The organism is Teichococcus globiformis, assembly GCF_042646265.1.
Classification (GTDB): Bacteria; Pseudomonadota; Alphaproteobacteria; order Acetobacterales; family Acetobacteraceae; genus Pseudoroseomonas; species Pseudoroseomonas globiformis.
The window spans coordinates 1-192,038 of sequence record NZ_JBHRTN010000018.1; the positions used below are offsets into that span (position 1 = coordinate 1).

Consider the following 192,038-nt stretch of genomic DNA (forward strand, 5'->3'; position numbering starts at 1 on the left):
CGGCGGCGGAGCCGGCGGGGTGGGCGCGGGCTGCGGTGCCTGCACAGGCGGGGCCGGGGCCGGTGGCGTGGGCGCCGGCGGCGCCGGGGTCGGTGCCGGCGCAGGCGGCGGTGGGGGAGGAGGCGGCGGCGGCGAAGGCGGCGTCGGACGCACCTCCGGCTCCGCAGGGGCGTTGGTGGTGGGATCGGGCTCGGGTTGCGGTGCGGGTGGCGCGGGCAGTGGCAGCTCGCGCTCCGCACGTGCCATCTGCGCCGGGGTATCGGGCGTGACGAACTCCACCGGCACGGCTTCCTGCGGCGGCGGGATGTCGCGCCCAGGAAGCTTCAGCAGCAACAGAAGGCCGATCAGCGCGTGCGTCGCCGCGGAAACCCAGCCCCAGAAGCGAAGGCCATGACGGGCCATGATGATATCCGACCGGGCCTTCAGCGCCGCGCTGGCTGCGTGGGAGTGGCGGGCGCACCCGAAGGCTGCTCGGCCAGCAGCGCTACGCGGGTGAAGCCGGCGCTGTTGACGGTGCCCATGACCTCCATCACCCGTCCGTAATTCACCCCCCGGTCGCCACGCACGAAGATGCGGCGCTCCGGCTGGCCGGCGGGCTGCGCCTCAACGATGGCCCGCAGCTGCGGCACCAGGCCCTCCAGCTGGACCGCACTCTCCTGCAGGTAAATCTGCCCCTGAGCGTTGACCGAGATGGTCAGAGGCTCCGTTTCCTGGTTCAGCGCCTGGGCGTTGGTCTTCGGCAGGTCGATCGGCACGCCCACCGTCATCAGCGGTGCAGCCACCATGAAGATGATCAACAGCACCAGCATGACGTCCACCAGCGGCGTCACGTTGATCTCGGCCATGGGGCGGTAGCGGCCGCGGCCCTTCCCGCCCCCTCCCGTGCTCATGCCCATGGGATCAGACCCGCTCCTCGGCCTGGCGCGACAGGATGGCGCCGAACTCGGCGGCGAAGCCCTCCAGCCGCGCGGCGAAGCGCGCCAAGTCGGTGTTGATCTTGTTGTAGGCCAGCACTGCCGGGATCGCCGCGATCAGGCCGATGGCGGTGGCGAACAGCGCTTCCGCGATGCCGGGCGCCACCACGGCGAGGTTGGTGTTGTTCATGCCGGCAATGGCCGAGAAGCTGTTCATGATGCCCCATACCGTGCCGAACAGGCCGATAAAGGGTGCCACCGAGCCGACCGAGGCCAGAAACACCATCCAGCGCTCCATCCGGTCCATCTCGCGCTGGATGGCAACGTTCATCGCCCGCTCCGCACGCTGCTGCATGCCTGTCAGCGGCATGTCGGTGCCATCGGTCCGGGTTCCGCTGCGCTCCCATTCGCGCATGGCGGCGCCGAACACGGCGGCGATCGGATGGGTCGGGCGCTCACCTTCCTGCTGCTGCAGGGCATCGAGGCTGCCGCCGGACCAGAACCGATCCTCGAAAGCGTCGGCTGCGCGGTTCACCCGGCGGATCGTCGACACCTTCTCGAACACCACGGCCCAGACCCAGATACTGGCGCCCAGCAAGCCCAGCATCACCAGCTTCACCACCCAGTCCGCCTGCAGGAACAGGCCCCAGAGGGAAAGATCGTGCGCCACCTGGCCGAGGTTGGACGCACTCACGCTCTCACCCACGGCAATCTCCTCTCAGCGCCCCGCCATGTCCGGGGCGTGTCCGCGACCTTGTTCAGCCCGGCTCCAGCGCTTCCGCGAAAGCGGTCCGCCAGGGTTCGGGGATGGCCACCGGCCGCATTCCCTCTGCCTGCACACAGACCAACCCGACCTTCAGCCGCGCCTTCACCGCCCCGCCCTCCTCCACGACATCCTGGTCCAGATCCAGCGAGGCTCCGCGCAGGCGGCGGATTCGCGTCTCAACCAGAAGGTAATCATCGAGGCGAGCAGGCGCCACATACTCTACTTCGAGTCGTCTTACCACGAGCAACGAAGCGTGACGTTGAATCATAAGTTGGTGCGGCAAATCTATGGCACGCAAGGATTCTGTGCGGCCACGCTCGGCCCAGCGGACGTAGCTGGCATGGTAGGCGATGCCCCCGGCGTCGGTGTCCTCGAAATAAACCCGGATTGGCCAGCGATGCGGCCAGGGAAACTGCCTGGTCACCGGAAATCGCCCAGCAAGTCCGATTGTCCGCCGGCAGGCGGGGCCAGTCCCAGATGACGCCAGCCCAGATCCCCCAGCACCCGGCCCCGCGGAGTCCTGAGCACAAAGCCTTCCTGGATCAGGTAGGGTTCCACGACCTCCTCCAGAGTGTCGCGTCCTTCCGCAAGCGCAGCAGCCAGCGTTTCCACCCCTACCGGGCCGCCATTGTGATGCTCGGCGATACGGCGAAGGTAGCGGCGGTCCATCAGGTCGAGGCCACGCGTGTCCACTTCCAGCCGGTTCAGCGCACCATCGGCCATGGCCCGGTCCGGAGCATGCCCAGAAACCAATGCGAAATCCCGCACCCGCCGCAGGAGCCGCCCGGCAATGCGCGGCGTGCCGCGCGAACGGTTGGCGATCTCCTCAGCCCCTTCCGGCGAAAGGTCGAAGCCCAGCTTCTGCGCGCCTCGCCGAACAATCAGCAGCAATTCTTCCGGCGTGTAGAATTGCAGTCTGAGCGGAATGCCAAAACGGTCGCGCAGCGGCGTGGCGAGAAGCCCGGCCCGGGTCGTGGCGCCCACCAGGGTGAAGGGCGGCAGGTCGATCCGCACCGTGCGCGCCGCCGGCCCTTCGCCGATGATCAGGTCGAGCTGGAAATCCTCCATGGCCGGGTAGAGGGTTTCCTCCAGCGCCGGCTGCAAACGGTGGATCTCGTCCACGAACAGCACGTCGCGCGGCTGCAAATTGGTCAGGATGGCAGCCAAATCGCCAGCCCGCTGCAGCACCGGGCCGGAAGTGGCGCGGAAGCCGACGCCGAGTTCCCGTGCCACGATCTGCGCCAGTGTGGTCTTCCCCAGCCCTGGAGGACCGTGCAGCAGCACGTGGTCCAGCGCGTCGCCTCGTGCCCTGGCAGCCTGGATGAAGATGGCCAGGTTCTCCCGCAGCGGCTTCTGGCCGGTGAAATCATCCAGCACCTGCGGGCGCAGCGTCGCCTCGGCGGCATCTTCCTCGGAGCGGTGCGGGTCGGAAAGACGTTCACTCATGCTGGGAGCCTGTGAGGGAGAAACGGTTCACGCGTTGGTGCCAGGGACCGAAAGGGGTGTCGCGTTGTCCGGACCCATCTCACCGAGGGCGCGCAGCCTTGGCACCCGATCACGGGGCGGGTTCGATGGCGATGATCCAGGGCGGTGCCTTGTATTAAGATGATCTTCCGGCCTTCGTCGAGGCGTCGCCTGCCGCTTGTGCCTTGGCCGCAGGAGACCGTGTTTCCTGCCGGCGGAGCCCGAAGACGTCGAGCACCCTCATCGCGGCGCCAGTTCCTTCAGCGCCTCGCGGATCAGCGGCTCCAGCGCCGCCCCCTCGCCCAGCCGCTCCGCAACCCGGACCACCGCCGACGATGCTTCCGGCCTCTTCCAGCCCAGATTGGTCAGCGCCGAGATGGCCTCCGCCACCGCCTTTTCGGCAGGAGGCAACTGGGAAGCCACGGTTTCGGTGCCTGCCGTCAGGCCGGGTCCGGTCGGCATGGCGCCCACCTTGTCCCGCAGTTCGGAAACAAGGCGGATGGCCAGCTTGGCGCCCACGCCCGGAGCCCGGCTCAGCGCACCCTTGTCGCCGGCCATCAGCGCGCGGGCCAGATCGGCCGGCGACAGGGTGGAGAGCAGCGCCAGCGCCACTTTTGGCCCCACACCCTGGATGGCCGTCAGCATGCGGAACCAGTCGCGCTCGGCTGCCTCGGCGAAACCGTAGAGGATAATGGCATCTTCCCGCACCACCGTTTCGACCCAGAGCGATCCCAGCCCAGGTGCCTGCGGCAGCGCCGCCAGGGTGCGGGAGGAACAGGCGACCAGATAGCCGACACCGTTGACGTCGAAGATGCAGCCACCCTCAAATGGGGTATCGAGCGTGCCGCGCAGCTTGCCGATCATGCGGGGACGTAGCCCTTGGCCAGCGCGATCCGACTGGAACGGTGATGCGCGTGGCAAATGGCGACCGCCAGCGCGTCCGAAGCGTCGGCGCGGCGCATGGTGGCGCCGGGAAGCAGGCGCTGCACCATGGCGGCGACCTGCACCTTGTCGGCGTGACCGGTGCCGACCACGGCACGCTTCACCTCCATCGCCTGGTATTCGGCGACCGGTAGCCCGGCCATCGCGGGTGCCAGCAGCACCACGCCGCGCGCCTGGCCGAGCTTCAATGCCGCGCCGGGGTTCTTGTTGACATAGGTGTGCTCCACCGCCGCCTCCTCCGGCTGCCACAGCTCCATCAGCGTGTTCAGCGCGCGGTGGATCTGGCAGAGGCGCTCGGCCAGGGAAGCCTCTGTGGTGGTGGAGATGACGCCGTCGGCAATGTGGCGCAGGCGGTTGCCCGTGCTTTCCACGACCCCCCAGCCGGTGTGCTGGAGGCCGGGATCGAGCCCGAGCAGCCGGACGGTCCGCATCTACTCGGCGAGCGCGGCGGCGACGTCGTCCGGGACCTCGAAATTCGCGGTCACGGTTTGCACGTCGTCATTCTCGTCCAGAACGTCGATCAGCTTGAGGACGGTCCGGGCCTTCTCCTCATCCAGCTCAATGGAAACGTTGGGACGCCATTCCAGCTTGGCGCTCTCCGCCGGGCCGAACTTTTCTTCCAGCGCGTCGCGGACGGTGAACAGGTCCTCGACCGCTGTGGTCACGTCGTGGCCTTCCTCGGAGGATGCGACATCGGCCGCCCCTGCCTCGATGGCGGCTTCCAGCATGGCGTCGGCATCGGCCACATCCGCCGGGTAGCGGATGGCGCCGACCCGGTCGAACTGGAAGGACACCGAGCCGGTCTCGCCCAGTGCCCCGCCATACTTGCTGAAGGCCGAGCGGATGTCGGAAGCGGTGCGGTTGCGGTTGTCGGTCAGCGTCTCGACGATCACGGCGACGCCGGCGGGGCCATAACCCTCGTACCGCACCTCAACGTAATCCTCGCCGCCGGCCGCGCCCGTCGCCTTCTTGATGGCGCGGTCGATCGTATCCTTGGTCATGTTGGCGACACGTGCCGCCTGCACCGCCGAACGCAGCCGGGGATTGGCCGCCGGGTCGGGCAGGCCCTGCCGGGCGCTCACCGTGATCTCGCGGATCAGCTTGGCAAAGATGCGAGCGCGCTTGGCGTCCTGCGCACCCTTGCGGTGCATGATGTTCTTGAACTGCGAATGGCCGGCCACGCGGTACTCTCCGGGATTCTCGTGATGTTCCGGGATGATCCCGCCCCTATACCGCCGTGGACACCGGGATGCGAGGGGGCAGCAACCGGTGTCTCCCACGCAACCTTGTGCAACAGTCACGCCAAGGCCTCTTCGCAAGCGGCGCCCGGCCTGTCACATGACGCCCCTGCAACGTGAGGAGGGCTTAGCCTTGGCTGCTATGAGCTGGCGGGACACGCCACAGGCCTATGGATTGGTCAGCCGCCTGCTGCACTGGGGCATGGTGGTGCTGTTCACCTGGCAATTCGCCGGAATGGGGCTGAGAAGGCTCGGGATCCTGCAGCCGCTGGCCGATGCCATCCGCAGCACTCATGGCCTGGTGGGCACGATTTTGCTGCTGCTGGTGCTGCTGCGGGGCGCCTGGGGACTAACACAGTTTGCCCGGCGGCCCTCGCCACCCACCTCCTCCGGACATCTGGCGACCTTCGGGCACCTGGTCATCTACCTGCTGATGCTGACCGTGCCGACGCTGGCCTTGCTGCGGCTCTGGGGTGCCGGCCGGGCTTATGCGCCGCTCGGCATCCCGCTGTTCGACGGCGCCCAGGGACAGACGCCGTGGCTGGTATCGCTCGGCAACGCCCTGCATGGCGAACTGGCCTGGGTGCTGCTGGCGGTGATCGCCGGGCATGTGCTGATGGTCGTGGTGCATCGTGTGATGGGGCCGCAGGATGTGCTGCCACGCATGGCCGGACCGCTCCGCCAGGGCGGCGATCACCACTGAAGCCGCACGGCGGGCGCCTTCCGCGAGGCGCCTGCCGGAGAAGGCTCAGACCTCGGGCATGGCCGGCGCCAAAGCGCCGCCCAGCCGAACCGGCTCTACCCGGCGAGCGAGGCCGGTGGCATCCTCGGTTTCCACGAACACGCCGGAGAGGCTGGCAGGCCCTTCGGCAGGCGCCAGCTTCTCGCCCGGCACCTTGCGCCAGAAGCGCAATGCGGCGCTGCCCTTCTGCATGCCGATCACGCTGTCATAATCGCCGCACATGCCGGCATCGGTCATGTACGCGGTACCGTTCTCGAGAATGCGATGATCGGCGCTCGGCACATGGGTGTGGGTGCCGACGACCAGGCTGACCCGGCCGTCGAAGCTGTGGGCCATCGCCATCTTCTCGCTGGTGGCCTCGGCGTGGATGTCGATCACCGCCGCCTGCACCGTGCCGCTGGCGCCCAGGCTGTGCTGTGCCAGCACGGCCTGCACGGCGCGGAACGGATCGTCCAGCGGCTCCATGAACAGGCGCCCCATGGCGTTGATCACCAGCGCGCGGCGGCCGCCGGAAACCTCCACAACCGTTGCACCCCGTCCCGGCGTGCCGGGTGGATAGTTCAGCGGGCGGATCAGCCGCGGCTCGCCATCGATGAAGCCGATGATCTCCTTGCGGTCCCAGGAATGGTTGCCGAGGGTCAGCACATCCGCCCCGGCGGCCAGAAAGCTGCGCACCATGTCGGGCGACACGCCAAAGCCGTGGCTGGCATTCTCGGCGTTCACCACCACCAGATCGGCCTTCAGGCGAGTGCGGAGGCCAGGCAGTCCGGCAGTCAGCGCGTCACGCCCGCTGCGGCCCACGACATCACCCAAAAACAGAATACGCAAACTCAGGATACCTTCTCGGGAAGAATGAAGTCGGCCTCGGTGGCAATGGCCGCGAGCGGGCGGTCATAAGGTCCGGTGGGCACCGAGGCTACCTCCTGCCGCGCATAGGCGACGCCAATGGCCAGCACATCGGGCCAGCCGGCGAGCGTGCGGTCATAGAACCCGCCGCCATAGCCGAGCCGATAGCCACGCCGATCAAAGGCCAGCAGAGGTACCAGCAGCAGCCCTGGAACCACCATGTCGTCCTGTTCTGGAACGGATGTGCCGAAGCGGCCCGGCACCAGCTTCTCACCAGGCCGCCAGGAGCGGAAAGGAAGCGGCTGTCCCCGGCGCGGCGTGACCGGCAGGGCGAGCGGATGCCCGGCCGCGTGCAGGCGGTGCAGCAGGGGGCGGATGTCGATCTCGTCCCCCATCGGCCAGAAACCGCCGACAACCACCCTAGGCGGCAGAACCGCGCGGGCCAGAAACAATGCCGTAAGCGCTTCTCCTGCGCCTGTGGGATCCGCGCCTGCGCGCCGGGCCAGCGCCTGCTGGCGCAGTGCCACCTTCTCGGCAACCAGCGCCGGCGGATCGTTATTGGGAGACTGGGAAAGGCTGTGCGGAGCCGCCATGGCCGTTGGCGCTTTTATCCTCCCAAGGCCTGCGTGAGCAGGTGGGCACCGGATAGCCGGACCACGGTCCGGCCAGAGCCAGCTCCCGGAGGATGCTTATTGGCCCCGGGGATAAGTGGCCTGACGCACCGGGCAGCTCCGCAATGCAGCATTTAGGGACGCTCGATCGACGTCGCAATGCCCTCGATCTTTTCCGCCACCTTGTCGAGTCGCTCGGCCAGGCGCGGATCGGCGGACGGCCCGACGCCGGAGCGGGCACGGGACAGTTCCACGCGCAAATCATGGATCTCGTCGGCCAGCAGCAACGCGGCCAGCAGCAGCAAGCGGCTCTCGCCGAACTGCCCCCCCATGGCGCGGATGGAGGAAACCCGGCGATCGACATCGGCCGCCAGGGCGATGAGATGCCCCTCCTGCCCATCCTCGCAGGAAACCGGATGCGTGTAGCCGCCGACGCGGACCGTGACCTGACCCATGCTCAGCTTCCCCTTGATTCGTCAGCAACGTCGCCCGGCGGATGGCCCTGCGGGTCGTCCGGCGGCACGAGGGGAAGCGGCGGCTCTTCCGCGGCCTCCTGCCCTTCCAGCTCGGCCACGGCGCTGCGCAGCCGCGACAGTGTTTCATCAAGCCTTGCCGAGAGGGCTGCGACGCCTTCCACCGGCACGCCAGGAACGGCGGAGGGCCGGCTGGCCAGAACGGTTGACAGCCGCTCCACTGCCCGCTCCAGCCGGATCGCGGCCTCGCTCACCGCATCGCTCATTCTGCCGCCTTCTGTCTGGGTCATTCAGTGACCAAAATCCACAGATCAGGCTTTAGGGCCCCGGCGCGTCCAGGGTCAACGGCGCGCCGACCGGCGGCGGCTCCGGAAGGGCAAGGAAGTGGAAGGATTCTCTGCGATGAAGCTTCAGCCTGGCCACGCGGTGCCGCTGTCACCCCTCCCTCTTGTCGCCCTGCGTGTCCACGATGCGGCCGGGGGCGCCTGCGCGCTGGTGGAGGGCGCCAGGGCGGGGCTGCGGGGAGACCTGCCTTTGCTGTCGGCATCCGGAGCGGCGCTCTGGCTCGGTGCCGATCTTTTTCTGGCGCAGATGCGGCATGCGGAGACACTGGCACCGGACGCGGCAGGCCTACTGGCGCCGTGGCCTGTGCTGGATTGCCGCAACGCCCCCGGCCTGGCGCTGGATGCCCTGCGCAAAGGGGTCGCAGCGGTGGTGCTGGAGGCCACCGATCCGGCCTTCGCGACTGTTGCCGCCATTGCCGAATCGGGTGGTCGCAGGGTCCTTGAGCCTGCCCAACTCCGCGCCGCGGGACCTTTCGCCGCGGGTGATCCGGCGCTGACGGCCTGGCTGGTGCGACTGCGTGACACTGCCGGTCGGCTCGGGTAAAGCCGCGTAACGGGATGCCGCGGCCGCCAGAAGCCAGCGCCTCCCCCCGGCAAGCGGCGCGCCCCGACCATGGCGCCCCGGCCGTCCAGTCAATGGAAGGACGCAAGATGAAGCTGACCCGCCGTGTGAAGGAGATCCTCTCCTGGTATGAGAGCGACAACCCCGGCACCAAGGCCAACCTCGCCCGCATCCTGATGGAGGGCCGGCTCGGCGGCACGGGTCGGCTGGTGATCCTGCCGGTGGACCAGGGCTTCGAGCATGGCCCGGCCCGCTCCTTCGCGCCCAACCCGGCCGCCTACGACCCGCGCTACCATTTCGAGCTGGCGATCGAGGCCGGGCTCAACGCCTATGCCGCGCCGCTCGGCATGATCGAGGCCGGCGCCAGCACCTATGCCGGCGCGATCCCCACCATCCTCAAGGTCAATTCCTCCAACAGCCTGTCCACCACCAAGGACCAGGCGGTGACCGGCACGGTGTCCGACGCGCTGCGGCTCGGCTGCTCCGCCATCGGCTTCACCATCTATCCCGGCTCCGAATACCAGTTCGAGATGATGGAGGAGCTGCGCGAGCTGGCCGAGGAAGCCAAGGCGGCCGGCCTTGCCGTGGTGGTTTGGAGCTATCCGCGCGGCCCGAACCTCGACAAGACCGCCGAAACCGCGCTCGACATCTGCGCCTACGCCGCGCACATGGCGGCGCTGCTCGGCGCCCATATCATCAAGGTCAAGCCGCCAACTGGGGCGATCTCGCTCGACGCCGCCAAGAAGACCTACGAGAAGAACCCGGTGGATACCTCCACCCTCGCCTCCCGCATCAAGCACGTGACGGATGCCTGCTTCGGCGGCCGGCGCCTCGTGGTGTTCTCGGGCGGTGAGGCCGGTACGGCGGAATCGATGGTCGAAATGGCCCGTGGCATCCATGCCGGCGGCGGCAACGGCTCGATCATCGGGCGCAACACCTTCCAGCGGCCGAAAGCCGAGGCGCTGAAGCTGCTTTCCGATATTATCGGCGTGTACAAGGGCGCGGCCTGAACCATGAGCGGCGGGGATGGTTGCCAGCTTTACCTGATCACCCCGCCGGCGCTCGACCCGCGCGCTTTCGCCGATCCGCTGGCGCGGGCGCTGGATGCGGGCGACGTCGCGGCACTGCAATTGCGCCTCAAGGATGTGGATGACGACGCGCTGAAGCGCGCCATCGAGATCCTGATGCCGGTGGCGCAGTCACGCGGGGTCGCCTTCCTGATGAACGACCGTGCCGACCTGGCGGCGAAGATGGGGTGCGACGGCGCCCATATCGGCCAGGAGGACGGCGACCCGGTCGCCGCCCGCAAGTTGCTGGGACCTGACCGCACCCTCGGCATCACATGCCATGGCAGCCGCCACCTCGCGATGGAGGCGGGCGAGAACGGAGCCGATTATGTGGCCTTCGGCGCCTTCTTCCCCACTGCCACCAAGCAGGCCGAACACAGCGCCACGCCCGACATCCTGGAATGGTGGAGCGAAATGTTCGAGCTGCCTTCGGTTGCCATCGGCGGCATCACCGCGGGAAATTGCGCGCCGCTGGTCCGGTCCGGGGCCGATTTCCTGGCCGTGGTGGGCGCGGTGTGGAACCATCCGGACGGGCCTGACGCCGGGGTGCGCGCCATGCTGGAAGCGATCACCGCGGCGGAACGGTGAAGCAATGGAGGAGCCCGCTCCTCCAACTCCCATGGTTGGGAAGTGTCCTCCGTTACCCTTCAACATCGCCGGGCGATGGCCGGCGGGACGCCCGTCAGTCCTCGCCGCGTGCGGGCGTCGCCCGCGCCAGGCCGTTGAACAGGTCCAGCATCCGATCGCGCCAGTCCGCCACCCTGTCGCCTTCCAACAGAAGCTCCAGCGACGACACCACCCGCGCCCACTGAAAGCTGCCAAACACGGCGTAGTCGCCGTAATCGGGCGATGCGCCTCCCAGGAAGGCCTGGTCCTTGAGCACGGCCCGCAGGGGTGCCAAGGCCGCCTGAAAGGCTGGCAGCGCGGCCTCCCGGGCCTCCGCCAGCTGCGGCAGCGCCATGCCGAAGCGCTTTTCACGGCTTTCCACAAAATATGCGCGGGCCGGCTCGTCGAGCAGCGACGGAATGTCGCTGACGATCAGCCGGACCAGCGCCGGGTTCAGTGCCGTGTCGGCCCAGGCCACCGTGAAGCGCGTCGCCTCGCGCCCGCCCTGGAACAGTGATCGCCGATCCGGGTACCGGTCCTCCAGATAGCAAGCGATGTTCCAGCTGTCGGATACCACCTGAGAGCCATCGACCAGCACGGGCACCTTGTTCTGGCCGGAGAAAGCGATCGCCGCGCTGTCGGTGAAGCGCCACGGCACGGCCTCGGCCTCCAGCCCCTTATGCGCCAGCGCCATCCGGGCACGCCAGCAATAGGGGCTGAAGCGGCGGGCAGGATCGGCGCCGGCAAGCTCGTAGAGCCTTCGTCCGCTCACGGTTTCGCGGCGGTGGAAGCGGCGGTCTGGCCGAACAGCACGGCGCGGCGGCTGGCCTCATCCACCTCCTCGCCCTTCACCGTTTCGACCAGCGCATAGGCGCGCTGCGTTGCCGGCCTTGCCCGCACGGCCGCGAACCAGCGGGCAAGATGGGGAAAATCCTCCAGCTTCTGTCCCTGCCGCTCATGCGGAACGATCCAGGGATAGATGGCCATGTCGGCGATGCTGTACTCGGCGCCGGCGACGAACTCTCGCTCCTTCAGCCGGCGGTCCAGCACGCCGTAGAGGCGGTTGGTCTCCCTGACGTAACGCTCAACCGCATAGGGGATCTTTTCCGGAGCATAGCCGGAGAAATGGTGATTCTGCCCGGCCATCGGGCCCAGCCCGCCCATCTGCCAGAACAACCATTGCAGCACCTCCGCCCGGCCCCGCACATCCTGCTGGCCAGGGATGAAGCGGCCGATCTTGTCCGCCAGGTAGAGCAGGATGGCGCCGCTTTCGAACAGCGGAACCGGCTCTCCCCCACCAGCGGGATCGGTGTCCAGGATCGCCGGAATGCGGTTGTTCGGAGCGATGGCCAGGAAGTCCGGCCGGAACTGCTCGCCCTTGCCGATGTTCACCGGATGGAGGCGAAAAGCCATGCCGGCCTCTTCCAGGAACATGGTCACCTTGTGCCCGTTCGGGGTGGTCCAGTAGTGCAGCTCGATCATGGCAGCGGCTCCGTCTGGGGGATGCCCTCAGGCAAGCGGCGGAAGCTACAGAGCACCCTGCCCGGCGGCAAGCCGATGCACCACCGAACAGGGAGATCTGGCGCGGTTCTGGTTGCTCCGCTACACGTCTTCCGTGCATCTTGTGGTTTGTTTGTCGTGTTCCTGACGAGAAGCGACGGATGCGAAACTGACCGTTCCGCGGTCACCGGAGCGCCATGCCAACGATCCTGATCCTCGACGACAGGACGACGAATCGTAACATCTTCGCCCGGCTCGCTCGTTCATTGGGCGAGGAAATCCGGGTGGAGGCCTTCGGCGAACCGACGCTGGCCCTGGAATGGCTGCGCGAGAACGACGCGGATCTTGTTGTCACCGATTTCCGCATGCCCGGCATGGATGGCGCCGAATTCACGCGGCAACTGCGCGCGGTGCACCGTGGCCCGGACCATGCGGAGGTCCCGGTCATCGTCATCACGGCCTATAACGATCGTGCCTATCGCATGCGGGCGCTGGAAGCCGGTGCCACGGATTTCCTGCTCAGCCCGGTCGACCATTACGAGTTTCAGACGCGTGCGCGAAATTTGCTGCGGATGCGCTGGCAGCAGCAGTTGATTCATGATCGGGCCCTCAGCCTGGAACGAAAGCTGGAAGACAGCACCAGATCGAACGAGGAATTGCTGCGGGACAGCCGCAAGGCGCTTGCGCAGGTGATCGATACGGTGCCGGCCCTTATCAGCGCGGCCGACCGTGAAGGGCGCTGCGTGTTCGTCAATGAAAGTGCCGCGCGTTTCATCGCCGCCGACCCCACGACACTGGTCGGCCATGATGTCGACATGCTGTTCGGCCAAGCCCGGGCGGCCCGGTCGCGCTCGCTGGACAAGCTTGTCTTTGAAACCGGCGAAGCGTTGCCGGCGCGCGAGGAGGATGCGATCGGCCCCGACGGCACGCTGCGCAGCTTCCTGACCACCAAGGCTCCGCTGCATGATCGCGATGGCAGCGTCAGCGCGGTTCTGACAACCTCCATCGAGATCACGGAGCGCAAGCAGGCCGAGCGCCGTCTCAGCCACATGGTGCATCACGATGCGCTGACCGGCCTGCCCAACCGGGCCAATCTGCGCGACCGGGTGCGGCGGGAGTTGGCGCGCGGCCGCCGCGGCGACCACGTCTTCGCGCTGATGTTCCTCGACCTGGATCGCTTCAAGGGCATCAACGATGCCTATGGACACCACCAGGGCGACGCGCTGCTGCACGACGTGGCGCAGCGGCTTCTGGAAGGCGTGCGGCCGGGGGATCTCGTGGCGCGGCTGGGCGGCGATGAATTCGCGATCCTGCTGACCGATATCGAGGGGCGCGAGCACGCGGCCGAACTGGCGGGGTCCGTGATGACCACCCTCGCCACGCCGTTTGAGTGCGATGGCATGCCGGTTTCCGTGACCGCCAGCATCGGCATCACGCTGCATCCGCGTGACGGATCGGACCCCGACGAATTGCTCCGCAACGCGGATCTGGCGATGTACCGGGCCAAGGCCGAGGGGCGGAACAGCTGGCGCTTCTTTGTTGCCACCATGGAGGCACAGGCGCGCGAGACCATGCGCATCGAGGCCGATCTGCGCCTGGCTCTGACCCGGCGTGAGCTGGTGCTGCACTACCAGCCGCAGGTGGACATGCGCAGCGGCCGGATCGTCGGCGTCGAGGCCCTGCTGCGTTGGCGGCGCAACGGGCAGCTGGTAGGGCCAGGCCCTTTTCTGCCGGTTGCCGAGGAAACAGGGCTCATCGGTCCGATCAATGACTGGGTTCTGGCCGAGGCCTGCCGCCAGGGCGCGCTCTGGACCCAGGAATGGCCCGATGAATGGCGGGCGCGGGGATGGAACCCGCCGCGCATCGGCGTCAACATGTCCCCCGTGCAGTTCCGCCGCCAGGACGTGCCGGCGCAGGTGCTGAGGGTGCTGGAGGAAACCGGTCTCGATCCGCATTTGCTGGATCTGGAGTTGACCGAAGGCATCCTGATGGATCAGGGGCTGGAGATGGCCGAGCGGCTGCAACAGCTTCGCCATCGCGGCATCCGCATCTCGGTGGATGATTTCGGCACTGGCTATTCCTCGCTCAGCTACGTGAAGAACTTCCCCGTGGACCGCCTGAAGATCGACCAGTCCTTTGTGCGCGGCATGGTGACCGAGCCGAATGACGCCGCCATTGTGCGCACCATCATCGAGCTGGCCCACGTGTTGCGCCTCCAGGTGGTGGCGGAAGGCGTGGAAACCGAGGCCCAGCTGGAAGCGCTGCGGGCTGAGGGGTGCGACGAGGTGCAGGGCTTCTATTTCAGCGAAGCCGTGCCGCCCGAAGGCATCATGGCTCTGTTGTCGCAAGGCCCGGCACGCCCCCGCCACCCGGTGAGCGCGCTGCCCACGGGCGGAATCGCGGAGCATGCCTCGGCCACGGGCCGCATGGACGGAAGCTGACGCGGCCATGGCTGGGCTGGGGGCGGAGGATGGGCGGCAAGGGGGCGTCCCTCCCCCCGCGGTAAGCGCCACCTCCGACGGCCCACGCCGGCCCCCAGCGCCCCGACCCGTGCGCGGCGGCGTCCTGGGCACCTTGCTGCGCCGGCTGCGAAACCGGCCGGACAGCGAACACGAGATGAGCTTCAACCGGCTGGGTTTTGCCGGGGTGATCGCGCTCGCCATGCTGATCAGCACGACGCCGGGAACCAACACGGCGCTGTTCGTGCTGCTCGTGCTCTACATCCCCCTGGCCTTTGCTGTCCTGGCCCACATCCTGTGGCGTCCCGCCGCCAATCCCCGGCGGCGGCTGGCGGCGCTGCTGCTGGATTGCGGCTTCCTTTCGCTGGAACTGCATCTGGGCGGCGAACCGGCCTCGATGTTCTTCGCCATCTACCTTTGGGTCATCTTTGGCAACGGCTTCCGCTTCGGACTGGGCGCCCTGCGCGCGGCGGTGGTTGCTTCCGTGGCCGGCTTCGGCACGGTCATGCTGACCACGCCGTTCTGGTGGGAACAGATCAACCTGTCTGCCGGGCTGCTCGTGGCGCTGATCATCCTGCCGCTCTATGCCGGCCGGCTGATCAAGCGCCTGTCGCAGGCCCGGGCGGAAGCCGAGGCGGCTAGCGAAGCCAAGTCGCTGTTTCTCGCCGCCGTCAGCCACGAGCTGCGGACGCCGCTCAACGCCATCATCGGACTGGGTGGATTGCTGCGCGAAACACGGCTGGACAGTGAGCAGGCGGACATGGCGCGCACCATGGACAGCGCCGCGCATACCCTGCTGTCGCTGATCGAGGATGTGCTGGACCTGTCGCGCATCGAGGCGGGCCGGATGCCGGTGCACCCGGTGGCTTTTCCCCTGGCTGGGCTGCTGGCCGAGCTACGCAGCCTGCTGATCGCGCAGTGTCACACCAAAGGGCTGCGGCTGACCCTGCATGTCACGCCCCGGACCCCGCCAGCCCTTTTGGCCGACCGCCGCCACCTTTTCGAGGTGCTGATGAACCTCGCCGGCAATGCGGTGAAGTTCACCGAGGAGGGCGGTGTGACCATCGCCATCGACGTTGCACCGGCGACGGAGGACCATCCCGGCGCGGCCGGAGGCGGGCTGTGGCTGGCTGCCGAAATAACCGACACAGGCATTGGCATCGCGCCCGAGGCTCAGTCGCGCATCTTCGAGGATTTCACCCAGGCCGATTCCAGCATCGTGAACCGGTTTGGCGGCACGGGGCTGGGCCTCGCCATCTGCCGCCGCATCGTGCGGCTCCTGGGTGGGGAGATCGGGGTCACGTCCCTTCCCGGCGTGGGCAGCACCTTTCGTTTCCGCGTGCCCGTTGGCAGTGCCGATGCGGAACCACCCGCCCCCCTGGATCAGGCGACAGTGGTGGTGCTCGATCCCGATCTGCAACGTCGTGGCGAGTGGCTGGACCGCCTATCCCGCCTCGGAGTCGGCACCGTGCGGGTGGCAGGTGAAAGCGTCACCGCCGGGCGGCTTCTGGCCGGACCGCAGGACGCCGCATTGCCGCCGCCCCTCTTGCTCGCCGCGGCTGGCGTGAAGCGGCCACCGGGGACCGATCCGTCGCGGTGCCTGCGATTTGCCGCCCATGTGCTGCCGGGGCTGCCGGAGGAGGCGGCGCGGCAGGACTGCCTGACGCTTCTGAGCCGTGAAACACCGGGCGCGACACTGGCGCAGGCACTGCGGCTGGCGCTCGACCTTACGTCCACAGGCGGGCGGATCGGCGTCTCCGCGCCGGCCGACGCGGAGCCGGACGGGGCGGGGAACCATTCGGCACGGCCGCTCCGCGTTTTGGTGGCCGATGACAGTGCGGTGAACCGCCGGGTGATGGAGCGCATTCTGCAGCATGGCGGACACAGCGCCGTGCTGGTGGAGGATGGGGAGGAGGCGCTGGACGTGCTGGAGAACGAGGCGGACAGCTTCGACCTGGTGCTGATGGATGTGAACATGCCCCGGATGGACGGGCTGGAAACCACCAAGATGTTCCGGGTGATGGCACTGGGTCAGACACATCTGCCCATCCTGGCGCTGACCGCCGATGCCACGGACGAGACAGCCGCACGCTGCATGGCGGCGGGCATGGACGGGCACCTGACCAAGCCGGTGCAGCCCAAGGCCCTGCTGGCAGCGGTGGCGGCCGGCGCCCGGCCGGCGCGCCAAGCACCTGTGCCGGTCTCCAAGTTGGCTCCCGCTGCGACGAGGCCGCTGCCCGGGGCGGGCGGTTCTGGCCCAGGTTCGGTCAGCCATGTGGCGGAGCATCCCCGTTTCCGACCCGGCGGGATGGTGGTGGATGCGAGCACGGTGGATACGCTGCGCCGCCTGGGCGGCGAGGATTTCCTGCGGGAGCTGGCGGAAGATTTCCTTCAGGATGCGGTGGCGCTGGTGGAAGCCATCGGTGATGCCGCCCGTGATGGCGATACGTCCCGCTTTCAGGCCGAGGTGCATGCGCTGCGCAGCAGCGCGGCCAATCTGGGCGCATTGGCCGTGACGCGCCTGTGCGGCGAATGGCGACTCCTGGAGCGGGACGCCATGATGCAGCAGGCATCCCTCCTGGTCGCCAGCGGGCACGCGGCACTGGAAAGCACCCGCCGCGCCCTGTTGGAAGGGCCTGCCCCCGGCTGAGCGGCCCATCCCGGATTTTCCTGTCTGGTCATGGCGATCACGGCCACCTTGCGGACGCCGTGGCCCCGCTCATTCGGCCGCGTGGGCAAAGCCGGCGGACGGGGTGGCGGCCAGCCGCTTCTCCTGCGCGGCCACCAGCCGGCCCATCTTCTTGAGGTCGGCCTCGCCCAGGTTCATCGCGGCCTCGGCCCACATCTCGACAACCTCGCGCAACTCCTCCAGCGTTACGGGATCCACCCGGCGGCGGGCCCTGTGCATGGTGAAGTGCGCGTTGTGCTTGCGACTGTGCCGGGCGATGTAGTCGCGCGCGCAGTTCTCGCCCTCGCCATCCTCGGCCAGCACGTCCACCACGCCCATGGCATGCAGTTCCTCGGCGGTGTGGATGCGGCCGGAGGAGATCAGCGCCTCGGCGGCACGACGCCCGATGCGGCGGGACAGGAAGCTGTAGGCGCCCATTCCGGGGAACATGTTGAACAGGATCTCCGGCAGGCCGATCTTGGCCGAGCGCTCGGCGACGATCATGTCGAAGGACAGGGCGTGTTCGAACCCGCCGCCCAGAGCATCGCCCTGCACCAGTGCCATGGTGATCAGCGGCAGATCGAAGGCAACACTGTTGCGGTGGATGGCTTCGACCGCGATGTGGCCGTAGCGCACCAGCGATGCATGATCACGCGAGCGGATGCGCTCGGCGAAATGTGCCAGATCACCGCCCAGATTGTAGATGCCGGGGACGGCGGAGTTCATCACGAACCAATCGGCGGGGCGCTCGGCGCCGGCGGCATGGCGCGCGGCGAAGAACTCGACCATCGCGTGCTGCATGCGATGCACGTCCTGCATCAGTTCCAGCGTGTAGCTGGGGCGGCCCTGCGGCCGCATCGTGCAGACGACAGTGCGGGACGCATCTTCCAGGCGCAGCTCAAGATTATCGAAGGTCATCGGCAGCGTGACCGCGGCCGGCGCCTGCCGTGGCGTCTCGCGCTTGCCGGCGGACAGGGTGGCGGGAACGATGGAGCGGGAAAAGAACATGAAGATCTCCTGCGGACGGGCTATGCCGCCAGTGCGATCCGCCCTCTCCCACCGACCACCGGCAGGCGCCTCGGCGGATTTCGCAGGGCCATTCTAATGCCCACCGATTGAAGACGTGTGGGACTGCTTTCGTGAAATCGACCAGCTGCACTGCGAAAGCATGCTTTGGCTTGACCGGGAGGTGCGGGAGGGTTGGAAACCTGCCAGCCGAAGTCACGTTGCTGCATCACCCAGCCATGCCGGGCAGAACCCAGATGTCGTTGATCGACCGAGAGATTCTCGCCTGCCTCCCCGACCTCAGGGCTTACGCACGCTCGCTCACGCGCAATCGAGACGATGCGGATGACCTCGTGCAGGACGCGGTGTTGCGGATGCTGAATTCAGCCGACCGCTACCAGAACGGCACGCGGTTCAAGGCCTGGGCCTTCACCATCATGCGGAACCGCTTCCTGAACGACTTCGCGGCCCGCAAGCGGCAGCCCTCCAGCTCCGACGAGGGCGAGCTAGGGCGCCTGCAGGTGGCAGCGAGGCAGGAGCATGGGCTGGAGATGGTGGACTTCCGCAGGATCTTCCACGCCCTGCCGGAGGAGCACCGGTCCATCCTGGCGCTCGTTGCAGGCTCCAATCTCCCATACGAAGATGTGGCCCGGGTTCTGTGCTGCGCGGTGGGCACTGTGAAGAGCCGTGTGCACCGCGCCAGGGCCGCGTTGTTTCGCCTATTGCAAGCCGCGGCACAACCGGTCGGGCGGAAGGCGGTTCGTGATCCGCCCCGGCCCGCGCGCAGGAACTCGCGGGGCCGGCATATCGTTTCGGTTTAGAATCTTTCGCAGTGTGTTCGGGTGCGTGTCACCCCCCGTCCCGCGATCCGTAGGGCGATGGGCCGTAATGATCCCGCAGCCGCTCGCCCCAGCCAGCATCGGACCAGTCCACCGGACGGTCGTCCTGGAAGGAGGGAGCGCCGGCCAGTTGTTCCTCGGTCACATCAACCACATAGCCGCTGAGGCCGATATCGTAGCGCAGCTTGCTCCAAGGCAGCGGATAGTGGGAAGCGCCCAGCCCGAGAAAGCCTCCGAAGGAAATCACCGCGTACTCGACACGGCCGGAGACCTTGTCGATCATCAAGTTCTGCACGGCGCCGAGCCTTCGTCCTGAGGGATCGTAAATGGCGGTGCCCTCAACGCGGTCGGAGGCGATGAGGTGATGGGCGCCGCGTGCGGGGGGGTCGCCCGCCGGATCATAGGCGCCGCCGTCCTGAAGGTCGGCCGCCGGGCGCGGCGTGTCGTGCGGGGTATTCTGGATCATGGTCGCAAATCCTCCCGATCGGCTTCTTGCTCCATAACGCCGGGGTGCGGGTGTGGCTTCATGCTGACTGGCGCAAGCGGTTCGGAAGCGGCCCGGGATCGATGGATCACGCCGCAGGGTCGCCAGCGCAACTGCGGGAGCCGGATCGCCCCGGGGGAAACCCAGGCGCCGGCAGGGCTTTAGTTCCGAAGGCAAACCGCCCCCGCCCAAGAAGCACCGGCACCCAAGAAGAAGCCTCGAGGAGCAAAGAACATCATGTCCGACCGTCAGGATCCCAATGTCCGCGAGCAGGTGATCGAGCCGAAGCCCGGGCACCATGATGCCCCTATGCCGGACAAGCCCATCGGCACCCAGCAGGTGCGACAGGGCGAGACCTCCGGTCGCGTACGCTGGGTACTGGGCGTTTCCCTGCTGCTTGTTATCATTTTGTTTATCCTTGCCTACGTCGTGGCTTGAGCCACGTGCAACGAAGCCCTGCTCATGACGTTCTTGAAGCAAGCTTGGGCGGATCCTGAGGAAGCCGTCATGCAGGCGGGAACTTGGCAGCGGCGTAACTGTTAATTCCATGGTCACGGCAGAGATGCCGGGCCGAGCAGGCCGGCGCCCAGGCTCCGGCTCGCGGGGTTCTCCGTCCAGAGACCCGCTCCCATCGAGCGCAGCAAAAGGCATAGGGAAGGATCAGGGAGATGGCTTCAACCCGTAGTGGAACCGGAAAGCAAGGCTTTGCCTCCATGGACGAGGCTAAGCAGCGCAACATTGCTTCCAAGGGTGGTCAGAGCGTGCCGGCGGCAAAGCGGAGCTTCGCGCAGGATCCCGCGCTGGCAGCGGAAGCCGGCCGCAAGGGCGGACAGGCCGTGCAGGCCAGCGATCGCTCTTTCTCGCGCGATCGAAGCCTGGCGGCCAGCGCCGGGCGGAAGGGTGGGCAGGCCACGCACAGCAAGTCCCGTGGCACGGGCACGGCTGGCGAAGCCGAGTCCGAGGAAGGCCGCCAGACTGAAACCTGAACGTGGCCGATCGCATTGAGGATTCGGCGCGGATGATCGTCCGCGCCGTTTGATACGCCGGAGAGAATGATGGGCCCTGAGGCCAGCACCATGTTGCGCAGCCGCTCCGAGACGGACTCTCCGTCTTACGCGCTGAGAGCCGCACTTGCGGAACGACTTGCAAGCAAGCGCTGCATGGAGCGCAAGGGTGGGCCGGCGCGGGAAGTCGAGCAACTTCCGCTGCCTGGTCCCCAGGAATCAGGACAGGGGCGTGACGCCGGCTGAGGCCCATTGTTGTCGTGCCGCATCTTCATTCGCCCGGCCAGGAGGAGTTCGTTGATGGCAGACAAGAACAACAGGCCGCTCGGGCAGAACCCGGGAGAGGTGCCCTCACAGCCGGCACCGCCGGAAGCGCCGCCGGTGAATCCGCCTGACCAAGCGCCGCCGCCGCCCGAGTCGCCGCCGCGCGAGGACCCGCAGCCTGGTGGCGTTCCGCCCCGCGCCGAGAAGCAGTTCCCGCAGAACCGCTACGGCGACTCCGCTCCACAGGATCCGCCGCCTCCCACCCGCGACAAGTAGCCCGGCGGGCACTTCTTGCCGGACAGCCTCAGGTGTTTGGGCGGGCCGCGGAGCATTGTAAGGGCAAGGACCGGGCCCACGCCCCGTCCAATAGCAGGAGACAAGCATGAACCATGTCGGGCAGTCCGGGTCTGAGCCGGGCTCTGGAGAAGCGGTGCTGCGGTCCATCTGCGAAACGCTGCGTGCGAGCCACCGCGGCTACGATCAGGCGCGGCATCTGACATCCGACCGGTTTCTGCGCATAGAGTTCACGGAGTTGGCCGAGCGGCGGCAGAAGATGGCCGATGACGCCGAGGCGCTGCTGCCGGAAGGTCCGCGAGAGGCCCACGTGCCCATGGGTGCGGTCCACCGCGTGTTCCTCGACCTGCGTGGCAGCCTTTTCGGGCAAAGCCGACAGCGTGTTCTTCAGCAGGTGGTGCGTAACGAAGCTGCGTTGGAAGATGCGTTTGACGATGCCCTGGAAGCATCCCTCAGCCAGGAAGCCCGCCACCTTCTGCAGCGGCAGCATCGTCAGGTTCGCGCCACGCGAGATCGCTACGCCGCCATGCTGGACGAGGACATGGAAGCCTTGCCCGTTCCGGCAGGCGGGCATGGTTGGCTGGCGCGCTTTGACCGCCTGACGCAGCCGCTGACCCGCAACCCGATCCTGGCTGCCATCGTGGTTTCGGCGGCATCCGCCCTGACGGCGCGCCTGTTGCGGGGCCGTCGCTTCCACTGATCGGCCCAAGGGGCTCCTGCGACTCCGCCAGAGCCCCCGCGTCATCTGTTCCCTCAGGGATCTGTCGCGGCATCGCTCTGGCTACGACGCCATCCTGTCATGAACAGGCCGGCAACTTTGCCGCCATTCGTGACGTTGGCGGGACCAATAGCCTCTGGGCTCACGCCCATCCTCCCGATCCGTCACCCAGAATGGCCGGCCAGTTTCATCCCGATCAGGCCGGTCTGGCGCAGAAGGACCGTCCCGCATTGCCCGCCGCCGATTCCGCCACAGCCTTCTACCATTTCAATCCCCTCGCCGCCGGACCGGTCCAGCAGTGGGACCAGCTCTTCGAGCACATCGCAGCCATGGGGTTCGGCAGTGTGGTGCTGGCACCGCCTTTCGAACTCGCCGATGCCGCCGATCCATACCTGATCCGCGACCCTTCGCGCCTCCATCCGGCACTGGGCGGTGGCGACGCGGTGGAAGGCCTGCGGCAGGCAGCCGTGGCGGCGAAGGCGCGGGGGCTGTCATTGTTGCTGGATCTGGCGGCGGACCGAATGGCCCGGGATGCTCCCTTGCTGCGGAACGCGCAGGCCTGGTCGCCGCCTGCCATGGGGGCGCCGGATGCGCCACCGGACCCACGCCAGAAACCGGGCAGCACCGTCACGGCGTGGGCCAAGCTCCCCGCTGGGCAGGAACTCGCCAGCTTCTGGCAGGGCCTTCTCGGTGCCTGGGCGGAGGCCGGTATCGCTGGCTTCCGCTGCCTGTCTCCGCAGCGGCTCGACGCCACGTTCTGGTCTGCCCTGATCAATGGACTGAGCGCCTCGCACCCTGGGCTGCGCTTCCTCGCCTGGACCCCAGGTGCACCAGCAGTTGAGGCCGCGCCGCTTGCCGGGTGCGGCTTCAACTTCGTGGCGCCATCCCTGCCCTGGTGGGATTTTCAATCCGGGTGGTTCGCCCGCGAGCTGGCGACATTGACTCCCATCGCGCCCTTGTTGATGGCGCCAGAGGCGCCCTTCGCACCGCGCCTGTCCGCAGGTTCCGGCTCGCGGGATCTGCAAGACGCCACTGCCCTGCGTGCATTGCGTTTCGCCGCCGAGGCGGGTTCCGCGTGGCTGATGCCGATGGGCTTCGAGTATGGTGCGGTGCACCGGATGACAGGGGGTACCGGCGAGGCAGAGGCTTTCGCCGCCCTGCAACAGTCGCCGCGGCGTGACCGGACTGCCGCCGTGCGGGAGGCCAACGCCGCGCGACAGGCCCTGACCGGCCCGACGCGTCTCATATCGTCACCCGGCGCTCCCGTGGCGCTGCTGCGCGGCGCACAGCGTGGCCCCCGGCAGCTGGTACTGGCCAATCCTTCCCTGCGGCGCACCGCCATCGTGTCTGCCGCCGCCATCACCGGCGCGCTACCCCGTCCGGGAAGCCTGCCCCCCGACACGCTGAGTGGAAAAGGAAGCCTGATGCTGGGCACGGGTGAGGTACGTAGCCTGCAGATCCAGGATGTCGCGCCGGTAAAGCTGCCGCTGCGCGGCGGCGCCCGCGCGGCTCAAGCGGCCACAGAGGCTCCCCGCATCGCCATCGAGGCGGTGAGCCCGGCCGTGGATAACGGACGCTTCGTGGTGAAACGCACCGTTGGCCAGCCGGTCGACGTCACGGCCGATGTTTTCACCGAAGGGCATGGCAAGATCGCCGTCCGCCTGCTGTGGCGTCCGGCGGACGAGACGCTGTGGCGCGAAGTGCCCATGACGCACAGCGTCAACGACATCTACTCGGCAAGCTTCGTGCCGGAACGGGTCGGGCGCTACATCTACTGCATCGAGGCCTGGGTGGATCACTTCGCCGCTTTTCGCGACGAGATCACCAAGAAGCACGCCGCCGGCGTCAATGTCTCGTTGGAGCGCATCGAAGGTCTGGCACTCGTGGAGCATGGCGCCGCAGCCTTGAGCGGCGAGTTGGGCGAGCGTCTCAACGCCATCGTGGCGGCATTGAAGCAGGCCGACGATTCAGGCGCCGTTGCGCTGTTCGCCGCCGATGAAACGCGGACGCTGATGACGGAAGCCGATCCGCGCCCCTTCAAGCTGCGCACGGATCCTTACAAACTGGATGCCGAGAGACGTGCCGCCGGCTTTGCCTCGTGGTACGAGATCTTTCCACGCTCGCAGAGTGGCGATGCCGAGCGCCACGGCACCTTCCGCGACACCATCAAGGCCCTCCCACGCGTGCGCGAGATGGGCTTCGACGTGCTGTACTTCACGCCGATCCACCCGATTGGGCAGAAGAACCGGAAAGGCCGAAACAACACGCTGACACCGGGCCCGGATGATGTGGGCAGCCCGTATGCCATCGGCTCGGAAGCGGGCGGGCACGATGCGCTGCATCCGGAACTCGGTACGCTGGAGGATTTCCGCGCCCTGGTGCGCGCCGCGGCGGAGCACGATCTCGAACTTGCGCTGGATTTCGCCATCCAGTGCTCACCGGACCATCCCTGGCTCAAGCAGCATCCGGACTGGTTCGACTGGCGCCCGGACGGCACCATCAAATACGCAGAGAACCCGCCAAAGAAGTACGAGGACATCGTCAACGTCGATTTCTACGCCAAGGGCGCCACGCCCTCGCTGTGGATCGCGCTGCGCGACGTCGTGCTGTTCTGGGTGAAGGAAGGCGTCAAGCTGTTCCGCGTGGACAACCCGCACACCAAGCCCCTGCCCTTCTGGGAATGGATGATCAACGAGGTCCGCGCACGCGATCCCGAGGTGGTGTTCCTGTCCGAGGCCTTCACCCGGCCCAAGGTGATGTACCGCCTGGCCAAGATCGGCTACTCGCAGAGCTACACCTACTTCACGTGGCGTAACACCGCCTGGGAAATGCGGGAGTATCTGGAGGAGCTGAACCGCGCGCCGCAGCGCGACTTCTTCCGCCCGCATTTCTTTGTCAACACACCGGACATCAACCCGGTCTTCCTGCAGAATTCCGGTCGTCCCGGCCACCTGATCCGCGCCGCGCTGGCGGCAACCCTGTCAGGGCTGTGGGGCGTGTATAACGGCTTCGAGCTGTGCGAAGCGCGGCCGCTGGTGCCTGGCAAGGAAGAATACATCGACAGCGAGAAGTACGAGATCAAGGTCTGGGACTATGACCGCCCCGGCAACATCACCGCGGAGATCACCGCGCTGAACCGCATCCGCCGCGAGAACCCGGCGCTGCAGACCCATCTCGGCACAACCTTTGTCCAATCGAACCACGATGGTATCCTCACCTATGTGAAGCAGACGCCGGATGGCTCCAATGCCGTGCTGGTCGCCGTTTCCATGGACCCGCACCAGACGCTGGAGACGCATTTCGAGCTGCCGCAAACGGCGCTCGGCCTGCCCTACGGCGCGTCCCTCGTCGCCGAGGATCTGATGCGGGGCGGGGAGGAGAACTGGGGCGGCAGCCACCGCCACATCCGGCTCGACCCGCACCACAATCCCTTCGCCATCTGGCGCATCCGCGCCGCCGCCTGAGGCCTGATCCATGCCCAACGACAAGCCGGAGACGCCGGTCGATCCGCTCTGGTACAAAGACGCGGTCATCTATCAGCTGCACATCAAGTCGTTCTTCGACGCCAACAATGACGGCGTGGGCGACCTGCCGGGGCTGATCAGCAAGCTCGACTATGTCCAGGCGCTGGGCGTGGACGCCATCTGGCTGCTGCCCTTCTATCCGTCGCCCCGCCGGGACGATGGATACGACATCGCCGAGTACAAGGAAGTGCACCCGGAATACGGCAGCATGGCCGATATCCGGCGCTTCATCGACGAGGCGCATGCGCGCGGCATCCGCGTCATCACCGAGCTGGTCATCAATCACACGTCGGACCAGCATCCCTGGTTCCAGCGCGCGCGGCATGCCCCGGCGGGCTCGCCCGAGCGCGACTACTATGTCTGGTCCGACACCGACCAGAAGTATGAAGGCACGCGCATCATCTTTCTCGACACCGAGAAGTCGAACTGGACCTGGGACCCGGTGGCCGGCCAGTATTTCTGGCACCGCTTCTATTCTCACCAACCGGATCTGAACTTCGACAATCCGGCGGTGATGGAGGAAGTGCTCTCCGTCATGCGCTTCTGGCTCGACGCCGGGGTGGACGGGCTGCGGCTCGACGCGATCCCCTACCTGATCGAGCGGGACGGCACCAACAATGAGAACCTGCCCGAGACGCATGTTGTTCTGAAGAAGATCCGCGCGGCGCTCGACAGCCACGCCCCAGGGCGGATGCTGCTGGCCGAGGCCAACCAGTGGCCCGAGGACACGCAGCAGTATTTCGGTGACGGCGACGAGTGCCACATGTCGTTCCACTTCCCCCTGATGCCGCGCATGTACATGGCGATGGCGCAGGAGGACCGCTTCCCGATCACCGATATCCTGCGCCAGACACCCGATATCCCCGAGAACTGCCAGTGGGCCATCTTCCTGCGCAACCATGACGAGTTGACGCTGGAGATGGTGACCGACCGCGAGCGGGACTACCTCTGGGAAACTTACGCTTCCGAGAAGCGCGCGCGCATCAATCTCGGCATCCGCCGCCGCTTGGCGCCGCTGCTGGAGCATGACCGGCGGCGTATCGAACTGATGAACTCGCTGCTGCTTTCGATGCCCGGCACGCCCGTGCTGTACTACGGCGACGAGATCGGCATGGGCGACAACATCCATCTTGGCGACCGCGACGGCGTTCGCACGCCGATGCAGTGGTCACCGGACCGCAATGGCGGTTTCTCGCGCGCCAACCCGGCGCAGCTCGTGCTGCCGGCGATCATGGACCCGGTCTACGGCTTCGACGCCGTGAACGTCGAGGCGCAGTCGGCCGACTCATCCTCGCTGTTGAACTGGACCCGCAGGATGCTGGCGGTGCGCAAGCGCCACCATGCCTTCGGCCGCGGCAGCTTCGGCTATCTCTATCCCGGCAACCGAAAGATCCTGGCCTATACGCGCGAGCATGAGGGCGAGACGATCCTGTGCGTCTGCAACCTGTCGCGCACGGCACAGGCGGTGGAGCTCGACCTTTCGTCGCTGGCGGGACAGGTTCCGGTCGAGCTGCTGGGTGGCGCGTCCTTTCCGCCCATCGGCCAGCTTCCGTACCTGCTGACCCTGCCGCCCTATGGTTTCTACTGGTTTGTTCTCGCCACGGAGGCCGCCATGCCAAGCTGGCACACACCCGCGCCCGAGCCGCTGACCGAGCTTTCCACCCTGGTGCTGCGAGTGAGCCTGAACGAGGTTCTCGCTCCCGCCCTGCGCAAGGTGATCGAGCAGGACGCGCTGCCAAAGTATCTCCCCAAGCGGCGCTGGTTCGCCGGCAAGGGCGATGGCGCTTCGCAGCCGCACCTTGCCTTCGCCGAAGCCCTTGCCGGACGGGTGGCCGAGGTGCTTCTGGCCGAGGTCGAGGTGGCGGAGGGCGATGGCAAGGCGCGCTACCTCCTGCCGCTCGGCATCGCCTGGGAGGATGAGACCAGCGCCGCGCTGCCGCAGCAGCTCGCCCTTGCCCGCGTTCGGCGCGGCCGCCGCGTTGGCGTGCTGACCGATGCCTTTGCGCTCGACGCGCTGCCGGCCTCGGTGCTGCGCGGCCTGGCCGAGGGCAAGCCGATCCCGCTGTCCGAAGGCGAGATCCGCTTCCTGCCCACATCGCTCTTCGCCGGGCTGGAGATCCCGGCAGATGCCGAAATCCGGCGTCTTTCGGCCGAACAATCCAACTCCTCTCTGATCATCGGCGAGCACGCGGTGCTGAAGCTGGTGCGCCGCGTCACCGAGGGCATCAGCCCCGAAACGGAGATGACCCGCCACCTGACCGAGCGCGGCTTTGGCCAGACGGCGCCGCTGTTGGGCGAAGTGGTCCGTGTAACTCCTGATGGGGTGCCGCGCACCCTGGTCGTGGTGCAAGGCTTCGTGCGCAATCAGGGGGATGGCTGGGGCTGGACCACCGACTTCCTGTCGCGCGCCGTGGGCGAGATGGCCGTGACGGAGGCACCGGAGGAGGAGCAGCAGGACGCCTTCAGCGGCTTCAGCTTCTTTATCGCGGCCCTGGGCAAGCGGCTGGCCGAGATGCATGCGCTGCTGGCCGAGGACAGTGACAACCCGGCCTTCCAGCCTGAGCAGGCTGGCCGCGACGATGTAGGATCCTGGGCGCAGGGAGCGAAGCAGCAGCTTGAAGCCGCGTTCAAGGCGTTGGGCGCGGTAAGGCAGTGGGAGAGCGCCACTGATGCCGCACGCGCCGAGCGGCTGAAGGCTGTCCGCACGGAGTTGCTGAAGGCGATCGACACTCTGGCGAAGTCGGCGGATGGCGTGCTGAAGACGCGCATACACGGTGACTTCCACCTGGGTCAGGTTCTGGTGGTGCAGGGCGATGCCTGCATCATCGACTTCGAGGGCGAGCCGGCGAAAACACTGGATCAGCGCCGCGCCAAATCCTCGCCGCTGCGCGACGTGGCGGGGCTGCTGCGCTCCATCGACTACGCCATTGCCACGGCGGCGGCGCAGAACGGTCACTCGACGGAGACCTCGGAGCGTCGCGTGGCGCTGCTGGCAAGCTTCCGCGAACGCGCCACGGCCGAGTTCCTCGAGGCGTACCGCGCCGTGCATGCCGCGGCATCGCGCCCCTGGGCCCCCGACGCGGCGGAAGGCGCCCTGCTCGACCTTTTCCTGCTGGAAAAGGCCGCCTACGAGGTCTGTTACGAGGTCGCCAACCGCCCGGCCTGGCTGCATATTCCGCTGCAAGGGCTGGATGAACTGGCCGCGCGGCTGCTCGGAAAGGATAACGTTCATGAGTGAGACCAGCCCGCACCCGGATGCGGTCGCCGCGCTGGTCAATGCGCGCCACGGGGATCCCTTTGCCCTGCTGGGGCCTCATGAGGGTTCCGAAGGTACCGTGGTGCGCGCCTTCCTGCCCGGTGCCCGTTCGGTATCGCTGGTGACGCAAGGCGGGTCCAAGCCGATGCGGCTTGTGCAGGATGCCGGCCTTTTCGAGGCGGCACTTGACCGAGCACCCTACCTGCTGCGCATCGACTGGGGCGATGCCGTGCAGGAGACGGAGGATCCCTACGCCTTTCCGCCCTTGCTGGGTGAGCTGGACCTGCATCTCCTGCGCGAAGGAACGCATCAGGACATTGGACGCTGCCTTGGTGCCCATCCCATGGTGGTGGAGGGCACGGCCGGCGTGCGCTTCGCCCTCTGGGCGCCGAATGCCCGCCGCGTTTCCGTGGTCGGCGACTTCAACGGCTGGGATGGCAGGCGCCACCCCATGCGCCTGCGCCACGAGGCGGGCGTGTGGGAGATCTTCGTGCCGCGCGTCGGCCCCGGCGCGATCTACAAGTTCGAGCTGCTGGACCCAAATGGCAGCCTGCTGCCACTGAAGGCCGATCCTTGCGCCTGGCAGGCGGAAGTACCGCCCGCCACCGGCTCCATCGTGGTGGACACCGCGGCCATTGTGAAGCCCGCCCCGCGGCCGCACCCCGCCCCGCCGGAAACGCTGCCCATCTCCGTCTATGAAGTGCATCCGGGATCCTGGATGCGCGGCGAGGACGACAAGGCGCTGAGCTGGGAAGAGCTGGGCGACAAGCTGATCCCCTACTGCACGGGCATGGGCTTTACCCATGTGGAATTCCTGCCGGTGATGGCGCATCCTTTCGGCGGCTCCTGGGGATACCAGCCGCTCGGCCAGTTCGCGCCGCATGCGCCCTTTGGTCCACCCGAGCATTTCCAGCGCCTGATCGCGCGCTGCCACGAGGCCGGGCTTGGCGTCATCCTGGATTGGGTGCCGGCGCATTTCCCGACCGACGCCCATGGCCTTGCGCGCTTCGATGGCACCGCGCTCTACGAGCACGCCGACCCGCGCGAAGGGTTCCACCAGGACTGGAACACGCTGATCTACAACCTGGGGCGGCGGGAAGTCCGGAACTTCCTGCTCGGCAGCGCCATCCACTGGTTGGAAACCTACGGCGCCGACGCGTTGCGCGTCGATGCCGTGGCTTCCATGCTCTACCGCGATTACAGCCGCCCGCATGACCAGTGGATTCCCAACATCCATGGCGGGCGCGAGAATCTGGAAAGCATCTCCTTCCTGCAGGACCTGTCGCGCGTCATCGCCGAACGCTGCCCCGGCAAGCTGTTGATCGCCGAGGAATCCACAGCCTTCCCCGGCGTCACGCGGAAGGCCGATGAGGGTGGGCTGGGCTTCGACTTCAAGTGGAACATGGGGTGGATGCACGACACGCTCCACTACATGGAACGCGACCCGATCTACCGGCAGTACCAGCACGGCGGCATGACCTTCGGAATGGTCTATGCCTTCACCGAGAAGTTCATGCTGCCGCTCAGCCATGACGAGGTGGTGCATGGCAAGGGTTCGCTGATCGGCAAGATGCCCGGTGACGATTGGCAGAAGTTCGCCAATCTTCGGGCGTACCTCGCCTTCATGTGGACCCATCCGGGCAAGAAGCTGCTCTTTATGGGCGGCGAGATTGCGCAATGGCGCGAATGGAACCACGACCGGTCGCTCGACTGGCACCTGCTGGATGAACCACGCCATGCGGGTGTGCAGCGACTGCTGCGCGACCTCAACCGCCTCTACGCCAGCATGCCGGCGCTGAATGCGCTGGACACTGACCCCGCCGGCTTCCGCTGGGTCGTGCTTGACGACAATGCAAACTCCGTCCTGGCCTTTTTGCGCTTCGGGCCGGATGGCAGCCCCCCGGCGCTGGTGATTTGCAACCTGACGCCAGTTCTCCGGCAGGGCTACCGCGTGGGCCTCCCCTTCGGCGGAGTTTGGCGAGAAGCGTTCAACTCCGACGCGGCCATTTATGGCGGCGCCAACAACGGCAATGGCGGCATGGTGCATGCGGCGGAGGAAGCCAGCCACGGCCTCGATGCCTCCGCGGCGCTGACGTTGCCAGGGTTGTCCACGTTGATCCTGGTGCCGGCGGAGGGCTGAGTTGCCACGCCTTCCTGATCGCCTGCTCCCTGGTCGCCCCGATCCCTTGGGCGCCCAGTGGGACGGGCTCGGCGTCAACTTCGCCGTGTTCTCCGCCCATGCCTCGCGTATAGACCTCTGCATCTTCGACCCGGCCGGCCGACGCGAGCTGGCGCGGATGGAGCTTCCGGAATGCACGGACGAGGTGTTCCACGGCTACCTGCCGGAGGCGCGCCCCGGCCTGGTCTATGGCTACCGCGCCCATGGCCCCTACCTGCCGGAGCACGGGCATCGCTTCAACCCGCATAAGCTGCTGCTCGATCCTTATGGGCGGCAGATGCTGGGCGAGCCGCGATGGTCCGACGCGCTGTTCGGCTATCGCGTCGGAGGTCCCCGCGGCGATCTGGGCTTTGATCGCCGCGACAGCGCAGCGGCCATGCCGAAATCGGTGGTCACCGATGACGCCTTCAACTGGGGCGACGATCGCCCGCCTGACATTCCTTGGGATCAAACCGTTATTTACGAAGCGCATCTGCGCGGCCTGACCATCCGTCACGAGGATGTCTGGCCGCGCGAGCGCGGCAGCTTCGCTGCGCTGGCGAGTCCCGCGGTGATCGAGCACATGCAGCGCCTCGGCATCACGGCGGTGGAGTTGCTTCCGATCCACGGCTTTCTGCAGGACCGCTTCCTGGTGGAGAAGGGGCTGCGCAACTACTGGGGCTATTCGACACTGTCGTTCTTCGCCCCCGAGCCCGCGTACCTGTCCACGGGACAGCTGGACGAGATCCGCATCGCCATCCGCCGGCTGCATGCCGCAGGCATCGAGGTGATCCTCGACGTCGTCTACAATCACACCTGCGAGGGCGGCGCGGACGGACCCACCCTGTCCTGGCGTGGCCTGGACAACGCCAGCTACTACCGGCTGGTACCAGGCGATGAGCGGCATCTGATCAACGAGACCGGTTGCGGCAACACCGTCAATCTCGCCCATCCCCGCGTGTTGCAGATGGTGATGGACAGCCTGCGCTACTGGGCCACCTCCTTCCGTGTTGACGGCTTCCGCTTCGACCTGTGCTCGGCGCTGGGGCGCGAGGGCAATCAGGGGTTCGATCCCGGCTCCGGCTTCTTCGATGCGATCCGCCAGGACCCCGTGCTGTCGCGCAAGAAGCTGATTGCCGAGCCTTGGGATATCGGCCCCGGTGGCTATCAACTCGGCCGCCACCCGCCTGGCTTCTCGGAATGGAACGACCGCTTCCGTGACGATGTGCGTCGGTTCTGGCGCGGCGATGCCGCCCAGCGGGCGGACCTCGCAGGCCGTCTCACCGGTTCGGGCATTCTGTTCGAACACCGGCGACGCCGTCCCTGGGCGTCGGTGAACTATCTGGCCGCCCATGACGGTTTCACGCTGAACGATCTGGTCAGCTACGCCGAGCGCCACAACGAGGCCAATGGTGAACGGAACCGCGACGGCCATGGAGACAACTGCAGCGCCAATTGGGGCGCCGAGGGTCCAACCGCCGATCCGGTGATCAGCGCCACGCGCGCCGGGCTGAAGCGCGCCATGCTGCTCACCCTGTTCGCCTCGCACGGCACGCCGATGCTGCTCGCCGGTGACGAGTTCGGCCGCAGCCAGGCCGGCAACAACAATGCCTATTGCCAGGATAATGAAACATCCTGGATCGACTGGGCCTTGTTCGACACGCAGGAAGGCGAGGCGCTTGCGGCTTTCACCGCCCGCGCCGTGGCGCTGCGCCGGCGTTTCGCGACGCTGCGCTCCGCCGATTTCCTGCATGGCCGCACGGAGCCAGCGGCCGGCATTCCCGACATCGCCTGGTTCGGCGAGGACGGCGAGCCGCTTTCCACGGAGGCATGGCACGATCCCGAAGGTCGCTGCCTCGCCCTGCGCCGCGCCTGTCCGGGTCCTGAGGCAGATAGTGCGGAGGTGACGTTGCTGCTGCTCAATGCTTCAGCCCTGCCGGCCGAGTTCACTTTGCCTCAACCCCGCCTGGCCTGGCTGCGTTTGCTCGATAGCAGCGCACCCGATGCGGCCGAGGCGCCGCATCGCGCTGCAACACTGCGCCTTGCCGCACGTTCAGCCTGCCTGCTTGCCGCCTTCCCAGCCGCAAAGAACCGCACGCCATGAGCCACAGCTACAGCTTCGGTGCCCTCCCGGCGCCTTCCGGCCGCACCCGCTTCCGCCTTTGGGCGCCGGGGCAGCCCGGCGTCACGCTGGAGATCCAGGGTGCCGCATCCCAGCCCATGACATCCGAGCCGGACGGCTGGTGGTCGCTGGAGGCGGAGGCGATGCCGGGGACGCGCTATCGCTACGCCCTGGGCGACGGCCCCACTGTGCCGGATCCGGCCAGCCACGCGCAGGATGGCGACGTGGATGGCTGGAGCATCGTCACCGATCATGCACATGACTGGAAGCATCCGGATTTCAAACCACGCCCCTGGCCGCAGGCCGTGGTGTACGAATTGCATGCCGGCGCCATGGGTGGCTTCCGCGGGGTGATGGACGAATTGCAGCGCTTGGCCACGCTGGGCGTCAACACCATCGAGATCATGCCCGTCGCCGACTTCGCCGGCGCCGCCAACTGGGGATATGACGGGGTGCTGCCCTACGCACCCGACGAGACCTACGGCACGCCCGAGGATCTCAAGGCCCTGGTGGATACGGCCCATGGCCTGGGCATCGCCGTCATTCTCGACGTGGTGTATAATCATTTCGGCCCTGCCGGCAATTACTGGCACAGCATCGCGCCGGACTTCTTCCGCAAGGACATCCACACGCCCTGGGGCGACGCCATCGATTTCCGCGAGAAGCCGGTGCGCGACTTCTTCATCGAGAACGCCATCTTCTGGCTGAACGAGTACCGCCTGGACGGGCTGCGGCTGGACGCGGTGCATGCCATCGCCGACGACACCTTCCTCGGCGAGTTGTCGGCGCGTGTGCGGAAAGCCACAGCCGGCCGCGAAGTGTATCTGGTGCTGGAGAACGAAACCAACGACGCCGACCGGCTCGAAGGCGATTTCGACGCGCAATGGAATGATGACGTGCATCATTGCCTGCACGTCCTGCTGACCGGTGAGCACGACGCCTATTACGCGGATTACGCCGACGATCCTGCCGGGCATCTGGTGCGGGCGCTGCGTGAAGGCTTCGTCTACCAGGGCGAGGTGTCGAAGAACCTCGGGCACGAGCGCGGAAAGCCGAGCGGCCACCTGCCGCCCTCGGCCTTTGTGAACTGCCTGCAGAACCACGACCAGGTCGGCAACCGCGCGCTCGGCGAACGCATCTTCGCCCTGGCGCCGGTGGACGGCATCCGTTCGGCCTTTCTGCTGTTGCTGATGGCGCCTCAGGTGCCGATGTTGTTCATGGGCGACGAGTACGCCTCCGGGAAGCCCTTCCTGTTCTTCACCGGCTTCCCTTCGCCGGAGCTGGCAGAGGCGGTGCGGGAAGGCCGGCGAAAGGAATTCGCGCGCTTTCCCGCCTTCAACGATCCGGAGAAGCGGGAGAAGATCCCCGATCCCAACGCCCCTGCAACCTTCGCCGCCTCCCGCCCCGAGAAGGAGGAGCGAGTTTCGGAGGCGGGCCTGCACATGGAAAGCTTCATCTCCACCTTGCTGCGCGCGCGGGCCATGCGCCTCGGGCCGCACCTGGCGGAAGCCACTTCCCTCAGCGCCGAGAAGCTGGGTGCAAAAGGCGTGCGGGCCCAATGGCGCCTGGGGGACGGAGCCGTGCTCACCATTGCCGCGCAGTTCGGGGACCAGCCGGTCCCATGCACGCCGGGCGAGGGCACCATCCTGGCCGAGAGCGCGCCCGGGGTTGCCGATGCGGTGCCGGCCGATGGGCTGGCCGCCCGTTCCGCCGTCGCCTGGCTGAAAGTAGCATGAGCGCCGGGCCGGAGCTGCGCCGCCTCGCCCGCTCCGTCGGGCTGATGGCGGAATGGGAAGACGCGCACGGGCACCGTCACGCAGTCTCGCAGGAAACCCTGCAGACCGTGCTGGATGCGCTCGGCTATCCTGCAGCGAACGAGGCCAATTGTCGTGAGAGTCTGGCCCGGCTGCGACAGGCACAGCGCTCCGTGCCGCCGCCCCTCTTCACCGCGGAGCCGGGACAGGTTCTGCGCATTCCCGGCCTTGCCCCCGGCCGTTACCGCCTGGCCGCAGAAGATGGAACGGAGGTGGAAGGCGAAACCAGCTCCGCCGCCGGCGGTGCCCGCATCACCGTGCCGAGCCTGCCCGGCTATTACGAGTTCGAGGCGGGCGATCGGCGCCTGACCCTCGCCGTGGCCCCGGCGCACGGCTACCGCGTGGAAGATGCCTGCGGCGACGACAAGGCATGGGGTTTGGCCGTGCAGCTCTATGCGCTGAAGCGCAGCGGGGATGGCGGTGTCGGCGATTACACGGCGCTGCGCGACTTCGCCGCAGGAGCGGCGGGGCTGGGTGCCGATGCCATTGCCATCAGCCCGGTGCACGCTCAGTTCAGCGCGGACCCGTCGCGCTTCAGCCCCTATGCCCCGTCCAGCCGCTTATGGCTCGATGTGCGCCATTCCGACGGCGATGCGCTGATGCCGCAGGCGCCTCCCTTCCCGCCCGAGCTGGCGGCGGAATGGGCACGCCTGGAAGCGATGGAGTTGGTGGACTGGCCCGCCGTAGCACGGGCGCGCCTTGCCCGCGCCCGCCAACTTCACCAGCATTTCACGCAAACCGCGAACGAGGCGCTGCGCGATGCCTTCGAAGCGTTCCGCACCCTCGGGGGCAACTCGCTCCGCAACCATGCGCGGTTCGAGGCGCTGCATGCCGCGCAGATCGCGGAAGACGCGTCGCGCTGGCACTGGCGCGATTGGCCTGCCCCGCTGCGCGATCCCGATGGCGCCGAGGTGGCAGCCTTCGCTGAGGCGCACCCCGGGGAGATCGGCTTCCACGAGTTCCTGCAGTTCATGGCCGATCGCGGCCTCGGCATGGCGCAGGCGGCGGCGAAGGAAGGTGGATCGCGGATCGGGCTGATCGCAGACCTGGCCATCGGCGTCGATGGCGGGGGCAGTGACGCCTGGGCTCGGCAGACGGAGTTCCTGTCCGGCGTCGAGATCGGTGCGCCGCCCGACATCTACAACACACGCGGGCAGGGTTGGGGAATCACCACCTACTCGCCGCACGGGCTGGTGGCCAATGGCTTCGCCGCGTTCCGAGAGATGCTCGGTGCGGCCTTCCGCAACGCCGGCGGAGTGCGCCTTGACCACGTGCTGGGCCTTCGGCGGCTCTGGCTGGTGCCTGCAGGCGCTTCGCCGAAGGATGGCTGCTACCTGCGCTACCCGATGGAGGACATGCTGCGGCTGGTGGCGCTGGAATCGCACCGGCACAAGGCCATCGCGATCGGCGAGGACCTGGGCACCGTGCCGGAAGGGTTCCGCCCCCTGTTGCAGCAGCATGGCATCGCCGGCATGCGGGTGATGTGGTTCGAGCAATCAGGCCGCGGCTTCAAGGACCCGTTGCGTTGGACACGGGAGGCGGTTTCGATGACCTCGACCCACGACCTGCCGACGGTGGCCGGCTGGTGGGCCGGCCGGGACATCGAGTGGCGCGAGAAGCTGGGCGGCGGACCGGCCAATCAGCGTGATGCGCGTGCCGGAGAGCGGGCGCGGCTCTGGGCTTCCCTGCGGCAATCCGGCGTGGCGCGCGGCCCGGCGCCGCCGCCCGAGCAGGGCGCCCGGGTGGCCGACGCCGCCGCCGCGCAGATCGGCCGGGCGCGATGCAACCTCGCCCTGCTGCCGCTGGAAGATGCCGTTGCGGCGGTGGAGCAACCCAACCTGCCCGGCACCGTTGATGAGCATCCGAACTGGCGCCGGCGGATCGATCCGCCCGTCGGCCTGATGTTCTCGGACCCCGCCATCGAACAGCGTCTGCGCGGACTGGCGCGGGCGCGGAGAGCCCCATGACGCCGCCCGCCACAACGACGCCGCGCTCCACCTACCGCATCCAGTTCCGTGCCGAGTTCACCCTGGACGACGCCGTGGCTATTGTGCCGTATCTGGCGCGGCTCGGCATCAGCCACCTTTACGCCTCGCCCCTGTTGCCGGCGGCACCTGGCTCCAGCCATGGCTACGACATCACCGCGCATGACGCGATCAACCCCAGCCTCGGGGGCGAGCCGGCGCTGCGGCGGCTGGTGGCGGCGCTGCGGCAGCATGGCATGGGACTGCTGCTCGACATCGTGCCCAACCACATGGGCGTGGACGGACCGCACAATCCGTGGTGGCAGGACGTGCTGGCGCATGGACGCGACAGCCGCTTCGCGCGCTTCTTCGATATTGACTGGGAGAGCGACGACCCCTCGCTGAAGGGCCGCATGCTGGCGCCGTTCCTCGGCAAGCCCTACGGCGAGGCGCTGGCGGATGGCGAGCTGTCGCTGGTGGCCGAGGGCCCCACCGGTGTCTCCGTTGCCTATTTCGACAACCGCTTCCCCGTGGCGCAAGGCGACGCCGACGCCATCCTGCGCGACCGCGATACGCTGAAGACCTACGATCCAGGCTCCCTCGACGGCCTCGCCCGGCTGCACGGGCTGCTGGAGCGGCAGAATTATCGCCTGGCGTGGTGGCGCACCGCCACGGACGAGATCAATTGGCGCCGCTTCTTCGACGTCACCGGACTGGCCGGGCTGCGTGCCGAGGATCCGGCGGTGTTCGACGCCACGCATGAGTTGCTCCTGCGCCTCTATGCCGAAGGTCTGATCGACGGCGTCCGCATCGACCATGTGGACGGCCTCGCCGATCCCGGAGGCTATTGCCGCAAGCTGCGCCGCCGCATGGAAGCCGCAGGACGGCGGCGCCCGGCCGATGCGCCGAAGGGAGAGCCCTACATCCTGGTGGAGAAGATCCTCGCCTCGGATGAGCCGCTGCCGGTTCGCTGGCGCACCGATGGCACCACCGGCTACGACTTCATGGACCAGGTTGGCGCTGTGCTGCACGATCCGGCAGGCGAGGCGCCACTTTCCGCCCTTTGGGCCGAGGTCACCGGCACCCACCGCGACTTTCACGCCGAGGAACTGGCGGCCCGCAAGCAGATCCTGCGCGACAGTCTGGCCGCGGAACTCGACAATTGCGCCCGCGCGCTGCAGGCGCTGGCCCGCTCGCACATCCGGTCGCGGGACTTCTCCTTCAACGCGATCCGCCGCGTGCTGGCGCAGTTGCTGCTGCACTTCCCGGTTTATCGCGTCTATGTCCGCGTTGGCGGGCCGAGCCTGCAGGATGTGACGGTGCTGCGCCAGGCCGCCGACGCCGCCCGTGCCGCCCTGCCGCCGACCGACCACATGCTGCTGTCGCAGATGCTGCTCTGGCTGGCAGAGATCCGCCCACGCGACCTGCCCCTCGGCGAGGCGCGCGCCGCACTGCTGACGGCGCGCCAGCGCTTTCAGCAGCTTTCCTCCCCCACTGCCGCGAAGTCGGTGGAGGATACCGCATTCTACCGCTATGGCCGCCTGCTGTCCCGCAATGAGGTCGGTTCCAACCCCGGCCAGTTCAGCCTGACCCCAGCGGCATTCCACACCGCCGCCAAAGCGCGGGCCGAAGCCTTTCCGCGCGCCATGCTGGCTACAGCGACGCATGACCACAAGCGGGGCGAAGACCTGCGCATGCGCCTCGCCCTTCTCTCCGAGATGCCGGATGAGTGGGCGGACGCGCTCCGCGGCTTCCTCAACCTCGCAAAGCCCCTGATCCGCGATCTACCGGCCGGACCTGCGCCGGAGCCGGCCGATGCCGCCATGCTCTTCCAGATGATTGTGGCGTCCTGGCCCCTTGGCCTCGACCTTGCGGACCGCCCTGCGGTGGAGGAATGGGTAGGGCGCCTGGAGGGATGGCAGCGCAAGGCGATGCGGGAAGCCAAGCGCCGCTCAGGCTGGGCCATGCCGGAGGAAGATTACGAGGCGGCGGGGCTGGAACTGCTGCGCGCCGCGACGGATCCAGCCCGCAGCCCCGAACTATCTGCCGCGCTGGTCGATTTCGCGCGGCGCCTGGCGCAGCCGGGCGCGATGAAGGGGCTCTCGCAGACGGTGCTGCGCTATACCCTGGCCGGTGTGCCGGACCTGTACCAGGGCGCCGAGTTCTGGGATCTGTCCCTGGTGGACCCGGATAACCGGCGCCCGGTGGACTACGCCGCGCGCCGCGCCATGCTGGAGCAGGGGAACAATCCCGCCGCCCTGCTGTCGCGCTGGAAGGATGGCGCGGTGAAGCAGGCCGTGATCCACCGCCTGCTGGCGGAGCGCAACGCGGCGCCGGCCTTGTTCGCGGAGGGACAGCACCGCCCCCTGGATGCGGGGGCGGATCATCTGGCCTTTCTGCGGCAACTGGACCAGGAGGCGCTGCTGGTTTGCGTCTCCCTGCGGGGCCAGCGCCCGGGCCTGCCGGAGATCACGCTTCCTGGGGAACTTGCAGCACGCTCCTGGCATTGCGTCCTGAGCGGCGAAACCTTGCCGCCTTCCGCGCGGCTGTCGCTGCCGCAAGACCTGCCCTTTGCTGTGCTGCGGGCGACTTAAGGCGTCGGCCCGGCATTCCGGGGCGCCCTGCGCAACCATCGCGCGTTGCGCCGCTTCTCAGCATGGCCTTGCCGCGGCGTCTGGATCGAGGCATGCCATCCATGCCGGCTCGCCTTCAACGGGAAAGCGACGTCGGCTCCGACAACCGCGAGGATGAATTCATGCGGAATCTCACCCTGGCCACGGCCCTGGCTGCCATGGCCAGCTTCCCCTTGGCCGGTGCCGCTCTGGCGCAGTCCCAGGCACAGCCGGCCCAGCAGCAATCCGTGACTCACGCCGCCACCGCCGGAGACCTGGCGGCGTTGTGCGACCCGGCGCCCGGTCCCCTGCGCCTCGAATCCATCGCCTATTGCCAGGGATACCTCACTGGTGCCGGGCAGTTGCATACCGCCCTGAACCCGCCAAATACCGGCCGCCGCCCGTTGTTCTGCCTGCCGAACCCGCCGCCCAGCGTGGCCGAATCCGGGATCGCCTTCTCGGCCTGGATCCGCGCCAACCCACAGCACGCCCAGTCCCCGGCTCCGGAAGGCCTGTTCCGCTGGGCCCAGGCCACCTATCCCTGCCCGGCCACGCCGGGCCGTGGCCGCGGTTGAGCGAAGGAGCACCGATCATGATCCGTCATGCCACTCTTGCCCTGCCGCTGCTGGCGGCGCTCTCGCTTGGTGCCTGCGCGCCGGGCGGCATGGATCCCCAGGCCCGCAGTGTCGTTGGCGGAACCGCCAGTGGCGCGGCGCTGGGCGGCATCGTTGGCTCGTTCAGCGGCAATGCCGGGCTGGGCGCGCTGATCGGCGCCGGTGCCGGCGCCGGCGCCGGCTACCTGTACGACCAGTCGCAGCAGCAGAACTACTATGGCCGCCGCGGCCGCGGACGCTACTGAACAATCGGGACCGGGGGCTACAAACCCCCCTCCCTTTCTACCCGAGCGCGGCGCGCAGCGACGTGACCACCGCCGCCTCAACCCGGAGCGCGGCGTCGAGTGCCGCCCGGCCAGCCGGCCCATCCGCCGCCACCCGCAGCTTGCCACCCTCGAGACAGGCCGCAACGAAGGCATTCTGCTCGGCCTCCAGGTTGTCGTGGTCGGTCCATGACAAGGTCTCGATGCCGTGGCCGGGGATCTGTTCCAGCACCTGGCCCTGGCCCGGCCGCACCAGCTTCATCTCGCGCGCCAGGAAGTCCAGGCTGGCATACCCCTCGGTGCCGAAGACGCGCAGCCGGCGCTCCATCTTCAGGCTGGCACGGCTCGCGGTGATCGTGGCCTGGGCACCGTTGGCGAAGCGTAGCCGGGCATTCGCGATGTCGATCTTTTCCGACACCACGGCGCTGCCGGCGGCCTCAACCGCGACGAGCTCCGAACCGCCCGCCAAGGCGATGGCCAGGTCCAGGTCATGGATCATCAGATCCAGGATCACCGTCACGTCGAGGCTGCGCGGACGGAACGGGGCGATCCGCACCGCCTCCATGTAGAGCGGCCGCCCCACACCGGCACTGCCCGACAGGGTCGCCATGCCGGCGGAGAAGCGCTCGATATGGCCGATCTGCAGCACACGTCCGGCAGCGGCGGCCTCGGCCAGCAGCGCGTCGGCCTCCGCCAGCGTGGCGGCGATGGGCTTCTCCACGAAGACGTGGCAGCCGGCGGCGATGGCCCGGCTGGCCAGATCATGGTGAAAGGCGGTGGGCGCGGCGATGATAAGGGCATCGGCGGCTGCCATCAGCGTGTCCCGTTCCCAGGTCCGGCAGCCCGCTTCGGCGGCCACGGCATCGGCCCGGGCCGGATCGGCATCGGCGAGGCCAAGGAACTCCACCCGCGGCGCCTTGGACGCCTTCAGCGCATGAAAACGTCCGAAATGTCCCGCACCGATAATGCCGAGTTTGAGTTGCATCGCCTGCTCCATGATCATCGCGGGGGGCGGCTACACGAGGGCCGGCCATTCCCGGTCCATCTAGCAGCATGGGCGGTGAGCGAAAGGGCATGTCCTGGCGGTCCGGAGCCGGAACGCCGACCCTTGGCCTTCGTCTTCCGGCGCCCATTGATTGCAAAATGTCTGCGCGGCTTGCATCCGTGGCGCTGACCCAGCATCTTCCGCCGCCACTTCCGGTCGTCACCGGCCGCCCATTGAGAAAGCTATATCCGGGATGCTGTATTTCGCGCGCTGGAAGGTTGTCGCCATTCTGGGCGTCATTCTGGCAGGGGTGCTCTTCTCCCTGCCGAACCTCTTTCCCAAGGCCGCGATCCCCTCCTGGCTACCGGCCCGGCAGATCTCGCTGGGCCTGGACCTGCGGGGCGGTTCATACCTGCTGCTGGAGGTCGATCTTCGCGCCGTTGTGCGCGAGCGGCTGGAAAGCCTGGCCGACAGCACCCGCACCCGGCTGCGGCAGGGCAACATCGGGTATCTCAACCTCGCCGCCGATCCTGCCAATGAGCGCCTGACCGTTCGGGTGCGCGACCCGAATCAGGTGCAGCCCGCGCTGGCTGCGTTGCGGGAAATGGCCAACCCGCCGGGCAGCGCGCCGATCGGCCCGACCGGTGCGGCCACGGCAGAGGTCGACGTCAACGCCGCTCCGGATGGCACCATCACGCTGCAGCTCAACGAGGCAGCGCTGCGCAACCGGGCCTCGGGCGCGGTGGAGCAATCGCTCGAGATCGTCCGTCGCCGCATCGATGAAACCGGCACGTCCGAAGCGCTGATCGCCCGGCAGGGCGCCGATCGGATCCTGGTGCAATTGCCGGGGCTGGAAGATCCGAACCGGATCAAGGAGCTGCTGGGCCGCACGGCCCGCATGACCTTCCACCTGCTGGATCCCAATGCCAACCCGCAGGCCGCCCTGCCGCCACCCGGCGTGCAGTTCCTGGATGGCGAGACCGCAGGCACGCGCTATCCCGTTCGTCGCCGCGTCGAGGTGGACGGTGCCAACCTCACCGATGCCCGCGCCGGGCAGAACGCCCAAACGGGCCAGTGGGTGGTGAACTTTTCCTTCGATTCCGTGGGCACGCGACGCTTCGCCGACATTACCCGTCAGAATGTGGGCCGCCCCTTCGCCGTGGTGCTGGATAACAAAGTCATCACCGCGCCCGTGATCAACGAGCCGATCACCGGGGGCCAGGGCCAGATCAGCGGCAATTTCACCGCCGCCACCGCCAACGACCTCGCCGTGCTGCTGCGCGCCGGCGCCCTGCCCGCCCCGCTCACGGTGGTGGAGGAGCGGACGGTCGGACCGGAACTGGGGGCCGACGCCATCCGCGCCGGTGTGGTCAGCCTGACGGTCGGAGCCAGTTTCGTCTTCCTGTACATGGGCTTCGCGTATGGGCTGTTCGGCTGGCTTGCCAACCTGGCCTTGTTCGTGAACCTGCTGCTCATGGCTGCCGCGCTGTCGCTGATGGAGGCGACGCTGACTTTGCCAGGGATCGCGGGAGTGGTGCTGACGCTGGGCACGGCTCTGGACGCGAACATCCTGATCAATGAACGCATCCGCGAGGAGGTGCGGGCCGGACGGCCCCCCGCCAGTGCGCTGGAAGCCGGTTTCACCAAGGCCTCCGGCACCATCATGGACAGCAACCTGACCAACCTGATCGCCATGGCCTGCCTATATGCGCTGGGCTCCGGACCGGTGCGAGGCTTCGCTGTCACGGTGGCCATCGGCACCATCGTGTCGATGTGGACCGCCACCACCCTGGTCCGGCTTTTCGTCGCCACCTGGTACCGCCGCCGGCGGCCCAAGGCCCTCCCGGTCTGAAGGGGAAGACGCATCATGTTTCTCGCCCATCCCCTGTTCCGCCTCGCGCCGGACGATACCAAGATCCCCTTCATGAAGGGGCGGCATCTGGGTATCGCCTTCTCGGTCATCCTGTCGGTGCTGTCAGTGGTGCTGGCCTTCTATCCGGGGCTGGAGAAAGGCATCGACTTCCGCGGCGGCATCCTGATGGAGATCCGCACCGAGGGGCCCGCCGATCTCGGCGCCATCCGGTCCAGCGTCGCCGATCTCGGCCTTGGCGAGGTGGGCGTACAGGAATTCGGCGACGCCTCCACCGTGCTGGTCCGCCTGCCGGTGCAGGGCGACGAGGCCGCGACGCAGCAGACGGTCAATCAGGTGCGGGGGGCGCTGAACGAGGCGGCTCCGGGCAGCCGTCTCGTGCGAACCGAGGCCGTTGGCAACCGCATCTCGTCGGAGCTCTTCACCGGCAGCCTGATCGCCCTTGGCCTCTCCATGCTGGCCATGATGGCCTATATCTGGTTCCGCTTCGAATGGCAGTTCGCCATCGGCGCCGTGGTGACGCTGCTGCTGGAAACCACCAAGGTAGTAGGCTTTCTGGCCGTGACGCGCATTGAATTCAGTTTGGCGACGGTTGCGGCGGCACTGACCATCATCGGCTTCTCGGTCAACGACAAGGTGGTGGTCTACGACCGGATGCGCGAGAACCTGCGCAAGTTCAAGACCATGCCATTGCGGCAGGTGATCGATCGGTCCATCAACGAGACGCTGAACCGGACGCTTGGCACCTCGGTAACGCTGTTGCTTTCCGCGCTTCCCTTGGCGCTGTTTGGCGGCGATACCCTGGCCGGCTTTGCCTGGACCATGGTTTTCGGCATTGTTGCCTCCACCTCTTCTTCCATCTTCATTTCTGCACCGATCCTGCTTTACCTCGGGGAAAACCGGCTGCGCCGTGGAACCGAGGCGGCAGGCGGCGTGAAGCCGCAGCCCAAGGCTGGGTAAGATCCGTAGACCTTCCGGATCATCACGGCGGAACAGCTTCGCCTAAACCGGCGGGGCTGTTTTGCGTTGAAGGACTGCCCAGCTACGCCGCGGCCAATTCTGCGAAAGAATAGTTCAGTCGCAAGTCGGCTAATCTGGAAAGCAGATGTGAAACAGGCACACGTAAACTAAAAGATTGCAGTATCTCTTTATCGGACATCTCAATTTTGATCTGATCTTTACATTCCGTGAGCGGTGCACCAACATTGGCCGAGGCCCTTCGTGGAAGGGGGAGGATCATGGCGTTGCGCTTCAGCACCGGACCTAGCGACGTGGATCACCCGCTGCTTCTGCTGGCGGATGATCCCGAGATCGTCCGTGCCACCCAGGCTGCGGCCCGGGGTATGGCGCATGCGCCCCAGCGCGTGGCGGATGGACGTACGGCCCTGCGCCACTTGTTCGGAACCGGCACCGGCTCGGGTTCTCCTCCGCGTCATCTGGTCTGCCAGCCATCCGCGGCAGGTTCTAGCTGGCCGGCGCTGCTGGCCACGGCACTCGATCCGTTTTCCCACACCGGCATTGTGGTGGTCCGGGAGGATGGCGTAGCCATGGCCGGGGTGGATGCCGTGCTGCCGCGGGCCGAGGATCTGGCGCAAGCGCTGCGTGCGGCCCGCTGGCGCCGTACGCAAAGCCCCGCCACCGACCCTGCGGCCCTGGCCATCGGCCTTGCCCGCGGTGAGATCACCGTGCGCTACCAACCGATCCTGCGGCTGTCCGATCGTCGTCCCGTCCTGCTGGAAGGCCTTGCGCGGTGGCATCGGCCAGACGACAGTCCGCTCGGGCCCGACTTGTTTGTGCCCCTCGCCGAGAGCAGTGGCCAGTCACGGGCCTTGACCGCCGCGGTCGCCGAGGCAGCGTTCGCGGAAATGGCTCCGGCCGCGGCACGGGTCGGTGCTTCGCTGAGCGTGAACCTGCCGCTGACCGTGCTGCTGGAACAGGATGTGCTGTCCTGGCTGAATGGCCTGATGGCACGGCACAACTTCCCCGCCTCTGCTTTGACCCTGGAACTCACGGAAACCATTCCGGTGCGCGACCGGTCTGCCTTGCGCCGGGCACTGCGACGGCTGGAACGGGCAGGCCTTCCGGTGCTGATCGACGACATGGGGCTGGAAGAAGACCGTGCCGCGTTGATGGAACTGCCTTTCGCGGGCATCAAGCTCGACCGGCATTTGGTCGGTGCCATGCCCACGCGTCGCCGCGCGCGTGCCGAAGTAGAGCGGCTGGTCGCCCTGGCGCATTCGCGGCGCATGTCGGTAACGGCAGAGGGTGTTTCGGACGCCAGGCTGTGGCGGGCCGTCACCGCTGCCGGTGCCGATCATGCGCAGGGCTTTGCTGTCAGCCGCCCGTTGCCCGCGGCGGCATTGCCGGGCTGGGCCTCGGCGTGGCGCAATGGCCCCCCGCGCCAGGCCCATAGGCACGCCTCGGGATCCGCTTCCGCCGGAGCCGAGCATCTCCACGCCTCGCAATAGGATCGTCTGCCCGGCACGGCTTCGCCCGGCCTCGGCAAGGCTGGCCAGACCGGTTCGCGAGCGTCACCATGGACAGCCATGGCTCTGCTCCAATCCGCTCCACTGCTGTTGCTGCTTGGTCTTCTGTTGTCCGGCCGGGCCGGGCCGGTTGCGGCCTGCCTTGCGGCGCTGGCCGCCAGCCTTCCCGGAATAGCCCTTACCCTTCCCGGCGACTTCGCCGGCATCGCCGTCTTTCTGGTCGCCGAAGCGGCGCGGGCCTTGTTTCTCGGACTACAGCCGGTGGCGGTGTTGACCGGGGGCCTGTTGTTCCACCTGGCTGTCACCCGGCTGCAGCCTGGACGGGATACCGGTATCCAGGCATCGCCGCGCCGCATTCTGGCGGCCACCTTGCTGGGTGGCGCATTCGTGGAAAGCGTGACCGGCTTCGCCGTTGGCGCGGTGTTTGCCTTGGCGGCGCTGCGCCGCATGGGCATCGGCGGCGCGCCGGCTGGCGCCATGGCGTTGCTGGCCTTGGTGCTGGTGCCCTGGGGCGGGTTGGGGCCGGGAACCTCCCTGGGCGCGGCCCTTGTGCATCTGCCGCCTCAGGAGGTAGCCCTGGCCACGGCGTGGCCCGCCGCCGCCTGGCTGCTCTGCATGCCGCCCGTGCTGTGGCGCCTTTGCGGTGCGGCCGGACTGGCGGTGCCGAAGCGCGAAATGGCCATGCAGTTCGCCGTTGTGGTTGTCATGGCCACGCTGCTGGTCGTCGCCAATCTCGCACTACCTTTCGAGGTTGCGGGCATGGTGGCAGCCGGACTGCCGCTCCTGCTGGTCTTGTGGCGGCTCGATCCGCCACGGGGTGCAGCGGCCTGGTACCGCGCCCTGGCGATGCTGAGCCCTTGGGCGCTGCTCTGCGCCGCGCTGCTGCTGGCGCGCTCCTGGACCCGCGCACCCAGCTTGCAGGTTTGGGCGGATCTGCCGCCACTGCCGCTGACGCATGTCGCCGTAGTTCTATGGCTTGTATCGCTGGCCCTTCTGGCCGTCAGGCCCGAAGGGCTCGGCACGGCCTTGAAGACGACCCTGAGAAGGGCTGGCCGCCCGGCCCAGGCCATGTTGCTCTATGTGCTGCTGGGGCGCTGGATGGCCGGCAGTGGCGTGGCCGCGGCGCTGGCCGGAAGCACAGCGACGGCGCTGGGATCGCTGGCGGCCTATGCCATGGCGCCGCTGGGCTTGGCATCGGGGCTGATCACCGGCAGCAATGTTGCCTCCAACGCCTCGCTGATGGCGGTGCAGGCCTCGCTTGGCCAGGCGGCAGGGCTGCCCGCCGCCGCCGCCGCGGGCTTGCACAACTTCATGGGCGCGGGAGGAGCCGGGATGAGCGTCGGCGTCACCGCCATGGTGGTCGGCCTGCTGGCAGACGGCACGCGGCCGGCCCAGCTCTGGCGCCTCTTGTGGCCATCCCTGGCAGCGCTGCTGCTGATCGGCTGGACCACGCTGGCGCTCAACGGCGCTTAGCCGGCTCCACGTTCGGTGTTGTGTTGAGGCAGTCCATCGCCGGGCCGCACCCAGTCCAGATGGCTGCGGAACCAGATATGGTCACGTGGCGGAACCTTTTCCGGCATGTCCAGCGTGGCCGTGGCCACGTCCAGCTCCGGCAGATCCTTCCCCTCGTAGGTCAGGCTGGTGCCGCAATCGCCGCAGAAGCCTCGTTCGGCTCGCTCACTGGACTTGAATTGGCGGAGCTTGCCCTCAGTGAGGCGGAAATCCGCTCGGTGCACGGAGAACCATGCCATGGCCGGTGCCCCGCTGCTGCGCCGGCAATCGGCGCAATGGCACCACGTGGCATGAAAGGGCTCGCCATCGGCCTCATAGCGCACCGCGCCACAGAAGCACCCGCCCGTCAGCATGTCCGCGCTCCTCCCGCCTCATCTCTCCGTCAACCGGATCCGCCGCGCATCGTTGCATTCCAGGAGAGGAGGGTCACCATGGCCGAAGACAAAGCACCAGGCAGCGACTGCACAGGCACCGAAAAGATCCTGAGCGAGGAAGGCACACCGCCCCGCAATCCCTGGATCCACAGGCGGCCCCAGCCGGCCTCGGCAGATCAGGATCCGGAGCGGGAGCGCGAGCCGGCTCCTTCCCCGGCGGAGAAGCGAGGCTGAAGGGATGGCACGGGAACTTCCCGCACGTGGCTCAGCCGTGGCCCACCGGCGGCAGGCGCGACAGGCGCAGCAACGCAATCAGCAACGCCAGGCTCAGCGTTCCGCCCAGCATCCAGCCGATACCGGCCCAGCCGAAGGACGACCAGACAATGCCGCCCAGCGCGCCCACTACACTGGCACCCATGTAGTAGGCAAAAAGGTATAGGGATGAGGCCTGCGCACGTGCCGATTGCGCCCGGCGCCCGACCCAGGAGCTTGCCAGCGAATGGCTTCCAAAGAAGCCGAAGGTCATCAGGGCGATGCCGCCGATGGTGAGCGGCAAGGAGGGTGGTAGGGTCAGCACCAGTCCCGCCAGCATGGTGAGCAGCATCAGCCAGAACATGGTGCGGCGGCCGAAGCGATCCGCCAGGCCGCCCACCAGGGTGGAGGCACCGATGCCCACCAGATACAGGGTGAAGACCAGGGCTACGGCGCTCTGGCTGAGGTTGAAGGGGGGATCGATCAGGCGGAAGCCGATGTAGTTGTACAAAGTGACGAAGCTTCCCATGAACAGGAAGGCTTCCACGAACAGCCACCGCAGCCCGGCATCCCGAAGATGCATCACGAAGTTGGAAGCCAGCCCGCCCCAGGACAGCGGGCGTGGCCGGAAATGCCGCGAGGCCGGCAGGGCGTGCCAGAAAACCAGGGCTGTCACCACGCCGATCAATCCCATGCCGCCCATAGCCCAGTGCCAGCCGCCCCAGTCCAGCAGCAACCCGGCAATAACCCGCCCGCCCATTCCGCCCAGTGCCGATCCACTGATGTACAAGCCCATGGCAAAGCCGCTGGCCGTGGGGTCGACCTCCTCGCTGATATAGGCCATGGCAACCGCGGGCAGGCCGCACAACGCGACGCCCAGCAGAACGCGCAGCCACAGAAAGCTTTCCCAATTCGGTGCGAAGGCCGAGGCCAGCGTCAGCACTCCTGAAACGATCACCGAAACCACCATGACCGGCTTGCGTCCCACCGCCTCGGACACCGCGCTGGCGACCAGCATGCAGCACGCCATCACCGCCGTCGGCAGCGAGAGCGACAGGGCGCTGGTGGCAGGGCTAATGGCAAAGGCGCCGGTGAAGCCCGGCAGCAGCGGCTGCACGCAGTACAATAGGGCGAAAGTGGCGAAGCCTGCACACAGGAAGGCCAGGTTGGCGCGCCGAAAGGCCGGTGTTCCGCGCAAGATGAACGGCGCCTCTTCAGGCGCAGGCGTGAGGGCGGCGCGGCTTGGCAGGGATGACATGGATGAGGGGTCCGGCAGCATACGTTGCGGTGCAGCATGATGCGGCGCACCACTCTTGTCATTGCGGCCGAGCCCCAATTTGATTCAACAGAACCGAACACTGTCTTCACCTGCGCCAGAAGGCCCCTGCATGGAAATCCGTCACCTCCGCGCCTTCGTGGCAGTGGCCGAGACGCTGCACTTCGCCCGGGCGGCCGAGCGCCTGGACCTGTCGCCGCCGGCCCTGACAGAACGGATCCAGTCGTTGGAAGCAGGGGTGGGGGTGCAGCTGTTGCGACGCAGCCGGCGCAGCGTTGCCCTTACTGACGCCGGCCAGCTTTTTCTGGAGGAAGCACGACGGGCTCTGGAACAGGTACAGCGGGCCGAGCAGGTGGCCCGTCTCGCCGGGCGCGGCGAACGGGGCATCCTGACCATTGGCTTCGCTCCTTCCGTTGCCTTTGCCGGCGTGCTTGCCCGGGCGGTGCGGAACTGGAGGGCCAGCCGTCCGGAAGTTTCGCTGCAGCTGCGGGAAGCGGAAACGCTGCCGCAAATCCGGGCGCTGGCGGAAGGGCGGCTGGATATTGCCCTGGTGCGCCCACCCTTTCCCGAAACACCAGGCATCGTCAGCTTGGCGCTGCTGCGAGAGCCGCTGATCCTGGCCTTGCCGGAAGCGCATCCATTGGTCACCGACGGTCCGGTGGAACCCAAGGCCATCGCTTCGGCGGACTTCATTGTGCCGGACCCGGAAACAGCGGGCTTCGTCTTCTATACACAGATGCTTGGGATGCGCGGTGGCTTCACGCCGCGCATGGTGCCAGGGGGGCGCGACCTTATCGCGGTGGTCAGTCTGGTGGGGCTAGGCCTCGGCCTCGCAGTGGTGCCGGGATCGGTCAAGGAATGCCTGCACTTGCCGGGCGTGGTGTACCGCCCGCTGGCCGGGCCACCGCTGGTAGGCGACATCGCCGCCGCCTTTCGCCGCAACGAAGCGGCACCGGCGGCTCGTGACTTCATTCGCCACCTAAGAAAACTGGAGGCCGCCGCCTAGAGACGCAGCCTCGCCTGCTCCGGGGTCAGTCGTGATGCGCGGACAACGGAGCGGCGATGGCTTCCAACGACTTCCGCTCAGCATCGAAGCCCAGCACCCATTCGGTGCCGGCGGCCAGCAGCATCAGCCCGCCGGCCAGCGCAAAGCCGAATGCGATATAGAGCCGGTCTCCACCCTCGATCAGCCAGCCAAACAGCGCCGGCCCGGCAATGCCGCCGACCGCCGTGCCGAAGGCATAGAACACCGCGATGGCCAAGGCCCGCATCTCCAGCGGAAAGCTCTCGCCCACGGTGAGATAGGCGGCCGAAGCGGCCGGAGAGGCGAAGAAGAAGATCACCGTCCAGGCCACAGTCTGTTCCCACGCCGTCATCCAGCCCTGCTGGAAGGCGTAGCCCGAAATCACCATCAGGATGCCGGAAATGGCGTAGGTGCTCGTGATCATGACCCGGCGCCCGATGCTGTCGAAAAACGGCCCGAGCAGCAGCGGCCCCAGCAGATTTCCGAAGGCGAAGGGCAGGATGTACCAGCCTATATCGGCAGAAGGGATGCCATAAAACCGTGTCAGCACCAGGGCGTAGGTAAAGAAGATGGCGTTGTAGCAGAAGGCCTGGCAGGCCATCAGCGTGACGCCCAGCACGGTGCGCTGCCGCTGCCGGCGCAGCATGATGTCGATCACCTCGCGCAGGGTCGCCTGACCGCGTCGCGACATCCTCACGGGGCCGTATTCCAACGGCGGCAGGGGCTTGCCGTAGCGCGCGCGTACGCCCTCCTCGATGCCGTCCACCACCCGGTCCGCTTCGCCGGGCCGGCCATGCGTCATCAGCCAGCGCGGACTCTCCGGCACCCAGCGCCGCAGGAACATGATCACGATGGCCAGGGCCCCTCCGACCACGAAGGCGGCGCGCCAGCCGATCTCGGGATCCACGATCTCGGGGTCCAGCACCACCAGCGCCGAACCCGCCCCCAGCGCCGCTCCCGCCCAGAAGGTGCCGTTCACCGCGAGATCCACCGTGCCGCGCCTGCGCGCCGGGATCATCTCCTGGATCGCCGAGTTCACCGCCGCATATTCCCCTCCGATCCCGGCGCCGGTCAGGGCGCGGAAAAAGGCGAATGACCAGAAATCCCAGGAGAAGCCGGTGGCGATGGAAGACAGCATGTAGAGGATGACGGTGACGAAGAAGATCTTTCGTCGTCCGAGCCTGTCGGTCAGCCAGCCGAAAAACAGCGCGCCGATAACCGCGCCGACTAGGTAGGCCGAGGCGGTGAGCCCCACCTGGGTGGGCGTCAGGGCCAGGCTCGGGCTCTCATGGATGGCGCTGGCCAGCGAGCCCACCAGCGTCACCTCCAGCCCGTCCAGCGTCCAGGTGATGCCCAGGGCTGCGATGACCAGCCAGTGGAAACGGTCCCAGGGCAGGCGGTCGAGACGCGCGGGCACATCCGTCTCGAACACCTCCCCGCCTGTGACACCGCCCGCGGCTTTTCCCGGTTCGGCCATGCCATGTCCTTCCTTTGGGCTTTCCGGCCTGCAACGCGGCCGGAGCGGAGGCGTTGCGGTCGGTTCCGGCCTTGGCCGGCGTCCCAGGGCGGCTATCCTGGGAACCCGTAAGCCACGGACTGGATCCCCTGCCGCATGCTCGCCCCTTCCCGCCCCGCCCGCACCCTGGCACCCCGGCTGGCGCGCGCGCAATTGGCGGCCGATCCCGTGCTGGGGCCGGTGGTCAGGCAGGTGGGTCCGCTGCAGCTGCGGCCGGTGAAGCGCGAACCCTTCGAGGCGCTGGTGCGCGCCATTGCGCATCAGCAGGTGCATGGCCGGGCCGCCGAGGCGATGCTGAACCGCCTGATCGCTCTGTTTCCCGGCCAGGATTTTCCCCATCCCGAGGGTTTGCTGGCCCTGCCCCAAGGTGCCATCCGCGGCTGCGGCTTTTCCGGTGCCAAGCAGGCTGCGATCCTGGACATCGCGTCGAAGAGTGTGGGTGGGCTGGTACCGAGCCGAACTGCCGCCACTCGCCTGCCGGATGAGGAGTTGATCCGGCGGCTGGTGGCGCTGCGCGGCGTCGGGCGCTGGACGGTGGAGATGCTGCTGATCTTCACCCTCGGCCGGCCCGATATCCTGCCTGTCGATGACTTCGGCGTTCGGGAAGGATACCGCGTCGCGGCCGGGCTGGATGCACAGCCCAAGCCCAGGGACCTGGCGGCGATCGGCGAAGCCTGGGCCCCCTACCGCTCCGCCGCGGCCTGGTACCTGTGGCGCGCGGCCGACCTCAGCAAGGACGGCCGCTTCAAGGCCCCAGCCGCCATCTAGGATCTAGGCCGGGAGGAACGCCGCTACCGCCGCCACGAAGCCTTCAGGCCTTTCGGCATGCACCCAATGCCCCGCGCCCTTGACCGAACCGAAGCGGGCAGCGGGAAACAACGTGCGGAACAAAGGCCGGTGCTCCGGGCCAACGTAGTTGGACTTCTCTCCCGACAGTACCAGCACCGGCCCTTCATACTGCGCCCCTTCCGGCAGGGGGGGCGCGGCTTCAATGGATGGCAACGCATCGGCGATCTCCCTCAGCCCGATCTTCCAGCCTGGCGCTTCGCCATCGAGCCGCAGATTCTGAAGCAGGAAGCCCCGTACGCCGCCATCGGGCACAGCATCCGCCAGTGCCGCATCGGCCTCACGGCGCGACAAGCCGGGACGGAGCGGCAAAGCCAGCATGGCCTGGGCATAAGGGCGAAAGGCCGGCGGATAATCCACCGGCGCAATATCGGCCACGATCAGCCGCTCCACCCGCCGCGGCGCCGTCAGCGCCAACCGCATCGCCACCTTGCCGCCCATTGAATGGCCGAGCACCGCCGCCCCGGCCACGTCCATTGCCTCCAACGTTTCCTCCACATCCTCGGCCATTGCCGGGTAGTCCATGGCGGCGTCGTGCGGAGAGCCACCATGGTTGCGTAGGTCGAGAGCAATGACGCGCCGCGTCGCCGCCAGCGCCTTCTGCACCTGCGCAAAGTTCTGCGCCTGGCCGAACAACCCGTGCAGCAGCACCAGCGGAGTGCCGCCGCCCTCGCCCATCTGCACTGCCCTCAGTTGCATGCCTTGTCCTTTGATCCTGCTCTCGCCACGGGCCGGTCGGCCCTGCCGCGCGTCGCAACCCGCGTCATCCGCGCGTCGCCACGACAACACTCATCCCGATCAGCACGCCGGCGACCACCACATCCCAGCCCAATGGCTCACCGAGCCAGAGGGTTGAGACCACAACGCCGATTGCCGGCGCCAGCAAGAACCCCACCGACGCCACGGCCCCCGGCAGCCGCCGCCCGGCCTCGATGGCCGCCCATGTGCCGAGCGGCGCGACAACGCAGCCGATCAGGGCGGCATGGCCGTAGGCCCCGGGCCCGACGCCACCGGCCGGTTCCAGCACCAGGGCGAGAGGCAGCAGAACCACTCCACCCGTCAGGAAGCAAAAGGGAAGCGCTTCCAGCATGGGGAGCCGTGGCGGGAAGCGCCGTGTGATGATGATGGTGCAAGACCACAGAAAGGCTGCCAGCACCAGCATGCCATGGCCCGCCACCACGCCAGGCTGCGACCAATCCACAGCCCAGGGTCCCGCCAGCACGGCCACTCCCACAAGGCCCAGCAACGCCGCCAGCCAGCGGAGCTGCGAAACCCGTTCTCCCAGCAGCAGCACCGACATCGGCACCAGCCAATAAAGCGTGACATTGGCCAGCACCGCCGTCCGTCCGGCCGGCACCAGCGCCACGGCCAGATGAGTCAGCGCAAAGAAGCAGCCGAGCTGCAGCAGCCCGATCGCCAGCATGGCCGGCAGGTCCTGTCGACCGGGCCATGACAGGCGGCGGGAGGCCACCAGCACCAGGCCGGACACCGCCGCGCCCTGCAGGGTGCGCGAGACCGCGAACCACAGCGGCGTCGCATCGGCCAGCGCTGCCTTGGTCACCGGCCAAGCGGCGCCGAACAGGGTGACCGCGATCAGCAGCAGCCGCAGATCGGCGAAACGCGACATCAGGCGCTTGGCGCGTCCGCTGTCAGCATGATCTTGCCGATGTGGGTGCTGCTTTCCATCAACTCATGCGCCTCTGCCGCCCGGGTCAGCGGAAAGGTGGCATGGATCGTCGGCGGGCATTCGCCGCGCTCCAGCAGCGGCCAGACCTTCTCGCGCAGCGCGTCGGCGATGGCGCCCTTCTCTGCGGTGGTGCGCGGCCGCATCGTACTGCCGGTGACAACAAGGCGCTTCATCATGATGGGGCGCAAATCGGCCTTTGCTGCCTCATGCCCGCTCAGGAAGGCGATGATAACCAACCGCCCATCCCTGGCCAGCACCTTCACATTGCGGGCGAAGTATTCGGCGCCGACCATGTCCAGCACGACATCGACGCCGTGCTTGCCGGTGTGCTCGCGCACCGCATCGGCGAAATCCTGTTCGCGGTAGTTGATCGCCAGCTCTGCTCCCAGCCTCTCGCAGGCCTGGCACTTGTCGGCGCTGCCGGCGGTGGCGATCACCCTCGCGCCGAAGGCCCGCGCCAGCATGATCGCGGTGACGCCGATGCCGGAGGTGCCGCCATGCACCAGCACCACCTCGCCCGACGCCAGCCGGCCATGGCCGAACAGGTTGGCCCAGACGGTGAAATGGTTTTCCGGCAGGGCGGCGGCGCGCACCGCGTCGAAGCCCTCGGGCCAGGGCAGGCACTGCGCCTCCGGCGCGGTGCAGAACTCGGCATAGCCGCCGCCATTGGTCAGCGCGCAGACCTTGTCGCCGATGCGGAAGCGGCTGGAACCCGCGCCCAGCGCCACCACCTCGCCGGCCACTTCCAAACCCAGCACCGGGCTGGCTCCAGGAGGCGGCGGATACAGGCCCTTGCGTTGCTGCACATCTGGCCGGTTGACCCCGGCAGCCTCGACACGGATCAGCACCTCATCCGCCGCGGGCTGTGGCAACGGCCCTGTGGCCGGCACCAGCACCGAGGCTTCGCCGCCCTCGCCATGATCGATGAAGCGCATCTGTGACGGCAAGCTGGTCATGCGGCTGTTTCACATCCCTCGCGGCGCCTGCCTCAAGGCCAGGCGCGGTTGCGGCAAGGGAGGAGCCTCAGCCGGGCAGGCCGCCGCGTCAAGCGTCCGCCGGCAAGGCGGGGCGCGCTGCCCCGCCCGCCCGTCAATCCGCCTTGATGCCCGCTTCCCTGATCACCGGCTCCCACTTGGCGATCTCGTCCGTCAGCCACTTCTTCGTGCTGTCCGGCGTGCTGTCGCTGCGCGTGGTCATGGTCAGGTCCGCGAGGCGCGTCTTCACGCTCTCCATCGCCATCACCTTGTTGATGGCCTGGTTCAGCATGGTGACAACCGGCTGCGGCGTACCTGCCGGGGCGAGGACCATGTGCCAGGTATAGGCCTCGTAGCCCGGCACACCCGCTTCCTGGAAGGTCGGGATATCGGGCAGCTGCGGCAGGCGCTGTGTGGAGGAGACGGCCAGCCCCTTGACTTCGCCACGCTGCACGAAAGGCAGTGCGCTGTTGGCGACATCGAGCATCATGGCGACGGTGCCGTTCAGCACGTCCGGCATGGCCGCGGCCGATCCACGATAGGGCACATGGCTCACCTGGAGCCCGCCCGCCTGCTTCAGGAACAGCTCACTCGCCAGGTGCAGCGCCGCGCCGCTGCCGGTGGACGCGTAATCGTACTTGCCCGGGTTCTTCTTGAACAGCTCGATCAGTTCAGGGAGGGTGTTCGCCGGGACCTGCTTGTTCACCATCATCAGCATGGGGATGGTGCCGGTCAGCGCCACGGGCTGGAAATCATTCACCGGGTCGAAGGGCAGGGTCGGGTAGATGAACTTGATCGCCGCCTGGGCGATGGTGGTGTAGAGCAGCGTGTGGCCATCCTTCGGTGCCTTGGCCACCGCCTCGGCGCCCACAACGGTGCCGGCGCCGGTCCGGTTCTCGACGATGACGCGCTGGGGCAGCATCTTGCCCAATTCTTCGGCGATCAGCCGTGCCGGAATGTCCGTCGGCCCGCCGGCAGAGAACGGCACCACGAGGCGGATCGGCTCCCGCGGGTAATCGGACTGGGCCCGCGCCGCGGCGGGGATCAGGGCCGGCGCCGAAAGTGCGGCGCCCAACGCCAGAAGATTGCGGCGATCCAACATCAGAAATCTTCCCGGACTGTGTTCTGGCGCGGGTTATCGCGTTCACCCGGCGGCGATGTCCAGCCTTTCCCGTAGCCCTCCCGAGGAATTTGTAATCGTTTCCAGGCGCCGGCCGCCGGCAGCCTCGAAGAGATGCAGCCGCGCTGGCGGCAGGCCGAGGCCGATGGCCTCCCCACGCGCCGGAGCCGCATCGGCCGGGCTGTGAAATGCGATCGACGCACCGCCTTCCAGCCGCGCATGCACCAGGATGGAAGAGCCAAGGTCCTCCGTCATCTCCACCGTCGCCGGCAGATCGCCATTCACCACATGTTCCGGCCGGATACCCAGCCGGACCGGCCCTCGCGCAGAGACGGCATCGGGCAGGCGCAGCAGGTGTCCGCCGGCAATGCGCAGAGTATCCCCGGCGCCGACAACCTCTGCCGGCATCAGGTTCATGGACGGGGAACCGAGGAAGCCGGCGACGAACAGGCTCGCCGGGCGGGCGTAGACCTCGCGCGGGGAGCCCGCCTGCTCGACCCGGCCGCCGTTCATGACCACCAGATGGTCCGCCAGCGTCATCCCTTCCTGCTGGTCGTGCGTCACCAGCACCGAGGTGGCACCAAGCTTCTCGTGCAACCGCCGCAGTTCCAGCCGCATCTGCACGCGCAGCCTCGCGTCCAGGTTGGACAAAGGCTCGTCAAACAGGAAGACCCTGGGGTGCCGCACCATGGCGCGGCCCATCGCCACCCGCTGCCGCTGCCCGCCCGACAACTCGCCCGGGCGCCGCGCCAACAGCTGATCCAGCTCCAGCGCCTGCGCGGCCTCGGCAACGCGGCGCTGCCGCTCGGCACGGCCAAGGCCAGCCACCTTCAGCGGGTAGCCGATGTTCTCGCCCACCGTCATATGCGGGTAGAGGGCATAATTCTGGAACACCATGGCGCAACCGCGATCCTTGGGCTCGTGATCATTCATGCGCACGCCGCCGATGCGCAGCTCGCCGGCGGTGATGCCCTCCAGCCCGGCGATCATGCGCAGCAAGGTGGACTTGCCGCAGCCAGACGGGCCGAGAATGACGATGAACTTGCCCTCCGGCAGGTGCAGGTCAATGCCGTGGATGGCGGTGCTGGTGCCGTAATCCTTGCGAACGGCCAGGATGTCGATGGCGGACATGGTTACTTCTCCGTCTGCACGAGGCCGCGCACGAACCAGCGTTGCATCAGAATAACGACGAGGAGTGGCGGCAGCATGACCAGCATCACGCCCGCCATGGCAACGTTCCATTCGGGCAGGCTGTCGCCGCGCGGCACCATGCGGGACAGCTGCACCATCACCGTGGTGCGATCGGGCTCGGTGGTGACCAGCAGCGGCCAAAGATACTGATTCCAGGAATACACGAACTGGATGGTGGCCAGCGCCGCGATGGTTGTGGTGGACAATGGCGCCAGCACGTCGCGCAGGAAGCGAAGCGGGCCCGCGCCGTCCATCTTGGCCGCCTCAACCAGCTCCTCCGGAATGGTCAGGAAGAACTGGCGGTACAGGAAGGTGCCGGTCGCCGTCGCGATCAGCGGCAGGATCAATCCGGCATAAGAATTCAGCAAGCGCCATTCCAGAGCGATGCGCACGCCGCTCAGCGTTTCCACCAGACCGGTCAAGCCCAGCACGTCGAGAATGGCCTGGAACGGCGCCAGCGCATTGGCGGCAACCGCGTAGGTCGGCACAATGCGTACTTCCAGCGGCAGCATGAGCGTCAGGAAGATCAGCCAGAAGACGATCTGTTTGGCGCGCCACTGGAAGAACACGATGGCAAAGGCCGCCAGCATGGCGAGCAGGATCTTGCCGGCGGTGACACCCGCCGCGACAATGAAGCTGGTGGTGAAGCGCGTGCCGAAATCTCCGCGGCGCCAGGCCTCCCCCAGGTTATCGAGCAGGTGGGGGCCGGGCAGCCAGTTGATCGGGATGCTGTTGACGCCGGCAAGATTCTGGGTCGCGGCGACGAAGCCGAGCCAGACCGGCAGCAGCAGCGCCAGCGCAGAGAACAGCAGCAGGGCGTGGGTGAAGAGGTCGAGCCAGGGGCGGCGTTCCACCATGATCGCGTGCCTTCCCTTACCGGTAGCGCATCTTCCGCTCGACAAAGCGGAACTGGAAAAAGGTGAGGCCGATGACCAGAAGCATCAGGATGATGCTCTGCGCCGCCGCACCGGAATAATCGAGGCCCTGGAAGCCATCGGAATAGATCTTGTAGACCATGATGTCCGTGGCGCGGGCCGGGCCGCCCTTGGTCATCACGTCCACCAGGCCGAAGCTGTTGGTGAAGCTGTCGGTCAGGTTGATGATGACGAGAAAGAAGAAGGTCGGGGCCAGCAGCGGGATCTGGATGTCCCACATGCGGCGGACCGGTCCGGCTCCATCCATGGCCGCCGCTTCCGTCAGCGGCTTCGGGATCGATTGAAGCCCGGCCAGGAAAAAGACGAAGTTGTAGGCGACGAGCTGCCAGGCACCGGCGAAGATCAGCATCAGCATCGCATGGGTCCCGTTCAGCAGAGGGTCCCATGCCGCGGGGATGATGGCGTTCAGCACGCTCAGCACGCCGGCGCGTGGGTCGAAAACGAAGCGGAAGATGATGCCGATCGCTGGCGCGGCGATGGCATACGGCCAGATCAGCGCGATGCGCCAGCCCCGGCTTCCCTTCACTTCGCGGTCGATGAACAGCGCCATGGTCAGCGCGATGAGGATGGCGAGACCCGAGGTACCGAAGGCGTAGATCAGGCTGACCCGCACCGAATTCCAGTAGTGCCCGCTGCCGAAGATGTCGATGAAGTTCTGCCAGCCAACCCATTGGCGGCCGCCGCCCCAGGGCTGTTCCAGCGTGAACGCCCAGTGCAGCGCCTCGCCTGTCGGCCAGTAGAAGAACACGAACACGATCAGCATCTGCGGCAGCACCAGCAGCCAGGGCAGCAGCGGTGCGCGGAAGGTGGCTCGACGTTCCAAGGCGGGTCCTCGTTCGGAGCGGAAACGAAAGGCCCCGCCCCTTCCGTTGCGATGCGGTCGCCGCGTCAGCCCGAAGACTTTCGGCGGCGCCTCACCCGGCTAGGGCGGGACCAGGGCTTACGCGATCAGGGCAGCGTCTTGCCGCGATAGGTCTGCTGGAAGCGGCGCAGGAACTGGTTGCCCTGCGTCTGCATGGCATCGATCGCCTGGTCCATGGTCTTCTGGCCGGAGAAGGCCGCCTGCATCTCGTTCGCGTAGAGCGCACGGAACTGCGTGCCATTGCCGAGGCGTAGCCCGCTGGTCAGCGGCGACTGGTTCTCCAGCAGCAGCGATTCCATGGCGACCTCGCGGCCGACATTCTCGGGCTTCTTGAAGAAGCCTTCCTGGACCATCCGGTCATAGCCCGCGCGGGTCACGGGCACGTAGCCGGTGATGGTGGACCAGAAGACCTCGGATTCCGGCTGCGCAATAAACGCGAAGAACGCGGCGGCGCCCTTGTACTCGGCTTCCGGGCGGCCCTTCAGCGCCCAGAGCGAGGCACCGCCGACGCGGGTGTTGAAGCGCTGGTGGCCTTCGTACATGGGGATCAGCGCGGGCGTCCAGTCGAGGCCCTCTGTCTGGCTGCGCATGATCGTCTGGTGGTTGGCGATCGAGGCGAAGGCCACGGCGCAATCGCCGCTGGCGAAGGCAGCGACGACGTTCTGCCCGCCCTCGCGCGTGCGGATGCCGGCCAGACCTTCCTTGTACCAGTTGTGGAGGTTGTTCAGGTGCTGCCGCATCAGCGGCTGCTGCGCGAACACATACTCCGCGTCCAGGCCGCCATAGCCGTTATCCTTGCTGGCGACGGGGATGTTGTGCGCAGAGGCGAACTGCTCGAATACCACCCAGCTGTCGAAGTCCAGCGCCAGCGGGCAGGACTTGCCTGCCGCCTTCATCTTGCCGAGCGCCGCGTGCAGCTCTTCCCAGGTCGCCGGTGGAGTCTCCTGCCCCACCTTCTTCCCCTCGGCACGGTTCCAGTACATCACCGCGGTGGAAGAGTTGAAGGGAAAGGACAGCATCTCGCCCTTGGATGTCGCGTAGTAGTTCGCGATGGGCTTGATGTAGTTGTTCCAGTCGATCTGGTGGCCCTGGCCCTGCATCAGCTCGCGCGCCGGCACGTACTGGCCCGACAGCATCAGGTCCAGCGTGCCAATGTCATAGACCTGGGTGATGGTCGGCTGCTGCCCGGCGCGGAAGGCGGCAATGGTGTTCTGCAGGTTCTTGTCGTACTCGCCCTGGCTGGTGCAGGTGATGCGGTACTGATCCTGGCTGTCGTTGAAGCGCTTGCAGACCTGCTGCACCGCCTCGCTGAGCTGGCCGGTCAGCCCGTACCACATGGTGAAATCCTGCCGCTGGCTGCCCTGCGCCTGCGCACCTGGCGCCGCGCCAAGCGCCAGAGCGACGCCGGCCGCCATCGCCGTCATCCGAAACTTCATGCGATCCCCCGCATTTCCTGAAATCGGCCGGTCATCGACGGCCGCCCGGGGCGGGGGATTAGCCGCGCCGGATGACAACAGCTTTACAGCCTCGTGACGCTACGGAGACGCATGACAACCGCTGCTCCGAACCCGCGGCGCATATCCCGCCTGTAATCAATCGGCGGCAAGCAGCACCCGGCTCCCGGCGCGGAGCCCGAGCCGGGTGCGTGCATCGCTGTCGGCTGCCACCACCGACAAGGCGCTCAGGGTTAGATCCGCTCCGCCCGGCAAGCCCCGGCCCCGAGCGGCAGCCTCATCCAAGGCAGCAAAGGCGAAGCTCGCACGTCCCAGTTCCTGCCAGGCCAGCAAGTCCGGTGTGGCCGCGGCGAAGTCATCCGGCTGGCCTATCGGCTCACCTCCGTGCTTGGCGCAGACCAGCAAGCCGGAAGCGTGTGCCGGCTCCACGACAACCAGCCGCGAATCGATGCCGTGCCGCGCACGCAGCGCCACCGAAAAGGCGGCCGCCTTGGTGCCCCCTGCCCCAGCCCGCACAAAAACATGGCTCGGCGGGTGGGGCAGGGCGTCGAGTGTTTCTGCCGCCGCCAATCTTTGGGCCTGCATCATGTCGCGTGGCAGCTCGGTTTGGCCGGTCCAGGAGCGTGCGCTGACGATGAACCATCCTTCCGCCGCGGCTACCTCCGCGGCGTGGCGCAACCCATCCCCCTCATCGGACGCGTGAGTGCGGATCATCGCACCCGACACGGCGATGGCATCGCGCAACGCTCCTTCATATCCTGGCCGCAGGACCACCACGCAGCGCGCTCCGAAGCGCGCGGCAGCCAGCGCAACAGGCAGAGCCTCATCGCCGGCTCCAACCACGGTGATGCCGCGCGTGGCTTCCGCGAAGCGGCCGGATTCCAGCTCGGCCGCCTTCGCGGCCGCGGCAACACCGCGCCGCGCCAACTCGGTCACCAGCAGGCGCAGCACTCCATACGATGCGGCATCGCCATCCCTTCCGCCTTCCTCCACGTGCAGGGCGGCGATCCCCAAGCGCTTCGCCCAGTCGTCCAGGGAGCGGGCCGCGACGGGTGCGCGGCCAGGCCACCCGGCAATCTCGGCACGGGCACGACGGAACGCCCCTTCGGGCAGCACCACAATGCCGGGCACGCCGTGGCGAGGATTGATCAGCAGATGGAAGGGCGGCTCGGCGGGCATGGTGCGGGGAACCCCGGCTTCAGCCGACCGCATTGCGGCAGTGCCGCGCCAGTTCCGCATGGGTGGCGAACCAGATGCCGCCATGTCCCTTGATGTACTCGACCAGCCGCTCCAACAGCGCGATGCGGCTGCGGTGGCCGATCACATGCGGATGCATGGTCAGCAGAAAGGTGCCGCCTTCGGCATAGGCGCCGTCGAACTCGGCCCTGAAGATCTCTTCTACACCGGAGGGCGGGGTGTAGGGCCGGATGGCCGAGAAGCGCACCATGTTGAGGTAAGGCGCGTCGTCTCGAATCCACTCGGGCGGCAATTCCACCACGCCTGTCGGCTCGCCATCTGCCAGCAACTCATAGGGCTCGTCATCCGCCATGAGCGAGCTGTCGTAGAGCAGCCCCATCTCCCGGATGATGTTGAGCGTGTCACGGGAAAAGTCCCAGCTCGCCGTGCGGATTCCCACTGGCCGCCGGCCCGAGATGCGCTCCAGCGCATCGGCCGAGCGCAGCGTCAATTCCCGCTCCACGCCGGGCGGCAAGCCGGTGTTGGCCTCGTGGATCCAGGAATGGATGCCGATCTCATGCCCCTCATCCGCAAGCTGACGCACCTCCTCCGGATGCAATAAGGCGCTGACGGCGGGATAAAAGAAGCTTGCCCTGATCCCGTGCCGGTCCAGCAAGGCCCGGATGCGAGGAATGCCCCTGCGGGAGCCGTACTGCCCCTGGCTGATCCGCATAGGGCTGTCGTCACCCTCGCGCAGCGGCGTTGTTTCATGATCGGCGTCGAAGGACAGGGCGACGCAGCAATGCGCTCCATCCGGCCAGGCTGCCGGGGCCAGGCTGCGCCCGCCATAGGCCTTCGCCACCAGGCCGCGCCAATGCGCTTCAGGCCATTCCCACGGTTTCGCGGCGGTGTTCTCGGCCATGCGGCTCTCCTGCTCGACGGGAAGCAATCATCCTGCTCCTCCGTCTTTCCCTGGCATAGCCCCAGGCATGGCATCGCGGTTGCAGTGTGTTTCGACGGAAGCCGGACGAAAAACAGGCTGCACCGTTGGCAGCGTCCTCGTTCCGATCAACATGAATGGCTGGCTGATCCCGGAGATACCACCACCATTCATGCCGCGCTTCGGAACCACCTGTTCAGCGATGCCGCATGCTGACCTTGGCGGCGCTGTGAGGGATCGGGGAAAGTCGGCGCCGCGTCCAGCCACGGATGATGTGCCACAGGCGGATCGAGGTCTTTGCCCCGGACGTGGTTCAGAGCGCGACGCAGCCGGCCATCCGTTCCTAGTGCGACTGGCGGCTGCCCAGGGCATGGCTGAACTGCTCGGCAGCCTCGCGCGCGAAGTCGATCTCGCTGAAGGACCAGTCGCGCGGTTCGGCGGAATGCACAAACAGAATGCCCGACAATGCGCCCGCGACGCTCACCGGAACCTTGATGAAGGCGCGCACGCCGATGCTGGCATAGGCGCCCCGATCACCGCGCAGCCAGGGCGAACCTTCGGTGTCGTTCACTGCGATGGCCTGGCCGCTGCCGAGGCGGTTGATGGTTTCGACGAACAGGTCAGTCGAGTAGTTGCCGGCGATGCAGGCGACGGTCGGCGCTGTCCAGTCCTCGGCAATGTTGAGGCGGTCGCGATCAAGCCAGGCAAAGCCGACCCGCGAAGCGCCGAGCGCCCGCCCCACGAGCGACGCGACCTCGGCCTGCAGATCCTGGTCATGCCCCGCCTGGCGCAGAATGGTGCCGAGTTCCCGCAGAGCCTCGGCACGAGAGGCGGCCTCGTTCTGCTGTCCCGATGCTGATGGCGATTGGGAAACGGACATCTTGTCCTCCGATGCAGCGTTGCCGAAACCATTCCCGGCAGCTGGCTAACGTTCCGAGAGCCGTACAATTTACCAGGGCACCGGCGGATCGGTGGACAACCATTGGTGATCTGAGGCTTACATCACGCACGGCGGATGGAGGCAGGTAGCGCCACCGTCTTTCTTCCCGCCCACCAGCGGCGCAGATTGTTGCCCGTTCTGGAGTAGCCCGCATGTCCGATACCGACCCGGCCCTGATGTCGGCCGAAAGCCTTCTCGATCTTTACGCCAGCCGTCGCCTTTCGCCCGTGGAAGCCCTGCAAGCGATGCTGGAGCGGATCGCCCGCTACAACCCTTGGGTCAATGCCTTCGCCGTGCTGAACCCGAAGGCCCTGCAGCAGGCGGGCGAATCCTCCGCGCGCTGGGCTGCCGGCCGCCCGCTCGGCGCTCTCGACGGCGTGCCGGTGACGGTGAAGGATCTGCTGCACCTGCAGGGCTTTCCCACCAGACGCGGCAGCAAGACCACCGATGCCAGTCCCGCCGCCGAGGATGCGCCCGCGGTCCTGGGGCTGAAGGCCGCCGGCGCCGTGATCCTGGGCAAGACCACCACCACCGAGTTCGGCTGGAAAACGCCGGGCGACTGCCCGCTGCATGGCATCACCCGCAACGTTTGGAACCCCGAGCGCACCGTGGGCGGATCGTCCTCCGGTGCCGCAGCGGCCGGCGCGGCGGGCTTCGGACCGCTGCATATCGGCACGGATGCCGGCGGGTCGATCCGGATCCCGGCTGCGTTCTGCGGCTTGGTGGGCATGAAGCCTTCCTATGGCCGCGTCCCGCAATGGCCGCACAGCGCCTTCGGTCAGGTGTCCTGCGCCGGTCCGATGACGCGATCGGTACGCGACGCGGCACTGATGATGTCCGCCATGGCGCAGCCGGATCTTCGCGACCCCTTCTGCGTGCATGACACCCCGCGCGACTGGCGCGAGGGAGTCGAGGACGGGGTCGGGGGGCTGCGCGTGGCGGTGGTGCGGCGGCTGGGATACACCCCGCCCATCGATGCTGAAGGCGAGGCTGCCGTGCTGGCCGCGGCCCGCATCCTGTCCGAAGCGGGCGCGATCGTTGAGGATGCCGATCCTGAGCTTCCCGACACCCGCGCCATCTTCGGCCGCGTCTGGGGCGTGGCGCTGGCCCGGCTGGTGCGCACCATGCCTCCGGAAAAGCGCGCGCTGCTGGACCGCGGGCTTGACGAGGTGGCGGAGCGCGAGGGCGGCATGTCGGCCGTGGATTTCCTGGGCGCCGAGGCCCTGCGGGGCGAGGCGGCGCATGCCATGGCGCGCTTCCACCAGCGCTACGACCTGCTGCTCTGCCCGACCACACCGACCGCCGCCTTTGCTGCCGACACGCCGACCCTGAAGCCGACCGAAGCGCTGTGGCGCGACTGGGCGCCCTGGACCTTCACCTTCAATCTGACGCGCCAGCCAGCCATCTCCGTGCCCTTGGGGCTGGATGAGCACGGCATGCCGCGCGGCGTGCAGCTTGCCGCTGCGCAGCTCCGCGACGATCTGTGCTTCCGCGCCGCCCGGGTGATCGAACGGGCGGTAACACCGGCCATCGCGCAGCCCGAGGCTCAGGGCTGCGAGCATCACCACCACTGAACAAGGCATCGAGGGAAGCCGGGCTCCCTCGCATCCCCTTGCCAGGGCTCCAACTCCCCGATCCCGTTCAACCCGGATGCACCTGACAGGCTGGCGTACCGAGGACCGCCAGCCCTTTCGGCTTCACCATCCTCGCCTGCCAACCACAACGACCTGCGGCGCTTCAGCGTCGAGGGAGAAACCTCAGGCGGCCTGCGGGGATGCGGATCGGGGAAGCGGTGAAGTCTGTGCCGGAACAGCCGCGAAGCCTTTCCGTTGCATGGTCATGCGAATGACACTAAGAATCATTCTCATTAACCTGTGAAAGGAGCCCTGGTTCATGCCGCTCTTGCAAGTGCGGGATCTTGTGGTCCGCTTCGACACCGGAGAAGGCTCGGTGCACGCGGTCAACGGCGTCTCCTACGATCTGGAAGCGGGTGAGACGCTCGGCGTGGTGGGCGAGAGCGGCAGCGGCAAGAGCGTCCATGTGCTCTCCATGCTGGGGCTGATCCCCATGCCGCCCGGCCGCATCGCCGGCGGCAGCGTGCTGTTCGAGGGGCGCGACCTGCTGAAGCTGTCGGACCGAGAGCTGCGCCGCCTGCGCGGACGCGAGATCGGCATGATCTTCCAGGACCCGATGACTTCGCTGAACCCGGTTCTCTCAGTCAAAACCCAGATCACCGAGGCGCTGGTGACCCACCGGCTGATGTCCCGCAATGCTGCGAACAAGCGCGCGGTGGAGCTGCTGGACCTCGTCGGCATCCCCGACCCGCACAAGCGCGTCATGCAGTACCCGCACCAGTTCTCCGGCGGCATGCGGCAGCGGGTGATGATCGCCATCGGCATCGCCTGCGAGCCGAAGCTGCTGATCGCCGACGAGCCGACCACCGCGCTCGATGTGACCGTGCAGGGCCAGGTGCTCGACCTGATGCGCGACCTGAAGAAGAAGCTCGGCATGGCGATGATCTGGATCACCCACGACATGGGCGTGGTCGCCGGCATCGCCGACACGGTTCAGGTCATGTATGGCGGCCGCATCATGGAGCGCGGCCCGGTTCGCGCCGTCTTCAAGGACACGCGCAACGCCTATACCTGGGGGCTGCTGCGCTCCCTGCCCGACCATGAGATGCCGCTTCCCAAGGATGGCGAGCGTGCGGCCATCCCCGACGAGCCGGCCGAGCGGCAGCGGCTGGTGCAGATCCCGGGCTCACCGCCCGACATGTTCAACCCGCCGAAAGGCGATCCCTTCGCGCCGCGCAATATCTACGCCACCGAGCGTTGCCGCCAGGAAGTGCCGCCGCTGCTGCCGGCGCCGGACGGCGCGGCCGGCCACCTTGTCGCCGCCTGGTACGACCTTCGCACGCAGCGGGAGCATACCGCATGAACGAGCTTTCTCCTTCCGCCGCTCCTGCCGCAGCCCGCCTTCGTCGGGCACCGCCACTGCTCAGGGTGGAGAACCTGGTGAAGCATTTCGGCGTCGGCACCGATCTCCGGGGCCGCCCGACCCACACTGTGAAGGCGGTGGACGGCGTCTCCTTCGATGTTGCCCCGGGCGAGATCCTGGGCCTGGTTGGCGAATCAGGCTCCGGCAAGAGCACCACGGGGCGGCTGGTGCTGCGGCTGGAGAACCCGACCGAGGGCAGCATCCAGTTCGAAGGGCAGGAGATCACCCGTCTCAAGGGCAGCAACCTCACCGCCGTCCGCAAGAAGCTGCAGGTGGTGTTCCAGGACCCCTACTCTTCCCTCAACCCGCGCATGCGCGTCGGCGAAAGCGTCGGAGAACCCTTGCGCGTGCATGGCATGGTTCGCGGCAAGAACGAGCAACGCGACCGGGTCGCGGCACTGTTCCAGCGGGTGGGGCTGGATCCGCGCTTCATGGATCGCTTTCCGCACCAGTTCTCAGGCGGGCAGCGGCAGCGCATCGGCATCGCGCGAGCCATCGCGCTGGGGCCGAAGATGATCGTGGCGGATGAGCCGATCACCGCGCTCGACGTGTCGATCCAGGCGCAAATCATCAACCTGTTCCTGGATCTGCAGGAGGAGATGGGGATGAGCTACCTGTTCATCGCCCATGACCTCGGCATGGTGCGCTACCTCTGCCACAGGGTCGCTGTGATGCTGCGTGGGCGCATCGTGGAAATGGGACCAACGGCCTCCGTCTTTGCCAATCCGCAGCACGGCTACACCCGCGCGCTGATTTCGGCCGCGCCCATTCCTGATCCGGACCGCGAGGCAGCACGGCAGCGGCAGCCCTTCGATCCCAACACGGCGCCGCCTCCCGAAGCCCGCCTCACCGAGGTCGAGCAGGGGCACTACGCGCTGGTCTGACCGGTCCCCGCATCCTCGCGCGTTTGCTGCCGCAGCGCGCTGAGGGCGGCTTCCAACTGCCGCATCGCGTAGGGCTTGCCCAGAAAGCCGGTCCGCTTTGTAAGCTCCGCGGGCAGGTTCAGCTCGTCCTGCGCCTGCCCGGTGGTCAGCAGCACCGGCAAGCCGGGATGGCTCCGCCGCGCTTCCATGGCCAGGGCGACGCCGTTCATCCCAGGCAGGCGCAGATCCGTCAGCAGCAGAACCGGCGCGGGACCTTCGGCCAGCATGGCGAGGGCCTTCTCCGCCCGCGGCGCCAGCCGCGCCTCGAAACCCAGCATTTCAAGCATTTGAACCAAGTTGAGGCCGATCAGCGGATCGTCCTCCACCACCAGCACAGCGGCGTTCTGCGGCCAGCCGGTGCGGCCCTCGCTCTCCGGCTCGGCTGTGCCCCGGGCCGGGCTGTCGATGCTCTCGGAGGTCAAGTCCAGCGGCTCCTTTGTTGACCCATTCGGAAGAGGCGGTAACGGGGATCGCGCGTCCTGTCCATCACCTGCGTTGTGCTGCACCGCTTTCCCATCCGGGCCTGATCCGTCACCCTGCCCTGTCCCGAACCGACTCCGAGGAGAGCGCAGCATGGCCACTGGAAACCCCATCACTGAATGGCTCGCGACGCAGCAGGACGCCATGCTGGCCGAGCTGGAAGCCATGGTGAACATCGATGGCGGCAGCTATGACAAGGCGGGCGTCGACGCGGTCGGTGAGAGGGTCAGGAACTTCTGCGTCCGCCATGACATCCCGGTCGAGGTGGTTCCGGGCGAGAAGCATGGCGACTGCCTGCGGGCACTGGTGGGCGGCGGCGAGTCCACTACCAGCGGCAACAAGCGCCAGAACATCGTGCTGATGGGCCACCGCGACACGGTTTTCCCCAAGGGCGAGCCGCAACGCCGCCCCTTCGCTGTCAAGGACGGCATTGCCACCGGGCCAGGTGTCGCGGACATGAAGGCCGGGCTCGTGATGAACCTCTTCGTGCTCGCCGCCTTTCGCCAATTCGGCGGTGCGCCGGGGCCGCTGGTCGGGCTGTTCACGGGCGACGAGGAAATCGGCTCACCCGAGGGTCGTCCGGTGATCGAGCGCGAGGCGCGCGGCGCCCGGGTCGTGTTTAACTCGGAACCGGGCCGACCCTCCGGGAATGTGGTGACAGGCCGCAAGGGCGGCGTCTTCATGGTGTTCGACATCACCGGCAAGGCGGCGCATTCAGGCGGCAATTTCGAGGTCGGGGTCAGTGCCATTGGCGAGCTGGCGGCCAAGATCACTGCGATCCATGCCCTGACCGATATCCCGCGCGGCATCACCCTGAATGTGGGCCTGGTCTCCGGCGGACAGAGCGTCAACACCGTGGCGCCCTGGGCACAAGGCCAGATCGACCTGCGCTACATCCACCCTGAGGACCGTGACGAAGTAATGGGCAAGATCCACGCCATCGTCGAAAAGAGCTTCGTTCCCGGCACCAGTGCCACCCTTTCCATTAAGGGCGAGTTCCTGCCGCTGGCACAGAACCCCGGCACGGAGGCGGTGTTCGCAGCCTACAAGCAGGCCGCTGCCGAGTTTGGTCTGCAAACCGAGGGCGAGTTCGCGGGCGGCTGCGCCGATAGCGGCTTCACCGCTGCCCAAGGCGCGCCGACACTCTGCGCCGTGGGCCCCGTTGGCGGCCGCGCGCACAGCCCCGAGGAGTATCTGGAGGTGACTTCTCTGGTTCCTCGCGCGCAGGCCCTGGCGCGGGCCATCCTGAGACTGGATGACGCCGGACTCTGAAGCGAAGGCACAAGAAGGAGCATTGCGGCGGCAGAGCTTCAGAACGCCGGGACCGGGCCGAAAGCTGCCGTCTTCGGGGGTGGAGGGGGTCCGCAGCCTGCCCCCTCCCGCCGGCCGAGCGGCCACCCCATATCCGGCGTGAACCCGCTTTGGAGGCCCGCATGAACGTCGCCGAGAAGACGTATCCCTTCACCCTCAGTGATGCCGAATGGCGGCAGAAGCTGACGCCCGAGCAGTACGAGGTGATGCGTCGCCACGCGACGGAGCGCCCCGGAAGCTGCGCCCTCCTGAATGAGAAGCGGCAGGGTAGTTTTTCTTGCGCAGGCTGCGGACAGCCGCTCTTCGCATCAGGCGGCAAGTTCGAGAGCGGCACGGGCTGGCCGAGCTTCGGCGCGCCGATCGAGGGCGCGGTCGGCACCACCACCGACCGCAGCTACGGCATGATCCGGACCGAGGTGCATTGCAGCCAGTGCGGCAGCCATCTCGGCCACGTCTTCCCGGACGGGCCGCCGCCGACTGGGCTGCGCTACTGCATCAACGGGGTGGCGATGGATTTCCACCCGGATTGATCGGCCGGCAGGCCGGTGCGGCTCAGCCGAGCCCTGCCGGTGCGCCGCAGCCCTCGCCCTGGCGGCGATAAACCTGCAACCCGTCCACCACGGCGATCTGCCGGTAGCGGGCCCAGACTGCGGCAAAGCCGGGGTTGGCCTGGGACAGGATCGCCGGGTAGTTCATGGCCTCGCCGCGCCGGTCCACCACCACCAGGTCCGGGCAGCCTTCCATGAAGTCCTGAACCACCCAGTGACGGATCGGCCATTCTTCCGGCGCAACTCCGTCGCGCTGCGCCTTCCACATCTCGCCACGCAGCGCCCACATGCTGTCGAAGCGAGAGGCCCAGGTGACGCCGGTGTTGTTCACCACTGGAAAGCCGAGCCCGATCCACTCGGAAAAGGCGACGTAGGACCGTACCTTCTCCCGCCGGATCAGGCGCTCAAGCCGCACCTCGGTGGTGGTGTCGGGCTCGGCGGCGAGAACAAGCCGGCCATAGAAACGTTGCGAGGTATCCTGCGCGTAAACCAACAGGGGCAGCAGGGCCAGCGCCATCATCGGCCGGCGCAGGCGAACTTCCCCCTTGTGATGCAGCACAGCGTCGGCGCACCAGAAGAACAGGCAGAACACCACCATCATCAGCGCCGGGATGCGGTGGTAGAACCAGTTCTTGCCGTCCAGAAACATCGCCACCGTGGCCGCGAACGCGAAGCCCGTCAGCACCAGCATGACGCCGAAGGCCGGCGTGCGGCGCGGCGTCCACCAGGTCAGCAGGGCACAGACCAGGAGGCCGAGCATCAGAGCCCAGCTCTCGGCCGCAATCTGCCAGAACCCGGTATCGGTGCCGCCGTAAAGGGTCAGCGCCAGCGGAATGGCGCGCTCGATAAAGGCCGGGTACCAGATGAAGATGCTGAGGATGTAGAGCCCTGCAGCCAGCCCCGCCGCCAGCGGCGCCAGGCGGATGCGGAAGCCGCGATGCAGCCACAGGCACAGCTCCGCCACCGCGATGCCCAACAGGTAGCGCGGCTTCAGCGCGCAGCCGAGGCCGGCCAGCACTCCGCCCCCCGCCGAAAGCAGCGGGCTCACCGGCAAGCCGCCCATCACGCGGATCAGCATGGCGAGGTACGGAAGCACCGAGATGACCAGCAGGTGCTCCCGCTGACCGAATTCCACACCCGGCATCAGCAGCAGCACGCAGGAAATGGCGGTGAACACCGGCACCTTCCGCTCGAAAACCGGGCCGGTGCCCTGCAGCAGCCTGGCGCTCGCCCAGGCCGAGCCCAGCGCTGCCGCAGCGAAAAGTGGAATGGCCACCTGCTTGGCGGTGGTGCCCAGCACGTCCCCGATCAGCACGGGAATGGCGCTGATCCAGACGATCAGCGGCGGATTGACCTCGACGATGTCGACATAGAGTTCTTCGCCGCGCAGCCATTGCCGCGCGACCCAGATGAGCCAAGCCAGGTCGTCCTTCATCGGGGCGCGCAGCAGCGCGAACATCACGACCAGAACGGTTGCCGCCACGACGCCGAGGCAGGCAGCGTTGACCAGGCGGCCGGCACCGAGGCGGCCGCGACCGGGGAGGATGCCTTGCGGCTCCCCGGGGAAGCTATAGCTCACTCGAAGTAACCCCCTGACCCGGCCTCGTCCGCTCTGCGGCCAGAAGCCTCGTTTGTTTCCCGACTGTAACACCCTGCCACCGCATCGTGGTGGGATTACGGCGATGATTGCCTTAAATTCCGCAGAACGTCTCGAAAATCATGCAGCCCGCGCAGTTGTGTGTTCCATACCCAGCAGACTGCGCGCGACGGCCTCGGCCGTCTTGATGCCGTCCACCCCAGCCGAGAGGATGCCGCCGGCATAGCCCGCACCTTCGCCAGCCGGGAACAGGCCGCGGGTGTTCAGGCTGTGCCCGTCTGCGCCGCGCTTAACCCGGACCGGCGAGGAGGTGCGGGTTTCGAGCCCAGTCATCACGGCGTCAGGGCGGGCATAGCCGCGCAACTGGCGGTCGAAAGCGGGGATGGCCTCGCGGATCGCCTCCACGGCGTATCCTGGCAGCAGGGCGCCAAGATCAGTGAGGGTAACCCCCGGCTTGTAGGAAGGGATGACCTCGCCGAGTGCATATGACGGCCGGCCCTCCAGAAAGTCCCCGACCAACTGCGCGGGTGCCCGATAATCGCCTCCGCCGGCCCGGAAGGCCGCCTCCTCCAGCCGGCGCTGCAGTTCAATGCCCGCCAAGGATCCAGCATCCGCGCCGCCCGGGTAGTCACGCGGCTCGATGCCCACCACCAGCGCGGCGTTGGCGTTGCGTTCAGCGCGCGAATACTGGCTCATCCCGTTGGTGACGACGCGGCCGGGTTCCGAGGCCGCGGCCACCACCGTGCCGCCAGGACACATGCAGAAGCTATAGACGGTGCGTCCGTTCTTCGCATGGTGCACCAGCTTGTAGTCGGCGGCGCCCAGCGTCTTGTTGCCGGCGAAGTCGCCGAAGCGGCAACGATCGATCATGCCCTGCGGGTGCTCGATCCTCATGCCTACCGAGAAGGGCTTGGCTTCCAGATAGACCCCGCGCTTCGCCAGCATCGTAACGGTGTCGCGCGCGCTGTGGCCAATGGCCAGCACCACATGGTCGGCCTCGATGACCTTGCCGTCTTCCAGGGCCACGCCACAGACCTGCCGAGCGCCTTCGCGCGTCTCGATCAGCAGGTCCGTCACCTTGGACGAGAAGCGGTACTCGCCGCCCAGCGCCTCGATGCTGGCGCGCATGTGCTCCACCATGGTGACCAGGCGGAAGGTGCCGATATGGGGCTTGGAAACAGAAAGGATCTCTTCCGGCGCACCGGCACGGACGAACTCCTCAAGCACCTTGCGGCCGTGATGCTGCGGGTCCTTGATCTGGCTGTAGAGCTTGCCGTCCGAGAAGGTGCCGGCCCCACCCTCGCCGAACTGCACGTTGGATTCGGGATTGAGCTCGGAGCGGCGCCACAATCCCCAGGTGTCCTTGGTGCGCTCGCGCACCACCTTGCCGCGCTCCAGGATGATGGGACGGAAACCCATCTGCGCCAGCACCAGCCCCGCCAGCAGACCGCAGGGTCCGGCGCCGATCACCAGTGGCCGTCGTGTCTCGTCCGGCGTGGCGTGGCCGACAAAGCGGTAGGTCGTGTCCGGCGAACGGCCGACATGCGGATCCTGCGTGAAGCGGGCCAAAACGGCAGCCTCGTTCCGCACCGTCAGGTCCAGCGTGTAGATCAGCAGGATGGCCGACTTTTTCCGCGCATCGTAGCCACGCCGGAAAACGCGCAGGTCCAGAAGGTCGGCCTCAGGGATGCCGAGCCGGGCGAGCACGGCTGCCGGCAGCGCCTCCGACGAATGGTCGAGCGGCAGTTTCAATTCGGTCAGGCGCAGCATGCAGGGATCACCTCAGGGGGCGGGGTCGATCCGCCAAAAAGGGAAACCGGGATGGGCGATGCTATAAACCGGAAGTCGGACATGCCGCCATGCAAAGGCGAAGGACCTGCCTCTCGGCGGCCCGCCCCCGTTTACCCGGCCACCAGAGGGACACCGCTCAGCGACACTGGTGACGCGGTTCCGAAGCCCGCCCCGGCACGGCTCCCCCCGGATCGAGGAGCAAGCGAGGTGCGCGGGGACCGCGCCAAGGACGCTGGAGGAGGCCGTGCCCTCTCGGGAGACCCGTTGCCTACCGCACCTCCTGCCGCAGGGCTGCGCAAACCTGCTCCACCTGCGCATCCGTCAGCTCCGGAAAGATCGGCAGGCTCAGTACCTCGCGCACCGCCAACTCCGTTTCGGCGCAGGCGGCCGGGCCCAGCGGCGTGCGGTCACGGTAGGCATCCTGCTGGTGCACGGCCGCCGGGTAATGGATGGCGGTGGCGACGCCATGCGTCCGCAGCCGCTCGGACAGCGCATCGCGCTCCGTGCTGCGGATCACGTACTGGTGGTACACGTGCTCCACATCGCCCTGCCGTACAGGCGGCGCGATCGGACCACCAGCAAGCGCCGCGTCATAGGCGGCTGCGATTTGCCGACGGCGGGCATTGGCGGCATTCAGCAGCGGCAGCCGCACCCGCAGAATGGCGGCCTGCATCTCGTCCAGCCGGGAATTCACCCCCACCGCATCGGACATGTAGCGGCGCTTCCATCCATATTGCCGGATGGCGGCGATGCGCTCGGCCAGTTCCTCGTCATCCGTGCTGAGCACACCGGCATCGCCGAGAGCGCCGAGATTCTTCGTCGGGTAGAGGCTGAAGGCAGCGGCATCGCCGAAGCGTCCGACCTTGGTGCCGCCCAGCAGAGCGCCATGTGCCTGGGCGCAGTCCTCGATCACGGCAACCCCCGCCGCGCGGCAGGCGGCCATCATGGGCGTGAGATCGCAAGGATGGCCGTAGAGATGCACGGGGATCACCGCGCGGATCGGCGGCAGGCCCGGCGGCGGATCCTCCAGCACGGCCACCAGCTCGTCCGGGTCCATGGTGAAGGTGTCGGGATCAATGTCGAGCAGCAGCGGCGTGGCGCCCACCATCTCGATGGCGGCCACGGTCGCGACGGCGGTGTGCGACACTGTGGCCACCGTCATGCCCGGCCCGATGCCGAGGCCGCGCAGGATCAGCATCAGCGCATCGGTACCGTTGGCGCAGCCGATGGCGCGCTTCTGGCCCATCCACTGCGCGTATTCGCGCTCGAAGGCGGCACATTCGCCGCCCAGGATATACCAGCCGGAGGTGAGCACGCGCTCAACCGCGGCGTCGATGGCCGGGCGCTGTGCCCGGTAGGCGGCCCCCAGATCGGCCTGCGGCACGGTGGCTGGCGGGGCGGTCACGGGAACGGTCATCGCGGGCGCGTCCATCGGCCCTTCTCCTGAAGCGTGTCAGAGATACTGGTTGAGGCGGGGGCGCAGCCAGTCGAGGCTGGCGCGCAACCCCTCCTCCAGGCTGACGCGCGGTGACCATCCCGTGGCGGCGCGAAAGGCGTCGTCCCGGGCGTGGAAGCTGCCAATGTCGATAGGGGCGCGGTCGGCGGGGAACTGCTTCACCGCGAAGCCGCCACCGCCATTCGCCGCCACCGCCGCCTCGGCCAGCTGCAGCAGCGAGACAGGCGGGGCACCACCGATGTTGAAGGCCTGGCCTGCGCAGGCCGGCGTCTCGGCGGCGGCAAGGAAGGCGGCCACCACATCGTCGAGGTAGGCGAGATCGCGCAGCTGCTCGCCGCCCCAAACCTCGAAGGGCTGGCCCTCCAGCAGGCGGCGGAACCAGATGCCAAGGAAGGTCTGCCGCGCATCCTTCACCCGCAGGCGCGGACCATAGCAATTGGTCAGGCGCAGCGAGACCACGGGGCGGCCATGCACCCGCCCCTCCATCAGCCAGTACTGCTCGCCGGCCAGCTTCGAGACACCGTTCGGGTCCGGCGGCGCCAAGGGATGCGCCTCGTCCACCGGCAGGTAGCGGGGACGGCCATAGAATTGCCGGGTGGAGGCATGCACCACCGTCGCCCCCGGCGAGCCTGCGCGGAGTGCGGCCATCAGCCGCAGCTGGGCGGTGGCGTTGATGGCCAGATCGGTGAACGGGTCGGCCAAGCTGCCGGCATGGCTGGTCTGCCCGGCCATGTTGAACACCGCGTCCAGACCTTCGGTCATCGGCTCCAGCGCAGCTTCCCGGAGATCGGCCGTAATCAGCCGCGCACCGCTGCCTTCCAGATTGGCGGGGCTGGCGCCGCCTTCGGGCAGCATGGCGTCGATCGCCGTGACCTCGGCGCCCTGCGCACTAAGGGCGTGGCACAGGCCGCTGCCCAGAAAGCCCGCGCCTCCCGTCACCAGGACGCGCTTGCCGCGCCAGAACTCCGGGCGGCTCACGCTGAGGCACTCACGCGGATGAAGGCACTGATCATGACACGCTTTTTCTCAGGACGTCCTACCAAGCTGGCCCGGCTTTGCGGCGGAACCGGGGCCGATGCGCGGCAGGCGCGTGGCGGATCCGGCCCTAGGGCCCGTTCACGCCAGAATGCACGGTCACAAGATCGAAATGAAGCGCAATCACGCGAATGAGAGCAGAATAGCGCAGGTCGTGCCTTGAAAGGCTATTCCGCAGCGCTCCGGGCCGGCGCTGGCGCCGCATCCTCGCTGACATGGGTGCTCGGACCGCGTGCCAGCTCGCTGCGAAGCTGCTCGGGATGCAGCTCCCCTTCCCAGCGGCTGATGGCGACGCAGGCCACGCCATTGCCCACCAGGTTGGTCAGCGCCCGGCACTCGCTCATGAACTTGTCGATCCCGATCAACACCGCCAAAGCCTGGATCGGGATGTCCGGGATCACCGACAAGGTCGCCGCCAGGGTGATGAACCCCGCACCCGTCACGCCCGAGGCGCCCTTGGAGGTCAGCATGGCCACCAGCAGGATGGTCAGCTCCTGCCCCAGCGTCAGCGGCGTGTTGGTGGCGTAGGCCAGGAACATCGTCGCCAGCGTCATGTAGATGTTGGTGCCGTCCAGGTTGAAGCTGTAGCCCAGCGGCACGGTCAGCCCGACCACGTTGGGCGAGCAGCCGAGCCGCTCCATTTTGCGCATGATCTGCGGCAGCACGCTCTCGCTCGACGAGGTGCCGAGCACGATCAGCAGTTCCTCCCGGATGTAGTTCACGAAGCGGATGATGGAGAAGCCGCAGAAGCGGGCAATGGACCCCAGCACCAGCAGAACAAAGAGGATGGAGGTCAGATAGAAGGTCGCCACCAGCTCGCCCAGCCGCAGCAGGCTTTCCACGCCGTACTGGCCGATGGTGAAGGCCATGGCACCGAAGGCACCAACCGGCGCCGCCTTCACCACGATGCCCACGATGCCAAAGAAGATGGCGGCGAGCTGGTCCACCACATGCGAGGCCCCGATCCGGGCGCGCTCCGGCAGGCCGTTGATGGCGAAGCCCGCAAGCACGGCGATGAACAGCACCTGCAGCAGGTCGCCGCCCACGAAGGCGCCGAAGAAGGTGTCGGGGATGATGTTCATCAGGTGCGCGGTGACGCTGTCGCCATGCGCCTTCTGGGTGAAGCCCTGGATCGCTCCGGCATCCAGCGCCGCGACGTCGATGTTGAAGCCCGCGCCGGTGTGGAACACCTTGGCCACGATCAGCCCAAGCGCCAGGGCAAAGGTGGAAACCACCTCGAAGTAGAAGATCGCCTTGATGCCGACGCGGCCGATCTTGCTGGCCTCGCGCACGCTGGCAATGCCGTGCACCACGGTGCAGAACACCACCGGCGCGATCACCACCTTGATCAGCTTCACGAAGCCGTCGCCGAGCGGCTTCAGCGAGGCACCCGTCTGCGGCCACACGGCGCCGACCACAACGCCCAGAACAATGGCGATCAACACCTGCACGTAGAGCAGGCGATACCAACGCGTCTTCACGGTTACCGTCCTTCCGTCGGGTCGGTGCCGCCGACACGGCGCGGGGTCCGCAGCAGGCGCTTTGCGCCGGTCGGGCCGGGCGCCGGGGCCGCAACGGCACCAGCCTGTCACGCAGGCGACCCACCATGCCCCTCTCCGGCAGGAGAGGCGCAGGGGGGCCAGCCCTCGCCGCGCTGCCTAGCGCCTGCGTCGCCCCCGCAACATGGGCACTCCACGGACAAGGCAGGCGCGGCAGGTGAGAAGGCTCGGAATTCTGTGTATTATAAAGGACTTGGCCCGAGATGGCCGGCGCATGAAAACGTGGCCACCTGCCCTTTGCGGGCCAGACGCCCCCGCGGCGGGTTGCTCAGCGCGGCGCCAACGCGGTGCCGGTGATCTCCACCTTCCAGCGCGGGTCCACCAGCGGTGCCTGGATCGTCATGCGCGCCGGCTTGTGGGCCGGGTCGAGCCACCGGTCCCAGGCCCGGTTCATGGCGGGCGCATCGGCGATGTCCGCCAGCACGATGTTGACCTGCAGCAGGGCACGCTTGTCGGTGCCGGCCTCGGCCAGCAGCGCGTCGATCTGCGCCAGGATGTCCGCGGTCTGACCCTCGGCATCCAGGCTGGCATCATCGGCCACTTGTCCGGCCAGGAAGACGAAGCCGCCGGCAACGGTGGCGCCGCAGAGGCGCTGCTCCTCGGCCAGTCGGCGGATGGTGCTGAACATGGGGACCTCCTCGGTTGAACGGGGAGCAAACTGGCACAGGCCAGGCATAGCGGCGAGGTCTCCCGGTTTCACCCGGCCTTGCCGCAAGCGTGGCCATGGCCGATCATGAAGATGCGATGACAGCGCGATTGGTGTCACAACAACGGTGGCGGGAAAAGCCTCGCGAGCCTTAACCCTTTAGGTGTGAGCCCGCATCCCTGACCGTGGGTCGGCCTTTCACCCTGCCGATAAGTCGCGCGGGGATCTGTCGCGTGTCGAAGGAATGGGGTCCCATGTCTGCAGAACTGCCGGTGGAGCTGACAAGGCCCGGCGCCCACCGCGCACAGCTGGCCTTCCTTGCCGATGCGGACGGTGCCGTGTCCTGCGCCCTTCAGCCCATCGTGGAAACCAACACCGGCCGACTGCATGGCTTCGAGGCGCTGCTGCGCGGCCATGACCGGATGGGCGCGGCAAACCCGGTGGAGTTGTTCGACCGCGCCGCCGGGCTCGGCATCCTGGCGGAGTTCGAGGCCCTGGTGCAGCGACGCGCCCTGGCAGCCTTCGTGCCCCTGCGCGGTAGCGGCATGACCGGGCCGCTGCTGTTTCTCAACATTGATCCCCGCATGCCTCCCGCATCGGCGTTGCAGAGCCTGTCGGAGCGGGTCGTCGCGGCTGGCTTGCCGGCCGCCTCGGTCTGCGTGGAAATTTCCGAGCGGCTGGAAGACTTGGCCGAATCAGAACTGGCCGCCGCGCTGCGCCGCCTGCAGGACCAGGGTCACCGCGTGGCCATTGACGATTTCGGCAGCGGCGCCTCGAGGTTGGGCATGCTGGCGGAAGGGCAGGCCGATTACGTCAAGATCGACCAGCGCTTCATCAGCGGCCTGGGCGAAGATCCACGGCGGCAGCTCATCGTGTCCGGCATCGCCGCCATGGCGCGGCGCCTGGGGCTCCGGGTGGTTGCGGAGGGCGTGGAGAACCGGGCCGAATACCTCGCCTGCTGCGCCGCGGGGTGCGATCTGGTTCAGGGCTATTTCATCGCCCGGCCCGCCCTGCCCTCCGGTGCTTTGCCGGGCGGAGTGGAAATCAGCTTTCCGCACCTGCCCCAGCCGGGAGGGCAAAGCAGCGGCCCCGCCGCCGGCCGGCCGCAGGACGCGGCGCAGCTTCTCGCCGCCGCCGAGCGGCTGGAGCCGGTGCGCGAGGATGTGGACGCCGAGACGCTGTTCGCGCTGTTCCGCAACAATCCGGAGCTGGACGTCTATCCGGTGGTCACGGCCGGGATGATCCCCTGTGGGCTGGTGCATGAACGGACGTTGCGGGAATACGTGTACTCCCCCTTCGGCCGCTCACTGCTGCAGAACCCCGCGCTCCGCTTTTCCGCTGGGCGCTTTGCACGCCCCTGCCCGGTGGTGGAGGCCGATGCCGGCGCGGACCGGGCTTTGGAGGCCTTCGCCGCCGCGCCGCAGGCGGCGGGCGTGATCCTGACGCGCGGCAATCGGTATCTCGGCGTGCTGTCGGCCCAGGCGCTGCTCTCCGTGCTGCACGAGCGGCGGCTGCGCCAAGCGCGGGACCAGAGCCCGCTGACCGGCCTGCCGGGGAACCACTCGATTGCGGCGCGGGTGGAAACGCTGGCCCTGGCCGCGCCGCACCGGCGTCACCTCTGCTACTTCGACCTCGACAACTTCAAGGCGTTCAACGACCGCTACGGCTTCCGCCGCGGCGACCGCGCCATTGAATTGCTGGCCGAACATTTGCGCCGCGGCTTTCCTGAAAGCGACACGTTTCTCGGCCATGTCGGCGGCGACGACTTCTTCGCCGGGCTAGAGCGGCTGGAAGGCACCGCGTTGCGGAACCGCCTGACGGCGCTCCTGCAGGGTTTCGCGACGGAAGCCGCCGGGTTGCACGACACCGCCGACCGGATCGCAGGCGGAATCCACGGGCATGACCGGTCGGGCGCCGCGCGCTTCTTTCCGCTGCTGCGCTGCTCGGTCGCCACCCTGGAGCTGCCTGCCGGCGGAACCGATGCGGATCCGGAGGCGCTGACCAGCGCTGTGGCGGCGCTGAAAGCGGCGGCCAAGGCCTCGCCGGACGGGCTGGCCTGGCGGTGCCAGAGCGATGGCGACGCGGGAGCCTAGCGCGCCAGATGCGGCCGGCGCATCAGCCGCACCGCCAGCCCGTCCACCGGCCCGGCCAGAAGCGAGACAACCCAGAGCAAGCCGGCCACCAGAACAATCGCGGGGCCGCTTGGCAGGTCGAGGTGAAAGGATAGCAGCAATCCGGCCAGGCTGGAGGCCAGCGCCATGGCAACGGCCGCATAGGTCATGCCGCCCAGGCTCCGTGCCCAGTGCCGCGCCGCCACGGCCGGCAGCATCATCAGGCCAACTGCCATCAATGTTCCCAGGGCCTGGAAAGCCGCCAGCACATTGAGCACGACCAGGCCCAGAAAAACCATGTGCCACGCCGCACCGCGCGCCCCGGCTGCGGCGGCAAAGCCGGGATCGAAGCATTCCAGCGCCAGCGGCCGCCAGGCGAAGGCCAGGGCGACCAGCGTCAGGCTGGCCACGCCCGCCATCAGAAACAATGCCGGATCGTCCACCCCCAGAACGCTGCCGAACAGAAAGTGCGAAAGCTCCACCGATCCGGCTCGCGTGGAGATCATGGTGACCCCCAGCGCCAGGGCTACGAGGTAAAGCGCGGCCAGCGCTGCGTCCTCCCGCCCGCCGGTGGCCCGGCTGATGGCGCCGGCGCCCAATCCGACCACCAGCCCCGCCGCCAGCCCGCCTAGAGACATCGCCGTGACCGACAGGCCCGCCACCAGGAAGCCCGCGGCAATGCCGGGCAGAATTCCGTGCGCCAGCACGTCGGCGGTCAGGCTCATGCGCCGCAGCATCAGGAAGAGGCCCAGCGGCGGCGCCGCCAGAGACAGCGCCAGGCAGCCGACGAGGGCCCGGCGCATAAAGCCGAACTCGGCAAAGGGCCCCCAGAGCAGGTCAAGCATGGCCATGCGACGCCCGGATTCACGCTGCCCGATCGCAGGCGGGGGCGGCTTCGTCCCACGCCTCTGACATCATGCGCGCCCGCAGTCGATTGGCCGCGGACAACACTTCCGCGGTCGGACCCCAGCCCACAGGCTCGCGCGCCAGCAGAAGGGTCTCGGGGAATTCGGCGCGGATCAGGTCCAGGTCGTGAAGCACCGCCAGCACCGTCCGCCCTTCCCCGTGCCAGCGTCGCACCAGCGCCAGCAGGTCGGTGGCGGTGCGCGCATCCACCGCGTTGAACGGCTCGTCCAGCAGGATCACCGGCGCGTCCTGCACCAACAGCCGAGCGAACAGCACGCGCTGGAATTGCCCGGCGGAAAGGCTGCCGACCGGCCGGCGGCCAAAGCCGTCCAGCCCCACGGTGGCGAGCGCGGCCTCGGATTGATGCCGCTCGGCCGGGCGCAGCGCCCGGAAGGCTCCGGCCCGCGGCCAATGGCCGAGCTGCACCACATCAAGGCAGGAAACGGGGAACTGCCGGTCCATTGCCGCCGCCTGGGGCAGCAGGGCCATGGCGCCGCGAGGTGCGTGGAGGCAGCCCTCCTGCACCTTGTGCAGTCCGGCGATGGCCCGCAGCAGGGTGGATTTGCCGGCGCCGTTGGGGCCGGCGATCGCCGTCAGGCTGCCGGGGGCGAACACGCCCGACACATGGTGCACCGCCGGATGCCGCCCATGCGTCAGCGTCACGTTGCTAAGGGTGATGGGGGCATTGACGCTCATGCCGCGAGCGCCCATGCGACGCCGCCCCACAGCGCAGCCAACAGCAACGCGGCCAGCGCCAGCCGCGACCCGGCGCCGGCCGCCAGGACCAGGGGATCGCGAAGTGAAAAGCCGGGACGGATGCTCATGGCGATATGAAATAACATACGCCGGGCGCGGCTCAAGCATCCCGCCCGCATGGCTGACGCGGCTTTTTCACGCTCGCACGCTCCCACGGCGGCCGGCCAGACCCTAACTTGGCGCTGATGCATGGCATGACCCCCTCCTCCCCGCCGCCTCCCCCGCCAGTCTGGCCGGACCCCGAGGCCGATCAGCGCCGCACCCTTTCCCGCTACCGTGCCGTGGCTTCCGGCCTGCTGGTGCTGATGGCCGGCCTGATGCTGGGGGCCTATGCGCTGCCGGGCGGGTACTGGACCGATGTGCTGCAGGCCTCGGCCAAGGCCGGGCTGGTCGGCGGCATTGCCGACTGGTTCGCGGTGACGGCGCTGTTCCGCCGCCCGCTCGGACTGCCAATCCCGCACACCGCCATCATTCCTCGCCAGAAGGAAAGGCTGGGGCGCGGCCTCGGGCGCTTCGTCGCCAACCATGTGCTGACCGAGGCCGAGTTGGCGCGGCTGCTGGAGAAGATCGACCTCGCCGGCATCCTCCGCCGAGTGCTGTCCGACCCGGAGACCACCCGTCCGGCCGCCGAGGCGCTGGCCCGGCAGCTGCCGCGGCTTCTCACCTCGCTGGAGGATGGCCGCACCCGCAGGTTGCTGCTGCGCTTGCTGCCGCGCATGGTGTCCGGCCCCGCTGCGGCCCGTATGCTGGCCCGTACCCTGCGCACCATGATGGCGGGCGGGCAGCACCAGGCGGTGTTCGGGCTGGCCCTGGCGCAGATGAAGATCCTGCTGGCCGCCAAGGAGGAGGATCTGCGCGGCGCCATCCAGGCGCGGGTGCGCGCCGAGGGCGGCTCGCTGGTCGGCTGGCTGGCCGGCGGCGCGGTGGCCCGCCGCATCCTGGCCAGCATCAATGCCGAGCTGGACAAGGTTGAACCCGGCGACAGCAATCTGCGCGCGGCCTTCGACGCCTGGCTGCGCACAGAGATCGACCGGCTGGAGAACGACCCTGACCGCGCCGCGGCGGTGGGCGCGGCGCTGCGGCAGGCTCTGGCGCACCCCACGGTGAATGTGTGGCTGCTCGATGTCTGGGACCGGCTGAAGGCGTCCCTGGCGGAAGATGCGGCGCGGCCGGAGGGGCGCGGAGCCGCGCTGCTCGGCGGGCTGTTCGGCAATCTGGGCACGCTGCTGGAGGAGGACGCCTCGGCCCGGGCCCGGCTGAACCAGGGTGTGGAGCGGATGCTGCGGGGCGCCCTGCCGGCCACCCAGACCCGCATTGCCGGCTTTATCGCCGATGTGGTCGCACGCTGGGACACGGCGACGGTGGTGGACAAGATCGAGCTGCGGGTCGGGCGGGACCTGCAATTCGTCCGGCTCAACGGAACGCTGGTGGGCTTCCTGGTGGGCGGCGTGCTGTTCATGGCAATGACCGCGCTGTTCGGCGGCCTTGCACAGTAGGCTGTCACTCGGCGGCGGGGGAGCCATGCCGCGCCGCCATTGCTCCTGCGGGGTCCGCACGCTAAACCGCGCCGCCGGCCGGCCCTGGGTTCCTGGGGCGCGGCCATACCGCGTTCCTTCAAGCGTCCCGAACAGACAGGTGCCCCGCCCATGAAGCAGCAGGCCAATCTCATGCGCCCCGGTCAGGTCATCGAGTATGAGGGCCGTCGCTGGACCGTGCTGAAGATCCAGATCATCACCCCGGGCAAGGGCGGCGCCTTCATCCAGGTCGAGATGCGCGACATCAAGACCGGCTCCAAGAAAGACGAGCGCTGGCGTACCGCCGACACTGTCGAGCGCCTGACCACCGAGGACAAGGAGTTCACCTACTCCTACGCTGATGGCGAGAACCTGGTGCTGATGGACCCCGAAACCTTCGAGCAGACCATGGTGCCAACCTCCATCCTGGGCGACCGCCTGCCCTTCCTGGAGGAGAACATGAAGGTCAACGTCAAGCTCATCGAGGGCGACCCGGTGGGCATGGACCTGCCGCAGCAGGTGACGCTGGAGGTCGCCGAGGCGGACCCGGTGGTGAAGGGGCAGACCGCCTCCTCCTCCTACAAGCCGGCCGTGCTGTCGAATGGCGCCAAGACCATGGTGCCGCCCTTCATCACTGCAGGCGAGCGCATCGTGGTGAAGACCGAGGATGGCTCCTACGTCGAGCGCGCCAAGGGTTGAGCTGACCCCTGATCGATGGCGGGGCCCGAAGGCGCCGCCCGAACCCGTGGCGGCCGCCCATCCGGCCCGCCGCGCCGCTGTTTGAAGCCTGACGTGGCTGGCGGTGCATTCCGCCATGCCGCCGGCCCGCACCTGATCCCGCCGGGGCCTGCGCGCCCCGGACCGACCGCACCGGAGTTCCCGCCGTGGCCCCTTCCGCCCGCCTTTCCCCAGCCCTGAACGTCGTGGTCGCTGCCGCACAGAAGGCCGGCCGCCGCCTGCTGCGCGATTTTGGCGAGGTGGAGCAGTTGCAGGTCAGCATGAAGGGACCGGGTGACTTCGTGTCCCAGGCCGATCTGCGTGCCGAGGAAACCCTGCGCAACGACCTTGGCCGCGCCCGCCCGAACTTCGCCTTTCTGGGCGAGGAAGGTGGTGAGAGCGGCAGTCCCGACTGGGAATGGCGCTGGGTGGTCGATCCGCTGGACGGTACCACCAACTTCCTGCACGGCATCCCGCATTGGTGCGTCTCGGTCGGCATCGAGAAGCGCACCGGGGAGAACAGCGGCGAGATCGTGGCCGGCGTGGTTTACAACCCCGCTGCGGACGAGCTGTTCTGGGCCGAGAAGGGCATGGGCGCCTTCCTGAATGACCGCCGCCTGCGCGTCTCGGGCCGGCGCGACATGCTGTCCGCCGTGTTCGCCACCGGCATCCCGTTCGCCAAGGTGCAGCGCAAGGCCGAGTTCTCGGCGACGCTGGCGCGGCTGATGCCGCAGGTGGCGGGTGTGCGCCGCATGGGCTCCGCCGCCCTCGATCTCTGCTGGACTGCCGCCGGGCGCTACGATGGATACTGGGAGCTGGGGCTCGCCCAGCACGACATGGCCGCTGGGCTGATCATTCTGCGCGAGGCCGGCGGCTATGCCACCGACCCCGAGGGTGGCGATTGCTACGCGAATGGCAACGTGGTCTCCGGCAATCCGAACCTGCAGCCCAAGCTGCGCGAGGTGGTGCAGGACGGCATCGCTGCGGTGAGCCGGGTCCGCGGCGAAGGCTGAGCCGAGGGACGCCGCGGCGCCCTTTGCCCCCCTCGCAGGGGAACCGGCGCCGGTCGTTCCGCCGACGCCCTATCTGCTCTAGGGTGCTGCTCATCATGCCGCTTCCATCGCATTTCGCCGCGCTCTGCCTGGCGGCCCTGCTGCTGCATCCGGCCGCGCTCCATGCCGCAGAGGCCGGCCGGCGCGGGTCGTCCCTGCCTCCCGACCCCGCTTCCTCCGCGCCGGCGCCGCCCGATCTGCAACGGCCGCCGCAACCGGCGGGCAGCCTGCCGCAGCCTGGCGTCACCCTGCCGCGCAGCATGGAAGCGCTTCCGGGCGGAGGCTGGCGCCTGAGCGGCGCGCTCGCCCGCGGCGAGATCGATGCCGCCGCCGAGACCGCGCTGTCCGAGATTGCCCGGTGGCTGGCACGCTCCACCACCGGCAGGGTCACGCTGAGCGCCCAGGTGGCCGGTCCGGAGGACGATCTTTCCACCGCACGGCGCGATTCGCTGGCGCACGGGCTGGCAATCCGGCGACAGCTCGAGGCGGCCGGGCTCGACGGCACCCGCATCGACACCCGCCCCCTCGGGCGCACGGCCGAGGCGCGGGATGGCATCGACCTGCTGCCGCCCGTCGGAAAGCCGGCCTCCACCACGGGGGAATCGGCCCAGCCCTTGCCGGGCGGCACGGCACGGGGCGAAGATCAGCCTCGGCGCCCGCCGGGCGCGACCCGCCAACCGTGAGCCAGCCATGACCCGCCCGACCCATTTCCTGTTGCGGATGCTCGTCTTCCTGGCGGCGGTGCTGGTGCTTGTCGCCGTGCTGTCGGGACAGCTGATCACCGCCTTTGCCGCCAACCCGATCCTGAACGGCGTGATCCTGGCTGTGCTGCTGCTGGGCATCGTCTGGAACATCCGGCAGGTGCTGGGATTGAAGCCGGAGGTGGAGTGGCTGGAGGGCTTCCGCTCCGCGCGCCCCGGCGCCGCAGTGGGCGCGCCGAACCGCCCGGCGCCCCGCCTGCTGGCGCCCATGGCCTCGATGTTCGCGACCCGCCGTGGCGACCGGCTGGCTTTGTCGGCTCCGGCCATGCGCTCCGTGCTGGATGGCATCGCCGCGCGCATGGATGAGGGGCGGGAGCTGTCGCGCTACATGACCGGGCTGTCGATCTTTCTCGGCCTGCTCGGCACCTTCTGGGGGCTGATCCTGACCATCGGCTCGGTGGCCGAGGTGATCAACACCATGTCGGTCGGCTCGGGCGACCTGAACCAGCTCTTCAACCAGCTCAAATCGGGGTTGGCCCAGCCGCTGGGCGGCATGGGCATCGCGTTTTCTTCCTCCATGCTGGGACTGGCGGGCGCGCTGGTGCTGGGCTTCCTCGACCTCACCGCCGGGCAGGCGCAGAGCCGCTTCTACGGCGAGCTGGAGGAATGGCTGGCCGGCGTCACCCGCCTATCCTCCGGCGCCATCGGCGGCGACGGGGAAATGAGCGGCTCGGTGCCGGCTTATGTGCAGGCGCTCCTGGAGCAGACCGCCGAGAACCTGGAAAACCTCCAGTCGATCCTCGCACGCGGCGAGGAAGGCCGCGCCACCACCACCCAGGCCCTGAACAACCTGAACGACCGGCTGTCCACCATGGCCGACCAGATGCGGGCGCAGCAGGCACAGATGGCGCGCTTCGCCGAGAACCAGGGCGGCCTGGTGCCGGCTTTGCAGCGACTGGCTGAGGCGCAAGGCCATATCCAGGCGCATGGCGCGCTGGACGAGGCCTCGCGCACGCATTTGCGCAACCTCGAGGTCTATATGGCGCGGCTGACGGAGGATCTGGCCCAGGGCCGTGCCCAGTCCACCGCCGAGATCCGTTCCGAGATCAAGGTCCTGGCCCGCACCATCGCCGCCCTGGCCGAGGACACCCCGCATTGAGCGGCGCCCTGGTCCACCGGCTCCAGCCAACCGGCACAAGGAGGCGTTGAGGCATGGCGCTGCGCCGGCGGAAGGATGAGGGGCTGAATGCCTGGCCAGGCTACGTGGACGCGCTTTCCACGCTGCTGATGGTCATCATATTCGTGCTGCTGGTCTTTGTGCTGGCACAGGGCTTCCTGTCCGTCACACTGTCGTCCCGCGATCAGGCGCTGGATCGGCTGGACCGCCAGGTGGCCGAACTGTCGGACCTGCTGGCCCTGGAGCGTGGCCAGGGCAACGAGCTGCGCGCCAGCCTGGGCCGTTTGAGCGAGGAGCTGCGCCTCGCCACCGCCGCCCGCGATGCGGCGCAGGCGGAAGCTGGCGAATTGCGGGGCGCCCGTGACCGGCAGGTCGCTGAAGGCGCTGCCTTGCGTGACGAGCGCGACCGATTGCAGGCGCGGCTGGCGGACCTCGAACTATCGGCGGGCGGCGCCTCTTCCCGCATCGCCAGCCTGGAGCAACGTCTGGCCGAGGCGCAGGCGCGAGCCGAGGCGCTGGGCGGCGGCAATGCCCAGACGGTGCGGGAATTGACCGAGGCCCGGCAGACCCTGCAAGCGGAGCGCGAAAGCAACGTGCAGGAGGCTTCTCGCCTGTCCGAGCAGATCCGTGCCCTGGCGGCCCTGCGCGACGAGCTGGAGCGCCAGGCTGCCGAGGCGCTGGCACGAGCCGAGGCCGAAGGCCGCGCGCGGCAACAGGCCGAGGCTGGGCGCACCGAGCAGGCCCGACTTGCCGACAGTTCGCAGGCGCAGATTGCATTGCTGAACCGGCAGTTGACCGAGCTGCGCGTCGAATTGTCGCGTATTGCCGGCCTGCTCGACGCCGAGGAAGCGGCCGGGCGCGACAAGGAAGCGCAGATCACCGCCCTGGGACAGCGGCTGAACACCGCCCTGGCCGCGCGTGTGGAGGAATTGCAGAGATACCGGTCCGACTTTTTCGGACGTTTGCGCGACGTGCTGGGCGAACGGCCCGAGATCCGTGTTGTTGGTGATCGGTTCGTGTTCCAGGGCGAGGTGCTTTTCCCCGTCGGCGGCGCCGATCTGTCGGAAGCCGGCCGGACGCAACTCCGCTCCCTGGCCGTCGTGCTCAAGGAGGTCAGCCAGCGCTTTCCGGCCGACCTGCCCTGGATCCTGCGCGTCGATGGCCATGCGGACCGATCGCCGGTTCGGCCGGGCGGGCGCTATGCCTCGAACTGGGAGTTGTCGGCGGCGCGGGCCATCGCTGTCGGCCAGTTCCTCATCGGTGAGGGACTGCCCGCCAACCACATCGCCGCCGCCGCTTTTGGCGACAACCAGCCGCTGGATGCCGGCGACAGCACCGATGCCTTTGCACGCAACAGGCGCATCGAGTTGCGGCTGACCGACCGTTAAGTCCTTCGCACGGTGTTCCGGCCGAATACAGTGAGGCCATGCCGGCGATCAGGCGGCAACCTCGCGGCTCGCCATGGTGGCGAGGCCATCGCTGGATGCGGGGAAAAGGGGACGGCGCGAATTCGTCCCGGCGCGGGCGCTTGGCGGCGTACCTCGAGGTGGAGGACGGTGCAGCGGGCTGGGAGCATGCCCAGTGCCGGACCAATGAAGGCGGCACATGGGAAACGGTGGTGCGGGTGGTCGGACTCGAACCGACACTCTGTTGCCAGAAGCGGATTTTGAGTCCGCCGCGTCTACCATTCCACCACACCCGCGGGTGGGTTCCCCTGCGGGAACCGGCGGACGCCCTATACGACAAGCGCCGCGCAATTGCCAGACGGCGCGCGCCACCTCAGCTCATTGGCACGGCGACGATGCGGCTATAATGCGGGCGCGCCAGAAGCCGGTCATACCATGCGCGCAGATGCGCCAGTTCAGGCCGCTCCACGGGCAGCGCAAACCAGCGGTGGACGAAGATGCCGATGGCGATGTCGGCGAGCGAGAAATCACCCTCCACATGCTGCCGCCCTGCCAATTGCCGATCCAGCAGCCGCCACAGGCCTGTCGCCTTCTCCAGCGCCGCCGTCGTGGCCGGCCAGTCGCGCTCCGCTTCCGGAATGCGCACATGGGTAAAGAAAATGGTGGTCATAGGCGGGGTCAGGTGTGCCAGCTGCCAGTCCATCCACCGCTCGATCCCTGCCCTTCGGCGTGGCTCGGCAGGATACAGAGCGGCGGCGGTTCCGGCCTGCACGGCAGCCAGGTAGCGCAGGATGGTGTTGCTTTCCCACAGCGCCCAGCCATCCGCCTCCTGCAGCACCGGCACCAGCGACATGGGATTCATCGCCTTGTAGGCGTCATCGCCCACCAGCCCGAAGGTACCGCCAGCATCCCGCCGTTCGTATGGGATCCCCGCCTCGGCGCAGAACCACAGCAACTTCATCACGTTGCTGCTGTTGGTGCGCCCCCAGATCAGCGTCATTGGCATCTCTCCCCTCGGCATTCCGGCCGAGGCTGGACGGTATGCGCCTGTTGCCGGTCGGTCCATAGGTGGCGGCGCTTGACCCGGCTCGACGGCAGGCCCAGCTTCGGGGTTGAAGTTCCACCTTTCTGCCCCTCTGGCGGGCGGGCACCCGGCCTCTAGGAGCCTGCATGAACAAGCCCCTGCCCCACAGCCAGCCCGGCGCGGCCAGCCCGGCCACGACGCGGATGACGGAGCCGGTGCTCGACCCCGTCTGGAGCCGCATCCGCCGGGAAGCCGAAGCCGCTGCCGAGCGGGAGCCGGAACTTGCAGGCTTCCTTCATGCCGCCGTTCTCCAGCACGACACGCTGGAATCCGCCCTGTCCGGCCGGGTCACGGCGCGGCTGGACCATGCCGACCTGCCCGACGCCTTGCTCCGGCGCAGCATGGAGCGCGCCCTCTGGGACGACCCGGCGCTGCGCGAGGCGGTCCGGCGCGACATCGTCGCTGTGGTGGACCGTGATCCCGCCACCAGCCGGGCGCTGGAGCCGCTGCTGTACTACAAAGGCTTCCACGCCCTGACCGCGCACCGTCTGGCACACAGGCTGTGGCTGGAAGGCCGGCGCGACATGGCGTTGTGGCTGCAATCACGGGCCTCGGTGGTGTTCCAGACCGACATTCACCCGGCGGTGCGCATCGGCAGCGGCATCTTTCTGGATCACGCCACGGGCCTGGTGGTCGGTGAAACGGCGGAGGTGGAGGACGACGTTTCCATTCTGCAGGGCGTGACACTGGGCGGCACCGGCAAGGAGGGCGGAGACCGCCACCCGAAGATCCGCCACGGCGTGCTGATCGGGGCGGGCGCCAAGGTACTGGGCAATATCGAGGTCGGTGCCTGCGCGCGCGTAGCCTCCGGCTCCGTGGTGCTGAAGCCGGTTCCGCCCGGCAGCACGGTGGCCGGCGTGCCGGCCAAGGTGGTGGGGCAAGCCGGCTGCGCCGAACCTTCCCGCTCCATGGACCACATGCTGCGCGAGTAACCCAGAATGCCGCTGCTGATCGCGGTGCTGGCCGCCGCCGCGCCCCTTTTCGCCCTGGGCACCGAGCGCTGGGGCGGGCTGAATCCGTGCCTGCTCTGCCTTTGGCAACGCTGGCCCTATTGGGTGGCGGCAGGTTTCGCCCTGCTGTCGCTAGCCTTGCCCCGGCGCTGGATGCTGAGGCTGAGCGCCGCCGCCCTGTTGTTCGGCGCCGCCGTGGCGGTGGTGCATGTGGGCGTGGAGTCGGCGTGGTGGCCCTCGCCCCTTCCCGGCTGCGCCGCGCCCGGCGCCGGCCAGGCAAGAACCGTTGAGCAGATGCTGGCTGAAATGCAGGCACGTCCCGCAAAGCCCTGCGACGAGGCCACTTTTCTGATCCCGGGCATTCCCGTGTCCATGGCGGCCATGAACCTGATCTATGCGCTGGGGTTGGCAGGCCTGGCGCTGGGTGCGGCACGCAGGCGGGGATGACAGCGTCACGGGCCACCCGCTACCGTGGACTGCCCTTTTCAGGTTCTCCGGTCATGCACCTGTTCGCGCGCGCCGCCCTTTTTTCCGTGGCGCTGCTGATGACGGCATGCGCGGCTCCGGTTCCGCCTGCATCCGTGGCGGAAGCCCTGCCGGAGCCCGAGGATCGCCCCGCCGCTCTGGCGGCCCATCTGCCGGACACCATTGCCGGCATGGTGCGGCGCCAGTTGGAGCAGCCGCTGCAACTGCCGGACGGACTGGCCGTGGCCTATGCCTCGCCCGGCCGGCGCCTGATCCTGATCCTGCGCCAGCCAGAGGGCGAAGATCTGCCGGAAGGCATCGAATCCCTTGCGGTTCGGCAGGCGGCGCAGATCGGCGCCCTGGCGCTTTCGGCCAGCATCGGCGCGCAGAGCGGAGCAATGTTGCGGCGCGGGCCGGATTTCGAAACATCACTGAACAGCGGGCGGAATGGCTCTCTGCTCTGCGCCGACTTCTTGTCGCAGCGACCGGGAACACCGCTGCTGCGCGAGCGAAGCTGCGCCACGGCCACGGCCGGATTGCTGGTGATGATGCACTTCTCACAACAGGCCGGAAGTGCACGTGACCCGCGTGCCGTGCTGGGCGAATTCGTCGATGTTGCCATTCCTGTGATGCTGGCCATCCGTGGCGCCGGAGAGGCGGCGGGCATGGGCTTTGCTCCGCCGCTGACAACGGGTCCATTGCTGCGGTTGTAGCCTTCCTGCCGGCGGAAGGGAGCTAGTTCTCCAATTCGCTGTCCCAGTAGAGATAGTCGCGCCAGCTTTCATGAAGATAGTTTGGCGGAAAGCTGCGGCCGTTTTCCTGCAACTCCCAGCTTGTCGGCTGGCGCGGCGTGTTGCGGGGGAACATGCGGATCTCGCGTGGCAGCCTGGAGCCCTTGCGCAGATTGCACGGGCCGCAGGCGGTCACGACGTTGTCCCAGCTCGTCCGTCCGCCGCGGGAACGCGGCACCACGTGGTCAAAGGTCAGGTCGTGTGTCGGATGGTGTTGCCCGCAATAGACGCAGGCGAAGCCATCGCGCAGAAACACGTTGAACCGGGTGAAGGCCGGGCGGCGCGCCGCCGGAATGAACTCCTTCAGCGCGATCACGCTGGGCAGTCGGATGGCGCGTCGCGGCGAGCGTGCCTCGGTGTCGTATTCGGACAGCACGGAGACACGGTCCAGGTAAACGGCCTTCACCGCATCCTGCCAGGACCAGAGTGACAGCGGAAAATACGAGAGCGGACGGAAATCCGCGTTCAACACCAAGGCCGGGTAGCCCCCCGGGGACCCGCCATGGGACCCTGTCTGGCCACCCATCAACATCCCGTCAGGCAAGCGCCGCTCCTTTCAAGCTGCGCGCCTCAACAACTGGGGCCGGCCCGGACGGTCAGGCCCCAGATATCGTGGCGCCGCCGGTGTGCGGCAGGATTCATGCCAGCCTTACATCAGGGGCGCAATAACCGCGGCTGCGGGTTTCATCGCGCCGTCACGCTTGCGGCGCGAGACCCACCGCGGCCCGTTGCAAAAACAGGGCTCCTGCAGCGAGCCCCGCCTCATCGATGCCATGCGCGAGGCCGGGCGTGTAGAGCGCCTCCACCGGCACCCGCGCCGTACGCAGGGCCGACTCGGCATCACGGCCCGACTGTGCCGGCACGACCTCGTCGGCCTCGCCATGCACCACAAGCACAGGCGGACGCGACCGGATCTCAGCCGCCAAGGCTTCGGGTCCGATCATCCGTCCGGAAAAGGCCAGAATGGCGGCTGGGGCCACCGGGCGGCGCAAGCCGGCGAACAGCGCCATCATCGCCCCCTGGCTGAAGCCCATCAGCGCGACCGCCGTTTCCGGCAGAGCGGCGGCGGCACATTCCGCGGCGATCGCGTCGTCCAGCAGCGGCTGAGCTGTTCGCGCTCCGGCAAGCAGCATGGCCGGGCTGCGGTCCACCAGGCTGAACCACTGGCGGCCGTAGGGGCCGCCATCGCATGGCATGGGGGCATGCGGCGCGATGAACAGGGCCTCCGGCACCGCCTGTCCCCAGTGCGGCGCCAGTTCGATCAGGTCATTGCCGTCGGCCCCGTAGCCATGCAGCAGAAACACGATCATCCGTGGCGCGCCGCCATTGCCGGGTCCCCAGCGCGGTCCGTCGAGTGCGGGCATTCAGCTTTCCTTATCGCCTTCAAGGATCACGGACCGGGCGGCTTGCCCGGCCCCGGCGCCATCCGCTACGCGCGAAGCGACATGCCCGCAAGCCCCGGTTCCCGCACCGTCGTCACCCGCTTCGCCCCCAGCCCGACCGGCAGGTTGCATCTGGGCCATGCCTACAGCGCCCTGCTGGGCTGGCGCAGCGCGCGTGCGGCGAGCGGGCGTTTCCTGCTTCGCATCGAGGATATCGATCCCGTCCGCTGCCGCCCCGAATACACGGACGCAATCCTTCAGGACCTCGACTGGCTCGGCCTGGACTGGGAAGGCACGGCACGGGTGCAGTCGGCGCATTTGCAGGAATACCGCGCCGCGCTCGACCGCCTGCAAGCGATGGGGCTGCTTTATCCCTGCTTCTGCACCCGTGCGGACATCGCAAGGGAGATCGCCGCCATCGGCCATGCGCCGCATGGCCCGGATGGCCTGCTTTATCCTGGAACCTGCCGGAGCCTCCCCCTCGCGGAACGGGCGGCACGCATCGCTGGCGGCGAGCCTTACGCCTTGCGGTTGGACATGGCGGCGGCACTGCGTCGGGCCGTGGGGCCGCTATGCTTTGTGGAACTCGGGGATGGAGGACCGCGCCGCATCCGCTGCGATCCGGCACGCTTCGGCGATGCCGTCCTGGCGCGCAAGGACATCCCGGCCTCCTACCATCTGTGCGTCACCCATGATGACGCATTGCAAGGGGTGACGCTGGTGACCCGGGCGGAGGATCTTCGCCCCGCCACCGACCTGCACCGCCTGATACAGGCGCTAATGGGCTGGCCGACCCCGTGCTACAGCCACCACTCCCTGCTGCTGGACGCGGATGGCCGTCGGCTATCGAAGCGCGACAAGGCGCCGACGCTGCTGGCCTTGCGGGAAGCCGGCCATAGCCCGGAGGAGGTCAGAGCCATGGCGCTTTCCCGGCCCACGAAGCGTCCTACCGGCCGCTGAGGTTCGACAGCCTGGCCAGGTCGAACCTCTTGATCAGCGCGGTCAGCGTGTCGTTGTCCTTGACCCCGGTGGCTTCCAGCTTCACGGCGACGTTGCCGCGGACCAGCGTCATCTCCGCATCCTCGCTGCCGGATTCACGCTGCAGGATGGCGTTGTCGTTGCCGATGCGGATGCGGCGCGCCCCTGCCCCCATCATGGCAGGATTGCTGGCCATGGCGCCCAGCGCCTGGATCAGCGGGCTATCGACGATCACCGTAGCCTTGATGACCTGCTCGTCGCCCTTTGTGTATTCCCGTTCCACCATCACGCCGCCACCCAGCATCTGGGCGGCCAGGGCATTGCCGGCGGCATCATCGGCCTCGCCCAGGGTCCAGCCCTGTGGCGCTGCCGGAAACAGCGCGGCATAGGCGGCGGCCCGCTTCTGGTGCAGGCCATTGAGGGCGAAGTTCACTTCCGTCACCGCGCCGGCGATGTCGCCCTTTTCATAGAGCTCGCGGGCGCGCTCCAGCCCTTCGGAGATGTCGTCGGCCCGGAGCGGACCGGCGCAGAGCAGCAGCGGCACGGCCAGTGCCGCACCCAGGATCGTTCTCTTCATGACAAAGCCGCCCCCTCCAGGATGGAGGGGGCGGCATAGCATTCCGGAAAGGGAAGGAAACCGGCCGGAAGCGCGCCGGAGCGTCACAACCTCGACAGCCCCGCCCACGCTGTCCTCACGTGCGACCGTAGGTGTCCTCGAAACGGACGATGTCATCCTCGCCAAGATAGGAGCCGACCTGCACCTCGATCAGCGTCAGCGGGATCTTGCCCGGATTTTCCATCCGGTGAACACAGCCGAGCGGCAGGTAGATGGACTCGTTCTCGCGCAGCATGATGCGCTCGTCGTCGCGCTCCACGATCGCCGTGCCATTCACCACCACCCAGTGCTCCGCGCGGTGGAAATGCTTCTGCAGGGACAACTTGGCGCCCGGCTTCACCGAGATCTTCTTCACCTGGAAGCGGCTACCTTGGATCAGCCCTTCATAATGGCCCCAGGGACGGTACATGCGGCGGTGCTCGGTCGCTTCCTTGTGACCATTCGCCTTGAGCTGCTCCAGCAGCTTCTTCACATCCTGCGAGCGGTCGCGGTGCATGGCGAGCACGGCATCGTCGGTGACAACCACAACCGCGTCACGCAGCCCGACCACGCCCGTCAGCATGCCCTCGGAGCGGACATAGCAGTTGCGGGCGTCGTACAGCTCGACCTTGCCCTGGGTGACGTTGCCACCCGCATCCTTGGGCGAGACTTCCCACAACGAGGCCCAGGACCCCACATCCGACCAGCCGAGCGAGGCGGGCACGACGGCGGCCTGGCCCGTCTTCTCCATCACGGCGTAGTCGATGGAGATATCCGGTGCGCCGGCGAAGATCACCGGGTCGAGGCGAACGAAATCGAGGTCGCGCGTGGCGCCGGCAACGGCCGCGCGAACGGTGGAAAGGACCTCCGGTGCCAGCCGCTCCAGCTCGGCGAGCAGCGTCGCGGCGGTGGCGACGAACATGCCTGAATTCCAAAGGTGCCGACCGCCCTCCAGGTAGGTCCGCGCGGTGGCGAGGTCCGGCTTCTCCACAAAGCTCTGAATGGCGGCAACGCCCTCAAGCCCGGCCAGCGGCGCGCCGGCCTCGATATAGCCATAGCCGGTTTCAGGCGAGGTCGGCTTCATGCCGAAGGCCACGATGCGGCCTGCACGCGCTGCGGCGGCGGCACGCGCCAGCGCCGCGTTCAACGCCGCGGTGTCGGTGATGGCGGCATCGGCAGCCATCAGCCACAGCACGGCGTCGGGATCGGCTTCGTGCGCCAAGACAGCTGCGGCAGCGATCGCCGGTGCACTGTTGCGGGCCACCGGCTCCAGCACGATCTTGGCGTCCTGCATTCCGTTGGCATGCAGTTGCTCAGCCACCAGAAAGCGGTGCGCCTCGTTGCAGATCACCATCGGGCTGCTGAAGCCGGGGCCCTGCGCACGCGCAACAGTATCCTGAAGCATGCTGTTCTGGGACAGCAGGGGCCAGAACTGCTTGGGAAAACCTTCGCGCGACAATGGCCAGAGACGGCTTCCCGTCCCCCCGCACAACACGACCGGAAGGATAGGATGCTGGTCGGTTCCGCTCATCGGCCCACTCCTTGAAACCTATTTCAGCATACGCTGCACTGCAAAAAACAGGAAGCCAAACCGGGTAGAACCCGGCTTGGCTTCGAGTGTGGCCCAGGCCGGGCGGCACACCGCCCGGTTGTATCACATTATTGCGAGGTCAAGATCAACAGCCAATGCGGGGGTTCAGCCCGCCATGGCGGCTTCCTTCTTCTTGCGCAGGCCAGGCAGCAGCATCATGCCAAGCGCCAGGGCGGAGATCGTCAACAGAACTGCCGAGATCGGACGCTCCAGGAAGACGATCGGATCGCCACGGGACAGCAGCATGGCGCGCCGCAGATGCTCTTCCATCATCGGACCCAGCACGAAGCCCACCAGCAACGGCGCCGGCTCCATCTTCAGCTTGGCAAAAGCATAACCGAGGATGGCGAAGAACACCGTCTGGTAAACGTCAAAGACGTTGTTGTTGATGGAGTAGACACCGATCGCGCAGAAGGCGAGGATCGCCGGGTACATGAACTTGTAGGGCACCTGCAGCAGCTTCACCCACATCCCGATCATGGGGAGGTTGATGACGAGCAGCATCAGATTACCGACCCACATCGAACAGATCAGGCCCCAGAACAGTTCCGGCTGAGCCTCCACCATGCGGGGGCCGGGCTGGATGCCCTGAATGATCAGCGCGCCCACCATCAGCGCCATGACGGCATTGGACGGGATGCCCAGCGTCAGCAGCGGGATGAAGGAGGTTTGGGCGGCGGCATTGTTGGCCGCTTCCGGCCCGGCAACGCCTTCGATCGCGCCCTGGCCGAACTCGTGCCGCCCCTTCGACATCTTCCGCTCCATCATATAGGAGCCGAAGGAAGCGAGCGAGGCGCCACCGCCGGGCAGGATGCCCAGCGCCGAGCCCACGATGGTGCCGCGAAGCACAGATGGCACCGCGCGCTTGAACTCTTCCCGGGTGAGGAACAGGCGCCCCACCTTGGTGGTCAGCACATCACGGACTTCAGGGCGCTCCAGGTTCAGGATGATCTCGGCGATGCCGAAGACGCCCATGGCGATGGCGGCGAAGTTCAAGCCATCCGACAACTCCGGCACGCCGAAGGTGAAGCGCTGCTGCCCGGTCTGCACGTCGGTGCCGACCAGGCCGAGGGCCACGCCGAAGACCACCATGCCGACCGACTTGACCACCGAGCCCTGCGCCAACACTGCCGAGATGATCAGTCCCAGCAACATCAGCGAGAAGTAGTCGGCAGGGCCAAATGACAGCGCCACCTCAGTCAGCAGCGGGCCGGAGGCTGCAACCAGGATGGTGGCCACCGAGCCGGCGAAGAAGGAGCCGACCGCCGCGATGGTCAGCGCCGCGCCCGCACGGCCGTTGCGCGCCATCTTGTAGCCTTCCAGCGTCGTGACGACGGAGGAAACCTCACCGGGCAGGTTTAGCAGGATGGCCGTGGTGGAGCCGCCATACTGCGCGCCGTAATAGATGCCGGCGAGCATGATGATGGCGGTGGTTGCTGGCTGACCGAAGGTGATCGGCAGCAGCAGCGAGATGGTTGCCACCGGTCCGATACCCGGCAGCACGCCGATCGCCGTGCCGATGAAGGCGCCGAGAAGGGCAAAGAGAAGGTTGTCGAGGCTCAGCGCAACGCCGAAGCCGAACGCCAGATTGGAGAAAAGATCCATCGTCTTCCGCCCTCAGAACACTGGCCAGACGTTGACGCGGATGTCCAGCTCATAGATGAACACCCACCAGCACAGCACCAACAGAAACACGATGCAGCCGAGCACGCCCAGCGGGCGGTGCGCCGGTTCGGCCAGCGCCGAGACCACGATCATCGCCGCCAGCGCCAGCATCAGGCCGCCCCGGTCCAGCAGGATGCCGAACACCACCATGCCCATCAGCACCAGCGCGAGCTTGCGCCAGCCCGGGCTGATCGCCATGACGCCAAACCCGACCATCAGCGCGATGCCGAGGGGGTACCAGTTGCCGGACAGCGCAGGGATGGAGGCGATCAGCGGGTAAAGGCCGAGCGTCACGCCGATGCCCACGAAAAGCGTGACGAGATCCACGCCTGTCCACTTCTCCAGCGGGTCTGCGCCGCTGAAGAAGGCAATGCCGAGCACGATCAGGCCCAGGCCGAATTGCAGCATGAAGACCATCATGGGCATGTAGCCCGGGCCCATGCGCCGGGCGGAGCCCAGTGTGTGGTCGAGATTCAGCCACAGGCCGACGCCCGCCAGGGTCAGCAGCAAGATTGCCGACCAGAAGTCTTTCGCGTTGATCCTCAATGCCGATCCTTTCTTGGAACCCCGCGCGCGGCAGACACGCGCCCTTTGCTTATTGTGTCGGATGCCACCCCGCCGACTGGCAGGGCGCTTGTCCGGTCAGCCCTCCCCATCTGTGCCGAGGGGGAGGTTCGCTGTTTGGATGGGAGTTGGCCCGGTCGCGGCGCGGGGCCGCGGCGTGGATCATACGATTCCAGATCTTTCCACGCCTTTTGCCGGTGCAACCGCACCGGCCCGCAACTTCGCCCCTCCCCCTCCGACGCAATCTCCGGGACCCTATGGCAGGCTTCCCGGTTGCGGCAAGTAACGAGGCTAACATTAAGAAGAGTTCATTTACACTCTACGAAATGTTGTAACATGAGAGACGCATCTCACGCTCGAATTGGGATCACGGAAACGATGCCGAACGAATCTTCGATCAACGATCCCGTCGCGCGGCTGCGCGCCGAGGCGGCGCGGCTCGCGCCCTGGCTGCAGGAAGTCCGGCGCGACATCCACGCCCATCCGGAACTGGCCTTCGAGGAGGTGCGTACCGCCGGCATCGTAGCGAACGAACTCGGGCGGCTGGGTATTCCGCACCGTACCGGCATCGGCGGCACCGGCGTGCTGGGCGTCATCCAGGGCGGATTGCCCGGCCCGACACTGGCCATCCGCGCCGACATGGACGCGCTGCCGATCCAGGAGGAAACCGGGCTGCCCTTCGCCAGCACCATTGCGGGCCAGATGCATGCCTGCGGTCATGACATTCACACCGCCACTTTGCTCGGCGTCGGCTCCGTGCTGAAGGGCATGGCGCCGCAGCTCGCAGGACGCGTCGTTCTCGTGTTCCAGCCAGCTGAGGAAACCTTGCAGGGTGCCGCCGCCATGATTGCCGATGGCGCCGCCGAAGGCATCGACATGGCGCTGGGCTTCCACAATCATCCCGACATGCCAGTGGGCAGCTTCGGCTTCGCCCGCGGCGCAGTGCTGGCTGCGTCCGATCTGTTCGACCTGGAGCTGCGCGGCAAGTCGGGGCATGCCGCCCATCCCTACGACGCCGTGGACCCCATCGTGGCCGCGGCGCATTTCGTGACCCAGGCACAGACGGTGGTGAGCCGCGAAGTGCCGCCCCTCATGCCGGCCGTGGTGACGATCGGGCAGAGCACCGGCGGCACGGTGCATAACATCATCCCTGAGCGGGTGGTGCTGAAGGGCACGGTGCGCACGCTGCACGCACCGGCGCGCGACATTGCCGAGGCCGCGCTACGGCGCCTGATCGCCGGCATCGAGACCGGAATGCGGGTTTCAGCCACCCTCACCTACCGACGCATGATCTCTGCTCTGCGCAATGACGACCGGGTGCTGGAGCCGGCGGTGGCCGCCATGCGCGACCAGTTCGGCGCCGCGAGGGTCGCGGAGGGCGAGCCGTCCATGGGGTCGGAGGATTTCGCCGCATTTGCCGAACGGGTGCCGGCCTTCCAGCTGCGCATCGGCTCCTCCCAGCCCGGTCGGCAGGACCGGGTGCACAACGCCTTCTACCAGCCGGATGAGGGGTGCATGGTTCTGGGCGTGGAGGCATTGTCACGCATCGCGCTGGACCTGCTCTCGGGGCGGCGCTGACCGCACTGCCCCGTTCCTGCTCAGCGCCGGGGATTCGAAGGAGATTGCCCATGAAGATCTGTGTGTTCGGTGCCGGCGCGATCGGGGGCCATGTGGCGACACGGCTGGCGCTGGGCGGGGCGGACACCAGCGTCGTCGCCCGCGGCGCGCAGCTGGACGCCATTCGCGAGCGCGGCCTGACTATCCGCGCGCCCGACGGAACCCACACGGTTCGGCCCCGCGCCGGCACGGCAGCCGAGATCGGCCGCCAGGACGCGGTCATCGTCACGGTGAAGGCGCCCGCCCTGCCGCAGGCGGCCGAGGCGATCCAGCCTTTGCTTGGCCCCGACACCACCGTGGCCTTTGTGATGAACGGCATCCCCTGGTGGTATTTCGACCGGCATGGCGGGTCGTTGGATGGTCGCCGCCTGCCGTCCATCGATCCGGGTAATGCCGTTCGGAAGGCGGTCGGCGTGGAACGGACCCTTGGAGGCGTGGTGTATTCCGCCTGCACCGTCACCGAGCCAGGCCATGTGCTGGTGGAGCACGCGAACAACCGCGTGATCCTGGGCGAGATCGAGGGCAGCGACAGTCCCCGCGCCCAGGCCATCGCTGCCTTCCTGGGCAAGGGCGGCATCTCCGGCGAGGTCACCGCGCAGATCCGGCGCGAGATCTGGATGAAGCTGATGGGTAACCTGTCGCAGGGACCCTTCACCATCCTTTCGCGCCAGGGCATGTCGGGCACGCTCGCCGACCCGGCCGTGCGGGCAGCGGTGCGCCGGGCCATGGGGGAAAGCATGGCGATCGCCGCGGCGCTGGGTCAGGGCTTCGAATTCGACCTGGAGAAGCGACTGGAAGGCTCGGCGAAGATCAAGCACAAGCCCTCCATTCTTCAGGATCTGGAACTGGGGCGGCCAATGGAGGTGGAGGCGCTTTTTCGTACGCCCTTGGCGCTGGCCCGACTGGCCGGGGTGGAAACCCCGACGCTGGACCTTTCAGTGGGGCTGGCGACGCAGGCCGCCGTGGCGGCAGGGCTCTTTCAGCCCGGCTGAATCGCGGCAGGGGGCAAGGCAGTCTGCCCGAGCACCCAGCCTTCCCAGCGCCGCACCCACGGGTCGGCCGGAATGAAATCCGGCCGCGCGCCTTCCAGCACGCCGATCACGCAGAGCAGGCCAAGGACGCTGTCGAAACGGTCCTCCGCCGCGGCGTCGGCGCCAAAGCCACTCTCGATCGCTGCCGCCAGGGCGGGTTCCGCCACGGCGCCCAGCCTGGCCATGGCCAGAGTGATGAAAGGGCCTGCCCTTCGCCTCGCCTCGGACGACCTCTTGCTGCCACCCAGCACCACACCCAGGTGCCGCATGGCCTCGGCGGGGTAGGTTTCGGCGAGCACCACGCGACCGGGCGCCAGAAGATCACGCAGGCTCCCGTCGAAAGGCCAGAGGCGCGGCGGTGCCGAGCTGCGCAGGGCCGAACAGAGCCAGCCTCGCCAAGCGGAGATTGCCGCCTTCCCGGTCTGGTTGGCGCCCAGGGTCCAGAACAGCGGTGCCCCGGCAGGACGCTCCGCCGTTGCCAGGTCGCACCACCGGTTCAGCGCCGCCGGACCGGTAAGACCGAGCGCCGCAGCATGCGCTGCCCGTGTCATGCCGCGCAGGCCGCGCGTGGGATAAAAGGGGCGCTCCGGCGAAACGGTGTCCAGCCCGGCACTGACCTCGAAGAAAGCCGCATCCTGCTGCAGCCCGCGCAAAAAAGCGGGGAAATCCCGTTCCCCCCGCCCGGCCGCAAAGCCGCGCGGCAGGCCGAGCGGCAGATCCAGGCCGAGCACCGCCGGGGCGCCCAGCGCTGCCCCGTCCGCCGCCAGTGCCGCCAGCAGTGCCGCGGGATCGCCAACGGGGAGCGGCGCCGCCGCATGCCATTTCCCGTTCTTGCGCCAGGCGCGGCTCACCCAACGTTTGCGGGGGTCGATGCTCCAATCCGCGTGGGCGGCCAGCATCGGCTCCAGGTCAGCAGGGGGAAACGATGCCATGCGCTACACGGCCACTGCTCGCTGGCTGCACTGGCTGACGGTGCCGGCGCTGCTGGTTATCGCGGCGCTGGGACTGTGGCTCGGCTACGCCGCCCCGGCGGATGAAGCGCTCAAGATGCGCCTCTACACGACGCATGAAAGCCTGGGGTTCTGCCTGGGCCTGCTGACCCTGTTCCGTCTGGCATGGCGTGCGGGGCACCCGCCTCCGCCGATCATTCCGCCTTTGCCCCGGGCGATGCGGCTGGCGGCGCATCTGAACCATGCCGGCCTCTACATCCTGCTGCTGGTGCAACCGGTGGTGGGATTGCTGTCCAGCAATGCCTGGGGTTTCCCATTGGTCCTGGTTGGCCTGATGCCCCTTCCCATGCTGATCGGCAAGGACGAGGCGCTGGCGCCTTTGCTGACCGATCTCCATGGCTGGATCGCGCTGATGCTGGGCCTTCTGGTGGCGCTGCACGTCGCGGCGGCGCTGTGGCACCACCTGGCCCGCCGCGACAACACGCTCCGGCGCATGACAACCGGCGGCAGCGACTGAGGCCAGGATCAGAGCGGGCGCTGCGCCCGCTCCATCAGCCGCGCGAAGAAGCCGGGCTTCTTGGCCGGCTCGGCCGACTTGGCGGTGGCCGCGACCAGCTTCTCGCGGTCCTGCGCCTTCATTGACAGCCACTTGTCGAGGCTGACCCCGGCTTTCGCCGCCCGCTTCGCCTCGTAGGCGCGCTGGCCTTCGCTCAGCCGCACCTGCTCCTTCACCGACATGCTTTCTGGTCCCCGCATCGGCCCCGTGCCGACGCGGGTGGATGCCGCGCCGGCGCGCCGCCCGCAAGCGCTTTTTGCCGCTTGCATCCTCCACTGCCGGCGTCACCTTGCGGTGATGGAACCGAAGCTGAAAGCCGGGCTATGGACGCGGATGGCGCTGCGCATGGCCGATCTCTCCGGCCGTCCGGGCATGGTCCTGCGGCGAGGCGACGATGATGCCGGCGGCATTCTCTGCCTGCTGCGGGGGCGCGATGGGTGCACCGTGCTGACCCAAACCCGTGATCCCGACGGCAACCTGGCCTGGATGCGCGGCACCGGTCCGGCCCCTGTGCCGGAAGCCGAGGCCGATGCCTATGTGCAGCGGCAGGTTGACCGGGACCCGGATTTATGGGTGCTGGAGTTCGACACCCCCGACCTGCGCCCGCCCTTCGAGGCGCGCCTGCTCTAGGGCGCGCCTGCGTGCGGGCAGGGTCAGAAATCCGTCAAACGAAGACCAGATCCACCGCCATCGGCCCGACACCGAGGAAGCCGAAGCTGACTTCTTGATCGTCGGAAAGGCTGCCGTTCCAGGCGGCGTTGCGGATCAGATAGCCCTCCATGTCGCTGGCGACGATCTCGGCATTCCAGATCTGAGTGATCTCGGCCATGGTGTTCAACCGAACCGTCCAGCCGCTGAGATCGGCGGGACCGCGGTTGACCAGCTCCACCAGACCCTGAAAGCCGCTCGCCCACGCATCCGTCAGGCTGAAGCTGCCGTCCAGCCCGCCCTGCCCGGCCGGAGGCTGCGGGGGAGGTTCAACCGGCGGTGCGGGCGGAGCGTCGTCGTCTCGGATGGTGCCGGTGCCGACCATCTGGCCGGACTCCGCGCCCCGCACGTTCAACAGTTGCAGGGTGAAGATCTCATCACCCTCGACCCGCGCATCCGGTGTCAGGGCGACGGCAACCTGTTTGCTGGTTTCGCCCGGTGCGAAATGCAGCGTTCCGCTGACGGGCGTGAAATCCTGGGCATCGGCGGTGCCGGCGACGGTGACGTAATCCACCCATACATCGTGCTGCGCCGCGAAAGACAGGCTGACCGCGAAGTGCAGCAGATTGGCGTCACTTCCGGTGCCGCCCTCGCCCGGCATGCCCAGATCAAACATCAAGGGGTCAAGCCAAGCGGTCTTGGCCGGGATCACCGTCATCCAATCATCGGCGAGGATGCCGCCCGTGTCGCCGGAATTGGGATTCCAGGACCACCAGGTCCAGCTGATACCCTCCTCGCCGGCCGGAATGTCGCGCGTGCCGTCGGCGTCGAAATCGCCCGCCAGATAGGCGGTGATCTTTTGCAGCCACACCAGGTCCTTGGGGTCCTGCAGCTTGCTGCCGAACTCGCCCAGGAAAACCGGGGCGATGCCTTCGCGATAGATGTAGCCCCACATCTCATCGAACTTGGCAGCCAGCCCGGCTTCCCAACCCGATCCGCTGAACCAGTTTTGGCCATAGATCGAATTGGGATAGTCATGCGCCGAGTAGACCAGCCGGCCGGGAATATCGAGCTCCACCGGACGGTCGCGAACGCCCATCAGGTTGCCGCCCCACCAGTAGCCCTGACCGTCATAGTTGCCGATCCCCTCCACAAAGATCAGCCAGTCCGGATTGGCCGCAAGCGCGGCATTGCCGGCGCGCTCGGCGGCGGCGGCCCAGTCGGTGGCCGATCCGTCGCCCCAGCTGCCGCCATAAGGCTCGTTGTGCAGGTCGGCGCCGATCACCGTGGCGTTGCCCGCATAGCGGCCGGCCAGCATCTGCCAGTCGGCAACCCATTGCGCCTCCGTGTAGCCGTCGCCGTACCAGAGGCCGTTGCCGGAGGCGCCGGCGCCCGCGCTGTCGCGATGATGGTCGAGGATGATGCGCAGGCCGATCTCACCCGCGTAGTCGACAATCCGGTCCATGATGCCGAGGCCTGGCAGCCCCTGCAGATCCGGGTTCTTGCCGAAATCGATGCCGTTGGGTGCGGTGGAGGTGTGCAGCAGCTCGGAGGAAAAGGGCAGGCGGATGGTGTTGAAGCCTTCCGCCTTCATCTGGTCCATCATCTCCTTGTACCCGCGCACCCAGAGGCCGTGCGGGGCAAAATTGCCGCTTTCGAGGCCGAACCAGTTGACGCCGGCGATCTTCACCGGGTTCCCGGCGGCATCGACGATCTGGTTGCCATGGGTGCTGAAGAAGCCCGCGGCGGCGCCACCGCCGGCAGGGGTGCCCTCCACCGCCTCGGCGTCCCGCACGGAGATCACCGGCTGCGGCGCCGGTTCCGGCCCGTTGCCGCCAGGGATGGTGTCGTCCTCCAGGATGGTGCCGATGGCCAGTCCGCCGCCACCAAGCGTCGCGCCGACGGGATTGGCCAGCAACAGGGTGAAGGTCTCGTCCGCTTCTGCCTGCCTGTCGCCCAGGATCGGCACCGTCACGGCACGGCTCGTCTCCCCCGGCGCAAAGATCAGCACGCCGCTCACCGCCAGATAGTCCTCGCCCGCCCGGGCGGTGCCGTCGGCGGTGGCGTAGGCCACGCTCACCGGCACCGTCGCGGGCCGGTCCAGCGTCACGACGAATTCAAGGACGGCCGTGCCCGCATTGCCTTCCGCGATGCTGGCAGGGCCAAGGCTGAGCACGGGCGAAGCGGGAGCTGGCGGCTGAGGCTGGGGTTCCGGCTTAGGTTCAGGCTCCGGTTCCGGCTGAGGCTGCGGCACGGCATTGGCATCGCCCACCACGAACCCTCCGGCGGTGCTGCTGCCGCTGCCCTGGAACCCCAGGCCGATGCGTCCGCCTTCGGGCACCACGGCGTTCCAAGTGAGGTTCCGCAACACGTAAACCGTGCCGACATGGCTGACGATCTCGGCGCCCCAGATGTTGGTGATCTGGAACCCAGCGTCGAAGCGAATGGTCCAGCCATTCAGGCCGCCGGCCCCGCCGACCAGCTCCAGATGCCCGATGAAGCCGGCACCCCAATCGTCGGGCACCGAATAGTTCAGGATCGCAGACACGTCGGGAAACTCCGCCATGATGGCGGGCATGGGCATCCCGCCAAGTTTGGACGGGATTTTCCCGTTGAAGGATTGCCGTTAGCAATCGCTCAAGGGTTGTAACGTTCCCGTGTCGGCTCCGCAATGGCGTTCATCGCGAAGCCGTGAGCGGGAGCGCTCGAAGACGCTAGACGGAAGCCATCTTGATCGGCGGGGTCAGGTCGTCCGGCAGAGGGCAGACATAGGGCACGGCATCCGTCCGCTGCTTCAAGTCGGCCCTGGCTTGCTGGATCAGCGCCGGATCAGACAAGGCATCCACCGCAACGCCAGCCATGATCTTGGCGGCATGCACCATGCCCTTATGCGCCAGGGGCGATTGCCCCTGGGCCGTCAGCTGCCAGGAATGACCCGGCGTACCGATGGCATAGGTCGCGCCGCGTGCCTGCACTGTAGGCACCACCCAGGACACGTCCCCAACATCGGTGGAGCCGACCATGGCGACGCCCTTTGCCTCCAGCGGGATCACCTCATCGGCCAGCGGCACGCCCTTTCGCACCGGCACGCCCATGCGGCGGAAGGCGGAGGCGATGTCCTCGTCGGACAGCGTCTTCTGGAACTCGGCGGCCAGGGCGCGGTCCGCGTCGTCGAAGGGCGGCGGCCCGAGGCGCTCGATGTTGTTCTGCATCGCCCGCTCCAACGGCGAGTTGCCGAGCAGGTTCGACACTGCCGATACGACCTGGGTGGAAACAGTGGTTTCCGTCATCAGCGCCGCGCCATCGGCAATCTTGCGCACCCGCGCCACCAGCCCGGTCAGCATCGGCAGATCGGAGGCGCGGATCAGGTAGCGCACTTTGGCCGAGCCCTGCACGACGTTGGGCGCGATGCCGCCGGCATCGAGATAGGCGTAGTGGATGCGCGCCTCGGACGGCATGTGCTCGCGCATGTAGTTCACGCCGACATTCATCAGTTCCACGGCATCCAGCGCCGAGCGCCCCAGGTGCGGCGCCGCCGCGGCATGGCTGGCGCGGCCGGTGAAGGAAAAGTCGATGCGCGTGTTGGCAAGGGAGTTCGGCTCGTTCACCGCGGCGAAGGGCGCCGGGTGCCACGAGATGGCGATGTCCACGTCCTTGAAGGCCCCCTCGCGCACCATGAAGGCCTTGGCGGCGCCGCCTTCCTCGGCCGGGCAGCCGTAATAGCGCACGCGGCCCTTGATGCCGTTCTTTTCCAGGTAGTCCTTCACGGCTGTGGCGGCCAGCATGGCGCCGGCGCCCAGAAGGTTGTGGCCGCAGCCGTGACCGGCGCCATCGCCCGGCAATGGTCGGCGCTCGGCCACGCCGGCCGCCTGGGAAAGCCCGGGAAGCGCGTCGTATTCGCCCAGAATGGCGATTACCGGCCCTTCCTCGCCCGCCTCGCCCATCAGCGCCGTCGGAATTCCGGCCAGTTTCTCGGTGATGCGAAATCCATGAGCTTCAAGTGCCGCCTTGTGCTCGGCGGCGGAGCGGAACTCGGCATAAGCCAGTTCCGGCATCTCCCAGACGCGGTCGCTGAGCGCGATGAAGGCGTCCTTGCGCTCATCGACCAGACGCCAGATTTCATCGGTGTTCTGCATGGGTTCCCCCCGGAAGCCAGAAAACGAGCCGTCAAATTGCGTCCGGGAGGAGCGGCTGTCGAGGGCGTCAGCCGCGGAAGAACGCCAACAGGTCGGCGTTGATCTTATCGGCATGAGTGGTCGCCATCCCGTGCGGCAGACCAGGATAGGTCTTCAGCGTTCCATGCTTTAGCAAGGTGATGCCGATGCGGGCGGAGTCATCGATAGGCACGATCTGGTCGTCCTCGCCGTGCATCAGCAGCACGGGCACGTCGATCGCCTTCAGGTCCTCGGTGAAGTCGGTTTCGGAGAAGGCCTTGATGCACTCGTAATGCGCCACAGTGCCGCCCATCATGCCCTGGCGCCACCAATTGTCGACCACACCCTGCGACACCTTCGCCCCGGGTCGGTTGAAGCCGTAGAAGGGTCCCTCAGGAACCTCACGGAAGAACTGCGCGCGATTGGCGGCGAGCGCGGCGCGGAAGCCGTCAAACACTTCCAACGGCAGTCCACCCGGATTGGCCGGTGTCCTTACCATGATCGGCGGCACGGCGCCGATCAGCACGGCCTTGCGCACAGCGGCCTCGGCGCCGTGCCGCGCGACATAGCGCGCGACCTCGCCGCCGCCGGTGGAATGCCCCACATGGATCGCGCCACGCAGCCGCAGATGCCGCGCCATGGCGGCGACGTCGGCGGCGTAGGTGTTCATCTCGTTGCCTGTTTCGGTCTGGCTGGACCGGCCATGGCCGCGCCGGTCATGCGCGATGACCCGGAACCCCTGGTGCAGAAAGAACAGCATCTGGGCATCCCAGTCATCCGCGCTGAGCGGCCAGCCATGGTGGAACACGATTGCCTGCGCGTCGCGCGGGCCCCAATCCTTGAAGAAAATCTCGGTGCCGTCTTCGGTGGTGAAGGTGCCGCTGCTCATGATGCGCTGTCCTTTCCGGATCCAGGATCAGGAGGGCAACACTCAGCCACCCATCCTGCCGCATGAATCATTATCGCGATAATTTTTATCTTGCAGAGATCTTACGCCCGTTGTCCAGGGAAAATTATTACCATATTACTTATCGCAATAAGATTGCGCGCCGCCGGGTTCGGCCCGAATGCCCTGGAAGAACGATTAATGCCTGCCTCCCGCGCCGCTCTGCCTGCTCCGCCCAAGGGCAGCCTGAGCCAGCAATTCTGCTTCACCCTGTATCGCGCCAGCATGGCCATGACCCGAACCTACAAGCCAATGCTGGACGCCCTGGGGATCACCTATCCGCAATACCTTGTGCTCAGCGCACTGGAGGAAGCGGACGGCCTCTCGATCGGCGCCATCGCCCAGAGACTGGCGCTGGAATCCAGCACCATCACCCCTCTGGCGCGGCGGATGGAGCAGGCCTCGCTGGTGCAGCGGCGGCGCGGGCCCGAGAATGAACGGCAAGTGCATGTCTGGCTGACCGATTCCGGAAAGGCGCTGCTGCGCCGCTGCTCGTGCCTGGGCGAAACCATGCAGCAGCGTTCCGGCCTTTCCGAGGAGGAACTCACGGCGCTGAACCGGCGGCTGCAGCAGGTGGTGGATCGCCTGGACGCGGCGCTGGGCACCTGAAACCGCCGACGCGGTGGCTTGACCTGCGAGTGAAACTCATTAACGCTCCTCCATGAGCCCTCCCTGATCCGGAACAATCCATGCCTGTTCGTCGCCTTCTCGGCGCCCTCGCGCTGGCCCTCGCCCTTCCGGCTGCCGCGTCGGCGGCCGAGCTCAACCTTTACACCACGCGGGAGCCGGGCCTGATCCGGCCACTGCTGGAACGCTTCACCCAGGAGACCGGCACGCGGGTCAACACGGTCTTCGTGCAGGGTGGGCTGGCCGAGCGCCTGGCTTCGGAAGGTGAGCGCTCGCCTGCCGACATCGCCATGGTGGTCGACATCGGCAACCTGATGGAGCTGGTGGACCGCAACCTGTCCCAGCCGGTGCGCTCCCCCGTGCTGGAGGAAGCCATTCCGCCGGGCCTGCGCGACGCGGATGGTCGCTGGTTCGCCCTGTCCGCACGTGCCCGCGCCCTTTACGTCTCGCGCGAGCGCGTCAGCGAGGCCGATGCGGCGAAGCTGCGCTACGAGGACCTTGCCGATCCGCGCTTCAAAGGAAAGGTCTGCATCCGCTCAGGCCAGCACCCCTACAACACCGCCTTCTTTTCCGGGCTCATGGTGAAGCACGGAGAGCCGTGGCTGCGAGACTACCTGACCGCGGTGAAGGGCAACCTCGCCCGCCGCGCCGCGGGCGGCGACCGCGAGGTGGCGCGCGACATCATGGCGGGGCTTTGCGACATCGGCCTCGCCAACACCTACTATGTCGGGCTGATGCTCTCGGGCCGGGGCGGGGATGAGCAGCGCGGCTGGGGCCAGGCGATCCGCGTGGTTCTGCCGCGGGATGGCGCGGCGGTGAACGTGTCCGGCGCCGTGGTGGCGCGCCATGCGCCGAACAGGGCCGAGGCAGTGCGGTTTCTGGAGTTCCTGGTGTCACCTGAGGCTCAAGGCGTCTATGCCGAAGCCAATTTCGAGAACCCCGTCCGCCCGGATGCTCCGCTGAACCCGCTCGTTGCGGGCTTCGGCCCCCTGAAGGTGGACAGCGTTTCCTTGACCGAGATTGCCGCACGGCGGGCCCAGGCCAGCCGCATCGTGGACGAGGTCGGGTTCGATCGTTGACCTGAGGCCCATGCTGCCCTCCCCTCCGCAAGACGGGCCATGATCCCACGCCTTCTCGCTGGATTGTCGGCCGTGCCCGTGCTGTTGCCGCTGTTCGCCCTGGTGGCGGTGGCGGCACATGGCTCGGGCGATCTATGGCCTCATCTGCTCCGCTTTGTCTTGCCCCAGGCGCTGACCGAGACGCTGGTGCTTCTGGGCGGCGTCGGACTGTTCGTGGTGCTGGTGGGCACGGGTACGGCCTGGCTCACCAGCAATTACCGCTTCCCGGGCCGACGGCTGCTGTGTGTGGCGCTGGTGTTGCCGCTGGCATTGCCTACCTATGTCGCGGCCTATGCCTGGCTCGACGTCCTGCACCCTGCCGGACCGGTGCAGACGGGCCTCCGCCGCATGCTCGGCCTCACCGATCCCCGCGCCATCCCCCTGCCCGAGATCCGCTCGGCCTGGGGCTGCATTCTGGTGATGGGGCTGGTGCTCTACCCCTATGTGTACATGACGGCCCGCATCGCCTTCCTGACGCAGGGCATGGAGATGCTGCGCGCTGGCCGCGCCGCGGGGGCGGGCGGCTGGCGGCTGTTCCGCCGCATCGGCCTGCCGTTGGCCCGGCCGGCCATCGCGGTCGGCACCGCGCTGGCCCTGATGGAGGCGCTGAACGATGTTGGCGCCAGTGAATTCCTGGGCCTTCGAACCCTGACCGTCTCGGTCTATGTCACCTGGATCACCCGTTCATCGCTGGAAGGGGCGGCGCAGATCGCGCTGCTGCTTCTGGCTTTGGTTGCCGTGGTGCTGTGGATGGAACGCTGGGGACGACGGCATGGCGGGCGCGAAACAGCGACGCCCGGCCGGCCGGAGTTGCGGCCTCTGCCGCCCCTGGCCGGATGGGCCGCAACCCTTGGCTGCGCCCTGCCCGTGATGCTGGGCTGCGGCGTGCCGCTGGCCTACCTTTGCTGGGCGGCCTCGGTGCGGGTGGTGGAGTTCGGCCTGCCGCCGGACCTTTGGCGCTGGGCCGGCAACAGCGCCATGCTGGCGGGTCTTGCCTGCGCCTGCGCCATGCCCATGGCGCTCGCCCTGGCTTTCGCGGCACGGCTCGACGGTTCCCGCCGCCGCCTGGGTGGCACGCTGCTGAGGCTCGGGATGATGGGTTATGCCCTGCCGGGCGGAGTGGCGGCAGTGGGACTGATCGTGGCTCTGGGGCAGCTTGATGCCCTGGCAGGGCTGCTTGGGCGTTGGGCTCCGCCCCTGCTTTCGGGCAGTGTGGCGGCGGTTGTGGCCGCCTATGTGATCCGCTTCCTGGCCGTGCCCGCCGGTGGTTTGGACGCCGCCTATGCCCGTATCCGGCGGGAAACGGACTGGTCGGCCCGGGCGATGGGCGCGCATGACGGATGGCTGTTGCGACGCGTGCATCTGCCGCTGCTGCTGCCGGCCATGGCGGGCACGGCGCTGCTGATGCTGCTGGACGCCATGAAGGAGCTTCCGGCAACGCTGATGCTGCGGCCGTTGAACGTGGAAACCCTTGCCACTGCCCTGTATGCCGAGGCCGCACGCGGCACCTATGAGGAAGGCGCGGTGGCGGCCTTGGCGCTGGTGGTTATCGGCCTGCCGCCGATCCTTTTGCTGGCATTGGCGACCAGGGGCGGCGAAGCGGCCCGGTCACCGCGCCCTGAAACAGGCACCGGATGGAGCCGGATCGGCGCGTTCATCCGCGCGCGGCCAACTCCTCCAGCCGTGCCACGCCTCGTGCATCGGCCAGCACCGCGGCCGTCTCCGCACGGCTGAGGCCGCGCAGCGCGCTGTCCAGATCCTCTGCCTCGTCCACCTTGGCCAGGCCGATCAGCAAGGCCGGATCGAAAGGGTCAAGGCGTGGGCGCCGTGGTGCCGGGAGCATACGGCGATGTGCCTCCAGCAGGCCGGATTCGCGGAACAGGCGACCAGGCCCAGGAGAAACAGCCTCCTGCGCCTCCAGCAACTCGCGCTGCAAGGCGCGGGCGCGGCGCAGCACCTTCGGCGTGTCATGCTCTTCCGGCGTCAGAAGCAGACCCAGCCGGCGCAGCCCCACGCCCACCGAGCGCCGGGCCGTCCAGGCGGCCAGCGGAATGGCCAGTGCCAGCCCCAGCACCACCGGCGACATCCACAACGCCAAGTAGGGCGAAACGAGCCAGGCTGCCGCGCCAAAGGCTAGGCCGAACACGGTATGCTTCCAGTACAGCCGCGCCACCTGGCCGAAGGGCAGCGAACCGTCATCACGCTTTTGCGCGTTCCAGCCGGAATCGCGGCCCATCAGGATGGAAAGCACATCCACCGATTGCGTCAGCATCGTCACGGGCGCCAGCAATCCGGCAACAACGGTTTCCACCAGCATGGACAGGAAGGCCCGGATGGCGCCGCCGCTGCCGCGCCGGTCCCGGCCGTGGAACAGCAGGGCAACCCAGGCCATCAGCTTGGGCAGCAGCAGCAGCGCCATGGTGCCGATGAACACCCACATGGCGCGCACCGGATCGACCACCGGCCATTGGGGAAACAGTGTTGGCCCGGCAGGGAAGTATTCCGGGCGGATGAAGCGCGCCTGGATGGCCAGCAGCACGCCGCAGAACAGGAACAGCAGCCAGACCGGCGCAGTGATATAGGAACCGATGCCGGTCAGCAGGTGCATGCGGCTGACCCAGTGCAGCCCGCGTGCCGGCAGCACGGCCGCATGCTGCAGATTGCCCTGACACCAGCGCCGGTCGCGGATGGCAAGGTCCATCAGCGAGGGCGGGCTTTCCTCATAGGTGCCGCGCAGCCAGGGGACCATGTGCACCGCCCAGCCGGCGCGACGCAGCAGCGCGGCTTCCACGAAGTCGTGGCTCAGGATGTGGCCGCCAAAGGGCTTGCGTCCCGCCAGTTCCGGCAAGCCTGCCGCGTCGGCAAAGGCCCGTGTGCGGATGATGGCATTGTGGCCCCAGTAATTGCCTTCCGAACCGTGCCACCACGCGATGCCCTCGGCAATCAGCGGACCATAGACCCGTCCGGCGAATTGCTGCATCCGTGCAAACAGCGTGTTGCCGCCCGCGATGATGGGAAGGGTCTGGATCAATCCCACATCCGGATGACGCTCCATGGCGTCGGCAAGGCGCAGGATGGTATCGGCCTCCATGACACTGTCGGCGTCGAGAACCAGCATCTGCGGATAGGCACCGCCCCAGCGTCGCACCCAGTCCGCGATATTGCCCGCTTTGCGCTCGGTGTTCTTGGGGCGACGACGGTAGAAGATGCGCTCGTGGTCGCCTGTCCGCTCGCGCAGGGCGAGAAAGGCCGCTTCCTCGGCGATCCAGGCAGCGGGCTCGGTGCTGTCGCTGAGGATGAAGATGTCGAAGCGATGCAGCGCGCCGGCCTCGGCCAGCGATTCATGGATCGCCTGCAGCCCCGCCATGACACGCGACGGATCCTCGTTATAGGTCGGCATCAGCAGCGCCGTTCGCACACCCGGCATAGGCGGCGGCCCGTCGGGCTGGATGCCCAGGCGCCGGTCCGGCCCCAGCAAGAGGCGGATGAAGCCGCAGCAGGCGCTGGTGAAAGACAGGGCGATCCAGGCGAAAAGCACCACGAACAGGATCAGCACAAAGGCCTGCAGCGGCGTCGGCTGCCCGCTGCCCAGCACCAGCCACATTTCCCGCGCGCCATAGGCGGTCAGCGCCAGGGCCAGCCCGATCACCAGCAGGCGCCGCAGCCACAAGCCGCCCGGCCGCGAGGGCATGCCGCCTTCCCGCCGGGCAGCCCTGGCACGCAGCGACTGCACCGGCATCGAAAGTTCATGCTCGGGCGGCAATGCCCGCCAACAGCCTTCCGGCGTCACGCGGTCCATCGGTACAGCATCGTCTCTGCGACGGGGCGTTCGTTGTGCTTCAGATCGACCCGCAATTCGGCCACGCGTTCATTACCCGGATGCAGCTCGAAGCTGATGCGCCAACCTCCGGATTCACGATTGCGATGCACCACCGGATTGCGGATCTGACCGCGATCCGTGCTGACGGAAAGTTCCGGCTTCGCGTCCTCGGGCAGGCTCTCGAGCGCGCCGCCGGTCACTTCCAGGACGACCTGGCGTCCATCCCTTTGGAAGTTGGCTCCCGACCGCGCCATGGTGATGCGCCCGAGCTGCGGAACCTTTGGCGCCTCGTCGCACCAGTGCATCCGGTAGGTGAAGCGGTACTCCGCCTTGGCCCGCAGCGGCGCCTTGGGGCGCCAGAAGGCCACGATGTTGTCGTGGATCTCGCCCTGGGTGGGGATCTCCACCAGTTGCACAACGCCCTCGCCCCAGTCGCCGATCGGCTCGATCCACAGGCTTGGACGCCTTTCGTAGCGGGCCTCCAGATCCTCGTAGGAGGCGAAGTCGCGGCGCCGCTGCATCAACCCGAAGCCGCGCGGATTGACATCGCCGAAATAGGAGATCTGCAGGTCACGCGGGTTGTTCAGCGGGCGCCAGATGCGCTCTCCCCGGCCCGTTGCCATCAGCAACCCATCCGAGTCATGCACCGCCGGGCGCCATTCGTCGCGCCCCGTCGCATTCAGCGGCGAGAACCAGAACATGGAGGTCAGCGGCGCGATCCCGGCCGTGGCCATGTCCTGCCTCGGAAAGATGCTGGTTTCCACGTCGAAGATGGTGGATTCGCCCGGGCGGATGGCGAAGCGGAACGCCGCGGAACAGGACGGGCTGTCGAGCAGCGCATGCACCTGCGCGGCATTCACGCCTTCCCGCGGGCGCTCCACCCAGAAGGCGCGGAACAACGGGAATTCCTCCCCCTTCTGATCCCCGGTGCCGATAGCGAGGCCACGCGCCGAAAGGCCATAGATCTGCGACTTCGCCACGGCCCGGAAGTATGAGGCGCCGAGAAAGGAGCAGACCTCGTCATAGTAATCCGGACGGTTCAGCGGCGCGTGCAGGCGGAAACCGGCAAAGCCGAGATTGCCCGGTTCCGGGCGCTGCAAATTCTGGAAGCTGAACAAGGCGGGGTCGTACAGCACCGGGTTCGCCTGCCCTGCGGCCACGTCGTAGATGTCGATCTTCGGCTTGTAGAGAAAGCCGCGATGGAAGAGCTGCATCTCGAAGGGCAGCTTCTGCGGCCGCCAGAAGGAACGATCCACATTGAATCGGATGTCGCGGTACTGATCGTAGCTGAGGTCGGCGATTTCCCGCGGCAGATCCTCGGGCGGAGCCTTGTAGGGTTCCTGGGCGATGGCGCGGGCGATCTCGCGCACCGTGTTGCCGTCGAAGGGCGTAGGGCCGGGCAGGCCGCCACTGTTCTGGCCGCCATTCCGGCCGCCGGGGACCGCAGCCCGGATCGGCCCGTCCGTGACGGTGAGGGCTGTCAGGGAAAGGGTGGCAAGCAGAGCTTCGCGGCGGGTCACGATGGCCCTTTCTCCTCGGGTGCGAACGGGGTGGAGGGTGGAACGGCAAGTTGGGGCGACGGGGCAACGCCGCCTGGGCGCCACGGTTGCGGCGGGCCGGCATTCTGCCGCAGGTTGAGGCGACCGGGCGATAGCCGGCCCTCCCCTCGCTGTCCACCTGCCGGCCACCATAGGCGGGAGAGCCGCGGCGAATGCGGCCGCAGGCGAGCCCGCATCAAGCCATCGGCAGGAACTTGCCGTCCACCAGCCGAGACCAGATGCCGGTGCGGATGTCGAAGGAGCCGCCATAAACACTGAGGCTGCCGGAGGCAATGCGCTCGCTGATGAAAGGAAAGGTCAGGAGGTTGCGGAGCGAAAGCTTCACCGTTTCCAGCTCGCACTGGGCTTGCGCCTCCTCCGCGTCGACGGCGGCGCAGGCCAGGGTCCGACGGCGAGCCTCGGCGGCGATGCCGGTCATCCAGGGCTCGACAAAATCCTTGGTGCCGGCCGGGAAGCCGCTGAGCAGAGCCTTGACGCCGCCGCACATCGCATGGCCCAGCACGATGATGCGCGGCACCTCCAACACCGAAACGGCAAACTCAATCGCCGCCGAGGTGCCGTGGTAATCGCCATCCGGCTTGTAGGGCGGCACCAGGTTGGCGACGTTGCGGACAATGAACAATTCGCCCGGCGCGGCGTTGAACACCATGCCTGGATCCACGCGGCTGTCGGAGCAGGCGATCACCAGGGCACGGGGCGCCTGACCGTCCCGGGCCAGCGTCTCGAACAGCTTGCGCCGCTCCGGCCAGATTTCGGCACGGAAGCGGTGATAACCCTCCAGGAGATCCTCGAGGCCCTGGCTGGGGGGAGGCTTCATGTCGCTCATCCTGTTACGGCCATGGTGTGCCGGACACTCCGGGCACCCTCCTACTCCCCCCATGCCGCATTGCAAACCGACCGCCGGAGTACCGCTGCCATGCTTCAGCGGGGTGGCGCCGGCGGTGCGGCGATGCCTCCATCCTCGGTCAGGGAGGTGGAGGCAGGCAGGCCGAGCGCCGGCACCAGCCGCTGCGCCAGCAACAGGCGCAGGGATGCGGCCTCGTCCCGCGCCTGCAACGGGGCGGCGCGCCGTGCCTCATCGCCGATCGCCTCCTCCAGGGGGAGGTGAAAGGCGGCGGTGCCGGCGTCCAGCAGATCCAGGGATTGACGCAGACGAAGCACCAGTTCGCCCGCACCGGCCGCTTCCAGCGCCGGCAGCATGCCCGTCGTCATCGCGCGGATGGCCTCCACGTTGACGCGGATCGCCTGACCTGAGAGCCGTGATCGCCAGCATTCAAGCTGCTGCGGGTCGGCTGCCGCAGCCGAGTTCCGGAGGGCGGGGGCCAGTTTCGGCCCCGCCACCGCCTCCAGCGCGGCGTGCAGCGCCCGAAGCAGATCCAGCGTGGCATCGCGCGGGGTGGCATAAGGCGCGCGAGGCTCGGTCATCGCTGCCGCCTGCGGTGTTTCGCCGCCGGTCCAGCCAGCCAGGAGGTCGCGGCCGAGCGTCGCCAGATTGCCGCCGATGGTGCGCAGCAATGCGGCACGATACCCGGCCCCGGCATCGCCCGCCGCGAGCCCGGCCGCCGCACCCTCCCCGAACAACAGCCGCTCCAAGGCCGGCAGGCCCCGTGTGGTGACGTGGCCCAGCGCCTGGGGCCGGGCTTCCAGCACGGTGGTGTCGCGGGTGGCAATGGCGCGGGCCAGATCCTGCCCCACCCTGTCCTCCGGGTCGGGCCAGAACTGCACCCTGGCATGGCGGCTGAACAGGTCGGCCGGGCCGAAACGAATATGCTGCACCGATTGCCAGGCCAGCATGGTGTCGGCGAAGCCCTCTCGCGCCGCCGCCAAGGGGCCCGGCTCGGTCGGATCGCGCGCCAGTGCATCCAGGCGCGCTGTCAGGTTGGCCGTGGCCGAGGTGAAACGGCGATAGCCCGGCAGCACCCCCTGCTCCACCACGGCCCGGTTGAGGGCGCGTAAGGCTGCGTCATCCGGCGCCGCCGCCAAGGCGCCGCGGCCCGGCAGCAGAAGCGCCGGGATCGTCAGGGCAGCGCGGCGGGAAAGGCGCATGGCGAAGAGCGTCCACAAGGCCAGCGGCGGGGCGATGCGCATCGACCCGCCATCCGCGGGTCGTCGCGCACCCGGATCGGCGGCTGGGAGCGCCGGGGGGCGCCCGCCATCATGCCCCACCCGCACCGCGACGGGAACAGGCTTGGCCGGAACCGCCGGACCATGGAACGCAATTCTTACCTATTCGTAATCTGCGCCGCAATTGACGCGCTCCCGTTTGCAAAATAGCTAATGCGACGCATTCTCATTTACGGAAAATCCAGGCTCATGAGCAGGCAGGCCGGCGTGAACCAAAGCTGCGCGAGAGGCGCCGCTCCGCATGCGGCCTGGATGGCCGGGCTGGCGGTCGGCCTGCCCGGCATCGCGCTGGCGCAGGGCACCAACGCGCCGGCCACGGGGAACGCGCTGGCCTTGCCGCAGGTCGATGTGGAGGCGGAGCTTCCGCCCAACACCCTGAGGCGCGGCACCAATGTGGGCCGCCTGCCGGGAATTGTGCAGGACACGCCACAAACCATCAACGTGATCCCGCGGGAGGTGCTGGAGCAGCAAAACGTCACCACGCTGGAGGAGGCGCTGCGCAACGTTCCTGGCATCACCCTTTCCGCCGGCGAAGGCAATGGCGGCGTGGCGGGTGACCAGTTCCGCATCCGCGGTTTCGCAGCGCAGAACGACATCTACGTCGATGGATTGCGGGATTTCGGCGCCTACCAGCGCGACGCCTTCACCTACGAGGACGTGGCGGTGCTGAAGGGACCATCGGGCTACGCGCTCGGCACTGGCTCGGTCGGCGGCGGCGTCGCGGTGGGCACGCGTCTGCCGCAGCTGGGGAACAACTATGGCGGCACGGCAACCGGGGGAATGGGCCCCTACGCGCGCGGCACGCTCGACCTCAACCAGCAGATCGGTCAGACCACGGCGCTGCGCCTGAACATGATGGGGCAGTCCAGCCGCCAGGTGGGCCGGCGCGAGCTTGACCGCCGCGCCTGGGGTATCGCGCCTTCCATCGCCTTCGGCCTCGGCACAGACACCACCTTCTCGCTGCACTACCTGCACTACGAATACGACCGCGCGACGGATGGCGGCATCCCGATGATCGCGCGCTCCGGCGGCGCGGTGCTGCGGCCGATGAACGAGTACGGCCTGCCGCGCAGCCAGTGGTACGGCTTCGACAGCGATCGCGATGAAGTGACAGTCGACACCCTGACCGCCCGGCTGAGCCACACCGTCAATGACTGGCTGACCGTGTCAAACGACACCCGGCTGTCCTTCATCGACCGCGACTTCGCCTACTCGGTGCCGAGTTGCGCCACCGGAGGCGGACTGTCCTGTGTCAACGCGTTCTTCGCGCGCAATCCGGCAGGGACCGTCACGGTGGGCGGCGCAGGCAACCCTTATCATCAGGAAAGCTGGGCGATCCAGAACGTCGTCCAGGCCACGGCCCGCTTCACCACCGGGCCGCTGCGGCACGAGCTGGTGGGCGGCATTGACGTGTCCTACGAGGATTTCGACCGCACCGGATACAACATCGTCGGCACGCGTCCGACCAGCCCGATCTTTGGCAGCAACGCTGACATCGCATTGGAGCGCGGCTCGCCGAACAACAGCCGGAGCGCCGGCGTGACCACCTATGCCGGCTTCATCAATGAGCGGCTGTGGCTGACGCCGGAGGTCTCGCTGATCGGCGGCGTGCGCGTGGCGCGGTTCGAGACGGATTACGACACCACCACTTTCGCGACGGGAACGCGCAGCTCCATCGACACCGGGCACACCACGGTCGACCCGCGCGCATCGGTTGTCTGGGAGCCGACATCCGGCCAGACCTACTACGCCACCTACTCGACCTCGACCACCCCGCCGGGCTTCCTGTTCACTACGCAGCCCGGCACCGCGAATGCCAACGCCGGCGGCTACGACCCCGAGCGAAACACTCTGTGGGAGCTCGGTGCCAAGCTCGGCCTTCTCGGCAACCGGCTCGGTGTGTACGGGTCGCTCTACCGGATCGAGAAGGACAACGCGACGCAGACGCAGCCGGATGGCACGCTGCTCGCCAGCAGCGACAAGCAGCGCAACCAGGGCATCGAGATCGGCGTGACCGGCCAGGTGACGCCGGGCTGGACGATCAACGCCAACTACACAGCCATGGACAGCGAAACCCGCGAGTCGACCAATCCCGCGAACCTGGGCAAGCGCGTTCAGTATGTCCCCGAAAACGCGGCCTCGCTCTGGACCACCTATGAGCTCAACCGCAACGGACCCTGGAACCTGACGCTGGGCGGCGGCGTCACCTGGCGCGGGCAGGTCTACACCAACGCGGCCAACACAGCGGAACTGCCGGACAATCTGGTGTTCGACGCGGTGATTTCGCACCGGATCAACAACAATCTCCGCATCCAGGTGAACGGGTACAATCTGGGCGACGCCTTGAACTACGACGCCGCCTTCAACACCCGGGCCATCCCCTCTCCCGGGCGGACCGTTCTGTTCACCCTTGCCGCCGATTTCTGAGCCCGACAGCCGGGCCGGTGGCGACACCCGGGCTGGCTCGGCCTCGGCATGAACCTTCGCTGAAAGGCGCCGCCATGTTGGTGCAGATCCCCGATGTGTTGACCTTGCAGGAGGTCGTCTATTGCCGGCGGGTGTTGGAAGCCGCCGGCTGGGTGGATGGCAAGGTCACGGCAGGCGATCAATCCGCGCCGGCCAAGCACAATCTCCAGGTGCCGCAGGACAGCGCCGCAGGACGCGAGCTGTCCGAGATCGTTCTGCAGGCGCTGGGCCGTTCGCCACTGTTCGCCACCGCCGCCCTGCCACTCAAGGTCTTCCCGCCGCTGTTCAACCGCTATGATGTGGGTATGACCTTTCACGCCCATGTGGACAACGCCATCCGCCCGGTGCCGGGAACGGGCGCACGCATCCGCACGGATGTTTCCTCCACCTTGTTCCTGACGCCCCCAGAGGATTACGACGGCGGCGAACTGGTGATCGAGGACACTTATGGCGCGCAACGAGTGAAGCTGCCGGCAGGGCACATGGTGCTCTACCCTGCGACCAGCCTGCATCGGGTCGAGCGCGTCACGCGCGGCAGCCGCTGGGCCTCGTTCTTCTGGACGCAATCCATGGTGAAGTCGGACCAGCAACGCCGACTGCTGCACGAGATGGACATGTCCATCATTCGTCTGCGCGCCGATCTGGGAGACGCGCACCCCGGTGTGCTCGGGGTGACGGCCAGCTACCATAACCTGCTGCGCGAATGGGTGGAGATGTAGGAGTTCCGTTGCGGCCATGCGGCGGTGTACAGGGTGGCCCGCGCAGGCCGCGTTTGTGGAACGGATCCCGAACTGTCATCTGCTCAGCACCGCAATTTCCGATCCGGACCCGATCCGAACCCGGATTGGGTCCCGGCAGGGCCAGCAGGTTTCTGATGATCCGTTCCCGTCCTGTTGAGATTGGCGGCCGTTTCGTGGGGGTGGCCATCGCCGTCATCCCGGCGGCGCCGGACCTCGCCTTGGCATGGCGTTTCCATGCCACCGAGCCTATGGCCGCCGCCGCCGAGGGCGAGCTGCATGAAAATCTTGCGGGCTTGCAGCGCCGGGTGCAGGCCGCCTTGCAAAAGCCGACCCGGCGCGCCGCCTGACGGGCCGCAATAAGCTGCGGCCCCATCCGGAATGGATGGGGCCGCAGGAAGGCTTAGCGAGCGAGGTGAGGTGCCGGCGTCACCGCCAGGCCGGGCGCCCCAGATTAACAGAGTCCGGGCCGGTCAGCGCACCGCCAGCGGCACCTGCCGCGCCGCCGATCAGTGCCCCCGCCCCGGCATTGCCGGAAAAGGAGCCGATCGCGGCACCCGTACCGGCGCCCAGCAGGCCGCCCGAGGCTGCGCGATCGCCCGTGCTGTAGCCGCAAGCCGACAGGCCGAGCGCTGCAACGGCCAGAACCGCGAGGGTGGATCGGCGCATGAACTGCAATCCTCCGAAAGTTGCAAGATCGTCACCACAGAAACGCGAATTGGACGTCCGGGTTGCGCCACAGGCGATTGCGCCTTGAGCGCCGGGCAAGCCCGGTTTAAGCCACGGCGTCAGGCTCTCGCCGGCGTGATTCGCCCGGAAGGTTCCCCGCATGTTCTCCCGGTTGTTCGGCTTCCTCTCGGCCGACATGGCTATCGATCTCGGCACCGCCAACACGCTGGTCTATGTGAAGGGCCGGGGCATCGTGCTCAACGAGCCCTCGGTGGTCGCCATCGCCGATATCCGCGGCCGCAAACAGGTGCTCGCGGTGGGCGAGGAGGCGAAGATGATGCTGGGCCGCACGCCGGGCAACATCGCCGCCATCCGGCCGCTGCGCGACGGCGTGATCGCCGATTTCGAAGTGGCGGAGGAGATGATCAAGCATTTCATCCGCAAGGTGCATAACCGCCGCGGCTTCGCCTCGCCCCTGATCATCGTCTGCGTGCCCTCGGGCTCCACCGCCGTCGAACGCCGCGCCATTCAGGAAAGCGCCGAATCGGCGGGAGCGCGCAAGGTGCTGCTGATTGAGGAACCGATGGCGGCGGCGATCGGCGCCGGATTGCCGGTGACGGAACCTTCGGGCTCCATGATCGTCGATATCGGTGGTGGCACCACGGAGGTCGCGATCATCTCGCTCGGCGGCATCGTCTATGCGCGCTCGGTGCGTGTCGGGGGCGACAAGCTGGACGAGGCGATCATCAGCTACATCCGTCGGCACTTCAACTTGCTGATCGGGGAGAGCACGGCCGAGCGGATCAAGATGGAGATCGGTGCCGCCGCCTATCTGGAGGGCCAGGAAGGACCGACCACCGAGGTCAAGGGCCGTGACCTGATGAATGGCGTGCCGCGGGAGGTGGTGATCAACCAGCGCCAGGTGGCCGAGGCCATTGCCGAGCCGGTGACCCAGATCATCGAGGCGGTGAAGGTGGCGCTGGAGAACACGCCGCCGGAGCTTTCCGCGGACATCGTGGACAAGGGCATCGTGCTGACCGGCGGCGGTGCGCTGCTGCAGCGACTGGATGAGGTCCTGCGCGACGCGACCGGCCTTCCTGTTTCGGTAGCCGATGATGCATTGGCCTGTGTCGCGCTGGGCACAGGCCGGGCATTGGATGAGATGAAGCGGCTGCGGCACGTCCTGTCCTCGATGTATTGAGGAGCGAGCCGCGCTATATTGCGCTCGCCCGCTGATTGAGGGCGCTTGGAGGCCGCGTGATCCGTCTCAGCATTCCGCTGCGTCAGGCCCTGTCACGCCTTTCCCTGCCGGTGCTGATTGCCGCCGCGCTGGGCACCGCGCTGCTCGGCAAGGCTGACATCCAGATCGTCGAACGCTTGCGCATGGCGGTGGCCGATACATTGGCCCCGATCTACGGCCTGGCCGCGCAGCCGGTGACGGCGGTGCGCGAAACCTGGCAGTCGCTGGGCGAATGGCGCGATATGCGCGCCGAGAATGCCAGGCTGCGAGAGGAGAACGACCGGCTGCACCGCTGGCAGGCTGCCGCGCTGTCACTGCAGGCGGAAAATACGCTGCTGCGCCGCCAGCTCGGCTATCTGCCCGAGGCACCGGCGCGATACCACACGGCGCGCGTCGTGGCCGATGCGGGGGGGACCTACGCCCAGGCCGTGCTGCTGGCCGTTCCACCGGGCAGCGCGCTGCGCAAGGGACAGGTGGCGCTCGACGACCGCGGCCTTGCGGGGCGCGTCACCGAGCTCGGCAGCCGTTCCGCCCGCGTGCTGCTGGTGACCGACATGAACAGCCGCATCCCCGTGACGCTGGAAGGCAGCCGCGCCCGCGCCATCCTCGCCGGCACCAACACGGCGCGTCCCCGCCTTGAACACATGCCGGCCGATACTCAGCCGCGGGAGGGCGAGCGTGTGGTGACCAGCGCCGAAGCCGGAGTGTTTCCCGCCGGGCTGCCGGTCGGCATCGTCCGCCGCTCGGCCAACGGCGCGCAGGAGGTGGAACTGTTTGCCCGCCTGGACCGGCTCGACATGCTGCGCATCTTCGATTTTGGCCTCACCGGCATCCTGCCGCCTGAGGCGGTGGCGCGTCCCGAGCCACGGCCACGCCGTTGAAGGTAAGCGCATGATGGATCGCGCGCCCCCTCCGTTGTTTCTGCTGCTGCGGCGGCTCGACATGCTCGCCCGTACGGCGTTTCCCGCTGCCGGGACCGCTCTGCTGATGGTGTTGGCCGCCGCCCCGGTGGGCCTGCCCAGCGCCGTGCCGGCCGTCATGCTGGGCTGCGTCTTCTTCTGGTCCATGTTCCGCCCGGCCGCATTGCCGCCGCCGCTCTGCTTCCTGTTGGGGCTGCTGCAGGATCTGCTGGGTTTCTCCCCCCTCGGCATCGGCATCCTGACGGCGCTGCTGGCGCATGCCGCCGCGCTCCGGCTGCGACGCCACCTGGTGAGGCAGCCCTTCTGGCGGGTGTGGCTGGCCTATGGGGCATTCGCGGCAGCTGCCGCGCTGCTGGGCTATGCCATGCAGGCGCTGCTGGGCTGGCGTCTGCCCCCCTGGTGGGCGGGGGTGGTGCAGTTCCTGCTCTGCCTAGGCCTGTATCCCCTGCTGGCGGCGGTGCTGACCAGGGCGCACCGCGCCATGCAGCGCACAGAGGCTCTGTGATGCGGATGGTGCCATGAGCAAGCGCGACGAGGAGCGGCGCCGCACCGTGTTCACCCGGCGCGCCCTGCTGCTCGGCGCCGGGCAGGTCGGGCTGTTCGGCTTCCTGGGTTATCGGCTGCAAAAGCTGCAGCTGGAGGAAGGCGACCGCTACGCGACACTGGCCGAGTCCAACCGCATCTCCACCCGCCTGCTGGCGCCGCCCCGCGGCCGGGTCCTGGACCGTGCCGGGCGGGTCATCGGCGCCAACGACCTGAACTGGCGCGTGCTGCTGACCGCCGAGGAGGCGGAGGACGTGTCGGCCACGCTCGACACCTTCAGCCAGCTGCTGCCGCTGACGGAGGGCGAGCGGGCCAGGATCGAGCGCGACGTGCGCCGCCGCCGCCGCTTCGTCCCCGTGGTGGTGCGGGAATTCCTGAGCTGGGAGGAGATGGCGCGGATCGAGGTCAACGCGCCTGACCTGCCCGGCATCAGCGTCGATGTCGGCACCACGCGCGACTATCCCTATGCCGAGCACCTGGCGCATGTGGTGGGCTATGTGGCACCGCCTGCCGAGGCCGACATGGATGACGATCCGCTGCTCACCCTGCCTGGAATCCGTGTTGGCCGGGCCGGCATCGAGCGCTTCCACGAGCGCACCTTGCGCGGCCGTGCCGGGACGATGGAGTTGGAGGTCAATGCTGTTGGCCGTGTGATCCGCGAGCTGGACCGGCGCGAAGGCGTACGCGGGCAGGACGTGCAGATCTCGGTCGATGCCGAACTGCAGAAGGCCGTGCGCGGCCGCATCGAGGAGGGCACCAGCGTTGTGGTGCTGGATGCACAGAATGGCGAGGTGTTGGCCATGGCCAGCCAACCTTCCTTTGATCCCAACCTGTTCTCCTCCGGTATTTCTGCGGCGCAATGGCGTGAATGGACACGCAGCCGCGCCACACCGCTGATCAACAAGGCCACCAACGGCCTCTACGCGCCAGGCTCCACCTTCAAGATGGTGGTGGGTCTGGCGGCGCTGGAAGCCAAGACGATGACCCCGGCGGAACGCGTTCATTGCCCAGGACACTACGACCTGGGCGACACCCGCTTCCACTGCTGGCGCCGCGGCGGACATGGCAGCGTGGACCTCCGCGCGGCGCTGAAGCATTCCTGCGACGTCTACTTCTACGAGGCGGCGCGGCGCACCGGGATCGATCGCATCGCCGCCATGGCGCGCCGCCTCGGCCTCGGCGTGGAGCCGGGCATCGAACTGCCGGGCGCCCGATCCGGCTTCGTCCCAACGCGCGAATGGCGTACGCGGCAAGGCAAGCCCTGGAACCTGGGCGACACGGTGGTGCACGGCATCGGCCAGGGCTTCTACCAGCTCACTCCTCTTTCACTGGCGACGATGACGGCGCGGCTGGCCACCGGAAGGGCGGTGCAGCCCCATCTGACGCACGGGATCGACGGCAGGCTGGTACGTGGCGTGAGGGCCGAGGATTGGCCTGCGCTCGGTATTCCTGAGTCCGATCTGCGCCTGATGCGCGAGGGGATGTGGGCGGTGGTGAATGAGGGCGGCGGCACGGCGCTGAGCGCACGGCTGCCGGGCGGGCTTGGAGTCATGGCAGGCAAAACGGGCTCGGTCCAGGTTCGCCGGGTGACGCGCGAGCAGCGCGAGCGTGGCTATCGGGCCGAGGCCATGCCGCGCGAATGGCGACCGCACGCGCTGTTCGTGGCCTACGCCCCCTATGACGCTCCGCGTTACGCCATTTCGGTGGTGGTGGAGCACGGGCTGAGCGGTGCTGGCGCCGCCGCGCCACTGGCACGCGACATCATGGTGGACACGATCAACCGGCTGCGCCCCACGGCCCCATCAGCACCGCAGGCCGGCCCCTCCCCCGACGGCCAGCAGCCGGACCGTGCCGACACGGCGCCGCCAAGCCGTGCGGAGCGGATGGCCGATCGCGGAGCATCGGGCCGATGACGGTGTTTGAGCGCCGGCTGCTGACGCAGGATCGCGGCTCCGGCTTGCTGGGCAAGCTCTGGCAGGTACCCTGGCTGTTCGTCCTGGTGCTCTGCGGCGTGGCGGCGGTGGGTTATGTGGCGCTGTATTCGGCTGGCGGCGGCGCCGCGGAGCCTTATGCGGGTCGGCACGCCATCCGCTTCGGCTTCGGCCTTGTGATGATGCTGTCCATCGCCATGATCGACATCCGCATCATCGCGAGGCTCTCCTGGGCGGGCTATGCGGTGGGCCTAGGATTGCTGGTGCTGGTCGCGCTGCACGGCGAGGTCGGCAAGGGGGCGCAGCGCTGGATCAATCTCGGCCCTCTGCAGCTGCAGCCTTCGGAACTGATGAAGATCCTGCTGGTGCTCGCCCTCGCCCACTGGTTCCACCGCGCCAGTTGGGAGCGGGTGGGAAACCTGTTCTTTCTTGTTCCCCCCCTGCTCGCGGTGCTGCTGCCAGTCGGACTGATCCTGAAGCAGCCCAACCTCGGCACCGGGCTCATCACGCTGATGATCGGCGGGGCGGTGTTCTGGGCAGCCGGGGTGCGATGGTGGAAGTTCGCGTTGATCATCGGCGCCGCCGCCGCCATCGCGCCGGTCGCCTATGACCATTTGCACGATTACCAGCGCGCGCGGATCAACGTGTTCCTCGATCCGGAAAGCGATCCGCTCGGCAGCGGCTACAACATCATCCAGTCGAAGATTGCGCTGGGCTCGGGCGGGCTTTGGGGGAAGGGCTTCCTGCAGGGCACCCAGGGCCATCTCAATTTCCTGCCCGAGAAGCAGACGGATTTCATCTTCACCATGCTGTCCGAGGAATTTGGCCTGGTGGGTGCGCTGGTCACCCTGGGGCTGCTGTTCCTGGTGGTGATGTTCGCCCTGGTGGTGGCGCTCCGAAGCCGTCATCAATATGGCAGGTTGGTCGCCATCGGACTGGGGGTGAACTACTTCCTCTATGTCTTCGTCAATGTCGGCATGGTCACCGGCTCCATCCCGGTGGGCGGTGTGCCGCTGCCGCTGATCAGCCATGGCGGATCCGCGATGCTGACCTCCATGGTGGGCTTCGGGCTGTTGATGTCCGTCTTCGTGCACCGGAATGTGGAATTTGCTGCGGCGCGCGATTAGGGGGTTGCACGGCAGACTGGATCGGCTAAAAGCCCCGCCACGGGCGGCGGCAACGCCGCTCCGGTCGGGAACTTCCCCGGAAACGGGGGCGCATAGCTCAGTTGGTAGAGCAGCTGACTCTTAATCAGCGGGTCCTAGGTTCGAGCCCTAGTGCGCCCACCATTCCCTCCACTCCTCCTGATATTCTGGCTGCAATCGGCGTCAGGCCTGGCTAGGCACGATGTTGCGTGCCTGCACCACCGGGATCTGGATCCGGAACGACGCCCCGCCCATTGTCGAGGCGCCCAGCGTTACGCTGCCGCCATGCAGCTCTGCCGCGCGCTGAACAATGGAAAGCCCCAGCCCGGCACCCACACGGCGGGGATGGGTGCGCCGACGGGTGCGCCAGAAGCGCCGGAACACCAGTCGCCTCTCATGCTCGGGCACGCCCTCTCCCGCATCCTCCACTATGACGGCACCATCGGTGCCGACGGTCACTGCCACCGACGCGTCATCGGGTGAATGGCCGATCGCGTTCTCCAGCAGATTGACGATGGCCTGGGACAGCGCCTCTTCCTCCGCCAGCACCGGGACCGGCTCCAACGGGAGATCAACCCGCAAGGTCACGCCACGCTTGGCCGCGAGGGGCCGCATCAGGTCCACCAGATCGGCGGTCAGCACCCGCAGATCCACCTCGCGATCGGGGCGTAGCCCGGCAGCATCCAGCGCAGCAATGGCAAGAAGCTGCGCCACCAGCCGTTCCAGCACCGCCAGATCCTTCTGCAGGGCCGACGCCGCGCCACGGTCCACCATCAGGTCGATCTGTGCCTGCAGCACGGCCAACGGCGTGCGCAGCTCATGCGCGGCATCGGCAACAAAGCTGCGCTGCTCCGCCTGACCGATCTCTATCCGTTCGAGGGCAGTGTTCATGCTGCGCACCAGCGGCACAAGCTCGTCCGGGACCGAAGCCTCGCTGAGCCTTTCGCCCGGCGCCTGGGCCGAAATGCGGCTCGCCTCCGCCGACAGCCGCAGCATAGGCTGCTTGATCCGTTGCAGCATCCACAGCGTCGCCGAACCTAGCGCCAGGAAAACCGGCAGGACCACCCACCCGACATCGCGCAGGAACCCGGCCGCGGCGTCATCCAGCAAGACATCCGGATGCTGCAGGTCCTCCGCCACCTGCACGGACAGCAAGGCGCCGGCAAGGCGCAGCGGCATGGCGAGCCCGTGCCACTCCCGGCCATCCCGGTTGAGGGCGAAGCTCTCCAGCCGCGTGGTGTCGGCGGGCACGGTCAGGGCAACGCCGGCACTGCCGGCCAGCAGGGCGTTGGTTCGCGTGTCCACCACCGCGTACACGGCCCGCCCGTAGATGGGGGAGAACGCAGCGGCCACGTCGGCGGGCAGGCTCAGCTTCCATCCCTGCTCTGGCTGCCAGGACAGGTGATGGGCCAGGGTTTGGGCACGGTGCAGCAGGGAGCGCTGCTCCAATTGCCGCATGGCCTGGTCATTCCGGAGGGCTAGCAGCAAGACCAGCACCAGCGCAGCCACCAGCAGCGCCGACAGAAAGGCGAGCGTTGCGCCTGCAGCCAGCGAGGAAGGCTTGCGCTTCACCCTTCCTCCTCCACGAGACGATAGCCCAGGCCCCGCTCGGCACGGATGGTCAGGCCCGTCGCCAGCGCCGACAGCCGGCGTCGAAGGCGCGAAACATGCACCTCTACCGTGTTGCCGCCCAACTCTCCGCCAAACCCGCCGAGGTTCTCCTCGAGATACCGCTTGCTCACCATCCGATGGCGTGCCCGCAACAACATCTCCAGCACCATCATCTCGCGGCGGGGGATCGCGCACACCTTGCCATGAACAGCGAAGGTGCGCGAAGCGGGGCTCAGGCTGATCTGGCCGAATTGCAGCTCCGTAGTGGCCGGTACGCCGGCGCGACGGCAGGCGGCCGCGATGCGGGCCACCATTTCCTCCAGTGCGAAGGGCTTCACCAGGTAGTCGTCGGCACCGGAGTTGAGGCCCTTCACCCGGTCGGAAAGCCGCCCGCGGGCTGTCAGGATCAGGATGGGCAGCAGCCGGTTCTCGCGCCGAACCCGCTGCAAGACTTCCATGCCATCGCAATCGGGCAAACCGAGATCCAGAACCAGAGCCTGATAGGACGCGGTACGAAGCGCGGATTCAGCTTCCTCGGCTGTTCCTACAGTATCGACCGACCAGCCGACCTGCCGCAGCCCTCTTCCAAGTAATTCGCAGAGCTGAACATCATCCTCTGTCAATAAGATGCGCATCAACAATCCAAGTCAGCGAGACCTCGTCTGGCAAGCTTCTCTAGCGGGCGCCTGATTGGATCGACAATCGTAAAAAATCGTTTTCCTTTGTCAGCTTCGCGTCAGCTTTCGCGGCCAGAAGGGGCGCACCGCCCTGGCACTGCCCGCGGAAGGCCGCCGAACGATATGGGAGGTGGCACTCGCGCATCCGCCACCTCCCGGAACCAATCCTCCCCTCGGGAATGGTTCCAGGCCTCTCCATCGGCATGCGAGGGCGGCCCGCCGTACCGCCGGTACGGCGGCGATCCGTCCTGTCAGTAGCCCGAGCCGCACGGTGCCTGCCGTGCCGTGGCCACCGTTTCCGGAGAGACCGCGTGTCCCACCAGCTTTCGTCGCGCCGTGGCGCCACCCTTCGCCACGGCCTGTTGAGCGGCACCGCACTGGCCCTGGCCATTGGCTTCGCCCTGCCCGCCCACGCCCAGACCAACACAGGCATGCGCCAGGAGATCGAGGTGCTGCAGCAGCGGCTCAACGCCCTGGAAGCGCAGCAACAGCGCGAGGCCGCGACCGCCGCGCAGGCCCGTGCCGAGCAGCAGGAGATCGCCCAGCGCATTTCCCAGCAGGGCGACCTGAAGGGCAGCTTTCCCCGTTCGGTCCGCATCCCGGGTACCGAAACCTCCGTCCGCCTCTATGGTTTCGTGCGCCTGACCGCTTCCCGCGATTTCGAGGGACGCAACCGCAGCGACGTGCAATCGGCCAACTCGGTTCCGCTGACCACCGGCCCCGCGGCACGGCAGGGCGGTGACTTCCAGTTTGGCGCACGCCGCTCGCGCCTCGGCGTCGAGACCCGCACCAACACCTCTCACGGCGTCGCCCGCAGCGTGCTGGAAATGGATTTCGCCGGCGCGCAGTCAACCTCCAGCATCTCCAGCCAGGCCAACTGGATCCCTCGCCTCCGCCACGCCTATGTTGAGTTTGCCGGCTTCACCCTGGGCCAGACCACAACGCTGTTCGGCGACACGGTGAATGGCGAGTTCCTCGACTCCTTCACCTTCCTCGGCCTTGGCGGCCCACGTCAGGCGCAGATCCGCTACACCGCGCCACTCGGCGGCGGCACCAGCTTCGCCGTGGGCCTGGAGAATCCGCTTTCCGACTTCACCTATGCGGGTGGCGTGCGGCTGCCGGATTCGGACGGCACGGTGCCGGCCGTTACGGTCAACCGCCTGCCCGACTTCACCGCCCGCCTGATGACCGCCGGAAGCTGGGGCAATGTCGCGCTGCAAGGCGTGCTGCGCCGCATCGACTATACCAACAAGGGCAGTCTGGACCCGGCGGAGCGCTACGCCGACGAGCAGTGGGGCTATGGCATTGCCCTCGGTGGCTCGCTGACAACGGTCGGGAAAAGCCGCGCTTTTGGCCGCGTCAGCTATGGCGAGGGCATCGGCCGCTATCTGGAGATCGTCGGCTCGGGCGCCACCAGCGACCTGGGTCTGCCTGGCATCACGCCCGACAACGCGTCCATGGATCTGGTGAAGGTTTCGGCGGCGACACTGGGCTACCAGCACTTCTGGACCGAGACCGTGCGCAGCACCGTCGCCGGCGCCATCGCCCGACAGAGCTACCCGACCTATGCACGGGAGTTCAGCGCCGCCACCCAGAACTTCCAGAACCGCACCTTGGGGCAGGTCATCGCCAACGTGGTGTGGTCGCCGGTGCCGGATCTGGATGTCGGCCTGGAGTATGGCTACGCCGAACGCTCGCTGCTGTCGCCTGGGCCGGAGAACGCGCAGCGCGGCGTCGGGCACCGCGCACTGTTTGCCGCGACCTATCGCTTCTGATCACCGCTGCGGGTCAGAACGGAAAGAAAGGGGCGAGGGAGCAATCCCCCGCCCTTTGTTCTCTGAAGGCCATCAAGGAGTGGCACCAGCTCGCGCCGGAACCCGGATCAGGTGCTGGATGCCGCCAGCCGCTCGGCTTGCTGCATCAACAGGTCCCATTCCGCCGCACACCGCAGCGCTTCATGCTTGGCGGTGCCGAGGCAGGAGTAACGCCGGTCCGGCCGGCCATCGAACTCGAGGATGTAGGGCTGTTCCTCGCCTGTGCGGAGGCGCAAGCGGATCGGATATCCGCAGAGGCACAAGGTCAATTCGGACGGCTTGGCGATCCACTCATGGGACATGGGGACATTCCCTGGATGGGACGGGGCGCCCCGCGCGCCCCGCCTTGCAGGAAACCATCGAAAAGGCATCCGGCGCAAGACGAAGCGCCACGGTTGATGAAACGAACCGGGCCGTTCCCTGCCCGTCACGTTGCCGCGTCACCCTCCTCTGGCCTCAACCAGCGCGCATCATCTCCGGCGGCGCGGTGCGGTCGCGCTTGGCCAGCAGCTTGTTCAGCGCATGCACATACGCGCGGGTAGAGGCGATGATGGTGTCAGTATCGGCACCCTGCCCGTCCACCATCTTGCCATCCTCCTCCAGCCGCACCGTGACCCGCGCCTGGGCATCAGTGCCGCCGGTAACCGACTGCACGGCATAGAGCTTCAGCTCCGCCCGGTGCGGCACAACCTGCTGCACAGCGTTGAAGGCGGCATCCACCGCGCCGTCGCCGCCGGCAACGCCGTCGCAGGCCTCGCCGTCCACTTCCAGCGCCACGGAGGCGATGGGACGCGTGCCCATTCCGGTGGCAACCGTCAGCCCGACCAGCTTCACGCGATCCTTGATGCGGACCACCTCGTCATCGACCAGGGCGACAATATCCTCGTCGTAGACAGACTTCTTGCGGTCGGCCAAGTCCTTGAAGCGCTTGAAGGCGTCGTTCAGCTGGTTGTCGCCCAGCGTGTAGCCCAACGTCGCCAGCTTGTCGCGGAACGCGGCGCGGCCGGAATGCTTGCCCAGCACCAGGGAGTTGGTGGCCCAACCGACGGATTCCGGCGTCATGATCTCGTAGGTGGTCTTGTCCTTCAGAACGCCATCCTGGTGGATGCCGCTCTCATGCGCGAAGGCGTTGCGGCCAACAATGGCCTTGTTGGGCTGCACGTCGAAGCCGGTGATGGTGGCCAGCAGGCGCGAGGTCTTCAGGATGTTCTGCGTGATGATGCCGGTGCTGTAGGGGATCACGTCCTGGCGCGTGCGCAGCGCCATAGCGACCTCTTCCAGGCTGGCATTGCCGGCCCGCTCGCCGATGCCGTTGATCGTCGCCTCGATCTGGCGTGCGCCCGCGTGCAGCGAGGCCAGGGTGTTGGCCACTGCCAAGCCGAGATCGTCATGGTTGTGGGCGGAGAAGATCACGCCGTCGGCGCCCGGCACGCGCTCGCGCAGCATGCGGAAGATCCGTGCCAGATCCTCCGGCACGGCGTAGCCCACCGTGTCAGGAATGTTGATGGTGGTGGCACCGGCCTTGATCGCCGTCTCGACGCAGCGGCACAGGAAGTCGGGATCGGTGCGGGACCCGTCCTCGGCCGACCATTCCACATCGGCGACGTGGTTGCGCGCCAGCTCGACCGATTTCTGGATCGCCTCCAGCACCTCGTCGCGGCTCATGCGCAGCTTGACGCGCATGTGCAGGTCGGAGGTCGAGAGAAAGGTATGGATGCGCTGGCGTGCGGCCGGCTTCACGGCCTCGGCCGCGCGCAGGATGTCGCCGGGTGCTGAGCGCGACAGGCCGCACACCACCGGCCCGTCCTTGGCGAAGCGCTCGGCGATGGAGCGCACGCTCTCGAAATCGCCCTGGCTGGCAATGGGAAAGCCGGCCTCCATCACGTCGATGCCCAGCTCGGCCAGGGCATCGGCCATGCGCAGCTTTTCTTCCAGGTTCATGGAGAAGCCGGGCGATTGCTCGCCGTCGCGCAGCGTGGTGTCGAAGACGATGACGCGGTTGTCGTCGATCGTGCCAAAGCTGGGGTGGTTCAGGGCCATGGGGCCGTTCCTCTTGCTTGCCGTGTCTTGGATGCTGAGCGGGCGTGTCTCGCCCGGGTTTCCCCCTGAGCGATGCCGGCAAAGCAGCCGGGCGTCACGCCCAGGGGCGGCTAAGTCGAAGAAGAAGGAGGCCGGACAGCGCGCGCGCACCGGCGCCGGCGGAAAAGCCGGAACGCAGCAGGGTGGCGCGCGGGGCAACAGTCATGTGAAAAGGATAGGCACGGGGCCGGCGGGGCGCAAGCCGGAAGATGGCTCCGTCCCCCGCATGCCTGCGACGTCAGGATACCATGCGCTGCGGCGCCGCGAGGCCGGCACCGGGCTGTGCCGTGGACAGCCTGGACTGGCTGCGCAGCGGGTCGCGCTCGCTGCGGCCGTTGAACAGCAGCAACAACAGCTTGCTGCGCCGGACGATCAGGTGGGTCGCGTAGGAGCCGAGCAGCGACAACACGGTGATCAGACCGAATTCCAGCAGCGGATTCATCGTGATCGACAGGAACAGCGCACAAAACCATGTCACGAAGGCGATATGAACCAGGTACATGGTCATCGAGGCATCGACGAGCGCGCGGCTCAGTGGCGTCGAACGGTTCAGATATCTCCGTGCGGCGGACATCAGCACATGGGCAAACAGGATGCCGGTGATGGGCGCCAGGAAGTAGGTGCCCATACGCGGCAGGGCTTCCTCGATCGGCGTGATCACAGCAAGGGCCGAGGCGCTCAGGAATGCCGCCACCCACAATCCGGCATGCGGCCGCGTGAAGCGCTCCAGCCAGTCTCGACGAAAAGCCAGCATGGCACCGAACAGGAAGACCGGCAGGTTGGCCACCACCCGTGCGGGAATCAGGATGCCATCCCAGAGATAGCTGACACCCGCTAGCTTGGCCGCCACCGCGAACCCTGCCGTCGCGCCGCCGATGGCGAGCAACGCCAGGCCGAACACCACTGGCCCGCGCTCCAGAACATTCTGCAGGGCGTGAGTTCGTGCCTCCAGCGCCAACTGATCCTTGAAGTGCCAGAGCGCCGCAAGCACTGCCGAGAAGATCAGGAGGTGCACGAGGAACCACAAATGGACCTGCCAAGGCTCCCCAAAGCTCGTGATCTGTGCCGTCCAGTGTTCCAGCATCCCATCGAGGCCCGCCTCGGCATAGGAGTTCGCCGCCATGATCATCGGATTGACCATCAGCGCAGTGGCAATCAGGGGGATCACCAATCGATAGAGGCGAGACCGCCACCATGGTGCGGCGCCGCGCCGCCGGATGATCAGGAGAGCGAAGAACCCGGCCAGCACGAAGAAAGCAGGCATGCGGAAGGTATGGCTGAACTGGGCCGCCCAGGTCAGCAATGTCGACTCTTCGGGCGAATTGACGATCCAGGACGAGTGGGAAGCGTAGACCAGTGCGACATGGTATGGAATGCCGAGTACCATCAGGCCAGCCCTGAGTTGGTCGAGATAGTCCCAACGCTCTATGTCCCTGGCGAGGCCAGAGCTAGCATGGTCGTTCTTCATACCGCACGCCTTCCCTTTTTGAGACCTGTCTCGGCAACAACCGTCTCATTCCATAAACGTCGCTGCCAGCAAGATGAAGCGCACGAAAATGCGTGCGTGAGACAGGAATTTTCCGAAATTCAGGGAAAGGTGCGCGACACGGGATGGCCTATGCTCGGCATCAACTTTGAGTCGGGAGTTGGAGCGAATATCTCGAATATAATCTTATTTGAGACAATTTTAGATCGAGGAAATGTGCCGTGCGCTGACAAGCGCAATCTTGGCAGAAGGACTACGACGAGTGTCTGACCACTCTCGTGACTCCGCTCCAAACCAGCGATCGATGCGGCGAAGAACATCGGCGCTTGATCCGCACATCGCATCTTCCGCGCGTGCAGTGTTCGCATGTGCTGAAGATGCTAAGGCGAATAACAAGAAATCGGATCAGGCGCGCCCGTGTACCAAGGCCTGGATGAAGCCGAGCTTGACGATAACACCCGGTGACAACACGAACGGGTAAAGGTCCGGAGTTCCCATACAACGATTGAGGCTGTTCACCGCAGCCGTCAATGGCACCCAGGCCTCGATCAGACGGGCAATCTCGGTGGCGCGGTAGGGATCGAAATCCACCTCGGCGGTCAGTTCATCCTCACGGTCCGCCTTCGGGTCGATACCGACGCCAAAGGCTCGCGCCATTTCCAGTGTGTCCACGATATGAAGGTAATGGGCCCAGGTTTCGGCGAAATCCTCCCATGGGTGCGCCGTGGCATAGCTCGACACGAAGTGCTCCTGCCAGTCAGGCGGCGGTCCATCATTGTAATGCCGTTGCAAGGCCGCGGCATAATCCTGGCTGTCATCGCCGAACACCGCCCGGCACTGCTCCAGCTTTCCGCCGTCCCGTACCAGGCGGTCCCAGAAGTAATGCCCGCTCTCATGGCGAAAATGGCCGAGAAGGGTGCGGTAGGGCTCGCCCATGGCCTCGCGGCGGCGCACCCGCTCGGTGTCGTCGGCCTCAATCACGGCCAGTGTGATCACGCCATGGTCATGCCCGGTCATCACCTTCTGGGCCGCGTCCGGAGCTTCGGCGAGAAAGTCGAAGACCAGCCCGGACTCGGGATCGTCGATGCGATTGGCCAGGGGCAACCCCAGTTGGATGAAACCGTAGAAAGCACGGCGCTTGGCGGTCTCGATCTTGCGCCAGCGATCGAGATTGGCGGTGTCTGACAGGTCCGGGATAAGCCGGTTGTGGCGGCAGGCCCTGCAGAACTGCTCCGGCGCATCATCGGGCACCATCCAGTTGCAGGCATCGTGCTGGGCATTGGTGCAGAAGCGATGGACGCGCCGCGGCTCGGCCCTAGGCCGCCATAGCTGCGGCGCGGCCCGCGGCCCGATGGGTGGATGGCCGGCCTCCAGCACACCCGCAGCCTGCTCGGTCCTGGCATGGTCCCTGATGGACGGCTGGGTCGCTGGCACGCCCGCCTCGCCTTCCTCAGGGTCCAGGGCGCTGAGGCGGTTCTGGTCTGGCAGGTAACCCAACGTGGCCCCGCAACGCATGCACTGCGTGTTCTCGAAATACAGGAGCTGCCCGCAGACCTCGCAATTGAACAGCCGCATGCCCGCGTGACCTCACGTATTCCGGCCTGGAATGCCGCATGGTCGTTACGGGTTGCATCGCTGCCGTATTGACGGGCGGCCCGGGCCCCCGCAGGCTCCGCATCATGCCAGCCCCGCTCCTGCGCCGCCGTGCCCTTGCCGGGATCGCCACCGGCCTTGCCGTCCCGAGGCTGGGCCACGGTCAGGCTGCACGGCCGCTGCGCTTCGTTCCGCAGGCCGACCTCACCATCCTTGATCCGATCTGGACGCCGGGGATTGTTTCGCGCAACCACGGGCTGATGGTGTTCGACACCCTGTATGGTGTGGATACCGATCTCAGACCACAGCCGCAGATGGCAGCGGGCCATGTAGCGGAGGATGGCGGGCGTCGCTGGACCATCACCCTTCGACCCGGTCTGCGTTTCCACGATGGCGAGCCCGTTCGCGCGCGCGACGTGGTGGCCAGCATCCGTCGTTGGGGCCAGCGGGACACCTTCGGCATTGCCTTGATGGCCATGACCGACCAGCTTTCGGCGATCGACGATGCGCGGCTGGCGTTCAGGCTGAAGCGACCCTTCGCCATGCTGCCCGACGCGCTGGGCAAACCTGGCACCATGAACGCCTTCATCATGCCCGAGCGGCTGGCGCTGACCGATCCTGGCACCCAGGTCACTGAAATGATCGGCAGCGGCCCCTACCGTTTCCTGGCCGATGAATATGAGGTTGGCGCCCGTACCGCCTATGGCCGGTTCAGTGGCTATGTCCCGCGGGAGGGTGGCACGCCCAGCCTGCTGGCCGGTCCTAAGATCGCGCATTTCGAGCGTGTGGAATGGCTGTCCCTCCCCGACCCTGCCACCGCCGCCGCGGCGCTGCAGCGGGGCGAAGTGGACTGGTGGGAGCAGCCGCCGGCTGATCTGGCCGAGGCGCTCGGTCGCCGCCGCGACATCCGCCTCGAGGTGCTGGACACCGCCGGCTCCCCGGCCTTTCTGCGCTTCAACCAGTTGCACCCACCGTTCGACCGTCCGGAAATGCGCCGCGCGCTGCTGGGCGCTGTGGCGCAGACCGATTTCATGCAGGCCGTTGCCGGCACGGACCGGTCATTGTGGCGCGATGATCTGGGCTTCTTCCTGCCGGGATCACCCATGGCCAGCGATGAAGGCATGGCGGCGTTGAGTGGCCCGCGCGACCTGGAGGCGGCAAAGCGGGCGTTGGCAGTGGCCGGCTACAAGGGCGAACGCATCATTCACCTTCAGCCGACTGACTATCCTTCGGTCAGCGCCATGAACCTCGTGGCCGCCGATCTGCTGCGCCGCTGCGGGCTGAACGTGGAATTGCAGGCGATGGACTTCGGCAGCTTCATCCGCCGCATCGCCAACCAGGAACCGCCCGAGCGCGGCGGCTGGAACTCGGTCTGCGTCAGTACGGCAGGGGCGAGCTGGGTGAACCCCGCAGCGCATAACTACCTTCGGGGCAACGGTCGCCGGAGCATCGTCGGCTGGCCAGCGAGCGAGCGCCTGGAAACCCTCCGCGACCGCTGGTTCGACACCCCGCCGGAAGAACAGGCCGTGCTGGGACGCGAGATGCAGCGCGTTGCGTTCGAGGATGTGCCCTTCATCCCCATCGGGCTATTCTACCAGAACACGGCCTATCGCGGAGATATCACCGGTATGGTCAAAGGCGCGCCGGTCTTCTGGAATCTGCGCCGCAACTGAGAAGAGGCCGGAAACCCGGCCCCTTCAGCGATTTCAGTTCTTGGCCTTGTCGACGAGCGCACCCTTGGTGATCCAGGGCATCATGCCGCGCAGCTTGGTGCCGACTTCCTCGATGGAGTGCTCGGCAAGGCGGCGGCGGGTGGCCTTGAAGGAGGCCTGGTTGACCTTGTTCTCCAGCATCCAGTCGCGGGTGAACTTGCCGCTCTGGATGTCGTTCAGCACGCGCTTCATCTCGGCCTTGGTTTCGGCGGTGATGATGCGCGGGCCGGTGACGTACTCGCCATACTCCGCAGTGTTGGAGATCGAGTAGTTCATGTTGGCAATGCCGCCCTCGTAGATGAGGTCGACGATCAGCTTCACTTCATGCAGGCATTCGAAATACGCCATTTCGGGGGCGTAGCCAGCCTCGGTCAGCGTCTCGTAGCCGGCCTTGATCAGCTCGACGAGGCCGCCGCAGAGCACAACCTGCTCGCCGAACAGGTCGGTCTCGCATTCTTCCTTGAAGGTCGTCTCGATGATACCCGAGCGGCCGCCACCAACAGCGGAAGCATAGGAGAGGGCGATCTCCAGAGCGTTGCCCGAGGGGTTCTGGTGCACGGCGACCAGGCAGGGCACGCCGCCGCCCTTCTGGTACTCGCCGCGAACCGTATGGCCGGGGCCCTTCGGCGCAATCATGAACACGTCGATGTCGGGACGCGGCTCGATGAGGTTGAAGTGCACGTTCAAGCCGTGCGCGAAGGCCAGCGCGGCACCTTCCTTCATGTTCTCATGCAGGTGGTCGCGGTACAGGTCGCCCTGACCCTCGTCCGGGGTCAGCACCATCACCAGGTCGGCCCACTTCGCAGCCTCGGCCGGCGACATCACCTTGAAGCCGGCAGCTTCGGCCTTCTTCGCCGATCCACCCGGACGCAGGCCGATCACGACCTCGGCCACACCGGAATCGCGCATGTTCATCGCATGAGCATGGCCCTGGCTGCCGAAGCCGATCACGGCGACCTTCTTCGCCTTGACCAGGTTCACATCGGCATCACGGTCGTAATAGACGCGCATCTCTCGCGCACTCCCCACTAAAGGTCCGACACTCAATGAGAGGGGCACGCCCCTTTCAAACTCTTCCCGCCCGGAAACTGAGATTCCTGCCGGGGTCCAGGGACAGGGCCCCTGCCGCTTAGATCCCTTTGGCTCCGCGTGCGATCGCCACCACGCCGGTGCGCGACACTTCCACGAGGCCAACGGGCCGCATCAGGTTGATAAAGGCATCCAGCTTCTCGCCACTGCCCGTCATCTCGAAAACAAAGCTTTCCGTGGTGGCATCGACGACGCGGGCGCGGAATGCATCCGCCAGGCGCAGTGCTTCCTGCCGGCCGGCGCCCGAGCCCGCTACCTTGATCAGCGCCAACTCCCGGTTCAGGTATGGGCCTTCCAGCGCCAGATCCGCCACCTTGTGCACCGGCACCAGCCGGTCAAGCTGCGCCTTGATCTGCTCGATCACCATTTCCGTGCCCGAAGTGACCACGGTGATGCGCGACAGCTTTCCTTCCTCGTCCACCGGCGCCACGGTCAGGCTGTCGATGTTGTAGCCTCGGCCGGAAAACAGGCCGATGACCCGAGCCAGCACGCCGGACTCATTCTCCACGAGCACGGCGATGGTCGCCGCGCGAAAGGTCGTGTCAGACATCAGACCAGCGCCGTCCCTTCATCGGTGACGCCCGCGCCTGCGGCGATCTGGCCTGGTGCCAGCAACATCTCGTTGTGCGCGGCGCCCGAAGGGATCATCGGGAAAACATTCTCCTTTTCATCCACGGCGCAATCGACAATGACGGGCCGGTCGATGGCAATCATCTCGCGGATTACGCGGTCGAGATCATCCGTGCTCGTGGCGCGCATGCCGACACCGTGAAAGCTCTCGGCCAGCTTGACGAAGTCCGGAAGCGCCTCGGAATAGCTTTCGGAATAGCGGCCGCCATGCAGCAGCTCCTGCCACTGCCGCACCATGCCCATGTACTGGTTGTTCAGGATGAAAACCTTCACCGGCAGGCGGTACTGGGCGAGCGTCGACATCTCTTGGATGTTCATCAGGATGCTGGCCTCGCCGGCGATGTCGATCACCAGCGCATCGGGATGCGCGATCTGCACGCCCATTGCCGCCGGCAAGCCGTAGCCCATGGTGCCGAGCCCGCCCGAGGTCATCCAGCGGTTCGGCTTTTCGAAGCCGAAATACTGCGCCGCCCACATCTGGTGCTGACCGACTTCGGTCGTGATGAAGGTTTCGCGGCCGCTTTCCTTTGTAAGCTCGTAGAGGCGCTTCACCGCATGCTGCGGCTTGATGATCTTGCTGTCCTGCACGTAGTGCAGGCAGTTCTTGCCACGCCACTCGTCGATCTGGCGCCACCATCCGGCCAGCGCCTCGCGATCCTGCCGGACATCATCCGCCTCCCAGGCTGCGATCAAGGCGCGCAGCACGGCACCGGCATCGCCAACAATGGGAACCTCGACCTTGACGTTCTTGTTGATGGAGGACGGGTCGATATCGGCGTGGATCTTCACCGAGTTCGGCGCGAAGGCGTTGAGGCGCCCGGTCACGCGGTCGTCGAAGCGCGCGCCGATGTTGAACATCACGTCGCTGCCATGCATGGCAAGGTTGGCCTCGAACGTTCCGTGCATTCCCAGCATGCCGAGGAACTGCGGATCGGAGGACGGGAAGGCACCCAGCCCCATCAGGGTGTTGGTGCAGGGCAGGCCCGCCATGCGAACGAACTTCGCCAGCAGAGCGGACGCCTCGGGCCCGGCATTGATGACGCCTCCGCCGGCATAAACCACCGGTCGCTTCGCTCCCTTCAGCAACGCGACCGCCTTGCGGATCTGCGCCGGGTCGGGCTCGGTCTGCGGGCGGTACGAACGATGTTCGCGCTCGGGTGGCGGGGAATAGGTGCCCTTGCCGATCAGGATGTCCTTCGGCAGGTCGATCACCACGGGGCCGGGCCGGCCGGAGCGCGCCACGTAGAACGCCTCGTGCACCGTGCTGGCCAGGCGGTCCATCTGCTTGACGAGGTAGTTGTGCTTGGTCGCAGGCCTGGTGATGCCGGTGGTGTCGGCCTCCTGAAACGCGTCGTTGCCGATCAGATGGGTCGGCACCTGCCCTGTCAGGCAGACAACGGGAATGCTGTCCAGCAGCGCATCCACCAGCCCGGTCACGGCATTGGTCGCGCCGGGGCCGGACGTCACCAGCACGCAACCCACCTTTCCGGTGGAGCGGGCGTAACCCTCGGCCGCATGCACTGCCGCCTGCTCGTGCCGCACCAGGATGTGGCGAATGGCATTCTGGTTGAAGATGGCGTCATAGATCGGCAGGACGGCGCCGCCCGGATAGCCGAAGATAACCTCTACGCCCTGCTCCTTCAGCGCGCGGAGGACGATCTCGGCACCCGTCATGGACTGGGCCTCGGATCCGGCGGGAAGGTTGGTAGAGGACATGGTTCTGGCTGGCTTTCCTGCTTTCTGGCGGAATGATCTTGAGGCGCCGGTCTTTTCCCCGTGCGGGTCGCCGGGAGGCACGGTCTAGGCCCCTGGCAGCGTGCCGTCAACGATGGAACGAAGAAAAGACAAAATCTCGGCCCTATGACTTTCTGAATATTGCTTCTGGCTTGCGATCCGCGCATGGATCGTATGTGTTCGCGCCGCATCGGCCAGGCTCCTGTGACGGTACCAGGTGGCCTGCCGCTTGGTGTACTGACCGATCGCCGAGCAGGCACGGCGCCCCGCCTCTTCCGCCCCCATCTCGCCACGCAGGGCCGCGGAGAGTTCCGGCACTCCATGCGCCCGCATCGCCGGCAAGGCGGGGTCGAGCCGCCGGGCCAGCAGAGCGCGCACCTCGTCCTCCGCGCCACCCCGCAGCATGGCGTCCCAGCGCAGGCCGATTGCCTCTCGCAGGGCCTCGCGCGGTGGGTCGAGGCGGATGGCGACGAAGCGCCAGGGTACGCCGTCCAGCCTTGCAGGGCCGGTGCTGCCCGCGCCCTGCCAGGAAGCGATGCCGCGCCCGGTGCCGCGCCACACTTCCCAGGCCCTGGCGAGACGCTGGCTGTCGGAGGAGCGGAGCCGGGCGGCGCTGGCCGGATCGGCGGCGGCCAAGCGTGCATGCAGCGCCGCCGCACCCTCTGCCGCCAGCAGGTCCCGCGCCTCCTCCCGCGCCTCCGGCGGGATTGGCGGGATCTCGGCAATGCCATCCGTCAGCGACCTGAAGTAGAGGCCGGTGCCGCCGCAGAGGATCGGCAGCCGCCCCTCGGCCCGGGCCGCCTTCATCTCCTCCAGCACTCGTCCGCGCCACCAGGCAACGCTGGCCGCGACCGCCGGATCACGCTCGCCGTAGAGGCGGTGCGGCAGCAGAGCCATTTCCTTATCCGAAGGTTGCGCCGTCAGCACCCGCAGCCCGGCATAGACCTGCATGCTGTCAGCGTTGATGACCGTGCCGCCCAGATCCTGCCCCAGCCCCAGGGCAAGCGCCGACTTGCCGCTGGCGGTCGGCCCCGCGATCAGCAGTGCAAGCGGTTGATCGCTCATGCCGCACCGGGCATGGTCCGCGCGCCATGCAGCATGTGATCACCCTGATTGCCCCAGCCAGCGAGGTCGCCTCCGGCATCCTCCCCGGCACCCTGCCAGCGCGCCTCCGGGACGCGCTGGCGCCCCTTGGCGCCACCTCCGGCGCCCCTGAATGGCTCGCGGAGGGCGAGGCGGTGGACATCCCCTTCGACGGCCTCGCGCCCGAGCAGGCCGAAGCCGCGGCGCGGCTTGTGCTGGGCGGTGCGCCGCTCGACCTCGTGTCTCAACCTGCGGAAGGGCGACGCAAGAAGCTGCTGATCGCCGACATGGATAGCACGATCGTCACCAGCGAGACGCTGGATGAGCTGGCGGCCTATGCCGGACTCAAGGACCGCGTCGCCGAGATCACCCGCCGCAGCATGAATGGCGAGATCGACTTTTCGACCGCGCTGCGCGAGCGCGTGGCGATGCTGAAGGGGCTGGAGCTTTCGGCGTTGGAAGCCACCTGGGCGGAAACCCGACTGATGCCCGGGGCGACCGAGCTGGTCCGCACCATGGCCGCGCATGGCGCACATTGCGCCCTGGCTTCGGGAGGGTTCACCTGGTTCACCGGCCGCGTGGCGGAGCTGGCGGGCTTCACCAGCCACCATGCCAACATCCTGGAAGATGACGGCACCGCCCTCACCGGCACCGTGGCCGAGCCCATCTTCGATCGTGATGCCAAACTGGCCACGCTGAAGCGCCTCTGTGCCGAGCTTGGCCTTCCGCTGGCCGACACCGTTGCCGTGGGCGACGGAGCCAACGACTTGGCCATGCTGGGCGCGGCCGGGCTTGGCGTGGCGTTCCACGCGAAGCCCGTGGTGGCGCAGTCTGCACGCGTGCGGGTGGATCATGCGGATCTTCGGGCCTTGCTCTTCGCGCAAGGGTATCGCGCGGCGGAGTTCCGCGCGTAAAGAGCAGGACCGGAGAGCGATCCCCTGCCCTGAGCCTGCCGCCGCAACAGCAGTGTCACCCGGTCCGTGCCTCTCCCGTGAACCAGGATGGGGGACGCGGTGGAGCCACAGCAAGGGGCGCAAGGACCCGATCCTGGTTCGCCGAAGAGCATGACCTCCGGCACGCCCGCCGAAGGGGCCGATGATGGCGTGCCCCGGGATGGCGAACCGCCCCGGGGCCTTTCCGTTATCCCGGGCTGCCCTTCTCACTCTCCGGCGAGATGCGCAGCGGCACGAAGCGCTGCCCCTGCCCGTTCTCGATCAGCAGCAGGGCCGAGGGCCGGTTCTGGCGCCGCAGCCGGGCCAGTTGCTCCTGTACCTCCTGCGGCGTATTCACGCGGGTCTGCTGCACCTCGATGATGAGGTCGCCGGCCGAAAGGCCGCGCTCAGCAGACGAGCTGCCAGGCGCCACCTCTGTCACCACCACGCCGCGTGCATCCTCCTTGAGGCTGAAGCGCTCGCGGGTTTCGGGCGACACAGGCGCCACCTTCAACCCAAGCCCGGAAAGCTCCAGCGCCGCACCCTGGCGCGGGGCCTCCGGCGAGGTGCCGGCGGCGGCCTGCTGCTCGGCCGGTAGCTCGGCCACGGTCAGCTCCAGCGTCTGCTCGCGGCCCTCGCGCCAGACAATGGTCGGGGCTTTGGTGCCGACGGGCGTTTCCGCCACGATGCGCGGCAGCTGCCTCATCTCCCGCACATCATGCCCGTTGAAGCGCAGGATCACGTCGCCATTCTGCACGCCGCCCTGGGCGGCAGGTCCACCGTCCTGCGCCCGCGCCACCAGCGCACCGCGGGCACCGCCCTGAAGGCCAAGGCTCTCGGCGATCTCATCCGTCACCTGCTGGATGTTCACACCCAGCCAGCCGCGCCTCACCTTTCCGCCGTCCCGCAGCTGGGCGACGATGTTCTTGGCGAGGTTTGACGGGATCGCGAAGCCGATGCCAATGGAGCCACCAGACGGCGAGACAATGGCCGTGTTGATGCCGATCACCTCGCCCGAGGTGTTGAACAGCGGCCCGCCGGAATTGCCACGGTTGATGGCGGCATCCGTCTGGATGAAATCGTCATAGGGGCCGGCATTGATGTTGCGGCCACGCGCCGAAACGATGCCGGAGGTCACCGACCCGCCGAAACCGAGGGGGTTGCCGATGGCCAGCACCCAGTCGCCCACCTCGGCGCGATCGGAGTCGCCGAAGGGCACCACCGCCAGCGGCTTTTCCGGCTTCACGCGCAGAACGGCGAGGTCGGTGCGCTGATCGGTTCCGACCAGCTCGGCCCGCAGGGTGGTGTTGTCCTGCAGCACGACGTTGATCTCGTCGGCGCCGTCGATGACGTGGTTGTTGGTCACGATGATGCCCGAGGCATCGATGACGAAGCCCGAGCCCTGGCTCTGTTGCCGCCGTGGCGGCTGGCCGGGGCGCGCGCCGGGCGGACGGTTGCGCTCGAAAAAGTCGCGGAACAGCTCCTCGAAGGGGCTGCCGGGCGGTGCCTGCGGCATTTCGGGCGCATCGGGCCGGGGCCCACGGGCCTGCAGCGTCTGGTTGGTCTGGATATTGACCACGGAAGGCAGCAGGCGCCGGGCCAGGGGCGCGAAGCTTTCCGGCGTGGCGGCAACGGGGCCCGGCGCGGGCGAAGGCGTGGCGGGGCTGGGTTGACCCTGGGCCAGGGCAAGCTGCAGCGGAGCCGCGGCAACCGTGGCGAACAGGATCAGGGTGGCGAGACGCATCGGCATACCTCGCTAGCGGGACGGGGCCAGGAACTGCCGCAGCAGCCCCTGAAAGGGGAGATGGGGCCGGCGGTGCCGAAGATTAAGGCACCGTCGCCCCCGGATGAAGAACAGGATTGTCACGTTCGTTCTCGGCGCGAGCCTTCCAAGGAAGGCTCGGCGGCGAGATGGGTTTCACCGCGGCGGCCCACAGGAACCGGCGCGGCGAGCAGGTTCAACCGCGCACCAGAAAAGTCGCCACCGCCACCCCGAGCACGGCAACGCCGAGCCCGGCGATCCGCAGCCTTTGCGGCGGCGCAGAGGCGATGCCAGTCAGGGTCCGGCGCATCGCCTCCGGAAAGGCCGCGTAGAGCAGCCCCTCCAGTGCCGCCACCACGGCGATCCCGGCCAGTAATTGCCAGCCGGTCACGCGCGTCGCGCCATCAGGGCGCCGGGGCCGCCACCGGCGGCGCCTCGGACGGTACCGGAACGGTGGGATTAGGCGCGGCCTGCCGGAAGTAGCGGAAGAACTCCGAATCCGGCGTCAGGATCAGCCGCGTCTCGCCGTCGGAGAAGGCCTCGCGGTACGCCTGCATGGAGCGATAGAAGCGCCAGAACTCGGTGTCGCCCTGCGCCGCCTCGGCGAAGAGGCGAATGGCTTCCTGGTCGCCCTGACCGCGCAGGGTGTCAGCCTGGGCCTGGCTTTCCGCCAGAATGACGGTGCGCTCCCGCTCGGCACCGGCACGCACGCGCGCCGCCACCTCGCCACCCTCGGCGCGGGCCTCGCGGGCAACACGCTCACGCTCCGACTGCATGCGCTGCAGGATGGCCTGGGTGTTCTCCTCGGGCAGGTCGGCACGACGGATGCGGACATCCTCCACAGCCACGCCGAAGCGGCGAGCCTCCTCGTTCACCTGGCGCTGGATCTCGCCCATGATGCGCCCGCGGTCTGAGGACAGCACGGCCAGCAGGGTCTCGTTGCCGAGCACCCGGCGCAATGCGGATACCACGATGGATGACAGGCGGCCGCGAATGCCGGCCTCCTGTGCGCCCACGGTTTGGTAGAACAGCAGCGGGTCGGTGATGCGGAAGCGCGTGAAGCTGTCCATGATCAACCGCCGCTGGTCGGCCAGGATCACTTCCTCGCCCGGCGCGTCGTAGTCGAGCAGGCGCCGGTCGAATGAGATCACCGACTGCACCAGTGGGATTTTCATGTGCAGGCCAGGATCGTCAATCACGCGCACCGGCTCGCCGAACTGGGTCACGAGGACCTGCTCGGTTTCCTTTACCGTGAACAGCGCGGAGGCCGCGGCGATCAGGGCGGCCGCGGCGACACCGCCGAGGATCAGGGCGCGGTTCATCGGGCAGCTCCCTGTTGCGGAATGCGGGGCGGCGGGTTCAGGACCGCGGGCGGAGCCGGCGGGGCACTGCCTGACCCGTTGCCACCCTGGGCAGCGGGCGGCGTGGGTCGGCCACCCTGCCCGTCGAGCGGCAGGTACGGCACAACGCCCTGCAGCCGGTCATCCACCAGCAGCTTCGGATTGCGACGCAGGATGTCCTCCATCGTCTCCATGTAGAGGCGGCGGACGGTGACATCCCGTGCGCCCTGATAGGCGGACAGGATCGAGACGAAGCGCGCCGCCTCACCGCGGGCTCGGGCGATCTGGCTTTCCTTGTAGCCCTCAGCCTCCTGCACCAGCCGCTGACCCTCACCGCGCGCGCGCGGGATGATCTCGTTCCGGTAGGCCTCGGCCTCGTTGCGCAGGCGCTCGCGGTCGGCATTGGCGCGCTGCACGTCGCGGAAGGTGTCGATGACCTCGGTAGGCGGATCGACCTTCAGCAGCTGGATCTGCGTCACGTCAATGCCGGACTTGTACTGGTCCAGGATGAACTGCACGCCCGTGCGGACCCGCTGCTCGATATCGGCGCGCGCCTCGGTCAAAGCCGGCTGGATCGGTGTCTGGCCGACAACTTCGCGCATCACGCTTTCCGCGGCGGATTTCACCGTCTGGTCGGGATTGCGCGTGTTGAACAGGTATTCGCCGGCATTGCGGATCTGCCAGAACACCGCGAAATCGATGTCGATGATGTTCTCGTCGCCGGTCAGCATCAGGCTTTCCTCCACCACGTCCCGGGCGGGAACAGGGCGGACAAGCGGCGCGTCGTTCGGCGCGCGGAAGCCGATGTCGATGCGGTTGATCCGGGTAACCCGCGGCGTCGTCACGGTCTCAACCGGCCAGGGCATACGATAGTTCAGGCCGGGCTGGGTCACGCGGTTAAAGGCGCCGAAACGCATCACCACGCCCTGCTCATCCGGCTGCACGCGATAGATGCCGCTGGCCGCCCAAAGTCCGAGCAGAACCACAGCGCCGATGCCGAGCCATTTGCCCGAGCCGGCGCCGCCCGGCAGGATGCGGCGCAACGCCGCCTGTGCCTGGCGGATCGCCTCGTCAAGATCCGGGCCGGAGCCACCGGGGCCACGGCCGCCGCCGCCCTGGGGCGGTTGCCCCCAAGGCCCGCCGGGGCGTGGATTGCCCCATGGGCTGCCTCCAGGGCCGGATCCGCCACTACTGTTCCAGGGCATAGGCTGGCTCTTCTCCCCTCAATCCACCGCGGCCCGGCCATGGGTGCTTGCGCGATGGTGATGCATGCGCGACAGGGCCGGACGATTTGTCCATATGTCGCCCTGTCCGGGCCGGGTGCAACGCGCATCGCGCCGCAACCGACGGGGGCATGTAGGATATTGTCCGCTTTTGAGGGGTTTTCAAGCGATGGCGGAGAGGATGGCTGGAGCTGAAGGGTCCGCGGCACTGGTTGAGGCGGTGCGAACGGCGCTGCGGGCGCTGCGCGATCCCCGAACCGGCCGCGACGTCATCGAGGCCGGGATGCTGCAGGGCCTCTCGGCGCGTGACGGGCTGGTGCAGTTCGCCCTGGCCGTGCCGCGCGATGCGGCGCGGTCGATGGAGCCGCTGCGGGCCGAAGCGGAGCGCGTGGCCGCCGCCGTGGCCGGCGTGATCTCCGCCACCTGCGTGCTAACAGCGCATCGCGAAGCGGCCGCCCCTTCGCCTCGTCCCGGCGGCGCGTCACCTGGCTCCGCCACGCGGCCGAGTGGCCTGCCGCCCGGGATCGCGGCCGCCATCGCCGTGGCCTCCGGAAAAGGGGGCGTCGGCAAGTCCACCACCGCCGTCAACCTGGCGGTGGCGCTGGCGCAATCGGGGCTGCGGGTGGGACTGCTGGATGCGGACATCTATGGCCCTTCCTTGCCCACCATGCTCGGCATCCATGAGAAGCCACGCGCCGAGGGCGGCCGCATCGTTCCCCTGGAGGCGTGGGGATTGCGGGTCATGTCGATCGGCTTCCTGGTCGATGCCGAGACGCCCATGGTTTGGCGCGGCCCGATGGTGATGGGCGCTCTGGAGCAGATGCTGGGGCAGGTGGAGTGGGGCACGCTGGATCTCCTGGTGATCGATATGCCGCCGGGCACGGGCGACGCGCAGCTGACCATCAGCCAGAAGGTGCCGCTGGCGGGTGCCGTCATCGTGTCCACACCGCAGGATGTGGCGCTGATCGACGCGCGGCGCGGCATCCGCATGTTCGAGAAGGTGCGGGTGCCGGTGCTTGGGCTGATCGAGAACATGTCAGTGTTCTGCTGCCCGAATTGCGGCCATGCCTCACATCCGTTTGGCCATGGGGGAGCCAAAGCCGAGGCTGAACGCATGGGTGTGCCGTTTCTGGGTGCCCTGCCGCTGACAATGTCGATCCGCAGCCTGTCCGATGCGGGAAAGCCTGTGGTGGCGGCCGAGCCCGGCAGCGCCGAGGCAACGCTTTACCGGGACATCGCCGCCAGCCTGCGCGCTCGGGTGCAGGGTTCGGCCCCGGCGGCCCCGCGCATCACGGTGGAATAGGACGCGGGCGAAGAAGCACCCCGTCCGGGCGCAAGGGCAGGATTGCCGCTCAGCGCGGGGCCGGATCGTAGCGCTCTCGCGGGCGGCGCCGGCCGAAGCGGTGGCTGAGATAAAGCACAAGGGTCGCCGCAAGGGCCGCCGCGGCATCCTCGCCCGCAAAGGTCGCCGTCGCCCAGATCCCGGCCAACAGCACCCGGACCGCTCCCGGGCTGGCCGAGAACCGTCCCATCAGCGCCAGCAAAGGCATGCCGGCCAGCAACAACAGCAACCAGCCCATCTCATGCTCCGTTCCGGTGGCATCAGCTCCGCCCGCTGCTCCGGCGCAGCATGTTGGTCGTCCCCGGAGCGGTGGCACGGCCCAGGGCGAAGCCACCCACGCCCACCAGCATCAGCAACGCCCCGAGCTCGCCGAGCATGGCATGCGCCAGCGGCACGCCGATCAGCAGCACGGCCACGCAGATCAGCACAGCGATCCAGCGTCGCCAGAAGACGGGCCGGCTTGCCGGCGCCGGACCGACGCCGGTCTTTGCACGGGCCTTGCCCCCGCCGCCGCGTCCTGCGGCAGCGTTGCGTCGCGAAGCGCCCTCGGTGCGGCCGCCAGGCCGCGCGGCTGGTGGCATTGCCGCCTGTTCCTTCAGCCCTCGCGGCCGAGCTGCGCCATCAATTCGCGCCATTCCCGCTTCGACAGCCCGCTGGTCTCCTGCGCCACCGCCTCAGCGGCGAGGAGGCGCTTCACGACGTCCAGCATCTGCGCCGACAGCGTCACGGCACCCAGGCGGTAGTCGCGGAAGGCTTCGGCGACGGCTGGCACCCAGGCTTCCAGGGATTGCAGCATGGCTTCGGCATAGACCCGGATCTCGTACTGGGCATGGGCATCGGCGCGCAGGCTCAGGAAATGCAGCAGGTTGTTGAGGTCAGCCTTCCAATACCATTGAGTATAGGTGTTCAGCGTCAGGTTCATCCGCGCCAATTCCCGCGCCAGGCCCTGCCGCGCCGGATCCAGGGCATTGCCGTGCTCATCGGCGTTCAGCATTTCCTGGTAATGGTCGTAGCTCGCCATGGCATCCTGCCGCAGCAGAGACAGCACGCGCGCGGCTTCCTCGCCCTGCAGCACCTCGCCCCGGCCCTGGCGGTTGCTGGCCGACTGCGCTGCCAGCTGTTCCGGCGCGGGCATGTAGAATTCCCGATCCATGATGGAATAGCGGGCGGAATACTCGTTCACATTGGCGGTGCGATGCCGGATCCACTGCCGCGCCACGAAGATCGGCAGCTTCACATGGTACTTGATCTCGCACATCTCGAAGGGGGTCGAGTGGCGGTGCCGCATCAGGTAGCGGATCAACCCCCGATCTTCATTCGCCGCGCGGGTACCGCGGCCATATGACACCCGCGCGGCCTGCACCACGGCAGCGTCGTCACCCATGTAGTCGATGACGCGCACGAAGCCGTGGTCGAGAACCGGCAACGGCTCGAACAGCAAGGCCTCCAGCGCCGGCACGGTCGGGCGGCGGGTTTCGGCACGCGCTGTCTTGGCCTCGGCCAGTTCCTGGAGCTGCGATTCGGTGAGGGCCATGGCGGAATCCTGTGAAACAGTCGGTTCCCGACCGGGTCGGGGCGGGGCGCGCTGGCCCGGCAAACGGCAGGAGGGTTTAGCCGGCCTGGGCTGAACCCGCCATCCTGTGACGCAGCTTCCCCCTCGCAATCCGGTTCGCACTGCCCTATATCCGTTGAGCCTACCTTCGGGTGGCTATGGCGATAAACGGCATGTGGAATAAGCGTTGCGGACCCGGGGGCAGTGCCCGGCGTCTCCACCAGCTTCGGCACCTGGGATCGTCGGGTGTGCTTCTGGGGACGAAACAGGCTCGACGCGCGTGGTAAAGCCATGTCTTTTGCCCGGCATTGTACCGCCGTTATCGGGCTAAATCACAAGTGCCAACGATAATGGTCGCGAGACCATGGCGCTCGCTGCCTAACCATAGGTAAGCGCCGCCCGGGGGGAGCGGGGCAACAGAATCCCCCCACTTCTTTGTGGCTGCCGGGGCCGACCCCTCCTGGATTTGTAGGCCGGGCGCATTCCGCTGCGCCCGCGCATCCGGTATGGGTGCCCGACCTGATGATCCGGATCACCTCCCGAAGACCCCGTGGGGAAGCATCGATGACCGAAGACAACAAGCCGGTGGAAAGCCTGCTTCCCTATGACCGCTGGACCGAAGACGCGATGCGCGAGGTCGCCTTGCAGGCGCTGGACTACGCCGGCGCGCACGGTCTGCCGGGCGAGCACCATTTCTACCTCACCTTCCGGACCGATCATCCCGGCATCTCCATCCCGAGCCACCTGAAGGCGCGCTACCCGGAAGAGATGACCATTGTCCTGCAGCATCAGTTCTGGGACCTGAAGGTGGACCGGGCCCGTGGCTTGATCTCGGCGGGCCTGTCCTTTGGGGGCGTTCCGGCGACGCTGGTGATCCCTATTTCCGCCCTCACAGCCTTCTGGGACCCGTATGTGCGGGTGGGGCTGCGCTTTCCTTCCGCCGAGGCGGCGACTGTACCCACCTCCGAAGCGGAAGAGGCCTCGGCTGTATCGGCCGCCGAGCAGACGCCGGACACCGAGCCCGCGGCCGCGGCCGCAGCGGTTGTGGAGGAAGGACCGGCGCAGGTGGTCAGCCTCGATGCCTTCCGCCGCCGCCCGGCCCGCGACGGCGGCGCGTAGGCGGCCGGCCGGCCGGCCACCGTGGCGCGGGCCGGCGGCAAGACAACGATGAACGGTGCCCGCGGGCACCGCATCAACGCTTCAGGATCGAGCCCAGGATGCCCCGCACCAGGGCGCGGCCGATCTGCCCGCCGACCTGCGAGCCGACGCTGCGAGCGACGGATTTCGCCAGCGCCCCGGCGGCGCTGTCGCGTCGGCCGTTCCCGCCGCCCAGGATCTCACCCAGCAGGCCGCCGCCCGCAGAAGCTTTCGGCTGCGCCATCTGGCGCCGCCTGCCACGATTGGCGGCCGGTGGTGCCGCATCGCCCCAGGAGGGGTTCGGCAGACCTCCCCAGGGTCCGGATGAAGCCGGGCGGCCCATCGTCCCCCATGGGTTGCCGCCGCTCACCGGCGCCGGACCTGCCGGATGCGGCGCGTCATCCTCGGGCACTGTTGCGGCACGGTCGCGCAGCATCTCGTAGGCCGAGTTTCGGTCCACGGCGGTGTCGTATTTACCGGCAAGCGGACTGTGCTCCACCGCCGCCTTTCGCTCCTCCAGGGTTACCACGCCCATGCGTGACCGGGGCGGGCGGATCCTGGTGCGCTGCACCTCGCCCGGCGCGCCGCCGGGCTGCAAGGTGGAGGTCAGGGCCTCACCGACTCCCATCTCGGTGATGGCGGCTTGGGTATCGAAAGCCGGATTGGCGCGAAAGGTGGCCGCGGCGGCGCGCACCGCCTTCTGATCCGCGGGCGTGAAGGCGCGAAGTGCGTGCTGCACCCGGTTGCCGAGCTGCCCGAGGACACCCTGCGGCACGTCCAGCGGGTTCTGGGTCACGAAGTACACCCCCACACCCTTGGAGCGGATCAGCCGCACCACCTGCTCCACTTTCTCCAGCAACGCCTTCGGCGCATCGTCGAACAGCAGGTGCGCCTCGTCGAAGAAGAACACCAGCTTGGGCTTCTGGAGGTCGCCTACCTCGGGCAGTTCCTCGAACAGTTCGGAAAGGAGCCAGAGCAGGAAGGTGGCATAAAGGCGCGGGCGCTGCACTAGCTGGTCGGCGGCCAGGATGTTCACCGCGCCGCGCCCGTCCGGGGCCAGCAGCATCAGGTCGGTCAGCTCCAGCGCCGGCTCGCCGAAGAAGTGCTCGGCCCCCTGCTGCTCCAGGGTCAGCAGCCTGCGCTGGATGGTGCCGATGGTGGCCTTGCTGACATTGCCATAGTGGGCCGACAGTTCCGGCGCGCGCTCGGCCACGTGGCTCAGCATGGCGCGCAGATCCTTGAAGTCGAGCAGCAGCAGCCCCTCGTCGTCGGCCAGGGCGAAGGCGATGTTCAGCACGCCTTCCTGCGTCTCATTCAGCTCCAGCAGGCGGGCCAGCAGCAGTGGCCCCATCTCCGCCACCGTGGCGCGGATCGGGTGGCCCTGCTGGCCGAACACGTCCCAGAAGACGGTGGGCGCGCCCTCGTAGCTGAAATCGTCCAGCCCGGTGGCGACGGCGCGCTGCTCGACCTTCGGGTTCGGCTTGCCTGGCTGGCTGATGCCGGCGAGGTCACCCTTGATGTCGGCGCAGAACACCGGCACCCCGGCGCGGGAGAAGCCCTCAGCCAGGATCTGCAGGGTGATGGTCTTGCCCGTGCCGGTGGCCCCGGCCACCAACCCGTGCCGGTTGGCCAGCGGCAGGTGCAGCCATTGCAGCGCCTCGCCCGCCGCGCCGAGCAACACAGTGGAGGGTGTGGGCATTGGCACGCTCTGGCTCATCGGGCTGGAACTCCTGCTGGCCGGAGCAAGGAGCCACGGCCAGCCCGCCCCTGTCCAGCCACCGCCCGCAAGGCGCGCCATGAACTCTCGCGGCGCGTGACACGGCGGGCGGTTGGCTTGACCGGGCGGCTGCGCTACCTCACCGGGGAAAGCGAGGCGCCGCCCCCTTCGCGACGCCCCCCGGAAAGCGATTCCCTTCTCGCTGGCCGTTCTCCTGCCGGAGCGTCCCGAATGACCACGTCGAACATCCCCCCCGCCGCGCCCCTGGCCGACACGCCGATCAACGAGACCGATGCCGGCACGCCCGTCAGCCAGCGCACCCAGGGCTTCAACTTCTCCACCATGATGCCGCTGGGTGAGGACAAGACCCGCTACAAGCGCCTGCCGATCGAGGGCGTTAAGGTCATCGAGGTGGACGGCAAGAAGGTCCTGAAGGTCTCGCCCGAGGCGCTGGAGGAGCTGGCCTTCACCGCCTGCAAGGAAGTCTCGCACTTCCTTCGCCCCGGCCATCTGGAGCAGCTGGCGCGCATCCTGAAGGACCCCGAGGCCAGCGCGAATGACCGTTTCGTGGCGCTGGACCTGCTGAAGAACGCCTCCATCGCCGCCGGCGGCGTGCTGCCCATGTGCCAGGACACCGGCACGGCCATCGTCTTCGGCAAGAAGGGCCAGCGCGTCTGGGTAGAGGGTGACGAGGAGGAGGCGCTGTCCTACGGCGTGCACCGCACCTACACCGAGACCAACCTGCGCTATTCGCAGATGGCGCCGCTCTCGATGTTCGAGGAGGTGAACACAGGCAACAACCTTCCCGTCCAGTTCGACATCTACGCCTCGCCCGGCGACCATCATGCGGACGAGTTCCACATGATGTTCGTGCTCAAGGGCGGCGGATCGGCCAACAAGACCTTTCTGTTCCAGCAGACCCGCGCGGTGCTGAACCCGGACAAGCTGCTGGCTTTCCTGAACGACAAGATCAAGTCGCTCGGGACCTCCGCCTGCCCGCCCTACCACCTGGCCATCGTGATCGGTGGCACCTCCGCCGAGACCACGCTGAAGACGGTGAAGCTGGCCTCCACCCGCTACCTGGACGAGCTGCCGACCACCGGCAGCAAGGCCGGACACGCCATTCGCGATCCCGAGCTGGAGGAGCAGGTCCATAAGCTGACGCAGAACCTCGGGATCGGCGCGCAGTTCGGCGGCAAGTATTTCTGCCACGACGTTCGCGTCATCCGCCTTCCGCGCCACGGCGCATCGCTGCCCATCGGCATCGGCGTGTCCTGCTCGGCCGACCGGCAGGTGAAGGCGAAGATCACGCCGGAGGGCGTGTTCCTGGAGGAGCTGGAGCACGACCCGGCTCGCTTCCTGCCCGAGGCGACGGACGACATCCTGGGCGGCGAGGTGGTGAAGATCGACCTCAACCAGCCGATGGACGCCATCCGCGCGACGCTGAGCCGGCACCCCGTGAAGACCCGTGTCTCGCTGACCGGCACCATTGTGGTGGCCCGAGACATTGCCCATGCCAAGCTGCAGGAGCGGATCGACCGTGGCGAGGGCCTGCCGCAGTACATCAAGGACCATCCGGTCTACTACGCCGGCCCGGCCAAGACGCCGGAGGGCATGCCCACCGGCTCCTTCGGCCCCACCACGGCCGGACGCATGGACAGCTACGTGGCGGGCTTCCAGGCTGCCGGCGGCTCCCTGGTGATGCTGGCCAAGGGCAATCGCTCCAAGGCCGTGCGCGATGCCTGCAAGACGCATGGCGGCTTCTACCTGGGGTCGGTGGGCGGCCCGGCCGCAAGGCTGGCGCAGGACTGCATCCGGAAGGTCGAGGTGCTGGAATACCCCGAGCTCGGCATGGAGGCGGTGTGGCGCATCGAGGTCGAGGACTTCCCCGCCTTCATCGTGGTGGACGACAAGGGCAACGACTTCTACGACGGTCTGGAGTGAGGGCGATGCCAGCCGGGGAGTTCCATGCCGCATGACCGGGCGCCGCCACATCTCGTCCGGCAGCCGGTTCGAGGCCGAGATCGGCTATTCACGCGCCGTGGTCATGGGTGACTTCATCCATGTCTCCGGCACCACCGGCTACGACTACGCGACCATGGCCATCGCCGGGGATGTGGTCGCGCAGTGCGAGCAGGCCTTCCGCAACATCCAGGCGGCGCTGGCCGAGGCCGGTTCCAGCCTGGATGAGGTGGTGCGCGTCACCTACATCCTGCCCCGCCGCGAGGACTGGCCGCCCTGCTGGCCGGTGACGCGGCGCTGGCTGGGGGCGGCTCGCCCCGCTTCCACGCTGATCCATGCCGGGTTGCAGGATGAGGCCATGCTGATCGAGATCGAGGTCACGGCGCAGCGCGCCGGCCAGCCGCGCCCGCCGGGCGATGAGGGAGGACAAGCCTGATGCGTTTCGCCGTGGACCGTCTGGATCATCTGGTGGTGACCTGCGCCGATCTGGAGAAAAGCGCCTCCTGGTACCAGCGCGTGCTAGGCATGGAGCGTGACACTTTCGGCGAGGCCAACCGCACGGCGCTGAAATTCGGCGGACAGAAGCTGAACCTCCGCCCCGCCACGGCGACGCAGGAGGAATGGTTCACCGGGGTTGCCGCCGCGCCTGGCACCCAGGATCTGTGCTTCGTGGTTGCCGTCACGGCGCAGGACGTGGTCGCACACCTGCATGAATGCGGCGTGGTGGTGGAAGCCGGTCCCGCGGCCAAGGTCGGTGCACTGGGTCCGATCACCTCGGTTTATTGCCGGGATCCGGACGGCAATCTGATCGAAATGTGCACCTACGGCCCCGCCGCCTGAAGCATCCATGGGCTGGGTACGGCGGCGCCACGAAGCGACCGCCTCTCTGCCACAATCCGGCGCGGATTGGCGTTATGATCGGGTTCATGAAGCCCAGGAGGGCCTGCCCGTGAAACCACGTTCTTTCTTGATGCTGGCTGGCCTGGCTGCGGCCCTGCTGGCATCCTCTCCCGCCGCGCAGGCCGATGGCTGGCGGCATCGTCATGGCCCGTCGGGGGGAGCGGTCGCGGCTGGCATCCTCGGCGGCTTGGCGGTAGGCGCACTGGCCGGCGCAGCCATTGCTGCCCCACCGCCACCGCCGGCCTATTACGCGCCGCCGCCACCACCCGTGATCTACGCGCCTCCACCGGCTTACTACGCGCCTCCACCGCCGGCGTACTACGCGCCTCCTCCCGTGTACTACGCACCGCCGCCGGTTGCATACTATGCCCCACCGCCGCCACCGCCGCGCTACTACGCGCCCGGCTATTACGGTCCGCGCTACCACGGCTGGTGACGGGCAGTCGCCGTGCGGGCCGCCCGCCCAGTTGGTTCGTCGTCACAAAGTCCCCCCTTGCGCATTCGTTCGTTGAACTGATCTGCGAAACGCAAGGAGGGCCCCCATGGCCGAGCGCCAGATCGACACCCGCACCAAACCTGACAATCCCGGCACGATCGAGATCAAGCCTGCCAGCGATCGGTGCCCGCAGACCGGACGTATCCGCAGCAGGGTCCGCATCGGCACTGGGCGTTTCTACCGCATCCTGATCGGCACCGCGCATCTGCAGAACCGGGGCGCGACCCGCCTGGCACTACGCAAGTTACCCGGCAGGCCCGTCGGCACGATCATCGCCGGGGAACTGACGCCGCCCGATGCCGCGCTGCAGCCGGACCAGGTGGTATCTGAGCCGATCGACGCCTGGCTCAAGCCGCAGCCTGCGCCCTGCCTGGTTGCCATCCTGGACGGTGCCGGATGACGGGGCGTCATCTGCAGAAGCGTTCCTTTACTCTGGCCGGTCATCGCACTTCCGTTGCGCTGGAGCCGGCCTTCTGGGCAGTGCTGGAGCAGCTGGCCGCACGCCAGGGCACAACTTTGTCAGGCGTGGTGCAAGGGGTTGATGCTGGCCGCGAGGAGCCGGATCTGCCCCTCGCCAGTGCCCTCAGGGTACATGCGCTGGCGGCACAGGAGACGTTGCATGCCGCGAAGCCGGTCAGCGAGGCCGCCGAGTGATCCGGCTAATGGAGCGCCCGCCAGCTTAGCCAGTCTGCCAATTCCAGAACGCGCCGGGCATCGCGGATCGGGCCGGTGAGGCGCAGTCCGAACTCCGGCGCCTCTCCATCCTTCAACATCATCATTAGATCCGCCGTTCCGCGGGCGAGGTCCGCCTCGCCCCGCAGGATGGCGCCGGGCGTTTCGGCCATGGCCAGTCGCCCGTCCACCAGTGTCAGACGCCCGGTATCCAGCTGGAGGCGTGCGTCGAGCGCTTCGAAACCGGTGGCGCCACCGGACAGGGCGGTGCGCAGCCCGGCCTCGGCCGCTGCCATGGTGGCAGCCTCGGCGGCAAGATAGGCCGAGCGCAGGTCAACCCCGCCCAGCACCCCCTCGCGAAGGGCCAGCCGCCCCTCCCCCGTCGATGTCGCCAACAGGGCCGCCGGGCTGTGCCCGGTGGCGCGCAGCTTGGCCTCGGCCTCCAGCTGCCCCGTGCGCAGTTCCAGCGGCGGCATCGCCCAGGGGGTCGTCAGGCTGGCGCCGGAAAGGCGGCCTTGAACATCCAGCACCGGCGGTGAAGCCGCGGCGTCGAGGCCCAGCGTTCCTTCCAGCGTGCCGCCACCGAGCCTGGCCCGCAGATCGTCCAGTCGAAGCCGACCGGCTTCCAGGCGCAGTGTGGTGGTCAGGTCCTCCAGATACGATCCGGTGGACCAGTCAATCCGGCGCAGATGAAGGGCGAGCTCGGCATCCGCGGCCACCAAGCCCGATAGGCTCAGCGGCTCGCGCGATCCGGTATCCGGCGTAGGCAGCGGCAGGGTTTCGGCTCGCAACCGCCCGGAAAGACGGGGTCGTGCACCGTCCAGCATCAGGTTAAGTTGGCCTCCCAGGTGCAGCCCTGCGGCGATCATGTCGAACTGGCCGATGGACACTGCACCGCGTTTGCCGGCCTCGGCGGTGAGGTTGCCGGCAAAGGAAAAGGAACCTTCGCCGAGCCAGGGGGGTGCGTGCAGCCCGGCGGTCTCCGTCAGCAGGCGGGGTGCCCCGGGGTGGCGCAGCGTCAGGGCGCCGGTGTAACGGCTGGAAGGCAGGTCGAGCGTGCCATTCGCCTCGGCCCGCAAATCCCCGAGTTCCAGATTGCCTTGCAACGCCAGCGCTTGAGGGGGACCGTTGCCCGTCAGGCGAAGTGCCAGGCGTTCCTGGGCCAGCCCCTGCTCTTGGAAGAGCGGCGCCAGGGCCAGACTGCCTCCGGCGCGTCGGGCCACGGCCGCCAGCAGCGTCGCCCCACGCTCCGCCGTCGCCTCCACCGCCAGTTCCGACAGGCGGGGCGTTTCGCCAAGCTGTGCGGCACCTGACAGCACCAGATCGGCCCCCAGGCTGCGGCCCGCCAGGCGGCGCGCCGTCAACCGCCCACTTTCCAGCGACAAGTCGGCAGACAGCCCTTCCACCGCCAGATCATGCCAGCGGGCCTGTGCCGCGGACACGCGGAGATTGGCGTCGATGCCCGCGAGATGGGCCTGGATCTCGGGCCAGCCCATGCCGGGCGGCAGCCAGCCATCCAGCTGCAGCCGCTCCAGATTGAGGCCCAGCCCCAGCGCTGGACGGTTGCCGAGGCGCAGCGTGCCGGCGCCTGAAATTCGTGCTCCGTCCAGGGTGGCGGCAAACTCCGGCAGGGTCAGCTGGCCATCCTCCAGGGTCAGCCGCAACCGGCCTTCGCCATCCCGCAGCCGCGCAGGATCAACAGATTGCAGCGGCACGCCCAGCGCCAGCAGTGTTCCCCGCAAGTTGCTGCCGCGAAACCGCAAGGCCGCTTCAAGTCGAGCATCTGACCATGCCGGAGCCGCGGAGCTACCGGCCCGTCCCTGCGCTGTTTCGCCCTGCGCGTTCCTGGAGGTTGGCGGCCGCGCTCCGCCTCCGGGCTGGGCCGGCGGCAATGAACGACTGGTGCTGCCGCTCAGCTCAACTTCCGTATCTCCTGGCAGCACGGCGGAGAAATCGGTGAGGATCAACCGCTCGCCTTCCAGTAAAACCGCCCCTCGCAACCGCCGTAAGGTGTTGCCTCGGAAGCCGGCGGCCTCGGCCGAAAGGTCAAGCCCGAAAGGCAAGGGCAAACGTCCGGCAGACCGCAGCGCTGCGATCCAGGGGTCGAGTTCCAGCCGCCCGGCAGACAGGGCCAGATCCAGCCGCGGCACAGGTTCCACCCGAAGCGTTGCGGCACCGCGGGCAGGCGTGCCCGCGATGTCCAGCGACAACTCGTCCGCCGTCAGCAGCTCGGCATCCACGGAAAGGCGACCGCGCAGCCGAAAGGCGCCGGTGGGTGCCGGCAGCAGGGCCGCCAGGTCGCTGCCGCCGCCCTGCACCGATCCCTCGAAGCCGCCTTCGGGCAGCAGCACGCCACTGGCGGAGATCGAAGCCCTGGCGGCAGACAAGGTCAGCGCCAGGGGCGCGATGCCGTCCCAGCCCGGCCGGCCGACCGTTGTCTCGAAGTCGCTATCTGTTCCTCGCCAGCGGAAGCGGCCCTGGATGCGCAGCGCATCGGCGGGGCCGGAGGCGGCCAGCATGGCCTCCACCCGCTCCAGCACCACGGCGCCCAGGACGACCCGGCTTTCCTGGATCCGCCCCTCGAGCCCGGTCAGCCAGGGAGGCGGGCGGAAGGTACGGCCCGGCGCAGGTGGCCAGGGGAGGCGTATCTCCGCGCCGACCACGGCCACCTCGCGCGGTTCCAGCCGCCCTTGCAACAGGGCCGACCAGTCCAGCCTCAGGCGCAGTGCCTGGGCCTGCACCGAAATCTCAGCATCTGGTCCGCCGATGGTGACCCCGCCCGCTTCCAGCATGGGCTGCGGCAGCAAGGCGAGCCTGACCGGCCCGGCCAGGGTGACAGGCTGGCCAAGACGCCCGGCCGCGAGAATGGCCAGCCGGTCGCGATACTCATTCCAGTCCGTCAGGCGCGGGCCGAACCATAGGGCCGCCAACAGCAATGCCGGCACCAAAAGGGCCAAAAGGAGAATCCAGGGGGCGCGATGGCGGGAGGGCGAAGCTAACATCACCAGTGAGGGGCCAAGGCCGCAGTGGGCGCCCCATTCCGTGACGTGTGGCGCGGACCAACCTGCGAAGGAAAAGGCTGGAGAGAGGTCCGCATGTTCCTCATTGGGGCAAAGCCCTGCAGCCGGATGTTAACCGGCGCATCAAACCGCCGGCACCAAAGTTGGACCACTGCAACCATGCACGGCCAGGCTGGCGCTCGGCAATACCTTCTGCCTTCCAGTGGCGCCGCCGCGATGCGTGAGGAAACAAGCCCAGATTCGCGATAGGCGTTTGGCGTTTGGACCCACCCTCAGGTTGTGGCGGCACGTCGCCATTATATAAGGTGTGGAGAACTCGCCGACATTGATCGCCACACGCGAGTCTGTGCGGCTCTTCCACTCCTCTCTGCGTGTGCTGTTCGCGGAGCAGACAGCAACGCGCGTTGCATCCAGTTGCTGGGTTGTCCGGAAAGAACCAGGCCGCCATGCCGGTTCGAGGATGGTGCGACATGTTGTGGGCGATGCCATCGACCGCTTTCACCGGACCTGCCCTCCCGCTGCCCCACTTCCTTTGTTTCGCGCTGGTGCCGCGGGAAACAGAACCATCCTCTGACCGCCAGTGGCCCGTCGCGCAAGAGCAGGACCCTGACAGGCTTGTGCCCACAGCCGGGCACCTGCCGCCATGGCAGGCGGAGCCTCGGCATGGTAGGGGTGTCATGCGGTGTCCACACAACCGTCCATCGGGGCCGGGAGCTGGGCAGGGAGGCACTGAGGCTTGAGCTTCTGGGGCAAGATCCTGGGCGGGGTTACTGGCTTCGCCATGGGTGGTCCGTTCGGTGCGGTGGTCGGCGCAGCGCTTGGCCATGCGGCGGAGAACGGGCGCGGCCCCGAGTTGGATTCGCGGCCGGAAGCCATTGCGCGCATCACCAACCGCGATCAGCTTTTCTCGATCAGCGTCATCGTCCTGTCGGCGAAGCTCGCCAAGTCTGACGGCGTGGTGAAGCGGGAGGAGATTGACGCCTTCAAGCGTGCCTTCCGCATCCCGCCCGAAAACCAGCGCCATGTCGGCATCCTGTTCGATAAGGCGCGCGAGGATGCCGACGGTTTTGAACCCTATGCCCGGCGCATGGGCGAGGTGTTCCAGGACAACAAGGCGATGCTGGAGGAGGTGCTGGCGGCACTGCACCAGATCGCCCGTGCCGACGGACCGATGACCCGAGGCGAAGCGGCCTTCCTGACCAAGGTGCGACAGGGCTTCCGACTGGACGAGGCCAGCGCCGAGCGCGCCCGCGAGCAGCGCCCTGCGCCCGCGATCGTTCGCGGTCCCGATCCTTATGCGGTGCTGGGCGTGAAGGCCGGCGCCACAGACGAGGAAGTGCGTCTGGCCTGGCGGCGGCTGATGCGCGAGCATCACCCCGACAGCTTGGCGGCAAGGGGTGCCTCCTCCGAGATGGTGCGCCGGGCCTCGGAAAAGGTGGCGGAGATCAATGCCGCATGGGATCGCGTGAAGCGGGAGCGGCGCTTGTGAGCTCCGGTGGCGCGCACCGCCCCGCCGCCGCCGCACCCGAGTTTCGCCAGCGCCCGAGTCCCAACCACGATGCGCGGCCGGCCGGAGAACCGATCGACATGCTGGTGCTGCACTACACCGGCATGCGCAATGCGCGGGATGCGCTGGAGCGGCTTTGCGACCTGGAACCGCCGGCCGGCCTTCCTCGCGTGTCCTGCCACTACCTTGTTGAGGAAGATGGACTGGTTTGGCAGCTGGTTCCGGAGGAGCGCCGCGCCTGGCATGCCGGCCAATCGTTCTGGCGCGGCCATTCCATGTTGAACGGGCGCAGCATTGGCGTGGAGATCGTCAATCCAGGCCATGAATGGGGCTATCGCCCATTTCCCTTGCTGCAGATGGCGGCGGTGGCCGAGTTGTGCCTCGGCATCCTGGCGCGTCATCCGATCCCGCCGCGCAATGTGGTGGCCCACGGCGACGTGGCCCCAGACCGCAAGCAGGATCCGGGTGAGTTGTTCGACTGGGAAGGTCTGGCCAGTCAGGGAATCGGCTTGTGGCCGGAAGCTGTACCGGGGGACGACCCCGCTCTTCCCCTTCAAGGCTCCGCCCGCGCCGCAGATCTGTTGGCGCGAATCGGCTACCCGGTCGATGCCGCGCAGCCCCGGCTGGCCATCGAGGCGTTCCAGCGGCATTGGCGGCAGGAACGCGTGGATGGCCGGGCGGATGCCGGGACGCTGGCGCGGCTCGAGGCCGTCGCGGCGCTGGTGGAACGCCCTTAGCTGAAGCCGAAGCATATCTCGCCGACCTTTTGCCAAGGCATCGCAGCTGGCTGTTAAATGGTTGACTTTCCAGGGCGAAAGACGCAAATCCCCGCAGCGTCAGGTGGCTGGGCGGCCGCTGGCTTCGGGCTGGACCCGAGGTTGGAGGAAAGTCCGGGCTCCACGGGAATACGGTGCCGGTTAATGGCCGGCGGGGGCAACCCCAGGGACAGTGCCACAGAGAACAGACCGCCGGGCCGGCTTCGGCCGCATCCCGGCAAGGGTGAAACGGTGCGGCAAGAGCGCACCGCGCCCCTGGCAACAGGGGCGGCACGGTAAACCCCACCGGGAGCAAGGCCGAATAGGGATGGCCGGCGGGCAACCCGCATAGGTTGTGCCGCAGGGGCGTTTCCCGCCCTGCCGTCCGGGTTGGCCGCGAGAGGCGTGTCGCGAGGCACGTCCCAGAGGAATGGTCGCCCAGTCCCGCAAGGGATGGACAGAACCCGGCTTACAGGCCGCCTGACGCCCGTCTTTTCCAATCCCTCACAAATGTCCGACCCCATTCCACGGGACTGGCAACTCGCATCGTAAATTCATGATTTTTTTGAATCTCGCGGACCCGTGAGCAGGGGTTTTATGCTTGATGACCCATACAGACCCAGGTAATCTCCATTTTATCCCATGAACGGTCCGGAGCTCGGGGGGGCGAGGGATCGAATTCCAGGGGATGGTCGGGCGAGTCGGCGGGGTCGGGGGGCCTCGTCGACCCCTCTCTCGGTCATCGACACAGATCTGCCGCAAGGGGGCATGGCGGCTTCGTATGGCCCGTTTCCTGGGTACCCATATCAACCGGCTGGATCGGAAGGGGCGAGTCTCCGTTCCTGCGCCGTTCCGTGCCGAGCTGACCCGGGAAGACTCGGAAGAGCTGATCTTCGTGCCGTCGCACCAGCATGCGTGCATCGACGCGTATACCAGCAAAGCCTTTGACGAGCTGGTGGAGAAGATCGAAACGCTCGACGAATTCTCAGAAGATCGTGACGACCTTACCGCCACGCTCTACGCCGACAGCCACCCAGTCCGGCCCGATTCGGAAGGACGCATCATGATGCCCGAGTCGCTGATCGTGCATGCTGGATTGACCGAAAGCATCGCCTTTATCGGCATGGGCAAGAAATTTCAGATCTGGGATCCCGAGGCCGCCAAAACGCGCAACAACGGGGCACGCCAGCGCGCCGCGGACAAGGGCCTGACCCTTCCCGGACGGCCGATCTCCCGCACTGCGGAGGGAGCGGCATGAGCGGGCACCTGCCGGTGATGCTGCAGGAAGTGCTGGCCAGCCTCGCCCCGCGCAATGGCGGTATCTACGTGGACGGCACCTTTGGCGGCGGCGGCTACAGCCGGGCCATCCTTGGCGCCGCGGATTGCACGCTGTTCGCGATCGACCGCGATCCGGATGCCATTGCCCGCGGCGCAGCGCTGGCCACGGCCTGTTCAGGCCGGCTGACGCTGGTTGAAGGGCGCTTCGGCGAAATGCTCGATCTGCTCGGCAACCGCGGTGTGACGCGACTCGACGGCGTGGTGCTGGATCTGGGCGTCTCCTCCTTTCAGCTCGACCAGGCGGAGCGCGGCTTCTCCTTCCGTGCCGACGGACCACTCGACATGCGAATGGAGAAGAGCGGGCCTTCCGCCGCCGATCTCGTGAACCGCCTGCCGGAGGCCGAGCTCGCGACGCTGCTCTGGGAGCTCGGGGAGGAGCGGCATTCCCGGCGCATCGCCCGGACCATTGTTGCCGCGCGGCGCGAAGCGCCGATCGAGACGACAGGGCAGCTGGTGCGCATCATCCACGGTGTGATGCCGCGGGATCCTTCCGGAATCGACAGCGCCACGCGCTCCTTCCAGGCGCTTCGCCTCAAGGTCAATGACGAGCTGGGCGAGGTGGAGCGCGGCCTCGCCGCTGCGGCGGAGTTGCTGGGCCCCGGCGGCAGGCTGGTCGTGGTCGCCTTCCATTCGCTGGAGGACCGCATCGTGAAGCGGTTCATGCAGAACGCTGCCGGCCGTTCCCCTGGCGCGTCCCGCCACGCTCCTTCCGCCATGCTGGGTCCGGCCGCGAAGCCGGGCTTCCGCCTGATCACCACCAACGCGCAGCGCCCGGGGGAGGCCGAGACATTGGCCAATCCACGCGCCCGCTCGGCCCGGCTGCGGGCGCTTGAGAAACTGGAGACGGCCTGATGTTCCGCCCCCTGACCATGGTTGCCATCACAGCCTTCAGCCTGGTCGGCTGGCACGTCTACCAGGCAGAGGATGCCGCGCAGCAGCTGGAGCGCGAGCATCGCGACGTCATGCGGCGCATCGAGTCGGCCCGCGAGCGTACCCTGGTGCTCCGCGCCGAATGGGCCATGCTGAACGAGCCGGACCGCCTGCGTCAGGTCGCGCAGTCGCATCTGCCGCTCTCCAACATGACGCCGCAGCAGTTCCTGCGCATGGGCGACCTGGAGAAGCGATTGCCGGCGCCGGTCGCCTTCGCCGGTCCGATCAGCCTGTTCGGTAATCCGCCCGACACTGCCATCGCCGAACTCGGGCCGGAAGCCGCGCCGGCTGCCGAAGCGGTGCCGGTTGCCGTGGCCGCTCCCCGTCCGTCCATCCGCCCGGCCGCCGTAGAGCACCAGCCCTCGGCCGAGCCGGCGCCGCGTCCGGTGTCCCGCCCCACGACCTCCCCCGCGGAGCCGCCCCGTGCCGTCGCCACGCGCATCGAGCCCAAGCCTGAACCGCGCCGCGCCGTCGCTGTTGCCGAGCCGGCACCTGTCCGCTCCGTACCGGCTCCCCAGCCCATCCCACGCGGCCCTGTGCTGGCGGAAACCCAGTCGCGCGGCGACGGTGGGCTGATGCGCACGGCGTCCGCCGCCTTGCCGATGGGCCGGGCCATGGCGGCGCCAGTTCCTGCCCCGGCGCCTGCTTATGGCTCATCGCTGGGCTATGCCGGCGGCGGCATGGCGCCGCCGGTGCCGATGGGCCGCCCGGTACCCGTGAGCGGCTGGAGCCGCTGAGCCCATGGCACAGATCCATCCTCCCTGCCCCGACTCGCTCCCGCTCCGGCGCCCCGTAGGTCAGGATGGCGCCGGAACGGATCTTGCCGGGGCCGCCACCGTGGTTCGCGTGACGCAGCCCGACCTGAAGCGCCGTCGCGAGCTGGAGCGCAGCCGTGGGAGGCTGGTGCTGGCGTCGCTGGGTTTCGGCGCCCTGTTCCTCGCGGTCGGGATGAAGGCGACCTGGTCCACCGTGGTTGCTCCGGCAGAGCCTGTGCGGCTGAACGCTGCGCTGCGCGCGATGTCGCCACCGGTGGCGCAGGGGGTGCGCCGCGCTCCAGTCACCGACCGCAATGGCGAAATCCTGGCCATCTCGCTTCCGGTCACGGCGCTGGTGGCGAATCCGCGCGTCATCCACAATCCCGTGGAGGTGGCGCAAAGGCTGCACGCCGTGATGCCGCACCTGGAGCGCGACCGGCTGGCCGAGCGCCTTTCAGGCGACCGCGGCTTCGTCTACATCACCCGCAGCATGACGCCGCGCGAGCAGCAGAGCGTCATCAACCTCGGCATCGCCGGGCTGGATTTCGAGGAAGCCGAGCGCCGATTCTACCCGCAGGGCCGCGCCGCCGTGCACGTGCTCGGCAATGTCGACGTTGATGGCAATGGCATCTCCGGCGTCGAGCGCACCTTCGACGAACGCCTGAGGTCGGACCCGACCACGCCGCTGAAGCTTTCCATCGATGTGCGCGTGCAGCTCGCAATGCGCGATGCGGTGAACCAGGCGATCAAGGACTTCAACGGCATCGGCGGTGCGGGCGTGGTGCTCGACATCAACACCGGTGAGGTCATCTCCATGGTGAGCCTGCCGGATTACGATGCGAGCAACATCGGTGAAGCCGAGCCCGACCAGCGCTTCAACCGCGTGACGGTGGGTCTCTACGAGCCGGGCTCGACCTTCAAGCTACTCACCGCGGCGGCCGCGCTCGAATACGGTACTTCAAACGTCAACACGTCGATGTTCGACGCATCGAAGCCAATCCGATACGGCCGCTTCACCATCACCGACTACAAGGGCAAGAATCGCTGGATCTCCTTCCCCGAGATGCTGGCCTATTCGTCGAACCTAGGTGCTGCGCGCATGGCCGAAGGCTTCGGGCCTCAGCGCCAGCGCGAGTTCCTGAAGAATGCCGGCATGCTGGCACGGCAATCGGTCGAGCTGCCGGAGCGGGCAACGCCGATCGCGCCGCCCGCCAATCACTGGCGCGACATCAACATGTACACCATCTCCTTCGGCCACGGCATCAGCGTGACGCCGCTGCACGTGGCAACGGGAATCTCCGCCGTAGCGAATGGCGGCATCCTGCGGCAGCCAACGCTGATGGCCTTGCCGCCCGGCGCCGAACGGCCCGGCACGCGCGTCATCAGCGAGGCGACCAGCGCGACCATGCGGCGGCTGATGCGCCTGGTCGTCACCGACGGCTCCGCCAAGAATGCCGAGGTGCCGGGTTATTTCCTCGGTGGCAAAACGGGCACGGCGCAGAAGACGGGGCCGAATGGCGGCTACCTGATGAACAAGCGCATCTCCGCCTTCGTGGGCGCCTTTCCGATCCAGGCGCCACGTTACGCGTTGTACGTCATGGTCGATGAGCCGAAGCCGAATGCCAAGAGCTATGGCTACGCGACGGCCGGCTGGGTCGCCGCACCGGCCGCGAACACGGTGATCTCGCGCATCGCGCCGATCCTCGGCCTGGTGCCCGAGGATCCGACGAACCCGGCGATCGTGCAGGCGACGTCGATTCCGCTGCAACCTCGTGCCGTGGCGCGAACGGCGCCGGGAGGATCGCAGGCCGCTGCGCCCGCCGCCGCGCGCCCGATGCAGCCAGCGGCGCCGCGTCCGGCGACCACGCCGGTGGATGCGGGACGCGTTCATCCCCCGGTGACACCGCCAGGTGCGCGCAGCCTGCCAATGCCGAACCTGCCCGCCGAGCCCCGGGCGATGCCGCCCCAGCATCCTCTGCGGCTCACCTCGATCCAGCGGGAGCAGTCTGCCGGAGGCACCGTTGCGCCTTGAGGACCTCGCCTCCGCCGCCGGCCTGTTGCTGACCGGCGACGGCGCTGCCGGGCTGGAAGCAACCGGTCTCACGGCCGATAGCCGGGCGGTGCAGCCCGGCTTCGTGTTTGCGGCCCTGCCCGGCGCGCGAGCCGATGGCCGTGCCTTCATCGCCGACGCCGTTTCGTGCGGTGCCGTCGCCGTGCTGGCGCCGGAAGGCACGCCGTGGCCGCAAGGCGTGCCTGCTCGACCATTGCTGACCGCATCGGATGCGCGGCGTGCTCTCGCACTCATGGCCGCAGCGCTGCACGCAAGGCAGCCCGCAACCGCCATCGCCGTGACCGGCACCAACGGCAAAACAAGCACGGTGGATTTCCTGCGTCAGATCTGGAACCGCGCCGGGCTGAAGGCGGCCTCGCTCGGCACACTGGGTTTGCGCGCCGAAGGCTTTCCGCCAACGCCTTCCCTCACCACGCCGGACCCGGTGGCGCTGCACGTCACGCTGGAGATGCTGGTCGATGGCGGCATCGGGCATGTGGCGCTGGAGGCCTCCTCGCACGGCATCGAGCAAAGGCGGCTGGACGGGCTGCGGCTCCGCGCCGCCGGCTTCAGCAACCTGACGCGCGATCATCTCGACTATCACGGATCCATGCAGGCCTACGCGGCAGCGAAGCTGCGGCTGTTCGACACGGTGCTGGAGCCCGGAAGCACCGCAGTCGCGCACAGCGCGCTGGCGCCCGAAGCGATGTCCGCCCTTCGCGAGATCGCCGCGCGGCGCAATTTGCGCCTGCTTCAGGTGGGGCCGGAAGGCGATGCGATCCGCTTGCTGGAACAGTCGCCAACACCTGAGGGACAGGTGCTGGAAATCGACGCCTTCGGTGCGCGCCACAGGATCGGTCTTGCCCTGCCCGGACGCTTCCAGGCCGACAATGTGCTGCTGGCGGCCGGGCTGGCCGTTGCCGGGGGGCTGCCCGCCAGGGACGTGATGTCGCTTCTGCCCTTTCTGAACGGCGTCCGCGGCCGCATGGAGCGTGTGGCGGTTCTGCCGAATGGCGCCTCGATCTATGTGGATTACGCACACACGCCGGATGCGTTGGAGCGGCTGCTGGACGCGCTGCGCCCGCATGCGGCCGGAAAGCTGCATGTCGTGTTTGGCGCCGGTGGCGATCGCGACCCCGGCAAGCGGCCGTTGATGGGCGAAATCGCAGCGCGAATGGCAGATCGCGCGGTGGTGACGGACGACAATCCGCGCACCGAAGTGCCGGCCACCATTCGCGCGGCGGTGCGCGCCGGCATGACCGGCGGAGCCGAAGCCATCGAGATCGGTGACCGTGCGCGGGCGATCGCGGAAGCCATGGCGGCACTCGGCCCGGGTGATGTGCTGGCCGTGGCGGGCAAGGGGCATGAGCCCGGGCAAACCATCGGCACCGTAACGCACCCCTTCGACGATGCCGAAACGGTTCGGCGAATCGCGGGGATGGCGGCATGAGCGAACCACTCTGGACCGCAGCCGAATTGCGCGATGCCACGGGCGGCACTTGCCCCGACGGCGTCACGGTGGACAGCATCGGCATCGACAGCCGCGCGACCGGCCTCGGCGAGTTGTTCGTGGCGCTCCGCGACGCCCGCGACGGTCATGATTTCGTTTCCGACGCGCTGCGCCGTGGCGCCGCCGCCGCAATGGTCGACCATGCGCCTCAGGGCTTGAAAGGCAATGCGCCATTGCTGCAAGTGGCCGATACGCTGCAGGGCCTGGCGGCGCTGGGCACTGCCAGCCGTGCGCGCAGCCGGGCACGGATCGCAGCCATTACCGGCAGCGTCGGCAAGACAACCACCAAGGAGATGCTGCGGCATGGCTTGTCGGGGTTGGGCCGCACCCATGCCGCCGTCGCCAGCTTCAACAATCACTGGGGCCTGCCGCTGACGCTCGCCCGCATGCCGCGTGACGCCCAGTACGGCGTGCTGGAGATCGGCATGAACCATCGCGGCGAGATCGCGCCGCTGGCGAAGCTCGCCCGCCCGCATGTCGCCGCCATCACCACGGTGGAGCCCGCGCATATCGGACATCTTGGCAAGATCGAGGAGATCGCTGAGGAGAAGGCCGACATCATGCAGGGGCTGGAACAGGGCTCGGTCGTGGTGCTGCCGCGCGACTCGGCGATGTATCCGCGGCTGCAGGCACGGGCGCGGGCGTCCGGACTGACCATCCGCGGCTTCGGTGCGCACGCCGACGCCGAGGTGAGGCTTGTGGACTACAAGGGCGGCGCGGAGTCGGGCCAGGCCACCATCCATTTCGCTGGGACCACGCACCGTTTGCAGATCGCGGCGCCGGGGCGACATCTCGCGCTGAACGCCACGGCGGCGCTCGGCGTCGCGGCCGCACTGGGCATCGATCCCGCTGCTTTCGTGGCTGCGCTGGATGGCTTTCGGCCCGGAGCGGGACGCGGCGGGCGGGTCAGGCTCCACCTCGCCGGCGGCGAGGCGTTGCTGATCGATGACAGCTATAACGGCCAGCCCCCTGCCATGCGCGCCGGGCTCGGTGTGCTGGCGGCGCAGCCCGGGCGACGTATCGCCGTGCTCGGCGACATGCTGGAGCTGGGCGAGTATGGACCTGCGTTGCATGCAGGGCTGCTGCCCGATGTCCTCGCCGCCGCGGATCTGATCTTTTGCTGCGGGCCGCTGATGCGCGGCTTATACGACGCCCTGCCGGAAAGCCGACGCGGCGCCCAAGCGGAGCACAGCGATGCGCTGGCACCACTGGTGGCCGCGGCGGTGCGTCCGGGCGATGTGATTTTGGTGAAAGGCTCGCTGGGCAGCCGCATGGCGGTGATCGTCCGGGCCCTCGCCGCGCGTGAAGGGCTGCCCGCATGATCTTCAATTTCCTGTCCGGCTATGCGGACGGGTTCATCCTGTTCAACCTGTTCCGGTACACGACCTTTCGCGCCGGCGCGGCGTGCATGACCGCGCTGTTCTTCAGCCTCTTCTTCGGCCCTGCCATCATCAACTGGCTGCGCTCCTTCCAGAATGGCGGTCAGCCAATTCGCTCCGATGGGCCCGAGGGCCACATCCTGACCAAGAAGGGCACGCCCACCATGGGGGGCGTGCTGATCCTGACGGCGCTGCTGGGGGCCACCCTGCTATGGGCCGATCTCCGGTCCGGCCTGATCTGGGCAGTGATGCTGGTGACGCTGGCCTATGGCCTGCTCGGCTTCTGGGATGACTGGTTGAAGGTTACCAAGCGCAACACCAAAGGCGTTTCCGGTAGGGCGAAGCTGGCCGTTCAGGCGGGCGGCGGCTTGCTGGCAGCCATCTGGATCACCTGGCTGATGCCGTCCCAGATCAGCACTCACCTGGCCATTCCGTTCTTCAAGGACGTGATGATCAACTTCAGCATCTTCTTTCCCGTGCTGGCGATGCTGGTGATGATGGGTGCTTCGAATGCGGTGAACCTGACCGACGGGCTGGACGGCCTCGCCACCGTGCCGGTGATGATTGCTGCCGCTGTGTTCGCGCTGATCGCGTATCTGGTCGGCAACCGCGTCTTTGCGGACTACCTGCAGCTGAACGGCGTGCCAGGCACATCGGAACTGGCGGTTTTCTGCGCCGCGATGGTGGGCGCCGGGCTCGGCTTCCTGTGGTTCAACGCCCCGCCGGCTCGCGTCTTCATGGGCGACACGGGCAGCCTCGCCCTTGGCGGCGCACTGGGCGCCGTTGCCGTCGCCACCAAGCATGAGATCGTGCTGGCGATTGTCGGCGGGCTGTTCGTGGTGGAAACCGTGAGCGTCGTGATCCAGGTGTTCTGGTACAAGAGGACCGGGCGCCGCGTATTCCTGATGGCGCCGCTGCACCATCATTTCGAGAAGAAGGGCTGGGCGGAACCCACCATCGTCATCCGCTTCTGGATCATCGCCATGATCCTGGCGCTGGTCGGCCTGTCCACGCTGAAGATCCGCTGATGCAGCACGCCGCTCCCCTCGCCGCGTCACCTTTTCTGCCCTTTGCCGGACAGCGCATCGCCGTGCTTGGCCTCGGCCGGGCGGGGTTGCCGGCTGCGGCGCGGCTGCGTGACTGGGGAGCGGAGATCCTCTGCTGGGACGATCACCCGCCGGCGCGCGAGGCCGCCGCGGCGCGGGGTCTGCCATTGGGTGATCCGGCCGCGCAGCGGGGCTTTCCCTTCGATATGCTGTTGCTCTCACCGGGCATTCCGCATGAGGGTCTGAAGGCCCATCCGGCGGCAATCGCGGCCCGTGGAGCCGGTGTGCCTGTTCTAGCCGACGCCGAGTTGCTGTTTCGCGCTGTTCGCGCCCACAATTCCTCGGCGCGTTTTGTCGGCGTAACCGGCACCAATGGCAAATCGACAACCACGGCACTGATCCACCACCTGCTGCAGGCGGCAGGACGCAAGACCGCCGTGGGCGGCAATCTTGGTCCGGCGGCGCTGAGCCTCGACCTTCTCGGCGATGACGGCATCTATGTTCTCGAGATGTCGAGCTACATGCTGGAAAGGCTGCGCGACCTGCACTTCAACGTGGCCGTGCAGCTGAACCTTTCGCCCGATCATCTGGATCGGCATGGCGACATGGCCGGCTACGCCGCGGCCAAGGCCCATATCTTCGACAATCAGCAGTCGGAAGATGTTGCGGTGATCGGCATGGATGACGCATCCGGCGTCGACTTTGCCAGGGGGCGTGCGGCGCGCGTGGCGCCGGTCTCGGGCCATGCAGCGCAGCCGGGTGGCGTTTGGGCGGAGGACCGCTTGCTGCGGGATGCCGAGGGCGTGCTGGCGGACCTCGATACGGCCGGAGCCCTCCCCGGCCGCCACAACGCGCAAAACGCGGCAGCCGCCGCAGCAACGGTGTTGGCCCTCGGCCTGCCGCGAACAGCGATCGCATCCGGCCTCGTCACCTTCCCTGGCCTGCCTCACCGGCAGGAGCGGGTGGGCGCGCATGGCGGCATTGTTTTCGTCAACGACAGCAAGGCCACGAATGCCGACAGCGCGGAGCGCGCCTTGTCGAGCTATCCCCGGGTGGTGTGGATCGCCGGCGGCGTGCAGAAGGAGGGCGGCATCGCGCCGTTGGCGCCGCTCTTCGACCGCGTCGTGCATGCGGTGCTGATTGGGCAGTGCGCCGGTGATTTTGCAGCAACACTGGCCGCGCATGATGTGCCGCATGAAGTCGCCGGCACGCTGGACGCGGCGGTGCCCGCGGCTCTGCGGGCAGCGCGGCGTCTGGCGGCCGACACCGTTCTGTTGTCTCCCGCCTGCGCCAGCTTCGACCAGTTCACCGGCTTCGATGCGCGCGGCGACCGCTTCCGCGCCCTCGTCGCCCAGTTGCCGGAGACCGCCTGATGGCCCTGTCGCGCGCTGATACCTCCGTTCTCGGACGCTGGTGGTGGACGGTGGATCGCTGGACGCTGGCCGCGCTGATGACGCTGGTGGGCTTCGGCTACGTGATGCTGCTGGCCGCGAGCCCGGGCGTCGCGGAGCGCATTGGCGCCTCCTCGCGTGACATGTTCATCCTGAAGCAGGTGTTCTTTCTTGCGCTGGCGAGCGGCGTGATGATCACCATCTCGCTGTTGCCGGTGAAGCAGGTGCGACGTCTCGCCTTGCTCGGCTTCTTCGGTGCCCTGCTGATGACGGCCGCGACGCTGTCGATGGGGGTGGAGATCAAGGGTGCTCGGCGTTGGATCAACCTGCCGGGAATGACGCTGCAGCCTTCTGAGTTCCTGAAGCCCTGCTTCGCGGTGGTCGCGGCTTGGCTGCTGGCCGAGGCGCGGAGCAGCGGCTGGCGCGCCACCGCCGCCGCCTGCTTCCTGTTCCTGCTCGTGGCCGGCGTTCTGGCGAAGCAACCTGACATGGGCATGCTTGTGGTCGTCGGGTCGGTGTTCTGCGCGCAGCTTTTCGTGGCCGGCATCAACATGTTCATCGTCGCGGGCTGCGGCGTCGCCGGGATCCTGAGCGGTATCGCGGCCTACTTCGTGCTGCCTCACTTCCAGTCGCGCATCGACCGCTTCCTTAACCCGGAATCCGGCGACACCTACCAGGTCACCATCGCCATGGAAGCTTTCGGCCATGGCGGGCTGCTGGGCGTAGGCCCCGGCGAGGGACGATTGAAGGCTTTGCTGCCCGACGCGCATGCCGACTTCGTGTTCGCCGTTGCGGGTGAGGAGTTTGGCCTCGCCATCTGCCTGCTGATCCTGGCGGTGTTCGGCTTCATCGTGCTACGCGGGCTGCTGCGCCTGCTGGGCGAGAAGGACATGTTCATCATTCTGGGCGCCACCGGCCTGTTGACGCAGTTCGGGCTGCAGGCCTTCATCAACATGGCCTCCGCGCTGCACCTGATCCCGACAAAGGGTATGACGCTGCCCTTCATCTCCTACGGCGGTTCCTCGGTGGTAGCCGTGGCGCTGGGTATGGGCATGCTGCTGGCCATGACGCGGCGGCGCCTCATGCGGACGGACGGGGAGTGAGCGCGCCCATCATCATCGCCGCCGGCGGCACCGGCGGGCATTTTTTTCCGGCCGAGGCACTGGCTGCGGAACTGCAGCGCCGCGGGTACCGCATCTCGCTGATGACCGATGCGCGCAGCGGCGAATATGCCAGCCCCGCCTTCGCCGATGCGGAACGCTTTGTGCTGAAAGGCGCCGGACTTGCAGGCCGCGGCCTCAGGCGTGCGACGGCCGGCGCCCTGGCGCTTGCTGCCGGAACCCTGCAGGCGCGCAAGCTGTTGCAGGCCCTGCGACCCATGGCGGTGGTCGGCTTCGGTGGATATCCCTGTGTGCCGCCGCTGTTGGCGGCGCGTACCCTCAAGCAACGTCCTGTCACTGTGCTGCACGAGCAGAACGCCGTGCTTGGCCGCGCCAACCGGATGTTGGCGCGCAGTGCCGATGTTCTGGCTCTGTCCTTCGCCGGAACAACCCGCGTGCCGCCCGGCGCGCGCAGTGAGGTGGTGGGCAATCCGGTTCGTCCTGCGCTGGCAGTGCTGGTCGGGCGGGGCTTCGTTGCGCCACAGGGTTCGTTGCGGCTGCTGGTGCTGGGTGGCAGCCTCGGCGCGCGGATTTTCTCCGAGGTGGTTCCGGAGGCGGTTACGCTGCTACCCCCTGCGTTGCGTGCTCGGCTTTCCATTGTGCAGCAGTGCCGCGCCGAGGATCTGCCGCGTGTCCGTCAGACCTACGAGGGTCTCGGCATCCCGGCACAGCTGGCGCCGTTCTTCGGCGACGTCGCCGGCCACTATGAAACAGCCCACCTGGTGATTTCCCGTGCCGGGGCCTCCACCATCGCCGAGCTGGCCTGTGCCGGCCGGCCGGCCGTGCTGGTGCCACTGCCGCACGCCATTGATGATCATCAGACCGCCAATGCCCGCGCCCTCGCCGGGGCTGGAGCGGCGAAGCTGATGCCGCAGGCGGAATGCACGCCACAGAACCTCGCCAAGGTGCTTGAGCACTGGCTGGGGCAACCGGATGCGCTGAAGGCGGCCGCGTCGGCCGCGTCCGGCCTCGCTGCCCCAGACGCCGCCTCGCACCTGGCCGATCTTGTTCTCTCCCGCGCGGAAGCGCGGCGTTCCCAGGAAGTCTCGTAAGATGCGTGCCCTGCCGCTCAACATCGGTCCCATCCACTTTGTCGGCATCGGCGGCATCGGCATGTCGGGCATCGCCGAGGTGCTGCACAATCTAGGCTACCAGGTGCAAGGCAGCGACATTGCCGAAGGCTACAATGTCGAGCGGCTGCGCGCCGCCGGCATCACGGTCATGGTCGGGCACGACGCCGGCAATCTGGGATCCGCGCAGGTGGTCGTCACCTCGACCGCCGTGAAGCGCGACAATCCCGAAGTGCTGGCGGCCCGGCAGCGCCTCATCCCCGTGGTACGTCGCGCGGAGATGCTGGCCGAGCTGATGCGCCTGAAGTGGGGCATCGCGATCGGTGGTACCCACGGCAAGACCACCACCACCTCGCTGGTGGCCACTGTGCTGGAAGCCGCCAAGCTCGACCCCACCGTGATCAATGGGGGCATCATCAACGCGTACGGCACCAATACGCGCCTGGGCGCCGGCGACTGGATGGTGGTGGAGGCGGATGAGAGCGACGGCTCCTTCCTGCGCCTGCCGGCGGTCGCCGCCGTGGTCACCAATATGGATGCCGAGCACCTCGACCATTGGGGCACCGAGGAGGCCATGAAGCAGGGCTATGCCCAGTTCGTCGGCAACATCCCCTTCTACGGCTTCGCCGTTCTGTGCGCGGACCATCCCAATGTTCAGGCGATGATCCCGCATGTTGATCGCCGCCTGATCACCTATGGCTTCTCGCCCCAGGCCGATGTTCGCGCGGAGCGCCTGATTTCCGACCGCATGGGCGCTACCTTCGAGGTGACGGTGCAGGATCGCGCAACGGGCCGCAGCCGCGCGCTGAAGCCGATGCGCCTGCCGATGCTGGGCCAGCACAATGTTCAGAACGCCTTGGCTGCCATCGCGGTCGGCATCGAGATGGACATCGACGAGGGCACGATCCGCTCGGCACTGGCCGGGTTCAAGGGGGTGAAGCGGCGCTTCACCCGTGTCGGCGAATCCAACGGCGTCCAGATCATCGACGATTACGGGCACCATCCGGTGGAGATCGCCGCCGTGCTGAAGGCCGCGCGGCAGGCCGGAGCACGCGACGTCATCGCCGTGGTGCAGCCACACCGCTATTCGCGGCTGAAGCAGCTCTTCGAGGAATTCTGCCAGTGCATGAATGATGCCGGCACGGTGATCGTGGCCGATGTCTACGCGGCCGGCGAGCAACCGATTGCGGGCGCCGATCGCGATGCCCTGGTGGACGGCCTGCGCGCTCACGGCCACCGCAGCGTCGTGCCGCTGCCGGGACCGGACAGCCTGCCGGAGATGATCAACGCCATCGCGAAACCGGGCGACTATGTGGTGTGCCTCGGGGCCGGCAACATCACGGGCTGGGCTCATGCCTTGCCTGAGAAGTTGCAGGAGTTGCAGCCGCGCGGCCCGCGCCGTGCCGGGAGCACGCGGTGAGCCGCATGACGCAAAGCCAGCCCGTCCTTCCGCCGCTGCGAGGCCGCGTTCAGCAAGACGCGCCGCTGGCACCCCTCACCTGGTTCCGCGTCGGTGGTCCGGCCGGGTATCTGGTGCGCCCGGCCGATGCCGAAGACCTGCTGCTGCTTCTGCGCGACCGACCACGCGAGTTGTCCCTGACCGTGATCGGTGCGGCGTCGAACCTGCTGGTTCGCGACGGCGGAGTGCGTGGCATTGTGGTGAAGCTGGCACGCGGCTTTTCCGACATCCTGGTTGAACCCGACGGCATCGTTGCCGGCGCAGCCGCCCTGGATGCCACGGTCGCCGAGCACGCGGCGGCCGCAGGCCTCGCGGGGCTGGAATTTCTCTGCGGCATTCCCGGCAGCATCGGCGGCGCGGTTGCGATGAACGCGGGTGCCTATGGCGCAGAGGTTAAGGACGTCCTGGACTGGGTGGAGATCGCCACGCCCGGCGGGCTGCAACGTCTCGGCGTCGCCGAACTGGCCTTCGCTTATCGCCGGGCTGATCTGCCCGAGGACGGCATCGTCATCCGTGCCCGCCTGAGGGCCGTGCCGGGCGACCGCGCCGCCATCGCCGCACGCATGAGCCAGATCCGCGGGGCACGCGAGGAAACGCAGCCCGTCCGCGCCCGAACAGGCGGGTCGACCTTCAAGAACCCGGCGGGCCAGAAGGCCTGGGCCTTGATCGATGCGGCCGGAGCGCGCGGGATGCGCCGGGGCGACGCGCAAGTCTCGGAGAAGCACTGCAACTTCCTGCTGAATCTCGGCGCTGCAACGGCTGCCGATCTGGAAGAACTGGGTGAGATGGTGCGCGCCCGCGTGGCGGCGCGTTCCGGCACCACGCTGGACTGGGAAATTAGACGCATCGGGGAGGTGCCGGCATGACGCATGTGGCGGTGCTGTATGGCGGCATTTCCGCCGAAAGGGAGGTGTCGCTCTCGACGGGCCGCGGCGTCATCGCCGCACTGGGCGAGGCTGGCTTCAGGGTCACGCCGGTCGAGGTGACGCAGGATCTGGCGGCGTTGATCGCGACGCTGCAGGACGCCCGGCCCGATGTGGTGTTCAACGCGCTGCACGGCCGCTTCGGCGAAGATGGTTGCGTGCAGGGCGTGCTGGACTGGCTGGAGATTCCTTATACCCATTCCGGCCTGCGTGCCTCGGCCATGGCAATGGACAAGGCGGCAGCCAAGGCGGTGTTCCAGGCGCATGGCCTTCCGATCGCTGAGCATCGCGTGGTGACGCCTCGCGAGTTGGAGGAGGCCGATCCTCTCGCTCGCCCCTACGTTGTGAAGCCAGTCAACGAGGGCTCCTCGGTCGGCGTCGAGATCCTTCGACAGGGTGACAACCGGCGGAGCGAGATCGCGCGCGGCTGGCGCTTCGGCGAGCGTGTGATGGCCGAGGAATACATCGCCGGACGCGAATTGACCGTGGCGGTCATGGGTGATCGGCCGCTGGTTGTGACCGAGGTCGGCACCGGGCACGAGTTCTACGATTATGACGCGAAGTACGCCGATGGTGGCAGCCAGCACACCCTGCCGGCGAAGATCCCGGACGCCGTTGCCCAAGCCGCCATGGATGTGGCGCTGCGCGCGCATGGCGCACTGGGCTGCCGCGGCGTCAGCCGCGCCGACCTTCGTTACGATGACGCCACGGGGCGGCTCGTGCTGTTGGAAGTGAACACACAGCCCGGCATGACGCCGACAAGCCTGGCACCGGAACAAGCCGCCTATTGCGGCATCGACTACCAGGCGCTCTGCGCTTGGCTGGTGCGGGAGGCACGGCATGGCGCGTAGTCCCACACGCGTGCAGAGCGATGAGCGGACGCGGCTGTCCCAGGATGGCCGCGGGCCGCATCTGCGGGCGCAGCGCCCCAACGCCCTGCGACTCTGGCTGCGGCGGCAGAAGCCGCGCCTGCGTCCGGTTCTGATGGGCTCCGTTTTCGCCGTGCTGGCCGGCGGCTGCGCCGTCGCCATTGCCGCGCTGGAGCCGACGGGACGCTTCGGCTGGCTGGCTGATGGCATCGCCGGCACTGCTGGACGCTACGGCGTGGTGGTGGGAGACATCGTCGTGCGTGGGCAGCAGAACACGCCACGTGAACTGATCCGGAACGCGATCGGCACCGGGCGTGGCGAACCTCTCCTGGCCTTCTCCCCAACGCAAACCAGGGCACGGCTCGAAAGCATCGCCTGGATCGAACGGGCCGAAGTGCAGCGCTCGTTGTCGGGCGACATCCTGATCGTTCTTCATGAGCGCCAGCCCTTCGCCATCTGGCAGCACAACAATGAGTTCGCCATCATCGACCGCTATGGACGCGTCGTCACCGCAGAAACGCTGGATGCCTTCGGACCGCTGCCGCTTCTCGTTGGAGAAGGTGCTCAGAAGGCCGGGGGAGCGCTGCACGACGCGCTGAAGTCGGAACCGGAGGTGCTCAAGCGCGTGCAGGCGTTGGTCTACGTCAGCCAGCGGCGCTGGAACCTGCGCCTGCACAACGGCACGGACGTCTTGCTGCCCGATGGGCATGAGGACGCCGCCATCCGGAGACTGGGTGAGTTGCAGCGATCCGGCGCGCTGATGGATCGTGCACTGGTGGCGATCGACATGCGCATGCCGGACCGGCTGGTGGTTCGACAGCAGCCGCAGCCGGAGGAAGAGGTTCCCGTCACCAAGCGACGCGGCAGCGGGCGCGGCTGATGACCGCGCAGCGCCTCCTGCCGCCGCCCGACCTGCCGCGGCCGCCGGTTGCCCGCCGCCGCCGCGCGCGCAGCGGACCCTACGGCGTGATCGACATCGGGAGCAGCAAGATCGTCTGCCTGATCGCGAAGATCGACGCGGACGGCGCGCCGCGCATCCTTGGCTGCGGATGGCAGCGTGCGCGCGGTGTCAAGGGTGGCAACATCGTCGATCTGCATGAAGCGGAACAATGCATCCGTGCCGCTGTTGCACAGGCGGAGGAAGCTGCCGAACTGAAGCTATCGGGCATGATCGTCAACCTGTCGTGCGGCCAGCCGGCCTCGCGGTTGATGAACATTCAGTGGCCGATCGGGGGCCGGCCGGTGACGGAAGCCGATCTGCGCGCCGTGCTGGCCGAAGGGCGCCGCCGCGCCGCGGAGGAAGGGCGCGAAACGGTACACGCCACCACGCTCGGATTCACCATCGATGCGACGCCAGGTGTGCCCGATCCGCGCGGCATGGAGTGCGAGACATTGGCGGCGCATCTTCATCTCGTGGATGGCGCATCCAGCGCGCTGCGCAACCTCGGCATCTGCCTTGGCCATTGCGATCTGGAGGTGGAGGAAGCGGTGTCTGCGCCCTTTGCGGCGGCGCTGTCCGTTCTGGTTGAGGATGAGCGGCAGCTCGGTGCCACGGTGGTGGATATGGGCGGCGGCACCACCAGCATCGCTGTGTATGGCGAAGGCAACCTGCTGCATACCGCGCAGATCCCCGTCGGCGGTTGGCAGGTGACCAACGATCTGGCACGCGGTCTGGCCACCCCGATCGCGCAGGCCGAACGCATCAAGATCCTGGATGGCAGCGCCCTTCAGGCCGGCGATGACGCGAAGACCATGGTGATGGTGCCGCAGGTCGGCGAGGATGAGGACCATCTGGTCAGCGTGCCGCGCAGCCACATCGTCAACATCATCCGTCCGCGCATCGAGGAAACTCTGGAACTCGTGCGCGACCGACTCGACGCGGCGGCACTCGGGCGCGAAGCCGGCGCACGAGTCGTGCTGACCGGCGGCGCCAGCCAACTTGTCGGATTGCGTGAGATGGCTGCTCAAATTCTGGACCGGCCGGTGCGTCTCGGTCGTCCATCTTTTATGCGCGGCCTGCCGGATTCTGCACAGGGCCCAGATTTCGCAACCACGCTCGGCCTCGTTGCTTGGGGCACGGGTGAAGGTCGCCCATTGATTGACATAGATCCTGCGCCAGAGCGCGGATTTGGTCGATTTACTCGTTTCGTCAACTGGCTTCGGGAGCGCGTCTGATGCATTGTACAAGCACGCCGATTCGCCACTCGCCAGCAAACGCCCAGGGAGATTTGCTGCAATGACGCTGAACCTGACCATCCCGCGCCAGCAGCACACCGATTTCAGTCCGCGCATCACTGTCGTGGGTGTTGGTGGCGCCGGCTGCAATGCGGTGAACAACATGATTGCGATGGGTCTCGACGGAGTCGAGTTCCTGGTCGCCAACACCGACGCGCAGGCGCTGGTGAATAGCCGTGCGGAACGCCGCGTGCAGCTCGGTCCGCACCTGACGCAGGGGCTCGGCGCTGGTGCCAAGCCGGAGATCGGGCGTGCGGCGGCGGAAGAGGCGACGGAGGACCTGGCGCGTCACCTTGAGGGCATGCACATGGTGTTCATCACCGCGGGCATGGGCGGCGGTACTGGCACCGGCGCCGCGCCGGTGATCGCCCGCATGGCGCGCGAGCGTGGCATCCTGACAGTCGGCGTCGTGACGCGTCCCTTCGATTTCGAAGGCATGAAGCGTCGCCGTGCGGCCGAGGCTGGGATCGAAGATCTGCAGACCTATGTCGACACGCTGATCGTCATTCCGAACCAGAATCTCTTCCGCAAGGCGAATGAGCGCACCACCTTCGCCGAAGCGTTCAAGATGGCGGACGACGTGCTCTACATGGGCGTGCGCGGCGTCACCGACCTGATGGTCAATCCGGGCCTCGTCAACCTCGACTTCGCCGACATCCGCACGGTGATGGCGGAGATGGGCAAGGCGATGATGGGCACCGGCGAGGCCGAGGGCGAGGACCGTGCAACGGAAGCCGCTGAGGCCGCCATCAGCAACCCGCTGCTGGAAGACACCTCGATGCTCGGCGCGCGCGGCGTGCTGATCAACATCACCGGCGGCTACGACATGACCCTGTTCGAGGTCGACCAAGCGGTGAACCGCATCGGCCGCGAGGTCGACGGCGATTGCAACATCATCTTCGGCTCCTCCATCGACGAGGAAATGAACGGCCGCCTTCGTGTGTCCGTCGTCGCCACCGGCATCGATGCGGTGCAGGAAGAGGCATCGCAGCCCGAACGGCTGAAGCTGGTCGCCAATGGCGGCGCCCCCGCCCAGGCCATCGCCACCCAGGCCATCCCGATGCAGGGCCGCAGCGTGCCCGGCGCCCCGCTGGCGCCGCGCCCCGTGGTGCCGCAGCCGGCCGGCCCGGTTCGCGTCGGTTCGCCGATGGGCGGCATGGCTGGCGCACCGCGCCGCCCGGCAGGGATGGCACCGACTGCTGCCCCGGCTCAGCCGGCACCGCAGCAAGGCTCGGCCACGGTTGGTTTCGATCCGGCCCAGGGTCCGGCGCCGGAAGCGCCTTCGCCCGAGGAAGTTCCGGCGTCGATGGCCAGCGCGCCGGCCCAGGGTCGCCCCATGGCACCCCCGCCAGTTTCCGCTCCGCCCGCAAGCGGTGGCTTCAACCTGTTCCGCAAGGCAACGGGCCTGATGCGCCGCAACCTGGGCAGCGAGGTCGAGGCTGCACCCGCGCCGCGTCCGGCCGCTCCGCAGGCGCCGCAGGCCCAGACCACGCACCGCCCGGCCGCGACACAGCCGGCCGAAGAGATGGGGCTCGACATCCCGACCTTTCTGCGTCGGCAAAGCAACTAAGCACCTTCGGCCACAAAGCTGCCGTAATTAAGAGCCCTGCGCCTCGACGGCGCAGGGTTTTTTGCATCGCAATATATGAGTGAATTCAGAGGTTTGGCGGCCGGTGTTCTGACGTAATAATCGGAAATATGCGTTGACTCGCACTGTCGGGGCGCGGATGGCATCTACATGCTCGACGCCGTGGCACATCCCTGGTCACGGTCCATGTGAGTGGACGAACGGCAAAATTATGGACGGTTTCATCGCAGCAGCTCCGGAACGTCGCAGAACGCTGAAATCAGCCATTGGCTGCGTTGGCGTCGGGCTGCATTCCGGCCGCCGGGCGAGCATGACCCTCCGTCCGGCTCCCCTGGATCATGGCATTGTATTTCGCCGCACGGATCTGGGCATCGACATTCCGGCTCGCTTTGATCTGGTGTTCGACACTCGCCTTTGCACGGCCATCGCACTGGCTGGTCAGCCTCATGCCCGCCTCGGCACCATCGAGCATGTCATGGCGGCCCTGACTGCCTGCGGTATCGATGATGCCCTGATCGAGGTGGACGGTCCTGAGGTGCCGATCCTGGATGGTTCCGCCGCCCCTTTCCTGTTCCTGATCGACTGCGCCGGCATTGCCACCACTGCCATGCCGCGCCGTGTGATCGAGGTTCTGAAGACAGTGCGGGTTCAGGAAAGCGACGCCGCGGACGCCGCCTGGGCCGCGTTGCATCCCAGTGCCACGCCAGGCTTCGAGGCGCAGCTTGGGATTGATTTCCCGTCGTCTGCCATTGGGCGTCAGAGCCTGGCGATGCGGGTGACTGAGGCAGCTTTCCGCGCCGTGCTGGCCAATGCACGCACCTTCACCCTGGCCGAGGATGTGGCACGGTTGCGCGCTGCTGGCCTTGCCCTTGGCGGCAGCCTGGACAATGCCGTGGTGGTGGACGGTCCGCTGGTGCTCAACCCGGGCGGGCTGCGGCATCCTGATGAATGCGTGCGGCACAAGCTGCTGGACGTGGTTGGCGATCTGGGGCTGCTCGGCGCGCCGCTTTCCGCGCGGTTTGAAGGGCATCGCTCCGGCCATGCCCTCAACAATCGACTGGCCCGGGCCTTGATGGCCGACCCGACTGCCTGGCGCTGGAGTGATGCCGGGCTACTGGGTGAGGAGATCAGCAGCCGGCGCGAGCCGGTCGCAGCCTGATCGCAATTTCTATGCCTCCGGGCAGCCCAGCCTTGCCGCCGGGCACGGGCCTGCCCGGTCTGGTGTTGTGGGGAGCGCGGTGCTCCGCCCCCTCTTCGTCTCGGCGGCAGGGCATGGTATAGAGCCGCCGAAATGCGCACCCGTTGCACCCGGACCCTCCGCCTCGCCCTGCTGGCCGCAGCACCGCTGCTGGCTGGCGCCTGCACGCAATGGGATGGGAGGCAAGGTTCGCTGAACAGCACAGCCGACCCTTCGCTGGCCAGCACCGGGCCCGATACGCTTTACGGCGCCGGCATCGATGCGATGCGCCAGGGCGAGTTCCAGGAAGCCATCACCTATTTCGACGGCATCGAGCGCGAGCATCCCTATTCCACCTGGGCCACCAGCGCGCGGCTCATGGCGGCCTATTCCGACTATCAGCGCAACCGCTACACCGAGGCGATCGGCGCGCTTGACCGCTTCATTCAGCTGCATCCTGCGCATCGCGACATCGCCTACGCCTATTATCTGCGGGCGCTTTGCTATTATGAGCAGATCGTTGATGCGCAGCGCGACCAGCGTGGGACGGAGATCGCCCTGAGCCAGTTGCAGGAGGTGGTCAACCGCTTTCCCGACACGCCCTATGCGCGCGACGCCCGGCTGAAGATGGATCTGGCCCGGGATCACCTGGCCGGACGCGAGATGAACATCGGCCGCTTCTATGAGAACAAGGGCATGTACGCCGCGGCCATTGGCCGCTTCCGCCGGGTGGTGGACGACTTCCAGACCACCAACCACGTGCCCGAGGCGCTGCATCGCCTGACGGAATGCTACGTGGCCCTGGGCCTGGTTGACGAAGCACGACGGACCGCATCGGTGCTCGGCTACAACTACCCAGGCAGCCGCTGGTACCAGGACTCCTACGCCTTGCTGGCCGACCGGGGATTGCAGCCCGACGGTCCCGCAGCCGAGCGGCCAGGCTTCTTCGCCCGCGCCTGGAACTCCGTCTTCTGAGACGCGCCCCGGCCGCCCCGCCATGCTGATCTCGCTCGCCATCCGCGACGTGGTGCTGATCGAACGGCTGGACCTATCGCTGGGGCGGGGACTCACGGTGCTGACAGGCGAAACGGGCGCCGGCAAATCGATCCTGTTGGACAGTCTTGGCTTGGCGCTCGGACAGCGTGCCGAAGCGGGCATGGTGCGGGCCGGGCAGTCTCAGGCTTCTGTGACGGCCTGCTTCCACCTGCCTGCCGGGCATCCAGCCGAGCAGCTTCTGACCGAGCAAGGCATCGAGCCCGAGGAGGATCTGGTTCTGCGCCGCGTGGTGCAAGCGGATGGCCGGTCCCGCGCCTTTGTCAACGCCGAGCCGGTAGGCATCGCGCTGCTGCGGCGCCTGGGGGCCCAGCTCGTCGAAGTGCAGGGTCAGCACGACCAGGTCGGCCTGGCCGACGCCGCGACCCATGCCGGGTTGCTGGATGCCTTCGGCGTGCTGGAGCCTGCTCGCAACGCGGTAGCTGATGCCTTTCGGGACTGGCGCGGGGCCGAGCGGGCGCTGAGATCGGCGCAGGACGCCATCGCGCAGGCGCAGCGCGACGAGGAATGGCTGCGGCACGCGGTTGACGAGTTGTCCGTCCTGGCGCCGGAGGACGGCGAGGAGGACAGCCTCGCCGCCGAGCGGCAGGCCATGCAGCAGGGCGAGCGCCGGGCCGAGGCCGTGGCCGCCGCCCTTTCCGAGTTGCAGCCGCGGGACCGGCGCGGCGGCGGCGGCCCTGCCGCGGCGCTGCGCAACGCAGCCCGCGCACTGGAGCGGCTACCTGCCCCGAACGAGGATGCGGCACCGATCCTGGCCGCCATCGGCCAGGCCCAGGACGCCCTCGCCGAGGCTGAAACCATGCTGGAGCGCCTGGGCGCCGATCTTGGCCCTGATCCACGCCGTCTTGAGGTAGTGGAGGAGCGGCTCTTCGCCTTGCGTGCTGCCGCCCGCAAGCATGCTGTTGCCGTGGTGGAGTTGCCTGCCCTGCTGCGGGACCTTTCCGAGCGGCTTGCTGCGCTGGATGCGGGGGCCGAGCGCGCCGCGGCGCTGGAAGCCGCCGCTGCGGCGGCGCGCAAGGTCTATGCGGACAAGGCGACAGCGCTGACCGAAGCGCGGCGCGAGGCGGCGGGCCGGCTGGAAAACGCGGTGGCCGCGGAGCTGGCGCCGCTGAAGCTGGAACGTGCCCGGCTGCACATCGAGATCGCCCTGCGCGAGGAGCGCGCTTGGGCCGCTGACGGGCAGGACCGCGTCACCTTTCTGGTGTCCACCAATCCTGGCCAGAAGCCGGGCGCGCTGGACAAGATCGCCTCGGGTGGCGAGTTGTCGCGGCTGATGCTGGCGCTCAAGGTGGTGCTGGCACGCGGCTCACCCGTGCCTACCCTGGTGTTCGACGAGGTGGATAGCGGCGTCGGCGGCGCGACCGCGGCAGCGGTGGGCGAGCGACTGGCCAAGGTGGCCGAGCGGCTGCAGGTCCTGGTGGTCACCCATAGCCCGCAGGTGGCGGCGCGCGGCAACCAGCACTGGCGGGTGGCCAAGGGTGTCCGCGCCGATCGGGCGGAAACACGGGTGGAGCCGCTGGACGACGCTGCCCGGCGCGAGGAGCTGGCGCGCATGCTTGCCGGGGAAACCGTCACCGAAGCGGCGCGTGCGGCGGCGGACAGCCTGCTGCGCGCCTGACGCGCTTCAGAGGGCTCTGTCCTGTTGAACCTCTTCCGGCAGCAGTAGAGGCCGCCGGACCGGCTTTGCCTGCCGCATTCCAGCGCCTCAGGCCTTGCAGGGCGGGCTCAGGAGCTATGCAGGTTTCTTCGGCGAAGGGCTGCCCTTTCCCGATGTCGCGCCAGGAGGTAGCAGAGAGGGATGACGATCCGCGACACCCCTGTCGATGCGCTGTCTGAGGTCGAGGCGGCGGAGGAACTCGCCGCCCTGGCTGAGATCATCGCCACCGCCGACATCGCCTATCACCAGAATGACGCGCCGATCATGGCGGACGCGGACTACGACGTGCTGCGCCGTCGCAACACCGCCATCGAGGAACGCTTTCCCGGGCTGAAGCGCGGCGACAGCCCGAGCGACACGCCTCCCGGCGCCGAGCCCGCCGCCGGCTTCGCCAAGTCGCGCCACGGCACGCCGATGCTGAGCCTCGACAATGCCTTCGGGGCGGAGGACTTTGCCGAATTCGCGAAGAGCGTCCGCCGCTTCCTGAAGCTGCCGGAGGAGGAAGTGCTGCGCTTCGTGGCCGAGCCCAAGATCGATGGCCTCTCGGTGAACCTGACCTACGAAGGCGGGCGCTTTGTGCGCGGCGCCACACGCGGCGACGGCACGGAAGGCGAGGATATCACCCGCAACCTGGAAACGCTGGATGAGCTGCCGCGTCAGCTCAAGGCGCCCTTCCCCGACAAGATCGAGATACGCGGCGAGGTCTTCATGACCAAGGCGGACTTCATCGCCTTCCGCGACGAGCAGCAGCGTTTGCATGAAGAGCGCGAGGAACGACGCGCTCGGGGAGAGCGCGTCGGCGAAGCGATCCGCATTCCCGCCAACCCTCGCAACGCCGCCGCAGGATCGCTGCGGCAGCTCGATCCGTCAGTCACGGCGAAACGCCCGCTAAAGCTCTTCGCCTATGCGCAGGGCGTCTCGTCCGCACCGGTGGCGGAAACGCATTCGGAGTATCTGAAGCAGCTGGGGAAATGGGGCTTCCAGGTCAACCCGCTTTCCGAAACGCTGCGTGACGAGCACGCGGCCGAAGCTTTCCAGAACCGTATGGGCATGCAACGCGCCGGGCTCGACTACGATATCGATGGCGTGGTCTACAAGCTTGACCGACTCGACTGGCAGGGCAGGCTGGGCTTTGTTGGCCGTGCGCCGCGCTGGGCCATCGCCTGGAAGTTTCCGGCCGAGCAGGCTCAGACCGTGCTGCAGGACATCCAGATCCAGGTTGGCCGCACCGGTGCGCTGACGCCGCGTGCGGTGATGCAGCCGGTGAACGTCGGCGGCGTCATGGTGCAGCACGCGACCCTGCACAATGAGGACGAAATCGCGCGCAAGGATGTGCGCGTCGGTGATACGGTGGTTCTGCAACGCGCGGGCGATGTGATTCCGCAGATCGTCAGCGTTGTGCTGGATAAGCGCCCGCATAACAGTGCGCCCTTCGAGTTTCCGACCCGCTGCCCGGCCTGCGGTAGCCATGCGACGCGCCCCGAGGGCGAGGTGGTGCGGCGGTGCACCGGCGGGCTGATCTGTCCGGCCCAGACGGTGGAGCGGCTGAAGCACTTCGTCAGTCGCAATGCCATGGATATTGAAGGTCTTGGCGAGGAAAACATCCTCAAGCTGCATGAGGAAGGGCTGGTCGGAAGCCCTGCCGACATCTTCCGCCTGCACCGCCACGCCGATCGGATGCGGCAATGGGAAGGTTGGGGGAAAGGCGCCAAGGCGGGAGCGACGAAGAAGGTGTCCAACCTGCTCGCCGCGATCGATGACCGCCGCAAGGTTCCTCTGGAGCGCTTCATCTTCGCCCTCGGCATCCGCCGCATTGGCGCGCAGAACGCCAAGCTGCTGGCACGCCACTATCACTCGCTTGGCCATTGGCGGGACAGGATGCTGGCGGCGACAACGGTGGGTTCCGAGGCACGGGAGGAGCTCGGCTCGATCCAGGGCATCGGCCCGGCCATCGCCACGGAACTGGCCGAGTTTTTCGCCGAACGGCGCAACCGGGACGCGCTGGAGGATCTGACGCGCGAGGTGACGCCGGAGGAGGCGGCGGATTTCACAGGCAGCGACAGCGCGTTCGCCGGCAAGGTCGTGGTGTTCACCGGCACACTGGAGCAGAGCTCGCGCGACGAGGCCGAGGCCGTGGCGGAGCGCCTCGGTGCCAAGGTGACAAAAAGCGTCTCCAAGAAAACCGATTTTGTCATCATCGGCGCCGATGCCGGCTCGAAGGCAAAAAAGGCCGCCGAATTGCAGATCCGCACGCTGACGGAGGCGGAATGGCGGGAGATGGCGGGGCTATGAGGCGGCTGCTCGCTATTCCCGCATTATCTCGGCCAGCGCGTCCCGCAGCACGCCTACCGGGTCGCGCCCCTCGCCGGAGGAGACCAGGGCGCGGTGGCTGGCATTCAGCACCCAGTGCTGCGCACCCGGCAGCAAGGCGGAGCGCACGGAAACCAGCCCGTCATTCGGCCCCGCGCCACGCTGCTCCATCCAGCGCACCATCGGCAGGTAGCGGCGGTCCGGACCACGCGCCGTTTCGCGGGTCAGGCTGCTGCCCAGGCACAGCACCGGTATGCGGGCAGTCAGCTGCCGGATCGCATCCGCATTTTCCCGCATCCAGCTTTGCCGTACCGCGCTGGTGAGATCGACCAGCCCTGCGCCGCTGCCTGCATGCAGCGTGACCGCCAGCCACCGGGCCATGCCGTGCAGGCGCGGTGAACGCACCAATGCATCGGCCACCGCCGAACCATGAAAGGGCGATTGGATGGCGATGAAGCCGCGGCATCTCTCCACGGTTCCAGGCTGCAACAGCGCCGCCAGAACCTCTAGCCCGCCCTTGCTGTGCGCGACGATCAGGCAGGGCTCAGGTTCGGCGCGGATGGCCTCCGCCAGCCTCTCCGCGTTCTCGGCGACCGGGGCGGAGGTCGGCACCAGCACCACATCTGCGGCCGCGCCCTGTCCCCGCAGCCATGCCAGCTGCGCCGCCATGTAGTCCATGCCGAAGGGACGCAGGCGATTCAGCGCCTCTCCCGCCAGCCCGTAGGCCATCAGGATGCGACAGCCCCGCAGGGTGGGCGGCATCAGAGCGGCGCGCAGGCTCGTTGCAGCCAATCCCGCACCGGCGGCTCCAGCTCGGGACCGATCTCCGACAAGACCCGCGTATGATAGGCATCCACCCATTGGCGCTCGGCCACGGTCAGCAACGCGGGATCGATCAGGCGCCGGTCGTACGGCGCAAGGGTCAATGTTTCAAACGCCAGGAACGGCCGGACCTGTCCGGGCCGCTCCGGGGCGGTGTGCGTCAGAAGAAGATTCTCGATGCGGATGCCGTAATGCCCCGGCAGGTAGAAGCCCGGCTCGTCGGACAGGATCATGCCCGATTGCAGCGGGATGGGCTTGGCCGCACGGCTGATGCTGACCGGCCCCTCATGCACGGACAGAAAGCTGCCGATGCCGTGGCCGGTACCATGGTCGTAGTCGAGCCCCGCTTCCCACAACGGCGCCCGCGCCACCGCGTCGATATGCGCGCCGGCCACGCCTTGCGGAAAGCGCAGCGTGGCCAGTGCAACATGGCCGCGCAGCACGCGGGAGTAGCGTTCCACCAGCTCCCCGGGCGGCACCCCCGGGCCGGTCCAGAGTGTGCGGGTAACGTCGGTGGTGCCGTCGGTGAACTGCGCGCCACTGTCGATCAGGTAGCACTCATCGGCCCGGATCGACCGATGGCTCGCCTCGCTCGCGCGATAGTGGACAATGGCACCGTTTTCCGCCGCCCCGGAAATAGCCGGAAAGCTTTCGCCCCGGAACAGCGGCAGCTCACGGCGAAAGGCCAGAAGCCGTGCGGCGGCGGTCATCTCCGTTTCGCCGCCCTTCGGCGCCGCCTCTGTGAACCAATGGAGAAAACGTGCCAATGCAAGAGCGTCGCGACGATGCGCGGCACGCGAGCCCCGCTGCTCCACCGCATTCTTGCGGGCGCGCGGCAGGCGGCAAGGATCCTCGCCCGGACGTAAGGTGGCGGCGGCCTCACGCAATTGCGCGGCAAACCAAACCGGCGTTGTTTCCAGGTCGATCCGCACCGCCTGTCCGGCGAGCCCCGCCAGGATCCCGGGCAGCGCGGCCGGCGGATGCACGGCGACGGCATTGCCGAGGTGGGCGCGCACCGCGTCGTCAAGCTTGGTGGGGTCCATGAATAGATCGACCGTGGCGTCGGAGCGCAGCAGCGCAAAGCCGAGTGCCAGCGGCGTATGGTCCAGGTCGGCGCCGCGAATGTTCAGGAGCCAGGCCACGGAATGGGGATCGGACAGGATGACGCTGTCTTCACCTGCATCGCGCATGGCCGCCGCCAGCGCCATGCGCTTCGCGGCAGCATCTTCGCCGGCATAGGCGATCGGGTGCGGAACGGCGCGGCTCTGAGGAGCCGGCGGGCGGTCGGACCAGATCAGGTCGAGCGGATTGGCGGCCACAGGCACCAGCACCGCGCCTGAGGCGACCAGCCGATCGATCTGCGCCTGCGGATGTAGCCAGGGATCGTAGCCGATGCGCAGCCCTGCGGCATGCTCCGCCAGCCATTCCTGCGGCGGTTGCTCGACAAGATGGCGCCGCTCCCACAGGGCAGGATCCGTCTGGCTGGCAACCTGAGTGGTATAGCGGCCATCGGTGAAAATAGCGGCGCGGGCTGCCAGAACAATGGCCATGCCGGCACTTCCGGTAAAGCCGGTCAGCCACGCCAGCCTCTCGCCACTGGGTGGCACATATTCACCGAGATATTCGTCGCTGCGGGGAATCAGGAAGCCATCGACCACCATGCTGTCGAGTTGGGCCCTGAGGGCGGCTAGGCGTTCTGTGTGCGGCACTTCCGTTAGCATCCCGTTAAGAACATATTTCCACAGGTTTCAATGCGTCTGACGCATGGCTCAGCTTCTATGGCTGCGCTCCTGTTCGCAAGCCGAAAGGATTACATCCTGACCACCGCCAAGGCACGGGCGGGCGACGGCAGGAGCCGACCCCGCAGACCGCGCCGGAAGCATCAACGGAACGCTAGAAACAATGAACGCCCGTGTCACCAAGCCGGAATTCGACTCCGCGATCGTCAGCAGCATGATGAGCCTGGCGCCGGCCCAGCTCATGCAGCTCGAGGCAGCGCGTAGCCGCGACGAGGCTGTGGGCCGCTGGTTCCGCAACGCCGTCACTGCCATTTTCCGGGCTGTGGTGGAGTATCCGCGCCGCCGCCGCGTTTATGACGAGCTGGCGATGCTGTCCGATCGCGAACTGGCCGATATCGGCCTGGCCCGCGGCGACATTCCCCGCATCTTTGAGGCCGACTTCCAGGCTCGGGCGAAGCGGGCGGCGAACACCCCTGCTCGTCTGGGCGCTGCCCGGGCCGCCTGATTTCGACCGCTTGAAGAGCAACCTGGGCGCTACTCCCAGGTTGTTACCGCAGCACCCTAGTGGAACGGCCTCCTCTTCCCCCCTCCCCCCGGAGCCGTTCCCTGACGAACCGCCCCGCCTCCCCCCCGAGGCGGGGCGGGC

Annotated in this window: 171 protein-coding genes, 2 tRNA genes and 3 other RNA genes; 95 read left to right on the plus strand and 81 right to left on the minus strand. The window is 67.7% G+C overall.

The window, feature by feature from the left end; all coding sequences use genetic code 11:
* The 8 genes from ACFOD4_RS14215 to ACFOD4_RS14250 all read right to left on the minus strand — a co-directional run.
* Nucleotides 1–402, minus strand: a 402-nt coding sequence (locus ACFOD4_RS14215) for a hypothetical protein (protein ID WP_456316896.1), incomplete at its 3' end; no start/stop codon positions are given.
* 20 nt (nt 403–422) lie between these two features.
* The gene (gene tolR / locus ACFOD4_RS14220) at nt 423–896 is read right to left on the minus strand and encodes a protein TolR (protein WP_379597416.1); all 474 of its coding nucleotides are present in this window, start codon (nt 894–896) and stop codon (nt 423–425) included.
* A gap of 4 nt (nt 897–900) precedes the next feature.
* Nucleotides 901–1,620, minus strand: coding sequence for a protein TolQ (gene tolQ / locus ACFOD4_RS14225; RefSeq protein WP_379597418.1), 720 nt, complete (start codon nt 1,618–1,620; stop codon nt 901–903).
* A gap of 52 nt (nt 1,621–1,672) precedes the next feature.
* Complete coding sequence (gene ybgC / locus ACFOD4_RS14230) at nt 1,673–2,104, minus strand: tol-pal system-associated acyl-CoA thioesterase (RefSeq protein ID WP_379597420.1); 432 nt, start codon at nt 2,102–2,104, stop codon at nt 1,673–1,675.
* Nucleotides 2,101–3,126, minus strand: coding sequence for a Holliday junction branch migration DNA helicase RuvB (gene ruvB, locus ACFOD4_RS14235; protein ID WP_379597422.1), 1,026 nt, complete (start codon nt 3,124–3,126; stop codon nt 2,101–2,103). The genes ybgC and ruvB overlap by 4 nt, the downstream gene beginning before the upstream one ends.
* Nucleotides 3,127–3,384: 258 nt before the next feature.
* Complete coding sequence (gene ruvA / locus ACFOD4_RS14240; RefSeq protein WP_379597424.1) at nt 3,385–4,008, minus strand: Holliday junction branch migration protein RuvA; 624 nt, start codon at nt 4,006–4,008, stop codon at nt 3,385–3,387.
* On the minus strand, nt 4,005–4,517 hold the full coding sequence (gene ruvC, locus ACFOD4_RS14245) for a crossover junction endodeoxyribonuclease RuvC (RefSeq protein WP_379597425.1): 513 nt from the start codon (nt 4,515–4,517) through the stop codon (nt 4,005–4,007). The genes ruvA and ruvC overlap by 4 nt, the downstream gene beginning before the upstream one ends.
* On the minus strand, nt 4,518–5,267 hold the full coding sequence (locus ACFOD4_RS14250) for a YebC/PmpR family DNA-binding transcriptional regulator (RefSeq protein WP_379597427.1): 750 nt from the start codon (nt 5,265–5,267) through the stop codon (nt 4,518–4,520). It abuts the gene before it with no gap.
* Nucleotides 5,268–5,466: 199 nt separating this feature from the next.
* Here ACFOD4_RS14250 and ACFOD4_RS14255 point away from each other — a divergent pair, with 199 nt between their 5' ends.
* Nucleotides 5,467–6,027, plus strand: coding sequence for a cytochrome b (locus ACFOD4_RS14255; RefSeq protein WP_379598857.1), 561 nt, complete (start codon nt 5,467–5,469; stop codon nt 6,025–6,027).
* Between the two features lie 45 nt (nt 6,028–6,072).
* Here the strand turns inward: ACFOD4_RS14255 and ACFOD4_RS14260 are convergent, their stop codons facing one another.
* The 5 genes from ACFOD4_RS14260 to ACFOD4_RS14280 form a co-directional block, all read right to left on the minus strand.
* Complete coding sequence (locus ACFOD4_RS14260; RefSeq protein WP_379597428.1) at nt 6,073–6,894, minus strand: TIGR00282 family metallophosphoesterase; 822 nt, start codon at nt 6,892–6,894, stop codon at nt 6,073–6,075.
* Between the two features lie 2 nt (nt 6,895–6,896).
* Nucleotides 6,897–7,505 (minus strand): 5-formyltetrahydrofolate cyclo-ligase, encoded by a 609-nt coding sequence (locus ACFOD4_RS14265; RefSeq protein WP_379597429.1) that lies wholly within the window; start codon nt 7,503–7,505, stop codon nt 6,897–6,899.
* Nucleotides 7,492–7,647, minus strand: a non-coding RNA gene (gene ssrS / locus ACFOD4_RS14270) — 6S RNA. The genes ACFOD4_RS14265 and ssrS overlap by 14 nt, the downstream gene beginning before the upstream one ends.
* A 10-nt stretch (nt 7,648–7,657) precedes the next feature.
* Nucleotides 7,658–7,978 (minus strand): cell division protein ZapA, encoded by a 321-nt coding sequence (locus ACFOD4_RS14275; protein WP_379597431.1) that lies wholly within the window; start codon nt 7,976–7,978, stop codon nt 7,658–7,660.
* A gap of 2 nt (nt 7,979–7,980) precedes the next feature.
* Nucleotides 7,981–8,262 (minus strand): hypothetical protein, encoded by a 282-nt coding sequence (locus tag ACFOD4_RS14280; RefSeq protein WP_379597433.1) that lies wholly within the window; start codon nt 8,260–8,262, stop codon nt 7,981–7,983.
* A 136-nt stretch (nt 8,263–8,398) separates the two neighbouring features.
* Between ACFOD4_RS14280 and ACFOD4_RS14285 the strand changes: the two genes are divergently transcribed.
* The 3 genes from ACFOD4_RS14285 (at nt 8,399) to thiE (ending at nt 10,557) form a co-directional block, all read left to right on the plus strand.
* Nucleotides 8,399–8,884: a hypothetical protein gene (locus ACFOD4_RS14285; RefSeq protein ID WP_379597434.1), complete on the plus strand. Its 486-nt coding sequence runs from the start codon at nt 8,399–8,401 to the stop codon at nt 8,882–8,884.
* A gap of 107 nt (nt 8,885–8,991) precedes the next feature.
* Nucleotides 8,992–9,912: a class I fructose-bisphosphate aldolase gene (locus ACFOD4_RS14290; RefSeq protein ID WP_379597435.1), complete on the plus strand. Its 921-nt coding sequence runs from the start codon at nt 8,992–8,994 to the stop codon at nt 9,910–9,912.
* A 3-nt stretch (nt 9,913–9,915) separates the two neighbouring features.
* Nucleotides 9,916–10,557, plus strand: a complete 642-nt coding sequence (gene thiE / locus ACFOD4_RS14295; RefSeq protein WP_379597436.1) for a thiamine phosphate synthase — start codon at nt 9,916–9,918, stop codon at nt 10,555–10,557.
* A gap of 94 nt (nt 10,558–10,651) precedes the next feature.
* Here thiE and ACFOD4_RS14300 read toward each other — a convergent pair whose 3' ends face one another.
* Together ACFOD4_RS14300 and ACFOD4_RS14305 are read right to left on the minus strand one after the other, a co-directional pair.
* On the minus strand, nt 10,652–11,347 hold the full coding sequence (locus ACFOD4_RS14300; RefSeq protein ID WP_379597438.1) for a glutathione S-transferase family protein: 696 nt from the start codon (nt 11,345–11,347) through the stop codon (nt 10,652–10,654).
* Complete coding sequence (locus tag ACFOD4_RS14305; protein ID WP_379597440.1) at nt 11,344–12,057, minus strand: glutathione binding-like protein; 714 nt, start codon at nt 12,055–12,057, stop codon at nt 11,344–11,346. The genes ACFOD4_RS14300 and ACFOD4_RS14305 overlap by 4 nt, the downstream gene beginning before the upstream one ends.
* A 215-nt stretch (nt 12,058–12,272) precedes the next feature.
* Between ACFOD4_RS14305 and ACFOD4_RS14310 the strand changes: the two genes are divergently transcribed.
* Both ACFOD4_RS14310 and ACFOD4_RS14315 read left to right on the plus strand, forming a co-directional pair.
* Nucleotides 12,273–14,516 carry a two-component system response regulator gene (locus ACFOD4_RS14310; protein WP_379597442.1) on the plus strand — a complete coding sequence of 748 codons (2,244 nt, stop codon included), beginning with the start codon at nt 12,273–12,275 and terminating at the stop codon, nt 14,514–14,516.
* Nucleotides 14,517–14,625: 109 nt separating this feature from the next.
* The gene (locus ACFOD4_RS14315; protein ID WP_379597444.1) at nt 14,626–17,184 is read left to right on the plus strand and encodes a response regulator; all 2,559 of its coding nucleotides are present in this window, start codon (nt 14,626–14,628) and stop codon (nt 17,182–17,184) included.
* Nucleotides 17,185–17,253: 69 nt separating this feature from the next.
* Here the strand turns inward: ACFOD4_RS14315 and ACFOD4_RS14320 are convergent, their stop codons facing one another.
* The gene (locus ACFOD4_RS14320; protein WP_379597446.1) at nt 17,254–18,210 is read right to left on the minus strand and encodes a crotonase/enoyl-CoA hydratase family protein; all 957 of its coding nucleotides are present in this window, start codon (nt 18,208–18,210) and stop codon (nt 17,254–17,256) included.
* Between the two features lie 236 nt (nt 18,211–18,446).
* Here ACFOD4_RS14320 and ACFOD4_RS14325 point away from each other — a divergent pair, with 236 nt between their 5' ends.
* A complete protein-coding gene (locus ACFOD4_RS14325; protein ID WP_379597448.1) occupies nt 18,447–19,028 on the plus strand; it encodes a sigma-70 family RNA polymerase sigma factor in 582 nt (193 codons plus the stop codon).
* A gap of 28 nt (nt 19,029–19,056) precedes the next feature.
* On the opposite strand, the gene ACFOD4_RS14330 is transcribed toward ACFOD4_RS14325, so the two are convergent.
* Nucleotides 19,057–19,512 (minus strand): PRC-barrel domain-containing protein, encoded by a 456-nt coding sequence (locus ACFOD4_RS14330; RefSeq protein WP_379597450.1) that lies wholly within the window; start codon nt 19,510–19,512, stop codon nt 19,057–19,059.
* A gap of 255 nt (nt 19,513–19,767) precedes the next feature.
* Between ACFOD4_RS14330 and ACFOD4_RS14335 the strand changes: the two genes are divergently transcribed.
* The 13 genes from ACFOD4_RS14335 (at nt 19,768) to ACFOD4_RS14395 (ending at nt 40,119) form a co-directional block, all read left to right on the plus strand.
* On the plus strand, nt 19,768–19,968 hold the full coding sequence (locus tag ACFOD4_RS14335; protein WP_379597451.1) for a hypothetical protein: 201 nt from the start codon (nt 19,768–19,770) through the stop codon (nt 19,966–19,968).
* Nucleotides 19,969–20,198: 230 nt separating this feature from the next.
* Nucleotides 20,199–20,516: a con-10 family general stress protein gene (locus tag ACFOD4_RS14340; protein ID WP_379597452.1), complete on the plus strand. Its 318-nt coding sequence runs from the start codon at nt 20,199–20,201 to the stop codon at nt 20,514–20,516.
* Nucleotides 20,517–20,834: 318 nt separating this feature from the next.
* Nucleotides 20,835–21,074, plus strand: a complete 240-nt coding sequence (locus ACFOD4_RS14345) for a hypothetical protein (RefSeq protein WP_379597453.1) — start codon at nt 20,835–20,837, stop codon at nt 21,072–21,074.
* Nucleotides 21,075–21,180: 106 nt separating this feature from the next.
* Entirely contained in the window at nt 21,181–21,792 is a 612-nt protein-coding gene (locus tag ACFOD4_RS14350; protein ID WP_379597455.1) for a DUF2383 domain-containing protein, read from the plus strand.
* A gap of 191 nt (nt 21,793–21,983) precedes the next feature.
* A complete protein-coding gene (locus ACFOD4_RS14355) occupies nt 21,984–25,274 on the plus strand; it encodes an alpha-1,4-glucan--maltose-1-phosphate maltosyltransferase (RefSeq protein WP_379597456.1) in 3,291 nt (1,096 codons plus the stop codon).
* Nucleotides 25,275–25,284: 10 nt separating this feature from the next.
* Complete coding sequence (gene treS, locus ACFOD4_RS14360; protein ID WP_379597458.1) at nt 25,285–28,572, plus strand: maltose alpha-D-glucosyltransferase; 3,288 nt, start codon at nt 25,285–25,287, stop codon at nt 28,570–28,572.
* Nucleotides 28,565–30,730 (plus strand): 1,4-alpha-glucan branching protein GlgB, encoded by a 2,166-nt coding sequence (glgB, locus tag ACFOD4_RS14365; protein ID WP_379597459.1) that lies wholly within the window; start codon nt 28,565–28,567, stop codon nt 30,728–30,730. The genes treS and glgB overlap by 8 nt, the downstream gene beginning before the upstream one ends.
* A gap of 1 nt (nt 30,731) precedes the next feature.
* Nucleotides 30,732–32,852, plus strand: a complete 2,121-nt coding sequence (glgX, locus tag ACFOD4_RS14370) for a glycogen debranching protein GlgX (RefSeq protein ID WP_379597460.1) — start codon at nt 30,732–30,734, stop codon at nt 32,850–32,852.
* Nucleotides 32,849–34,606, plus strand: coding sequence for a malto-oligosyltrehalose trehalohydrolase (gene treZ / locus ACFOD4_RS14375; protein ID WP_379597461.1), 1,758 nt, complete (start codon nt 32,849–32,851; stop codon nt 34,604–34,606). The genes glgX and treZ overlap by 4 nt, the downstream gene beginning before the upstream one ends.
* On the plus strand, nt 34,603–36,651 hold the full coding sequence (gene malQ, locus ACFOD4_RS14380) for a 4-alpha-glucanotransferase (RefSeq protein WP_379597462.1): 2,049 nt from the start codon (nt 34,603–34,605) through the stop codon (nt 36,649–36,651). The genes treZ and malQ overlap by 4 nt, the downstream gene beginning before the upstream one ends.
* Nucleotides 36,648–39,242 (plus strand): malto-oligosyltrehalose synthase, encoded by a 2,595-nt coding sequence (gene treY, locus ACFOD4_RS14385; protein ID WP_379597463.1) that lies wholly within the window; start codon nt 36,648–36,650, stop codon nt 39,240–39,242. The genes malQ and treY overlap by 4 nt, the downstream gene beginning before the upstream one ends.
* Nucleotides 39,243–39,403: 161 nt before the next feature.
* Entirely contained in the window at nt 39,404–39,835 is a 432-nt protein-coding gene (locus tag ACFOD4_RS14390; RefSeq protein WP_379597464.1) for a Rap1a/Tai family immunity protein, read from the plus strand.
* Nucleotides 39,836–39,852: 17 nt separating this feature from the next.
* Nucleotides 39,853–40,119 (plus strand): glycine zipper domain-containing protein, encoded by a 267-nt coding sequence (locus tag ACFOD4_RS14395; protein ID WP_379597465.1) that lies wholly within the window; start codon nt 39,853–39,855, stop codon nt 40,117–40,119.
* 37 nt (nt 40,120–40,156) lie between these two features.
* On the opposite strand, the gene ACFOD4_RS14400 is transcribed toward ACFOD4_RS14395, so the two are convergent.
* On the minus strand, nt 40,157–41,122 hold the full coding sequence (locus tag ACFOD4_RS14400; RefSeq protein WP_379597466.1) for a Gfo/Idh/MocA family protein: 966 nt from the start codon (nt 41,120–41,122) through the stop codon (nt 40,157–40,159).
* Between the two features lie 253 nt (nt 41,123–41,375).
* On the opposite strand from ACFOD4_RS14400, the gene secD reads away from it, so the two are divergent.
* The 4 genes from secD to ACFOD4_RS14420 all read left to right on the plus strand — a co-directional run bounded on the left by secD (nt 41,376) and on the right by ACFOD4_RS14420 (nt 46,951).
* Complete coding sequence (secD, locus tag ACFOD4_RS14405) at nt 41,376–42,974, plus strand: protein translocase subunit SecD (RefSeq protein ID WP_379597467.1); 1,599 nt, start codon at nt 41,376–41,378, stop codon at nt 42,972–42,974.
* Nucleotides 42,975–42,989: 15 nt separating this feature from the next.
* Nucleotides 42,990–43,952, plus strand: a complete 963-nt coding sequence (gene secF / locus ACFOD4_RS14410) for a protein translocase subunit SecF (protein ID WP_379597469.1) — start codon at nt 42,990–42,992, stop codon at nt 43,950–43,952.
* Between the two features lie 278 nt (nt 43,953–44,230).
* Nucleotides 44,231–45,460: an EAL domain-containing protein gene (locus tag ACFOD4_RS14415; RefSeq protein ID WP_379597470.1), complete on the plus strand. Its 1,230-nt coding sequence runs from the start codon at nt 44,231–44,233 to the stop codon at nt 45,458–45,460.
* A 78-nt stretch (nt 45,461–45,538) separates the two neighbouring features.
* On the plus strand, nt 45,539–46,951 hold the full coding sequence (locus tag ACFOD4_RS14420; RefSeq protein ID WP_379597471.1) for an L-lactate permease: 1,413 nt from the start codon (nt 45,539–45,541) through the stop codon (nt 46,949–46,951).
* Here the strand turns inward: ACFOD4_RS14420 and ACFOD4_RS14425 are convergent.
* Complete coding sequence (locus ACFOD4_RS14425; RefSeq protein WP_379597472.1) at nt 46,948–47,343, minus strand: GFA family protein; 396 nt, start codon at nt 47,341–47,343, stop codon at nt 46,948–46,950. The two genes, ACFOD4_RS14420 and ACFOD4_RS14425, sit on opposite strands and share 4 nt — an antisense overlap.
* Before the next feature lie 78 nt (nt 47,344–47,421).
* Between ACFOD4_RS14425 and ACFOD4_RS14430 the strand changes: the two genes are divergently transcribed.
* A complete protein-coding gene (locus tag ACFOD4_RS14430) occupies nt 47,422–47,598 on the plus strand; it encodes a hypothetical protein (protein ID WP_379597474.1) in 177 nt (58 codons plus the stop codon).
* 31 nt (nt 47,599–47,629) lie between these two features.
* Here ACFOD4_RS14430 and ACFOD4_RS14435 read toward each other — a convergent pair whose 3' ends face one another.
* Nucleotides 47,630–48,814 (minus strand): MFS transporter, encoded by a 1,185-nt coding sequence (locus tag ACFOD4_RS14435; protein ID WP_379597475.1) that lies wholly within the window; start codon nt 48,812–48,814, stop codon nt 47,630–47,632.
* A 190-nt stretch (nt 48,815–49,004) separates the two neighbouring features.
* On the opposite strand from ACFOD4_RS14435, the gene ACFOD4_RS14440 reads away from it, so the two are divergent.
* Nucleotides 49,005–49,898 carry a LysR substrate-binding domain-containing protein gene (locus ACFOD4_RS14440; protein WP_379597477.1) on the plus strand — a complete coding sequence of 298 codons (894 nt, stop codon included), beginning with the start codon at nt 49,005–49,007 and terminating at the stop codon, nt 49,896–49,898.
* A 25-nt stretch (nt 49,899–49,923) separates the two neighbouring features.
* Here the strand turns inward: ACFOD4_RS14440 and ACFOD4_RS14445 are convergent, their stop codons facing one another.
* Nucleotides 49,924–51,393 (minus strand): MFS transporter, encoded by a 1,470-nt coding sequence (locus ACFOD4_RS14445; protein WP_379597478.1) that lies wholly within the window; start codon nt 51,391–51,393, stop codon nt 49,924–49,926.
* A 135-nt stretch (nt 51,394–51,528) separates the two neighbouring features.
* Between ACFOD4_RS14445 and ACFOD4_RS14450 the strand changes: the two genes are divergently transcribed.
* Nucleotides 51,529–52,200 (plus strand): DNA-3-methyladenine glycosylase family protein, encoded by a 672-nt coding sequence (locus ACFOD4_RS14450; RefSeq protein WP_379597480.1) that lies wholly within the window; start codon nt 51,529–51,531, stop codon nt 52,198–52,200.
* 3 nt (nt 52,201–52,203) lie between these two features.
* Here the strand turns inward: ACFOD4_RS14450 and ACFOD4_RS14455 are convergent, their stop codons facing one another.
* The 11 genes from ACFOD4_RS14455 to ACFOD4_RS14505 form a co-directional block, all read right to left on the minus strand.
* Nucleotides 52,204–52,977: an alpha/beta fold hydrolase gene (locus ACFOD4_RS14455; protein WP_379597482.1), complete on the minus strand. Its 774-nt coding sequence runs from the start codon at nt 52,975–52,977 to the stop codon at nt 52,204–52,206.
* A 64-nt stretch (nt 52,978–53,041) separates the two neighbouring features.
* Nucleotides 53,042–53,905, minus strand: coding sequence for a DMT family transporter (locus ACFOD4_RS14460; protein ID WP_379597484.1), 864 nt, complete (start codon nt 53,903–53,905; stop codon nt 53,042–53,044).
* Nucleotides 53,905–54,921, minus strand: a complete 1,017-nt coding sequence (locus tag ACFOD4_RS14465; RefSeq protein WP_379597486.1) for an NAD(P)H-quinone oxidoreductase — start codon at nt 54,919–54,921, stop codon at nt 53,905–53,907. The genes ACFOD4_RS14460 and ACFOD4_RS14465 overlap by 1 nt, the downstream gene beginning before the upstream one ends.
* 133 nt (nt 54,922–55,054) lie before the next feature.
* Nucleotides 55,055–56,041 carry a Bug family tripartite tricarboxylate transporter substrate binding protein gene (locus ACFOD4_RS14470; protein ID WP_379597488.1) on the minus strand — a complete coding sequence of 329 codons (987 nt, stop codon included), beginning with the start codon at nt 56,039–56,041 and terminating at the stop codon, nt 55,055–55,057.
* Nucleotides 56,042–56,083: 42 nt separating this feature from the next.
* The gene (locus ACFOD4_RS14475) at nt 56,084–57,190 is read right to left on the minus strand and encodes an ABC transporter ATP-binding protein (protein ID WP_379597490.1); all 1,107 of its coding nucleotides are present in this window, start codon (nt 57,188–57,190) and stop codon (nt 56,084–56,086) included.
* 2 nt (nt 57,191–57,192) lie between these two features.
* Nucleotides 57,193–58,107 (minus strand): ABC transporter permease subunit, encoded by a 915-nt coding sequence (locus ACFOD4_RS14480; protein WP_379597492.1) that lies wholly within the window; start codon nt 58,105–58,107, stop codon nt 57,193–57,195.
* Between the two features lie 16 nt (nt 58,108–58,123).
* Nucleotides 58,124–59,008, minus strand: a complete 885-nt coding sequence (locus ACFOD4_RS14485; protein WP_379597493.1) for an ABC transporter permease subunit — start codon at nt 59,006–59,008, stop codon at nt 58,124–58,126.
* Nucleotides 59,009–59,133: 125 nt separating this feature from the next.
* A complete protein-coding gene (locus ACFOD4_RS14490; RefSeq protein ID WP_379597494.1) occupies nt 59,134–60,483 on the minus strand; it encodes an extracellular solute-binding protein in 1,350 nt (449 codons plus the stop codon).
* Nucleotides 60,484–60,639: 156 nt separating this feature from the next.
* A complete protein-coding gene (locus tag ACFOD4_RS14495; RefSeq protein WP_379597495.1) occupies nt 60,640–61,740 on the minus strand; it encodes a pyridoxal-phosphate dependent enzyme in 1,101 nt (366 codons plus the stop codon).
* Complete coding sequence (locus ACFOD4_RS14500; RefSeq protein ID WP_379597496.1) at nt 61,700–62,599, minus strand: polysaccharide deacetylase family protein; 900 nt, start codon at nt 62,597–62,599, stop codon at nt 61,700–61,702. The genes ACFOD4_RS14495 and ACFOD4_RS14500 overlap by 41 nt, the downstream gene beginning before the upstream one ends.
* Before the next feature lie 361 nt (nt 62,600–62,960).
* Nucleotides 62,961–63,497, minus strand: a complete 537-nt coding sequence (locus ACFOD4_RS14505) for a GAF domain-containing protein (protein WP_379597498.1) — start codon at nt 63,495–63,497, stop codon at nt 62,961–62,963.
* A 212-nt stretch (nt 63,498–63,709) separates the two neighbouring features.
* Here ACFOD4_RS14505 and ACFOD4_RS14510 point away from each other — a divergent pair, with 212 nt between their 5' ends.
* From ACFOD4_RS14510 to ACFOD4_RS14520, 3 genes are all read left to right on the plus strand, one after another.
* The gene (locus ACFOD4_RS14510) at nt 63,710–65,131 is read left to right on the plus strand and encodes an amidase (RefSeq protein WP_379597499.1); all 1,422 of its coding nucleotides are present in this window, start codon (nt 63,710–63,712) and stop codon (nt 65,129–65,131) included.
* A gap of 319 nt (nt 65,132–65,450) precedes the next feature.
* Nucleotides 65,451–66,494 carry an ABC transporter ATP-binding protein gene (locus ACFOD4_RS14515; protein WP_379597501.1) on the plus strand — a complete coding sequence of 348 codons (1,044 nt, stop codon included), beginning with the start codon at nt 65,451–65,453 and terminating at the stop codon, nt 66,492–66,494.
* The gene (locus tag ACFOD4_RS14520; RefSeq protein WP_379597503.1) at nt 66,491–67,438 is read left to right on the plus strand and encodes an ABC transporter ATP-binding protein; all 948 of its coding nucleotides are present in this window, start codon (nt 66,491–66,493) and stop codon (nt 67,436–67,438) included. Before ACFOD4_RS14515 ends, ACFOD4_RS14520 begins: the two co-directional genes overlap by 4 nt.
* Here the strand turns inward: ACFOD4_RS14520 and ACFOD4_RS14525 are convergent.
* The gene (locus tag ACFOD4_RS14525; protein WP_379597505.1) at nt 67,423–67,899 is read right to left on the minus strand and encodes a response regulator; all 477 of its coding nucleotides are present in this window, start codon (nt 67,897–67,899) and stop codon (nt 67,423–67,425) included. The genes ACFOD4_RS14520 and ACFOD4_RS14525 overlap by 16 nt on opposite strands.
* Nucleotides 67,900–68,050: 151 nt before the next feature.
* On the opposite strand from ACFOD4_RS14525, the gene ACFOD4_RS14530 reads away from it, so the two are divergent.
* Together ACFOD4_RS14530 and msrB are read left to right on the plus strand one after the other, a co-directional pair.
* Complete coding sequence (locus ACFOD4_RS14530; protein ID WP_379597507.1) at nt 68,051–69,229, plus strand: M20 family metallopeptidase; 1,179 nt, start codon at nt 68,051–68,053, stop codon at nt 69,227–69,229.
* A gap of 161 nt (nt 69,230–69,390) precedes the next feature.
* Nucleotides 69,391–69,798: a peptide-methionine (R)-S-oxide reductase MsrB gene (msrB, locus tag ACFOD4_RS14535; RefSeq protein ID WP_379597509.1), complete on the plus strand. Its 408-nt coding sequence runs from the start codon at nt 69,391–69,393 to the stop codon at nt 69,796–69,798.
* Between the two features lie 22 nt (nt 69,799–69,820).
* On the opposite strand, the gene ACFOD4_RS14540 is transcribed toward msrB, so the two are convergent.
* The 6 genes from ACFOD4_RS14540 to ACFOD4_RS14565 all read right to left on the minus strand — a co-directional run bounded on the left by ACFOD4_RS14540 (nt 69,821) and on the right by ACFOD4_RS14565 (nt 77,882).
* Nucleotides 69,821–71,395, minus strand: a complete 1,575-nt coding sequence (locus ACFOD4_RS14540; RefSeq protein ID WP_379597511.1) for a hypothetical protein — start codon at nt 71,393–71,395, stop codon at nt 69,821–69,823.
* 138 nt (nt 71,396–71,533) lie between these two features.
* A complete protein-coding gene (locus tag ACFOD4_RS14545; protein ID WP_379597513.1) occupies nt 71,534–73,183 on the minus strand; it encodes an NAD(P)/FAD-dependent oxidoreductase in 1,650 nt (549 codons plus the stop codon).
* A 289-nt stretch (nt 73,184–73,472) separates the two neighbouring features.
* Nucleotides 73,473–74,636 (minus strand): DegT/DnrJ/EryC1/StrS family aminotransferase, encoded by a 1,164-nt coding sequence (locus ACFOD4_RS14550; protein WP_379597515.1) that lies wholly within the window; start codon nt 74,634–74,636, stop codon nt 73,473–73,475.
* 21 nt (nt 74,637–74,657) lie between these two features.
* Complete coding sequence (locus tag ACFOD4_RS14555; RefSeq protein ID WP_379597517.1) at nt 74,658–75,638, minus strand: NAD-dependent epimerase/dehydratase family protein; 981 nt, start codon at nt 75,636–75,638, stop codon at nt 74,658–74,660.
* Between the two features lie 224 nt (nt 75,639–75,862).
* The gene (locus tag ACFOD4_RS14560) at nt 75,863–77,176 is read right to left on the minus strand and encodes a dicarboxylate/amino acid:cation symporter (RefSeq protein WP_379597519.1); all 1,314 of its coding nucleotides are present in this window, start codon (nt 77,174–77,176) and stop codon (nt 75,863–75,865) included.
* A 346-nt stretch (nt 77,177–77,522) separates the two neighbouring features.
* Nucleotides 77,523–77,882 (minus strand): RidA family protein, encoded by a 360-nt coding sequence (locus ACFOD4_RS14565; protein ID WP_379597521.1) that lies wholly within the window; start codon nt 77,880–77,882, stop codon nt 77,523–77,525.
* 272 nt (nt 77,883–78,154) lie between these two features.
* On the opposite strand from ACFOD4_RS14565, the gene ACFOD4_RS14570 reads away from it, so the two are divergent.
* Complete coding sequence (locus ACFOD4_RS14570) at nt 78,155–79,993, plus strand: EAL domain-containing protein (protein WP_379597523.1); 1,839 nt, start codon at nt 78,155–78,157, stop codon at nt 79,991–79,993.
* Here ACFOD4_RS14570 and ACFOD4_RS14575 read toward each other — a convergent pair.
* The 3 genes from ACFOD4_RS14575 to ACFOD4_RS14585 are packed head-to-tail and all read right to left on the minus strand — an operon-like array spanning nt 79,990 to nt 81,741.
* Entirely contained in the window at nt 79,990–80,862 is an 873-nt protein-coding gene (locus ACFOD4_RS14575; protein WP_379597525.1) for a metal ABC transporter permease, read from the minus strand. The two genes, ACFOD4_RS14570 and ACFOD4_RS14575, sit on opposite strands and share 4 nt — an antisense overlap.
* Before the next feature lie 13 nt (nt 80,863–80,875).
* Nucleotides 80,876–81,613: a metal ABC transporter ATP-binding protein gene (locus ACFOD4_RS14580; protein ID WP_379597527.1), complete on the minus strand. Its 738-nt coding sequence runs from the start codon at nt 81,611–81,613 to the stop codon at nt 80,876–80,878.
* The gene (locus ACFOD4_RS14585; protein ID WP_379597529.1) at nt 81,610–81,741 is read right to left on the minus strand and encodes a hypothetical protein; all 132 of its coding nucleotides are present in this window, start codon (nt 81,739–81,741) and stop codon (nt 81,610–81,612) included. The genes ACFOD4_RS14580 and ACFOD4_RS14585 overlap by 4 nt, the downstream gene beginning before the upstream one ends.
* Before the next feature lie 126 nt (nt 81,742–81,867).
* On the opposite strand from ACFOD4_RS14585, the gene ACFOD4_RS14590 reads away from it, so the two are divergent.
* The 6 genes from ACFOD4_RS14590 to ACFOD4_RS14615 all read left to right on the plus strand — a co-directional run bounded on the left by ACFOD4_RS14590 (nt 81,868) and on the right by ACFOD4_RS14615 (nt 88,222).
* Nucleotides 81,868–83,169, plus strand: coding sequence for a DUF445 domain-containing protein (locus tag ACFOD4_RS14590; RefSeq protein ID WP_379597531.1), 1,302 nt, complete (start codon nt 81,868–81,870; stop codon nt 83,167–83,169).
* Between the two features lie 150 nt (nt 83,170–83,319).
* Nucleotides 83,320–83,886, plus strand: a complete 567-nt coding sequence (gene efp, locus ACFOD4_RS14595) for an elongation factor P (RefSeq protein WP_379597533.1) — start codon at nt 83,320–83,322, stop codon at nt 83,884–83,886.
* 185 nt (nt 83,887–84,071) lie between these two features.
* Nucleotides 84,072–84,917: an inositol monophosphatase family protein gene (locus ACFOD4_RS14600; protein WP_379597535.1), complete on the plus strand. Its 846-nt coding sequence runs from the start codon at nt 84,072–84,074 to the stop codon at nt 84,915–84,917.
* A 95-nt stretch (nt 84,918–85,012) separates the two neighbouring features.
* Nucleotides 85,013–85,639: a hypothetical protein gene (locus ACFOD4_RS14605; protein WP_379597537.1), complete on the plus strand. Its 627-nt coding sequence runs from the start codon at nt 85,013–85,015 to the stop codon at nt 85,637–85,639.
* Nucleotides 85,640–85,646: 7 nt separating this feature from the next.
* Nucleotides 85,647–86,816 (plus strand): flagellar motor protein MotA, encoded by a 1,170-nt coding sequence (locus ACFOD4_RS14610; protein ID WP_379597539.1) that lies wholly within the window; start codon nt 85,647–85,649, stop codon nt 86,814–86,816.
* 53 nt (nt 86,817–86,869) lie between these two features.
* Nucleotides 86,870–88,222, plus strand: coding sequence for a peptidoglycan -binding protein (locus ACFOD4_RS14615; RefSeq protein WP_379597541.1), 1,353 nt, complete (start codon nt 86,870–86,872; stop codon nt 88,220–88,222).
* A gap of 228 nt (nt 88,223–88,450) precedes the next feature.
* On the opposite strand, the gene ACFOD4_RS14620 is transcribed toward ACFOD4_RS14615, so the two are convergent.
* Nucleotides 88,451–88,536 (minus strand) — tRNA-Leu (locus ACFOD4_RS14620).
* A gap of 77 nt (nt 88,537–88,613) precedes the next feature.
* Entirely contained in the window at nt 88,614–89,240 is a 627-nt protein-coding gene (locus ACFOD4_RS14625) for a glutathione S-transferase family protein (protein WP_379597543.1), read from the minus strand.
* Between the two features lie 170 nt (nt 89,241–89,410).
* Here ACFOD4_RS14625 and cysE point away from each other — a divergent pair, with 170 nt between their 5' ends.
* The 3 genes from cysE to ACFOD4_RS14640 are packed head-to-tail and all read left to right on the plus strand — an operon-like array spanning nt 89,411 to nt 91,452.
* Nucleotides 89,411–90,256, plus strand: coding sequence for a serine O-acetyltransferase (gene cysE / locus ACFOD4_RS14630; RefSeq protein ID WP_456316897.1), 846 nt, complete (start codon nt 89,411–89,413; stop codon nt 90,254–90,256).
* Nucleotides 90,257–90,262: 6 nt separating this feature from the next.
* On the plus strand, nt 90,263–90,721 hold the full coding sequence (locus ACFOD4_RS14635) for a disulfide bond formation protein B (RefSeq protein WP_379597545.1): 459 nt from the start codon (nt 90,263–90,265) through the stop codon (nt 90,719–90,721).
* Nucleotides 90,722–90,774: 53 nt separating this feature from the next.
* Nucleotides 90,775–91,452, plus strand: a complete 678-nt coding sequence (locus ACFOD4_RS14640; RefSeq protein ID WP_379597547.1) for a hypothetical protein — start codon at nt 90,775–90,777, stop codon at nt 91,450–91,452.
* A gap of 22 nt (nt 91,453–91,474) precedes the next feature.
* Here ACFOD4_RS14640 and ACFOD4_RS14645 read toward each other — a convergent pair whose 3' ends face one another.
* The gene (locus ACFOD4_RS14645) at nt 91,475–92,056 is read right to left on the minus strand and encodes an HNH endonuclease (protein ID WP_379598860.1); all 582 of its coding nucleotides are present in this window, start codon (nt 92,054–92,056) and stop codon (nt 91,475–91,477) included.
* Nucleotides 92,057–92,225: 169 nt separating this feature from the next.
* The gene (locus ACFOD4_RS14650; RefSeq protein ID WP_379597549.1) at nt 92,226–92,894 is read right to left on the minus strand and encodes an alpha/beta hydrolase; all 669 of its coding nucleotides are present in this window, start codon (nt 92,892–92,894) and stop codon (nt 92,226–92,228) included.
* Between the two features lie 81 nt (nt 92,895–92,975).
* Between ACFOD4_RS14650 and gluQRS the strand changes: the two genes are divergently transcribed.
* A complete protein-coding gene (gene gluQRS, locus ACFOD4_RS14655) occupies nt 92,976–93,872 on the plus strand; it encodes a tRNA glutamyl-Q(34) synthetase GluQRS (RefSeq protein ID WP_379598862.1) in 897 nt (298 codons plus the stop codon).
* Here the strand turns inward: gluQRS and ACFOD4_RS14660 are convergent.
* The 4 genes from ACFOD4_RS14660 to ACFOD4_RS14675 form a co-directional block, all read right to left on the minus strand.
* Nucleotides 93,859–94,467 carry a hypothetical protein gene (locus tag ACFOD4_RS14660; RefSeq protein ID WP_379597551.1) on the minus strand — a complete coding sequence of 203 codons (609 nt, stop codon included), beginning with the start codon at nt 94,465–94,467 and terminating at the stop codon, nt 93,859–93,861. The two genes, gluQRS and ACFOD4_RS14660, sit on opposite strands and share 14 nt — an antisense overlap.
* Before the next feature lie 115 nt (nt 94,468–94,582).
* A complete protein-coding gene (locus ACFOD4_RS14665) occupies nt 94,583–96,016 on the minus strand; it encodes a mannose-1-phosphate guanylyltransferase/mannose-6-phosphate isomerase (RefSeq protein ID WP_379597553.1) in 1,434 nt (477 codons plus the stop codon).
* Nucleotides 96,017–96,181: 165 nt separating this feature from the next.
* Entirely contained in the window at nt 96,182–97,681 is a 1,500-nt protein-coding gene (locus ACFOD4_RS14670) for a tripartite tricarboxylate transporter permease (protein ID WP_379597555.1), read from the minus strand.
* Nucleotides 97,682–97,693: 12 nt separating this feature from the next.
* A complete protein-coding gene (locus tag ACFOD4_RS14675) occupies nt 97,694–98,287 on the minus strand; it encodes a hypothetical protein (RefSeq protein WP_379597557.1) in 594 nt (197 codons plus the stop codon).
* 396 nt (nt 98,288–98,683) lie between these two features.
* Between ACFOD4_RS14675 and ACFOD4_RS14680 the strand changes: the two genes are divergently transcribed.
* Both ACFOD4_RS14680 and ACFOD4_RS14685 read left to right on the plus strand, forming a co-directional pair.
* The gene (locus ACFOD4_RS14680) at nt 98,684–99,883 is read left to right on the plus strand and encodes a M20 metallopeptidase family protein (RefSeq protein ID WP_379597559.1); all 1,200 of its coding nucleotides are present in this window, start codon (nt 98,684–98,686) and stop codon (nt 99,881–99,883) included.
* A 50-nt stretch (nt 99,884–99,933) separates the two neighbouring features.
* Nucleotides 99,934–100,914, plus strand: coding sequence for a ketopantoate reductase family protein (locus ACFOD4_RS14685; protein ID WP_379597561.1), 981 nt, complete (start codon nt 99,934–99,936; stop codon nt 100,912–100,914).
* On the opposite strand, the gene ACFOD4_RS14690 is transcribed toward ACFOD4_RS14685, so the two are convergent.
* A complete protein-coding gene (locus tag ACFOD4_RS14690; protein WP_379597563.1) occupies nt 100,902–101,885 on the minus strand; it encodes a hypothetical protein in 984 nt (327 codons plus the stop codon). The genes ACFOD4_RS14685 and ACFOD4_RS14690 overlap by 13 nt on opposite strands.
* Here ACFOD4_RS14690 and ACFOD4_RS14695 point away from each other — a divergent pair.
* On the plus strand, nt 101,884–102,420 hold the full coding sequence (locus ACFOD4_RS14695; protein ID WP_379597565.1) for a cytochrome b: 537 nt from the start codon (nt 101,884–101,886) through the stop codon (nt 102,418–102,420). The genes ACFOD4_RS14690 and ACFOD4_RS14695 overlap by 2 nt on opposite strands.
* A gap of 8 nt (nt 102,421–102,428) precedes the next feature.
* Here the strand turns inward: ACFOD4_RS14695 and ACFOD4_RS14700 are convergent, their stop codons facing one another.
* A complete protein-coding gene (locus ACFOD4_RS14700; RefSeq protein ID WP_379597567.1) occupies nt 102,429–102,641 on the minus strand; it encodes a hypothetical protein in 213 nt (70 codons plus the stop codon).
* A gap of 115 nt (nt 102,642–102,756) precedes the next feature.
* On the opposite strand from ACFOD4_RS14700, the gene ACFOD4_RS14705 reads away from it, so the two are divergent.
* Nucleotides 102,757–103,089, plus strand: a complete 333-nt coding sequence (locus tag ACFOD4_RS14705) for a DUF1491 family protein (protein WP_379598864.1) — start codon at nt 102,757–102,759, stop codon at nt 103,087–103,089.
* A gap of 34 nt (nt 103,090–103,123) precedes the next feature.
* Here the strand turns inward: ACFOD4_RS14705 and ACFOD4_RS14710 are convergent, their stop codons facing one another.
* The 3 genes from ACFOD4_RS14710 to ACFOD4_RS14720 all read right to left on the minus strand — a co-directional run bounded on the left by ACFOD4_RS14710 (nt 103,124) and on the right by ACFOD4_RS14720 (nt 108,150).
* Entirely contained in the window at nt 103,124–105,685 is a 2,562-nt protein-coding gene (locus ACFOD4_RS14710; RefSeq protein ID WP_379597569.1) for a cellulase family glycosylhydrolase, read from the minus strand.
* A 136-nt stretch (nt 105,686–105,821) separates the two neighbouring features.
* Nucleotides 105,822–107,243 (minus strand): M20 family metallopeptidase, encoded by a 1,422-nt coding sequence (locus ACFOD4_RS14715; RefSeq protein WP_379597571.1) that lies wholly within the window; start codon nt 107,241–107,243, stop codon nt 105,822–105,824.
* Between the two features lie 67 nt (nt 107,244–107,310).
* Nucleotides 107,311–108,150, minus strand: a complete 840-nt coding sequence (locus tag ACFOD4_RS14720) for an alpha/beta fold hydrolase (protein ID WP_379597573.1) — start codon at nt 108,148–108,150, stop codon at nt 107,311–107,313.
* A 198-nt stretch (nt 108,151–108,348) separates the two neighbouring features.
* On the opposite strand from ACFOD4_RS14720, the gene ACFOD4_RS14725 reads away from it, so the two are divergent.
* The 3 genes from ACFOD4_RS14725 (at nt 108,349) to ACFOD4_RS14735 (ending at nt 111,686) form a co-directional block, all read left to right on the plus strand.
* Nucleotides 108,349–108,816 (plus strand): MarR family winged helix-turn-helix transcriptional regulator, encoded by a 468-nt coding sequence (locus ACFOD4_RS14725; RefSeq protein ID WP_379597574.1) that lies wholly within the window; start codon nt 108,349–108,351, stop codon nt 108,814–108,816.
* Nucleotides 108,817–108,896: 80 nt separating this feature from the next.
* On the plus strand, nt 108,897–109,913 hold the full coding sequence (locus ACFOD4_RS14730) for an extracellular solute-binding protein (protein ID WP_379597576.1): 1,017 nt from the start codon (nt 108,897–108,899) through the stop codon (nt 109,911–109,913).
* Between the two features lie 39 nt (nt 109,914–109,952).
* Entirely contained in the window at nt 109,953–111,686 is a 1,734-nt protein-coding gene (locus ACFOD4_RS14735) for an ABC transporter permease (protein ID WP_379597578.1), read from the plus strand.
* Here ACFOD4_RS14735 and mdoH read toward each other — a convergent pair.
* The 4 genes from mdoH to ACFOD4_RS14755 form a co-directional block, all read right to left on the minus strand.
* Complete coding sequence (mdoH, locus tag ACFOD4_RS14740; protein WP_379597580.1) at nt 111,607–113,751, minus strand: glucans biosynthesis glucosyltransferase MdoH; 2,145 nt, start codon at nt 113,749–113,751, stop codon at nt 111,607–111,609. The two genes, ACFOD4_RS14735 and mdoH, sit on opposite strands and share 80 nt — an antisense overlap.
* The gene (locus tag ACFOD4_RS14745) at nt 113,739–115,292 is read right to left on the minus strand and encodes a glucan biosynthesis protein (RefSeq protein ID WP_379597582.1); all 1,554 of its coding nucleotides are present in this window, start codon (nt 115,290–115,292) and stop codon (nt 113,739–113,741) included. Before ACFOD4_RS14745 ends, mdoH begins: the two co-directional genes overlap by 13 nt.
* A 214-nt stretch (nt 115,293–115,506) precedes the next feature.
* Nucleotides 115,507–116,148 carry a carbonic anhydrase gene (locus tag ACFOD4_RS14750; RefSeq protein ID WP_379597583.1) on the minus strand — a complete coding sequence of 214 codons (642 nt, stop codon included), beginning with the start codon at nt 116,146–116,148 and terminating at the stop codon, nt 115,507–115,509.
* Between the two features lie 104 nt (nt 116,149–116,252).
* Nucleotides 116,253–117,419: an imelysin family protein gene (locus ACFOD4_RS14755; protein ID WP_379597585.1), complete on the minus strand. Its 1,167-nt coding sequence runs from the start codon at nt 117,417–117,419 to the stop codon at nt 116,253–116,255.
* A gap of 225 nt (nt 117,420–117,644) precedes the next feature.
* On the opposite strand from ACFOD4_RS14755, the gene ACFOD4_RS14760 reads away from it, so the two are divergent.
* The 3 genes from ACFOD4_RS14760 (at nt 117,645) to ACFOD4_RS14770 (ending at nt 121,008) form a co-directional block, all read left to right on the plus strand.
* Nucleotides 117,645–119,882, plus strand: a complete 2,238-nt coding sequence (locus ACFOD4_RS14760; protein ID WP_379597587.1) for a TonB-dependent receptor — start codon at nt 117,645–117,647, stop codon at nt 119,880–119,882.
* Nucleotides 119,883–119,956: 74 nt separating this feature from the next.
* Nucleotides 119,957–120,640 carry a Fe2+-dependent dioxygenase gene (locus ACFOD4_RS14765; RefSeq protein ID WP_379597589.1) on the plus strand — a complete coding sequence of 228 codons (684 nt, stop codon included), beginning with the start codon at nt 119,957–119,959 and terminating at the stop codon, nt 120,638–120,640.
* A gap of 155 nt (nt 120,641–120,795) precedes the next feature.
* A complete protein-coding gene (locus ACFOD4_RS14770) occupies nt 120,796–121,008 on the plus strand; it encodes a hypothetical protein (protein WP_379597591.1) in 213 nt (70 codons plus the stop codon).
* A gap of 79 nt (nt 121,009–121,087) precedes the next feature.
* Here the strand turns inward: ACFOD4_RS14770 and ACFOD4_RS14775 are convergent, their stop codons facing one another.
* The gene (locus tag ACFOD4_RS14775) at nt 121,088–121,327 is read right to left on the minus strand and encodes a YMGG-like glycine zipper-containing protein (RefSeq protein WP_379597592.1); all 240 of its coding nucleotides are present in this window, start codon (nt 121,325–121,327) and stop codon (nt 121,088–121,090) included.
* Nucleotides 121,328–121,487: 160 nt separating this feature from the next.
* Here ACFOD4_RS14775 and ACFOD4_RS14780 point away from each other — a divergent pair, with 160 nt between their 5' ends.
* The 6 genes from ACFOD4_RS14780 (at nt 121,488) to ACFOD4_RS14805 (ending at nt 127,250) form a co-directional block, all read left to right on the plus strand.
* On the plus strand, nt 121,488–122,528 hold the full coding sequence (locus ACFOD4_RS14780; RefSeq protein WP_379597593.1) for a rod shape-determining protein: 1,041 nt from the start codon (nt 121,488–121,490) through the stop codon (nt 122,526–122,528).
* A gap of 56 nt (nt 122,529–122,584) precedes the next feature.
* On the plus strand, nt 122,585–123,448 hold the full coding sequence (gene mreC, locus ACFOD4_RS14785) for a rod shape-determining protein MreC (protein ID WP_379597594.1): 864 nt from the start codon (nt 122,585–122,587) through the stop codon (nt 123,446–123,448).
* Nucleotides 123,449–123,461: 13 nt separating this feature from the next.
* Entirely contained in the window at nt 123,462–123,992 is a 531-nt protein-coding gene (gene mreD, locus ACFOD4_RS14790) for a rod shape-determining protein MreD (protein ID WP_379597595.1), read from the plus strand.
* Between the two features lie 13 nt (nt 123,993–124,005).
* Nucleotides 124,006–125,943 (plus strand): penicillin-binding protein 2, encoded by a 1,938-nt coding sequence (gene mrdA / locus ACFOD4_RS14795; protein ID WP_379597597.1) that lies wholly within the window; start codon nt 124,006–124,008, stop codon nt 125,941–125,943.
* Complete coding sequence (gene rodA / locus ACFOD4_RS14800; RefSeq protein WP_379597598.1) at nt 125,940–127,088, plus strand: rod shape-determining protein RodA; 1,149 nt, start codon at nt 125,940–125,942, stop codon at nt 127,086–127,088. The genes mrdA and rodA overlap by 4 nt, the downstream gene beginning before the upstream one ends.
* An 86-nt stretch (nt 127,089–127,174) precedes the next feature.
* Nucleotides 127,175–127,250: transfer RNA gene (locus tag ACFOD4_RS14805), tRNA-Lys, on the plus strand.
* 39 nt (nt 127,251–127,289) lie between these two features.
* Here ACFOD4_RS14805 and ACFOD4_RS14810 read toward each other — a convergent pair.
* Both ACFOD4_RS14810 and ACFOD4_RS14815 read right to left on the minus strand, forming a co-directional pair.
* Nucleotides 127,290–128,678: a sensor histidine kinase gene (locus tag ACFOD4_RS14810; protein WP_379597600.1), complete on the minus strand. Its 1,389-nt coding sequence runs from the start codon at nt 128,676–128,678 to the stop codon at nt 127,290–127,292.
* On the minus strand, nt 128,675–129,352 hold the full coding sequence (locus ACFOD4_RS14815) for a response regulator (protein ID WP_379597602.1): 678 nt from the start codon (nt 129,350–129,352) through the stop codon (nt 128,675–128,677). The genes ACFOD4_RS14810 and ACFOD4_RS14815 overlap by 4 nt, the downstream gene beginning before the upstream one ends.
* A 353-nt stretch (nt 129,353–129,705) precedes the next feature.
* On the opposite strand from ACFOD4_RS14815, the gene ACFOD4_RS14820 reads away from it, so the two are divergent.
* The gene (locus ACFOD4_RS14820) at nt 129,706–131,169 is read left to right on the plus strand and encodes a DcaP family trimeric outer membrane transporter (protein WP_379597604.1); all 1,464 of its coding nucleotides are present in this window, start codon (nt 129,706–129,708) and stop codon (nt 131,167–131,169) included.
* A gap of 107 nt (nt 131,170–131,276) precedes the next feature.
* Here the strand turns inward: ACFOD4_RS14820 and ACFOD4_RS14825 are convergent, their stop codons facing one another.
* From ACFOD4_RS14825 to ACFOD4_RS14840, 4 genes are all read right to left on the minus strand, one after another.
* Nucleotides 131,277–131,510: a hypothetical protein gene (locus tag ACFOD4_RS14825; RefSeq protein ID WP_379597605.1), complete on the minus strand. Its 234-nt coding sequence runs from the start codon at nt 131,508–131,510 to the stop codon at nt 131,277–131,279.
* Nucleotides 131,511–131,664: 154 nt separating this feature from the next.
* Nucleotides 131,665–133,248, minus strand: coding sequence for a 2-isopropylmalate synthase (locus ACFOD4_RS14830; protein ID WP_379597607.1), 1,584 nt, complete (start codon nt 133,246–133,248; stop codon nt 131,665–131,667).
* Nucleotides 133,249–133,525: 277 nt separating this feature from the next.
* The gene (locus tag ACFOD4_RS14835) at nt 133,526–134,755 is read right to left on the minus strand and encodes an acyltransferase family protein (protein WP_379597608.1); all 1,230 of its coding nucleotides are present in this window, start codon (nt 134,753–134,755) and stop codon (nt 133,526–133,528) included.
* Nucleotides 134,756–135,178: 423 nt separating this feature from the next.
* A complete protein-coding gene (locus ACFOD4_RS14840; RefSeq protein WP_379597609.1) occupies nt 135,179–136,348 on the minus strand; it encodes a zinc-binding metallopeptidase family protein in 1,170 nt (389 codons plus the stop codon).
* A 104-nt stretch (nt 136,349–136,452) separates the two neighbouring features.
* Here ACFOD4_RS14840 and ACFOD4_RS14845 point away from each other — a divergent pair, with 104 nt between their 5' ends.
* Nucleotides 136,453–138,039, plus strand: coding sequence for an ABC transporter substrate-binding protein (locus ACFOD4_RS14845; protein ID WP_379597610.1), 1,587 nt, complete (start codon nt 136,453–136,455; stop codon nt 138,037–138,039).
* Between the two features lie 33 nt (nt 138,040–138,072).
* Here the strand turns inward: ACFOD4_RS14845 and ilvC are convergent, their stop codons facing one another.
* The 4 genes from ilvC to miaA form a co-directional block, all read right to left on the minus strand.
* Nucleotides 138,073–139,089, minus strand: coding sequence for a ketol-acid reductoisomerase (gene ilvC / locus ACFOD4_RS14850; protein WP_379597611.1), 1,017 nt, complete (start codon nt 139,087–139,089; stop codon nt 138,073–138,075).
* Between the two features lie 118 nt (nt 139,090–139,207).
* Nucleotides 139,208–139,717: an acetolactate synthase small subunit gene (ilvN, locus tag ACFOD4_RS14855; protein ID WP_379597612.1), complete on the minus strand. Its 510-nt coding sequence runs from the start codon at nt 139,715–139,717 to the stop codon at nt 139,208–139,210.
* Nucleotides 139,717–141,513: an acetolactate synthase 3 large subunit gene (locus ACFOD4_RS14860; protein ID WP_379597613.1), complete on the minus strand. Its 1,797-nt coding sequence runs from the start codon at nt 141,511–141,513 to the stop codon at nt 139,717–139,719. Before ACFOD4_RS14860 ends, ilvN begins: the two co-directional genes overlap by 1 nt.
* A gap of 84 nt (nt 141,514–141,597) precedes the next feature.
* Nucleotides 141,598–142,596, minus strand: coding sequence for a tRNA (adenosine(37)-N6)-dimethylallyltransferase MiaA (gene miaA / locus ACFOD4_RS14865; RefSeq protein WP_379597614.1), 999 nt, complete (start codon nt 142,594–142,596; stop codon nt 141,598–141,600).
* A gap of 26 nt (nt 142,597–142,622) precedes the next feature.
* Here miaA and serB point away from each other — a divergent pair, with 26 nt between their 5' ends.
* Nucleotides 142,623–143,528, plus strand: coding sequence for a phosphoserine phosphatase SerB (gene serB / locus ACFOD4_RS14870; protein ID WP_379597615.1), 906 nt, complete (start codon nt 142,623–142,625; stop codon nt 143,526–143,528).
* 226 nt (nt 143,529–143,754) lie between these two features.
* Here the strand turns inward: serB and ACFOD4_RS14875 are convergent, their stop codons facing one another.
* From ACFOD4_RS14875 to hflK, 4 genes are all read right to left on the minus strand, one after another.
* A complete protein-coding gene (locus ACFOD4_RS14875) occupies nt 143,755–145,290 on the minus strand; it encodes a DegQ family serine endoprotease (RefSeq protein WP_379597616.1) in 1,536 nt (511 codons plus the stop codon).
* A 214-nt stretch (nt 145,291–145,504) separates the two neighbouring features.
* Nucleotides 145,505–145,699 (minus strand): DUF2065 domain-containing protein, encoded by a 195-nt coding sequence (locus ACFOD4_RS14880; RefSeq protein ID WP_379597617.1) that lies wholly within the window; start codon nt 145,697–145,699, stop codon nt 145,505–145,507.
* A 13-nt stretch (nt 145,700–145,712) separates the two neighbouring features.
* Nucleotides 145,713–146,630 carry a protease modulator HflC gene (gene hflC / locus ACFOD4_RS14885; protein ID WP_379597618.1) on the minus strand — a complete coding sequence of 306 codons (918 nt, stop codon included), beginning with the start codon at nt 146,628–146,630 and terminating at the stop codon, nt 145,713–145,715.
* A complete protein-coding gene (gene hflK, locus ACFOD4_RS14890; protein ID WP_379597619.1) occupies nt 146,627–147,853 on the minus strand; it encodes an FtsH protease activity modulator HflK in 1,227 nt (408 codons plus the stop codon). Before hflK ends, hflC begins: the two co-directional genes overlap by 4 nt.
* 199 nt (nt 147,854–148,052) lie before the next feature.
* Between hflK and ACFOD4_RS14895 the strand changes: the two genes are divergently transcribed.
* Complete coding sequence (locus ACFOD4_RS14895; protein WP_379597620.1) at nt 148,053–149,174, plus strand: Mrp/NBP35 family ATP-binding protein; 1,122 nt, start codon at nt 148,053–148,055, stop codon at nt 149,172–149,174.
* Nucleotides 149,175–149,223: 49 nt separating this feature from the next.
* On the opposite strand, the gene ACFOD4_RS14900 is transcribed toward ACFOD4_RS14895, so the two are convergent.
* From ACFOD4_RS14900 to thyX, 3 genes are read right to left on the minus strand one after another with little or no spacing between them, the layout of a single operon-like run.
* Complete coding sequence (locus tag ACFOD4_RS14900; RefSeq protein ID WP_379597621.1) at nt 149,224–149,451, minus strand: hypothetical protein; 228 nt, start codon at nt 149,449–149,451, stop codon at nt 149,224–149,226.
* Nucleotides 149,452–149,473: 22 nt separating this feature from the next.
* Nucleotides 149,474–149,794: a hypothetical protein gene (locus ACFOD4_RS14905; RefSeq protein ID WP_379597622.1), complete on the minus strand. Its 321-nt coding sequence runs from the start codon at nt 149,792–149,794 to the stop codon at nt 149,474–149,476.
* Between the two features lie 14 nt (nt 149,795–149,808).
* Entirely contained in the window at nt 149,809–150,747 is a 939-nt protein-coding gene (gene thyX, locus ACFOD4_RS14910; RefSeq protein ID WP_379597624.1) for an FAD-dependent thymidylate synthase, read from the minus strand.
* A gap of 119 nt (nt 150,748–150,866) precedes the next feature.
* Between thyX and ssrA the strand changes: the two genes are divergently transcribed.
* Nucleotides 150,867–151,197, plus strand: a transfer-messenger RNA (tmRNA) gene (gene ssrA, locus ACFOD4_RS14915).
* Between the two features lie 132 nt (nt 151,198–151,329).
* Nucleotides 151,330–151,884 (plus strand): SspB family protein, encoded by a 555-nt coding sequence (locus tag ACFOD4_RS14920; RefSeq protein WP_379597625.1) that lies wholly within the window; start codon nt 151,330–151,332, stop codon nt 151,882–151,884.
* 73 nt (nt 151,885–151,957) lie between these two features.
* Here ACFOD4_RS14920 and ACFOD4_RS14925 read toward each other — a convergent pair whose 3' ends face one another.
* Nucleotides 151,958–153,619 (minus strand): helicase HerA-like domain-containing protein, encoded by a 1,662-nt coding sequence (locus ACFOD4_RS14925; protein ID WP_379597626.1) that lies wholly within the window; start codon nt 153,617–153,619, stop codon nt 151,958–151,960.
* A 342-nt stretch (nt 153,620–153,961) separates the two neighbouring features.
* On the opposite strand from ACFOD4_RS14925, the gene ACFOD4_RS14930 reads away from it, so the two are divergent.
* The 6 genes from ACFOD4_RS14930 (at nt 153,962) to ACFOD4_RS14955 (ending at nt 157,631) form a co-directional block, all read left to right on the plus strand.
* The gene (locus ACFOD4_RS14930) at nt 153,962–155,563 is read left to right on the plus strand and encodes a fumarate hydratase (protein ID WP_379598866.1); all 1,602 of its coding nucleotides are present in this window, start codon (nt 153,962–153,964) and stop codon (nt 155,561–155,563) included.
* A 31-nt stretch (nt 155,564–155,594) separates the two neighbouring features.
* On the plus strand, nt 155,595–156,017 hold the full coding sequence (locus ACFOD4_RS14935; RefSeq protein ID WP_379597627.1) for a RidA family protein: 423 nt from the start codon (nt 155,595–155,597) through the stop codon (nt 156,015–156,017).
* Nucleotides 156,017–156,421 (plus strand): VOC family protein, encoded by a 405-nt coding sequence (locus tag ACFOD4_RS14940; RefSeq protein WP_379597628.1) that lies wholly within the window; start codon nt 156,017–156,019, stop codon nt 156,419–156,421. Before ACFOD4_RS14935 ends, ACFOD4_RS14940 begins: the two co-directional genes overlap by 1 nt.
* A gap of 109 nt (nt 156,422–156,530) precedes the next feature.
* Nucleotides 156,531–156,917: a hypothetical protein gene (locus ACFOD4_RS14945; protein WP_379597630.1), complete on the plus strand. Its 387-nt coding sequence runs from the start codon at nt 156,531–156,533 to the stop codon at nt 156,915–156,917.
* Nucleotides 156,918–157,023: 106 nt separating this feature from the next.
* Nucleotides 157,024–157,377 carry a hypothetical protein gene (locus ACFOD4_RS14950; protein WP_379597632.1) on the plus strand — a complete coding sequence of 118 codons (354 nt, stop codon included), beginning with the start codon at nt 157,024–157,026 and terminating at the stop codon, nt 157,375–157,377.
* On the plus strand, nt 157,374–157,631 hold the full coding sequence (locus ACFOD4_RS14955) for a ribbon-helix-helix domain-containing protein (protein ID WP_379597634.1): 258 nt from the start codon (nt 157,374–157,376) through the stop codon (nt 157,629–157,631). The genes ACFOD4_RS14950 and ACFOD4_RS14955 overlap by 4 nt, the downstream gene beginning before the upstream one ends.
* A 5-nt stretch (nt 157,632–157,636) precedes the next feature.
* Here ACFOD4_RS14955 and ACFOD4_RS14960 read toward each other — a convergent pair whose 3' ends face one another.
* On the minus strand, nt 157,637–160,606 hold the full coding sequence (locus tag ACFOD4_RS14960; RefSeq protein WP_379597636.1) for an AsmA family protein: 2,970 nt from the start codon (nt 160,604–160,606) through the stop codon (nt 157,637–157,639).
* A 799-nt stretch (nt 160,607–161,405) separates the two neighbouring features.
* On the opposite strand from ACFOD4_RS14960, the gene ACFOD4_RS14965 reads away from it, so the two are divergent.
* The 23 genes from ACFOD4_RS14965 to ligA all read left to right on the plus strand — a co-directional run bounded on the left by ACFOD4_RS14965 (nt 161,406) and on the right by ligA (nt 188,813).
* Nucleotides 161,406–162,158, plus strand: coding sequence for a TerB family tellurite resistance protein (locus tag ACFOD4_RS14965; protein ID WP_379597637.1), 753 nt, complete (start codon nt 161,406–161,408; stop codon nt 162,156–162,158).
* Complete coding sequence (locus ACFOD4_RS14970) at nt 162,155–162,913, plus strand: N-acetylmuramoyl-L-alanine amidase (protein WP_379597639.1); 759 nt, start codon at nt 162,155–162,157, stop codon at nt 162,911–162,913. Before ACFOD4_RS14965 ends, ACFOD4_RS14970 begins: the two co-directional genes overlap by 4 nt.
* A gap of 99 nt (nt 162,914–163,012) precedes the next feature.
* An RNA gene (gene rnpB, locus ACFOD4_RS14975) (RNase P RNA component class A) lies at nt 163,013–163,419 on the plus strand.
* A gap of 293 nt (nt 163,420–163,712) precedes the next feature.
* A complete protein-coding gene (gene mraZ, locus ACFOD4_RS14980; protein ID WP_379597641.1) occupies nt 163,713–164,189 on the plus strand; it encodes a division/cell wall cluster transcriptional repressor MraZ in 477 nt (158 codons plus the stop codon).
* Nucleotides 164,186–165,121 (plus strand): 16S rRNA (cytosine(1402)-N(4))-methyltransferase RsmH, encoded by a 936-nt coding sequence (gene rsmH / locus ACFOD4_RS14985; protein WP_379597643.1) that lies wholly within the window; start codon nt 164,186–164,188, stop codon nt 165,119–165,121. Before mraZ ends, rsmH begins: the two co-directional genes overlap by 4 nt.
* Nucleotides 165,121–165,936: a cell division protein FtsL gene (ftsL, locus tag ACFOD4_RS14990; RefSeq protein ID WP_379597645.1), complete on the plus strand. Its 816-nt coding sequence runs from the start codon at nt 165,121–165,123 to the stop codon at nt 165,934–165,936. The genes rsmH and ftsL overlap by 1 nt, the downstream gene beginning before the upstream one ends.
* Before the next feature lie 4 nt (nt 165,937–165,940).
* On the plus strand, nt 165,941–167,986 hold the full coding sequence (locus ACFOD4_RS14995; RefSeq protein ID WP_379597646.1) for a peptidoglycan D,D-transpeptidase FtsI family protein: 2,046 nt from the start codon (nt 165,941–165,943) through the stop codon (nt 167,984–167,986).
* Complete coding sequence (locus ACFOD4_RS15000) at nt 167,976–169,454, plus strand: UDP-N-acetylmuramoyl-L-alanyl-D-glutamate--2,6-diaminopimelate ligase (protein WP_379597647.1); 1,479 nt, start codon at nt 167,976–167,978, stop codon at nt 169,452–169,454. The genes ACFOD4_RS14995 and ACFOD4_RS15000 overlap by 11 nt, the downstream gene beginning before the upstream one ends.
* Nucleotides 169,451–170,836, plus strand: a complete 1,386-nt coding sequence (locus ACFOD4_RS15005; RefSeq protein ID WP_379597649.1) for a UDP-N-acetylmuramoyl-tripeptide--D-alanyl-D-alanine ligase — start codon at nt 169,451–169,453, stop codon at nt 170,834–170,836. The genes ACFOD4_RS15000 and ACFOD4_RS15005 overlap by 4 nt, the downstream gene beginning before the upstream one ends.
* Nucleotides 170,833–171,921 carry a phospho-N-acetylmuramoyl-pentapeptide-transferase gene (mraY, locus tag ACFOD4_RS15010; RefSeq protein WP_379597651.1) on the plus strand — a complete coding sequence of 363 codons (1,089 nt, stop codon included), beginning with the start codon at nt 170,833–170,835 and terminating at the stop codon, nt 171,919–171,921. The genes ACFOD4_RS15005 and mraY overlap by 4 nt, the downstream gene beginning before the upstream one ends.
* On the plus strand, nt 171,921–173,312 hold the full coding sequence (gene murD, locus ACFOD4_RS15015) for a UDP-N-acetylmuramoyl-L-alanine--D-glutamate ligase (protein ID WP_379597653.1): 1,392 nt from the start codon (nt 171,921–171,923) through the stop codon (nt 173,310–173,312). The genes mraY and murD overlap by 1 nt, the downstream gene beginning before the upstream one ends.
* The gene (locus ACFOD4_RS15020) at nt 173,309–174,433 is read left to right on the plus strand and encodes an FtsW/RodA/SpoVE family cell cycle protein (RefSeq protein WP_379598868.1); all 1,125 of its coding nucleotides are present in this window, start codon (nt 173,309–173,311) and stop codon (nt 174,431–174,433) included. The genes murD and ACFOD4_RS15020 overlap by 4 nt, the downstream gene beginning before the upstream one ends.
* Entirely contained in the window at nt 174,430–175,542 is a 1,113-nt protein-coding gene (gene murG, locus ACFOD4_RS15025; protein ID WP_379597655.1) for an undecaprenyldiphospho-muramoylpentapeptide beta-N-acetylglucosaminyltransferase, read from the plus strand. Before ACFOD4_RS15020 ends, murG begins: the two co-directional genes overlap by 4 nt.
* A 1-nt stretch (nt 175,543) precedes the next feature.
* Complete coding sequence (murC, locus tag ACFOD4_RS15030; RefSeq protein WP_379597657.1) at nt 175,544–176,980, plus strand: UDP-N-acetylmuramate--L-alanine ligase; 1,437 nt, start codon at nt 175,544–175,546, stop codon at nt 176,978–176,980.
* 5 nt (nt 176,981–176,985) lie between these two features.
* Nucleotides 176,986–177,885, plus strand: coding sequence for a UDP-N-acetylmuramate dehydrogenase (gene murB / locus ACFOD4_RS15035; RefSeq protein ID WP_379598870.1), 900 nt, complete (start codon nt 176,986–176,988; stop codon nt 177,883–177,885).
* Entirely contained in the window at nt 177,882–178,793 is a 912-nt protein-coding gene (locus ACFOD4_RS15040) for a D-alanine--D-alanine ligase (RefSeq protein ID WP_379597658.1), read from the plus strand. Before murB ends, ACFOD4_RS15040 begins: the two co-directional genes overlap by 4 nt.
* On the plus strand, nt 178,783–179,691 hold the full coding sequence (locus ACFOD4_RS15045; RefSeq protein WP_379597660.1) for a cell division protein FtsQ/DivIB: 909 nt from the start codon (nt 178,783–178,785) through the stop codon (nt 179,689–179,691). The genes ACFOD4_RS15040 and ACFOD4_RS15045 overlap by 11 nt, the downstream gene beginning before the upstream one ends.
* Nucleotides 179,691–180,986: a cell division protein FtsA gene (ftsA, locus tag ACFOD4_RS15050; RefSeq protein WP_379597662.1), complete on the plus strand. Its 1,296-nt coding sequence runs from the start codon at nt 179,691–179,693 to the stop codon at nt 180,984–180,986. Before ACFOD4_RS15045 ends, ftsA begins: the two co-directional genes overlap by 1 nt.
* A gap of 61 nt (nt 180,987–181,047) precedes the next feature.
* On the plus strand, nt 181,048–182,616 hold the full coding sequence (ftsZ, locus tag ACFOD4_RS15055) for a cell division protein FtsZ (protein ID WP_379597664.1): 1,569 nt from the start codon (nt 181,048–181,050) through the stop codon (nt 182,614–182,616).
* A gap of 229 nt (nt 182,617–182,845) precedes the next feature.
* The gene (lpxC, locus tag ACFOD4_RS15060) at nt 182,846–183,793 is read left to right on the plus strand and encodes a UDP-3-O-acyl-N-acetylglucosamine deacetylase (protein ID WP_379597666.1); all 948 of its coding nucleotides are present in this window, start codon (nt 182,846–182,848) and stop codon (nt 183,791–183,793) included.
* Between the two features lie 132 nt (nt 183,794–183,925).
* Nucleotides 183,926–184,786 carry an outer membrane protein assembly factor BamD gene (locus ACFOD4_RS15065; RefSeq protein WP_379597668.1) on the plus strand — a complete coding sequence of 287 codons (861 nt, stop codon included), beginning with the start codon at nt 183,926–183,928 and terminating at the stop codon, nt 184,784–184,786.
* A gap of 22 nt (nt 184,787–184,808) precedes the next feature.
* Nucleotides 184,809–186,482, plus strand: coding sequence for a DNA repair protein RecN (recN, locus tag ACFOD4_RS15070; protein ID WP_379597669.1), 1,674 nt, complete (start codon nt 184,809–184,811; stop codon nt 186,480–186,482).
* A 180-nt stretch (nt 186,483–186,662) separates the two neighbouring features.
* Nucleotides 186,663–188,813, plus strand: coding sequence for an NAD-dependent DNA ligase LigA (gene ligA, locus ACFOD4_RS15075; protein WP_379597671.1), 2,151 nt, complete (start codon nt 186,663–186,665; stop codon nt 188,811–188,813).
* A gap of 12 nt (nt 188,814–188,825) precedes the next feature.
* On the opposite strand, the gene ACFOD4_RS15080 is transcribed toward ligA, so the two are convergent.
* Complete coding sequence (locus ACFOD4_RS15080; protein WP_379597673.1) at nt 188,826–189,593, minus strand: lipase family protein; 768 nt, start codon at nt 189,591–189,593, stop codon at nt 188,826–188,828.
* A complete protein-coding gene (locus ACFOD4_RS15085; RefSeq protein ID WP_379597674.1) occupies nt 189,593–191,374 on the minus strand; it encodes an aminopeptidase P family protein in 1,782 nt (593 codons plus the stop codon). The genes ACFOD4_RS15080 and ACFOD4_RS15085 overlap by 1 nt, the downstream gene beginning before the upstream one ends.
* Before the next feature lie 181 nt (nt 191,375–191,555).
* Between ACFOD4_RS15085 and ACFOD4_RS15090 the strand changes: the two genes are divergently transcribed.
* Nucleotides 191,556–191,897 carry a DUF1127 domain-containing protein gene (locus ACFOD4_RS15090; RefSeq protein WP_379597676.1) on the plus strand — a complete coding sequence of 114 codons (342 nt, stop codon included), beginning with the start codon at nt 191,556–191,558 and terminating at the stop codon, nt 191,895–191,897.
* Nucleotides 191,898–192,038: the final 141 nt, after the last annotated feature.

Excerpts from the sequence above, each read along its gene's own strand:
- tolR (WP_379597416.1), bottom strand. The coding sequence starts at position 896 with ATGGGCATGAGCACGGGAGGGGGCGGGAAGGGCCGCGGCCGCTACCGC.
- ruvB (WP_379597422.1), bottom strand. The coding sequence starts at position 3,126 with ATGAGTGAACGTCTTTCCGACCCGCACCGCTCCGAGGAAGATGCCGCC.
- ruvA (WP_379597424.1), bottom strand. The coding sequence starts at position 4,008 with ATGATCGGCAAGCTGCGCGGCACGCTCGATACCCCATTTGAGGGTGGC.
- ruvC (WP_379597425.1), bottom strand. The coding sequence starts at position 4,517 with ATGCGGACCGTCCGGCTGCTCGGGCTCGATCCCGGCCTCCAGCACACC.
- ACFOD4_RS14255 (WP_379598857.1), top strand. The coding sequence starts at position 5,467 with ATGAGCTGGCGGGACACGCCACAGGCCTATGGATTGGTCAGCCGCCTG.
- ACFOD4_RS14265 (WP_379597429.1), bottom strand. The coding sequence starts at position 7,505 with ATGGCGGCTCCGCACAGCCTTTCCCAGTCTCCCAATAACGATCCGCCG.
- ACFOD4_RS14275 (WP_379597431.1), bottom strand. The coding sequence starts at position 7,978 with ATGGGTCAGGTCACGGTCCGCGTCGGCGGCTACACGCATCCGGTTTCC.
- ACFOD4_RS14280 (WP_379597433.1), bottom strand. The coding sequence starts at position 8,262 with ATGAGCGATGCGGTGAGCGAGGCCGCGATCCGGCTGGAGCGGGCAGTG.
- ACFOD4_RS14285 (WP_379597434.1), top strand. The coding sequence starts at position 8,399 with ATGAAGCTTCAGCCTGGCCACGCGGTGCCGCTGTCACCCCTCCCTCTT.
- ACFOD4_RS14290 (WP_379597435.1), top strand. The coding sequence starts at position 8,992 with ATGAAGCTGACCCGCCGTGTGAAGGAGATCCTCTCCTGGTATGAGAGC.
- thiE (WP_379597436.1), top strand. The coding sequence starts at position 9,916 with ATGAGCGGCGGGGATGGTTGCCAGCTTTACCTGATCACCCCGCCGGCG.
- ACFOD4_RS14305 (WP_379597440.1), bottom strand. The coding sequence starts at position 12,057 with ATGATCGAGCTGCACTACTGGACCACCCCGAACGGGCACAAGGTGACC.
- ACFOD4_RS14310 (WP_379597442.1), top strand. The coding sequence starts at position 12,273 with ATGCCAACGATCCTGATCCTCGACGACAGGACGACGAATCGTAACATC.
- ACFOD4_RS14320 (WP_379597446.1), bottom strand. The coding sequence starts at position 18,210 with ATGTTCTTTTCCCGCTCCATCGTTCCCGCCACCCTGTCCGCCGGCAAG.
- ACFOD4_RS14325 (WP_379597448.1), top strand. The coding sequence starts at position 18,447 with ATGCCGGGCAGAACCCAGATGTCGTTGATCGACCGAGAGATTCTCGCC.
- ACFOD4_RS14330 (WP_379597450.1), bottom strand. The coding sequence starts at position 19,512 with ATGATCCAGAATACCCCGCACGACACGCCGCGCCCGGCGGCCGACCTT.
- ACFOD4_RS14335 (WP_379597451.1), top strand. The coding sequence starts at position 19,768 with ATGTCCGACCGTCAGGATCCCAATGTCCGCGAGCAGGTGATCGAGCCG.
- ACFOD4_RS14340 (WP_379597452.1), top strand. The coding sequence starts at position 20,199 with ATGGCTTCAACCCGTAGTGGAACCGGAAAGCAAGGCTTTGCCTCCATG.
- ACFOD4_RS14345 (WP_379597453.1), top strand. The coding sequence starts at position 20,835 with ATGGCAGACAAGAACAACAGGCCGCTCGGGCAGAACCCGGGAGAGGTG.
- ACFOD4_RS14350 (WP_379597455.1), top strand. The coding sequence starts at position 21,181 with ATGAACCATGTCGGGCAGTCCGGGTCTGAGCCGGGCTCTGGAGAAGCG.
- ACFOD4_RS14355 (WP_379597456.1), top strand. The coding sequence starts at position 21,984 with ATGGCCGGCCAGTTTCATCCCGATCAGGCCGGTCTGGCGCAGAAGGAC.
- treS (WP_379597458.1), top strand. The coding sequence starts at position 25,285 with ATGCCCAACGACAAGCCGGAGACGCCGGTCGATCCGCTCTGGTACAAA.
- glgB (WP_379597459.1), top strand. The coding sequence starts at position 28,565 with ATGAGTGAGACCAGCCCGCACCCGGATGCGGTCGCCGCGCTGGTCAAT.
- treZ (WP_379597461.1), top strand. The coding sequence starts at position 32,849 with ATGAGCCACAGCTACAGCTTCGGTGCCCTCCCGGCGCCTTCCGGCCGC.
- malQ (WP_379597462.1), top strand. The coding sequence starts at position 34,603 with ATGAGCGCCGGGCCGGAGCTGCGCCGCCTCGCCCGCTCCGTCGGGCTG.
- treY (WP_379597463.1), top strand. The coding sequence starts at position 36,648 with ATGACGCCGCCCGCCACAACGACGCCGCGCTCCACCTACCGCATCCAG.
- ACFOD4_RS14390 (WP_379597464.1), top strand. The coding sequence starts at position 39,404 with ATGCGGAATCTCACCCTGGCCACGGCCCTGGCTGCCATGGCCAGCTTC.
- ACFOD4_RS14395 (WP_379597465.1), top strand. The coding sequence starts at position 39,853 with ATGATCCGTCATGCCACTCTTGCCCTGCCGCTGCTGGCGGCGCTCTCG.
- ACFOD4_RS14400 (WP_379597466.1), bottom strand. The coding sequence starts at position 41,122 with ATGCAACTCAAACTCGGCATTATCGGTGCGGGACATTTCGGACGTTTT.
- secD (WP_379597467.1), top strand. The coding sequence starts at position 41,376 with ATGCTGTATTTCGCGCGCTGGAAGGTTGTCGCCATTCTGGGCGTCATT.
- secF (WP_379597469.1), top strand. The coding sequence starts at position 42,990 with ATGTTTCTCGCCCATCCCCTGTTCCGCCTCGCGCCGGACGATACCAAG.
- ACFOD4_RS14415 (WP_379597470.1), top strand. The coding sequence starts at position 44,231 with ATGGCGTTGCGCTTCAGCACCGGACCTAGCGACGTGGATCACCCGCTG.
- ACFOD4_RS14420 (WP_379597471.1), top strand. The coding sequence starts at position 45,539 with ATGGCTCTGCTCCAATCCGCTCCACTGCTGTTGCTGCTTGGTCTTCTG.
- ACFOD4_RS14425 (WP_379597472.1), bottom strand. The coding sequence starts at position 47,343 with ATGCTGACGGGCGGGTGCTTCTGTGGCGCGGTGCGCTATGAGGCCGAT.
- ACFOD4_RS14430 (WP_379597474.1), top strand. The coding sequence starts at position 47,422 with ATGGCCGAAGACAAAGCACCAGGCAGCGACTGCACAGGCACCGAAAAG.
- ACFOD4_RS14440 (WP_379597477.1), top strand. The coding sequence starts at position 49,005 with ATGGAAATCCGTCACCTCCGCGCCTTCGTGGCAGTGGCCGAGACGCTG.
- ACFOD4_RS14445 (WP_379597478.1), bottom strand. The coding sequence starts at position 51,393 with ATGGCCGAACCGGGAAAAGCCGCGGGCGGTGTCACAGGCGGGGAGGTG.
- ACFOD4_RS14450 (WP_379597480.1), top strand. The coding sequence starts at position 51,529 with ATGCTCGCCCCTTCCCGCCCCGCCCGCACCCTGGCACCCCGGCTGGCG.
- ACFOD4_RS14455 (WP_379597482.1), bottom strand. The coding sequence starts at position 52,977 with ATGCAACTGAGGGCAGTGCAGATGGGCGAGGGCGGCGGCACTCCGCTG.
- ACFOD4_RS14460 (WP_379597484.1), bottom strand. The coding sequence starts at position 53,905 with ATGTCGCGTTTCGCCGATCTGCGGCTGCTGCTGATCGCGGTCACCCTG.
- ACFOD4_RS14465 (WP_379597486.1), bottom strand. The coding sequence starts at position 54,921 with ATGACCAGCTTGCCGTCACAGATGCGCTTCATCGATCATGGCGAGGGC.
- ACFOD4_RS14470 (WP_379597488.1), bottom strand. The coding sequence starts at position 56,041 with ATGTTGGATCGCCGCAATCTTCTGGCGTTGGGCGCCGCACTTTCGGCG.
- ACFOD4_RS14475 (WP_379597490.1), bottom strand. The coding sequence starts at position 57,190 with ATGTCCGCCATCGACATCCTGGCCGTTCGCAAGGATTACGGCACCAGC.
- ACFOD4_RS14480 (WP_379597492.1), bottom strand. The coding sequence starts at position 58,107 with ATGGTGGAACGCCGCCCCTGGCTCGACCTCTTCACCCACGCCCTGCTG.
- ACFOD4_RS14490 (WP_379597494.1), bottom strand. The coding sequence starts at position 60,483 with ATGAAGTTTCGGATGACGGCGATGGCGGCCGGCGTCGCTCTGGCGCTT.
- ACFOD4_RS14495 (WP_379597495.1), bottom strand. The coding sequence starts at position 61,740 with ATGCGGAACTGGCGCGGCACTGCCGCAATGCGGTCGGCTGAAGCCGGG.
- ACFOD4_RS14500 (WP_379597496.1), bottom strand. The coding sequence starts at position 62,599 with ATGGCCGAGAACACCGCCGCGAAACCGTGGGAATGGCCTGAAGCGCAT.
- ACFOD4_RS14505 (WP_379597498.1), bottom strand. The coding sequence starts at position 63,497 with ATGTCCGTTTCCCAATCGCCATCAGCATCGGGACAGCAGAACGAGGCC.
- ACFOD4_RS14510 (WP_379597499.1), top strand. The coding sequence starts at position 63,710 with ATGTCCGATACCGACCCGGCCCTGATGTCGGCCGAAAGCCTTCTCGAT.
- ACFOD4_RS14515 (WP_379597501.1), top strand. The coding sequence starts at position 65,451 with ATGCCGCTCTTGCAAGTGCGGGATCTTGTGGTCCGCTTCGACACCGGA.
- ACFOD4_RS14520 (WP_379597503.1), top strand. The coding sequence starts at position 66,491 with ATGAACGAGCTTTCTCCTTCCGCCGCTCCTGCCGCAGCCCGCCTTCGT.
- ACFOD4_RS14530 (WP_379597507.1), top strand. The coding sequence starts at position 68,051 with ATGGCCACTGGAAACCCCATCACTGAATGGCTCGCGACGCAGCAGGAC.
- msrB (WP_379597509.1), top strand. The coding sequence starts at position 69,391 with ATGAACGTCGCCGAGAAGACGTATCCCTTCACCCTCAGTGATGCCGAA.
- ACFOD4_RS14545 (WP_379597513.1), bottom strand. The coding sequence starts at position 73,183 with ATGCTGCGCCTGACCGAATTGAAACTGCCGCTCGACCATTCGTCGGAG.
- ACFOD4_RS14550 (WP_379597515.1), bottom strand. The coding sequence starts at position 74,636 with ATGGACGCGCCCGCGATGACCGTTCCCGTGACCGCCCCGCCAGCCACC.
- ACFOD4_RS14565 (WP_379597521.1), bottom strand. The coding sequence starts at position 77,882 with ATGTTCAGCACCATCCGCCGACTGGCCGAGGAGCAGCGCCTCTGCGGC.
- ACFOD4_RS14570 (WP_379597523.1), top strand. The coding sequence starts at position 78,155 with ATGTCTGCAGAACTGCCGGTGGAGCTGACAAGGCCCGGCGCCCACCGC.
- ACFOD4_RS14575 (WP_379597525.1), bottom strand. The coding sequence starts at position 80,862 with ATGGCCATGCTTGACCTGCTCTGGGGGCCCTTTGCCGAGTTCGGCTTT.
- ACFOD4_RS14580 (WP_379597527.1), bottom strand. The coding sequence starts at position 81,613 with ATGAGCGTCAATGCCCCCATCACCCTTAGCAACGTGACGCTGACGCAT.
- ACFOD4_RS14585 (WP_379597529.1), bottom strand. The coding sequence starts at position 81,741 with ATGAGCATCCGTCCCGGCTTTTCACTTCGCGATCCCCTGGTCCTGGCG.
- ACFOD4_RS14590 (WP_379597531.1), top strand. The coding sequence starts at position 81,868 with ATGACCCCCTCCTCCCCGCCGCCTCCCCCGCCAGTCTGGCCGGACCCC.
- efp (WP_379597533.1), top strand. The coding sequence starts at position 83,320 with ATGAAGCAGCAGGCCAATCTCATGCGCCCCGGTCAGGTCATCGAGTAT.
- ACFOD4_RS14605 (WP_379597537.1), top strand. The coding sequence starts at position 85,013 with ATGCCGCTTCCATCGCATTTCGCCGCGCTCTGCCTGGCGGCCCTGCTG.
- ACFOD4_RS14610 (WP_379597539.1), top strand. The coding sequence starts at position 85,647 with ATGACCCGCCCGACCCATTTCCTGTTGCGGATGCTCGTCTTCCTGGCG.
- ACFOD4_RS14615 (WP_379597541.1), top strand. The coding sequence starts at position 86,870 with ATGGCGCTGCGCCGGCGGAAGGATGAGGGGCTGAATGCCTGGCCAGGC.
- ACFOD4_RS14625 (WP_379597543.1), bottom strand. The coding sequence starts at position 89,240 with ATGACGCTGATCTGGGGGCGCACCAACAGCAGCAACGTGATGAAGTTG.
- cysE (WP_456316897.1), top strand. The coding sequence starts at position 89,411 with ATGAACAAGCCCCTGCCCCACAGCCAGCCCGGCGCGGCCAGCCCGGCC.
- ACFOD4_RS14635 (WP_379597545.1), top strand. The coding sequence starts at position 90,263 with ATGCCGCTGCTGATCGCGGTGCTGGCCGCCGCCGCGCCCCTTTTCGCC.
- ACFOD4_RS14640 (WP_379597547.1), top strand. The coding sequence starts at position 90,775 with ATGCACCTGTTCGCGCGCGCCGCCCTTTTTTCCGTGGCGCTGCTGATG.
- ACFOD4_RS14645 (WP_379598860.1), bottom strand. The coding sequence starts at position 92,056 with ATGGGTGGCCAGACAGGGTCCCATGGCGGGTCCCCGGGGGGCTACCCG.
- ACFOD4_RS14650 (WP_379597549.1), bottom strand. The coding sequence starts at position 92,894 with ATGCCCGCACTCGACGGACCGCGCTGGGGACCCGGCAATGGCGGCGCG.
- gluQRS (WP_379598862.1), top strand. The coding sequence starts at position 92,976 with ATGCCCGCAAGCCCCGGTTCCCGCACCGTCGTCACCCGCTTCGCCCCC.
- ACFOD4_RS14660 (WP_379597551.1), bottom strand. The coding sequence starts at position 94,467 with ATGAAGAGAACGATCCTGGGTGCGGCACTGGCCGTGCCGCTGCTGCTC.
- ACFOD4_RS14665 (WP_379597553.1), bottom strand. The coding sequence starts at position 96,016 with ATGAGCGGAACCGACCAGCATCCTATCCTTCCGGTCGTGTTGTGCGGG.
- ACFOD4_RS14670 (WP_379597555.1), bottom strand. The coding sequence starts at position 97,681 with ATGGATCTTTTCTCCAATCTGGCGTTCGGCTTCGGCGTTGCGCTGAGC.
- ACFOD4_RS14680 (WP_379597559.1), top strand. The coding sequence starts at position 98,684 with ATGCCGAACGAATCTTCGATCAACGATCCCGTCGCGCGGCTGCGCGCC.
- ACFOD4_RS14685 (WP_379597561.1), top strand. The coding sequence starts at position 99,934 with ATGAAGATCTGTGTGTTCGGTGCCGGCGCGATCGGGGGCCATGTGGCG.
- ACFOD4_RS14695 (WP_379597565.1), top strand. The coding sequence starts at position 101,884 with ATGCGCTACACGGCCACTGCTCGCTGGCTGCACTGGCTGACGGTGCCG.
- ACFOD4_RS14690 (WP_379597563.1), bottom strand. The coding sequence starts at position 101,885 with ATGGCATCGTTTCCCCCTGCTGACCTGGAGCCGATGCTGGCCGCCCAC.
- ACFOD4_RS14700 (WP_379597567.1), bottom strand. The coding sequence starts at position 102,641 with ATGTCGGTGAAGGAGCAGGTGCGGCTGAGCGAAGGCCAGCGCGCCTAC.
- ACFOD4_RS14705 (WP_379598864.1), top strand. The coding sequence starts at position 102,757 with ATGGAACCGAAGCTGAAAGCCGGGCTATGGACGCGGATGGCGCTGCGC.
- ACFOD4_RS14710 (WP_379597569.1), bottom strand. The coding sequence starts at position 105,685 with ATGCCCGCCATCATGGCGGAGTTTCCCGACGTGTCTGCGATCCTGAAC.
- ACFOD4_RS14715 (WP_379597571.1), bottom strand. The coding sequence starts at position 107,243 with ATGCAGAACACCGATGAAATCTGGCGTCTGGTCGATGAGCGCAAGGAC.
- ACFOD4_RS14720 (WP_379597573.1), bottom strand. The coding sequence starts at position 108,150 with ATGAGCAGCGGCACCTTCACCACCGAAGACGGCACCGAGATTTTCTTC.
- ACFOD4_RS14725 (WP_379597574.1), top strand. The coding sequence starts at position 108,349 with ATGCCTGCCTCCCGCGCCGCTCTGCCTGCTCCGCCCAAGGGCAGCCTG.
- ACFOD4_RS14730 (WP_379597576.1), top strand. The coding sequence starts at position 108,897 with ATGCCTGTTCGTCGCCTTCTCGGCGCCCTCGCGCTGGCCCTCGCCCTT.
- ACFOD4_RS14735 (WP_379597578.1), top strand. The coding sequence starts at position 109,953 with ATGATCCCACGCCTTCTCGCTGGATTGTCGGCCGTGCCCGTGCTGTTG.
- mdoH (WP_379597580.1), bottom strand. The coding sequence starts at position 113,751 with ATGGACCGCGTGACGCCGGAAGGCTGTTGGCGGGCATTGCCGCCCGAG.
- ACFOD4_RS14750 (WP_379597583.1), bottom strand. The coding sequence starts at position 116,148 with ATGAAGCCTCCCCCCAGCCAGGGCCTCGAGGATCTCCTGGAGGGTTAT.
- ACFOD4_RS14755 (WP_379597585.1), bottom strand. The coding sequence starts at position 117,419 with ATGCGCATCGCCCCGCCGCTGGCCTTGTGGACGCTCTTCGCCATGCGC.
- ACFOD4_RS14760 (WP_379597587.1), top strand. The coding sequence starts at position 117,645 with ATGAGCAGGCAGGCCGGCGTGAACCAAAGCTGCGCGAGAGGCGCCGCT.
- ACFOD4_RS14765 (WP_379597589.1), top strand. The coding sequence starts at position 119,957 with ATGTTGGTGCAGATCCCCGATGTGTTGACCTTGCAGGAGGTCGTCTAT.
- ACFOD4_RS14770 (WP_379597591.1), top strand. The coding sequence starts at position 120,796 with ATGATCCGTTCCCGTCCTGTTGAGATTGGCGGCCGTTTCGTGGGGGTG.
- ACFOD4_RS14775 (WP_379597592.1), bottom strand. The coding sequence starts at position 121,327 with ATGCGCCGATCCACCCTCGCGGTTCTGGCCGTTGCAGCGCTCGGCCTG.
- ACFOD4_RS14780 (WP_379597593.1), top strand. The coding sequence starts at position 121,488 with ATGTTCTCCCGGTTGTTCGGCTTCCTCTCGGCCGACATGGCTATCGAT.
- mreD (WP_379597595.1), top strand. The coding sequence starts at position 123,462 with ATGGATCGCGCGCCCCCTCCGTTGTTTCTGCTGCTGCGGCGGCTCGAC.
- mrdA (WP_379597597.1), top strand. The coding sequence starts at position 124,006 with ATGAGCAAGCGCGACGAGGAGCGGCGCCGCACCGTGTTCACCCGGCGC.
- rodA (WP_379597598.1), top strand. The coding sequence starts at position 125,940 with ATGACGGTGTTTGAGCGCCGGCTGCTGACGCAGGATCGCGGCTCCGGC.
- ACFOD4_RS14815 (WP_379597602.1), bottom strand. The coding sequence starts at position 129,352 with ATGCGCATCTTATTGACAGAGGATGATGTTCAGCTCTGCGAATTACTT.
- ACFOD4_RS14825 (WP_379597605.1), bottom strand. The coding sequence starts at position 131,510 with ATGTCCCATGAGTGGATCGCCAAGCCGTCCGAATTGACCTTGTGCCTC.
- ACFOD4_RS14830 (WP_379597607.1), bottom strand. The coding sequence starts at position 133,248 with ATGGCCCTGAACCACCCCAGCTTTGGCACGATCGACGACAACCGCGTC.
- ACFOD4_RS14835 (WP_379597608.1), bottom strand. The coding sequence starts at position 134,755 with ATGAAGAACGACCATGCTAGCTCTGGCCTCGCCAGGGACATAGAGCGT.
- ACFOD4_RS14840 (WP_379597609.1), bottom strand. The coding sequence starts at position 136,348 with ATGCGGCTGTTCAATTGCGAGGTCTGCGGGCAGCTCCTGTATTTCGAG.
- ACFOD4_RS14845 (WP_379597610.1), top strand. The coding sequence starts at position 136,453 with ATGCCAGCCCCGCTCCTGCGCCGCCGTGCCCTTGCCGGGATCGCCACC.
- ilvC (WP_379597611.1), bottom strand. The coding sequence starts at position 139,089 with ATGCGCGTCTATTACGACCGTGATGCCGATGTGAACCTGGTCAAGGCG.
- ilvN (WP_379597612.1), bottom strand. The coding sequence starts at position 139,717 with ATGTCTGACACGACCTTTCGCGCGGCGACCATCGCCGTGCTCGTGGAG.
- ACFOD4_RS14860 (WP_379597613.1), bottom strand. The coding sequence starts at position 141,513 with ATGTCCTCTACCAACCTTCCCGCCGGATCCGAGGCCCAGTCCATGACG.
- miaA (WP_379597614.1), bottom strand. The coding sequence starts at position 142,596 with ATGAGCGATCAACCGCTTGCACTGCTGATCGCGGGGCCGACCGCCAGC.
- serB (WP_379597615.1), top strand. The coding sequence starts at position 142,623 with ATGCAGCATGTGATCACCCTGATTGCCCCAGCCAGCGAGGTCGCCTCC.
- ACFOD4_RS14875 (WP_379597616.1), bottom strand. The coding sequence starts at position 145,290 with ATGCGTCTCGCCACCCTGATCCTGTTCGCCACGGTTGCCGCGGCTCCG.
- hflC (WP_379597618.1), bottom strand. The coding sequence starts at position 146,630 with ATGAACCGCGCCCTGATCCTCGGCGGTGTCGCCGCGGCCGCCCTGATC.
- hflK (WP_379597619.1), bottom strand. The coding sequence starts at position 147,853 with ATGCCCTGGAACAGTAGTGGCGGATCCGGCCCTGGAGGCAGCCCATGG.
- ACFOD4_RS14895 (WP_379597620.1), top strand. The coding sequence starts at position 148,053 with ATGGCTGGAGCTGAAGGGTCCGCGGCACTGGTTGAGGCGGTGCGAACG.
- ACFOD4_RS14900 (WP_379597621.1), bottom strand. The coding sequence starts at position 149,451 with ATGGGCTGGTTGCTGTTGTTGCTGGCCGGCATGCCTTTGCTGGCGCTG.
- ACFOD4_RS14905 (WP_379597622.1), bottom strand. The coding sequence starts at position 149,794 with ATGCCACCAGCCGCGCGGCCTGGCGGCCGCACCGAGGGCGCTTCGCGA.
- thyX (WP_379597624.1), bottom strand. The coding sequence starts at position 150,747 with ATGGCCCTCACCGAATCGCAGCTCCAGGAACTGGCCGAGGCCAAGACA.
- ACFOD4_RS14920 (WP_379597625.1), top strand. The coding sequence starts at position 151,330 with ATGACCGAAGACAACAAGCCGGTGGAAAGCCTGCTTCCCTATGACCGC.
- ACFOD4_RS14925 (WP_379597626.1), bottom strand. The coding sequence starts at position 153,619 with ATGAGCCAGAGCGTGCCAATGCCCACACCCTCCACTGTGTTGCTCGGC.
- ACFOD4_RS14930 (WP_379598866.1), top strand. The coding sequence starts at position 153,962 with ATGATGCCGCTGGGTGAGGACAAGACCCGCTACAAGCGCCTGCCGATC.
- ACFOD4_RS14935 (WP_379597627.1), top strand. The coding sequence starts at position 155,595 with ATGACCGGGCGCCGCCACATCTCGTCCGGCAGCCGGTTCGAGGCCGAG.
- ACFOD4_RS14940 (WP_379597628.1), top strand. The coding sequence starts at position 156,017 with ATGCGTTTCGCCGTGGACCGTCTGGATCATCTGGTGGTGACCTGCGCC.
- ACFOD4_RS14950 (WP_379597632.1), top strand. The coding sequence starts at position 157,024 with ATGGCCGAGCGCCAGATCGACACCCGCACCAAACCTGACAATCCCGGC.
- ACFOD4_RS14955 (WP_379597634.1), top strand. The coding sequence starts at position 157,374 with ATGACGGGGCGTCATCTGCAGAAGCGTTCCTTTACTCTGGCCGGTCAT.
- mraZ (WP_379597641.1), top strand. The coding sequence starts at position 163,713 with ATGGCCCGTTTCCTGGGTACCCATATCAACCGGCTGGATCGGAAGGGG.
- rsmH (WP_379597643.1), top strand. The coding sequence starts at position 164,186 with ATGAGCGGGCACCTGCCGGTGATGCTGCAGGAAGTGCTGGCCAGCCTC.
- ftsL (WP_379597645.1), top strand. The coding sequence starts at position 165,121 with ATGTTCCGCCCCCTGACCATGGTTGCCATCACAGCCTTCAGCCTGGTC.
- ACFOD4_RS14995 (WP_379597646.1), top strand. The coding sequence starts at position 165,941 with ATGGCACAGATCCATCCTCCCTGCCCCGACTCGCTCCCGCTCCGGCGC.
- ACFOD4_RS15005 (WP_379597649.1), top strand. The coding sequence starts at position 169,451 with ATGAGCGAACCACTCTGGACCGCAGCCGAATTGCGCGATGCCACGGGC.
- mraY (WP_379597651.1), top strand. The coding sequence starts at position 170,833 with ATGATCTTCAATTTCCTGTCCGGCTATGCGGACGGGTTCATCCTGTTC.
- murD (WP_379597653.1), top strand. The coding sequence starts at position 171,921 with ATGCAGCACGCCGCTCCCCTCGCCGCGTCACCTTTTCTGCCCTTTGCC.
- murC (WP_379597657.1), top strand. The coding sequence starts at position 175,544 with ATGCGTGCCCTGCCGCTCAACATCGGTCCCATCCACTTTGTCGGCATC.
- murB (WP_379598870.1), top strand. The coding sequence starts at position 176,986 with ATGACGCAAAGCCAGCCCGTCCTTCCGCCGCTGCGAGGCCGCGTTCAG.
- ACFOD4_RS15040 (WP_379597658.1), top strand. The coding sequence starts at position 177,882 with ATGACGCATGTGGCGGTGCTGTATGGCGGCATTTCCGCCGAAAGGGAG.
- ACFOD4_RS15045 (WP_379597660.1), top strand. The coding sequence starts at position 178,783 with ATGGCGCGTAGTCCCACACGCGTGCAGAGCGATGAGCGGACGCGGCTG.
- ftsA (WP_379597662.1), top strand. The coding sequence starts at position 179,691 with ATGACCGCGCAGCGCCTCCTGCCGCCGCCCGACCTGCCGCGGCCGCCG.
- ftsZ (WP_379597664.1), top strand. The coding sequence starts at position 181,048 with ATGACGCTGAACCTGACCATCCCGCGCCAGCAGCACACCGATTTCAGT.
- lpxC (WP_379597666.1), top strand. The coding sequence starts at position 182,846 with ATGGACGGTTTCATCGCAGCAGCTCCGGAACGTCGCAGAACGCTGAAA.
- ACFOD4_RS15065 (WP_379597668.1), top strand. The coding sequence starts at position 183,926 with ATGCGCACCCGTTGCACCCGGACCCTCCGCCTCGCCCTGCTGGCCGCA.
- recN (WP_379597669.1), top strand. The coding sequence starts at position 184,809 with ATGCTGATCTCGCTCGCCATCCGCGACGTGGTGCTGATCGAACGGCTG.
- ligA (WP_379597671.1), top strand. The coding sequence starts at position 186,663 with ATGACGATCCGCGACACCCCTGTCGATGCGCTGTCTGAGGTCGAGGCG.
- ACFOD4_RS15080 (WP_379597673.1), bottom strand. The coding sequence starts at position 189,593 with ATGCCGCCCACCCTGCGGGGCTGTCGCATCCTGATGGCCTACGGGCTG.
- ACFOD4_RS15085 (WP_379597674.1), bottom strand. The coding sequence starts at position 191,374 with ATGCTAACGGAAGTGCCGCACACAGAACGCCTAGCCGCCCTCAGGGCC.
- ACFOD4_RS15090 (WP_379597676.1), top strand. The coding sequence starts at position 191,556 with ATGAACGCCCGTGTCACCAAGCCGGAATTCGACTCCGCGATCGTCAGC.